The 230,686-nt window shown below is 42.4% G+C and carries 170 protein-coding genes, 1 other RNA gene and 1 pseudogene (2 of these 172 only partly in view); 84 read left to right on the plus strand and 88 right to left on the minus strand.

What is annotated here, in order from left to right:
* The 3 genes from pyrF to BTV98_RS03370 form a co-directional block, all read left to right on the plus strand.
* A protein-coding gene (pyrF, locus tag BTV98_RS03360; RefSeq protein WP_075102886.1) for an orotidine-5'-phosphate decarboxylase crosses the window boundary here: on the plus strand, positions 1 to 304 show its end. It extends 395 nt beyond the left edge of the window; the window shows 304 of its 699 coding nt (coding positions 396-699); its start codon lies beyond the left edge, outside the window; it ends in the stop codon at positions 302 to 304.
* A gap of 211 nt (positions 305 to 515) precedes the next feature.
* Positions 516 to 1,313: a metallophosphoesterase gene (locus BTV98_RS03365; RefSeq protein WP_075102887.1), complete on the plus strand. Its 798-nt coding sequence runs from the start codon at positions 516 to 518 to the stop codon at positions 1,311 to 1,313.
* Between the two features lie 241 nt (positions 1,314 to 1,554).
* Complete coding sequence (locus BTV98_RS03370; protein ID WP_143505634.1) at positions 1,555 to 2,328, plus strand: histidine phosphatase family protein; 774 nt, start codon at positions 1,555 to 1,557, stop codon at positions 2,326 to 2,328.
* Between the two features lie 111 nt (positions 2,329 to 2,439).
* Here the strand turns inward: BTV98_RS03370 and rpsT are convergent, their stop codons facing one another.
* The gene (gene rpsT / locus BTV98_RS03375) at positions 2,440 to 2,706 is read right to left on the minus strand and encodes a 30S ribosomal protein S20 (RefSeq protein WP_058369082.1); all 267 of its coding nucleotides are present in this window, start codon (positions 2,704 to 2,706) and stop codon (positions 2,440 to 2,442) included.
* A gap of 476 nt (positions 2,707 to 3,182) precedes the next feature.
* On the opposite strand from rpsT, the gene BTV98_RS03380 reads away from it, so the two are divergent.
* The gene (locus BTV98_RS03380; protein WP_058369081.1) at positions 3,183 to 3,893 is read left to right on the plus strand and encodes an NAD-dependent epimerase/dehydratase family protein; all 711 of its coding nucleotides are present in this window, start codon (positions 3,183 to 3,185) and stop codon (positions 3,891 to 3,893) included.
* A 168-nt stretch (positions 3,894 to 4,061) separates the two neighbouring features.
* Positions 4,062 to 4,580, plus strand: a complete 519-nt coding sequence (gene rraA, locus BTV98_RS03385; RefSeq protein WP_075102997.1) for a ribonuclease E activity regulator RraA — start codon at positions 4,062 to 4,064, stop codon at positions 4,578 to 4,580.
* A gap of 118 nt (positions 4,581 to 4,698) precedes the next feature.
* Here the strand turns inward: rraA and BTV98_RS03390 are convergent, their stop codons facing one another.
* Positions 4,699 to 6,333, minus strand: coding sequence for a BCCT family transporter (locus tag BTV98_RS03390; protein WP_075102888.1), 1,635 nt, complete (start codon positions 6,331 to 6,333; stop codon positions 4,699 to 4,701).
* Positions 6,334 to 6,757: 424 nt separating this feature from the next.
* On the opposite strand from BTV98_RS03390, the gene mfd reads away from it, so the two are divergent.
* The 3 genes from mfd (at position 6,758) to BTV98_RS03405 (ending at position 12,813) form a co-directional block, all read left to right on the plus strand.
* Positions 6,758 to 10,462 (plus strand): transcription-repair coupling factor, encoded by a 3,705-nt coding sequence (gene mfd, locus BTV98_RS03395; RefSeq protein WP_075102889.1) that lies wholly within the window; start codon positions 6,758 to 6,760, stop codon positions 10,460 to 10,462.
* 205 nt (positions 10,463 to 10,667) lie between these two features.
* Positions 10,668 to 11,099 (plus strand): HIT domain-containing protein, encoded by a 432-nt coding sequence (locus BTV98_RS03400; protein ID WP_058369077.1) that lies wholly within the window; start codon positions 10,668 to 10,670, stop codon positions 11,097 to 11,099.
* A 325-nt stretch (positions 11,100 to 11,424) separates the two neighbouring features.
* Positions 11,425 to 12,813, plus strand: coding sequence for an adenylate/guanylate cyclase domain-containing protein (locus BTV98_RS03405; protein ID WP_075102890.1), 1,389 nt, complete (start codon positions 11,425 to 11,427; stop codon positions 12,811 to 12,813).
* A gap of 133 nt (positions 12,814 to 12,946) precedes the next feature.
* Here the strand turns inward: BTV98_RS03405 and fdx are convergent, their stop codons facing one another.
* The 8 genes from fdx to BTV98_RS03445 all read right to left on the minus strand — a co-directional run bounded on the left by fdx (position 12,947) and on the right by BTV98_RS03445 (position 20,047).
* Positions 12,947 to 13,285 (minus strand): ISC system 2Fe-2S type ferredoxin, encoded by a 339-nt coding sequence (gene fdx / locus BTV98_RS03410; protein ID WP_058369075.1) that lies wholly within the window; start codon positions 13,283 to 13,285, stop codon positions 12,947 to 12,949.
* A gap of 117 nt (positions 13,286 to 13,402) precedes the next feature.
* Positions 13,403 to 15,295: a Fe-S protein assembly chaperone HscA gene (gene hscA / locus BTV98_RS03415; RefSeq protein WP_058369074.1), complete on the minus strand. Its 1,893-nt coding sequence runs from the start codon at positions 15,293 to 15,295 to the stop codon at positions 13,403 to 13,405.
* Between the two features lie 183 nt (positions 15,296 to 15,478).
* On the minus strand, positions 15,479 to 16,072 hold the full coding sequence (hscB, locus tag BTV98_RS03420; RefSeq protein WP_058369073.1) for a Fe-S protein assembly co-chaperone HscB: 594 nt from the start codon (positions 16,070 to 16,072) through the stop codon (positions 15,479 to 15,481).
* 154 nt (positions 16,073 to 16,226) lie between these two features.
* On the minus strand, positions 16,227 to 16,547 hold the full coding sequence (iscA, locus tag BTV98_RS03425) for an iron-sulfur cluster assembly protein IscA (RefSeq protein ID WP_058369072.1): 321 nt from the start codon (positions 16,545 to 16,547) through the stop codon (positions 16,227 to 16,229).
* Positions 16,548 to 16,688: 141 nt separating this feature from the next.
* On the minus strand, positions 16,689 to 17,099 hold the full coding sequence (gene iscU, locus BTV98_RS03430) for a Fe-S cluster assembly scaffold IscU (RefSeq protein ID WP_058369071.1): 411 nt from the start codon (positions 17,097 to 17,099) through the stop codon (positions 16,689 to 16,691).
* Between the two features lie 182 nt (positions 17,100 to 17,281).
* Positions 17,282 to 18,508, minus strand: a complete 1,227-nt coding sequence (locus tag BTV98_RS03435; protein ID WP_058369070.1) for an IscS subfamily cysteine desulfurase — start codon at positions 18,506 to 18,508, stop codon at positions 17,282 to 17,284.
* On the minus strand, positions 18,505 to 19,014 hold the full coding sequence (locus BTV98_RS03440; protein ID WP_058369069.1) for an Rrf2 family transcriptional regulator: 510 nt from the start codon (positions 19,012 to 19,014) through the stop codon (positions 18,505 to 18,507). The genes BTV98_RS03435 and BTV98_RS03440 overlap by 4 nt, the downstream gene beginning before the upstream one ends.
* Before the next feature lie 388 nt (positions 19,015 to 19,402).
* Complete coding sequence (locus BTV98_RS03445) at positions 19,403 to 20,047, minus strand: hypothetical protein (RefSeq protein ID WP_058369068.1); 645 nt, start codon at positions 20,045 to 20,047, stop codon at positions 19,403 to 19,405.
* Between the two features lie 697 nt (positions 20,048 to 20,744).
* Between BTV98_RS03445 and BTV98_RS03450 the strand changes: the two genes are divergently transcribed.
* Together BTV98_RS03450 and BTV98_RS03455 are read left to right on the plus strand one after the other, a co-directional pair.
* Positions 20,745 to 21,017, plus strand: a complete 273-nt coding sequence (locus tag BTV98_RS03450) for an HU family DNA-binding protein (RefSeq protein WP_025653024.1) — start codon at positions 20,745 to 20,747, stop codon at positions 21,015 to 21,017.
* A gap of 304 nt (positions 21,018 to 21,321) precedes the next feature.
* A complete protein-coding gene (locus tag BTV98_RS03455) occupies positions 21,322 to 23,196 on the plus strand; it encodes a SurA N-terminal domain-containing protein (protein WP_075102891.1) in 1,875 nt (624 codons plus the stop codon).
* Between the two features lie 155 nt (positions 23,197 to 23,351).
* On the opposite strand, the gene purH is transcribed toward BTV98_RS03455, so the two are convergent.
* The 6 genes from purH to mrcB all read right to left on the minus strand — a co-directional run bounded on the left by purH (position 23,352) and on the right by mrcB (position 31,513).
* Positions 23,352 to 24,932, minus strand: a complete 1,581-nt coding sequence (gene purH, locus BTV98_RS03460) for a bifunctional phosphoribosylaminoimidazolecarboxamide formyltransferase/IMP cyclohydrolase (RefSeq protein ID WP_058369066.1) — start codon at positions 24,930 to 24,932, stop codon at positions 23,352 to 23,354.
* A gap of 293 nt (positions 24,933 to 25,225) precedes the next feature.
* Positions 25,226 to 25,504: a helix-turn-helix domain-containing protein gene (locus BTV98_RS03465; protein WP_058369067.1), complete on the minus strand. Its 279-nt coding sequence runs from the start codon at positions 25,502 to 25,504 to the stop codon at positions 25,226 to 25,228.
* A gap of 228 nt (positions 25,505 to 25,732) precedes the next feature.
* Positions 25,733 to 26,956 carry a DUF3426 domain-containing protein gene (locus tag BTV98_RS03470; protein WP_058369065.1) on the minus strand — a complete coding sequence of 408 codons (1,224 nt, stop codon included), beginning with the start codon at positions 26,954 to 26,956 and terminating at the stop codon, positions 25,733 to 25,735.
* 202 nt (positions 26,957 to 27,158) lie between these two features.
* Entirely contained in the window at positions 27,159 to 28,082 is a 924-nt protein-coding gene (gene prmA, locus BTV98_RS03475) for a 50S ribosomal protein L11 methyltransferase (RefSeq protein ID WP_058369064.1), read from the minus strand.
* Between the two features lie 76 nt (positions 28,083 to 28,158).
* Complete coding sequence (locus BTV98_RS03480; RefSeq protein ID WP_058369063.1) at positions 28,159 to 29,004, minus strand: tetratricopeptide repeat protein; 846 nt, start codon at positions 29,002 to 29,004, stop codon at positions 28,159 to 28,161.
* Between the two features lie 40 nt (positions 29,005 to 29,044).
* Positions 29,045 to 31,513: a penicillin-binding protein 1B gene (gene mrcB, locus BTV98_RS03485; RefSeq protein ID WP_058369062.1), complete on the minus strand. Its 2,469-nt coding sequence runs from the start codon at positions 31,511 to 31,513 to the stop codon at positions 29,045 to 29,047.
* 465 nt (positions 31,514 to 31,978) lie between these two features.
* On the opposite strand from mrcB, the gene BTV98_RS03490 reads away from it, so the two are divergent.
* Positions 31,979 to 34,825 (plus strand): heavy metal translocating P-type ATPase, encoded by a 2,847-nt coding sequence (locus tag BTV98_RS03490; RefSeq protein WP_058369061.1) that lies wholly within the window; start codon positions 31,979 to 31,981, stop codon positions 34,823 to 34,825.
* A 185-nt stretch (positions 34,826 to 35,010) separates the two neighbouring features.
* Here BTV98_RS03490 and BTV98_RS03495 read toward each other — a convergent pair whose 3' ends face one another.
* Positions 35,011 to 35,730: a Bax inhibitor-1/YccA family protein gene (locus tag BTV98_RS03495; protein ID WP_058368538.1), complete on the minus strand. Its 720-nt coding sequence runs from the start codon at positions 35,728 to 35,730 to the stop codon at positions 35,011 to 35,013.
* A gap of 322 nt (positions 35,731 to 36,052) precedes the next feature.
* On the opposite strand from BTV98_RS03495, the gene BTV98_RS03500 reads away from it, so the two are divergent.
* Complete coding sequence (locus BTV98_RS03500) at positions 36,053 to 37,057, plus strand: NAD(+) kinase (RefSeq protein ID WP_075102893.1); 1,005 nt, start codon at positions 36,053 to 36,055, stop codon at positions 37,055 to 37,057.
* 34 nt (positions 37,058 to 37,091) lie between these two features.
* On the plus strand, positions 37,092 to 37,403 hold the full coding sequence (locus tag BTV98_RS03505; protein WP_058368537.1) for a YeaC family protein: 312 nt from the start codon (positions 37,092 to 37,094) through the stop codon (positions 37,401 to 37,403).
* Positions 37,404 to 37,522: 119 nt separating this feature from the next.
* On the opposite strand, the gene BTV98_RS03510 is transcribed toward BTV98_RS03505, so the two are convergent.
* The 5 genes and pseudogenes from BTV98_RS03510 to BTV98_RS03530 form a co-directional block, all read right to left on the minus strand.
* On the minus strand, positions 37,523 to 37,897 hold the full coding sequence (locus BTV98_RS03510) for a HopJ type III effector protein (protein WP_058368536.1): 375 nt from the start codon (positions 37,895 to 37,897) through the stop codon (positions 37,523 to 37,525).
* A 105-nt stretch (positions 37,898 to 38,002) separates the two neighbouring features.
* Positions 38,003 to 38,170, minus strand: a pseudogene (gene csrA, locus BTV98_RS03515) (carbon storage regulator CsrA); the annotation flags it as partial.
* A 444-nt stretch (positions 38,171 to 38,614) separates the two neighbouring features.
* On the minus strand, positions 38,615 to 39,901 hold the full coding sequence (locus BTV98_RS03520; protein ID WP_058369060.1) for an aspartate kinase: 1,287 nt from the start codon (positions 39,899 to 39,901) through the stop codon (positions 38,615 to 38,617).
* A gap of 294 nt (positions 39,902 to 40,195) precedes the next feature.
* Positions 40,196 to 42,868, minus strand: coding sequence for an alanine--tRNA ligase (alaS, locus tag BTV98_RS03525; protein ID WP_075102894.1), 2,673 nt, complete (start codon positions 42,866 to 42,868; stop codon positions 40,196 to 40,198).
* A gap of 178 nt (positions 42,869 to 43,046) precedes the next feature.
* The gene (locus BTV98_RS03530) at positions 43,047 to 44,669 is read right to left on the minus strand and encodes a DUF389 domain-containing protein (protein ID WP_143505604.1); all 1,623 of its coding nucleotides are present in this window, start codon (positions 44,667 to 44,669) and stop codon (positions 43,047 to 43,049) included.
* Between the two features lie 348 nt (positions 44,670 to 45,017).
* Here BTV98_RS03530 and BTV98_RS03535 point away from each other — a divergent pair, with 348 nt between their 5' ends.
* Positions 45,018 to 45,230 (plus strand): hypothetical protein, encoded by a 213-nt coding sequence (locus tag BTV98_RS03535; protein ID WP_075102895.1) that lies wholly within the window; start codon positions 45,018 to 45,020, stop codon positions 45,228 to 45,230.
* A gap of 103 nt (positions 45,231 to 45,333) precedes the next feature.
* Here the strand turns inward: BTV98_RS03535 and BTV98_RS03540 are convergent, their stop codons facing one another.
* The gene (locus BTV98_RS03540; RefSeq protein WP_227511824.1) at positions 45,334 to 46,752 is read right to left on the minus strand and encodes a L,D-transpeptidase family protein; all 1,419 of its coding nucleotides are present in this window, start codon (positions 46,750 to 46,752) and stop codon (positions 45,334 to 45,336) included.
* Positions 46,753 to 47,181: 429 nt separating this feature from the next.
* Between BTV98_RS03540 and BTV98_RS03545 the strand changes: the two genes are divergently transcribed.
* The 4 genes from BTV98_RS03545 to BTV98_RS03560 all read left to right on the plus strand — a co-directional run bounded on the left by BTV98_RS03545 (position 47,182) and on the right by BTV98_RS03560 (position 51,082).
* Positions 47,182 to 48,366, plus strand: a complete 1,185-nt coding sequence (locus tag BTV98_RS03545) for a HemK family protein methyltransferase (protein ID WP_075102896.1) — start codon at positions 47,182 to 47,184, stop codon at positions 48,364 to 48,366.
* 66 nt (positions 48,367 to 48,432) lie between these two features.
* Entirely contained in the window at positions 48,433 to 49,536 is a 1,104-nt protein-coding gene (gene aroC, locus BTV98_RS03550) for a chorismate synthase (RefSeq protein ID WP_075102897.1), read from the plus strand.
* Between the two features lie 179 nt (positions 49,537 to 49,715).
* Entirely contained in the window at positions 49,716 to 50,387 is a 672-nt protein-coding gene (locus BTV98_RS03555) for an alpha/beta hydrolase (protein WP_075102898.1), read from the plus strand.
* Between the two features lie 257 nt (positions 50,388 to 50,644).
* Positions 50,645 to 51,082: a hypothetical protein gene (locus tag BTV98_RS03560; RefSeq protein ID WP_075102899.1), complete on the plus strand. Its 438-nt coding sequence runs from the start codon at positions 50,645 to 50,647 to the stop codon at positions 51,080 to 51,082.
* Positions 51,083 to 51,156: 74 nt separating this feature from the next.
* On the opposite strand, the gene ssrA is transcribed toward BTV98_RS03560, so the two are convergent.
* From ssrA to ppsA, 7 genes are all read right to left on the minus strand, one after another.
* Positions 51,157 to 51,515: a transfer-messenger RNA gene (gene ssrA / locus BTV98_RS03565) on the minus strand.
* A gap of 179 nt (positions 51,516 to 51,694) precedes the next feature.
* Complete coding sequence (locus BTV98_RS03570; protein ID WP_058368565.1) at positions 51,695 to 52,984, minus strand: questin oxidase family protein; 1,290 nt, start codon at positions 52,982 to 52,984, stop codon at positions 51,695 to 51,697.
* Between the two features lie 99 nt (positions 52,985 to 53,083).
* Complete coding sequence (rplI, locus tag BTV98_RS03575; RefSeq protein WP_058368566.1) at positions 53,084 to 53,596, minus strand: 50S ribosomal protein L9; 513 nt, start codon at positions 53,594 to 53,596, stop codon at positions 53,084 to 53,086.
* Positions 53,597 to 53,621: 25 nt separating this feature from the next.
* Entirely contained in the window at positions 53,622 to 53,849 is a 228-nt protein-coding gene (gene rpsR, locus BTV98_RS03580) for a 30S ribosomal protein S18 (RefSeq protein ID WP_058368567.1), read from the minus strand.
* Between the two features lie 16 nt (positions 53,850 to 53,865).
* A complete protein-coding gene (gene rpsF / locus BTV98_RS03585; RefSeq protein WP_058368568.1) occupies positions 53,866 to 54,264 on the minus strand; it encodes a 30S ribosomal protein S6 in 399 nt (132 codons plus the stop codon).
* A gap of 230 nt (positions 54,265 to 54,494) precedes the next feature.
* On the minus strand, positions 54,495 to 55,472 hold the full coding sequence (locus BTV98_RS03590; protein WP_227511719.1) for an RDD family protein: 978 nt from the start codon (positions 55,470 to 55,472) through the stop codon (positions 54,495 to 54,497).
* 126 nt (positions 55,473 to 55,598) lie between these two features.
* The gene (ppsA, locus tag BTV98_RS03595) at positions 55,599 to 57,983 is read right to left on the minus strand and encodes a phosphoenolpyruvate synthase (RefSeq protein ID WP_058368569.1); all 2,385 of its coding nucleotides are present in this window, start codon (positions 57,981 to 57,983) and stop codon (positions 55,599 to 55,601) included.
* 590 nt (positions 57,984 to 58,573) lie between these two features.
* Here ppsA and BTV98_RS03600 point away from each other — a divergent pair.
* The 3 genes from BTV98_RS03600 (at position 58,574) to sthA (ending at position 61,699) form a co-directional block, all read left to right on the plus strand.
* Complete coding sequence (locus tag BTV98_RS03600; protein ID WP_143505638.1) at positions 58,574 to 59,437, plus strand: pyruvate, water dikinase regulatory protein; 864 nt, start codon at positions 58,574 to 58,576, stop codon at positions 59,435 to 59,437.
* A gap of 94 nt (positions 59,438 to 59,531) precedes the next feature.
* Positions 59,532 to 59,942, plus strand: coding sequence for a DUF4377 domain-containing protein (locus BTV98_RS03605; protein WP_058368571.1), 411 nt, complete (start codon positions 59,532 to 59,534; stop codon positions 59,940 to 59,942).
* 107 nt (positions 59,943 to 60,049) lie between these two features.
* Entirely contained in the window at positions 60,050 to 61,699 is a 1,650-nt protein-coding gene (gene sthA, locus BTV98_RS03610; protein WP_058368572.1) for a Si-specific NAD(P)(+) transhydrogenase, read from the plus strand.
* A gap of 138 nt (positions 61,700 to 61,837) precedes the next feature.
* Here sthA and BTV98_RS03615 read toward each other — a convergent pair whose 3' ends face one another.
* From BTV98_RS03615 to BTV98_RS03635, 5 genes are all read right to left on the minus strand, one after another.
* Complete coding sequence (locus BTV98_RS03615; protein WP_082637993.1) at positions 61,838 to 63,043, minus strand: ABC transporter permease; 1,206 nt, start codon at positions 63,041 to 63,043, stop codon at positions 61,838 to 61,840.
* Positions 63,043 to 64,311 carry an ABC transporter permease gene (locus BTV98_RS03620; protein WP_075102900.1) on the minus strand — a complete coding sequence of 423 codons (1,269 nt, stop codon included), beginning with the start codon at positions 64,309 to 64,311 and terminating at the stop codon, positions 63,043 to 63,045. The genes BTV98_RS03615 and BTV98_RS03620 overlap by 1 nt, the downstream gene beginning before the upstream one ends.
* Before the next feature lie 3 nt (positions 64,312 to 64,314).
* Positions 64,315 to 65,496: an HlyD family secretion protein gene (locus BTV98_RS03625; RefSeq protein WP_075102901.1), complete on the minus strand. Its 1,182-nt coding sequence runs from the start codon at positions 65,494 to 65,496 to the stop codon at positions 64,315 to 64,317.
* Positions 65,497 to 65,556: 60 nt separating this feature from the next.
* Positions 65,557 to 66,423, minus strand: a complete 867-nt coding sequence (locus tag BTV98_RS03630) for a YihY/virulence factor BrkB family protein (protein WP_075102902.1) — start codon at positions 66,421 to 66,423, stop codon at positions 65,557 to 65,559.
* Between the two features lie 104 nt (positions 66,424 to 66,527).
* Positions 66,528 to 68,150 carry a TolC family protein gene (locus tag BTV98_RS03635; protein ID WP_058368574.1) on the minus strand — a complete coding sequence of 541 codons (1,623 nt, stop codon included), beginning with the start codon at positions 68,148 to 68,150 and terminating at the stop codon, positions 66,528 to 66,530.
* A 395-nt stretch (positions 68,151 to 68,545) separates the two neighbouring features.
* Between BTV98_RS03635 and glpK the strand changes: the two genes are divergently transcribed.
* From glpK to BTV98_RS03655, 4 genes are all read left to right on the plus strand, one after another.
* Positions 68,546 to 70,126, plus strand: a complete 1,581-nt coding sequence (glpK, locus tag BTV98_RS03640; protein ID WP_058368575.1) for a glycerol kinase GlpK — start codon at positions 68,546 to 68,548, stop codon at positions 70,124 to 70,126.
* Between the two features lie 460 nt (positions 70,127 to 70,586).
* Positions 70,587 to 71,057 carry a hypothetical protein gene (locus BTV98_RS03645; RefSeq protein WP_058368578.1) on the plus strand — a complete coding sequence of 157 codons (471 nt, stop codon included), beginning with the start codon at positions 70,587 to 70,589 and terminating at the stop codon, positions 71,055 to 71,057.
* A 351-nt stretch (positions 71,058 to 71,408) separates the two neighbouring features.
* A complete protein-coding gene (locus BTV98_RS03650) occupies positions 71,409 to 72,437 on the plus strand; it encodes an endonuclease/exonuclease/phosphatase family protein (protein ID WP_058368579.1) in 1,029 nt (342 codons plus the stop codon).
* 220 nt (positions 72,438 to 72,657) lie between these two features.
* Positions 72,658 to 73,350, plus strand: a complete 693-nt coding sequence (locus BTV98_RS03655) for a TetR/AcrR family transcriptional regulator (RefSeq protein WP_058368580.1) — start codon at positions 72,658 to 72,660, stop codon at positions 73,348 to 73,350.
* 127 nt (positions 73,351 to 73,477) lie between these two features.
* Here BTV98_RS03655 and BTV98_RS03660 read toward each other — a convergent pair whose 3' ends face one another.
* From BTV98_RS03660 to BTV98_RS03695, 8 genes are all read right to left on the minus strand, one after another.
* A complete protein-coding gene (locus tag BTV98_RS03660) occupies positions 73,478 to 74,410 on the minus strand; it encodes a hypothetical protein (RefSeq protein WP_075102904.1) in 933 nt (310 codons plus the stop codon).
* 114 nt (positions 74,411 to 74,524) lie between these two features.
* A complete protein-coding gene (locus BTV98_RS03665; protein ID WP_256713824.1) occupies positions 74,525 to 79,741 on the minus strand; it encodes a hypothetical protein in 5,217 nt (1,738 codons plus the stop codon).
* Positions 79,742 to 79,971: 230 nt separating this feature from the next.
* Entirely contained in the window at positions 79,972 to 82,080 is a 2,109-nt protein-coding gene (locus BTV98_RS03670) for a DUF11 domain-containing protein (protein WP_075102906.1), read from the minus strand.
* A gap of 47 nt (positions 82,081 to 82,127) precedes the next feature.
* A complete protein-coding gene (locus BTV98_RS03675) occupies positions 82,128 to 82,592 on the minus strand; it encodes a hypothetical protein (RefSeq protein WP_075102907.1) in 465 nt (154 codons plus the stop codon).
* Between the two features lie 243 nt (positions 82,593 to 82,835).
* Complete coding sequence (locus BTV98_RS03680; RefSeq protein WP_143505606.1) at positions 82,836 to 84,875, minus strand: hypothetical protein; 2,040 nt, start codon at positions 84,873 to 84,875, stop codon at positions 82,836 to 82,838.
* 429 nt (positions 84,876 to 85,304) lie between these two features.
* The gene (locus tag BTV98_RS03685; RefSeq protein WP_075102909.1) at positions 85,305 to 87,356 is read right to left on the minus strand and encodes a DUF11 domain-containing protein; all 2,052 of its coding nucleotides are present in this window, start codon (positions 87,354 to 87,356) and stop codon (positions 85,305 to 85,307) included.
* A gap of 43 nt (positions 87,357 to 87,399) precedes the next feature.
* Positions 87,400 to 87,864, minus strand: coding sequence for a hypothetical protein (locus tag BTV98_RS03690; RefSeq protein ID WP_058368589.1), 465 nt, complete (start codon positions 87,862 to 87,864; stop codon positions 87,400 to 87,402).
* A gap of 371 nt (positions 87,865 to 88,235) precedes the next feature.
* Positions 88,236 to 90,080 carry a hypothetical protein gene (locus tag BTV98_RS03695; RefSeq protein WP_058368586.1) on the minus strand — a complete coding sequence of 615 codons (1,845 nt, stop codon included), beginning with the start codon at positions 90,078 to 90,080 and terminating at the stop codon, positions 88,236 to 88,238.
* 778 nt (positions 90,081 to 90,858) lie between these two features.
* Here BTV98_RS03695 and aceE point away from each other — a divergent pair.
* Both aceE and BTV98_RS03705 read left to right on the plus strand, forming a co-directional pair.
* Complete coding sequence (aceE, locus tag BTV98_RS03700; protein WP_058368587.1) at positions 90,859 to 93,678, plus strand: pyruvate dehydrogenase (acetyl-transferring), homodimeric type; 2,820 nt, start codon at positions 90,859 to 90,861, stop codon at positions 93,676 to 93,678.
* A 51-nt stretch (positions 93,679 to 93,729) separates the two neighbouring features.
* The gene (locus BTV98_RS03705) at positions 93,730 to 95,505 is read left to right on the plus strand and encodes a 2-oxo acid dehydrogenase subunit E2 (RefSeq protein WP_058368588.1); all 1,776 of its coding nucleotides are present in this window, start codon (positions 93,730 to 93,732) and stop codon (positions 95,503 to 95,505) included.
* A gap of 190 nt (positions 95,506 to 95,695) precedes the next feature.
* Here BTV98_RS03705 and BTV98_RS03710 read toward each other — a convergent pair whose 3' ends face one another.
* The gene (locus BTV98_RS03710) at positions 95,696 to 96,337 is read right to left on the minus strand and encodes an OmpW family protein (RefSeq protein ID WP_075102910.1); all 642 of its coding nucleotides are present in this window, start codon (positions 96,335 to 96,337) and stop codon (positions 95,696 to 95,698) included.
* 740 nt (positions 96,338 to 97,077) lie between these two features.
* Here BTV98_RS03710 and BTV98_RS03715 point away from each other — a divergent pair.
* On the plus strand, positions 97,078 to 98,058 hold the full coding sequence (locus BTV98_RS03715) for an ion transporter (protein ID WP_075102911.1): 981 nt from the start codon (positions 97,078 to 97,080) through the stop codon (positions 98,056 to 98,058).
* Between the two features lie 118 nt (positions 98,059 to 98,176).
* Here BTV98_RS03715 and BTV98_RS03720 read toward each other — a convergent pair whose 3' ends face one another.
* The 3 genes from BTV98_RS03720 to BTV98_RS03730 all read right to left on the minus strand — a co-directional run bounded on the left by BTV98_RS03720 (position 98,177) and on the right by BTV98_RS03730 (position 103,018).
* Positions 98,177 to 98,833, minus strand: a complete 657-nt coding sequence (locus BTV98_RS03720) for a TerD family protein (RefSeq protein ID WP_058369683.1) — start codon at positions 98,831 to 98,833, stop codon at positions 98,177 to 98,179.
* Between the two features lie 38 nt (positions 98,834 to 98,871).
* On the minus strand, positions 98,872 to 100,008 hold the full coding sequence (locus BTV98_RS03725; protein WP_058369684.1) for a YafY family protein: 1,137 nt from the start codon (positions 100,006 to 100,008) through the stop codon (positions 98,872 to 98,874).
* Positions 100,009 to 100,312: 304 nt separating this feature from the next.
* The gene (locus tag BTV98_RS03730; RefSeq protein WP_075102912.1) at positions 100,313 to 103,018 is read right to left on the minus strand and encodes an ATP-binding protein; all 2,706 of its coding nucleotides are present in this window, start codon (positions 103,016 to 103,018) and stop codon (positions 100,313 to 100,315) included.
* A 308-nt stretch (positions 103,019 to 103,326) separates the two neighbouring features.
* On the opposite strand from BTV98_RS03730, the gene rsmG reads away from it, so the two are divergent.
* The 10 genes from rsmG (at position 103,327) to BTV98_RS03780 (ending at position 113,578) form a co-directional block, all read left to right on the plus strand.
* Entirely contained in the window at positions 103,327 to 104,043 is a 717-nt protein-coding gene (rsmG, locus tag BTV98_RS03735; RefSeq protein ID WP_075102998.1) for a 16S rRNA (guanine(527)-N(7))-methyltransferase RsmG, read from the plus strand.
* A gap of 230 nt (positions 104,044 to 104,273) precedes the next feature.
* Positions 104,274 to 105,053 carry a ParA family protein gene (locus BTV98_RS03740; protein ID WP_058369685.1) on the plus strand — a complete coding sequence of 260 codons (780 nt, stop codon included), beginning with the start codon at positions 104,274 to 104,276 and terminating at the stop codon, positions 105,051 to 105,053.
* Positions 105,054 to 105,188: 135 nt separating this feature from the next.
* A complete protein-coding gene (locus BTV98_RS03745) occupies positions 105,189 to 106,325 on the plus strand; it encodes a ParB/RepB/Spo0J family partition protein (protein ID WP_058369686.1) in 1,137 nt (378 codons plus the stop codon).
* A gap of 144 nt (positions 106,326 to 106,469) precedes the next feature.
* Positions 106,470 to 107,204 (plus strand): MotA/TolQ/ExbB proton channel family protein, encoded by a 735-nt coding sequence (locus BTV98_RS03750; protein WP_082638079.1) that lies wholly within the window; start codon positions 106,470 to 106,472, stop codon positions 107,202 to 107,204.
* Positions 107,205 to 107,254: 50 nt separating this feature from the next.
* Positions 107,255 to 107,686, plus strand: a complete 432-nt coding sequence (locus BTV98_RS03755) for a biopolymer transporter ExbD (RefSeq protein ID WP_058369687.1) — start codon at positions 107,255 to 107,257, stop codon at positions 107,684 to 107,686.
* Between the two features lie 260 nt (positions 107,687 to 107,946).
* Positions 107,947 to 109,725, plus strand: coding sequence for a lipid A export permease/ATP-binding protein MsbA (gene msbA, locus BTV98_RS03760; protein WP_075102913.1), 1,779 nt, complete (start codon positions 107,947 to 107,949; stop codon positions 109,723 to 109,725).
* A gap of 50 nt (positions 109,726 to 109,775) precedes the next feature.
* On the plus strand, positions 109,776 to 110,981 hold the full coding sequence (lpxK, locus tag BTV98_RS03765) for a tetraacyldisaccharide 4'-kinase (protein WP_058368072.1): 1,206 nt from the start codon (positions 109,776 to 109,778) through the stop codon (positions 110,979 to 110,981).
* A gap of 109 nt (positions 110,982 to 111,090) precedes the next feature.
* Positions 111,091 to 111,918, plus strand: coding sequence for a 3-deoxy-manno-octulosonate cytidylyltransferase (kdsB, locus tag BTV98_RS03770; RefSeq protein WP_058368071.1), 828 nt, complete (start codon positions 111,091 to 111,093; stop codon positions 111,916 to 111,918).
* A gap of 113 nt (positions 111,919 to 112,031) precedes the next feature.
* Complete coding sequence (locus BTV98_RS03775) at positions 112,032 to 113,141, plus strand: hypothetical protein (protein ID WP_058368105.1); 1,110 nt, start codon at positions 112,032 to 112,034, stop codon at positions 113,139 to 113,141.
* An 89-nt stretch (positions 113,142 to 113,230) separates the two neighbouring features.
* Positions 113,231 to 113,578: a PilZ domain-containing protein gene (locus BTV98_RS03780; protein WP_075102914.1), complete on the plus strand. Its 348-nt coding sequence runs from the start codon at positions 113,231 to 113,233 to the stop codon at positions 113,576 to 113,578.
* 87 nt (positions 113,579 to 113,665) lie between these two features.
* Here BTV98_RS03780 and ppk2 read toward each other — a convergent pair whose 3' ends face one another.
* Together ppk2 and BTV98_RS03790 are read right to left on the minus strand one after the other, a co-directional pair.
* Positions 113,666 to 114,679, minus strand: a complete 1,014-nt coding sequence (ppk2, locus tag BTV98_RS03785) for a polyphosphate kinase 2 (RefSeq protein WP_256713825.1) — start codon at positions 114,677 to 114,679, stop codon at positions 113,666 to 113,668.
* A gap of 249 nt (positions 114,680 to 114,928) precedes the next feature.
* Positions 114,929 to 116,647, minus strand: coding sequence for an acetyl-CoA C-acetyltransferase (locus BTV98_RS03790; protein WP_058368069.1), 1,719 nt, complete (start codon positions 116,645 to 116,647; stop codon positions 114,929 to 114,931).
* A 550-nt stretch (positions 116,648 to 117,197) separates the two neighbouring features.
* On the opposite strand from BTV98_RS03790, the gene BTV98_RS03795 reads away from it, so the two are divergent.
* From BTV98_RS03795 to BTV98_RS03810, 4 genes are all read left to right on the plus strand, one after another.
* Positions 117,198 to 118,598 (plus strand): 3-oxoacyl-ACP reductase, encoded by a 1,401-nt coding sequence (locus BTV98_RS03795; RefSeq protein ID WP_058368068.1) that lies wholly within the window; start codon positions 117,198 to 117,200, stop codon positions 118,596 to 118,598.
* Between the two features lie 353 nt (positions 118,599 to 118,951).
* On the plus strand, positions 118,952 to 119,866 hold the full coding sequence (locus tag BTV98_RS03800; protein ID WP_058368067.1) for a MaoC family dehydratase: 915 nt from the start codon (positions 118,952 to 118,954) through the stop codon (positions 119,864 to 119,866).
* A gap of 45 nt (positions 119,867 to 119,911) precedes the next feature.
* Complete coding sequence (locus BTV98_RS03805) at positions 119,912 to 120,433, plus strand: sulfur transferase domain-containing protein (protein ID WP_143505608.1); 522 nt, start codon at positions 119,912 to 119,914, stop codon at positions 120,431 to 120,433.
* Positions 120,434 to 120,557: 124 nt separating this feature from the next.
* A complete protein-coding gene (locus BTV98_RS03810) occupies positions 120,558 to 121,943 on the plus strand; it encodes a serine hydrolase (RefSeq protein WP_075102915.1) in 1,386 nt (461 codons plus the stop codon).
* A 28-nt stretch (positions 121,944 to 121,971) separates the two neighbouring features.
* Here the strand turns inward: BTV98_RS03810 and BTV98_RS03815 are convergent, their stop codons facing one another.
* The 3 genes from BTV98_RS03815 to BTV98_RS03825 form a co-directional block, all read right to left on the minus strand.
* Positions 121,972 to 123,222 (minus strand): sodium:proton antiporter, encoded by a 1,251-nt coding sequence (locus BTV98_RS03815; RefSeq protein WP_075102916.1) that lies wholly within the window; start codon positions 123,220 to 123,222, stop codon positions 121,972 to 121,974.
* A gap of 266 nt (positions 123,223 to 123,488) precedes the next feature.
* Positions 123,489 to 125,399, minus strand: coding sequence for a dihydroxy-acid dehydratase (gene ilvD, locus BTV98_RS03820; protein ID WP_075102917.1), 1,911 nt, complete (start codon positions 125,397 to 125,399; stop codon positions 123,489 to 123,491).
* A gap of 197 nt (positions 125,400 to 125,596) precedes the next feature.
* Positions 125,597 to 126,361 (minus strand): hypothetical protein, encoded by a 765-nt coding sequence (locus BTV98_RS03825; protein WP_075102918.1) that lies wholly within the window; start codon positions 126,359 to 126,361, stop codon positions 125,597 to 125,599.
* A gap of 243 nt (positions 126,362 to 126,604) precedes the next feature.
* On the opposite strand from BTV98_RS03825, the gene BTV98_RS03830 reads away from it, so the two are divergent.
* The 4 genes from BTV98_RS03830 (at position 126,605) to dusB (ending at position 132,857) form a co-directional block, all read left to right on the plus strand.
* Positions 126,605 to 127,048, plus strand: a complete 444-nt coding sequence (locus tag BTV98_RS03830; protein ID WP_075102919.1) for an HIT family protein — start codon at positions 126,605 to 126,607, stop codon at positions 127,046 to 127,048.
* A gap of 291 nt (positions 127,049 to 127,339) precedes the next feature.
* Positions 127,340 to 129,385, plus strand: a complete 2,046-nt coding sequence (locus tag BTV98_RS03835) for a BCCT family transporter (protein ID WP_058368062.1) — start codon at positions 127,340 to 127,342, stop codon at positions 129,383 to 129,385.
* 255 nt (positions 129,386 to 129,640) lie between these two features.
* On the plus strand, positions 129,641 to 131,683 hold the full coding sequence (locus BTV98_RS03840; protein ID WP_058368061.1) for a BCCT family transporter: 2,043 nt from the start codon (positions 129,641 to 129,643) through the stop codon (positions 131,681 to 131,683).
* 136 nt (positions 131,684 to 131,819) lie between these two features.
* Complete coding sequence (dusB, locus tag BTV98_RS03845) at positions 131,820 to 132,857, plus strand: tRNA dihydrouridine synthase DusB (RefSeq protein WP_075102921.1); 1,038 nt, start codon at positions 131,820 to 131,822, stop codon at positions 132,855 to 132,857.
* 56 nt (positions 132,858 to 132,913) lie between these two features.
* Here the strand turns inward: dusB and BTV98_RS03850 are convergent, their stop codons facing one another.
* The 4 genes from BTV98_RS03850 to BTV98_RS03865 all read right to left on the minus strand — a co-directional run bounded on the left by BTV98_RS03850 (position 132,914) and on the right by BTV98_RS03865 (position 135,855).
* Positions 132,914 to 133,327, minus strand: coding sequence for a DUF1622 domain-containing protein (locus BTV98_RS03850; protein ID WP_075102922.1), 414 nt, complete (start codon positions 133,325 to 133,327; stop codon positions 132,914 to 132,916).
* A gap of 53 nt (positions 133,328 to 133,380) precedes the next feature.
* Entirely contained in the window at positions 133,381 to 133,848 is a 468-nt protein-coding gene (locus tag BTV98_RS03855) for a hypothetical protein (protein WP_075102923.1), read from the minus strand.
* Positions 133,849 to 134,209: 361 nt separating this feature from the next.
* Positions 134,210 to 134,740 (minus strand): inorganic diphosphatase, encoded by a 531-nt coding sequence (locus tag BTV98_RS03860; protein ID WP_075102924.1) that lies wholly within the window; start codon positions 134,738 to 134,740, stop codon positions 134,210 to 134,212.
* A 242-nt stretch (positions 134,741 to 134,982) separates the two neighbouring features.
* The gene (locus BTV98_RS03865; RefSeq protein ID WP_075102999.1) at positions 134,983 to 135,855 is read right to left on the minus strand and encodes an octanoyltransferase; all 873 of its coding nucleotides are present in this window, start codon (positions 135,853 to 135,855) and stop codon (positions 134,983 to 134,985) included.
* Positions 135,856 to 136,267: 412 nt separating this feature from the next.
* Between BTV98_RS03865 and BTV98_RS03870 the strand changes: the two genes are divergently transcribed.
* From BTV98_RS03870 to pncB, 6 genes are all read left to right on the plus strand, one after another.
* The gene (locus tag BTV98_RS03870; protein WP_256713832.1) at positions 136,268 to 137,626 is read left to right on the plus strand and encodes a coniferyl aldehyde dehydrogenase; all 1,359 of its coding nucleotides are present in this window, start codon (positions 136,268 to 136,270) and stop codon (positions 137,624 to 137,626) included.
* Between the two features lie 342 nt (positions 137,627 to 137,968).
* Positions 137,969 to 139,912 carry a glycine betaine ABC transporter substrate-binding protein gene (locus BTV98_RS03875; RefSeq protein ID WP_083606079.1) on the plus strand — a complete coding sequence of 648 codons (1,944 nt, stop codon included), beginning with the start codon at positions 137,969 to 137,971 and terminating at the stop codon, positions 139,910 to 139,912.
* A 105-nt stretch (positions 139,913 to 140,017) separates the two neighbouring features.
* Positions 140,018 to 140,965 carry an ATP-binding cassette domain-containing protein gene (locus tag BTV98_RS03880; RefSeq protein ID WP_075102926.1) on the plus strand — a complete coding sequence of 316 codons (948 nt, stop codon included), beginning with the start codon at positions 140,018 to 140,020 and terminating at the stop codon, positions 140,963 to 140,965.
* A 181-nt stretch (positions 140,966 to 141,146) separates the two neighbouring features.
* Positions 141,147 to 141,812: a protein-L-isoaspartate(D-aspartate) O-methyltransferase gene (locus BTV98_RS13700; RefSeq protein WP_218612935.1), complete on the plus strand. Its 666-nt coding sequence runs from the start codon at positions 141,147 to 141,149 to the stop codon at positions 141,810 to 141,812.
* On the plus strand, positions 141,802 to 143,115 hold the full coding sequence (locus BTV98_RS03885; protein WP_218612936.1) for an erythromycin esterase family protein: 1,314 nt from the start codon (positions 141,802 to 141,804) through the stop codon (positions 143,113 to 143,115). The genes BTV98_RS13700 and BTV98_RS03885 overlap by 11 nt, the downstream gene beginning before the upstream one ends.
* Before the next feature lie 196 nt (positions 143,116 to 143,311).
* Positions 143,312 to 144,538, plus strand: a complete 1,227-nt coding sequence (gene pncB, locus BTV98_RS03890; protein ID WP_075102927.1) for a nicotinate phosphoribosyltransferase — start codon at positions 143,312 to 143,314, stop codon at positions 144,536 to 144,538.
* A gap of 7 nt (positions 144,539 to 144,545) precedes the next feature.
* Here the strand turns inward: pncB and xseB are convergent, their stop codons facing one another.
* From xseB to BTV98_RS03905, 3 genes are all read right to left on the minus strand, one after another.
* Positions 144,546 to 144,791 carry an exodeoxyribonuclease VII small subunit gene (gene xseB, locus BTV98_RS03895; RefSeq protein WP_075102928.1) on the minus strand — a complete coding sequence of 82 codons (246 nt, stop codon included), beginning with the start codon at positions 144,789 to 144,791 and terminating at the stop codon, positions 144,546 to 144,548.
* Between the two features lie 75 nt (positions 144,792 to 144,866).
* Positions 144,867 to 146,417, minus strand: coding sequence for an exodeoxyribonuclease VII large subunit (gene xseA / locus BTV98_RS03900; RefSeq protein WP_075102929.1), 1,551 nt, complete (start codon positions 146,415 to 146,417; stop codon positions 144,867 to 144,869).
* A 184-nt stretch (positions 146,418 to 146,601) separates the two neighbouring features.
* Positions 146,602 to 146,970 carry a hypothetical protein gene (locus tag BTV98_RS03905; RefSeq protein WP_075102930.1) on the minus strand — a complete coding sequence of 123 codons (369 nt, stop codon included), beginning with the start codon at positions 146,968 to 146,970 and terminating at the stop codon, positions 146,602 to 146,604.
* Between the two features lie 171 nt (positions 146,971 to 147,141).
* Between BTV98_RS03905 and BTV98_RS03910 the strand changes: the two genes are divergently transcribed.
* From BTV98_RS03910 to purF, 11 genes are all read left to right on the plus strand, one after another.
* Positions 147,142 to 147,801: an alpha/beta hydrolase gene (locus BTV98_RS03910; RefSeq protein ID WP_075102931.1), complete on the plus strand. Its 660-nt coding sequence runs from the start codon at positions 147,142 to 147,144 to the stop codon at positions 147,799 to 147,801.
* A gap of 129 nt (positions 147,802 to 147,930) precedes the next feature.
* A complete protein-coding gene (gene zapE / locus BTV98_RS03915; RefSeq protein ID WP_075102932.1) occupies positions 147,931 to 149,037 on the plus strand; it encodes a cell division protein ZapE in 1,107 nt (368 codons plus the stop codon).
* Between the two features lie 96 nt (positions 149,038 to 149,133).
* Positions 149,134 to 149,790, plus strand: a complete 657-nt coding sequence (locus tag BTV98_RS03920; protein ID WP_075102933.1) for a nitroreductase — start codon at positions 149,134 to 149,136, stop codon at positions 149,788 to 149,790.
* Positions 149,791 to 149,925: 135 nt separating this feature from the next.
* Complete coding sequence (locus tag BTV98_RS03925) at positions 149,926 to 151,368, plus strand: NAD(P)H-dependent glycerol-3-phosphate dehydrogenase (protein WP_083606081.1); 1,443 nt, start codon at positions 149,926 to 149,928, stop codon at positions 151,366 to 151,368.
* A 42-nt stretch (positions 151,369 to 151,410) separates the two neighbouring features.
* Positions 151,411 to 151,869 carry a phosphohistidine phosphatase SixA gene (sixA, locus tag BTV98_RS03930; protein WP_075102934.1) on the plus strand — a complete coding sequence of 153 codons (459 nt, stop codon included), beginning with the start codon at positions 151,411 to 151,413 and terminating at the stop codon, positions 151,867 to 151,869.
* A 52-nt stretch (positions 151,870 to 151,921) separates the two neighbouring features.
* The gene (gene gspL, locus BTV98_RS03935; RefSeq protein ID WP_075102935.1) at positions 151,922 to 153,253 is read left to right on the plus strand and encodes a type II secretion system protein GspL; all 1,332 of its coding nucleotides are present in this window, start codon (positions 151,922 to 151,924) and stop codon (positions 153,251 to 153,253) included.
* Between the two features lie 45 nt (positions 153,254 to 153,298).
* Positions 153,299 to 153,850, plus strand: a complete 552-nt coding sequence (gene gspM / locus BTV98_RS03940) for a type II secretion system protein GspM (protein ID WP_075102936.1) — start codon at positions 153,299 to 153,301, stop codon at positions 153,848 to 153,850.
* A gap of 166 nt (positions 153,851 to 154,016) precedes the next feature.
* A complete protein-coding gene (locus tag BTV98_RS03945; protein WP_256713826.1) occupies positions 154,017 to 154,535 on the plus strand; it encodes a hypothetical protein in 519 nt (172 codons plus the stop codon).
* 193 nt (positions 154,536 to 154,728) lie between these two features.
* Positions 154,729 to 155,763, plus strand: a complete 1,035-nt coding sequence (locus tag BTV98_RS03950) for a quinone-dependent dihydroorotate dehydrogenase (RefSeq protein WP_075102937.1) — start codon at positions 154,729 to 154,731, stop codon at positions 155,761 to 155,763.
* Positions 155,764 to 155,798: 35 nt separating this feature from the next.
* Positions 155,799 to 156,296, plus strand: coding sequence for a CvpA family protein (locus tag BTV98_RS03955; protein ID WP_058368603.1), 498 nt, complete (start codon positions 155,799 to 155,801; stop codon positions 156,294 to 156,296).
* Positions 156,297 to 156,656: 360 nt separating this feature from the next.
* The gene (gene purF / locus BTV98_RS03960) at positions 156,657 to 158,192 is read left to right on the plus strand and encodes an amidophosphoribosyltransferase (protein ID WP_058368604.1); all 1,536 of its coding nucleotides are present in this window, start codon (positions 156,657 to 156,659) and stop codon (positions 158,190 to 158,192) included.
* Between the two features lie 289 nt (positions 158,193 to 158,481).
* On the opposite strand, the gene BTV98_RS03965 is transcribed toward purF, so the two are convergent.
* The 6 genes from BTV98_RS03965 to yajC form a co-directional block, all read right to left on the minus strand.
* Positions 158,482 to 158,841: an AzlD domain-containing protein gene (locus tag BTV98_RS03965; protein WP_075102938.1), complete on the minus strand. Its 360-nt coding sequence runs from the start codon at positions 158,839 to 158,841 to the stop codon at positions 158,482 to 158,484.
* Entirely contained in the window at positions 158,834 to 159,475 is a 642-nt protein-coding gene (locus BTV98_RS03970) for an AzlC family ABC transporter permease (RefSeq protein WP_227511726.1), read from the minus strand. Before BTV98_RS03970 ends, BTV98_RS03965 begins: the two co-directional genes overlap by 8 nt.
* Positions 159,476 to 159,680: 205 nt before the next feature.
* Entirely contained in the window at positions 159,681 to 161,081 is a 1,401-nt protein-coding gene (locus BTV98_RS03975) for an MATE family efflux transporter (protein WP_075102939.1), read from the minus strand.
* 214 nt (positions 161,082 to 161,295) lie between these two features.
* Positions 161,296 to 162,573: a protein translocase subunit SecF gene (gene secF / locus BTV98_RS03980; RefSeq protein ID WP_075102940.1), complete on the minus strand. Its 1,278-nt coding sequence runs from the start codon at positions 162,571 to 162,573 to the stop codon at positions 161,296 to 161,298.
* A 9-nt stretch (positions 162,574 to 162,582) separates the two neighbouring features.
* Entirely contained in the window at positions 162,583 to 164,460 is a 1,878-nt protein-coding gene (gene secD / locus BTV98_RS03985; protein WP_075102941.1) for a protein translocase subunit SecD, read from the minus strand.
* Between the two features lie 401 nt (positions 164,461 to 164,861).
* Positions 164,862 to 165,194: a preprotein translocase subunit YajC gene (yajC, locus tag BTV98_RS03990; RefSeq protein WP_058368608.1), complete on the minus strand. Its 333-nt coding sequence runs from the start codon at positions 165,192 to 165,194 to the stop codon at positions 164,862 to 164,864.
* A 541-nt stretch (positions 165,195 to 165,735) separates the two neighbouring features.
* Here yajC and BTV98_RS03995 point away from each other — a divergent pair.
* From BTV98_RS03995 to BTV98_RS04005, 3 genes are all read left to right on the plus strand, one after another.
* The gene (locus BTV98_RS03995) at positions 165,736 to 167,052 is read left to right on the plus strand and encodes a hemolysin family protein (protein ID WP_256713827.1); all 1,317 of its coding nucleotides are present in this window, start codon (positions 165,736 to 165,738) and stop codon (positions 167,050 to 167,052) included.
* A gap of 210 nt (positions 167,053 to 167,262) precedes the next feature.
* Entirely contained in the window at positions 167,263 to 167,757 is a 495-nt protein-coding gene (locus tag BTV98_RS04000; RefSeq protein ID WP_058368609.1) for a hypothetical protein, read from the plus strand.
* Between the two features lie 109 nt (positions 167,758 to 167,866).
* The gene (locus tag BTV98_RS04005; RefSeq protein WP_058368610.1) at positions 167,867 to 170,848 is read left to right on the plus strand and encodes a LysM peptidoglycan-binding domain-containing protein; all 2,982 of its coding nucleotides are present in this window, start codon (positions 167,867 to 167,869) and stop codon (positions 170,846 to 170,848) included.
* A 93-nt stretch (positions 170,849 to 170,941) separates the two neighbouring features.
* On the opposite strand, the gene BTV98_RS04010 is transcribed toward BTV98_RS04005, so the two are convergent.
* Together BTV98_RS04010 and BTV98_RS04015 are read right to left on the minus strand one after the other, a co-directional pair.
* Complete coding sequence (locus tag BTV98_RS04010) at positions 170,942 to 172,150, minus strand: transglycosylase SLT domain-containing protein (RefSeq protein WP_075102942.1); 1,209 nt, start codon at positions 172,148 to 172,150, stop codon at positions 170,942 to 170,944.
* Between the two features lie 863 nt (positions 172,151 to 173,013).
* Entirely contained in the window at positions 173,014 to 173,841 is an 828-nt protein-coding gene (locus BTV98_RS04015) for a Nif3-like dinuclear metal center hexameric protein (protein ID WP_058368612.1), read from the minus strand.
* Positions 173,842 to 174,146: 305 nt separating this feature from the next.
* Here BTV98_RS04015 and BTV98_RS04020 point away from each other — a divergent pair, with 305 nt between their 5' ends.
* Positions 174,147 to 175,499 carry a S1C family serine protease gene (locus BTV98_RS04020; protein ID WP_075102943.1) on the plus strand — a complete coding sequence of 451 codons (1,353 nt, stop codon included), beginning with the start codon at positions 174,147 to 174,149 and terminating at the stop codon, positions 175,497 to 175,499.
* Between the two features lie 93 nt (positions 175,500 to 175,592).
* On the opposite strand, the gene yfaE is transcribed toward BTV98_RS04020, so the two are convergent.
* The 8 genes from yfaE to BTV98_RS04060 all read right to left on the minus strand — a co-directional run bounded on the left by yfaE (position 175,593) and on the right by BTV98_RS04060 (position 183,558).
* Positions 175,593 to 175,859 (minus strand): class I ribonucleotide reductase maintenance protein YfaE, encoded by a 267-nt coding sequence (yfaE, locus tag BTV98_RS04025; protein WP_075102944.1) that lies wholly within the window; start codon positions 175,857 to 175,859, stop codon positions 175,593 to 175,595.
* Positions 175,860 to 175,973: 114 nt separating this feature from the next.
* Entirely contained in the window at positions 175,974 to 177,107 is a 1,134-nt protein-coding gene (gene nrdB, locus BTV98_RS04030; RefSeq protein WP_075102945.1) for a class Ia ribonucleoside-diphosphate reductase subunit beta, read from the minus strand.
* 52 nt (positions 177,108 to 177,159) lie between these two features.
* Complete coding sequence (locus BTV98_RS04035) at positions 177,160 to 177,519, minus strand: hypothetical protein (protein ID WP_075102946.1); 360 nt, start codon at positions 177,517 to 177,519, stop codon at positions 177,160 to 177,162.
* Between the two features lie 40 nt (positions 177,520 to 177,559).
* Positions 177,560 to 177,847: a type II toxin-antitoxin system RelE/ParE family toxin gene (locus tag BTV98_RS04040; protein ID WP_075102947.1), complete on the minus strand. Its 288-nt coding sequence runs from the start codon at positions 177,845 to 177,847 to the stop codon at positions 177,560 to 177,562.
* A complete protein-coding gene (locus BTV98_RS04045; RefSeq protein WP_075102948.1) occupies positions 177,837 to 178,088 on the minus strand; it encodes a type II toxin-antitoxin system Phd/YefM family antitoxin in 252 nt (83 codons plus the stop codon). The genes BTV98_RS04040 and BTV98_RS04045 overlap by 11 nt, the downstream gene beginning before the upstream one ends.
* Before the next feature lie 508 nt (positions 178,089 to 178,596).
* Positions 178,597 to 180,213: a DUF4435 domain-containing protein gene (locus tag BTV98_RS04050; protein WP_075102949.1), complete on the minus strand. Its 1,617-nt coding sequence runs from the start codon at positions 180,211 to 180,213 to the stop codon at positions 178,597 to 178,599.
* A 174-nt stretch (positions 180,214 to 180,387) separates the two neighbouring features.
* Entirely contained in the window at positions 180,388 to 182,664 is a 2,277-nt protein-coding gene (gene nrdA / locus BTV98_RS04055) for a class 1a ribonucleoside-diphosphate reductase subunit alpha (RefSeq protein WP_075102950.1), read from the minus strand.
* 516 nt (positions 182,665 to 183,180) lie between these two features.
* Positions 183,181 to 183,558, minus strand: coding sequence for a YbeD family protein (locus BTV98_RS04060; protein WP_083606084.1), 378 nt, complete (start codon positions 183,556 to 183,558; stop codon positions 183,181 to 183,183).
* A 373-nt stretch (positions 183,559 to 183,931) separates the two neighbouring features.
* Here BTV98_RS04060 and BTV98_RS04065 point away from each other — a divergent pair, with 373 nt between their 5' ends.
* Positions 183,932 to 184,858 (plus strand): bestrophin family protein, encoded by a 927-nt coding sequence (locus BTV98_RS04065; protein WP_058368716.1) that lies wholly within the window; start codon positions 183,932 to 183,934, stop codon positions 184,856 to 184,858.
* A 31-nt stretch (positions 184,859 to 184,889) separates the two neighbouring features.
* On the opposite strand, the gene BTV98_RS04070 is transcribed toward BTV98_RS04065, so the two are convergent.
* The 5 genes from BTV98_RS04070 to BTV98_RS04090 all read right to left on the minus strand — a co-directional run bounded on the left by BTV98_RS04070 (position 184,890) and on the right by BTV98_RS04090 (position 194,467).
* Positions 184,890 to 186,332 carry a di-heme oxidoredictase family protein gene (locus BTV98_RS04070; RefSeq protein WP_083606086.1) on the minus strand — a complete coding sequence of 481 codons (1,443 nt, stop codon included), beginning with the start codon at positions 186,330 to 186,332 and terminating at the stop codon, positions 184,890 to 184,892.
* Positions 186,333 to 186,513: 181 nt separating this feature from the next.
* On the minus strand, positions 186,514 to 188,178 hold the full coding sequence (locus BTV98_RS04075) for a chromosome condensation regulator RCC1 (protein WP_075102951.1): 1,665 nt from the start codon (positions 188,176 to 188,178) through the stop codon (positions 186,514 to 186,516).
* A gap of 338 nt (positions 188,179 to 188,516) precedes the next feature.
* Positions 188,517 to 190,421, minus strand: a complete 1,905-nt coding sequence (rpoD, locus tag BTV98_RS04080) for an RNA polymerase sigma factor RpoD (protein ID WP_058368619.1) — start codon at positions 190,419 to 190,421, stop codon at positions 188,517 to 188,519.
* 422 nt (positions 190,422 to 190,843) lie between these two features.
* The gene (locus tag BTV98_RS04085; RefSeq protein WP_058368620.1) at positions 190,844 to 193,000 is read right to left on the minus strand and encodes a DNA primase; all 2,157 of its coding nucleotides are present in this window, start codon (positions 192,998 to 193,000) and stop codon (positions 190,844 to 190,846) included.
* A gap of 279 nt (positions 193,001 to 193,279) precedes the next feature.
* A complete protein-coding gene (locus BTV98_RS04090; protein WP_058368621.1) occupies positions 193,280 to 194,467 on the minus strand; it encodes an outer membrane protein assembly factor BamD in 1,188 nt (395 codons plus the stop codon).
* 605 nt (positions 194,468 to 195,072) lie between these two features.
* Here BTV98_RS04090 and BTV98_RS04095 point away from each other — a divergent pair.
* Positions 195,073 to 196,263, plus strand: coding sequence for an RluA family pseudouridine synthase (locus tag BTV98_RS04095; protein WP_082637998.1), 1,191 nt, complete (start codon positions 195,073 to 195,075; stop codon positions 196,261 to 196,263).
* 3 nt (positions 196,264 to 196,266) lie between these two features.
* The gene (locus BTV98_RS04100; protein WP_075102952.1) at positions 196,267 to 197,187 is read left to right on the plus strand and encodes a polyphenol oxidase family protein; all 921 of its coding nucleotides are present in this window, start codon (positions 196,267 to 196,269) and stop codon (positions 197,185 to 197,187) included.
* A 135-nt stretch (positions 197,188 to 197,322) separates the two neighbouring features.
* On the opposite strand, the gene BTV98_RS04105 is transcribed toward BTV98_RS04100, so the two are convergent.
* Positions 197,323 to 198,591: a YeeE/YedE family protein gene (locus tag BTV98_RS04105; RefSeq protein ID WP_075102953.1), complete on the minus strand. Its 1,269-nt coding sequence runs from the start codon at positions 198,589 to 198,591 to the stop codon at positions 197,323 to 197,325.
* 570 nt (positions 198,592 to 199,161) lie between these two features.
* Between BTV98_RS04105 and BTV98_RS04110 the strand changes: the two genes are divergently transcribed.
* The 4 genes from BTV98_RS04110 to BTV98_RS04125 all read left to right on the plus strand — a co-directional run bounded on the left by BTV98_RS04110 (position 199,162) and on the right by BTV98_RS04125 (position 204,728).
* Positions 199,162 to 199,782 (plus strand): flavodoxin family protein, encoded by a 621-nt coding sequence (locus tag BTV98_RS04110; protein WP_075102954.1) that lies wholly within the window; start codon positions 199,162 to 199,164, stop codon positions 199,780 to 199,782.
* Positions 199,783 to 200,822: 1,040 nt separating this feature from the next.
* Positions 200,823 to 202,262, plus strand: coding sequence for a cytochrome c (locus BTV98_RS04115; RefSeq protein WP_075102955.1), 1,440 nt, complete (start codon positions 200,823 to 200,825; stop codon positions 202,260 to 202,262).
* Between the two features lie 193 nt (positions 202,263 to 202,455).
* Positions 202,456 to 204,057 carry an NAD(P)/FAD-dependent oxidoreductase gene (locus BTV98_RS04120; protein ID WP_075102956.1) on the plus strand — a complete coding sequence of 534 codons (1,602 nt, stop codon included), beginning with the start codon at positions 202,456 to 202,458 and terminating at the stop codon, positions 204,055 to 204,057.
* A gap of 47 nt (positions 204,058 to 204,104) precedes the next feature.
* A complete protein-coding gene (locus BTV98_RS04125) occupies positions 204,105 to 204,728 on the plus strand; it encodes a cytochrome c (protein WP_227511727.1) in 624 nt (207 codons plus the stop codon).
* A gap of 141 nt (positions 204,729 to 204,869) precedes the next feature.
* On the opposite strand, the gene BTV98_RS04130 is transcribed toward BTV98_RS04125, so the two are convergent.
* The 4 genes from BTV98_RS04130 to tolQ form a co-directional block, all read right to left on the minus strand.
* Positions 204,870 to 206,162: a PD40 domain-containing protein gene (locus BTV98_RS04130; RefSeq protein WP_058368629.1), complete on the minus strand. Its 1,293-nt coding sequence runs from the start codon at positions 206,160 to 206,162 to the stop codon at positions 204,870 to 204,872.
* Between the two features lie 136 nt (positions 206,163 to 206,298).
* Positions 206,299 to 207,321: a cell envelope integrity protein TolA gene (locus BTV98_RS04135; RefSeq protein ID WP_227511728.1), complete on the minus strand. Its 1,023-nt coding sequence runs from the start codon at positions 207,319 to 207,321 to the stop codon at positions 206,299 to 206,301.
* A 75-nt stretch (positions 207,322 to 207,396) separates the two neighbouring features.
* Positions 207,397 to 207,855, minus strand: coding sequence for a protein TolR (gene tolR, locus BTV98_RS04140; RefSeq protein ID WP_058368631.1), 459 nt, complete (start codon positions 207,853 to 207,855; stop codon positions 207,397 to 207,399).
* Positions 207,852 to 208,589: a protein TolQ gene (gene tolQ / locus BTV98_RS04145; RefSeq protein WP_058368632.1), complete on the minus strand. Its 738-nt coding sequence runs from the start codon at positions 208,587 to 208,589 to the stop codon at positions 207,852 to 207,854. Before tolQ ends, tolR begins: the two co-directional genes overlap by 4 nt.
* A gap of 495 nt (positions 208,590 to 209,084) precedes the next feature.
* On the opposite strand from tolQ, the gene BTV98_RS04150 reads away from it, so the two are divergent.
* From BTV98_RS04150 to BTV98_RS04195, 10 genes are all read left to right on the plus strand, one after another.
* A complete protein-coding gene (locus tag BTV98_RS04150; RefSeq protein WP_058368633.1) occupies positions 209,085 to 210,380 on the plus strand; it encodes an NCS2 family permease in 1,296 nt (431 codons plus the stop codon).
* Positions 210,381 to 211,145: 765 nt separating this feature from the next.
* A complete protein-coding gene (gene putA / locus BTV98_RS04155) occupies positions 211,146 to 214,430 on the plus strand; it encodes a bifunctional proline dehydrogenase/L-glutamate gamma-semialdehyde dehydrogenase PutA (protein WP_058368634.1) in 3,285 nt (1,094 codons plus the stop codon).
* A gap of 11 nt (positions 214,431 to 214,441) precedes the next feature.
* Positions 214,442 to 215,131, plus strand: a complete 690-nt coding sequence (locus tag BTV98_RS04160; RefSeq protein WP_058368635.1) for a hypothetical protein — start codon at positions 214,442 to 214,444, stop codon at positions 215,129 to 215,131.
* A 370-nt stretch (positions 215,132 to 215,501) separates the two neighbouring features.
* The gene (locus tag BTV98_RS04165) at positions 215,502 to 217,241 is read left to right on the plus strand and encodes a xanthine dehydrogenase small subunit (RefSeq protein ID WP_075102957.1); all 1,740 of its coding nucleotides are present in this window, start codon (positions 215,502 to 215,504) and stop codon (positions 217,239 to 217,241) included.
* Positions 217,242 to 217,343: 102 nt separating this feature from the next.
* A complete protein-coding gene (gene xdhB / locus BTV98_RS04170; protein ID WP_058368637.1) occupies positions 217,344 to 219,929 on the plus strand; it encodes a xanthine dehydrogenase molybdopterin binding subunit in 2,586 nt (861 codons plus the stop codon).
* Positions 219,907 to 220,995, plus strand: coding sequence for an XdhC family protein (locus BTV98_RS04175; RefSeq protein ID WP_227511729.1), 1,089 nt, complete (start codon positions 219,907 to 219,909; stop codon positions 220,993 to 220,995). Before xdhB ends, BTV98_RS04175 begins: the two co-directional genes overlap by 23 nt.
* A 262-nt stretch (positions 220,996 to 221,257) precedes the next feature.
* On the plus strand, positions 221,258 to 222,697 hold the full coding sequence (gene guaD / locus BTV98_RS04180) for a guanine deaminase (protein ID WP_082637999.1): 1,440 nt from the start codon (positions 221,258 to 221,260) through the stop codon (positions 222,695 to 222,697).
* A 200-nt stretch (positions 222,698 to 222,897) separates the two neighbouring features.
* A complete protein-coding gene (locus tag BTV98_RS04185) occupies positions 222,898 to 223,215 on the plus strand; it encodes a hypothetical protein (RefSeq protein WP_058368639.1) in 318 nt (105 codons plus the stop codon).
* A 343-nt stretch (positions 223,216 to 223,558) separates the two neighbouring features.
* Entirely contained in the window at positions 223,559 to 227,695 is a 4,137-nt protein-coding gene (gene hrpA, locus BTV98_RS04190; protein WP_075103005.1) for an ATP-dependent RNA helicase HrpA, read from the plus strand.
* A 288-nt stretch (positions 227,696 to 227,983) separates the two neighbouring features.
* A complete protein-coding gene (locus BTV98_RS04195; RefSeq protein ID WP_075102958.1) occupies positions 227,984 to 228,583 on the plus strand; it encodes a bifunctional 2-polyprenyl-6-hydroxyphenol methylase/3-demethylubiquinol 3-O-methyltransferase UbiG in 600 nt (199 codons plus the stop codon).
* Between the two features lie 113 nt (positions 228,584 to 228,696).
* On the opposite strand, the gene BTV98_RS04200 is transcribed toward BTV98_RS04195, so the two are convergent.
* The 3 genes from BTV98_RS04200 to BTV98_RS04210 all read right to left on the minus strand — a co-directional run.
* Positions 228,697 to 229,071, minus strand: a complete 375-nt coding sequence (locus BTV98_RS04200) for an MliC family protein (RefSeq protein WP_075102959.1) — start codon at positions 229,069 to 229,071, stop codon at positions 228,697 to 228,699.
* Between the two features lie 138 nt (positions 229,072 to 229,209).
* A complete protein-coding gene (locus BTV98_RS04205; RefSeq protein WP_075102960.1) occupies positions 229,210 to 230,136 on the minus strand; it encodes a DMT family transporter in 927 nt (308 codons plus the stop codon).
* Between the two features lie 96 nt (positions 230,137 to 230,232).
* Positions 230,233 to 230,686 carry the 3' portion of an AAA family ATPase gene (locus BTV98_RS04210; protein WP_058368643.1) on the minus strand. Its footprint extends 167 nt past the window's final position, so only the last 454 of its 621 coding nucleotides appear in the window; the start codon falls outside the window, past its right edge — the gene reads right to left on this strand; its stop codon occupies positions 230,233 to 230,235.

A 230,686-nucleotide genomic window follows, 5' to 3' on the forward strand; every position in this document is an offset into this window, starting at 1 on the left:
GGGTATCAATGACGGCTTGGATGCGCAAGTTAGTCGCTTAGCGCAGTTAACCAAGCAAGCTGGTCTGGACGGCGTAGTCTGTTCAGCGCAAGAAGCCAAAACCCTTAAAGCATTATGTGGCCAAGACTTCAAACTTGTAACTCCCGGTATCCGTTTAGCCGAGGATAATGCAGATGATCAAAAACGTATCTGTACACCAAAGCAAGCGTTGAATGATGGCGCTGATTATCTCGTAATAGGACGTTCTATCACGCAGGCTGTGGATCCTACTGCTAAATTACAGACGATACTCAATAGCATCTAATGTTTATAGTATTATAAGAAAGGCAGCTTAAACAGCTGTCTTTCCCTTTTTGTAGGTCGGATAAGAGGTGCTACACTAGTTAACTTTATATGTATATCAGTCGCAAAATTTGGCTTAGCAGTGTCAAACCTACTTGAAGCTGAACGATTACTAAGTATAGTAATTATTCGTTATTTTTCACAATTGATGTCGTTAGATAATATTGGATGTTATGAAATTACAGATTTTAAGTGACTTACATATTGACAGTTATGCACGTCAGTCGCATCCTATAGGGCACATCCCCAAAACTGACGCTGACGTGGTATTAGTAGCGGGAGATACTGCCAATAGCGATAGTGGTATGCCATGGTTACAGGAGCAAGCAGCGCGTCTGCAGGTGCCTCTTGTTACTATCGCAGGCAATCATGAGTACTTCAACGAAGACGTGCTGCATTTTGATAAAAAATTGGCTACTTGGGATAACTATAATGTCGAGTCGCAGCTAGGCGTTCGCGTATTACAGTGTCAGCACCTCGATATTGGTGAGGTACGCATTTTAGGGTGTACGTTGTGGACAGATTATCAATATCAAGCCAATGAAGATACGCTAGTAGTTGCCAAACGTTTTATGCGTGATTATAAGCAGATATATGCAGGTGATGCGCTATTTTCGCCTGAAGTGTCTATCGGGCTGCACGCCCAGCAGCGCCAGTGGTTAAAGCGAGCATTAATTGATGCACAGCAGTTAGGCAAAAAAACAATCGTAATGACCCATCATAGTATCAGCGCCTTATCAGTCTCTGAAAAGTATGCTACGCTGCCGAGTAACGCCGCCTTTGTTAGTGATTTATCCAACTGGATGCATAAGGATTGGGCGCCAACCCTGTGGGTACATGGCCACACTCACGAGGCATTTGATTATCGTATTGGTAATACTCGTGTAATTGTCAATCCTCGAGCTTATCCTAATGAAGTGAGCAGTACTCCGATTGAGTTTGCATGGGACAGAGTAGTAGATATCGATTAGCATGCCTTGAATCGTGTGATTGGTTCAATACTGGCTCCATAATGATAATTGTAAGACATGACTATTTGATGTCCTATCTCTATATGATGTAACGATTATGACAGCTTGTTAGCGACACTTTTATGGCTAGTTGGCTCATATTTCGTTCACTACTACCCAATAATCTGCTACGCTAGCTGCCATGAGTAAATTTTCTGATTCATCACTTCCTGAGCAAGCCAATGCTCAAAAATCTCTTAAGATGAGTGCGCCTGCCCCCGCGCATTTGCCTGATAGTATGATTTCCTCAGTCAGCTTGTTACCTGAGAATAAGCGCTTGATCTTGTTTACCAGACACTCTTTACGTGAGCGCTCTGATGGTAACGGGTTTGCCAGCTACCAGCTGCCACTTACTCCTAGAGGGCGCATATTAGCGAAGTCTTGGGGGCGTTGGTTAGCAGGTCATCTGCCGTATTCTCTCGACGTAGACAGCATCTCAAGCCCTATTGGACGTTGTGTTGATACCGCGCAACTGATGCAAGAAGGAGCAGGGTTACAACGCGATATTGCGCACCAGTCGTTGCTGGTTGAGCCAGGTAGCTTGGTTACTGAGCCTGAGATCGCCAATGCAGTCTTTAAAGAGATTGGTGTACTCAACTTTATCAATCGTTTTTTGCAAGGGAATCTTGAAGGCACAAAAAATGCCTATCAAGGTGGTCTTGATATCTTATCGCTTTTTTATCAAAACCAGCCACAGCATGGGCATTTAATGCTAGCAGTGAGTCATGATACGTTATTGTCTGCTTTTTTGGCGGTAATGTTCGATGTGATTGAGATTGATTGGAACGACTGGCCCAAAATGATGGAAGGCGTGTTTCTATGGTTTGATGATAAACCATTTGAGCAGGCTAATGCTTATTTCGTTTGGCGAGGTGAGGTTTATGTTCGCCCGATCAATACGTTAATGGACAGCTACCGTGCCGCTGGTTTTCATCCTAGCAAGCTATTGTTGCCCCCAGAAGTGAAATGGACATAATATTAAGCTAAAGATTATATTGCTTTTTTGACTATGATATTTCGGATAGATATAAAAAAACCTTGCCACTAGGACAAGGTCTTTTCACGATCAGCGTTAACGCCACTGATCTTAAGCTTGTAGAGCTTTGATAGCTTTGTTTAGACGGCTTTTACGACGAGCAGACTTATTCTTATGAATAATGCCTTTATCAGCCATGCGATCAAGGACAGGTACCGCTTTCTTGTAAGCTTCGGTAGCTGCGTCATAATCTTTAGATTCGATTGCCGCATCAACACGCTTTAGATAGGTACGAACCATAGAGCGTTGTGACGCTGAATTTTGGCGACGTTTGGTGTTTTGACGGGCGCGTTTACGAGCTTGTGCAGTATTAGCCACGCGTATCTCCTTTATGAAAGACAGATAAAAATATGAATGTTGATTGCAATAATGGGTTTAACAATCATTGGTGACGAGCAGCCGTCTCGTCAAGCATGATGTCGATGTTCAATATCAGGTTTTCTAATATTAATGAATCATCGTAAGCGTCATAGCTATTTGGAATAATTAAATAGCTATGACGTGTAAAGCCGGACATCTTAACAAATTATTGCGCTTAGAACAATATATTTGATCATCAAAGCGAAAAGAAGTTGTATGTAACGCTATGCTAATACGTATAAAGTCTAAAATATAAATAAATAACTGATGAATAGTCGAACCATTGTTAAAAACTCTTACAATAAATCATGAATAGTAGCGACAGTTATAGGGTAACTTAGTTATGATACTGCGCTATGATATCGAAACGGTACGATTTGACGGTTATAAATAGTTTTTATAACATTTTACGACTATGATTAAATGGATAGGATATGCAGCGAAAAGCAATTTTAATTGGCGCAACGGGCTTGGTGGGTCAGCATCTTGTCAAACAGCTTAGCGAACTCTATGATACATTAATAGTCATTGCGAGACGTCCACCGCGGTATATAAACGCTAGCATGAGATTCTATCAGGTCAATGATTTTGATAACTTAGCCGACATTTTTGCAAGCGTTGGTGCAGATGCTACAACAGATGCATTTAGTTGTCTTGGTACAACTAAGAAGCAAGCAGGCAGTGATGAGGCTTTTCGAAAAGTAGACTACGACTATAATGTGAATTTTGCCAAGTTATGCGTTAATAAAGGAGTTAAAAACTTTTTTCTATTATCTGCGATGAATGCTGATGTTGATAGCCGGTTTTTATATAACAGAGTAAAAGCAGAGACTGAGCGAGCTATTATGGAACTGGGGTTTGAGCGTTTGGCTATCTTTCGACCTTCATTATTATTGGGTAAGCACAAAGGACGACCGATAGAAAGCATCACTCAAAAAGCTTTTAAAATTATCTCACCTTTAGTCTCTGAGTCATTACCGCTGCACCCTATTTCAGCCAAGCGTGTTGCAATTGCAATGGCAATGACAGCTCATGATATGTACGAACGTCGCAAATACAGTGAATACCGTATTGAGTCAAAGCCTAGTATTACTGACATCATCGAAAACAAAAGGATGCTGACGATGACTCGTGTCAAAAAGTAAACCAAAACACTATCATATCGTTTGGTTGAAACAATTTATGAACATGCTTTTTAAAAAGTAATAGCCTAAGCATTCAATCAATAATAAAACAACACTAACCATCGTAAGACCACAAAATAGCCGATAGTCATTAACAAGGAGTAAATAACTATGTCAGAATCAACAGCAATGAACAAAGAGAACTTTGTCACCTGTGATCTATTGGATGCCAACCCTGAATCACAAGTCTGCTTACCAAATATCGAAGCCAAGTCGTTCTATAGCTTTGGTGCCAAAGATAAATTCTGTGGCGAGATTGTAACTGTCAAATGCTTTGAAGATAACAGCCGTGTAAAGGCGTTATTGAATAGTGACGGTAAAGATAAAAATGGTGAAGGCAAAGTATTGGTCGTCGATGGTGGTGGCTCGATGCGCTGTGCGCTGCTCGGCGATATGATTGCACAGTCAGCGATAGATAATGGCTGGGCTGGTGTCATTGTGTATGGCTGCGTCCGTGATGTCGATGACATGGCACAAATGGATATTGGTGTGATGGCATTGGGCTGCATTCCGCGTAAGTCAACACGCCGAGATGAAGGTCAAACAGATATTGAAATCAGCTTTGGCGATTTAACGCTTAATTCTGGTATGTTCATTTATGCTGATAACAATGGCATTATTGCAAATCATAAGCCTTTAATAGCGTAAATTATTATGGTCATCAAGCTGTTGCGAGGACAAATAAGCATATATTGTCAGTGGTTATAAAGAAAAAACCCAGTTCAAATTATAGAACTGGGTTTTTTGGTTAGAAGTAAATGATTTATCAGTATTTTTCAAGCTCTGAGAGCATCTGTTCGCGCGCTTTATAAATCCTGCGTAGACCAAGCCATAGGCTGATGCACATAACGATTAATACTGAGGTAAAAGGTAAGCCTGTGCTTACTGAGCCTGCTTGGATGGTTTTTAGAGCTTGTGCGCCACCGCCATAGAGCAGAGCAATAGCAATAAGACCTTGAGCAACCGCCCAGAATATACGCTGATATATGGAAGCTTCAAGCTTACCACCTGCTGTAATCGTATCAACCACCAAGGAGCCTGAGTCTGATGAGGTCACAAAAAACACCATCACTAGAATAATAGCAATTAAAGAGGTAATAGTCCCTAAAGGTAGATTTGCCAACATCTGAAACAAGGTCAAGGAGGCATCACTAACGCCCTCTGCCAGCTCACCGACTTGATTGTTATATTGACTCAATCCTGACTGTCCAAATACCGTCATCCAGACGATGGTTACAAGCGTAGGGGCCAACATCACTGAGGTGATAAACTCGCGTACTGTACGGCCTTTTGAGATACGAGCGATAAACATACCTACGAATGGTGACCAACTGATCCACCATGCCCAATAAAACACAGTCCAGCCGTGAAAAAACTCATCATCACCGCGGCCTACAGGATTAGACAAGGGGATAATATAGGTTGCATAATCAACAGCGGTGGCACCGATTTTGCTAAGCAGCCCGAGTGAGTTGCCAACGAAAAACACAAACAATAGCAAGGCTAAAGCAACCAGCATATTGACGTTACTCAAAAGTTTAACCCCGCCATCAAGGCCACGTGCTACTGATATAGTGGCAAGAGCAGTCACCACAACTATAATAGTAATCTCGAGAGAATTACCTGCAAAGTCCCAACCAAACAAATAGTTAAGTCCGCTGGCTGCTTGCTGAGCACCCAAACCTAGTGATGTCGCTAGACCAAATATCGTCGCTAGTACGGCCAATATATCAATAATGTGGCCTGGCAGACCCCACGTTTTCTCTTTAAAAATAGGATAGAATACGGAGCGCATGGTCAGGGGAAAGCGAAAGTTATAAGCAAATAAGGCTAGCGATAAACCAACGACTGCGTAGATACCCCAAGGATGCAAGCCCCAGTGATACATGGTTGCACCCATAGCGGCACGGTAAGCTTCAGGACTGTCTGCTGCTACACCAAGTGGTGTACCTGCCCAACCGCTTGCATAAGCCAATGGCTCAGCCACACTCCAAAACATAAGGCCAATGCCCATACCAGCTGCGAACAGCATGGAGAGCCACGAGCGCCGATTAAAATCAGGTTTTGCATTCATACCGCCAATGCGAATGCTGCCATAAGGAGATACAATTAGTATTAGGCTAAATATCACCATGATATTAGCTGTACTGACAAAGAGCCAGTCAAAACCATTGACTACCCAATCTTTGGTACCATTGAGCCAAGAATTGGCTATTTTAGGCAGTAATAAGGCAAACAATACAAAGCCAACAACGGCAATAGCGGTAAAGAAGAATACCGGTCTGTGTAAATCTAAACCCAATATTTCAGTATTGTTTTCACCAACTGTATGTTCAGTGGTATAGAGCCTGCGACGAAACTTGTCGAGAAGAGGCTTTGGAATCTGTTTTTGCTCGTTCATAGGTGACGAATCTCCTGATGAGTTAGCTGAGCTGGACACCGTCAAAGTATCGACTATTCATTGCTAATCAATAGTTTTTGGCAGCTACAAGCTTTAGATTTTAGGTAATATAAAAATACTGTTGGCGCTTTATCAAGAGTACAAGCTACTTAATAGTTGAGCACTAAAGACTCAATAAGAAGCATGTATAGGAGATGATTGTTCAAAATACTATGCAAAAGTTCATTAAAAGATGAATGTTTTTGAGCAATAGAGAGTTAGCTCAAATTAAACTTTAAAATAGGAATTTTCAAAAGCGTGCCATGTTAACAAACCGTTTAGTTTTGTCAAATCGTAGCAGACCATCAGAGTGGAAATTAGTTTTGGTCAATTGCGAAAATATTCGTATAATAACTGCCAGATTCTTAAATAGATCCTACCTGCTATGTCTATCACTGCTTTAACTGACGCCTTTGCTCCCATTAATGAGCAGCTATTTCCTATTCAGAACTCGCAGAGACGCTGGCTTGCACCCGTACATGGTGCAGTAGGCAGTCTATGGCTGGCAAGTTTGGTCAAAACGACTATATGGGAAGTGGCAGATCGTTTAAAAGTGGTTGTGGCTCGAGATCAAAACCAGCTTAACCAAATAGAGACTGAGCTGGCATTCTGCGGAGTCGATGCTTATGTTTTCCCTGACTGGGAGACGCTAACGTATGATGAGCTGTCTCCGCATCAAGACATCGTTAGTGAACGAATCAACTTATTGACAGATATGCCAACATCGGGCGTACTACTCATCTCAGTACAGGCTTTGATGCACCGCGTTGCACCGCCTAGTTGGCTGATTGGACAACACTTTGATTTAAGTATTGGTGATCAATTTGATATTAATACTCAACGTGAGCTACTGGCAAAAGCTGGTTACCGTGCAGTTGACAATGTATTTGAGCCAGGTGAATTTGCAGTACGTGGTAGCATTATTGATATTTTTGCGATGGGTCAGCCATTTCCACTGCGCCTAGATTTATTTGATGATGAGATTGAGACGATTCGTTTTTTTCATCCGCAAACTCAGCGTACGTTGACCGATGATGATCTAAAGGCTATGGTCTCCGGTAATGATAAAAGTATGGGTCAAGAGTCATTATCGTTATTACATAAATTGCCTGATATCTCTAAACCTATTAAGAAGTTTCAAATACTACCTGCAAAAGAGTTTCCTTTAGAAGAGGGCAGAGACACTTTTCGCATGAATTTTGCTGCAATGTTCCCAAACGCTAGTAGCCGTAAATCTGAGCTACATAAAGATGTGATGGCAGGGATTGCAAGTAGTGGACTTGAGTATTATCAGCCGTTGTTTTTTGATCTAAAAGATTGGCAGCAAGAGAGTAGTTTATTTAATTATTTCCCTAAAGATGCTTTGTTTATCACAGATGAGCGAATCAATGAGCGCCAAGCGGATTACTGGTCGCAAATCCAGCGCCGTTACGAGGAGCGTCGTCATGATATTGATAAACCTATCGTAGCACCAGAGCTATTATACTTGCTATCTAATACGCTTAATGAGTATCTTAATCAATATCCACGGGTAATATTAAGCGCGCGCGAAGAGCTTGCATCTATGACAGATGTAGAAGCTACCAACGACAAAAAAGCAGCATCTGCAGCTGCTCAAATACAAAACAAGCAAGGCCTAGTGACACTGAGCGCCCAAATGCCGCCGCAATTGGCTGTTAATCATCAAAAAGCAGAACCTTTGGCAGAACTGTTGGATTTTTTGAATATGCAGGCGCAAAAAGATACGCCAGTATTAATCGTCGCTGAAACTGCAGGTCGCCGTGAGATTCTCATTGAGCTGTTCAAAGGTAAAATTGATATAAAAACTTACGACAGCTTCAAGGATTTTTTGGCAGCAGACAAGTCTAGTGATAACAATTCAAGCCAAAAACCACATGTTGGTCTGACAGTTGCACCGATTGAGCGCGGAGTCTACGTTCCCGAGCGCTTGGTGCTGATTAGTGAGACTCAGCTGTTCGGTAGGCAAGTGTTGCAAACACGTCGTCGCCGACAAAGTGGCGTATCAGAAGAGTTCTTGGTCAAAAGTGTCACTGAAATGACGCAAGGCAGTCCTATTGTCCATATCGAGCATGGTATTGGTCGCTATAATGGACTCATTATTCTAGATGTGGGTGACGGTGAGCAAGAGTTTATTCATCTAAAATACGCTGATGATGCCAGTATTTATGTACCGGTGGCCAATCTACAAATGATCAGTCGTTATAGTGGCGGTGATCCAGCACTTGCTCCTCTACACAAAATTGGTAGCGGAAAATGGGATAAAGCCAAGCAAAAGGCATTGCAGCAAATTCATGATGTGGCAGCAGAGCTGCTCAACATGCAAGCAAGGCGCGAAGCCAAAGTGGGTATTCATTTTAAAATAGACATCTCACAGTATGATCTATTTGCCAGTCAATTTGCTTTTGAAGAAACCCCGGATCAAGCCAACGCTATTCACGCGGTTATCGAGGACATGAGACAAAACCAACCGATGGATCGTCTTATTTGTGGTGATGTGGGCTTTGGTAAAACAGAGGTTGCCATGCGGGCAGCATTTATTGCCGTGAGCGCCGGTTATCAGGTTGCAGTGTTAGTACCGACTACTTTGCTTGCAGGCCAGCACGAAGACAACTTCCGCGACCGTTTTGCTGATTGGCCTGTCCGTATCGAGACTTTATCACGGTTTGGTGGTAAAAAGCACCAGGGTACGGTACTGGCGGATTTGGCTGCTGGTAAAGTTGATATTGTGATAGGCACGCATAAGCTGTTACAGCCTGACGTCAAGTTTTCTAACTTGGGTTTGATGATCGTTGATGAAGAGCATCGCTTTGGTGTGCGTCACAAAGAGCGTATTAAGGCTATTCAGACTGATGTAGATAGTTTGTCAATGACAGCGACACCGATACCTAGAACGCTTAACATGGCGTTATCTGGTATGCGTGATATGTCTATTATTGCAACCCCGCCTGCACGTCGTTTGGCCATCAAGACGTTTGTCATGCAAAAGACAGACGCTTTAATGAAAGAAGCCATCTTGCGTGAGTTGCTACGCGGCGGGCAGGTATACTTATTGCATAATGATGTAGCGAGCATTGAGCGCATGGCAGAGACTATTCGCGAGCTGGTACCAGAGGCGCGTGTAGGAGTCGCTCATGGACAGATGCAGGAGCGTGAACTTGAACAAATCATGCAGCAGTACTACCATAAAAAATTCAATGTTTTAATTTGCACAACTATTATCGAAACTGGTATCGATGTGCCGAATGCCAATACTATCATTATTGAGCGCGCTGACAAATTTGGTCTGGCTCAGCTGCATCAGTTGCGTGGCCGTGTCGGTCGCAGTCATCATCAAGCATATTGTTATCTATTAGTACCATCGCTTAAGGGTCTCAAAGGTGATGCCAAACGTCGTTTACACGCGATTGAGCGCGCCAATACATTAGGTGCAGGCTTCATGCTAGCGAGTGAAGATTTAGAGATTCGCGGTGCTGGTGAAATCCTAGGCAAACAGCAAAGCGGTAATATGCAGGCAATTGGCTTTAGTCTGTATATGGATATGCTCGAACGGGCTACCAAAGCCATTAAGGCAGGTAAAGAGCCAGATTTGAGCACGCCGTTGTCGCTGACCAGTGAAATCAATTTACATAGCTCAGCATTGATACCAGAAGAGTATTTGCACGATGTGCATCAGCGCCTATTGTTTTATAAACGGATCAGTAACGCGGATAGTAAAGAAGCCTTGATTGATATTCGTACTGAAATGATAGATCGTTTTGGGGTTCTGCCAGATCAAACCAAACAGCTATTTGCCATTCATGACCTGCGCTTACAAACAGAGCCATTAAAAATTAATAAAATTGATGCCAATAGCCATAGTGTGACCTTAGAATTTGCGCCTGATACACCAGTTGACGCGCTGGCAATCATTAAATTAATTCAATCTGATGGTCAGCGTTATCGTATGAATGGCGCTTCAGGTATTCGTTATAATGACGCAGATAAACTTGAGACAGCGCAGCAGCGGGTTACTGCTATTCAAGAGCTACTGCATTATTTTAGCGAACATACAGTAGCCGAACCCGCTTAAATATAAGTCCGATTTTTCTAGTCAAGGGCGCTATATTGTAATCACTTAGACGCAATCGAGTACACAGTTTTGATAAACTGGTACGATCAGCAGTAGGGATTTGTGAATGTTCAACACGCCTTCACAGATAACTGATAAAATAGCGCCATTATATATAGCTGTTAACTGATTTTATTGAAGTTTTATAACAAGAGAAGCCGTTATTATGTTCCAACTACATCCTAAGCTTGCTGCTGATAGTTTTTTAGTAGGGGATTTTCCCTTGTCGACATGTCGTTTGATTAACGATTGTCAGTTTCCCTGGTTGATTTTAGTGCCACGTGTGTCTGGTATCAAAGAATTGTACGAATTGTCTGAATCTGATCAAGCACAATTTTTACGTGAGTCAAGCTGGTTGTCAAGTCAACTCGCCAAGACATTCCAAGCTGACAAAATGAATGTGGCAGCACTTGGTAACCAAGTTCCACAGCTACATTTTCACCATATAGTGCGCTATCAAAATGATCTGCAATGGCCAAATCCAGTATGGGGCGTACCTGCAGTACCATATACGAAGGATGTATTGGCACAAATGCAGCAGACACTGATGATTGCATTGCGAGGCCATCATCAAATGCCATTCGATTGGCGTATGTAGTCATTACTCAATAGCTAGATACAGTGCTTGGCAAATGGTTACGCTTATATTGTCTGCGTTGTTCTGTTTTTGCTTTTGTTATAACAAGAACATTACCTATTGATATTACTGAATGAAAGTAGATCATATTTGAGGTAGGTAATGTTTTTTTTGATTGCTAATGACGTATATTGTTAGCAGCCTATGTTGTTAGTAATTTATACAATATCAAGCCATATTTTTACTACTAATAAATCAGCTATTTTCTCCTTTATTTTACTATTAAAGTTTAACACTTACTCATTTAAGACTTTTTAACTCTTTCCAATCCAAGCGACCATCAAATATGCCTTTTTCAGGTAGATTGAAATCACCGACTTTATTGAAAAATCAAGAACATGCTCGGTTTGACTATCCAGAGATATTAGTCTTACTGCTTACCGTAGCACTTGTTGCTATGCATTTCGAATTTAATTCTATTTCAATGGCACTTTTTGCTATTGTAAGTTTGCCAAGTCTAATGATCTTGGTTTATAACTATCAGCGTCAGCCAAGCTTTTGGACGTCTAATATCGTCGTAGTGCTATTTTCGACAGTCATTGGGAGTATGCAGTTTTGCACGGTATTGTCACTTAGCTTGTCATTGTTGATCGGCATTCGAATCATCTTAAGCGAACCTGAAAATCGACTTAAACTGATTATAGTTTCTGCTGTTACCGCTATCATGTTTTACTATGTCAGTATTACGCTAAATAGCGATATGATGATTTGTAATGAAGACCTTATATCACCCACCATTCTATTAGCTAGTATTATTACTATATTCTGGCAGTTTTGGGGCATATATCATAAATATCTAAGATATGAAAAAACGGCAGAGAAAGCAAAGGGACGACTCAATACTTTAGTATCGGTCATTAGTAAATTAACCCGCTTTATACCTCCGCAAGTCTGGCAACCAATCGTAAAGTCGGACAGTATCGTAGATGTGAATAACAAACGAGCCAAGCTTACGATTATGTTTTCAGATATTGCTGGGTTCACTGAGTTGTCTGATAGTTTAAGCTCTGACAACCTAGCTGATATTTTGAATACTTATATGAAATGTATGACAGTCATTGCCAATAAACATGGCGCGATGCTAGACAAGTTTGTTGGTGATGGCATGATATGTTTTTTTGGTGAACCAAATAGTCGAGGGACGCGGCAGGATGCATTGGACTGCGTGGCCATGGCAATCGACATGCGCCGTGAAATGCGCAGTTTGCGACAAGAATGGCGTTTAATGGGCTTTGAAGGACTTTATGTGCGCATCGGGATCACTACGGGATACTGCCATGTAGGGAACTTTGGTAGTAATAACCGCATTAGTTATACTATTATCGGTAAAGAGGCCAATCTTGCATCTCGTCTTGAGTCGATAGCAGGAAAGGGAGACATTCTTATTAGTCAAAGAACTTATGATTATGTCTGCCACGATTACGAATGCGAATATGCAGGTACCTATCAATTAAAAGGTTTTGATAGCAGTATTAATGCTTGGCAAGTGCTGGACCCTGATGCTAATAAAGGTCGCTTATCCAAGTGGGTAGATCATACGCTACCTGGTTTTAACTTACATCTAAATTTTAAAGACATGCAAAATTATGATTATAAAAAGATTAAAAACAAACTAAACTTTGCGCTTGAACGTATCGAAAAAGAAGAAAAAGAGCATTCTTTAAACAACAAGTAACTGATAAAGAGAGCAATCTATTGTAATCATTATATTTTATAGATGAAGAATATTAACCCTTAAACTAATTAAAAAGCCAGCTATTACAATATAATAGCTGGCTTTTTAGTGTAGCAAAATCTATGCTTAATATTTAATGATTTTCTTTTGCATGGTTGAGCGTATATTTAGGGATTTCTATGGTCAAATCTTTATCTTCAAGCATTACCTGACAAGACAGACGTGAATCCGGTTCCAATCCCCAAGCACGATCTAGTAAGTCGGCTTCAATATCGTCCATTTCTTCTAAACTATTAAATCCCTTACGAACCACGACATGACAGGTAGTACATGCTTTTGACATCTCACAAGCATGCTCGATTTTGACGCCCTTTTCAAGTAAGGCTTTACATAAGTTATCACCAGATTGAAGCTCAACTTCGGTGCCTTCAGGGCAAATCTCATGATGGGGTAGTACAGTAATCTTTGGCATAAATCGTCTGTCCAATACTAATCAATTAAAAATAAAAAAATGAAGCGTTATGAGATAAATTATTATATTAGGTGAGTTATAATTATTAAGTTACAGCCACCAACGAATCTACATATGCTACCAGTCCTGAGCACTTGTACCTGCCATACTGGCTTTGACACTCTGATTCATAATACGAGCAGCAAAAGCATCGCTATGTGGTTTAAGTTTGGCTTGCTCTTTTTCGATAACTGACAAATCATCAGTGTTAAGTGATGTCTGTAATGCTTGAATGTGCTCAATGAGTGACTGCTGCTCCTCAGATGTTAATAAAGAAGCAAACTCGTTAAGTGCTGATTGTAGTGCCAAGACTTCACGCTCTGCTTCTACTTTAGTCTCAATTAGAGAACGCGCATTTTTATCTTCTTCTGCATGCTTAAATCCTGCAGTCAAGAGTTGCTCTTTTTGTTCATCTGACAACCCATAAGAAGGCACAATCTCAATCTGACTCTCTGTCTTTGTCGTGGTTTCTTGGGCACTGACTGTCAACTGTCCATTGGCGTCGATACTAAAAGTCACTTCAATACGAGCAAAACCTGCCTTCATTGGCGGAATACCATATAGCTCAAAACGTCCAAGTGAACGGCAGTTTTCTACTGTCTCACGCTCACCTTGCACTACATGAACAACCATGCCAGTTTGTCCGTCTTGATAAGTGGTAAACACTTGACGTTTTTTGACAGGAATTGGGGTATTACGTGGGATCAATACTTCAACCAAGCCGCCCATTGTCTCAAGACCAAGCGATAATGGTGTCACATCTAATAATAGTAGATTGTCATCACTATCACCGTTAACCAATTGATGCGCTGTCTGAGCCGCGCCTAAAGCAACAACCTCATCTGGATTTAGGCGACAAAGTGGCTGCTTGTTGAAAAAATCAGCTACAACATGCTGAATGGCAGGCATACGCGTAGAACCACCGACCAAAATTACTTCATCTAAGTCAGTGCTAGATAGCTTTGCATCACGCAGTACCTGTTCGCACACACTTAACGTACGGCGACTAACTGGTTCGGTAATAGCGACTAAGTCTTTATGACGTAACACACCTTGATAAGACTGATCGTTAACTACAATGTCGATATCGACTTGATTAGCATCAGTTAACGCTTGCTTATAAGCTTTTGCTTGTTGCGCAAGTATCGACTTGTCATGACGGCTGACATCTTTAGGATCGATGTTTACTTGTTTGATAAGCCAATTGGTCATCAAGCGATCAATATCGTCACCGCCTAAGGCACTATTACCACCCGTTGCTAGTACTTCAAACACGCCATCAGTAAGCTTTAAAATAGAAACATCAAAAGTTCCGCCACCAAGATCATAGATTAAATAATAGCTTTCTTTGTTATCGCTCTTAGCCGAGTCCTCAGCGGGTTTATCAAGACCGTAGGCGACTGCAGCAGCGGTTGGTTCGTTTAATAGACGCAATACATTGATGCCAGCCGCTTGTGCTGCATCTTTAGTCGCTTGACGCTGAGCTTCATCGAAATAAGCCGGTACAGTAATCACCGCACCTTCTATACTGTCTACAGGTAGGGCAGTTGTCGCTCTTTGCTCAAGGGCTGCTAGAATCCGTGCTGATACTTCAACAGGAGATACGTCACCTTGAGCGGTAACAAAAGCTGGCATATCATCTTTATTACCACTTAATTCGTAAGGATGAGAGAATTTGATATCAGCTTGGCTACGGCCCATAAAGCGCTTAGCTGAAACAATCGTATTTTTTGGATCATCCGCTAGATGCGCTAGGGCATCGTAACCAACAAGTGGATTACCAGTGCTTGGATAGTAAACAACAGAAGGTAATAAGGTATCGGTTGTTGTATCTGACTCTAAGACTTGCGCTTTGCCTGAACGCACCACAGCGACCAACGAGCGTGTAGTACCAAGATCAATTCCTAGACCAAAACGATGTTGGTGAGGTTGAGCGCTTTGATTGGGTTCGGCAATTTGCAATAAAGACATAAGATAACTCAAAGATAAAATAAATAAGTGAAATGAAGCAAATCTAGTATGCAGGCGACGATAGTTTAACGGCTAAAGTCTCACTCTACAATAGAAGAAAATAGCGCTTAAAATAAGAAAGTATACAATATTGCTAGTAGTATTTTGACCTTAAGTGTAGAACCTAACATTCATATATTAAGTCTAAACATATAGGTCATCATCATCTGAATGTTCAGCACTTGCTACTTCATCAAGACCAATCGTAACATCAGCGTTTAATTTGACTAAAAACTTCAGTTTTTGTGTCGCATCAATAGCGGTCTGCCAGTTTTTACTTTTATAAGCTTTATCAAAACGTTCAGATTGATACGCCAAACGTTCTATGATTTGCGGATGTAGTTGTTTTAATGTCGCAAGATCTTTGTCTTCAATTGCTTCATCTAAATCAATACGCATCTGCATTGCATCTTCTAAAAAGTCTAAATCAGCAATAGAATGCTCTACATTCTGTGCTTGGTCAGCCATATCAAGCAAGTAGCTGGCACGACTATCAGGAGCACTTAGGGTTTGATAAGCTTGATTGATCAATGCTGAAGCCTGCACAGACCGCTGCTTCGCTTGCGCGATATCTGCTCCGCTTTTTGTATCATTAACAGAAAGATTATCTGGATGATAACGCTTTTGTAGCAGGCGTAGACGCTGATCAAGAATATCTTGATTGACTTCAAACTGTACAGGATGCTCAAATAGAGCAAAGAAATTATCAAACTGAGCTTCTAAAGTGACATCTGTCATATTATGCGCCTTGCTTTTCTGTTTGTTTTTAAGGTCTTTGCCTAACTAAATATTGTAAATATGAGATTGTAACTACGGACTTATATGAGGCTTGATGATCAATACTAACTTTGCGATATTGATATGCTACTGCCCAAGATTATAATCATACCTTTTAAACAGTAAAAGACTCACCGCAGCCACATTCGCCTTTTTGATTAGGATTGGTAAATTTGAAGCCTTCGTTTAAGCCTTCTTTTTCGTAATCCATCAATAAGCCATCTAAATAGACCAAGCTTTTGGGATCAATGAAGATACTGACACCTCGACTTTCATAGCGGGTATCATTGTCGTCAGGTATATCTACAAACTCTAAAACGTAAGCCAAGCCCGAGCAACCCGCTGTACGGATACCAACTCGAATACCTTCACCCTTACCGCGATTATCCAAAAACTCTCGAACATGCTGAGCGGCGCGTTCTGTCATTTCAATCATGCCAACTCCTACTTACCATCAAATTTGATAAAACTTAAAAGGTGACAAGTACATAAGCATCATTGTCACCTCTAAACATTAGTAGTAAAAAGCATACTACTAATGCAGTACTAACAGCATACATTGCGTATGCTATTAAAATTAATTAGTCGCTTCTTCTGCTACTTCGGCAGTACCATGCTTACCTTTGTAGTCAGTTATGGCAGCTTTAATAGCGTCTTCTGCAAGTACAGAGCAGTGAACTTTGACTGGTGGCAAGGCAAGCTCTTGAGCAATATCGTTGTTCTTGATCTCGCCAGCTTGATCTAAGCTTTTGCCTTTTAACCACTCAGTAACGAGCGAGCTTGAAGCAATCGCTGAACCGCAGCCGTAAGTTTTAAAGCGAGCGTCTTCAATGATACCTTTGTCATCGACTTGGATTTGTAGACGCATCACATCACCACAAGCTGGGGCACCCACCATACCGGTTCCAACGTTTTTAGCATTTTTGTCAAGATTGCCAACGTTGCGTGGATTTTCGTAATGATCAATAACTTGGTCACTATAGGCCATGGGGTTTTCTCCTAGTTAGATGATGAGTAGCCATTTATCAACTTTAAAATGTTTAACTACTCATCGATAATTGGGGTCAAACACTTCATATAAAAACGTTATTTATAATTGTCTGATTGTTCATTTAATGGCTATATTTTATAACCATATTATCTATTTTACTAAACTTACACTACCAAATATTAATGCTCCGCCCACTCAACTGAATCTAAATCAACGCCTTCTTGGTACATATCCCAAAGAGGAGATAGAGCACGTAGTTTATCGACTGCTTCGTGCATTTGCTTAACCACAGTATCAATATCTTCTTCGGTAGTATAACGACCGAAACTAAATCGAATTGAGCTGTGAGCTAATTCATCTGGACGACCAATTGCGCGCAGTACATATGAGGGCTCAAGCGTTGCCGATGTACAGGCTGAACCAGATGATACGGCCAAGTCTTTCAACGACATCATCAGTGACTCGCCTTCAACAAAGTTGAAGCTAATATTTACGATGTTTGGTACGCTATTCTCAAGGTCACCATTTAGATAAATTTCTTCGATATCTTGCAGGCCGTCCCAAAGCTTTTGACGCAACTTGGCTGCATGCGCATGATCTTCTTCATAACGCTCATTGGCTAAGGCAAATGCTGCACCGATACCAACAATCTGATGCGTCGGTAATGTACCTGAACGCATACCACGCTCATGACCACCACCATGCTGTTCTGCTTTTAGGCGAATGCGCGGCTTACGGCGAACAAATAACGCGCCAATTCCTTTAGGACCATATGCTTTATGACCAGAAAAACTCATCAAGTCAATTTTCATCTCTTCAAGATTGATAATTACCTTGCCAACAGCCTGAGCACCATCAACATGGAAAATAACACCCGCATCACGCGTGATCTCGCCAATAGCAGCAACATCAGTGATCGTACCAAGCTCGTTGTTCACCATCATAAGTGATACTAAAATTGTATCGTCACGCAATGCTTCTTTAACTTGCTCTGGTAAAATTAGACCAGTACCTGCTTGTGGCTCAAGATATGTGATCTCAAAGCCTTCTTGCTCAAGCTCACGGCAGGTATCTAATACGGCTTTATGCTCAATCTTACTCGTGATGATATGCTTACCGCGAGACTGATAAAAATGCGCTGCTCCTTTGATTGCTAGGTTGTCTGATTCTGTCGCACCAGAAGTAAAGACAATTTCGCGAGGGTCGGCATTAATGACTTCAGCGATTTGCTGACGTGCTGTCTCTACTGCTTCTTCTGCTTGCCAGCCATAGCCATGTGAGCGCGAGGCTGGATTACCAAAGATGCCATCTACAGTCAGATACTCGCTCATCTTAGCAGCTACTGATTTAGCAACTGGGGTAGTGGCGGCATAATCTAAATATATAAGGTTGTTGTGTTGGCTCATGCTGGGTTTGCCTCGCTAGTCGATAAAGTAATAGTATTAATGTCTTTTAAAGAAATCTCTTTAGTAGAGGTGTGCTGACGTTCTGATACTGTTTGCACGTTTTCCATGTCTAATAATTGCGCTAGTGTTATATTTTTCAAGTACTGTTCGATATGATTTGACAATGCACACCATAAATCATGGGTTAAACACATTGTACCACCTTGACAATCACCGCGTCCTTCACACTGCATAGCATTAACAGATTCGTCAACAGCAGATATAATGGTCATCACGTCTATTTCATCCAAAGGCTTAGCTAGATGGTAGCCACCTGCAGCACCGCGAATACTGGTAACCAAACCACGTTTACGAAGTTTGGAAAATAGCTGTTCAAGATAGGAGATAGAGATAGATTGCCGTTTTGCAATATCAGATAAGGATACAGCACTGTCTTGCTGACTGGTCTGCAAAGCCAAGTCTAATAAAGCGGTAACGGCATACCTGCCTCGAGTAGTTAAACGCATAAAATATCTCCAAGCTGATCAGTTATAAGCCAAATTCAATAACGAGCTTAGGCATGTTGATTAGTACAGTTGAGGTAAGGTTACTTACATCATAGCGTTATTAAATAACTTAGTCGCTATTACTGCTAGACAACAGATGGTTAACCCGATATGTGCTGCGATAGAGATATTATACTTAATCCTGAGTAATTTAGTCAAGATTAAAGTGTCTTAGTATGGTTAATCTTACCTATCACGATTATTGATAAAAGTAATCGGTAAACTCGAAGCCCAAATAAGACATAAAAGAGGAGGTAATCGGAAGAAGATTACTTGAGATAAGAACGCTTAACGACATGGCAGAGTTGTCATTAAGCGTTTTTAGTCAAAGAAAGAGGAGCCAAATAGGTTAGCTCATTAGTAAGGCAATGATGGCACCGATTGCAATAACAGTGGCTATTACTGACACAATGGTGAGGGTTTTTTGTCTACTCTGTAACTCTTTGACTGTCGTTTCAAACTCGCGATTTTTTATGGTCAACGTATTTATTTGAGTCTGTTGTTCTGCAATACGCACTTTATAATTGTGCTTCTTTTCTTCCATCTCTTCTGCGCTAGGCTTTTGCTTGCCATTGCCACCTTTGAATTTTTTTATGACACCTTGAATCAAGCTACCTAGTCCCAATTGAGTGATAAACTGTTTAATCAATTGTACTTGAACAGCTTCCCCGCGCATTTGTAGTTTTTCAGTCGCCTCACTGTCGTGAGAGGTAAGAGCATTCAATACTTGAATACTATAGGCGTTAATAACCACATCAGGCTCACTACGATCAACCGGTAGCTGCGCATCAAGTAACACCCCTTTATAGCTAAAAGTTGCAAAAACCTCTACATGAGGTAAGTACAAGCGCAGACAAACAACAGTGCCCTGTTTCGCTAGTGGATATGCAGCCCTACGTAGCTCAGGATCTAGGCGTAGCAACAGCGTCAATGCTGACTCAATGAATACTAAAACGATATTAAGAAGAGAGTGAGACAATGTAGTACGCTTCATGTAAGTAATCCATTTTATTGGGCAGGTTAGAAATAAACATAAAATATGAGTAGCAATAAATAATTGCAATCATAGGATTGATTATAGTTTGGTTTTTATAACATATTATGCGTTAGCTATCATAATGTTTCCATCATAAAAAGTAATGTGTCTCTATGTCAGTTAATAAATTGTTGCGCTATTCACTCAATGAAGACTAAAAACCTTATGAGCGTTAGCCTAACTGAACCGTAAGTGGGTAAAAATAAGAAAAAGGCCATTAGTCATCAATCAATGAGCTGATACCAGCGTCAATTGCTATTTTATAATATACATTTTTACCTTCCAATTTGAGTTAAACCTTTAAGTTATATTAAAAGCGTTACCTTTTTGATAAAACTATCTGTTACAGAGCACCAATATGGCTTTAGTGATTTACTAAACTGTTCTTTTATAAGTGGTAATTTTGGGACGAATTTATACATGAAACGACGAGTTACAGGTGATTTGCGTAACGTTAGGTGTCAAATACGTAGTTTCGCGGGCGAAAAAATGTAAAATCGCTTGCGCTCCTTTTGTTGCCTTGATATAAAGGCGTTAATAACGCGCAACCACAAACAAAAGCGTCTAGAATGGTTTTTATTGCTTATATCACGTGAGAGCGATACAATGCCGGACGTTAGCGTTTATTTTAGCCCTTAAACTTGAAGGAAATTTTATGAATAAGTCAGAATTAATTGATAGCATCGCAGATAAAAGTGGCCTTAACAAAACTCAAGCTGGTGATGCATTGAACGCCGTTATGGAAAGCGTTGGTGAAGCTCTAGAAGCGGGTGAAAGCATCTCATTAGTTGGCTTTGGTACGTTTAGCGTAAAAGACCGTAAAGCCCGTACTGGCCGTAATCCTAAGACGGGTGAAGAGCTAAGTATTCCAGCAAGTAAAGTACCAAGCTTTAAAGCTGGTAAAAATCTAAAAGAGCGCTTAAACTAGGCGTATCTTGGCTTGTTTTTATATAACTGTTGTTTAACTCTTGTTAGCGAAACAAGCAATAAAAAGCACCTTTAGATAAAGGTGCTTTTTTTATCGCTACAATTTATATAGTACGAGCTTGGAATATTTTGAGTCTAGACTAAAATTCACGTATCATAGGGCGCGCGTGACAATGCTGCTTTATTAAATTACGATTTAATCAGGCTTGAATAACACAAATATCATTTATCATCCCATTGTTCTATATGTCATCGACAGCGTTGCAATGGTTTATCATCAATATGAGTTAAAAGTAGAAATAACTATGGATAAATTGCGCGATTTTTTAAAAAGCTGGCCTGGTCGCATTTTATTGATTCTATGCTTATCGCCACTTGCTTTATTGGGTATTGAAAGCTACTTTCAGGGCAATGTTGATCCTAATCAAGTTGCTCAAGTAGGTGAGGCAAGCGTAGGTTTATCAGAGTATCAAAACGCAGTCAATAATAGACGTTCTGAGATTTTAGACCAAATTGATGATGCAAGCTTGTTAAATGAAGACGTGTTGCACGAACAAGTATTAAAAGGTTTGATTGATCGTACTTTGCTTGAACAGCAAGCTGGCAAGCTAGGTATGACGGTATCAGATGAAACAATTAATCGTCTGTTGCGTCAAGAAGACGCTTTTAAGGATGAAAATGGTGAGTTTTCTAATGCTCAGTTTTCAAACTTTTTACGTCAACGTGGTATGAACAAAAACCAGCTTTTTGCTGAGTTTCGCAATCAACTAAGTCTCGATCAGCTTAATGCTAGCATCGTTGGCACTGCCATTTATCCTATGAAAGCGGTAAACCAATTGATTGATTTACAGTTAGAGTCGCGCAATATTTGGCTACATCGCTTTAATTGGCAAAATTATCAGCAGCAAGTTAAGCTTAGTGAAAGTGATATTCAAGCTTACTACGATGCCAATAAGAAGACCCTAAAAAGCGATGCGATGGTTGATTTGGCTTACATTCAGCTGAGCCCAGCGATGATTAAAGTCGATACAGTGACAGAAGAAGAGCTGCAACAGCAATATGAAAGCTATAAACAAGGCCTTGCTGTGGTCGATGAACGTAAGATTAGCCAAATCTTATTGACTGGTGATGACGCAAAAACGCGTGCTAATGAGATTAAAGATCGCCTTGATAAAGGTGAAACATTTGCAGCGTTGGCTAAAGCGGAGTCAGATGATCCATCAGGTGAAAGTGGCGGTGATATTGGGCTTTTTAATGCATCAGTATTTGGTAATGATGCTGCCGCTGTTGAATCAGCGCTGCAAGGTTTGAGTGTTGGTGAGGTTACGCCACCTATCAAAACCAGTTTTGGTTATCAAATATTTACCGTAACAGAAGACAATGGTAGCAAAATACCAAGACTAGAAAGTATGCGTGAAGAGCTAACAGCCAAGGCAAAAGAGTATAAACGCCAATCTATTTATGCGGATAAGGTAACAGCGATCAACGACTTGGCAGCCGACGGTTTTAGTATCGAAGATATTGCGCAGCAAGAAAACGTGGCATTAAAGCAGATCAAAGACTATCGAAAAGACAATAATACTTCAGTATTATCGCAACCTGCTATTATTAAACAAGCGTTCGATGAGTTTACTATTCAGGATCAGGCAGTAACAGCAGGGATTGAAGTGGGTAACGGTACGGCGTGGGTACAACCAAGCAACTATCGTCCTACTCAGACTCTTACGCTTGCAGCAGCCACGCCAATAATCACGCAAAAGCTACGTCAACAAAAAGCCAGTGCTATGGCTCTTGAAGACGCTAAACAATTAGCTGCTAATATTAAGACTGTGGCAGATATTAATGAGCAACCAGTAAACTTTCAAGCATTAGGTCAAGTGAATCGTCAGACAACGTTATTGACCAACAAGGAACGCAGTTTAGCATTTAGCCAGCAAGCTCCTAAAGATGGGGTTGTGGCGTTAGCTAGAGAGACTGAGGTAGGCGCTAGTGTGATAGTTGGTGATCGTATCGAAACTGAAAGTCAATCACAGCTGTCAGATACAGAAAAAGCCCAAACTGCACAGATTATTCGTGACAATCTAGGTCAAGATCAGCTGCAAGATTATTTAGACTATTTACGCTTAGTATATAAAGTTGAAATTAATGAAGCCAATATAGCTGGCGCACAAGGTCAATAAAGGCATAATGGCTTTAACTATTGACGAACAGCTAAGTTAGAAAATGTGTCGACTTATTTTAAGATGAGACATAATGAATAAAAAAGCCACTGTACTATACAGTGGCTTTTTTAATGAATCATATCGTGACAAGTCTCTACGTTACATATTGCATGCTAGTGGCGGAAATGACGCATACCTGTAAATACCATGGCGATACCATGCTCATTTGCCGCAGCAATGGTCTCATCGTCACGCATAGAACCACCCGGTTGAATAATAGCTGAGATACCAACCTCTGCTGCATTATCAATTCCATCACGGAACGGGAAGAAAGCATCTGATGCCATGACAGCTCCTTCAGTAACCAATCCAGCGTGCTCAGCCTTAATAGCTGCGATACGAGCTGAATTGACGCGGCTCATTTGACCTGCGCCAACACCAATAGTACGCTGGTTTTTGGCATAAACGATAGCGTTGGACTTGACATACTTTGCAACGTTCCAGCTAAACAGCAAATCAGCGATCTGGGCTTCAGTTGGCTGAACATCGGTTACGATTTTTAGATCATTAGCCGTAATCAAGCCTAAATCTTGTTCCTGCACGAGTAAACCCCCGTTGACGCGCTTGTAGTCAAGTTGAGAGTCACGCTGAGCTGGCGTTGGTAATTCGCCACAAACCAATACACGTACGTTTTTCTTAGCCGCGGTTGTGTCAAGCACACCGTCTTCAACACTCGGCGCAATGATCACTTCAACAAACTGGTTGTCAATAATAGCTTTAGCAGTCGCAACTGTTAATGGGCAATTAAAAGCAATGATACCGCCAAAAGAGGACTCAGGATCGGTACTAAAAGCTGTTTTGTAAGCAGTGACTTGATCTTGATTCACTGCTACGCCGCACGGATTGGCGTGCTTTACAATCACACAAGCGGGTGCATTAAAGGCCTTAACGCACTCAAGAGCTGCATCAGTATCAGCGATATTATTATAAGAGAGGGCTTTGCCTTGTAGCTGCTTAGCAGTAGCAATAGAAGCTTGCTGGCTCTTTAGAGGCTGGTTTTCGGTATAGAAGGCAGCATTTTGATGAGGATTTTCACCGTAACGTAGGTCTTGTGCTTTCTCAAGCTGCACATTAAAGGTACGTGAAAAATTCTCTGGTTCTTGAGTGTCATTGACACGGCTACCTAGGAAGTTAGCGATCATACCATCATACTGGGCGGTATGTTCAAACGCTTTGACGGCTAAATCATAGCGTAGAGCCGTTGTCAGCTCAGTACCGTCACCTAAAGCGGTAAGCACACGCTCGTAATCAGCTGGATCAGTCACAATACCTACATGAGCGTGGTTTTTAGCGGCGGCACGTACCATAGTCGGACCACCAATATCGATGTTTTCGATAGCATCATTCATAGTGACGTCAGCGCGAGCAATTGTCTCAGCAAATGGATAAAGATTAACCACGACCAAATCAATACGATCGATACTATGTGAATTCATCACTGCATCGTCTGTACCACGGCGACCTAAAATACCGCCATGAATTTTTGGATGTAATGTTTTAACACGGCCATCCATCATTTCAGGAAAACCGGTATAATCTGATACTTCAGTTACGGCCACATCATGCTCTTTGAGCAACCGATAAGTACCGCCAGTGGATAATAAGTTGAATCCTGACTGAATAAGCCCTTGAGCAAATTCTACGATATTAGATTTATCAGAGACTGAGAGTAGAGCAAACGGTTTGGTAGCCATAAAAACGATTCCATAAAAAAAGCCCGACACAGACGTCCGGCAAGATAGTAGTGGCAGTCACAGATATAATCACATCAAACCTGTGAATTGCCGTATACAATAATGATAAAGCGTAATATTAAGCTTAGTGTTAATTTTTAAGGTTATAGCAACGCATATAAAGCCAGTTACGTACTGCTCAGCCTTAAAAAATAACATGCCAATAATCACGGTGCCTATAATAAAACATCTGGCCCATTTACACAAAACTCAATATCATTTTAGAGCATAAATACTACTTTCTATACAATCAGCTACATTAAATTATGGGTTTTTAGTTTTTTACGCAGTGTGCCACGATTAAGCCCCAAGATTTGAGCACATTTGGTTTGATTTCCACGAGTCTGCTCAAGCACGACAGTTAATAAAGGCAGCTCTACTTCTCTTAAGATAAGCTCATAAAAGTCTGTTGGCATCTCATCTTCCAAAGCGGCAAAGTACTCACGTACGACACGTTCGACATGTACTCGTAGAGGGGCATTCACTGGCGCAAGCTCTGTGTCACTAGATAAGAGGCTGTCTGAGCTTTGCAAACTGCTTTGTGCGTCAGTTGTTGGTTGCTGAATACTATCTCGATTATCAGACTCATTAAAATGATTAGAATGCTGGGCAAGACGGTTGGCAGAAGGAGGAACTGAGTGTGCCATAAGGTGATGTCCTTAAAAATTGTCATACGACAAAGGTTATGAATAAAGGGCTAACTGAGTGTCAAATTACATATCAATGTAAACATCAGGCTAGAAACAGACAAATATAAAAGATTAATAAATAGGATCAATAGTTACTCTATTAATCTCATTATTGACAACTGGAACGGTAAACATAAAGGGTTTGTTTTGTTCAGCAGAGAGTACGTTTTGTTTGCTGACTAGATAGTCCTTTGGCGTGGCAATGAACTCTCCAATGACATCATCATTACTATAAATACTGACTTTTAGATTGGGTAATAACTGGGATTTTGTACTTTGATTTGCCAAGGTAGCTGCTATGTCAGTAAACTCGTCAGCAGTTTTTACTGTACTGGGCCGATAAGCCACATCATTGATATCGAAAGCTGACATATTAGCGTTGGGTAGGCTACAAGCTGCGACAGCGCAAACAGCTTGTAAGCGCTCCGCATGGATTGGGTCTTTGACTAGGTTGTCTAAATTAAAAATAACATATTGTGCAAACAATAGCATTACCAACACCAAACAGCCAGCTAACCATAGTAAGGAGGCTACAGATGTCTGCATACGAGATTGTACTGGATAAATACGTGATTGAGCTTTACTTGCTTGCTTAGAAGGAGTTTGAAATTGATCTCTTAGCGGTACGCCCATGCTCGCTAACAATTGCGATAAGTCAGTACCAGACTCTACAACGTCTGTACTGTTGTTTTGCTCCTCAAGGAGCTTTTCGAGCCATGCATTATCACTATCACTATCATTAACACTATTAGTATTGTCATTTCTGCGAGAAGCATTGGCAGATGCTGAGGCGTTATTATGCTGAGGCTTAGTGTTTATGACATAGTTTGACTCTTCAAACGCCTTTTCTTGCTCGTTATACATATCATGAAGGATAGGAGAGTCGCTAGTCGTAGCATCTGTAGGTTTAGGTTCCGCGTTTTCAGAATCTGAACGTACTGACGATATCTGCGTGGTGTTCAAATCAAAGGACCAAGCGCTCATTTCATCCCATGAGTCGTACTCCAAGTTTGATGGTTCAAGATCGTCAATGGGCATGTCATCATGGATGAGCGTATCAGAAGATAAGAAGTCATCGTTATGTTGAGAAGTATTGTTGTTGCTTTTTTCGATAAAAGTGGAGGTGCTACTGACATCTGAAGGTTCATCACCAGAAACTACAAGGTTTTCATTGACCAAAAATATCTGCTGACAACGTTTACAGCGTACTTTTGCATCCAGCTCACTTAGCAAAGTTTGTGGTAAACTAAAGTAGGCTTGACAAGAAGGACATTGAGTTTTGATAAGCGTAGTCATGTAATTGAGTCCAAAGAAATACAGTAATAATTACTATGTACCGACTCACCAAAAACTGTCTTGTTTTAGATATTTATAGGTATCTGTATCGCGATAGACAATAGGAGAGCAGTATTGCGTTTGCAAAATCCAACCAGTTGTCTATCGTAACAGATGTAATAAAGTGTTGCTAGTATGTAAATAAAACTATTTGGTATTGCTATTATGTAAATACTCCTGATAAGCGTTGCCAATGTTGATCTTCTTGAGAAGTGAAAGCATGTTTGGAGTCAAGATTAAAGTAAGGGCGATAAGCTTCTGCAACTTGCTCGGTTTGAGACTCGATCAATCCTGCCAACACTATGCGTCCTTTTGGTGCGATTAAAGTTGCAAAGTAAGGAGCGAGATTAATAAGAGGTTTTGCTAAAATATTTGCAACAATAACATCCACAGGAATAATATCGTGTTGTGCGCAATAGTCTGTAAACTCCTCTGGTAAAAATGCTTGCAATCGTTCATCAACTTTATTGCGTGCAGCATTTTGGTTTGTAGAAAGTACTGCTTGTGGGTCAATATCGACTGCATAAACTTGTTTGGCGCCTAATAGTAATGCGCCGATACCTAATATACCCGAGCCGCAACCATAGTCTATTATTACTTTATCTTTTAAGTCTTGTTCTGTCAGCCAGTCTAAACATAGGCGCGTAGTGGCATGATAACCTGTGCCAAAAGCAAGCCCTGGATCCATAATAATATTAGTAGCATCAGCATCAGGTGGCGTTAGCCAATTTGGAACAATCCAGAGATTGTTAGCGCATTCAATTGGATGATAATGAGTCATCCATTCACGTTCCCAATCTTTATCATCGACCGCAGTGAGCCAAATGCGACTGGCTTGGATTTGCGCTGCAATATCATGACTGAGCTGCTCAACAGCTTGTCGACTCCCATCTTCGGTAGTAGCGTCAAAGAGACCAGTTAGTATCACGTCATCCCACAGGGGTGATTCGCCCGGTAATGGCTCAAATAGAGGTTGATCACCTGCATCGTCTAGCGCGATAGACAGGGCGCCTGCCTCTAATAACAGTGCCTCTGCAAGATCGACGTTTGCTTTTTCACATTGTAGGTGCAGTTGTTGCCATGCCATAAAGATAACCTTGATTAAATTAAATTGAGTGAATGAAAAGTAAGTTGTTGTATTTTATATAAAAACCATTCAATAATTACTTGAGTGCTTGCTGCGCCTCACGAACAACACGCGAATCGTTTTGTTGTTGACCTGAGCGTAGGATAAGCTGCCATAGTGAACGGCGACGATTGGCGTCTTCAGAAACGGTCAGACCTCGACGAGCCATGGCCTCAGCTTTACGCGGTTGCCCTTTTTTTAGTGCTACTTGTGACAGATAAAAATATACTGCAGATGATCTGGGCGCTAAACGCTGTGCACGGGTAAAGCTGTTTTCAGCAGCAGTCAGATTGCCTGATTTGAGCTGATTAGTACCAGTTTGCATTAGATTGCGAAAAGCTGGCAAGTTGCTTTGATTATTAGTAGGTTGACGGCTTCTTTGCTGTGAATTTTGACGTGCCTGCTCTAATAGTTCATTGTGTGACGGTGCAGTAGGGGGTTGTGAGATCATATAATCATCACGTGGAGGAGTATATACAGGCTCGTTAAATATGACTTCTCGTTGTTCTATAACCTGTGTTTGCTGCGTTAAAGGATTATTAGCAGTTGAGGTGTTTTCTGAGTAGGTATTGTTTTCTGGCGTAGCATCAGTAGGCGGTATATATGGTTTGGTAGGGTAGGTATTTGTAACATAAGTACGATTCTGAGTAGTTTGTGGTGTTTCAGTCGTTGCAGGTGCTACGGTCACAGGTGTTTTGGTGGTCACTGTAGCGGTGTTGCTAGGTAGTGGCGAGGTCGTCTGACAAGCACTCAACGTCAACATACTGATGAGCGCACTTGATACCAAAAAAGATCTGATGAGACTTTTGTGCTTTTTGTTCTGTACTATTAAGTACTGATGTTGCATAAATACCGCCATATCAAACCCCTTATTTTGTATCATTTTAACCACCAGTATGAATCAACAACTTAAAAACAATTTGTTAAAACCACTCAAGAGCTCGATCGTACCAAGTGTCTGTACGTCTTTGAGTGTCGTTATCATTACCTTCTGCATTTGGCTCGATTACCTCACTGTTTGGTATCTCTAGACCTTCACGTTGACGCTGCTGATTAATCGACCCTTGCTCGTTTTCCCATTGTATTTGACCACGCGCTTGCTCCTGCTGATATAAAGAAATCGCACAACTACTCGCTTCTTCTGGCAAATGCGCTGACAGAACTGGTAAGTATCGAGCCGAGGCACAGCGTTCATTAGATAGTTTGCCAGAGTTGTTCTCAAGCCATAGCCATTCAATTCCTTCAGGCTCTGCCATAGCGACAGGCGTCAACTTTATACGATTCATATAATCAACCCATACTGGTAATGCTCCAGTACCACCACTAAGCCCAATTGGTTTGTTATCATCGCGTCCAACCCAAACGACGCTCACATAGTTGCCGCTATAGCCTGCAAACCATGCATCACGGTAGTCATTGGTCGTCCCAGTCTTACCCGCTAGGTTTAAATTGCTACCGAGTGATTGGGCACGTTTGGCAGTACCGTTTTTGACCACTTCTTGTAAAGCATAGTTGGTCAAGTAATTGGTTTCAGGTGGTATGCTGCGCTGAGTGTTCAGACCAGTACGCTGCAAAATTCGCCCGCGATTGTCAATGACGGTTCGAATACTATGAATAGGGGTGCGAAAGCCGCCAGTTGCAAAGACTTGATACACGCCAAGCATATCCATAGGACTTAAGTTAACTGAGCCTAACAGTACTGAGGGATAAGCGGGAATTTTTTCTTCAATACCCAAACGACGTAACTGTTTGGCAAATGTGTCGATACCAAATTCCATACCCAAACGTACGGCGCTTTGATTGTATGATTTGGCGAGTGCAGTCGTTAATGGAACATAGCCATGATCACGACCGCTATAGTTTTTAGGGTTCCACTTGCTACCATCCCCTAAGTTGACTGTAATCGGAGAGTCATCAACGGGGCTAGCCAAATTGTAGCGCCCACTTTCAAGTGCTGTCATATAAATAACAGGTTTTAACAATGATCCAACCTGACGCTTGGCATCGACCGCACGGTTAAAACCAGTAAACTCGCTACCACTACCAACGACAGCGACTAGCTCACCGGTCTCAGGATTGGCACTGACCAAGGCACCTTGCAAGTCTTTAGTCTTGCTACTTTTACGGCGTAACTCACCAAGTTTTTTGTCGACAGCTTGATCAGCTGCTAGTTGCGCAATAGGGTCAAGGGTACTAATAATAGTAAGACCTTCGTTTTTTAGGTCATCAGAGTAATAGACGTCATTAAGCTCGCGCTTGACGATGTCCAAAAAGTCTGGAAATTGACTTTTACCTTCAACAGGCTTATCTACAACCCCAAGAGGCTTTTCTAATGCCGTGTCGTATTGCTCTTGACTGATAGAACCCATCTGTAGCATATTATTGAGCACTACATCACGACGCGCTTTTGAATCATTGGGATGGCGGCGAGGATTATAGACGCTTGGCCCTTTAGCCATACCGACTAACATGGCTTGTTGATCCAACCGAAGCTCATTTAGTGGTTGGTTAAAATAAAATTGTGCAGCTAAGCCAAAACCATTTATAGAGCGATTGCCATTTTGACCAAGATAGATCTCATTGAGATAAGTTTGCAAAATCTCATCTTTACTATAATGCAGCTCCAGTAATACGGCCATCAGTGCTTCATTGGCTTTACGCTTAAGGGTGCGATCAGAATTCAGATAAAAGTTTTTGATAAGCTGCTGGGTGATAGTCGAACCCCCCTGCATAGAGCCACCAGAGAAGTTGTTGATTACGGCACGTGCGATACCGCGTATAGATACGCCTTTATGCTCATAAAAACCACGATCTTCAGTCGCAATTAAGGCATCAATTAATGGTTGCGGCACGTCATCTAAAGAGACAACCATTCGATCTTCATTGCTATCCGGGTAAATACCGCCAATACTTACAGGCTCAAGACGAATAATGCCAGTCTTATTTTGTTCAGTGCTCTGAATCGTCTTAATCTTGTTATTTGCAATCGTCATCTTAATGACTTGTTCTTTATCAATATCGTTTGCACTATAAGTAAAGCCGCGCGTATGGATAAAGTAGTTATTGCCTGATTTATAGAAGCTACCTGTGCGATCATAGTCCTTGTTGCTACGATAATTAAGCAGCTCAAGCCAAGTCTTCATCATGCTGTTGTCAACTGCCGCACCTTGATAGAGCTCGAGCGGCTGCGAATACACTTTGGCAGGAATATCCCAGCGCTTACCTTCAAACTTATGAGTGATAGTACGGTCAAGCTTGACCAAATACAGCGCCAATAAAACCATGCCAGCGATGACGATGATTAATAGGATACTACTGAATACAATTCCACGCTGCTGCGAGGGAAGAGTGCCTACAGCAGACTGAGGTAACTTAGGATTAGATTTTCGCACTGATAACGCACCGTATTAGGATAAAAAACTGCCTCATAATGACGCAAATTGACAAAATTTTCAATCTATCATCATCGACTCAGGGTTTTATTGGGTTTAGCTAGGAAGGTGTATAATGGTATAACATTGAATATCAATATATAAATTGATTAAATAAAGCGTGGTAGTAGTGCTAATATGATTCCAACAGAACTAAAAACAGCAAAAAACTCTGTATTTAACGAATGAGTTTTAATACTGCATTAACTTATATATGACTGACTATAAGGTTTTAATTTATTTAATGAGTGCCATATAGGATAACAGTCTATACGCCCAAAAATGGTGTTTTTTGTATGGATTATCTGCTGTTATTTTATCAATAGTTGCTGAGTTATTGTTAAGCTTAAATTTAGTCGAAATCAAGCAATATTTATGCAACACAATGTCTATAAAGCAGTGTGTCTAAAGGAAGTAAGCACGGTTATGTCTAGTGTCTCGTCATCAATACCCACAATCACATCCCATGAAGACCGCTCTATCACTGAAGGCTTGGTATTGCCGCTTGCAGGTCACTGTTTCCATTGCGGTGATCCAGTACCGCAGCCACCGTTTCATGCTGAGATATTAGGTGAGTCGCGTGAAATGTGTTGTATGGGCTGTCAACTGGCTTCTCAAAGCATCGTAGAAGCCGGACTTGAGCAGTATTACCTTGATCGATCAGAAATTAACCGGACAGCCAGTCTACCCACTCAATTAACGCGCCTTGAAGCCTATGATAATGATGAAATCAAGTCGCAATTTGTCTATGCCCAAGATGGTATGTCAGTTGCAGAGTTGTCCGTCAACAATCTACGCTGTGCCGCTTGTACGTGGTTGATCGAATCGCGCTTAGATGAATTAGACGGTATTCGTAAATGTCAGGTGAACTTGACCAATCAGCGCATGCGAGTGATTTGGGATGAGAGCAAGCTACCTATCAGTCGCATCCTAGCTGTCATCAATGAGATCGGCTATGAAGCAAAACCTTATCGGCAAGATACCCATGAGGCTATGCTGGCACGTCACAACAATCAGATGCTACTAAGGCTTGGTATTGCAGCATTGGGTTCCATGCAGGCGATGATGTATGCCGTAGCGATTTATTTTGGTGAATATAGCGATATGCTGATATTCCAGCGCGACTTTTTACGCTGGGTATCTTTGTTTGTTAGTACGCCTGTGTTTTTTTATGCAGGCATACCGTTTTTTACGTCGGCTTGGTCAGCGATTCGTGCACGCCAAGTTAATATGGATGTACCAGTCAGTATTGCCTTGATTGTTACTTTCTTTACCAGTCTCTATGCTACTGTTACTGGTCAAGGAGAGACATACTATGACTCAGTCAGTATGTTTATTTTCTTTCTATTGGCAGGGCGTTATATAGAGCATAATGCACGTCTAAAAGCAGCTACTATGGCGAACGACTTAGTCGTTGTAGAGCCGGTACTGGTACAAAAAGTCGCCGAAGACAAAGAGTCTGCCGAACGTATTTTGCAGCAATTAAAGAAAAATGCGCTTGAAGAGGTCGACGTTAATAAAGCAGCAAAAAATTTCGCTAATCAGATTGACAACGAGGCTATAAAGGCTACAACCAACCAGCATGTACCAAGTTCTATACCTAACTTTATGCAGAACATGGAGGACGATGTCCAGCAACTAACCTCGCGTATTGCTAAAGACTGGCAGCAGATACGTAATCGACATTTGGGTCTCTTAAAACGACCAAACGAAGATAAAGAAAAGCAGATGGTCACCGCGCATAGCTTACAAGTGGGCGATATCATCATGGTTGAGGCGGGTTCTGAGATTATTAGTGACGGTATTTTGCTAAGTCCAACTGCTACGGTCTCTCAGAGCCTATTAACAGGTGAAGGCAACTTGATTGCTAAAACTCAAGGTGACTATATCATTGGTGGCGCTCAGAACGACAGTCAGCCGTTTGAGATGTTGATTACCGCACTGCCAGCAGACAGTCAAATAGGCTTAATTGATAGGCTAATGAACCGTGCTATGAGTGAAAAGCCAAAGCTGGCTCAGCAAGCAGATAAGCTGGCACGTTGGTTCGTGGCGCGCATTTTAGTACTGTCGGCGTTGGTGTTTATCGGCTGGTATATTGTTGATCCAAGCCAAGCAATTTGGGCAACCGTAGCGGTTCTAGTAGCGACCTGTCCCTGTGCACTGTCATTGGCCACTCCGATTGCGTTGACTGTCTCGACCAATCGCTTGGCAAGCTATGGTTTTTTGACGACTCGTGGACATACGCTGCAAACACTAGCAGAAATCACCCATGTGGCTTTTGATAAAACGGGCACACTCACTTATGGTAAGCCAAATTTATTGAATATTGAGCTGTTGAATTCTGCACAACAAAATGAAAGCTATGATCTAGAACCAGCTTCACAAAAAAACGGTCTCTTAGCCATTGCTGCCGCTTTAGAAGTAGGCAGTCGTCATCCTATTGCTCATGCATTGCTAACAGCGGCTCATCAGTTACACTTACCGCATGCGCAAGGTTTGCAGCATTATCCAGCGGGCGGGGTGGAAGCGACAATTGAAGGCGTCTTATACCGTATTGGTCATATAGATTTTGCGTTAGATAGAGCCAATGATATTTCTGTCAACGATAGTTTTGATAGTCATATAAGCGCCATCGATGATTCAGTTATTAACTTGGACGCTCATCGTGCCAGCTCTGCGGTGGTGCTATCGTATCAATCAAACGATAGTAGTACGTGGCAGGCGCTGGCATGTTTTTACTTCAATGATAAGATACGTGATAATGCCAGAGTGATGCTTAACACACTCAAAGAATATGGTATCGAGTCAGTGATGTTGACAGGGGATCCAAGCTCACAGGCGCTTGTAATGGCTAAAGATTTAGGAATGCAAGCTGCTTACAACGGTTTATCGCCAACCGATAAAGTCAACCACTTACAAAAACTGCAAGCTGAAGGTGCCGTCGTTTTGATGGTCGGCGATGGTATTAATGATGCACCTGTGTTGGCAGCAGCAGACGTGTCGACCTCGATTGCTGGGGCGGCAGATTTGGCACAAGTATCTAGTGACAGTATCATATTGAACGGTCAAATTGGAGCAATTACTGCTGCCAAACGTATCGCTGATAAAACTGAACGTATTATTAAACAAAATTTTCGCTGGGCCCTCGCTTACAACGGTATGGTATTAATACCAGCAGCTTTAGGCTATGTTCCGCCTTGGCTTGCTGCTATCGGTATGTCGCTAAGCTCATTATTGGTGGTGTTAAATGCGCTGCGTTTAAAACGAGCTTAACCTATATTTGCATATGACAGCTGTTATCAGCTAGTGACTTCAAGCTTATCTGATTTGCTAATCTGTCTGTTCGCATTAGTCGTTGTAATTCAAGTTTTAACCAGCCATCAGTTTTATCCGTAAAAAGACCGCCTTTTGTTAAAGGCGGTCTTTTTAACATAATTTGAATGAAACATCACTTTTGGTTAGTCTTGTAGATAACTTAACAGACGTAGGAACTCAATATACATCCATACTAAAGTCGCTACGATGCCTACACTAAATATCCATTCGTAGTCTTCAGAAACGCCAGCAGCAACACCGCGCTCGATGTTATCGAAATCCAACAATAGACTAAATGAGGCGATAACGATAACAAACAAGCTAAAACCGATAGCAATCATGCCGCCATCAAATAAAAATGGTAAGCTTGAGCCAAACAACACAAAGCCCCACTGCACAACGTATAAAATCATAATCGCAAAAACTGCTGACATCATGATAGAACGAAATTTATCTGTGACCTTCACTAGACCTGAGCGATATAAGCCTAACATAACTGCGGCTGTGACAAAGGTTGCACATAATGCAGTTAACGGCACGCTGGGATACATGCTCATAAATATCATTGAGATGCCGCCCAAGAATAAACCTTCTAGTAAAGCATAAGGAATGGCTAGGGTCTTAGCCATATGAGGCTTAAAGATCATAAAAAATGCTAAGCCGACGCCTGCAAACATACTAACGATTGCAGTCATATAGATAAAGCTACTAGATAATCCAGCAGCAATGGCATAAAAGAAAAAGCCTAAACCAGAGAGTGCCGACAAACCCAATAGCATTGTTGTCTTTTGTACCACACCTTTGACGGTCATCGACTTACCGCCGACCGCAAGTTCTGCGCGACTGACAATAGGATTGGCCATACATGTATCCTTAATAAAAAATATAAATAAAATAATACAGATGTCAGCTACTTTAGCAAAACCGTTATTATTGTCAACTGTGTTTGCGTGACACCATTTGCGCATTAGCTATAGAGGTTTTATGCGATTATCAAATCGCTTATTGACTAATATAGACGGTACTATTTAGTAGCCAAAAGAAAACACCTAAAGAATGCGTACGATAGTTATTATATGGGGTCGATTGTGTCAGTTAACAACGATAATTGATAAAACATGCTAGTTTAAACGCTCATTTATCGCTATCATTGCTCTGTACTTTACAGTTATACCGAGTCGTTTTATGGAAAACTCAGCGCAGTCAGAAAGATTGCCGCATTTGCACGAATCAGAGCTGTTTCATGCTATAAAAAACCCTGCTTTTAGGCGTATTGGTCTGATGGGCCGCGCTGGAAAACGTAGCGTGACCCAAAGTCTTGTTCAAATCGCGCAAACCATCAATGATATGGGTTTGACGTTGATTATGGATGTACAAACTGCTAACTTGCCCACCCTTGATCTGACTGAAGTAGAAAAAGTCAAAATCGTCAAGCGTAGTTTGATAGGCGAGATTTGCGACCTTGTCATTGTGGTAGGGGGAGATGGTTCTATTTTACATGCTGCCGAAGCACTGGCGCGTTATCGCGTACCTGTATTAGGGGTCAATCGTGGCCGACTTGGTTTCTTGGCTGATGTAAAGCCTGATGAAGCGGCCTTTAAACTGCGTCAAGTGTTGATGGGCGACTATCAGCTTGATCATAGATTTTTATTGACCATGGAGATAAGAGAAGGACGTGATATCATTCATGAAGATATGGCACTTAATGATATCGTATTGCATGCAGGTAAATCGGTACATATGATTGATTTTCAGATGAAAATTGATGGTCAGGATGTTTATCGTCAGCACAGCGATGGTTTGATTGCTGCAACGCCTACAGGATCGACTGCCTATGCCTTGTCAGGTGGCGGCCCGATTATTCACCCAAGTATGGATGCAATATGTCTAGTGCCTATGCATCCACATACGCTATCGAGCAGACCGATCGTGGTCAGTGGTAATAGTGAAGTTTGTATTCGTATTCATGAAGACAATCGTACGCAGCCAATGGTTAGTGCAGACGGCAAAGCGAGCGTCCCACTTGAACAAGAACAGCGTTTATACATTCGTAAGCATCCAGACAAGCTGACTTTACTGCATCCACCAGGCTTTGATTTTTATGAAGCCTGCCGTACTAAGCTACACTGGAACGTCCACGCTGAAGAATTTAGCCTTGATAGTGATGATGATACTATAGATGATGAGTAAGCATATCTAAAAATAATAGTAGAGAGTAGATATAATGGATAAACAAACAATCTTAGCAAGTCTAACGCCGGAGTTGGTTGATAAGTTCCGCGTTGCTATCGAGCTGGGTAAATGGGCCGATGGCACTAAGTTAAGCGCTGAACAGCGTGCTACTTGTATGCAGGCAGTAATGATTTGGGAGCATGAACATCTGGCTCCTGCAGAACGTACTGGATTTATTCATAAACCCATAAAAGACGATGGTTCAATCATTGGGGCTGAATGTGATGTGGAACATGAGCATCATTATCCTAATATGCCTAATCCTAAAGGTGCAATTCAGCCTGTCAAATTTCGTGATAAATAACGTGATAAGTTAAGTAATATCGAGCGAGATAAGTTTGAACAATCTTAATCAACTTAACATAGAAAAGCCACACTATCATAATAGTGTGGCTTCTTTGTATTGACTGAATACTATATAGCTTATAGTGCAGTAGTATCTACGTTTGGACGCAACGTTAGCGGATTTGTTTCCATTAGAAAACCTTGCCAGCCCCAATGTAGAAAATTACGAATGTTCGCATGGTCTGTACCATTTGGCGTAGCTTTTACCTTTTCGTAATGCTCACCGAAAAGCTTTAGGGTGTCTAATTGATCTAAACCATGATGTTTAGCAAAGCCAAAGATTTTTGCACTACCTTCGTTTTCGCCAGCGTCATTATGCAATAAGCCATTTACAAATGGCACTGGCGCATAGCGATAAAAATCATCGATAAAGCTGATAACATCATTAAATCCAATGGCTTTTTTGTTCAAACCATTAAGCAAAGCCGATACGTCTGATTGGCGGATACTCATAAGTAAATGACCTCAAAGCAGGTTAAATTAGCGATTAAAGTAGTCTTCGTCATCGAATGAAGGCGCAAAATTGCCTTGTTCAAGATGCTGCATCTGTGACTGTACTGTACGCTCTTGTTGGATACGCTGATAAATCTCTTCACGATGTACCGCAATATCTTTAGGCGCATTGACACCTATACGTACCTGATTGCCTTTGACGCCTAGAACAGTAACACTGACTTCATCACCGATCATTAACGTCTCGCCCACGCGGCGTGTCAAAATTAGCATGCGTCACACTCCTTATGTCGCATTAAAAAATTATTACTCATTACATTACATCTCAATTACAGATCATCCCTGTATCGTTATAACATAAACCTTATTTACGATAACCATAAGGTAATACATGTACCTTATGCTATAGGTAAAGTGTTACACAATAAGCGATGATGATAGGTAGGTTCATTTAGCCCAAATGAGTTCCCATTATAGGTGGCATAATAGATACTGTCACGGGTTTTCATAAAACTATTGGATAAATTCTAACGTTGACAACAATAAAATGATAAAAGGGGAGCAAAAAGTCTTTATTGAAGCAAATAATTACCAGAAGTAATCAATAGCTATTCAATAAAAAACCGTTAAAACAGCTTCGCAGTTTTAACGGTTTTTCTAATGGTTCTAATGATGATCAAAGCTTATATCATCAGAGCTTAGTGTTTTATATTGTTTTTATAACCCAGCAATTTTGCTATCACCGTCTTCACGATCTAGACCAAATGCAGTATGTAACGACTTAACCGCTTTTTCCAAATGCTGATCTTGAATCAAAACAGAAACTTTAATTTCGCTAGTCGATATCATTTGGATATTGATGTTGTTTTCAGCAAGAGTTTGGAACATTAAGCTGGCAACACCTGCATGCGAGCGCATACCAACGCCTACTAATGAAACTTTGACAACTTCACTATTGCCTAGGATCTCTTTTGCACCAATCTCATCTTTAACCTCGTCGTTTAGCACCTTCATAGTTTTGTCTAAGTCAGTGCGATTAACGGTAAAGGTGAAGTCTGTTGTACCTTGATCTGAAAGATTTTGTACAATCATATCGATCTCAATGTTAGCGCGACCAATCGGGCTTAAGATAGCAGAGGCAATACCAGGATGATCAGGTACACCGCGTACTACAATTTTTGCTTCGTCTCGGTTGAATGCGATACCTGAGATGATTGCCTGTTCCATATTGTCTCCTTCGTCTATCGTAATTAGGGTGCCGACAGTGTCTTGAAATTCTTGATCAAAGCTACCGTCGGTATTTTCATCAAAGCTAGAAAGTACACGTAAAGGCACACCATACTTACCAGCGAATTCTACTGAACGAATTTGCAAAATCTTGGAGCCAAGACTTGCCATTTCGAGCATTTCCTCAAAAGTGATTTTTTCAAGTTTTTTAGCTTTTGAGGTGACGCGAGGGTCGGTGGTATAGACGCCATCAACATCTGTATAAATTTGACACTCGTCTGCACCCAAAGCAGCTGCAATCGCAACACCTGTCGTATCAGAACCACCGCGGCCTAATGTAGTTGCGTTGCCTTCTTCATCAATACCTTGAAAACCTGCCACAATAACGATATTACCAGCGTCTAGTTGTTCACGTATGTTTTTATCATCAATGCTTTCGATACGTGCTTTATTGTGCGCGTTATCCGTTTTAATCGCTACTTGACGACCAGTCATTGAGCGAGCACCAATACCAAGCTCTTTGATTGCCATGGCTAGGAGTGAGATAGAAACTTGCTCACCTGTCGAGACCATTTGATCGTATTCACGAGGATCAGGCTGAGTGCTAATTTGACGAGCCAGATCGATTAAACGGTTGGTTTCACCGCTCATAGCTGAAACCACAACGACCACTTGATGACCGTTGTCGTGCCAACGTTTGACGCGTTTTGCGACATTTTTGATACGGTCGATACTGCCCATCGACGTACCACCATACTTTTGGACTATTAAAGCCATAAAATTTACCTATTATTCGACAATGGCTGTCTATAAGTTGCTAGCGTTAACCTACAATGAGTCTATTTGTTCCTATGGCTCGAGGTAGATACTAATAACGATAAAGCCGGATGATAAAAACTGCTGTGCTGTCTATTTTTTTGATGGCAGACTGGTTTAAGAGCTGACCGCCATACTTTATACCACACTAGCACGCTGATTTTAAGTCGTAACCGCTATTAGATACATGGCGATTGGTTATAATGGTTATAACCAATCAGATAATCTACTAAAATCTGAGCATATCGCCCATCTTTAGTCAAGTTGTGACTCAATCCACGCTGGTAAATCTTTGATGACTATACCTGTATTATCGGTTTTGGGTGCACCGCCTTGTGCATAATCAGGTTTACCACCGCCTTTACCTCCGAGCTCACTGGCAAGATGACGAACGATGTCACCGGCTTTAATACGAGCAGTGACTGACTTGGCTACACTGGCCGCCAATGCTAGTTGTCCATCTTTATCACCCACTAAGACGATTACGCTGTCTGATAGTTTGGACTTGATGTCATCCATTAAAGGACGAATCGACTTGCCATCAATACCCTCAACAGTACTAATCAATACTGGCGTACCTGCAATCGTCTGCACATTGTCTAATAAGCTCGCCGCTTGAGCACTGGCCATTTTCTGTTGTAGGCGCTCCAGTTGTTTTTCTAAGTCGCGCTGTTTGTCTGCCATGGTCTGTACACGCTGGGCTACTTCAGGACGTTTGACCTTGAGCTGAGATGCTAAAGTGCTCAGCTGCTGATCATTTTGCTGGATATATTTTATCGCACCCATGCCAGTAACGGCTTCAATCCGGCGAATACCTGCGGCAATGCCAGACTCATTGATAATTTTGAAGACACCGATATCACCGGTACGCTGCACATGAAGGCCACCACATAGCTCAATAGAGAAGGGCTGACGCTGTCCGTCAACGATACTGTCTGTGCCCATTGTTAAGACGCGAACGTCATTGCCATATTTTTCACCGAATAGCGCCACTGCACCTTTTTGCATCGCTTCATCGATGGGCATATTCTCGATACAAGCAGGCACGTTAGCTTGTATTTGTTCATTGACTAGGCGTTCTACGCGCATTATTTCAGTACTGCTGACGGGCTTGTCATAAGCAAAGTCAAAACGTAACACATCGCTTGATACCAGCGAGCCTTTTTGTGCAACCTCATCGCCCAACACTAATTTTAATGCTGCATGCAATAGGTGAGTGGCAGAATGGTTTTTGGCACTAGCGGCACGAACATCAGACAGAACTTGAGCATCAGCTGTTTGTTTAGTAGCAACCTCTCCCATAGTGACGACACCATAATGGATAATGGCTTGACCAGATTTTTTGGTATCTTGAACTTCAAAGACACCGGAGGCGGTACGAATTTCGCCCAGCTCGCCAACCTGTCCGCCACCTTCAGCATAAAATGGTGTGCGATCAAGCACAACAACGCCTTCCATACCTTCGTTCAAGTTGTCTACTTGATTGCCGTCTTGATAAAGAGCATCAATGGTCACACCTTCTTCTTCTAATTGCTCATAACCAATAAATTCAGTAGGACTCTCTACTTGAATGACACTGCTGTAATCAACATCGAATTTGCCAGCATCACGCGCGCGATCACGCTGTGCTTGCATATGCTCATCGAACTCAGCCTCATCGATCACAATACCACGCTCGCGCGTGATGTCAGCCGTCAAGTCTAGCGGGAATCCATAAGTATCATAAAGTTTAAACGCCGCTTCACCAGAGAGGGTATCGCCGTCTTGCAGGCCTTCAAGCTCAGCGGCAAGCAAACGTAAACCTTGTGCTAGTGTCTTGGCAAATTGAGTTTCTTCTTTTTGAATCGCGTTTTCGATGACGCTTTGCTTATCCTTTAGCTCAGGATAAGCTTCTCCCATTTCAGCTACGAGTGGCGCGACCATCTTATAGAAGAAATCGCTATCGGCGCCAAGCTTATTACCATGGCGGACAGCTCGGCGAATGACACGGCGTAACACATAACCGCGCCCTTCATTGCTTGGCAGGACACCATCAGCAATCAAAAAGGAAACTGCACGTATGTGATCAGCGATCACTTTAAGCGATGACTGCTGCTCATTTTGGATAACTAAAATATCAGCAGCGGCATCCATCAGATGAACGAATAAATCAATCTCGTAGTTGCCATGGACGTTTTGCATGATGGCGCTAATACGCTCAAGCCCCATGCCAGTATCGACACTAGGCGCAGGCAATGGCAGCATGGTGCCATCTTTTTGACGATTAAACTGCATAAATACGCAGTTCCAAATCTCGATATAGCGGTCGCCGTCTTCTTCAGGGGTACCAGGTAAGCCACCTTCAATCTCAGGACCGTGATCGTAAAAGACCTCAGTACAAGGACCACAAGGACCAGTATCGCCCATCGTCCAGAAGTTATCAGACGCGTAGGGTGCGCCTTTATTATCACCGATACGAATGATACGATCGCTAGGAATACCAATATCTTTATTCCAGATATCAAAGGCTTCATCATCGGTTTCATAAATGGTCACGTACAAGCGATCCTTGTCTATCCCAAGCCATTCATCAGATGTCAAAAACTCCCAAATGTATGCAATGCCTGCTTGCTTGAAGTAATCACCAAATGAGAAGTTACCTAGCATCTCAAAAAACGTATGATGCCGTGCCGTATAGCCAACATTGTCCAGATCATTATGTTTGCCGCCTGCACGTACACATTTTTGTGAAGATACAGCACGTGTATAGTCACGTGGCTCCATGCCCAAAAACGTCTCTTTAAACTGGTTCATACCGGCATTGGTAAATAGCAGTGTGGGATCATTATGCGGGATGAGACTTGATGAAGACACAACGGTATGCTGCTTGCTCACAAAAAAATCTAGAAAAGCTTGACGAATATCGGCTGAGCGAAATGGCTGACTCACAGCGGCTCCTTACTGACAAATAGAGATAAATAAAAAGGACAAAATAAAGAAAATAATTTTGCAAGCGATTTTAGCACAAACACATAAGGTGTGTTGAAGATTCACAAATAGACGCTTAGTAAACACCAGTCAAACCTATATACAGCTTTTATAAGTATTAAGAGGTTCAGACTTAACACTACTTAGTCAAAATCGCGGCATCCGTTTCGTCAAGTTGATTCTGAATTAGAGGATCAGATTCGATTATTTTTACAGGCAGATAGCGCAATTGTAACTTGATAGGTAAGTAATCAGGAAAGTTATCTGCCATATCTTGAGTGATAACCGCTTCAATCTTTTGTACATCAGAGGAGGTCGGACTGTTTTCGCCACGAATGACAGCACGTACAGTCTGATAGCCATCAACTTTCACAAATTGCGTGTTGGTTAATACGTTACCTTTATCCATAAAATGGCTGTTAATAGCGTCTTTGACGTTATTTTCAAAGGCTTGCTGTTTGGCGCTAACGTTTAAGTTGATGGTCAAATAAATACCCAAGCCGACTAATAGTAATAAAGCGATGGCATTACGGCGAAAAAACGTCAAATAGGTGCTTGATTTGTAGTCATCATCGACCAAACGACGAAAGCCCAAAAACCAAAGCACCATCGCATTCGTAAACTGAATGGCAATAATGTTGGTCAAAGCGAGCAGGGCTGCACCAAAACCTAACGTGGTCTCTCCATTGGCAAATAAGATACCACTTGCTGCAAGGGGTGGTACAAGAGCAGTTGCAACCGCGACACCAACCACTGCGACAGACAGATGCGGTGAGACCATTGCATAAGCACCAGCAGTACCGCCAGCGAGAGCAATCATTAAGTCCATTGAAGTCGGCTGGGTACGCGAGAGAATTTCAGAGGAAAGCGGTTGACCTTGATGTATATAGCCAACAATAAAACCTACCAAAATAACTAAAGAGACGCCAGCTATAACGGTAAACAGCGTCCTGCGCAGTAGCGGCATGCGATAGTCAATAATAGCCAATGCAGTACCAGTAATAGGCCCTAACACCATAGCCACCAACATTGCGCCGATAACAACAGCCGCTGAATTGGTTATCAATCCATAACTGGCAATGATAGCGGAGAGAGTATTCATTATAAAATACATTTTGCTAGGTAACGCATTGGCCTCAATAGTGAGACGCACTTTTGGATAGTCTACCTTTTGATTGCTAAATTGCTCTGCTATAAATTGCTTATAAGACTCAAGTTTTTCTTCTTTTTCTTCTTTGACTTCATCGACTTTGTCATCGTCTGTTAGATGGTCTTCTGTGTCAGTATCGCTCTTTTTATCTTCATCTTCGCCTGTATGTGAGTCAACATCGCTATCAACACCATCGTTCAATGCCGAATCTAGCGCAGATGGTGATAAGTTGTTATTGGGTTCTGCCGGCATTGTAGGAGGCGTTTGAGACGAAGAAGTCTCTTCTGTTTTATTAGTAAGGTGTCCGTTGTTATCTTTATCATCAGCTTGTGCTGTCGCAGTCGCTGTTTCAGGTGAGACGTTTTCGACAGAGGCGATGACGACATCTGGGCTGGGCGACTTCATGGTTATTTCAGGATCGGGATGTTTAGCTTCTGCTTTTATTTTACCTAAAGGTTGCCTATCATCTTTAACCAAATTATCGTTGTCCGACGGATATGGCTGTTTTGTCTCGGTAGCTTCGGTACTGTTTTTTTCGGTACTGTCTTTAAAGTCAGATACGTTCTTTTTTGACGGCGAAGGTTCAGAAGAGTCATTGATTGATGATGTCATGGCATTATGGCTTTGCAAGTCAGATAAGGAAGGACTGCTATTGTAATGATAAAACATGAAGAGCGTAGCAGTTTTTTGACAACAGTTACTATTTTAAAAAACATCAGATGACTAATGTTATAGGTAATTTATAGGCAATGTTGATAAGAATGGTACTGAGAATTGATGCATACAATAAGAAGGGGAGGTATAGATTTTATAGAGCGACAAATAATCCCTTATAGTAACATGGTTTTATAAGTAAGTCAGCCGATATGTATGCTCTACGAGTACATGTTAAAAGCTTACTATTAGTGTGGATTTAACGTATAAAGGAGATATACCCACACAAACTATGAGGATTAGGTTATGAACTGGACACTATTTTCTATGATCTACTCAATGACGGCAACAGTTACCATCGGCGTACTTATGATTGCAGCATTGGTGTCAGGATTCAATGAAATACCGCATATCAAAATTGCTGTAGTCATTGGTATCTTAATCTCAGTGCCAGTCGCATTATTCTTCACCAAAAAGATAAGTAGTATCACAGGCAATGAGACAGGTTATAAAGCTTAAAAGGTCGTGACTACCAACTATGTTGCTGGTTTATATAATAAAAAAGACCTTTAAGATAAAGGTCTTTTTAAAATATTAACTAAGCATATTAACTAGTCGGCTCTTATTTAAGCTCAACTGTCGCGCCATTTTCGATATTGGCGTAAACTTCTAATACGTCCCAGTTGGTTAGACGTACACAACCCGCTGATGCTTGGCGACTGATACCTTCAGGTTTGGGCGAACCGTGAATGCCATAAGAAGGCTTTGATAAACCCATCCAGACGACGCCAACAGGGTTATTTGGCCCTGGTGGTAACATATGTACTTTCTTATCGCTGCCTTCACCGACAGTGGCTTTATACCATGGCATCTTAACTCTATTAATGATCTTAAAGGTGCCTTGTGGCGAAGGAGTGGCAGCACTACCAATCGTCGTTGGATAAGTAGCAACCAGCTTATCACCATTATAAGCATATAGTGTTTTGCTCGCTTTATCGGCAACCACGCGATTGATACGCTCGTTGAGCGGCTTGCGTGTATTTAGTACAGTAATAGTTTCGCCCGCTTGATAGTTTTTATTTTTATTCAACTTATCAAGATAGCGTATGTCCATATGGAAGCGCTCGGCAAGCATCTCTTTAATATCTTGATAATATAACCCTTTTACTTTTGACTTTGCTTCTGAGCCTGAAGGCGTGGTCAAAAAGTTGGTTTTGATATCATCATCAGTCAACGTGTAAGTGACTAGAACAGGCTTATTGGCAGGGATATTTTTAGTTAGCGCATCCCACGTTTTTTGATCCATCGTGCCAGTCGCTGGCAAACCTTTCATCGTTTGAAAGTTGATTAACGCCTTTTTACTATTCATGCCCCAGCCACCATCGATTGGACCAGGAGAAGCGTGGTTCCAGTCAAGCAATGCTTGCATCTTAATAGTCATCGCTGAATTGACTTTCATGTTCGGCGACCACGTAGCGTTATTTACTTGCTTAGCATAGTTTGACAAGTTGAGCGTGGTATATCTTTTACCATCTTTGTCTTCGATGTTTTTGATCGCAGGATCATTATTGAAGTCTAGACTCTTTTCGTACTGAGGCATCTCAAAAGTTGAAGGATCTGTTGCATCCATAGATGAGATATCGCTCGGAGCTGCTACCGCCTGACCTTCACTAATATCATCGGTACGATCAGATTGCTCGTCCTTACGTGTCAGCTCGGCTGCGCTCATGTTGTCCGCAGCGACTGGCTCGCTTGTTGATTGTGCTTTATTTTTTTGTTTAGTATCGATCAGATCACCCATGCTATCAGTAGTCTGAGGCTGGATGTTCGGCGTAGCAACTGAGTTATTTTTATCAATTGAAGTGCTACGACTCTCTTGTACATCAAGACTTGCTAGTACAGCAATGTCAGGTAATTTGTCAGCTGTGCGTACTGGCATCGTGCGCGTATCATTATTGGTAGCAGCAAGAGCATTGAGACTCATACCAGCGCTAATAACAGCGATAGACATAGAGGTAATAAGAGGTTTTATTTTCATCATATTTGACCACAGTAGGTTATTACAATGGAGCTATTATGCGCACAATTAAGATTCTAAGCAAACTTTTGATACATCTTTTTGTGCCTGTAGAGTGCTAAGCGTCAACAGCTGACGTATGACCTACAATATAGTTATATTTGGCTGATATTTTAGCTGGCATGTTGCTCAAACTGTTTGACCAGTAAGTTTTAAGTAATATTGTTGTCCCATAAAAAAATCTTAAAAAATGAATAAATGCTGATTAGTTATTAAATAATCCTTAATTAATGCGATTACTATAAATAGCTGTAAACTCTTATTTTGAGGTTTTATTAAAGTAAGGTTTATAGTCATTGGCGCTATATGGTGTTTACGTCTATAATGCATGCAAAGCGTTTTATTTAATCCACTATCATGTGACTAATAAGCATGTAATCAACAAGGTGCGATATGTCAGAACACCAAACTATGAGTGCAGAAGAATTTCAAAATCAATATTCTGATGATCAAGAGTCTCAAGATTTTGAGCAAGATCTACAAGATAGATTAGACACAAATGAGACGAGTCTAATCACTGAGGACAATCAGTTTGCAAACTTACATGGCGAGCTTGAAGAGGCGCGTGAACAGCTACTGAGCATACGTGATTTTATTCGTTTTTCAGTCACTCAGTTACGTAATTATGATGTAGTTGTGGCACAAGGTACTACTGACGAGTTTGCTGAAGCATCAGCGATAGTTTTGCATTCTTTATCTTTGGATTGGGCAGCCAATGAGCAGATACTAGATTGTCGTTTGACAATGTCAGAAAAGCAGCTGGTACTAAGCTTACTAGAAGAGCGTATTGCCGAACGTAAACCGCTGAGCTACCTTATTAATTTGGCTTATTTTTGTGATCTGCCTTTTTATGTCGATGAACGCGTTCTTATTCCGCGCTCGCCTATAGCGGAGTTGATTCGCCAGCAGTTTCATCCATACTTTGATGTCAATGAGCTTGCCAAGCCACTAGGTGCCACCATTAACGGTCAACCAGCTGTGTTTTATGATCATGGGCTTGATATGAAGCAATTATCACAACCAGAGCGCATTTTAGATCTATGCACTGGTTCTGGTTGTATTGCCATTGCACTTGCGACACGTTTCGTTGATGCCCTAGTCGATGCGGTCGATATTGATAAGGGAGCGTTAGAGGTGACGATGGTCAACGTTGATCATCACGATCTTGGTCATCAAGTCAACGTGATTGAATCAGATCTATTTGCGAAGATTCCAGCTGAAAATCAATATGAGCTTATTGTGACCAATCCTCCTTATGTTGATGCTGCTATCATGGCCGACTTGCCACCTGAGTTTTTGTATGAGCCTGAGCATGCACTGGCTGCTGGACAAGATGGATTGGATTTGGTGCATCGTATTTTATTTGAAGCGCCAGAATATCTAAGTCCTGAAGGCTTGTTAGTGTGTGAAGTGGGTGATAGTGAGTGGGCGCTCAGACAAGCTTATCCAGACATTCAGTTTGATTGGCTAAAGTTTGCGCTCGGTGGTCATGGTATTTTTGCGATTACTTTTGATGAGCTGATGGCGCATCATGAATTGTTCGCGCATTACGTACAGTTGTTAGATAACAGTCAGTAATGAGTCAGCGCTTTTGATCCATTAGTAAGTACATATAAACAGATTTTTATTGGTTTAGGGATAGATATGGCAGGTAATAGTATTGGTCAGGTTTTTACCGTCACCACTTGCGGTGAGTCGCATGGCGTAGGTTTGTTGGCTATCGTTGATGGCATACCTCCAGGTTTAGCATTATCTGCAGAAGATTTACAGGTAGATTTAGACCGCCGCAAGCCAGGTACCTCTAAGTATTCAACCCAGCGCCGTGAGTCTGATGAAGTTGAGATTATCTCTGGTGTATTTGAAGGTAGAACCACTGGTACCTCTATCGGTCTGCTGATTCGTAATACCAATCAAAAATCAAAAGACTATAGTGAGATTAAAGATACTTTTCGTCCAGGACATGCCGACTATACTTATAGTATGAAGTATGGCTTTCGCGACTATCGCGGCGGCGGTCGCTCGTCAGCCCGTGAGACGGCGATGCGGGTCGCTGCCGGTGCTATCGCTAAGAAATATTTGCAAGAGCGCTTGGGTGTACAAATTCATGGTCATGTAACTCAAATCGGTAATGAGTATAGCAACGTCACAGACCCTAGCCAAATCGATTGGGAGTTTGTAAATAGCAATCCGTTTTTCTGTGCCGATAAAGAAGCTATTGGTCGCTTTGAGACATTGATAGACAACCTACGCCGAGAAGGTACTAGCTGTGGCGCACGCTTAGAAGTTATTGCCAGTGACGTACCAGTGGGACTTGGCGAACCCGTATTTGATCGCTTAGACGCTGATATTGCCCACGCAATGATGAGCATCAATGCGGTAAAAGGGGTAGAGATTGGTGATGGTATGGCGGTAGCTGGACAGTTTGGGCATAGCTCTCGTGATGAGCTGACCCCAGATGGCTTCACTGCCAATCATGCTGGCGGTATCTTAGGTGGTATCTCGTCGGGTCAGAATATCAGCGTCAGTATCGCCCTTAAACCGACCTCTAGCATTACTACCCCTGGTAAGAGTATAAATACAGACGGTGAAGCAATCGATATGCTAACCAAAGGTCGTCATGATCCTTGCGTTGGAGTACGTGCCACACCTATCGCTGAGGCTATGCTAGCAATCGTCTTGCTCGATCATTATCTGCGCCATCGTGGTCAAAACGCAGATGTTAAACCGCCGGTAGAGTCGATTACTTAAAACTGCATTCAAAGAGCTATCAGCCTTTTGTTGATTCTAGTCTAATCTAATTAGAAACAACCAAAGGCTTTTTTTGTGGAAAATTAAAAAATAAAGACCAAAACCGACTACAAAAACTAGTTCTATAGAAAGCATAAATTGTTTGTATCCATAATTTTATTCAAAGGAGCCTAAAGAGTATGAGTAATTATTTAGATGCTGTCATTGTTGAGCATAACCCATCACAAAAAGAGATAGATAAAGCGGTTATCTGGTTGCATGGCTTAGGTGCTAGTGGTCATGATTTTGAGCCAGTGGTACCGCAGCTTGGGCTATCTGATGATATGGCAGTACGTTTTATTTTTCCGCATGCGCCCAAGCGTGCAGTGACAGTAAACGGTGGCATGGTGATGCCAGCATGGTATGATATTTTGGAGATGAGTCTTGAGCGTAAAGTCGATTTGGCTCAGATAGAGACCTCTTCTCAGCAAATCCATGATTTGATTCGTCGTGAGGTTGAACGTGGCATTGCTCCTGAGCATATCGTTATCGCAGGATTTTCGCAGGGCGGAGCAGTGGCTTATCATGTCGCGCTTGGCTATCCAGAACGTTTGGCGGGACTAATGACCTTATCTACGTATCTAGCAACCAATGATAATATTGACTATAGTGCTGCTAATAAAGAGATACCGATATTAATCGAACATGGCACTCATGACCCAGTTGTTCCTGTAATTTTGGGTCAGCAAGCACAGCAGTTGTTATCAGATAAAGGGTATGATGTTGAATATAATACCTATCCAATGGCGCATCAGGTCTGTATGCCGCAAATTCAAAATATTGGTAAATGGTTAAACAAAGTGTTGGTATAAAAAACTATATTTAAATAAAGTAACAATGCTAATTCCATAATCAACCTTATATTAACTCCATCCATAGTGATGGAGTTTTTTATATGTTCGTTAAAGTGCATCAAACTTATAACTTAGTAATTAACAGAATTTAACCTCATTTATGACTATTCTTTTGTCCAGTCACGTAAGATATATACTATAGTATATTTTTTGAACAACATTATCTGTGTTTTTAATCTAAGACTAAATCTAGAAAGTGTTTCTGGAGGCTTAAGATGAGAACTACTTATTTGGCATTTTATATCGCAGAGCAAGTAAAGTTATTAGACCGTATTATTAGTGCAATCGATGGTTCGCCCTATAGTCATTGTGAGCTTGTGATTAATGAGTTAGGCGAGCAACGTTACGACTGTATTAGCTCAAGTCATCGCGATGGTGGCCTACGACGTAAAACTATTCATATGGAGCCTAGTCACTGGGTGTTGACACCAGTTGTGTGTGATATTGACTACGCCATGCGTTGGTTTAACAAGCGTAAGAACTTTAAATATGACTATTTGGCTTTAATCAGGACTGTCATTCCAGGGTTTTATAATCCTGAATATCGCCTATTCTGTTCTGAAGCGTGTGCTGATATGTTAGAGCTGGTAGATCCAGCAAGTTATGGACTTGAGAAGCTATATCAATGGAGTTTGGATAATCCTGCTATCTAAAAGATAAGGAGCGAAAATTAGAAAGTTTTGCACATAAAAAAACCGACCATATAAAGTGGTCGGTTTTTAGTATTTGGTGGAGATGGCGGGAGTTGAACCCGCGTCCGCCAGCATTACGCTCATGAATCTACATGTTTAGTTTCTGTCTTTAGTTTTAATCCGCACCGATCCGACAGTCAGGATGGATTGGACGATTCTCTACTTTTGAACCCAAGCGATTGAGACAATCCCTTGTGGCGAACCTATATACGGACGCTTCAACTGGGCTAACCAACTATAGGTAATCGGCAGCGCAGTAAGCAGGGTTTAAGCTGCTAGAGCGTAAGTTTCGTCGTTTGCGACTATAACAATATATGTTTGATTAACGAGAGGACATACACTCTCGACATGCATCATTGAGTTTCATCACCAGCGTCGAAGCCAGAACATCCCCAATAGAACGACGTATTATAATATATAATGGTGGTTTTGGCAATGGTCTTATATGCGGACATTACACTTAATAACATACTATATTATACTAGCCTGACGAACACTATTATTCGTTCATAGACCTATTATATGGGGCGTTTTTACGATAAATAAAGAGAGATTGTCTACTTTCTTGTTAATTCAAGAAGGTGAATTACTAAACCATAAATTCTCATGCAACTTGCCTTCTTTATGAGGCGTGGCAATATTAAGCGCGGTTTTAGCGAATATATCATGCGATGCCTTTGAAAAAGCCTGCCATTCAGCCCAGCGCTTTAGCACATAAACGGTCTTAGGTACATGCTCATCGAGACTATCGGTAGTCGCTTGCAAGGTCTGTAGCCACCATGCTTTGTCATCATCACTTAGCTGATGGTTGTTGGATATATTTTTTTCTGCTTGCCAAGTTTTAAGAGCGGTAAGTGTATTTTTGCTATCAGGGTTACCTTGAATGATCATTGTAGCGATTAGTGCGCGAAACCAATAGGCCAGTGCCTGACGCTGTGCCATCTCATCAAGATGGGGTAGGACACATAATACGGCATGCAGACTGGTTAAGCCATGAACGATAAAAAACTCATTATCACTACCATATACAGCGCTCGCTGCAATCACAGTCAACTCTTCAATAGATGCGGTAAGATCACTCCCAATATTGGGCAGTCTTAATATCACGTTATCATTAAGAAACTGCGCCATTGGCTCATTAAAATTATCAAAGGTAATTAGGCGCTGCTGAAAGCTGCCTCTATTTAGCCGCTCGTAATCGTCGGTTCGACTGAGCTCATCTGCTCGTTTAGTCAACTGCGACACGCTATCATTAATTAAAATCTGTTTAAGCGCATCGATGGCGTTTGGCGCATCAGGCGACCATAATTGATGTTGACTATGGTGAGTGCCTGTCGCTAATGGTTGAAAGGCAGTTGCCATATAGGCCAACCCCTCGCTTGCCATGTTGTCGGACTCGACATCGACCGCCCAGCCAGTATGGATGACAGCATGCATTGCCGCTCCTGCCATGCCCTCTGATAACGCAGGGTAGTAGCGTTTTAAGCAAGCACTTAACCCAAGCTTTGCTATCTTGTTATCAAAAAAGTCACGATAGGCTTCAAACGCAATGCGAGTAGACTGTATGTTGTGCATCCAATTAACATCTGTTATTGCAGTATAATCAAGCGCATTATGACGCGGCGGCGCCAGCATTTCAGGCCCTTTTGCTGCGCTTGCAGTCCCTTTATTTATAGCATCATTAACATACACGTTTTGCCACCATTGCATCTTATCTTGACTGACGCCTGCAGCATCAAGCGCTATCCAATTATGGGTAATATGATTGGACAGATAGTCATCATACTCAATATGCCAATTGCGACCACGTTTAAGCCAGTCGTGTAAGTGCTTAGAATAATTTGGCTTTGAATAAAAAATCATCTCCATGCTCTATGGCGTAATAACACATAAAATATAACATAAAAAAGCCAGTCACATAACATGACTGGCTTTTTAGACTAAGAACTAATCTTTCAGATATTACTCTTCAGAGTAATCTTCGTTCTCGTCTGCAACGTCTTCTTCAGCTGCGTCTTCGTTGTCACCATCTTCAGACAAGATAGTCACTAAGATGCTAGCAGTAACGTCATGGTGTAGCTGAATATCAACATTGTATTCGCCCACTTGACGTAGAGTGCCTTCAGGTAGCTTGATTTCAGCACGGTCAACTTCTAGACCTGAGTTAGTCAATGCTTCAGCGATATCGCGAGTACCGATAGAGCCAAATAGCTTGCCTTCGTCACCTGATTTAGCACGCATGATAACATTAACGTCAGTTAATGCGTCAGCACGCTCTTGAGCAGTAGCGATTTCTTTTGCTTCTTCAGCTTCAAGCTCAGCACGGCGTGCTTCGAACTTTTCAATGTTAGCTTTGGTCGCAGGTAGCGCTTTGCCCTGAGGGATAAGAAAGTTACGACCGTAACCTGGTTTTACATCGACAGTTTCACCGAGTTTACCAAGGTTGACGATACGCTGTAACAAAATAATTTGCATGAGTCATTCCTAGTTAACGGTTAAATTACTGATGGTTGTCAGTATACGGAAGTAGTGAAAGGTAACGAGCTTGCTTGATAGCAGTGGCTAGTTGACGCTGATACTTAGTAGATGTACCGGTAATACGGCTTGGTACGATTTTACCATTATCACTGATGTACTGTTTTAGCAATTCAACATCTTTATAATCGATGTGAGTGATGCCTTCAGCAGTGAAACGGCAGAATTTGCGACGGCGATAGAAACGTGCCATGAGTATTCTCCTTTAATTAGTCTTCACTGTTGTCGTTGTCGTCGTTTTCACGATTGTCTGGACGACGAGTAGTTGCTTTGCGTGCGCGTTTTTCATCGGCATTCTTGGCTAACTGCGACTCTTCAGTGACAGCTTCGTCACGGCGCATAACTAGACTACGAATGATCGCGTCGTTATAGCGGAATAATTCTTCAAGTTCAGCTAAAGTATCACCGTCAGTTTCGATGTTGAAAAGAACGTAGTGAGCTTTGTGAATCTTGTTGATTGGATAAGCCAATTGACGGCGGCCCCAATCTTCAAGGCGATGAATAACACCACCGTTGTCTTGAACCAATTTGATGTAGCGTTCAACCATGCCAACCACTTGGTCGCTTTGGTCTGGGTGTACAATTAACACCAGCTCGTAATGTCTCATTTGGACTCCTTACGGATTAGTAGCTATTAACCCTATGTTAATAGCAAGGAGATTTATAAGGTAAACTTGCTCTCATATAGAGAAGTAAAGCTTATGTTATAAAGCGCCGTATTATAGCAGTAGTCGAGTCCTAACACAAAGGTTAATACTGTTGTCTGCCAATAAATAAAAAAGCAACGACTAAGCGTTGCTCTTAATGAGGCTATATAATTTTAAGTGGCTAAATATATTTATTTCACTACTGGTTGCTTAGCCAATTGGCTACTATCAGCTTTGACTACCAAGGTTTTAGCAACCTTATCATGCCACCCTATATTTTCAGGGTTCTTAGAAGCCATAAAGTAGTGGATGGCAATAACAACAAATCCTAAGAAACTCGTAAATGAAAATAATAGGTTATAGATGATAAAAAGTAGTAAGGTTCGCATACCAATAAGTTTAAGAAAAGATGGTATACGGTGAGTGGTTTGATCGACGACACGAATGCCAGTGATAAGCTTACCAAGCGACTGTCCACGTAATGTGATAAATACCAATTGCAGCGCGAACAATCCAAAAACCATCACCTGTGACATCATCAATGTAGAGCTAGGTAAGCTCTCCATCAGTGTCATTGAGTACTGGTACGCGGCATCCATATTCTGAATGTCTTGAAACTTTGAGTAGTCTATGTCCATTTTGGTTAATGCCAATACCAGCGGAAAAATCGCTAATACATACAATAGGCCATTAAGCGCAGTGGCTAACACTCGTGACATGATAGGCGCCAGGACGACATTACCGATGACTTTGTCTTTTTGAGACACAGTCTTATTGACCGTCGACTTGTTTAGTGACACGTTATTATGGGGCGTATGATGACGATTGGTTGTCATGTCCGCTTTTGTATTTTTGGCTGTGTCTTTTGGACGTTCAGGCTTGCCATACAGTCTATCTAGCGATACCGATTTGCTGTCTTGAGCGGTGCTAGACTTGTCTTCTGGAAAGACCGTCACATTGTTGATAATAGAGTCATTAGAGGTAGAAATATCAGCCGGATGGTAAGAATACTGATTGCCCGTTAGATCCCCAATACGCTGCCATTTATCTAAGCCTTCATGCCATACCAAATCATCCAATACTACTTCACCAGATGTTAGCATAATATTTAACTGATCCAAAGTATATGGACCTGCTTGTACGTTATTTCGAGCCAGGAAAATCTGCATAGTTGCCTACATAATTAGTCATATCTTAAGTCATTATATTAGGGTCTATTCGAAAAAATCAAATAGACCCTAATCAAAGTAACTTTAATGACTGTGTGAATTACTGCGGTGACTGAATACTGCAGTTTATTGTGCTTCTTCACCTGCTAAAAAGAACCAAGTATCAAGGACTGAATCAGGGTTTAGCGATACAGAGCTGATCCCTTGCTCCATGAGCCAGAACGCCAGGTCTGGGTGATCTGATGGACCTTGACCACAGATACCGATGTATTTATCCGCTTTACGGCAAGCTTCAATCGCCATAGACAATAGTTTCTTAACCGCAGGATCACGCTCATCAAACAAATGTGAGACGATACCTGAGTCACGGTCCAGACCAAGTGTTAACTGAGTCAAATCGTTTGAGCCGATTGAAAAGCCGTCGAAGTGCTCTAGGAATTCTTCTGCTAGTAAGGCGTTGGTAGGTAGCTCACACATCATAATGACGCGTAGACCATTTTCGCCACGTTTTAAACCATTTTTCTCAAGCAACTCGATGACTTCGGCTGCTTCACCAACAGTACGTACGAAAGGAATCATAATCTCGACGTTAGTCAAACCCATCTCATCACGTACACGTTTAAGTGCTTTACACTCAAGCTCAAAGCAGTCACGGAAATTATCAGAAACGTAGCGGCTAGCACCACGGAAACCAAGCATTGGGTTTTCTTCTGATGGCTCGTATAATTTACCACCTAGTAAGTTAGCATACTCATTCGATTTAAAATCTGACATACGAACGATAACTGGCTGATCCATAAAGGCAACCGCTAGTGTTGAGATACCTTCAACCAATTTATCAACATAGAAATCAACAGGTGAAGCATAACCTGCGATACGTTCATTAATAGCTTGTGATATTTCGCGTGGCAAGCTGTTCATATTAAGCAGCGCTTTTGGATGCACGCCAATCATACGGTTGATGATAAATTCAAGACGGGCAAGGCCAATACCTTCGTTTGGCATTTGTGTAAATGAGAAGGCGCGATCTGGGTTACCCACGTTCATCATAACTTTAAATGCCAGCTCTGGCATAGACTCGATAGAGTTAGTCTGGATTTCAAAGTCGATCTGACTCTCATAGATAAAGCCTGTGTCACCTTCGGCACAAGAGACAGTAACGTCTTGACCGTCGACCAGTAATTCAGTAGCATTACCACAACCAACGATAGCTGGAACACCAAGCTCACGCGCAATAATAGCAGCGTGACAGGTACGGCCACCGCGGTTAGTAATGATAGCTGAAGCACGCTTCATGACTGGTTCCCAATCTGGGTCTGTCATGTCTGAAACTAAGACATCACCATCTTGGACTTTGTCCATCTCGTTTAGATTGCTTACGATACGTACTTTACCGGCGCCAATGCGTTGACCGATTGAGCGACCTTCACACAATACTTTAGCACCAGCCGTATCAATGACATAGCGCTCCATAACAGTGCTGTCTTGACGACTTTTTACTGTTTCAGGACGGGCCTGTACGATAAATATCTCATTAGTATCACCATCTTTTGCCCATTCAATATCCATCGCTTGACCATAATGCTTTTCGATAGTCATTGCTTGTTTGGCAAGATCAGTCAGCTCTTCAGTAGATAACGAGAACTGCATACGTTCTTGTTTTTCGACATCGACTGTTTTGACTGATTTAGTCGTGCTGCCTTCATCACCGTAGATCATCTTTTTGTGTTTGCTACCAAGGTTACGGCGAATAATGGCAGGTTTACCATCAGTGAGTAGGCGTTTTGATAAATAAAACTCATCAGGGTTCACAGCACCTTGAACGACCATCTCACCCAAGCCATAACTTGAGGTGATAAAGACCACTTGATCAAAGCCACTTTCGGTATCTAAGGTGAACATAACGCCAGCTGCGCCTGTTTCTGAGCGTACCATACGTTGTACAGCGGCAGAGAGGGCCACACCTTCATGCTCAAAACCTTTATGTACACGGTAAGAAATAGCACGGTCATTATATAAAGAAGCAAACACCTCTTTAATAGCGAGTAGTACATTATCAATACCGCGAATGTTCAAAAAAGTCTCTTGCTGACCGGCAAATGACGCATCTGGCAAATCTTCGGCAGTGGCAGAAGAACGCACCGCGACAGCGATGTCTTTGCCGCCGCTCATCTCTTCAAATGACTGGCGAACTTCTTTCTCCAAATCTTCTGGCAGCTCTTGTTCAATAATCCAATTACGGATTTTTTTACCTGTTGCCGTAAGCTTATTCACATCGTCAACATCTAGCGCTTTAAGTTCACCATTGATTTTATCAAGCAAACCTGTTTCAGTCAGAAAACGATTGAAAGCATTTGATGTTGTCGCAAAACCGCCTGGAACGCTAACGCCCAAATCAGACAGATGACTGATCATCTCGCCAAGCGAGGCATTCTTACCACCGACCATATCAATGTCGTTTTTTCCTAACTGATCAAGATTGATCACAAGTGCTGTAGATTGCGCTGCCATGATAACTCCAGAAAATAAGGTTATTTAGTAAAGATTATAACGGTAAATTATACCGCTATATTTGGATAATTTCGAGGGGTTAAACCAAAAAACTTATGAAAAAGATACAAATTATAGAGTTTAGCAATAATTTATAAGTCAACAATCGAACTATTGTCTCACTTATCCGAATATAAAGCAGCCAACTCAAGATAAATATTTTTGTAAATGATAAGCATATGTGACATATACAACCTCTACTATGTCTGAATTCATACAGAAAATTGTAGTAAAACCCATCGTCTAGGTTTTATCGCTGTGCTAACTTTGATTCCTATTAAGTGTCTATTATGAGTATAATGTATGGCATAAAGTAACAAGCACGTTTAACACTTATGACGTCTGCTACAGTAGCTAGAAGTAGAGCTATTAGCATAACGAGTCAGTAGTCCAAATATGCATGTTATAACCCCTAATCAGATGTATGCTGCCTAGCGATTCAATTATAAAATTATCATATTAAATATAATGAGTCGACTAAAGCTTACCATTGAGGTTTACACTAAGGTTTTCAAGTTATGTATTCAAACAGTCTGTCTGAGCAAGATAAAATGACTATTCAAAATCGCCATGCTTTAGGTTTGGACAACTCCCAGGCGATAAGAAGTGCGTTTTTTATCTCCGATGGTACCGCCATTACAGCTGAAACGTTGGGTCGTTCTATATTGAGTCAATTTGCTTCAGTACCATTCGAAACACGAGTGTTACCCTATGTCGATAGTATTGAGCGTGCTGAGGATGCGGTTGCGCAAATCAACATCGCTTATCAACGCGATGGATTATTGCCATTAGTGTTTGATACGATTGTCAGTCCTGAGATTCGCGAAAAGATTAACTCGGCTCATAGCTGTAATTTAGATATGTATGAAGGTCTAATCGGACGTATCGCGGAAGAAACGGGTATAGAGCCAGATGCCCATTCTGGTCACGCTCACGATAATGTTGACTCTGAGACTTATAAAGAGCGTATCGATGCGGTACATTTTGCTTTAGATAATGATGATGGCGCTCGTACACGTCATTACAATATGGCAGATATTATATTAATTGGCGTATCACGTTCAGGTAAGACGCCAACCTCACTTTATTTGGCTTTACAGTTCGGTATTCGCGCTGCCAACTACCCACTGACCGAAGATGATCTATACGACAATCAGCTACCAAAAGCATTGCGAGAGCATAAAGACAAGTTGTTTGGCTTATTAATTGATACGGATCGTCTAGTAAAAATCCGTCAAGAGCGCCGCGCAGGTAGTCGCTACTCTAGCTATCAGCAGTGTCAGCAAGAGCAGCGCGCTATACAAGGTATCTATACTTCACAAGGTATTCAAAGTCTTGATGTCTCAGAGATGTCTGTTGAAGAGATTGCTACCCGTATTTTGCAAATGACTGGCCTAAAACGCCGCATCGGTTAATCTGATATATGTGTTTATCATCGACTATTATTATCATCATATAATGTACTTTATATAAGTATTGCTATACATTTATCATCACATAGAGAGTGTTATGAGTCTATCCCATCAACATCAACCTAAAAAATCTTCCTTATTTTTGCTGGGTCTATTAAGCAGTGTCACGTTACTTAGTGCTTGTCAAACGTCACCTTTTGCACGCGAACCGGTGCCAGAGCCGCGCTATATACCTACTATTGTCTTAGGTGACGCGCAAACGTTAACCATTATGCCAAACCGTGTGGCCTGCGCCTCAGCATTACCGATGCAATGTCTACTAGCCAAGTCCAATAAAGATGGCTCAGTATTTCAAATCCCTTACGATTGGATCGATGGCTTTACGCCAAGCCTTGGTACAGAATATGTGATTAGCGTGCGTCCGCAGGTTGATGAAGGGCGTCAGAGCCTAAATGGACATTGGACATTGCAAAATATTTTGTCACAACGTATGGTGGGCACGCCGTAGTACTGGCTACTGACGCGTGAATGTATTGATTCACGTATAGATGGCTTCATAACTGGTATGAGTAAACTGACAGACAAATAAGTAAATAAATAATTAAAGAGGTTATCATGGGAAGCAAACGCAAAGATGATGCAACTAACGATACTGGTCGTGACACACAGACCGAAGTATCAAACAAAGACAGCGGCGCTGCACCTGCTACATCTCCTGAGCAGACCAAAGAAAAAAACAAACAAGAACAAATCGAGCAAACCCACGAACAAGTCACAGAAGATGTCATGCATCATCCTGATTTGGTCAATCCGCTAGATGACACGCGTATCGATATCAAATCAGGCTTTACTAAAGATTCGCAGCGTATAAAAAGCGATCAGCATAACTTTGAATACGATGCTGTCGTACTAGGTGCAGGCCCAGCTGGCGAAGCTGCAGCAATGAAGCTTGCTAAGTCTGGTAAAAGAGTAGCTGTCGTTGACCCCCGTAATCAGGTTGGTGGTAACTCTACGCATGTTGGTACGATTCCTAGTAAAGCGTTGCGTCAATCCGTATTTAACTTGATCAATTTTCGCCGTGACCCTATGTTTACCAAGGCGCTTGAATATGAACAAGTACCACTGAATAAGGTGCTTGCCAATGCTCGTCGCGTGATACGTAGCCAAGTTAATACCCATACGCGCTTTTATGAGCGTAACCGTATTGAGGTTATCCATGGTTGGGCAAGTTTTGCAGATGCCAATACCTTGCGTATTGAAACTGATGAAAACATCTTTGAAACGGTTACCTTTAATAAGGCGATTATCACAGTTGGTAGCCGTCCTTATCGTCCTGAAATTTTAGATTTTGATCATCCGCGTGTCTTTGACTCTGATAAAATTTTGCAAATGGATTATGTCGTCAAAAAAATCATCATTTATGGCGCAGGTGTAATCGGTTGTGAATATGCTTCAATTTTTACCGGTCTTGGTTATAAAGTTGATTTGATCAACAACCAAAATCAGCTACTAAGCTATCTTGATAGCGAGATTAGTGATGCTATCGCGCATGACTTTAGACAGTTTGGTGTCCTTATCCGCAGCAATGAAGAAATTGACCATCTTGAGACTCACGACGATTATGTAATTTTGCATCTCAAAAGTGGTAAAAAAATCAAGTCTGATGCCATTCTTTGGTCAAATGGTCGCTCAGGTAACACTGAGGGGTTAAATTTAGAAGCTATAGGTTTAAAGGCCAATGGCCGTGGTCAGCTCAAAGTAGATGATACTTACTGTACAGACGTTAAAAACATTTATGCTGCTGGAGATGTAATTGGCTGGCCGTCTCTGGCTTCTGCTGCCTACGACCAAGGGCGCTGTGCGGCAGCCTTTATGGTTGGTGATAGCGATGCAGAGCCGGTATCGAGTGTGCCAACTGGTATCTATACCATTCCTGAAATCTCAAGTATTGGTAAGACTGAGCAAGAGCTGACTGATGAAAAAGTGCCTTACGAAGTGGGGCAGGCGTTCTTTAAGCACTTGGCACGTGCGCAGATTATTGGTGAGCGCTCTGGTGTATTAAAGATATTGTTCCATCGTGAGACGCTTGAAATCTTGGGCATCCATTGCTACGGCAATCATGCTTCAGAGATTATCCATATTGGACAGGCTGTGATGAAGTGTAACAATACCCTTGAATATTTTGTCAATACGACGTTTAACTACCCAACGATGGCAGAAGCTTATCGGGTAGCGGCGTTAAATGGACTCAACCGAGTGTTTTAGATTTTTTAGTGCACTTAATTGCTATTATAAAAGCGTCTGTTAAACATCTAACAGGCGTTTTTTTTGACTAGTCATTTCTTGAGCCAGTGTTTTATAAGGCGTTTTTACAAGTCAGCTTTTTAACTAAATATTTTTCAACTAAGTGTTTTTCAAAGTAGGCGGTTTTGTATCCGTACGCTTGCGCATAAACAATAATAAAATAAAGTAAAATAGCCATAAGCCAATTAAGGCATAAAAACCTGTAGCGACTTGCGAGAGACTGGCGCCCATTTGATTAAGCTGTACTGAAGTATTGATCGCAGGGGTGGTGGGTATCAACCAGCACAAAATTTGTAGTACTTCTGGCAACTGGTTGGCAGGCCAAGGATAACCGCTCATAAAAAACATCGGCAGTGAGCTAAAAATCAATATTTGCATACTACGTTCACGCAAGCGAAACCATAAGCCAAACACGCAACCAAGCGTCGCTACTGTCGGACAAAAAATCATCAAAAATAATAAACTCCCAAGCATGTTTTGTCCACGTGGATAATGGTGCAGCTCAAAAGTCCAGCCATAATAAAAGCAGCCAACTGTGAAGCTAAGTACGCTCACAGCTACAATTCTTCCAAGCCAGCCGCGAATACTGGTGCTATGACGCCGCTGTTCATACCAAGTACTAATTAGCATTGCAGACGCTATTAACAGAGTCTGTTGCAAAATAATAATAGATACTGCTGGTACTACATATGCACCATAACCCTCAGTTTGATTATACAAAGGCATAATCTGTAATGGGACAGCCTGAGTGTTTTGCGCAGCAGTAGGTGCATAAGCCCCTTGAGCCACGTTTTTTTTGACTTCAACTCCCGCTGATACCGTACTGACCGCTTGTAAGAACCCCATCTGCACGTTTTTATTTAATAAAAAATAACCACCATTACCGAGCACACTGACGCTGGCTTCCTTCCCAGATAGCACTTGCTGCTCAAGTCCGCTTGGAATAATCATGTAGCCTGCAATTTGATCTGACCAAATGGCTTCTTTGGCTGCTTGTTCGTTAAGAAAGCGTTTGGTGTTTAGCTGTGGACTGGCGCTGCTATAACGCACAATCGTACGCGATAAGTCACTGTTATCGTAATCGACGATACCGACCGGTACATGATTGACCACCTCAGATGAATAAGGCCACGGATAAAAAAAGCCGTAAATAATAGGCGCTATAATCAACATCAAGAGCACGCCTTTATCAGTAAACACATCCTTAAATGTTTGGATAAAGTTTGCCCAAAACGACTGTGGTACTGGCAATGTCGTAAGGAAGGTAGATGTTTCTGCAGCGTTGGTTTTAGTTGATTTTGACATTAGCGTGCTCCCCAGCGCTCAGGATGCGATAAGGCACGTTTGGTCAAAAAGACCATTAAAATTATCGCAATAACAGTTGCTAAGAGTAGGCCATAAACAATGGGCAGTGATACGGTAAGGGGAGCTTGCATTTGTAGCTGCGCAATGTGCAGCTGTAGATAATGCGTCAATGGTAGTGCATCAGCCCAATATTTGGCGCTGTCGGTAATGGCAATATAAGGGTAAGTCACGCCTGCGAATGCGTAGGAGGGTACGGAGATGAATCCAGTAGCCGATAATCCCATACGTAATGAAAATGAGCCGAGTGTAAAGACAGCACCAAGCCAAAATGAGAGAATTATTAATAACACCAGACTCATATAAGTGATTAACAACGATACTGTGTCCACGCTTTGTTGCGGTGTGGCTAGCCATAATGCCAATGCTGACCAGATACTATAAGCCAGTATGGGCCAAAAATACTTACCTAATAAGCCTGCGAATAATACGGATAAGCTCGCTTTTTTTATGTTGTTCGAGCTTTCCGTATTATTGTTTTTATATTGACCACTATAATTAGCCAATATTAAGTCAGGCGTGCCTATATCGATAAAACGAGACCAACGTCCAAGTTGCTTATCGCGTAGCTCTCGGCCAATTGTCGTTGCTCCAATCACCATTGCCAAAATATGCAGCAGCGCAGGAATCACCGTTGATGCCAAAAACTGCTGATAATTATTAATGGCATTGAATAGGTTGGTGCGTTGAATGGCGATAGGAGAGTAGTTGATCGCAGCTTGTGAAGGCGCCATCCCTTGCTTGACCATACGTTGTATTTCAACACCTGCTGACAAAGTACCGACGACTGATTGTACACTGGTCTGAATGATGCCTGAATGCGTGCCATACTGAGCATTTACTTGCAAGACAATAGGTGCAGGTTTGCTGGATGAAATATTACGTGAAAAGTCCTCAGGTATGACGACGACCGCATAAACGTCACGTTGCAATATAGCCGCTTCGACGTCAGCTGGCGAGTGGTACTGTTGATGAACGGTTAGCGCAGGACTGGCTTCTAGATAGCGCACCAGAGTATTGGCGATAGGACCATTGTCTTGATCAATGACTCCGATAGGCAGATCTGTGATTTGAGTCTGTGAAAATATCCACCAAACGAGCAAGACAGTTGCTAGCGGTATCCATAGCACCATTGCTAAATCCCACTGGTTTTTGGCTAAGAATCGCCGCTCATAAGCAGCACTGCGTATAAATGCTTTTAGCAGACGCATGGTTTACTCTTGAGCCTGAATAACAGCGGTTGGGTCAATCTGTACAATGACACTCATACCAGAGCGAATCCGGCTGTCTGGGTTTGAAGGTCTTGCCTTGATTTCAAAGGTGCGTACATCAAAGCCGTCATCATTGTTGGTTGGTCGCCAAGTAGCGAAATCAGACAGTGTTGAAGTCGCATAAACTGTAAACTCTTTATTATAGGGTTTATCCATCGATGACAGCGCTGGAATCGTACCCGTGAACTGTTGACCAATAGCAAATTGATTTAAGTGATTTTCGGTGACGTTTAACACAACCCATTGATCGTCCGTATTGACTAAAGTCAGTATTGGTACACCTTGTCCAATGACTTCACCTGCGCTGACGATGACATCGTCCACAACACCAGCAATTGGGCTTTTGAGGTTGGCTTCTTCTTTTGCGACCAGCGCTTCATCTAGCTGGGCATCGACTTGCGCGACTTGTGCGGTTGCTGCAGACTTATCTTCGCTGCGCACGCCTTCTAATGCCAAATCATACTGCAAACGCGCCGCTTCAGTTTGGTCTTGCGTAGCCAGATACTGCGCATAGGCTTCATCACGCTTCTGCCTTGCCATAAGTCCTTCTTCATAAAGACGATTGACACGTTGATAAGTGTTTTGTGCCAAATCAGAAGCGGCTTTATTGGCTTGCCAAGCGGCTTTTGCTTGCGCGATCTCTTGCGGGCGCGCACCGTTTTCTGCTTTGTCCAATTGACTTTGTGCCATTTGCTTACCAGCACGAGCTTGAGCAATCTTTGCATTGATTTCGGGAGAGTCCATCTCAATTAGCTGTTGACCTGGTGCTACTTTATCGCCCTCAGTGACCAAGATCTGCGCGATACGGCCTGGTACTTTTGCTGCAATAGAAGTCTGCTGCATCTGCATTTGCCCTTGTAGCGTGATGACTTGCGGCTTGCTCTGCTTGGTACTTTGGTACAAGCCATAAGCAATGACGCCAATTATTATGAGCAACACTATAGTAAGCAGCACTTTTTTTATCATGGCCGAGTCATTTGCTTTAGGCTTATTGTGATGATAATTGGGCGTAGCCTGTTCTTGTTTTGTATCTGACATATCCTCTATAGGCTCAGCAGCCAGCGCCGACTCATCAGAAACAGTTGGCTTGCGTGAGTCGTCTGATTCGTTTGGAAGTTTAGTCATAATGGTGATATTCCTAAAGCAACTAAGTTGAGGATAAAGGGGTTTATTACTAGGGGTGCTCTAATACACTTGAATAGCACAAGGTTTGGCGTTTTCTATGGCTTTAGAATTAAAAATAGCACCAAAAGCGACAATAAAGGCGGAATAATAAAGCCATAACATAATGACTACGGCTGCTGATAGCGCCCCAAACTCAGCGCTATAGTTATTAAAGTTTTGTACATAAATCGAAAACAGCACAGACAATACTATCCAAAGAACGGTCGCAAGAGCTGCTCCTGGCACCAGTTTTTTTAGTGCTACAGCGTCACGGTTTGGAGCTAGGCGATAAAGACCTAAGAAGCTTAAAAATATAATACCTGCCAATATCGGCCATCTGCCCCAAAGTGCAATCGTCTTAGCTACTTGAGGAAAAGGGAAATAAGCTGCTCCTAGAGGAATAATAGCGATAGAGGAGATCGCTATAATCAAGACTACTACTGCTCCAAAGGTCAAACTGACTGCTCGAATCGTGCCTTGTATAAAGCTGCGTTCTTGAGTGATATGAAAGGCAAGATTGATAAGAATAATTAACGATTTGACCCCTTTAGAGCCTGCATAAAGGGCCAGTAAGGTCGATATAATAAGACTGAAAGTCAATGTAGAAGTAGTGCTAGAGACCAGATCGCTTAAGCGTGAATTTAGGACTTCATATACTGTGTCAGGTATAAATGGACGCAAAAGTAAGATTTGCTCTTGCATCTCAGTCGGTGAAAACGCGAGTCCATAAAGCAGCACAAACACAGCCATTACTGGAAAAATCGATAAAAAACCAAAAAATCCTACGCTTGCACAATGCGCCCAAACATTAGAGGTATTTGCGTTACGCCATGTCTGTAGTAAAGCCTGCAGCCAACTACTTGTCGATTTAGAAGTCGTTTTTTTCATAAAAAAGTGGTTCACAGTAGAGTTGTTAAGAGTATGGTTGTTGGATTGTTCATAATAATGAGCACAAACGCTTATCGCCATAGTCTATTATTTTTAGTAATAAATCACTGTTTAGTGTACAAAGTTGGCAATTGAATGTCAGCAGCGTTTAGATAAGCATTGAAGGCAAGTGGCGTACCGCAGCTTTGCATAAGAGCTGCTAGCCCCTGTACGTAGTCGTTTGCAGCCTGCGCTTGTTCGGTGCGGGCTTTGAGAGCTTGCGTTTGTGCTTGTACGACTTCGAGAGTAGTGTTCACACCTTCTTGCAGTCCAAGGCGACGCAAGCGTAATACCTCTGCGGCTAAGTCGACATTGCTTTGTAATGCTTGATAGCGCGACTGAGCATTGTTCACATCGTTCCAGTTTTTCTCGACTAGCAGTAATAGGTTGTCACTGACTTCGATTTCGGACAAATCCGCTTGGCGTATCTTAGCATCATTGGACGCTAGCGACGCCGCTTTATCGAGCCCGCCCCACAGCTTCCAACTGGCCGACACACCTGCAATCCAGCTAGGATCTTTTTCGACTTGTCCATAACCGTACAGCATGACAGTTGGTTTATAACCAGTATCGGATAGCTTACGTAGCTGCTCAGCTTGCACGCGTTTAGCGGTGACTTTTTGTAGTCCAGGATGGTGTTTTAGTGCCAAGTTTTGAAAGTAACTGACATCTGGTAGAGGACGACTGGACACAAACAGTGGAGTAGTTGGTTTGATACGGTAGTCTGTCCGCAATAGACGTTGTAATGATATCATTGCAAGACGAGCGTCATTATGGGCATTCACTGATTCACTCTTTGCATCGGCCAATGCAGACTGGGCTTCTAAACGATCTACACGTGATATAAATCCTTCTTCGTACAAGCGCTTGGCCATATGGTCGGTCTGCTGCAGCGTATCGTAAGCGTCTTCACGCAAGTAAGCGGCAATAATCGCTAGTTGCGCCTTAAAGTAACGTTCAATCAACGTGTTATAAAGCTCGTTTTTATCAAGTATGCTGTCCGCTACTGCTTCTTGAGTGCGGGCATCCGATGCTCCAGTGAGTGCTGAAGTGCGTCCAGCAGTATAAACAGGCCAAGCAAAACCAAGACCTGCCCCTGCTGTAGAGCCTGAGCGCTTAAAGTCATAGGAATCTGGAATACGATCGCCGACCATCTCGCCAAAGTTTGGCAAATCTGGTATAGGAGGAACAACATCACCAGTATTAGCGCCGGCGTTATTTACACCGTTGATCACACCGTTTTTGAGCGTTGATAAGTCAATATCTTCTTGTACATTATAGGCATTGGCCGATAGCTGCGCGAATACAAAAGGATTGTCTATCGTCTTGAGGGCATCGGTTTGATATTCACTGGCTACAATGGCAGCTTGATTGGCAGCAAGCTTAGGTGAAACTTGTAACAATATTTCTTGTGCTTGCTCAAGACTCAAAAAGCTAGCCACGTCTAATGGATAGCTATTAGCGACTTTTTTATGAGTAATAGGGTCAACGAGAGTGTTTAGAGTGGGAGTGCTTGACGGCGGCAATAAAACCGAGTGGACTGGATCGGCATGAATCGTATCCATTGAGACATGGTTTTGGTCAATATCTGTGTTTATAGTATGGTCGTTCGCTGCGGTATGAGTTGAGATTCCTATTAGCATAACAGTTGCAACTGCCCTAGGCAGAGATAAGATAGCAAATTTCATGGAGTATAAACCGTTAATTAGGAAGCAAATTGTCATCTTATATTAAGATATTGCAATACAAAATACTTAAGTAAAAAACAATTAAATCAATTGTCATCTATAGTATAAGTCTTAATGATGTTAGCAAAGCGTACACTGTAGAGCCACAACTGTGATAGGTCAATGCTTATTACTTACTTATCATTCATTCAGTGTTAAGGTTTTATATAATCTGCACCAAGAAGCAAGCGCGATATAATATTATATCGCTATAAATTTTGTAAAATGTAGAAGTATGCTCTATTTTAGAACCTATTATAAAAACAGACAACTATATAGCTAGCTTTAGTATATAAAGTCTTGAGATCGAATAGGTAGAGCGAATAGTATTGTCTGATAAGGTTGAGGGGGAAAAAATGGCAGGATATATATTGGCATTGGATCAAGGAACAACATCAAGCCGTGCGATTTTATATGATGATCATGCGCGTCCTATCGAGATTGCCCAGCAGCCCACTACATTGCAAACACCAAAAGCTGGCTATGTAGAGCAAGATGCGCGGCAAATCTGGCAAACTCAAATTAGCTGTGCGCACGATGTCATTAATCAGGCAGGGTTGCTGGCAACTGATGTGACTAGTATTGCTATCACCAACCAGCGCGAATCTATCGTCGTTTGGGATAGACAGACAGGTACACCGCTTGCTCCAGCGATTATTTGGCAAGATAGGCGTACCGCAAGCTATTGTGAAAACTTGGCCCGTGATAGTACTGATAATGTGACAACGCAAATTCAACAGATTACTGGTTTACGACTAGACGCTTATTTTAGTGCCAGTAAGATTGCTTGGCTGCTTGAAGACAACCCTAAGATTAAAGCGCGTGCTGCAAGTGGTCAGTTGGCAGTAGGTACTATTGATAGCTGGTTGATTTATCAGTTGACTGGTGGCGAGCACGTCATCGATATTACCAATGCTTGTCGTACATTATTGTATGATATTCATAAGCTGGCATGGTCAGAAGATCTGTGCACGCGCTTTAATATTCCGATGAATATATTGCCAAAAGTACTGCCGTCAGATGGAGAGTTTGGCAAGACTAAAAAAGGCTTGTTTGCCAAACAAATTCCTATTCATGCGGTACTAGGAGATCAGCAGGCAGCGTTATTTGGGCAAGGTTGTCTCAAGCCTGGTATGGCCAAAAACACTTACGGCACTGGTTGTTTTATGCTGATAAATATTGGTCAAACCCCCAAACTTAGTGAGCACCAACTCCTAACTACGATAGCTTGGCAACGTAAAGCACCCATAAATCGCGTCGATAACTTAACTATCAGTGAAATAGTGCAATCTGGTAAACGTATGATACAAGCTCCCAACTCCTTTTTTGGACGTGAAGTCACTTATGCGTTAGAAGGTAGTGTTTTTATGGCAGGGGCTATCGTACAGTGGCTGCGTGATAATTTAGGCATGATTAAACAAAGTTGCGACGTTGAAGATTTAGCGCGGCAAGTAGACAGTAGCGAAGATGTCGTATTACTTCCAGCCTTTACTGGGCTTGGCACACCTTACTGGCGCTCTGATATACATGCTAGCATTAGCGGTATGAGCCGCGGTACCACCAAAGCCCATATCGCTCGTGCTGCTCTTGAGGCGATTGCCTTTCAAACTTACGATGTGCTTATTGCCATGCAAAAAGACAGTCCACATCCATTAACAGAGCTACGAGTCGATGGCGGTGCGGCAAACAATGATTTACTCATGCAGTTTCAAGCTGATTTACTCAATGTCCCTGTATTACGTCCCAAAGATACTGAAATCACTGCTAAAGGAGCAGCGCTATTAGCTGGTCTAAAAAACGGATTATATGACGAGCAAACTATAAAAGAGTCATGGCAAGTTGATCGTGTCTTTGAACCCAATATGCCTTCTGATAGAAGGGCAAAGCACATTGATAAATGGCAACGAGTTATTATTAAGGCATTGATGGAAGTTTGAGAGATACACAAACATACGACAATGATCTTAATTACTATTTTTAGCATGTGTTTATATAGTCAAGTTACAACTATACATCTTGTAACGTAAGGTCATCATGACCTCGACATACTTTACATAAACGTTCTATCGATAAGTGTCGATAATTTTTCATACTTTAAGAGTGATTAATTAAGCACTTAACTTAATCCAAATTTATAATTAATAAGTAAATAATAATCAATTTAAGGATAAAATTATGAATAATCGTGACAATGATCTTATCAATGATCGAGTAATAGACCCCAACGATCGCGTCATAACTAACGACAATCTCGTTGGTGGCGATAAAGAACGTATCATAGATGACAATGCTCGTAGAATGGCAAGTTCTGAGCGGGTCGTAGATAACTCTGACCGTGTCGCAGGTGATAGAGTCATCGAAGATCATGATAATATTGATCGTGATGAAGTAAAGCATATGTCTAAAGAATCAAAAGAGGATCTTAATGCCGATCCTATTACTGGCGAGCCAGGTTCTCATCCAGTTGGTACAGGTGTTGGCGGTATTGGCGGTGCAGCAGCAGGAGCAGCAATTGGTACGATGGCAGGACCGCTCGGTACTCTAATTGGTGGTGCGATTGGTGCTGTTGTTGGTGGCGGAGCAGGACATGCAGCTGCTGAAGCTATTGATCCAACACGTGAAGAGGCTTACTGGCGCGCAGAACATGCCAACACCAGCTATTATCAGCAAGGTCATGATTTTGACCGTGATTTACATCCAGCCTATGCCGTAGGTTATGCCAATAGAGCGCGCTATCCTGCTGATGCACGTTTTGAAGATCACGAAAATGATCTAAAACGTTCATGGGAAGAAGTGAAAGGTGATTCTCGCCTAGCATGGGATGATGCTCGTCATGCATCACGCGATGCATGGAACCGAGTTAGCTAATTTTTGTGGTCTATAAAATATATTGTGTTTAGCAGTTTTTATGTAGATGCGGCTTACTTCGTTTGTAAGTCGCATCATTAGATACAGTACTATTACTAATTAGTAAAGTGTGTTGACTATCATGTATAGAAACTTGCTGGTTTGTGAATTACAAGGTAACAAATGTATATGCAGTATAACGGATATACCCAACTAATGTAATTTATGCTATGTTGAAGCTTCCAAAGGCAACTTTGGAGGCTTTTTTGTTTGTATTCAAAATCGGTAAATTTGAAGAATAATATATTAAAATAAAATATAATATTTCAAATAATCATTTTAAAACCATATAAAAATAATAATAGGTAATTTATGGATCGTCATACAAGCAACGATGAGCGAAAACAATTCTATATAGCTACTGCCAACTTACTCAATTTTGCCAATCCAAATCGAATTTATTATGATAATGCACCCGCTTATGATCAAAAGAGCTACCTAGATAAGTTACAAGGTATAACTGGATTACTTACTAAAGCTCATGCAGATATTATTGCAGTACAAGAAGTATGGGATAGTAAGGCACTAGAAGCGTTGGCAGTCTCATTAGGTTTTGAAGCCGAGCATGCAATTATTCCGCTTGCTAGCAATGATAGTGCTAGCAAATATACTCAAGGTCAAGGCGCACAAAAGACGCCAGCTGTTGGTTTTATTAGCCGTTTTGCTCAATTAGAAAGCACGTTATTAAAAGACATAGTTCCTGAAGCTGTCATCGATGTCCCTGATGTTGGACCTTATCATCAATTCAATCGTCCACCATTGTTATTACGGGCTGATGTGCATGGTCAACCTATAACGATAATCACAGCTCATCTTAAAAGTAAACGTGCTTACTTTTTAAGAGACGAGTCTGGTAATTTGTTAGAAGATATGGATGATCCTAATATCCGTGTGCGCGCTAAGTTACGCAGTTTATGTATGCGGGCGGCAGAAGCTGCATCGATACGGATGTCTATTATTCAGCGGCTACAACATACTCGCGAGCCATTGATATTATTAGGAGATATGAATGATGTCACTGGAAGTGTAACTACACAATTGATGGCTGAGACAGGAGAGGTGAACTATGATAAAAGTATGCGTGATATAGCCTTATTCGATGCAGCTCGTATTCAAGCTCGTTATGGCTGGATGAAAGACGTTGCTTATACACATATTCATCAGGGCATGCCAGAGGTTATTGATCAATTATTCGTTTCAGAAGAATTTTTGCCTGATAGTAAATTTTCGTTAGGTCATGTGGAACGCGTGGATTATTTTAATGATCATTTGAAGTGGGATTATGCTGACAGAGTTATCGATCATGGCATTGTCCGAGCAAAAATAAGACTTTACGATTAACCGTACAATATAACGAGTCAAATTATCAATGGGTACATTATCATATAATCCATTCACGCCCCTTGTTTGATAATGTGCAAGTGTTTATGATGCTCCCTCATTGAGTTTAGTAGCAATAATACTTACTACTAAATTGACATTAGTATGCTGGTTTAATGTTAATGTCATTCGATGAAGATCATATTTATACATAATAGGGCGTAATAACAAGAGGTTCATAATGAGTGATCATAAAGACGACAAAATAGAAGACATTTTGGTCGATTCGGAATTGGCTAAGAAGTTGGTACCAAACAAGTTCAAGTTCACAAGTCAGCAAGGACGAGTACGCCGTCAAAAACTGTTGATGGGTGCAAAAAAACTGAGTGAAACTCGCTCTATTAACGATATTAGCTTAGCTGATGTGTGTGAAGAAGCTGGTATTCCGCGAGCTTCTGCTTATCATTTTTTTCCAAACATTGAAGCAATATTTTTAGCTTTGCGTTTTTTAAATGCAATTGAGATTTTAGAAATATTAACGACCGTTGAGACGGTGGATTACGATAGATGGCAGGGTTACTTGACGGCTCTGATCCAGCGCTGCGTAAGCATCTTTCATGAAGATCAGACCAAAGCCAAACTGATTTATGATACCAATACGCCAGATTTTGAAGGTGATGGTTTTGGTGAAGATATAGATCATCAAATTGTCGAGCTCGTCTATAAGCGTTTATCAGAGCGCTATGAGATGCCAAAATTTGAAGACATACAAGACACATTGTTAGTAACTTATAGTATCATCAATGGTATATTTACTTTATCGTATCGTCGTCATGAGCGTATTACAGATAACTATCTGCAAGAAGCGACCACCGCATCTATTGCTTATCTGCGTTGCTACTTGCCAGAGAAGCTACCGCGCAAAAACCGTTAAGACTCGGTTGTGCTAATTTGAGCTTCAGATAGTCATAGATGTTACTGTTTACTATGAATAGATGATGAAGTAATCACTATCAATAAGCTGACGTCATGTCGGCTTTTTTGTTTTATAAAGCTATGATTTAGTTAATGAGATATTTTATGGTCTCATGACCAATATTATATTTGGCAGTTGGCATAGTCATATTAAGTGTTATAGATTGAGCCAAAGATGACTTTTTGACGTCATTACTGTTTGTAGTATTGGATGTCAGAGGTAGGGATTGACCACGACAAATATCATCTTGCGGATCTAATGGTACATATCGCTTATAGTAATCAACGATCGAGTTTTCGAGTGCTACGTTGGTCTTTGAATCATGAGCATTAACATAGGCTTCACGTGCCTGCTCTAACCAACGTTCAGCCATTCGAAAATGCGTACCGGACTGACGTCTATCATGAGCACACTGATCAGCTGCTGCCCAAATGAGAGCAACCTCACTAAATGCCAACTCACGTGGGGCAATGATATCACTATTACTGTTGTTTAAAGTGCTACCTTTTAGAGCACTTATTGTTGCCCATAGGTCAGTTCTCATCAATGCAGACGTCGATGGAATATCAGTTGTTAAACTCAAATCTTTATCAGCATCGCTTTGTAGCTTTTGTAAAATAGTAGCGGCAGCTTTTAATGCGTGATTGCCAGCAGATGAGTGGCTTTTAATACTGTTCTCATAAGAGGCGTAGTTGAGCCAAGCTTGGGCTTTATAAGCAAAATATTGCTGACGTGTGGTTAGAAAGTTTTGTTGGTATGAAGCAAGCTTGGTTAGCATACAGTCGATAGTTTGTTGTTCGGACTGCTGAGACTTTGCGTGAGCATTTCGTGCAACTTTATCATCATAGCAATAACTGACCGTACTAGTAGTATCATGAGCTAGGTTTTTGTTATTACGGTTATGATCTGCAGCCTGTGCTAAAGGCAAGGATGCTGCTAACATTACTGCAGGCAGTGCAATACGTGCGCAAAGCTTATAGACAGATACTATCGTCAAAATTTTTGAAGTATTTAGCATAATGCAAGCCTTGTTGTATGGTCATTCATCTATGAGCTAGCGTATAAATGGTACAAGATATCGTTATATATGAGACGGTTTTATTAAACAAATACACCCTTAGAAATAGGCGCTTTAGGTCTCAGGTTCAGCACTTATGCGTTTGTTTTTGCGAGGGTCATTACGTTTAAATAAGTCTTCGTCGAACTTAAAGCGTAGTCTAAAATATGCGCCTTCTTGAGTACTGTCATCATAAGCGATATCTTCATCTTCAAAGCCCATGAAATTATAACCAAGCGATAACCATAAGTTAGTCATTGGACTATAACCAACTTCAGCCCCTAGCATGTAAGCCAGATCATTGGCTTGATCGTTCCAATAGGTACCTGCTTGCAAGCCAATGTCCCAGCGCTCACTGATATCATATAGACTACGTACATAAGCTGCATGTGCGGTGTTGTCACTCTCAAGGTTATCAGCTTCGTATTGGTTATACTTACCAGCATAATGTCCAGATAGCGTTAATGGACGTGTTGGGTGGTAGTTACCACTCCAGGACCATATTAGTGAGTCTTTTTGATAGGGGTCCGCGCCTGTATTGTTATCGTCTAAACGATACTCAAGCTTTGCGAGCATATCTAACTGGTTGCTATCATAGTCACGATATGCTGCACCAAGCTGGAAGCGGTTAATAGTACGATGACCATCATTATAATCGACACGTGAATAAATGTCTTTCGCTAGTAAAGTGATTTCATCATTATAGCGATAGGCAACACCTGCGCTACCAAGCAATGTGTCACTAGTTTCGCCCCAGCGCTTTTCTAGACGGCCTGATGCTTTGTAATCTTCTTGAGCCAAGTATTCAACACCAAAACCAACAGCAGTTGCATTACTGTCTGCTTCCCCTTCAATTGATTCGACACGCTCTAGTAAAGTGTTTAGGGTTAGTCCTTCTTGGACATACCATTTATTTTTTAGACCAATAGCAGCTTCAGCTTCACGTGCGCTAATGGCATTGCGGGCACGGTATTCACTATAGACTTTACCATCTTTCATATAAGTGGCGTCAAAACCAACGACAGTACGCTGACGTTCATCAGTATCATCAAGACCATAACTACCTGACAAGCTATTGATTAGGTCATGACGTGCATATAGTCGACCCAAATTACCCAATGGAGTTTCACCGCCAATAGACGTTGCGTTGCGTGCACTATGCTCAACATCTTGCTCATATTCAGCAAATACCAAGGCTTTATTAAGCTTAGGCAGGCGCGCAGTAACGCGAGCGCGAGCAGTCATGCCTTCTATGTCTTTTTCTAAAGTATTGACACCGTTGAGTGCTGACTGATTAATAATGTCATCATTAAAGACTGTATCATCAGTAATGTCTACGACGTCAGTTGCAGCCTGCGTATTACGCGAGGCAGCAGTCGCTTCTTGTTTATAATAACGTAGTCCAATCTCACCAACGATGTTTTGGCTTAAGCGCTGCTCAACACTTGCCTGTATGCCTTCGCGACTGGCACTGGTGGTATGGTCTTTAGTACGTATGCCTTCAAACTTTAGCGCAGTTGTTTTATTTTTAAACTTATGACTAGCTTCTATCCCAGTTTCAGTACGTCCAGCAGTTAGGGGAGAGGCACCAGTTACAAAGCCTTCATCAGCTTTACTATAATAAGCTTTAGCGCGCGTGCGGTTTTTATCATCGTAGTTTAGCTCGATACGTAGGGCATCGCCATCAGTATCATCACCTTCTTCAAGCTCTGTTGTATTGATCTGATTACTAGGCTCGTAGTTAGGATTACTCGCTTTGCTCTTGGCATACTCTGTAACCAGCTTTAACTTGTCGTTGAATTTAATAACACTGTTAACGCTGGCAAGCTGTTCTTCGTTTAGTGGATCGTCACTATTGATATAGCTACCGCCAACAGAGATTTTGTTGGTTAATTGCTGCTTACCCGCTACGCCACCAACCCAGTAGTCTTCGCCGCCTTCATCTACTTCAACTGTAACGCGCAAGTAGATAGGATTGCCATCGATATCTTGACTGGCAATAGGGGCTTTTAGGTATAGGCTGCGGCTAATAGGGTCGATCTCATAGTCAGCAAAGCGAGTTAAGGTTTCACGACTTACGATAAGACCAGGATTGTTGGCATCGCGGGTGATGACTTCGATGGTTTCAGAGTTTTCAAGTACCGCGTCAAAGTCGCCAGCAAGTGGATAGGGGCCTGAAATACCGAGACCACGAGTTTCATTGACACGTTGTGATGAGCTGGTTTCAGCGACGAAAGTAGTGATACGGGTATCTTCATCCTCAAATTGGGCTTTGATACCTGTTAAGGTACGACTATATTTACCCAGTTTGATGCCTTCATCATTGTCGATCTGAGTCTTTAAATCACCGTACATAGCAAATGAGCGGCCTTTATCTAGGCGAATATATAGCTTGCTAGTAGACTGAGCATCAAAGCCTTTGGCTGATGAATCGCCGTAGACTGGATAATATTCACCAGGCTCGATATCACGAAACAGGCGTTCGCCTTTTTTGTCGCTATCATAAGCTAGGGTTAACAGATAATCACCGCGTACTTTACCCTTCAAAAACATCGCTGCACGACCAGTCGCTGAATAGTCATCACTACCGGCAAACTCATGCAGCTCTTGCTCAAATGCGCCTTGAGCATCTGTGATGCTGCCGCTATCGAAGTCTTTTAATGATATAGCGCCTTCTACAATACCCACTGCAATAAGTGGACGTAGCTTGGCTGTAAACTGTAGCGGAATCACTTGCTTACTGCTGCCAGTATCAATAATCAGCTCACCTTTACCAGGGGCGTTTGGTGCAATCACTGGAATCAACAGCTCGCCTCCTGAGACGCTAAACTGTGTGCCGGCTTGATCTTTATTACTGTCTTTAAGGTTGATACGACCAATATTGGTATCGATGGTAATAGGGGTCGATGGAATATAAGGACGGTTGTCACGATCTTTTAGACTAATGACGACTTGGTATTCGCTCACACCGTCAGCTTCGATCAAACGCTCTTGAGTACGATAATTAATCGCCTGCAAGCTATCGGGTGCAATAACCTCGATAGTTTGCTCTGAGATAACTTTACCTGTGACGTCAGTTGCGACACCGCGTAAAGTATTACTACCGCGCTTAAAATCAACGGCATAATAATCAAAGGCGGTAACGCTTTGATTCGCTTGTTCTGCTGTTTTACCGATCTTTTCTTCTGTTACAGCTTTGCCATTAGCATACAAAGTAAAGCTCGAACCTAGCGGTGCTTGAACTTGAACCAACTGCTTGTACGAATTTAGCTGTTGTCCTGCGCTCAAATTAATAAAAGCAACCTCGTTATCAGCCACCTTTTTTAAGTATTCTTCAAGCTCTTTTTGTTTGGGTGGTGCGATAGTATTGACTGTTAAAGTAGTGCGCTTATCAGTAGGGTTGACCATATCAGCAACGATTGCTGAGTCACATTGAATACCACGGTCTAGCTCGTCGTTGGACTTACAGCCACTAGCATCGACATTATCATCGTTGTCAAGGTCGTAGTCAGGATCTAAAGTCAGATCGCTCTTGATCGCTTGCTCTAGTGCATCATTCTTGGCACTGATGCTTTTGCTACGTGTAACAAGCTCTTGGTTTAGGCGTTCAGTACTATCGCCCATGCCGCCTACTAGCGCAAAATCCGCACGATGCATCTCGCCATATTTTAGGTCGACGAAACGGCTGCTCGCATCGCCTGCGTTACGGTTGCTTTGGGTAATGAGTTCGGTACCCACAGGTAGAGTCGTGCGATCGACTTTTAGTACATGAGTCTTGGCACTGACACCATAGAAGTTATATTTACCTTCAGGATCTGTGACGATGTAGTTGCCATTTTCCATATAAATGCGGACACCAGCGACACCCAGCTCGCCATCTTCTTTTTGCTGAATACCGTCGCGGTTGATGTCATGGTATATTTTACCAATAATGATACCATCAGTATTCATAACACCGCGGCTGACATCGATAGGCCACTGTGCCTCCAACGACGCCAATGTATTGTTATTTTCATCACGGCCATGAGCAGTCGCGCGGTTGATACCATCACCACCTAAAGCCGATGAGCCAATCAACACACGATAATTAATATTTTTGCTCTCACCAATCGCCATGTCGCCGAGACCCAAAACTTGGTATCTACCATCGGTTTTAAATTCTGTGGTTTGAGCTTTGTCAATGCGTAGGCTGCCACTGACATAGTCAAAACCACGCGGTAGCGCGTCTTTTAGCTGGACATCATAAGCAGTCGCTGCACCATCATTTTTGACGGTGATACTATAGTTGACATAATCACCAAGTTCGGCAGATTTGACATCAGCTTCTTTGGTCACTTGCAAATTAGGAGATTCATTGGTGATAGCAATCTCACTACTGATTTGCTCATCAATATACCTAAAATTGGCCCCATTAGGCTGCTCATCTAATCCAACTTCTTTATCAATACAGGCAACCATTTTGGCTTGTAGCGTATCGCCCTTTAATGTTTGGATGATATTGTCATTGAGTGCATTGGCATTATTTTGTGTTGGTGCTGACAAACGGTACTTACCCGTGTTGTCACCGGTTTCGATAGCTTTAAGAGAGTAGGTGTCACCCGTTTTCGGTGAGGTGATGGTGACCCAGATTTGATCTGGTTTGTCGGATTGTACGTTACACTGTGCATAGCTGGCTTCGACATAAACGTCATTGCCAATTTGCAATGAGGGTTGATCACTGCCAAAGGATTTGTTTTTAAAACCGATACCTGACTTCACGATGACTAGGCTGTCAGTCTCTGTTACGGCTTTTATTGACGGATCTTCGACGACAGTTGCACCAAGCTTGATATCAATAGTTTCACCGTCTGTTGCATTGGCATCTGTTAGTGCTTGGACGATTAGCTGAATACTTTCACCTTGTCCTAGTTTGATTTGAGCTGTTAAATTATTTAGTAAAAGTTGCTGATCCTCACCATCAACGATGCCGTTATTATTTAAGTCCTGATAGACTTTTATATTAGATAAAGTAATAGGTACTGTCAGCGTTAGATCGACAGTTTGAGTATTGTAACTGTTGCTTGCGAGTACATTTACCCAACTGGCAGTATCGCCTGGTGCTACAGTTTGTCGTGGTGAATTGCTTAGATTGATACCATACTCAGATAGGGCAGAAGCCTTGACACGGACTTTATTTGATTCAGAGCTCAACGTCACGCCAGTCTGGTTGTTAACGTTATAGCTTGCCTTAGCGATATTATCAATGATGCTAAGTACATCAGACGTCGCTGCTGCTGCAGAATTTGATTGCATAATCAGTATAGCCGCAGTTAATGCAGATAACTTGACTGCTTTAGCTGATAGACGAGTAGACTGAGATTTACAATGAAATGTCATATTACGTGGTTATCCAATCAAATCCAAAAAAGGGACTGTCTTTGCTTACTTTTATAACTATAACGATCTAAGCAAAGACAGCTTTTGTGTTATCTACAATCTTGACCACAGATAACGATAGAGAAAAACAAGTAATTTACACAATGCTAAATTGAGCCAGGAGCAGCACCATCAGGATTGATTTTTACTGAAAATATGAGTGCTGCATACTTTTGTGGGTCCAAACTTGGCACCGTACCACTAATAGCAGTAGAGCCTGCCGCTGCGCCATAAGTATTGTTTGGAGGTGAGTCATTTGCATTATCTACTTCAGCAAGCTTGACTGCAAAAGCAGGAGTAGTACTAGAGGTCAGTACCTGAGCTTTGTCATTGAAGCGAGCAGTAGTATCCGTTATGACCAAATCAGTGAAGTTAAAACCTGCATCTGAATTTGCAAAGTTATTAAACGCTGTGATTTTATAGACGATACAGTCGCCAGGCTTAGCGGCGACATCAGCCTGCGTAAAGACCAGCGATGCATTAGCATCACAAGTTTCGTTTAATGCTTGTTGTTTGACCAGTTTGAGACCTTTGACGACAGTCGTATTTTCAACAGAGCGCGCACCTGTAGAAGGGGCATCTTGCCCACCAACGACTAACGTAACTGTTGTTTTTTCGGTTGAGTCGATAACGGCTTGTGTAGACTCTACTTTATAGTTGATAGTGACACTTGAATTCGGTGCCATACCAGTCCATGCTGCTCCGCCATTTTTAGGCACAGCTGTACTGAGATCATAATCGCCATTACCGTCTTTTGTGACAGTATAGGTAGTATTAGCTGTGGCTGGGTTATCGTCAGCGTCGTATACCACTTCTACCGTGTTCGGTATTTGAGTGATGTTGTCGTTGGTACCTTCAGTGATGGTAAATTTAATCTCACCCAATTGGTCACCTTCGGTCTCTCTACCTGTATTTCTGATGACAGCTGAATGTGTGACTTGTGTGGTATCGTCAGTAGTAGTTGGAATACCTTTGGTAGTAGGTGACGATATGCTAACAGCACGCTGGTTTGCGACTAAAGGGGCCGCTGAGTCACTACCAGTGGTTGTGCTAACAGTGCCATCTGTGACTTCACTATCATCAGCAGCTGGATAGAAGTTGGCAGTGTTTTGCTTAGTGTCAGTGCTATCTGTCGTGTCGTAGATGGTCTGGTTTTCGCCAAGATTGAGGCTGACAGAAGCATGGTTGATAGTGTTTTTGGGGTCGGCAAGTACTTCGGCCTGATCTTTTTGCACATCGAACGTAATAGTGGCTGTTTCACCTGGTGCTAAATTTAGGAGAGTAACTCTGATACTATCGTTTGAATTACTGGTACCTTTACCTTCATTACCCGGTACGATAGTGGCATTATTGCTGACACTTAAATTTGGCTGATCTGCTAAACGTAAGCCTTCTGGTAAACCATCAAAGACAACGATGTTGTTGGCAGCAGCGGCATAAGGAGCAGTATCATCATTACGCACCGTGACGGTATAAGTCACCTTAGAGCTTGGATCATTCAAGTTTAAGGTACTATTTACCTTACTAGTGATTTTGAATACAGCTACTTTAGTAATACTATTGTCAATGTTCGTTAGTGTTGCTTTGGTGGTATCAGCATTTGTAAAGAATTCACTGGTTGCTGATAACGTTAGGTTCTGTGAGTCACCGCCGACGTTTCCAGCTGTTTTTGCAGCGATTGAAATGTCAGCATGTTCATTAGGTTTAAGAGTAATATTGGTATTTTGGAACACAGTGCCTGTAACAGTGGTCGTGCTCTTTACAGAGTCATCTGCATTATAGATAGTGTAGGTGACATTGGTCGTGTCCAAATCGTATGAGCTGGCGTCTTGCGTGCTACCTGGAATAGTGCCACCTTGCGCCAAGTTAAGCGTATAGGTGTCCTCTACGTTACCTGAGTTGGTTAAGGTATGGCTAAAAGTCACTCGACCTTTAGGTGTCACAGTCAAGCCACGGTTATAGTCATCAGCAGCGTTATCATCATCGTTTTTAGCTGTTAAGCTAAAGGCGGCACTTTGCGTGATGTTGACAGTTACTGGATTGGACTGAACAGCCGTTTGCGCAACAGTACCTATCTTATACGTCGCACTTGCTACGTTTTTAATAGTAGGAGTCGATGCAGCTGTTGATTCAGCGGCATTTGTAATATTATTCAAGCCAAAGGCTGCTACGATACCGGCTGTTAATACTGAGTATTTAAAGGTGCTGGATTTCATCCAGTGATGCTCCTGTGTAAGTAAATGAATAGCTAAGGTCAAAAGGTTTAGTTAACAGTTGTGTTAAGTGATACATCCGCCGATTTGTTTGCAGGAAGGAGTTTAATGTTCCAGCGCAAGGCCTTGTATTCAGATAGTGGAACTTTGACGATTTTGCCGTCTACTTTACGCATGAGCGGCATATCAGCATAGTTTTTGCCATCGATAGTCGCTTGTGCACTGTTTGGTTTTGTCTCGCCAGTAAATACCATGTTGGTAGGGATGGGGAGAGTCACAGCGACATCATTGATAGACTGATCAATAACGTTGGTGTAAGTAGCGCGATACTGTATCGTTTCACCTTTTTGAGCATTTGATGCTGCTATGTAACTGACTTTACCATCAGCGGTTTTTACGATTTTATTGGCCTGTAGCTGCATTTTTAGAGAATCTGCTGCATACGATATATTGATTAAGCATGCAGACACTGTAGTGGCAATAAGCGCATGACGTAAAAATTGAAATGATTTCATATCATATTCCTCATTTGGATAATCTTTACGTGCAATATCCTTGCCAACTCTAAAAACACGAATAAAAACAAATGTTTGCTCGAATAATTCTCGACTTTCTTTGTATTTTCATTTTCACAAAAAACACGCAAACAATCACTAAAGAACCGATAGACGACGTTTATCGGTTCTTTAATGGATATAAGAGAATATTTAAAGAGTTGAAACTTTAGACTTCTAAGACACGAGTCGATATAAGTTCATTTAGGGAGCTGTGTTTCTGGTGCCATATTTAGTGTTGAAATATAAAGTAGCTTTGGTCGGCTCTGCTGAAGATGCAGACGTTTTTAACAAATTAAAACTATCAGATATGATAGTCCCATTTTGGCCGATAGGCGCTGATGTGTTGGTGCTTTTGAATATTGATGAAGGGTTTCCTAAAGGTTTGGGTAGATTAAAGACCGACTCAACAGGGGAGCGTTGTATAGAGTCGCTAATGCTAACTTCACTCAAGTCAACATGACCGCGATTATAGGCTTCTAACTTATAAGCAATACAGTTACCTGGCTTGACATCATTTGCAGGATTGGTGCTAAAGCCCGTCGTCGGCTGATTGGTAGTAGCAACATTGGGATAGCTGAGCGTGCTATCACAAGTATGCACATATTGAAACTTTCTAAGTACCAGGGCTGTGTTGTCTGCTTTTACTTCACCAAAATCAAGGTTACGGGTGACAGTACCAGAGCTGTTTTTCTCAGTTTTATAATTATAGACATTGGCGACAAGCGTAACTTCTTGAGTATTAACAGTCGTATCTTCGCTATATTCCCAAGGGTTTGGTTCAGTTTGGACCAGACAGACCTTTGATCTACCTACAAGCGCATTTTGACTGACATTGAAACTGTATCTACCTATGCTGGCAGCCGCACTTGAAACAGTTTGAGGGTTAGGTGAAGTCGATACGATATTGTTACCACTGCAATCAGTGAGTCTAATCTGTAAACCACTAGCAAAAACCCCTGATTCATTGCTATCAAATATACCATTGTAGTAGTTGTTGTTACTTGTAAAAGTAGACGAGATATCTTGTTTGGTACTGGCGTTAGCAGTGATACCACCATTGTCATTAAAGACGATACCTGCAAAGGTATAATTAAATGGCGCAGTAGCAGATTGGCTATTGATAATAGTACAGGTGATCTCATCACCATAAGTGGCGTTGGCAATAGTAAATGAGCGGGTTTTAGCACTGGCATTATAAGTCATCGCAGTCGTAGGCATTATGGTCGTACTGCCATTTGTCGCGTTGTTACAAGTGTAAGCGGCATCATAATTAATGATATCGCCGTTGTTTTGATTGTTCGTCACGCGCTCAGTAATCGTATAGGTCGTATTGGTCGCAAGCTCTACGACGCCACTATTATCGTTAGTCACGACTTGTCCTGTACCAGTCGTTTCAAACGTTTTTAACGATGTTGTGCTATTACTGATATTGATTGCAAACTGATCGCGATTAACATTAGAGTCATTAACCCGATTATCATTGAGTTGCTTTTTTACGATTATCTTAGGAGGAGCAAGACAGAAATAAAAGTCCGAATAACCAATAGCATGTGGGCTGTTATATTCGCTAAGGGTGTTGTTGTGCTTTAAGACAAGAGGGGTATTCGCGATGTTATAATTCCAATTGGCATCGACATTACACTCTCCAGCACCGCAGTTTCTGCCTTTGATTGCGGTGACTATATTTCTATTAGCATTTATAGTGTGAAAAATCGAATTGAATGTCAATTGTCCGCCATTGGCTGATACGTCAACCTGCTCTATGTATGGCGCCTGATCACTGGCATTAATAGTTGAATCCAGATCCTGTATCTTATAGCCGATTTTACTGACGGTCCGATTAACACTGATGCTTAAATTGTGGTTATTTCTGGGTACAGGAGAGTTGTGAATTAAATTGATCGCTGATGCGGTAGCGCCATTGATAGATCCATAAATTGGAGGCGTGCCACCATAGTTACTATTTAAATCCAAAAGCAGCGGAAAATTAATCAAAAAAGTCTTATTACCAGATGGCTCTACAAAGGTAAAAGTATTAGAGGGATTGCCTGTTGACCAGTTAAGGGTTTGCGAATTAATCGGGCTATATGCTGGTGGATTTGCGCCAATGTAATACATTTTATGGGTGGCGGGGCAACTGCCTACTGCCGAGCTTGGTGTGGCTGCTGGCAAAAATGGGTTGGCAAGTACGTTTTGACTATATGTGCTTAATCCTATAAACAACATAGTAGATGTCGTCAAACCAAGCGCTATTCGAGCACTTATGTATGTTTTATAAATAGTGTGGCTGCTCTTTTGCATCTTATTCTCTCGAGGCTAAATTTACTCTGGACATTGCAATGTTGAGTGGACAAAGTATTTGTGTCGTAGACGGTAGATTGACAGTTGTCAAAGGCAAAAAGTCGCCAAATTCAAATAGACTATGCAAAATATATGCCACTAAATAAATATTGCTCTAGCTCGTTACTGTGAGAATAAAATGCTCAAATAAATCTGAAGCTTTTACCTTAAAAAGATGAGGGGTGATGAGGTGTAAGGGCATGAAGGTGTGTACTGGTCAAATTCAGTAAGGCGTTAAGCTTGAAGACAAAAATCAAAAAAGTCTTCCTTAACCAGAGATTAGGGAAGACTTCATAAACTTTAAATGTCGTACAGAAAACCGGGCTAAGATTAATTAGTACCTGTCTGAGAGATCTGTGCAGAGAAGTAGATAGTGCCTATTTCACTTGCTGCTAAGCTATCAAATGTAGCGACTAAGTCTGGGTTGCTGTAAGTTGCTTTTGCAGCAGGTGAGCCGCCTGATGTCTCAGAAGTAAAGTCACCCTCATAGATAATCTTAGGTGTCTCTAACGTATCTGTTACGGTAAGACCGTTAATCACTTTAGACGCATCGGAAAAAGTATTTTCGGCAGTAATCTTATAATAAACGCAGTTGCCTGGTTTGGCTTCACCACCGCTAATAGAGTCAGTTGTCCAGCTAAGTGTAGTCAAACCTGCTTTACAGGCGGCTACAGCTTGATACTTGAGTAGATTGACTCCTTTCATAGTAGTAGTCGAGCTTACACTGGCGTTAGCAGGTGCAGGAGTGCCGGCGACTGGGCCTTGTGGCAATACAGTGACAGTCATGGTCTCAGAGTCATCGATATTATTGGTGCCACCTACAAGGTTGCTGCCTGAACCATTTGTATTTACTGTTACACCGATCTTCACAAAATCATCAGGTGCTAGACCAGTCGTGGCTGCTTCATTAAGATCATACCCATTAGCCGTTTTGGTCAAAAGAGTTTCGCCGCTATCATAGCTACCATTATCATTAGCATCGACGAACACTTCTGCTTCATTAATAGTAATGTTGGCATCATTAGTAGTTGGGGCTACCGTAAAATAGACTTTATCGGCACTAGCGGCTTCGACTATATCTGTACCTTTATTGGTAATAGTATAGATATAAGTATTATTTTGACTAATGAGTGCTACTTCTTGATCTAGAGTGTTGCTTTTAATCGCGAGGTTACGAGTCTGGTTACTGGTAGTAATAGTAGCGTTAGAGTTGCTATCTTTACCTTTGTAGTTGCCTGTAGAGGTATCTTCATAGGTTTTTTCAGAGACTGACGTATCTGCAGCATCACCTGAGCTGTCGACAAGATCAAAAGAGCCATTGCCATCAACATCATCTTCAACGAGTGCATAGTTGGTGATATTGGTACCAGTTGCGGGCGTAGTCGTATCTTTCTTTGCACGGAAAGTCACGGTAATGGTCTCATTCATTTTGATATCTTGACCAATAACAGTTATCTCTTTGCCATTGGTTGAAATATTTGCATCTTTAGCTGTACTTGTACCAGACGCGACTACGGTAGGTGCTGTATAGTTGTCTTCTCCAGTCTTTATAGCCACCAAACCTGCAGGTAAGGCGTCAGTAATTTTGACTGCTGTACCATCGATATTACCTTCGTTTTTTACAGTAATCGTATAGTCAACATAAGCATTGGCGTTGTTAGTATCGAATATTTTATTGTTAAGGTTGGTGGTCGCAGACTTAGTAATGGCATAAACAGGGGTAGTCGTAATAGCATTGTTGGTATTGGTCGCTTTTTTATCTGCTGTCGTTTGACCTTTATCTGTAAGATATTTACTAGTCGCTGTAACGGTAAAGGATGTGTCATTACCGATAACACGATCAGAACTCGTGGTTGCAGTAATAGTAATGTCAGCAGTTTGGCCTGGCTTAAGCGTTATCGTTCCACCAATCGCAATAGTCTCAGAGTTACCAACATTGGCATTACCTTCTTTTATTTGATATTTGATGGTAGCGCTAGCAGGTAAACTGTTTGATGGATTGGCTAAAGCAATAGTATAGGTATCAGAAATATTACCATCGTTACTGAGCGTATGGTTGAAGTTTACAGAAGAACCAGCGGCAGGGTGGATTGCGATGTTTTCGTTTAGGTCATCACCAATAGCACCACCACTACTTGTATCATCATTTTTAGCAACTAAGCTAAATGCGCCCGTTTCAGTTACATTGACAACGACTTCATTCGACTCTGCTATTTGTTGATTGGAATTGTCTGCGACTGTATAAGTCGCTGTTGCCTTGTTCGCCACCGAAAAAGCATCCTTCTCGTCATATACTACCTCAGCCGCATTTGCAGCAGTCATACTCATGGTAGCTACGATGCCAGCTGTTAATACTGAATGTTTGTATATATTAGTTCTCATATGATAAACCTCCTAAAAGTACTGCAAAAAATGGTTAAAATTGTTAATTGATAACAGTATTAAGGGATACGTCTGCTAGTTTGTTTGCTGGGAGCCACTTAATGTTCCAGCGCAGCGCTTTATATTCGGTCAATGGAACCTTGACGACTTTGTCATTTATTTTGCGCATCAGAGGTATATCTGCATAGTTTTTGCCATCAATAGTCGCTTGAGCACTTTTTGGCTTTGCTTCACCTGTAAAGGTCATGTTGGTAGGTATAGGCAGGGTCACAGCGACATCACTAATCGGTTGATTAATAGTATTGGTATAGGTTGCCCGGTACTGTACTGTCTCACCTGACTGAGCGTTCGATGCAACGACATAACGAGCCTTACCATCGGCATTTTTTATAATTTTATGGGCTTGTAGTTCCATCTTTAAAGCGTCTGTCGCTTGAGCGCTATGAAAGCAAGCTATAGATGCTATCGTGGTTGTCATTATGATTTTTAGGTAATGTTTAGCTGTCATGATCATAATTAACTCCTCTCTCAATTGATTAATTGGGCGGTGCAAGAGTCTAAATATAGAATGGATTTAACTTTTCTAAAGAAAGCTAATTAGCTTTGTTACGTTTTTAAAGACAAAAGATATACGTACATCTTATGTTGTAAAATGTATATTTATATTAATAAGACTTATTAACTATTGTTATATAGCTAATGGAGAATATAAACGGAAATTACCTACAATGCGTCCGAAATCAGATGGGTGGGGTTTTGAACTTGTTAAGCGGTAACGGCTAAAAATCAGCTTTGTTTAAGTATTTATTATCAATCCTATATTTATAGTTCGTTAACCAAAGTGATAAATCTGGCCGAGTTAAATATAGATGCTGCAAACTACTTAGACTGCGTTGAACCGTACTGAGTGTTAAAATAAAAGATACGTTTCTCTCTTTTAGGTAGAGTTGCAGATACAGTCTTGATCGTGCCATTTTGTCCGTTGCTTAGACCATCGCTAAAGACTCCAGCTGCTCGATCTGGAGCTGCTAGTACAGACGTCACTGTAGAATCTGCAGGGTTGCTAGGGTCTTTTCGCTGTAGTATGTCTTGCATGACAAAGTTACGAATAGCAATATTTGCTCGATTGGTTGCAGTGATTTTGTAGGCAATGCACTGACCAGGTCTAATGTCTGTACCGACACCAGTTGCGGAGCTAGAAAGCGGGTTTTTACTGTAAGTTAAGCTGACAAAGTTAGTAAGTTTACAGTCGTTAGCCGCTTGCTCTTTTTCTAGTACTAGGGCAGCATTGTTGGTAATGACTCTACCGAAATCATTGTTTGAATAGCTATAGTTGTTTGCAATTAGCGTAATGCTTCGCTTTTCAGTAGTAGTGCGAATAGGATAAGCTGGACTGGTGTTACTATTACTTTCAATAAGACATACTGAGCCAATACCAGCCAATGTGGTATTAGGCACAGTGATTTGATATTTTCCTATATTGCTACCTGACTGCTCTACAGCTTTTGTGGCATAGACTGTAGTAGTGTTGGTACAGTTAACTAAACTAACGGTACTATCAGCTATCCCAGTTTCTGTAGTATCAAACAATCCATTAAAGTAGAGCGAATTGTTATATGTACCGCTATCTATAATAGCGTTTCTAATGTCTGCCTGAGCGTCGGTAATACCGCCATTGTCATTAAAGACCGTACCTGAAAATGTATAGCTCGCTGGACCGTTGGTAATAGTACAAGTGATCTCATCACCATAAGTAGTACCCGAAATAGTGAATGAGCGGGTTTTGGTAGTCGCATCATATTTCATTGCGGTAGTTGGTATAGTAGTGCCGTTTGTCGTAGCATTAGTACAATTATAAGTGGCGTTATAGTTCGCGATATCGCCAAGCGTAGTCCCATTCATCACTCTTTCAGTAATCGTATATGTTGTGCTTTCTGCTAAATCTATGACGTTGCTGCTACCGTTAGCGATCGTTGTGCCTGTACCCGCAGTTGTAAAGTTATTGCTAGCGATAGAGCCACCAGTTACTTTTATTTCAAATTGGTCGCGTTTGCTGTCTGTATCGTTAATACGATTGCCATTTAGTGCTTTTTGGACAACTAGCTTTGGCGGGGCAAGACAGAAGTAGAAATCTGAGTAGCCTACGATATGTACACCATTAATTTCTCGCTTTGTATTATTATGTTTTAAACTCAAAGCAGTATTAGCAAGATTATAATTCCAACTGGTATCAATGTTACATTCTCCGACCCCGCAGTTTTCGCCCTCTTTTGCCGTTACTATATTATTATTGGTATTAATAGTTTGAAAAATACTATTAAATGTCAATTTTCCATTATTGGTAGATACATCTACTTGCTCAATATAAGGTGTAAAACTGAAAAAATAGTAGTTCACTTTTGTAGAGTCTAGATCTTGTATTTTGTAGCCTGTCTTACTTACAGAACGATTAATACTTATATTTAAAATATGATTAGTTTTTGCACTGGTAGAATTATGAGATAAGTTAAGGGCAGACGAAGTAACACCACTGACGGATCCATAAAATGGTGGTTGACCATAGTCATTGTTTAGATCTACTGCTAGAGGAAAGTTAATGTTAAAGGTTTTATTACCTGTAGCTTCAATGAATGTAAAATCCTTCGTGATACTTCCTGCACTCCAACTTAGAGGTTGAGTTTCTATAGGAGTATGTTTTGGTGGACTTGCGCCTATATAATACATTTTATGTCCAGATGGACAGCTAGCTATTTCGGAAGTTGGGGAAGACTCAAAAAGGTTGAGGTTAGCTACAGATGAGTTACTCACCAACAAAGAAGTTATAAAAGTTATCAACGTCAGTATTCGATATATATAGTGACTGAATGAATAGTTGCTGATTGAACCTAAAAAGCGTTGAACCTGATACATACTATTGTTCCTGAATCGAATATAGAGCTAATTTGTATATTTGTTTATTATTTCTATATATATTACTTAATATCTTATGTTAGAAGATATGTAAAATAGCTTCCATACATATAGCTACCAACGGTTGATTCGATATGATGAGGATTTTTTAGCTATAGGATAAATACAGTTGATGCCTAAGAAAATAGGATGGGGATAGAAGAAATGAAGTGTATATTTCGTTATCATTTTAAAAAAAACTAATCGCTATTTATTTATAAAATACTTGTTATGTTGTCATTTCTCTACAGCCATAAACATTTGCATCATAAGCGCTTATAATAAATACCTATCACTGTTTTATAATCATACATACAGGTATCGTGAGTATGGTTGTTAACTGACGTTAATAATCAAAGAGGTTAGGCAGCCAATATTGTATTTGAGCCTGTTAACCCTTTAATTATAAAGAAAATCATTCGTATAATTGCATGAGACAATAAAATGCTTAAGCGCAGCAAGGACGTCGTAAAGTAAACCATATCTCATTGAACATCATTTAATAACGCCCTACCATAAGGTGGGAATGACTGATATAAAAGGACAAATAAAGATGAATTATTATAAGGATGCTGATAGCACCGAAACGCAAGAATGGTTGGAAGCTTTTGAATCTGTCATCAAGCATGCCGATAAGGATCGGGCGCAGTTCTTACTTAAAGCTTTATACAATATGGCCGTACAAGAAGGGCTACCATTTAACCGTCTAGATACTGCCTACATTAACACGATCGCAGTCGAAGACGAGCCTATGTATCCTGGTGATCTGGCTATCGAGCGTAAGATTCGTGCTTTGATTCGCTACAACGCTTTGGCAATGGTCATGCGTGCAAATAAGAACGATGATGATTTGGGTGGTCATTTGGCGACCTTTGCCTCAAGTGCGACGCTTTATGAAACTGGCTTCAACCATTTTTTCCGCGCTGCTAACGATCACTTCGGTGGTGACATGGTCTACTATCAAGGTCACTCAGCGCCAGGTATCTATGCCCGCTCTTATTTAGAAGGCCGTTTGACAGAAGAGCAGCTTGATAATTTTCGCCGTGAAGTCGGCGGTAAAGGTCTATCAAGTTACCCACACCCATATCTAATGCCGGACTATTGGCAGTTCCCAACTGTATCAATGGGTCTTGGACCTATTATGTCGATCTATCATGCTCACGTACATCGCTACATGGAAAACCGCGGTTTGCTAGAGTCTGAGGGTCGTAAAATTTGGACATTCTTAGGAGATGGGGAGACTGATGAGCCAGAAAGCTTAGGTGCGATCTCGCTTGCCGGTCGCGAAAAGCTCGATAACCTCATATGGGTAATCAACTGTAACCTACAGCGACTCGATGGCCCAGTGCGTGGTAACGGCAAAATTATTCAAGAGCTTGAATCTGTCTTTCGCGGTGCCGGCTGGCGCGTGATTAAAGTCATTTGGGGCGGTAAGTGGGATACGCTACTGGATAAAGATGCAACTGGTGTACTAAAACACCGTATGGAAGAGGTAGTCGATGGTGAATACCAGCTTTATGAAGCACGCCAGCCTGAATTTACCCGCAAAGAATTCTTCGGTAAATATCCAGAGCTTGAAGAGATGGCAAGTGAGCTATCCGATTATGATATTTCGCGCTTAAATCGTGGTGGTCATGACCCAATGAAAGTGTACGCTGCCTTTAGTGAAGCCATGAAAACCAAAGGTCAGCCTACCGTAGTTTTAGTCAAAACAGTTAAAGGTTACGGCCTATCTACCCAAGCGCAAGCGGTCAATAAGTCGCATCAGATCAAAAAGTTGGATCAAGACTCGTTGATGTATTTCCGAGATCGTTTCGAGTTGCCGTTTACGGATGAACAGTTGGAGACCTTACCGTTTTATCGTCCCGAAGAAAACTCACCAGAAATGAAATATCTAAAAGGGCGTCGTGAGGCGTTAGGTGGTCATCTACCAAACCGCCGTAGTGGTCATATTCCGCTTCCTATTCCTGACTTGTCTATCTTTGATCGAGTATTGAAAGGCAGTAACGGTAAAGAGCAATCAACGACGATGGTGTTCGTGCGTTTATTATCAGCGATGTTAAAAAACAAAGACATCCAAGACCGTGTGGTACCTATCGTCCCTGATGAAGCACGTACGTTTGGTCTAGAAGGCATGTTCCGTCAATTGGGTATTTACTCAGCTTCTGGGCAAAAGTATACACCTGAAGACAGCGAAGCTTTGATGGGTTATAAAGAAGCCATCGATGGCCATATGTTAGAAGAAGGCATCAATGAAGCGGGTGCGATGAGTACTTGGATTGCACTAGCAACCAGTTATTCTGTCAACGCCTTACCGATGATTCCGCTATATATTTACTATTCTATGTTTGGTTTCCAACGCGTTGGTGACTTGGCATGGGCAGCTGGTGACTGTCAGGCTCAGGGCTTCTTGTTAGGCGCGACCGCTGGTCGTACTACGCTAAATGGTGAAGGCTTACAGCATCAAGATGGCCATTCACAAATTCTCTTTAACGTCGTGCCCAATTGTGTGACTTATGATCCTTGTTTTGGTTATGAGCTAGCAGTGGTGATGCATGATGGTCTGCGCCGGATGTATGGCGAAGGGGAACGTGTTTTTTATTACTTAACCCTAATGAATGAGAACTACGAGCAACCTGCAATGCCAGAGGGTGTTGAAGAAGGCATCAAACGTGGTATGTACTTGCTTGAAGACAATGGCTCAAACCAAGTTCAGCTGTTAGGTTCTGGTGTTATCTTACGTGAAGTACAAAAAGCATCAAAAATACTAAAAGATGAGTTCAATATTACATCTAACGTGTGGAGTGTGACCAGCTTTAATGAGCTGACTCGTGATGGTATGGCTTGTGATGATTACAACCGTTTGCATCCTATGGAAGAAGAAAAGGTATCATGGGTGACAGAGCAGCTTGCTCCGCATGAAGGTATCGTGGTTGCAGCTACGGACTATATGCGCAATTACTCAGAGCAAATCCGTGGTTGGCTACCGGATAACCGTCCTTATACTACTTTAGGTACAGATGGCTATGGTCGCTCGGATACGCGTGAACAGTTACGTAGTTTCTTTCACGTAGATGCTGCTCATATTGTAGTTGCAACGCTTAAACGCTTAGCTGATGAAGGTGAAGTTGAGATGCGTTTGGTCAAAGATGCTATCTCAAGCTTTGATATCGAAGTAGATCAGCCGCCTGCATGGCAGCAGCAGCCTTATTATGATCATTTCCCAGATGCGCCAGCCCCAGCATCTGATAATGTTAATCCAAACCCTGTACCTGAGTTTGTCGATGAAGATGATGACGAAATTAGCACAGAAGGCCGCGCTGAAGATCAAGCTGATGCCAAATTACTTAATGATGGTGACGTCGAAGAATAATAGCTAAATAATAACTATAAGACGTTGTAATCATAAGACCAGGAGAAAAAAATGGATATTAAAGCCCCCGATTTAGGTGTCGATAGCGCCGAAGTCAGTGAAATTATGGTAGAAGTCGGTGATGTTATCGCTAAAGACGATAATATTATCTTAATAGAATCTGATAAAGCCTCAGTCGAAGTGCCCAGTTCAGCTGCTGGTAAGGTCACTAAGGTGAATGTTGCTGTCGGTGATCAAGTCAGTGAAGGCATGGTACTTATCGAACTCGATAGCGATGCTGATACCGATAGTCAAGATAATAGCCAAGGTGATAGTCAAGGCGCGGATAAAGACAGCGAACAAGCGCCTGCAACTGAAAAGCAAGATGAGCAACAAGCTACTAAGAAAGAAGAGCAAAAAGACGATACAAAACCTGCTGATTCTGACTCATCTAAATCTACTGAGAAGACAGGAAAAGCAACGACTCATGCTTTGCCAGATATGGGTGTTGATGAGGCGCAAGTAGCCGAGATTATGGTCAGTGTTGGTGATGTGGTCAGTGCCGATCAATCAATTTTGCTAATTGAATCTGATAAAGCTTCGGTTGAAGTACCAGCGCCAGAAGACGGCAAAGTTGAGAAAATACTTGTCGAAGCGGGTGATATGGTCGCCAATGGTCAAGACTTCATTGTCATCGTTGGCACTGGTGGCAGTGGCAGTGATGATACTAGCGATGAAGAACAAGCGACTGAAGCGCAAACGCAGCCCAGCTCAGATAATAAAGATGCTAGTTCTGACGCTTCTAGCAAGAGTGCCGCATCATCTGTCAAGCAAACGACTGGTGAGCCCAAGCAAGCTGAGGTAAAGTCGTCTTCTGCGAACGCGCAAGGTGGTAAGCTTACAGAGTCTCAGGTTAATGAGAAGTTAACCGATGTCTATGCAGGTCCTGCAGTACGTAAGCTTGCCCGTCAGTTAGGCGTAGACATTACTCAAGTAAATGGTTCAGCTCTAAATGACCGTATCTTAAAAGAAGACTTGTTTGCGCACGTCAAAGAAAGTTTGAGTACCCAAAAAACTGCACCTGCTAGCGGCAATGTAGTGAGTTCGAGTCTACCAAACTTACCAGACATGAGTAATACCGAGATTTGGGGCGAGACTGAAGTACAAGATCTTAGCCGTCTACAAAAAGTCTCAATTCCGCAGCTCAACTATAATACTTATCTACCTCAAGTGACCCAGTTTGATGTATCAGATATTACGGAAACTGAAAAGTTACGTGGCGAGCTAAAAGGCGGTATGAAAAAAGAAGGCATTGGTCTGACTATCTTAGCCTTTATCGTTAAAGCAACTGCTTACGCGCTTACTCAGCATCCACGCTTTAACAGCCACTTAAGTGATGATAATACGCAAATTATCTTACGTAAAACTGTCAATATGGGTATTGCAGTAGCGACTGATGATGGCTTGATAGTCCCAGTGATTAAAAATGCGCAAGACAAAGGTATCAAGCAGATTGCGATTGAGATTGGTGAGCTGGCTGCAAAAGCGCGTGACAAAAAGCTTAGTACTAAAGATCTGCAAGGTGCTAGCTTTACGATTTCAAGTCAAGGCGTTTTGGGTGGTACGTCGTTTACGCCACTAGTCAACTGGCCACAAGTAGGTATATTAGGCGCCTCTGAAGCAACGATGCAGCCACGCTGGAATGCCGATAAGCAGACCTTTGAGCCACGTCTGATGCTACCATTATCATTATCTTATGATCACCGTGTCATTAATGGTGCTGATGCTGCCGTATTTACGCGCTATGTCGCAAGTTTACTGGCTGATCCACGTCGTATCCTATTGTAAAGCTAGCAGATAATTCATGTAATACTTAAACAAAAAGACTGTCTTTGGATGGTCTTTTTTATACTTGTATGTACTTTATAATCTGTCTTTTATAGCCTACGCTAGTTTTTATTAAATAAGACAAACAAGAAAGCCAGCATAATAGCTGGCTTTCTTATCTAAGGTATTTGGCTTATAGTAGTTGTCTATATTAGAACTGTTTTACAAAAGCAACGCCGTATACCCAAGGGCTGATGTCTACTTCACCAATGTCAGTGCCATTTAAGCTAGCATCGGTTTTGATGTCCATGTAACGCGCATCAATACGGAAAGACTCAGTTGGAGCAAAAGGAATATCTAAGCCAATGTGGCCTGCAACGCCAACACTATCATCAAGATCTAAATCAAAGTCACCAGCAAGAGGAATATAAACTTTTTCTTTAAAGAAAGTCGTATAGTTGACACCAACACCAACGAACGGTTTTACATTCATAGGTAGATTGTAGTCATCAAAGTGATACTGTATAGATAAGGTAGGTGGTAGATGCTGTGTTTTTGCATCAATAGTAGTATCACCAGACTTGAGAGTAATGTCATGATGAAACGGAATCGCTGCTAGTAGTTCGATACCAACGTTGTTAGCAACAAAGTACTCACCGCTTACAGTTGGACGCACATCGCCATCAACGTCAACTGCAAAGTCGCCTAAGGCAGTAGATACTGTGCCGTTGTCGCTTTTTGGGTCAACATAGTGTGCACCGGCAGCAACTGTCCAAGTACCTGCAGGAACTGCAAAAGCAGTAGTCATAGTTAACGCAGCAGCAGTCGCCAAAACTAGGGATTGTAGTTTCATCGGGTGGTTCCTTGAAATAATAGATAATAAAAGGTAAGTATTTAATGAGGGATTACATTAATTACTTATAAGGAATAATCACATTTATTTCATAAAATGTAACTAATCTGTTTCATTATAATACATTTTCATTACTACAAGTAGGGTTATAAAGCGCAATAAGCAAAATACCTGATGTGTGGTAGCAAATTTGTCTTTAGTAGTGCCTAACGTCTCTTATTTTGCAAATATTGTCTAAATTTTATTCACAGAGCTAAGAGTTAAGGTTGGAACAATTACCTATTATTATGCAAATTGTCTATTGTATAAATTATCTGTGGTAACAGATATAAGAGTGTTATAGGCTATACGTGTTGTTTTTAGTGAATATTTTCTATGTCTATTCAATGTAAGTAGGGACATTTTGTAAAGTAATAAAAACTATTAAATTATTTTTGCAAAACACTGTGTGAAAGGGGTGATAATATATTTATGACTGGCTATTGTAGTAACTCTCCTATGCGTTGTACGAACGCATATTCGTTGATTATACTGAATCAAGCTGATAACAGTTGTTCTGAATGCGGGTTATCACTGGTACCTGCGGCAAGCTCAAGTAGTAGCTCTCGTATGGAGCTACAGTTTTTGCATATAAGCTTAGCTATTACCATTTTATTACTACTGGCTTTGATATATATATCGTACGTAAATTTTGTATAACTCATTCATTTAATTACGGTACTCTACCGCATAGGGACGGCATGCTATTCCAATCTATACAGCGCCTGCGTCACTTTGTATATGATGTCTTGCAAAACGAGGATCACGACACTTTATTTAGTCGTTATGTCGATTATTTTTTGATTTTTTTAATCATGACCAATGTCGCAGCAGTGATTGCTGAGTCTGTTGATCAATGGTATTACCCATATCAAGAATATTTTACCTTGTTTGAAAATTTCTCAATTGTGGTGTTCTCTATTGAGTATTTGCTGCGTTTTTGGAGTGTGGCTGAAGCTAAGCCAGATAATACTACTTGGCGTCAGCGTTGGGAGTGGATAAAAAGCCCAACAGCTTTGATTGATTTGATAGCGATCGTTCCTGCGTTTTTAAACTTCTTTGTCAGCTTTGATCTGCGCTTTCTTAGAATCCTACGTTTATTTAGAATCTTAAAGCTCACACGTTATTTTGCCTCGATGCGCATCTTGCTTGTGGTTATTAGTAAAGAAAAGGGCTCATTTCAAGCGGTCATTTTTATTTTAATAATCATGATTGTAACGGCATCTAGCGGTATTTATTTGGTAGAAAACCACGCGCAACCAGAAGAGTTTGAATCGATACCCAAAGCGATGTGGTGGGCTGTGGTGACACTCACAACTGTCGGTTACGGTGATGTGACGCCAATTACCAATGCAGGTAAGATATTAGGGGCGATCATTACTATATTAGGTGTGGGTCTGGCGGCACTGCCAGCAGGTATTTTGGCGACAGGTCTGGCTAATGAGCTTGCACAGCGCCGAGACGAACTTGAGCAACACTTTCGTGAGCAGCTGGTAGACGGTGATTTTGACTTAGTGCAAAATCAAGTGATGATTGATAAAATACGCCGTGAGCTTGGGTTAGACAAAGAGCAAGCACAAGATATCGTGTTACAAGTATTACGTGAGCAAGAGCTTGAGCGCCGCGAACAAGAAGTACGTAAAAAGAATTTTTGTCCTAATTGCGGAGAGCCTTTGGACTAGCGTCAGGCTTTATAAAAAAGGGCGATAAACTAGTGAATAGTTTATCGCCTTTTTTAATTTAAAATACTGTTATTGACTTGAATCTAACATAGCGTTTGTCTTAACATCATTGTGCGCTTCAATTGGTAGCATGCGATGCTGGGATAGGCAAAGCACGCGCCAGTTCATGGGCGACTTGTTGAGCTGCTTTTTGCAAGTCAGTTTCAGAGAGAGGTAGGTTTTGCAAGGTTAAGTGCCAATCATCAACTTCACGGCGCAAACCTGCGACCCAAACTGCACTGCAATCACGCGGCAGTTGTTTTAGGTTGACTTCAAACGCATAGTTACCTTCATCATCGCTTAGATGGACTTCACCAGCCTTTACCTTGCCGAATGGTTCTCCATGGTATGAGCTTGCAAGCAGGCCTATATGACTGATATGAGCTGGTATCTTATCTAGATACAGACGAATCTGTTCTTGATCCATTGGCGCATTATACAACGCTTGCTCACCACGATCTTTGCCATTTAGACTATCGCCTTGATGACGGATAGACTCAGCTTTATCTCGCAGTTGCTTAAACCAGACTATATCACTGATCGTACAATTCTCATCGTATAGTACGCAAGCTATATCGATATCTATTGCGCTTTGACCCTTTTTAAAGCGCTTCATCATACCTTTGGTTTCGGTTTTGGTAAACTCGTAATTCAGCGAAAAAAACAACATATCGGCAGTCAAGCCTAACGTGCTTAAGCTCTCTGAAAGTAACGGTGTTGAGACGGTAGATGACATGGTACTCCTTGTTTATACTCAAATTTTTATTGGTTGATTTATTGCTCGTTATCTGTTGTTTTATCCAACACTACTTGATAAAGAAGCGGCGGTTTGGCGTCTAATAAGCCTTTTCCAAAACCGCGCAGCCACCAAACCAGTTGTGAGGTCAGATTGACAGTCGCATGAATCGTCAAGGTATCGTCGTCATTAAATACCACGATTTGATCATCACTCAGTTTACTTTCGGTCAGGCTTTTGCCAGCTCTTTTGGTAAAGCGCAGTTCAATGGGGGTATTCTTACCCCGCTCAGGTAGCTGACTCAATAAAGGATGGGTAAAGCCCATGCTACCGGCGTCCAGATAGCTGTCTAAGTGAAAGTCATCTGGTGTCACTGCTGTGCTATCTAATATTTCAACACTAGCGAATCGATGTAGCGCAAAGGTGCGGATAATGGCTTTTGGATCATCAGTTCGAGTAGCGAGCAAATAGATAATCACGCCACGTTGAATGATAGCAATAGGGTTTAAGACATACTCACTGGCCTCTGACTTATTACTACGTGTATAACAGGCTTTAATCTGTAGTTGATAAAACAGCGCATGATAAATGTTATCTTTACTGTCCAAGTCAATATGCGGTGCAATCAATGGCTGAGTTGCTGTTTCAATACGTACGCGATCTAACCATGAATGTGTGACTTTGCTGTTTTTAAGCTGTCGCCGCGCCAAATCAAACCATGGGAATAGCTCATCTAAAATAGCTGGCGGAAGTAGCTGAGTAAGATTGGCTTCCACCATATTAAAGGCAACTGCTTGCGATAGGTTCATATGTGGCAAGCTTTGCAATGGAGCATCGTCTTTCCAGCGCCAGCCTTGCGGGTTGGCGTTGTTTTTTTCAATTGGGAAACGTTTGGCCAAAGCGTTCAAATCTCTTTGTACTGTACGTAAGCTAATATCAAACCCAGCAAGCTTGAGCTGCTCATAAATATGTGTCGTGCCCACCCAGCGGTTACGCTGGAGCTGGGATAACACTTGCCATTGCCGCGCAGTAGTCGCCGCTCCATGACGGCTAGCCGCTGTATCGTTCGCTAGATTCTCGGATCCTTCAGTGGCTGATAAAACAGGCTGTTCTGTCTGCTCATCAGGAGCGTTAGAGGTAGAGAGATCTGTTGCATTAGCGTTTTGCGCAGTCATTGAGAGATAACCTATATAGAGTCTGTCATAGTGTCGAATGATTGTTCTTGATTGTCTAGTGTCATACTAACTAGTAACACATTAAGACCTAGTATCAAACTAAGACAGTAACATGTTAAGACATAGCTTGTTTGGCATAAAAGACGTTTATCATCGCAGAAAATAGCTTAAGCGTCTAGAAGGTTTAAGTTTGGCCTTTGAAGATTGTTATTCGATAATTTTACTAGACGTTCTACTAAGAGAGTTTTAGCAAAAAGCATGAGAGCAAGCGATTATCAAAGAGGGCGATACTCGATTTTCGTCATCATTGACCATCATCAACGTTCTCGCTTTTACGCTGTTTTTGTTTATCTTTTTTCTTACGGAGTTTAGACTTACGTTTTTTGTTGGCTTTCTTTTTAGATTCTTTGTCCTCAATAGGCTCACCTATATCTTGATTGTCGTCCCATATCATCAATCGACGCAAGACTTTACCAAATAAGGTATCTTTGCGATAACGACCTTTTTTATTCATTGTATCGATAGGCAAGCCTGTCATCAGTGTCAAGGCTTCACTGATTGTATACACGCCATAAATAGAAAAGCTGCCTGCCTTGACCGCAGCAATAATATCGTCTCGCAACATTAATTGGCTGACATTAGCCATGGGTATTACTACTCCCTGTTGCCCAGTCATACCTTGCTCGCGACAAGCATCAAAAAAACCTGCTATTTTGGCATTAATGCCGCCGACTGCCTGTACTTCACCCAACTGATTCATGGAGCCTGTAATAGCAAAGGATTGGTTGATAGGTACGTTCGCTAAAGCTGAGAGGAGCGCGCAAGCTTCACTGACTGTCGCGCTATCGCCATCAATATGAGCGTAGCTTTGTTCAAAGGCTAAAGAAGCGCTAAAGTTTAGCGCATGATGTTGACTAAATAGCGCACGTAAGTAGCTGGTCATAATCAACATGCCTTTGGCATGTAAACTGCCGCCCAAATCAACATCACGCTCGATATCGAGAATCTCACCAGCACCAATATTGGGTTGAATCAAAGCAGTAAGACGAGCTGGCATACCAAACTCACTATCAGCATAGCTGACGACAGTAAGGGCGTTGACTTGACCGACAGCCTCACCTTGAGTATTGATGAGCTGTTGGCCGTTTTTTAACTCATCCCAGTATAGATCACGCAAATATCCTGAGCGCTCATCCATATCACTGATAGCTTGAGCGACATGACTGGCGTCGACGATGCTTTTTTCGCTCAGACGGGCATGACGGTTCGACTCGTGTAAGAGCTTGATGAGACGATCGCTGTGTAGGCTAAGACGGTCTTGATCTTCAGCTTGTAAGCTTAAATGCTCAAGAAGAGCCGCTTGTGCACTATTATTAAAAGGATATAGATTGGCATAATCGATAATATCCGCCATTTTGGCGACCAACGCCAGCTCATGCTCAGCTGTACGTGTCACATCATCATGGAAATCAGCACGTACTTTGAACACAGCATCAAACTCTGGCTCTAGTTCCAGTAGTTCATAATATAAATCTGCTTCTCCAAGCAAAATTACTTTAACATCAAGATCGATTGGCATCGGAGCTAACGATAAACTGCCTGTTAAAGTGAGCATTTGCTCAAGGCTGGATAGTTTAATTTTTCGTGATTGTAGAGCGCGTTTTAGACCTTGCCAAGCATAGGGGTGCTCAAGTACATGACTGGCTTCAAGGAGTAGGTAACCGCCATTCGCTCGATGTAGTGCGCCAGCTCGTATCATACTGACATCGGTGGTCACTGTGCCCAATTGAGTAATTTGCTCGACATGACCCAACAAATTAAGATGAGTAGGTAAGTCTTCAAATACGACTGGTACGCCGCTCTCAGGCTCATGACTCACCATAACATTGACAGCGTAACGGCTAGGGGTGGTTGCTAGTACAGCAGGAATAAACTCTTCATCATCGCCATTAACGATACGCTCTACATGGGTCACCATATCAGCGAATATCGCATCAAGATAACTGATAACATCTGGAAGCTTAATGAACTGCTCTTGTATGGGAGCAAATAAGGGTTTTAACGCACGGCGAGCAATACTACGATGTAGCGCTTCTATTGCGTCATTCGCCTCATCCTCTAGCTTTTCTAAAGCGATAGTGAGCTGGCTAAGACGCTTTTGCATGTGATTTTTGTGTGTAAAGCCATTCAGCTCAGACTCATAATCACTTTGTGTTGCCGTGTTTTTTGGCTCAGTCGTATCAGTGAACGCAGGTTTAAAGGTAGAAGAAGTCGTTTTATCACTTTCCTCTATAGGCAATTGACTTGGATGCACAAACATCGCTTTATTATCAAATGAGCGAAACGTCAATGCCAAGTCATATTGTTTACCTTCAGCATTTAGGGCGTCGTAAGCAAGGCTCTCTTTTTGGTGCGTGTCATTTTTGATCGCTTCGATCTTGCTTTGATACTGGTCACTACGAAAACGTTGACTAAGGCGTTTTTTTGCCTGTGTCCACAAGTCGCTAACTTGCTGTTGTAATAATACTGCTTGTCCAGCAGGCAATCGTATCGCTAAAGGTGTACGAGGATCGGTAAAATTGTGCACATAGACCCAGTCATCTGGCGTTGGTGCATCCATAGCGATATGCTGCAAAAAACGGCTGATAATGGTACGTTTGCCAAGTCCATTTTCGCCAGCAGCAAAGACGTGATAGCCACTGGCTTTTATATCAAGTGCAGTGTGCAATGCTTTGAGCGCCCGCTTTTGCCCAAAACCAATATCCAAATCAGGCGCAGTACGGGTGTCAGTAGGCAAGATATCAGCAGCACTATAACGCTTCAATTGCTTAGCGGTGATAAGACAGCGCTGATTAACCGCTCTAAATATCGGATGGGGCGATGAGGCATCTTGTTTTTCTTCTGTATTTTTTACTTTTGCTAATATAGGGTCTGTCACAACAGTAGTTGTCGTCATCAATTCATTATCATCCGAAGGTTGCGTTGTACAGGCAGTAGGCTGTTCAGTCATAGGCGTATGGTCAGTCGTTGTATAAGAATTTATAAGGTGAAAGGGATAAGTTGTAATAGCGACATCTTACAAGATGTCTTGATATTTTAAATCGGTCATTGACGTCAATTTTGTATCATACAAATACAGGTCATAGTACCAGTAACAATAAAAAAGTAATCCTATCTAAGGATATAAAAATAAATAACGGTCTAATCCTAGCGCCGATAGTATAAGATGATGGACATTAGCGCAATCTGCAACTATTCAATATGTAACCTGCATGATAAAATAAAAGGTTCACATGCCAAAACTGGATGATTCGTCGTATGTCAGCTTCTGTCAAAACTTCTCTGCCTTCTACTAGCGTAGACAATATCAGTATAGATGCTACTGGTTTTACAAAACTTGGTAAGCAGTTACCGATGCTGGCCAATATCTTGGCTCAAGCAGTGCAAGAGCTTGATCTAACGTTGAGCCAAACGCAGCAGCGCACGTTATTATTGTACTTAGATCAGCTTTTATTATGGAATAAAGCGTATAATCTGACCGCGATTACTGATCCGGTAGAAGCCTTGATTAAGCATGTCATTGATTGTTTGGCTATTATACCGCATTTGCCACCAGGCGCACTGCTAGATATCGGTACAGGAGCGGGGTTGCCTGCGGTTATTATTGCGATTTGTCAGCCTGAACGCTCGTGTACTGCACTCGATAGTAACCAGAAAAAAATTCGTTTTATTAAGCAAATCAGTAGTGAGCTTGGTTTGAATAATGTACAACCAATTGCTGCACGTATTGAAGCCCATGAAGCTACTTATGAAGTGGTCACTTCTAGAGCATTTGCAAGCTTAACAGACTTTGTTGAAGTGGCGCAGCCGCGGTTAGCGAATGGTGGTCGATTGTGCGCTATGAAAGGTAAGACGCCAACGGACGATGAGCTACAAGTTTTAGAAGGAGAATGGCAAATTAAAACCATTATTCTAAAAGTGCCACGTTTGCATGATAGTCGTCATTTGATTGAATTATCTGTCAAAAGTGTCTAAGCTATGGGCACATCAGTAGCTATGAAACATTTTTCATAGCCAGTTTGGTTCAGATTTAGCATAATGATTAAAGCGTAAGACCCTAATTTTATAAGGCTCTCTAGCATTGTTTTTTATAGCCTATAATAAATTATGAACAGATTATTTGTGAAACATGATAATAAAAATGCAAAGTTAAAGACTGTTAGAGCAAAAACAAGCAACAGACCTTAATCAAATTGAGTAAGTGTATGGAAATCATAGCAATTGCAAATCAAAAAGGTGGCGTTGGCAAAACGACAACGGCAGTAAACCTGACTGCCAGTTTGGCGGCGAAGCGTAAGCGCGTACTGCTGATTGATTTGGATCCACAAGGTAATGCTACTAGTGGTACTGGTATAGATAAAAACGATTTAGAGTTGACAATAGCAGACGTCCTACTTGATGATGTGTCACTACAAGATGCTACTGTTATGAGCCCAGCAGGTTTTGATGTGATCGGTGCTAATCGTGAGTTAGCGGGTATGGACGTCACGTTAATGGGACAAACCAACAGTCATGAGCTGTTACAGACTGCAATGACTAACTTAATAAATGCCCAATCTGGCTCTGAAGAAGGGCCCTACGATTATGTCGTTATGGATTGTGCCCCAAGTTTAAACCTGTTGACGATCAACGCTTTGGTAGCGACCGATGGCGTCATTATTCCAATGCAATGTGAGTATTATGCATTAGAAGGTTTGGCTGATTTATCACAAACGATTGAACGCCTAACTGAGCTTAACCCCAAATTATATATTCGAGGGGTGGTAAGAACATTGTTTGATGCACGCAATACGTTGGCGCGTGATGTGTCGGCCGAACTTGAAGCTCACTTTGGCGATATTATGTACAAAACTCATATTCCAAGAAACATTCGCTTGGCTGAAGCACCTGCGCATGGACTACCAGTGATTGCCTATGAGCGATGGTCAAAAGGGGCGCGCGCGTATCAAAAACTGGCAGCTGAAGTGATCAAACAAAGCCGCTAGTAGAGGCTAACATTAAGAAGATATAGCAAACGTAATCATCAGCTGGCTGGGCGATAAAGTACTAAGTCGCGTATTTATCAGCGAGCATTTATTAATAATCATTTGGCTTTATTTAGCGTTAGAGGATAGGTAATCATGGCGAAAAAACGAGGATTGGCTGCCAATCGAGGTTTAGATGCCTTATTAGGATCAATCAAAAAAGAAAAGCAAATTACCGCCTCTGCTTTGCAAGACGATACCGTTATATATGATGATGACGAAACGGTCGCTGCTACTTCTATTGCTCAGATGCCAAAATCATCTGTTACCCCGAGCAAAGCTCAGACGACAAAAAATGATAAAAAAGTAGCTACGGATACAAGTGAACGTACTACTCGCAACAGTACAAAAGCCCGTCATTATCCCAAAAAAAACACTAGAACCATAAGTGACGCAACAGACAACAGCACCACTGAAGATCAGATCAGTTTGGTGCAAATTGCAGTGACTCAACTGCAAGCGGGTAAATATCAACCGCGACGCGACATGAGCGAAACGGCGTTAGCAGAGCTTGCATCTTCGATCGAGCAACATGGAGTGATGCAGCCAATTGTGATCCGACCGCTGCTTGCAAATGAGGACAAAAGTACAGTCGATGTGACTCACGAAATCATCGCAGGCGAGCGTCGTTGGCGTGCAGCAAAAATGGCAGGTAAACCAGTTATTCCAGCGATTGAACGCGCTTTATCTGATGAGCTGGCGATTGCACTTGCATTGATCGAAAATATTCAGCGCGAAGATTTGTCAGTCATTGAGCAAGCAGCAGCATTACAGCGCTTTCATACTGAATTTGGCATGAGTCATGCAATGATTGCAGATGTGGTAGGCAAAGCGCGAACGACGGTATCAAATTTACTACGTCTCAATCAGTTGCATGACGCGGTAAAAGATCATCTGGCAAATAACGCTTTAGACATGGGACATGCGCGCACACTATTGGCGTTATCCTCTGAGCAGCAGCCTATCATTGCACAAAAAATTATTGATGGTGGGATGACTGTAAGAGAAGCTGAAAAGCTGGTCAAGTCAATCTTAAATCCTGTATCCAAAGCCGATCGTACTGAAAAATCACAGTCTCACGATGCTGAGCGTTTAACGCAGCACCTAACAGATATGTTAGGGGCAGAAGTAAAACTCAAGCACAAAAAAGATGGTCAGGGTAGTGTAGAGATATTTTTTCACAATCAAGATGAGCTTGCAGCGTTAATCAAACAGCTAGAAGCGCAGCGCTAATGCACTTATTTAAACTGACGTACTAAAGACAATATACTTAATCACTATGTAAGTTTTTTACTTACATAGTGAGCTATAAATGACTTTCATTACATAATGGTCGCAAGCTTTTGGACATGTTAAACAGTATACAAGAGAGTCATTATGTGGGAATTGGTAAAAGCAGGTGGTTGGTTGATGATGCCAATCGTCATATGTTCGATAGTTGCACTTATCATTATCATTGAGCGCAGCAGTACGCTACAGTTTAGTAAAATCGTACCTGGCAGATTACGTGAACAGCTAATAACGCGCCTACGTGAAAATGGCGCTATTGGCCGCACTCAGTTAATGAATGTTAAAGAAAGAACCCCATTGGGTGATATCTTAGCGACAGGATTGGTATATCGTCAGTATGGTCTAGACTCAATGACTATGCACATGCAAAATAGAGCCAGTGTACAGATACATCAGCTCGAAAAAAACATCAATATGCTCGGTACAATAGGAGCAATTGCTCCACTACTTGGTCTATTGGGTACTGTGCTGGGTATCATATCTTCATTCTTAGCCATTACGGATGGGGCAATGCAGGATCCTACTTTACTGGCCGCTGGTGTCTCGCAAGCTTTGATTACAACGGCGGCTGGTATGGTCGTTGCAATACCAGCGCTCGTCGCTTATCGCTATTTTCAGCGCCGGATTGTAGATATTAATGCTAGGTTTGAGACTGAAGCTGGACTTATGATTCAAGAGCTTTATGACTACCAGTTATTGGCTGATGCTCATTTATCGCTCAACAAACCGTTCGCTGCGATGGTAAAAAGCCAGCATACAGACGTTGAACAGTTAGGTGATACATCGGGGTTTGATACTGAAAATACGCACCAACCTGCATAGAAGATACTTGTATTTTCGCCTTCTAGCCTTACGTCATCAGAGAATTAGCCATGCGTTTTAGAAAGCCTACCGTTGAACCACTAGAAATCAACTTAACACCCATGATTGACTGCTTACTGTTTTTGATCGTGTTTTTGTTATTAGCAACATCATTTAATCACTTTAGCCGCTTAAATATAGTTCTGCCTGAAGCTGAAGGTGTCGCACTTGTCGAGCAAACCACTAGTATTGAGGTGGCTGTACAAGAAGATGGCAGGTATATGGTAAATGGTATGAGCCTTGCTAACAATAGTGAGGCTGAGCTGACTAATATGTTGCAACAAGAAGCAGGCAGTGAGCGTGATATCTTGTTTGTTATCGCTGCCGATGCCAACGCTACCCATCAATCTGTGGTAAAAGTGATGGATATTGCGGGCAAATTGGGCTTTTTGAATTTGAATATCAGTACCGTTATGCCGCTCGGTCAAACACTGCCGCAGTAGGCAGTGGTGAGCTATTTATTTTTTCATTACTATAGTTAATTCGCTATAAAAACGATACAGCGAGACCGGTATAAATTTTTTGCAGCCTCTGTCAGCGTAGACACAGCAAGCAAGAAAAATTTATACCAGTTGCTCATCACGTTACAACGTATCGGTCTGATTCGGTATCGCCTATACATCCACATTCTCTTGTATATAATGATGCTGCCAATGCTACGAATGTCACAAACCCATCTACTAATATTTGACCCGAGGCTTTTATGAGTCAATCTGACGTAACTAAAACCTCTGCCAATCTTAAGCTTGCACAACCATTGACTCCGCCCAAGCGTAAGACGTTGCTGCGTTTGTTAAGATATTTAAAACCCTACTGGTGGGCGCTTCTTTTAACAGTGTTAGGCTTTGCTATCAATGCGGCAACAGAGATATGGATTGCCAAACTATTACAGTATATTACTGATGCTATTAATCAAAACGATCAAGCAAAGCAAAATTGGTTTCCTGCTTTAATTATTGCGTTGTTTTTTGTACGCGGTGTTGGCAGCTTTTTAGGTAACTATTATTCTGCGTTAGTCTCAAGAAATCTGGTTTATGAGCTACGGGTACAAGTGTTTAATAAGTTATTACGCTTGCCAAGCTCTTTTTATCTGGCCAATCCTGCAGGAACCATCTCTTCCAAACTAATATTTGATGTCGAACAAGTAACGGCGGCTAGTACCGACTCTATGAAGACTGTGTTGCGCGATGGCCTGACAGTCGTCGCTTTGATTGGTTTTTTGCTTTATAGCAATTGGCGCTTGACGTTGATTTTATTTTTGGTATTGCCACCGATCTTATGGTTGATTCGCTTTGCCTCTAAGCGTTACCTAAAGCTGTCCAAAGGTATCCAAGAAACCATGGGTGATGTGAGTCACATTACTAATGAGGTAATTGGCGGCTACCAAGTAGTGAAAAACTATGGCGGGCAAGCTTACGAGGCTCAACGCTTTAACGTCACATCAAAAAAGAATCTGCGTCAAGGCATGAAAGTGGTCGTCACTAATAGCATCAACACTCCAGCGGTGCAGCTATTGATGGCAATGGCGATGTCTGTGGTAGTCTGGCTTGCTCTACGTCCATCGGTGATTGACAATATCTCAGCAGGCGAGTTTATATCTTACATTGCAGCAGCAGGTCTTCTGAGTAAACCTGTACGCTCATTGACCGATGTCAACCAAAAACTGCAAAAAGGTATCGCTGCAGGCGAGTCTATATTTGCATTGCTTGATGAGCCTGAAGAGCGCGATACGGGTACGCTTAGTCCGTCATTATCAGGTGAGATTCAATTGGATAACGTTAGCCTAATCTATCCTGACTCAACCGTGGCGTTACAGGACTTTAGCTTAGATGTACGGGCAGGTGAGACTGTCGCATTGGTTGGTCGTAGCGGTGCTGGCAAGTCATCCTTGGTTAATTTACTAACGCGCACCTTAGCCACAACTTCAGGGCAGATTACGATGGACGGCATGCCTATTGAAGACATTACTTTGGAGAGTCTGCGTGCGCAAATTGCCATGGTCAACCAACAGGTAGTACTATTTAATACCACCGTTTTTAATAATATTGCTTATGGCAGTTTGGCGGCTAAGTCACAGGCTGAGGTTGAAGCTGCGGCTAAAGATGCCTTTGCTCATGACTTTATTATGAAAATGCCGCAAGGTTATCAAAGTCAGATTGGAGCAGAAGGCTTGCAGCTGTCTGGTGGTCAACGCCAACGCCTATCGATAGCACGCGCCTTATTAAAAGACGCCCCAATCCTAATATTAGACGAGGCGACCAGTGCGCTTGATAATGAATCAGAGTATTTTATCCAGCAAGCGCTCGACAATGTCATGAAAGATCGTACTACTTTAGTCATTGCGCATCGTCTCACAACGATTGAGTCAGCAGATCGTATTGCAGTGATGGACGGCGGACGAATCGTTGAAATTGGTACCCATAATGAGCTTATGCAAAAGCAAGGTCATTATGCGCAAATGTATGATCGAGATTTTGAATAACAAACAATCTGGGTTACAAATTACGGGCAAAACTGGATGGATGCTAAATAATGAGTATTGAGACGACAATTACTCGTGCTTGGCAGCGAAAAGCAGCTTGGCTTTGGTTACTATTGCCGCTTAGTTGGCTATATGGCTTGCTTGTTTGGTTGCGTCGTCAGGCTTATAAACTGGGAGTATTGACAAGTTTTCGTGCCCTTGTACCAGTTATGGTCATCGGTAATGTTACGGTTGGCGGTAGTGGCAAAACGCCTTTAATTATCACTTTGGTCAGTTATTTGCAAAAACAAGGCATAAAGGTTGGTGTGATTAGCCGTGGTTATGGCGGCGATACATCCCAAATGCCAGCGTTAGTAACCAAAGAGAGTTTGCCAAGTACAGTAGGCGATGAGCCGTGTTTGATTGTCAACACCACTGCTGCGCCAATGGCCGTATGCCCAAACCGCAAGCAGGCAATTACGACTTTGCTAAACGCGCATCCTGACTTACAATTAATTATCGCTGACGATGGTTTACAGCATTATGCGTTGCAACGTGATATCGAATGGATAGTAGTAGATGTTGCACGTGGATTTGGCAATGAGCAGCTATTACCGACAGGGTTTTTACGTGAACCGATAGCGCGATTAAAGAATGCCACTGTCATTTATCATGAAAAACCAGTTGCCCTACCATCTTTTAGCCATAAAGTCTTTAATAACGAAACCTTCAGTAACAAGACTAGTAACGAGATTTCGGCCCAGCGTTTAACCATGCAGTTGCAGCCGGATGAACTGTATCCTTTGTTGTCTGATGATGAATTAGTCGAGTTGAACGTTTCAAACATAACCATACCTTTGTCAGCTAAGGTAGTGCCGTTACAAGGTGACAAGGTACATGCAATTAGTGGTATCGGCTATCCTCAGCGCTTCTTCGCCACCCTGAGCACGCTTGGTTTTGATGTCATAGGACATCCTTATCCAGATCATCATAACTTTAGTCTGAGCGAACTACTACAGTACACCGAGCATCCTATGATTGTGACGACTAAGGACGCTGTAAAAATTCGAACAGTGCTATTAACAGAGCTTAGTAAAATAAATGCTATAAAATCGAATGAATCCATTGGTAGTCACAGTGGTAATGATATTAGCGTTTTGGTAAACAGGCTATGGGTATTGCCTGTGACTGCCCAATTATCTGATACTTGCTATCAGACATTGCAGCAGCAATTGAACGCGCATGACATCAACATGGCTACGTCAAGTCACAGTTAAGATTGTCGATGCATGTAGTTGTTTTTATATCTAAGCGTTCGTCTAAATTACCCGCTTATTTGTATATTACCTATTTAAATTTATGAACTATTTGTTATAGGAATTATGTATGTCATCTGCTTTAGCACCCACCAAAACTCATATCGTTATTCCTGCGCGCTTTAAGAGTACACGTCTACCAGGCAAGCCTTTGTTAGATATTCATAGTAAGCCTATGATACTTTGGGTCGCTGAAAAGGCTCAAGCCGCACATTTTGCCGATGATATGTGCATTGCGACTGATGATGAACGTATCGCTAAGGTTTGTTTGGATGCAGGATATGAGGTGGTTATGACAAGTGTTGACCACATATCAGGCACAGATCGTTTGGCTGAAGTTGCGACGATCAAAGGCTGGGCTGAGCACGACATTATCATTAATATGCAAGGAGATGAGCCATTAGTGCCGCCGTCGTTGCTACAGCAAGTCAAAGACTTGTTGGTACAAGATGATGACAGCGTTATGGCGACTTTATACGAGCCTATTGAAGATTATCAGACGTTCATAAGACCGTCGGTGGTCAAGGTTGTGAGTGCAATCGTTGGTGACACTCAGCGCGCGCTGTACTTTAGCCGTGCACCGATTCCTTGTGATCGTGATGTGGCGTTGACAATGGCTGCCGGTAGTTTAGATATAGCAGAGCTACCCGCCCCAAAAGAGGCTTACCGTCATTTGGGATTGTATGCTTATCGGGTAAGTTTGTTACAACAATTTGTCCATTGGTCTCAAACACCGCTTGAAACGCTTGAGAGCTTAGAGCAATTACGCATTTTAGAAAACGGTGGCAACATAGCTATTGCGGCTGCAAAAGTTCAGCTACCTGCTGGCGTGGACACGCAAGAAGATTTGGATCGTTTAAATGCAATGAGTGTCAATAAGTTTATAAGCAATACATAATAAATAGCCTAAGCGTTTACTTAGCAATTGATATTTGAAAGAAACTATAAGATAAGATAAGTACCAAGCTTAGTAAATTTTAAACGAAATAGTAGGCAACAAGCGTGAATCATATGACAGACAGTATTTATTTTGCGCCACTATTACCATGGCAGCAAGCATTGTGGACGCAGCTTACAAGTCGTGTACTATCACCGCCCCATAATTTGCCGCATGCATTACTTGCCGCTGGTATGCAAGGAATGGGTAAGCGTGCTTTTGTTTGGCGACTGATAGCTTGGCTATTGTGTCAAGAGCGTCAGCAGCATCCGCTTGGAGCTTGTGGTCATTGTCAAAGCTGTCAATGGCTTAGATCTGGTACGCATCCAAGCTTACAAGTATTGCCTATTACCAGTATGCCTATTAGCACTGAAAGTCAGGAAAATAACCAAGCTGTCAGTAATAATAAAAAAACGAAGACCAATACCAAGTCGGTAAAAGCAACCAGTAGTGCTGCGTTGACAGTAAAGGTAGATGATATTCGCGCATTGCAGCCTTTTATCTACCAGGGCGGACAGGGGATGCGCATTTGCGTATTAGATCATGCTGAAAAAATGACTATCGCAGCGGCCAACGCCCTTTTAAAAACGTTAGAAGAGCCACAAGCACAAGTTCATCTTTTTTTAATCAGTGACATGCCAGCAAAACTACTGCCAACGATTAAAAGTCGTGTACAGCAGTTACCATTGCAGGGAGTAGAACCAACTATTGCAAATGACTATGTGGCTCAAGAGCTTGGCAATACGATTAATCGTGAAGTGGTAAGTCCGATACAAATTACCCAGTTGTTACAGTTAGCAAACGGTGCACCACTTGCAGCAATAGAGCTGGCAAAAGCTACCTGGTATAGCAAACGCGCTCTATGGTTGACGACATGGCAAGCCTTACGTAGTGGTAAGCGTAGCAGTGTAGCGGCTAGTGACTATTGGCAAGCTGAGATTGATCTACCAGAGTTTCTCAAGCTGACTGAGCTTATGCTGATTGATATTCGGCGCGTTTGTTTAGGTCTTGATAGTAACCAAAAAGATATTGCTCTATCAGCCGCTTTAGAAAAATATCAGCCTACAGACAACGCATTAGAAACATTGCTAAGCCAGTTGCAGCAAACAAAAACAGCCCTTCAACAAAATGTGCAAGAAAAATTTGCCTATGATAAGCTGATGCAAGACTTGGTTTATCTATAGAATCTATCTGAGCATATAGACTCTATATAGTAAAACTAAAGTGACAATCAAGCGATATCTAACCGTATATCAAAATTAAGGATGTTATTATGGCAATGCCAGGACGTGGCGGTATTATTACCTGTCATATTGAAGATGTCGAAAAACTATATGCCAGCTATTTATCTTTTGTAGATAATGGTGCCCTGTTTGTACCCACCAATCGTGTCCAGGAGTTGGGTGATGAAGTCTTCATTGCGATTACCTTACCCAATTCTAGCGAACGCTTACCGATGAATGGCAAAGTGGTTTGGATCAATCATAAAGCACAGGCCAACCGTCCTGCAGGGTTTGCCGTCCAAATCGGTACGGATGTTGCGGGACAAAAAATAAAACATGAAGTTGAACGCTTACTAGTAGGCAAGATTGATAGCCAGCAAGCGACTTATACTATGTAAGATAGACTATAGTGTAAGACAGACCATAGTAGGTCACATTATATAAGTAAACGTCTTGTCAGTTATTGACTGTGACATTACGAAGGTCTAATAACGTGATGGAACGTACATATCGTCTGGAATAGGCTCTCGATAATATTCGTCATCGCGTTTACGTTCGGGCAATTCTACTTCCTCGCGCGGCACTTCTTTGTAAGGTATCTGCTCAAGCAAATGAGCAATACAATTTAAACGCGCCCGTTTTTTATTGTTGCCCTCAACCACCCACCACGGCGCTTCTGGAATATGAGTACGCTCAAACATAGTCTCCTTGGCTTTGGTATAATCTTCCCAACGCCGCCTTGATTGCAAGTCCATTGGCGACAGCTTCCATTGTTTGAGTGGATCATGAATCCGGCTCATAAACCGCGAATGCTGCTCATCGTCAGTGATAGAAAACCAATATTTAACCAACCTAATACCAGAACGCACAAGCATACGCTCAAACTCAGGTACAGATTGAAAAAACTCCTCATACTGGGCATCGGTACAAAACCCCATTACGCGCTCAACACCGACACGGTTATACCAACTTCGATCAAACAACACAATCTCACCAGCTGCTGGTAAGTGCGCCACATAACGCTGAAAATACCATTGTGACTGCTCACGCTCAGTTGGTGCGGGCAGAGCAGCAACTCTACAAACGCGTGGGTTAAGACGTTGAGTAATACGCTTTATAGCACCGCCTTTGCCTGCTGAGTCACGACCTTCAAATATCACGACAATGCGCTCACCGCGATCGACTACCCAATCTTGTAATTTGATCAACTCACGCTGCAAGCGGACCAGTTCTTGAAAATAAGTACGACGATCAAGCTTTTCTTGCTCTGTCATCTCAAGCCCATCAAAACGAAAATCACGTACATAATCGTCTATTTCATTTTCAAGCTCTTCATCATAACCGTCAATTAAATCCTGATGCATCTTACGACGTAGCTCATCATTGAAGACTTCTTTGTCCATGCGTGTAATGAAGTTGCCTTGTTCAGGTTTGCTTAGCTCGGCATGTTCCTGCGGTGTCAAAGACTTTGGGTCAATTGCCGAGGGAATCTTACTCATAGAAAACTCCTAATAACTATTCTTATCATTGTATTAATTGTGGTCTTTACTTTAGCATATCTGATGGCGAAGCTATGCGGTGACTGCGTTTTATTATTGTGTGATGCAACCTTGTATTGCTCATTATCGCGCTAGCAGATTTGTCACTGCATTTAAAAATAAGGAAGCATAAAAAACACCCTCTAACCAATCGATTAAAGAGTGTCAAAAATTCAAAATATTTAAGCTATTTGTCTGATAAGCACCAGATTATTTTTCTAGGATACAAGTGACACCTTGACCGCCAGCTGCGCAAATAGAGATAAGCGCACGACCTGAGCCTTTTTGATCTAGTAGCTTAGCTGCTGTCGCAAGGATACGACCACCAGTTGCTGCAAACGGATGTCCAGCAGCAAGTGATGAACCATTCACATTTAGCTTACTACGATCAATAGAGCCCAACGGCGCCTCAAGTCCTAGGCGCTCTTGGCAAAATGTCTCATCTTCCCAAGCGGCAAGGGTCGATAACACTTGTGAAGCAAAGGCTTCATGAATCTCGTAAAAGTCAAAGTCTTGTAGAGTAAGACCAGCACGCTCAAGCATACGCGGTACTGCATAGGCCGGTGCCATCAATAAACCTTCTTTATTGCCAGATTTACCGATAAAGTCAACAGCCGCTGTTTCTTGGTGAACGATATAGGCTAAAGGCTTCAGACCATGTGCTTCTGCCCACTCATCATTGGCTAGCAGTACGCAAGAGGCACCGTCAGTTAGTGGCGTTGAGTTGGCCGCTGTCATGGTTGGGTTGGCGTTCTTTTTACCAAATACTGGTTTCAGCTTGCCCATCTTTTCAAGAGTAGAGTCTGGACGTAAGTTATTGTCACGAGTCAGACCTTTATATGGCGTGATAAGATCGTCAAAGAAGCCTTCATCGTAGGCGCGAGCCAAGTTTTTGTGGCTATTAAAGGCCAATTCGTCTTGGTCTTCACGGCTGATATTCCATTCAAGAGCAGTAATCGCTTGGTGTTCACCCATAGACAAGCCAGTACGTGGCTCACCGTTTTGTGGTGATTCAATTAAGTCTTTTGGGTTCAGACCCATCAGGGCTTGCAAGCGCTGTTTGTTGTTTCTTGCCGCTCCTAATTTTAAGATGACTTTACGTAGGCCATCGCCAACCGCGAGGGGTGCGTCTGAAGTCGTATCGACACCGCCCGTAATGGCTGAATCGATTACTCCTAAAGCAATTTTGTTTGCAGAGGCAAATGCAGATTGAAGGCCAGTGCCACAAGCTTGTGAGACATCATAAGTAGGTGTATGCGGGTCTAAAGCGGTATTTAAAGCAGCTTCACGAGTTAAGTTAAGATCGCGGCTAAGCTTTAAAACAGCGCCAGCGACCACTTCACCCACACGCTCATCTTGCAAGTTATAACGTTCGATAAGACCATTAAGTGCAGCGGTTAACATATCGATGTTACTAGCATCAGCATAAGGACCATTTGAGCGAGCAAATGGAATACGATTGCCTCCTAAAATGGCAACGCGATGTTGGCCTGAGCTTAGTTTGGTAGCGCGGCTCTTTTTAGAGGCAGTATTTGACTTGCTAGTCTTAGCCGCTATTTCATCAGTATTAGTATCAGTACGATCATCTGATTTTATGGACTGGCTTTGTGTATCGTCTTTACGTGTCTCGCTCGCTTCAGACTGCGCAGTCGTATCAAATACATTAGTGTCTTCAAGCTCACTGAGATCAGACTCATTAACTAAGTCTTCTTTAATTTTTGCTTTTTTCTGTGCCTGATCGTTTTCAGCATTGCCATCAGCATCAACAATATCAGTTGCTTCTTTTAGCTCAGCGATTGAGTCGTAATGAGCATTGTTCTGTTGGTCATCTTTGTTTGGTTGAGTATCTTTCTGTGTGCTATCCGCCGCTGGAGTGTTACCTTTAACAACCGTACTCTCGACGATAGGGCTATTTTTTTTGTTACTCATAAAGTTATCCTTAAAACGAGTGAATGTAGCAAATGATAAGGTAATAAAATATCGTGATAAACAAATTAGGTCATCAATATATAAGATGTTAGCCGTTTATCGTAATAATTTTTACCCTGTTATTGTATGTCTTTAGCAAGTCTGGTAACAGAGGCTCAGATTTACGTAAATGACAAATACATAGACTGAGCAGTATTGCTTATTAGTATTTGCCTAACTAGGCATCTGATAATATATTGTTATCAGTATTTGATTGAGTCATAACTTCTAGGTTTTATTTTAGCATATAAGTTTATTTTTCAAAGAAAGAGAAAGTAACTGCTGCGTTTGTAGGTCCGTCCGCTTATCCATGTTTATACCGTTGACTTTTGGACTTGTTTAGCTTAGGCGTGTATAGTTGTGTCAACTTTGAATTCACTTACTAAAGTCTCATTATTATTATCCGTGTTTGCGGAGATAATAAGCTTTTATAGTAAGGACGTTAAGATTAATGGACCCATCCGTTTTCATTCATTATTTATTGTTCTAATTTTAGATACAGGAGTATTTTATGTCAGACCGTTATGGTGATTTTGTTCAATCCTCGATTGGTAAAAAAGTGGCTAAAAACTTAGGTCTACCGTTACCAGTAAGTCTCGATCGTTTTGAGAGTGGTCAACGTCTTGTACGCGGTAGTGTGCTCGTTGGCTCAGCCGCTGGTGATGACAAGCGTGTTAGTGAGTCTATCGCTCGTATCTTGTCAGAGTTGCATGCTGAAGTGTTTGTTAATAGCAGAGACAGTATCAAAGATGCGCTTGCTGATGCAAACGTAGAAGCAAAAGCCAATACGGGCAGTGAAGATAATTTTAAGGTATTATTGTTTGATGCCAGCAATATCAGTAATGCAGATGAGCTCAAGCAAGTTTATGAGTTCTTTCATTTTGTAGCACGCCGCGTAGAGAAGTCAGGGCGCGTCATTATTATTGGTCGTCCACCTGAAGAAATCATCGATGTAGAGACAGCATTAGCCCAGCGTGCGCTCGAAGGTTTTGTTAAGTCGGTTGGTAAAGAGCTTAAACGCGGTATTACCGCTCAACTGATTTACGTTGCTGAAAACTCTGAAAGCAATCTGGATTCAACATTGCGCTTCTTTACCTCAGCGCGTTCAGCTTATGTCTCAGGTCAAGTAGTACGTGTGAGCATGGGTGATGCGGTTGAAGTCGATTGGACACAGCCGTTGGGTGGTAAGACCATGCTGGTTACGGGTGCGAGTCGCGGTATTGGTGAAGCGATCGCTCGCGTATTGGCTCGTGAGGGTGCGCATGTCATCTGCTTAGATGTACCACAGCAACAAGCTGATTTACAAAAGGTTGCAAGTGAGATTAGTGGATCGACTTTGATGGTTGATATCACCAGTGATGACGCTGGCGAGCAAATCGCTGAAGCTGCCAAAAAGCGTGGCGGTCTAGATTCTATCATTCATAATGCAGGGGTAACTCGTGATAAAACACTTGCCAAAATGGATGAAAAAAAGTGGGATATGGTCATCAATATCAATCTTACTAGTATCGCTAGGTTGAATCGTTATTTACTTGATAATGATGTACTAAAAGAAAATGCGCGCATTGTCTGTGTGTCTTCAATCTCAGGCATCGCAGGTAATCTCGGTCAGACCAACTATGCTACCTCCAAAGCTGGTGTCATTGGACTGGTAAATGCAACTGCTAAACAATTGACAGAAAATAACAAAGGCATGACGATTAATGCGGTCGCTCCAGGCTTCATTGAGACTCAGATGACCGAAGCAATCCCATTTGCTATTCGTGAAGCAGGTCGCCGTATGAACTCAATGAGTCAAGGTGGATTACCAGTCGATGTGGCTGAAACGATTGCATGGCTTGCCTCTCCTGCATCAGGTGGCTTAAACGGCAATATCGTACGTGTCTGTGGTCAAAGCTTGTTAGGTGCATAGTATTTATATGCACAACAGGTGTTTATCGTACTTAGAGATATAAATATATTGATGACTTTCTAAGTCGATGATATTACTAGTGATTTATTGTATACATCATTGTTACTTACGACAAATTTGCTAACTTATTGTAATAAAGCTGCCTATAGGTGGCTTTTTTATGTTAAAACCACAAGGCTTATAAGGTAAATTAAAAGTATTGTTTTTGATGGATATTTTTATATATGTCTTTAGTTTTGCTTATTTAGTAACTTTTTAGTTCTGTATTTTTGGGTTAAGATGTTGCAAAATAAGCGACTAAATAGCCAATGGATGTGCTAAAAATTCGCTTAAGCCTCAATCAGGATAGATTTATGTCAGATAAACACTATGATGCGTTGCCAAAAGCGCATACCACTTACGCTAATATCATAAAGAGCCTGTTGCCTATTGGTGACAACGCAAAAGTTGGCAAAGATGAGCTGCCGCAAGCGACCTACTATGTGGATGATCTGCACATCGATCAAAGTAATTTAGAAGATTACCGTAATATTTGCGGTTTTGCTGATGATGGAAAAATTCCAGTTACTTACTTTGCAGTACTCTCCCAAGCCTTACAAATGAACATGATGGTTAAAGAGCCGTTTCCTTTTGCGATGTTAGGGCTGGTGCATGTAGATAATAAGGTCACGCAGTATCGTCCTGTAGGCGAACGTGAGACAGTGGCTATGTCAGTGTCATTCGATAACTTACGTGACCATGCGCAGGGTCAACAGTTTGACTTTGTGACTACGGTCAAATCACAAGACGATGTCGTTTGGGAAGGGGTCTCGACTTATCTAGCCCGTGGTAAAAAACCCGACAGTAATGCAATTAGTAAAAACAAGCCGCGCGCGGTAACTGTTAAACCAATGGTCGATGAAGAAGGTACCCATGCGGTCTTTGAAGTGCCAGAAGATATCGGACGTCGTTACGCCTTTATATCTGGGGACTTTAATCTTATTCATTTACATCCTTTGTCGGCACGAGCTTTTGGATTTCCTAAAGCTATTGCTCATGGAATGTGGTCTAAGGCCAAATGTTTGGCAATGATGGGCGAATTACCTGATGCCTATACTGTTGAGGTATCATTCAAGCTACCTATCTTTTTGCCATCTGAGGTGGAGCTTATTGCCGAATCGGTGGCCAAGCTTGATACTACTAACGATCATTGTAACTTTGGCTTATATAGTGCCAAAAATGACAAGCCGCATCTTGCTGGTGTGGTGAAGCTAAATGAAACAGAGTAAGCAGTAAAAGCTTGTTTTTAACCTTTGTATTCAACTAACATATATATGACTATGACTTTAAATATAGACGCCCAATCTTCCACCGATGTAGATGCTGCTCCAGCATCAGTAGCTGATAATGGTATTAATCTCTCAAAGGTACTTGAGCCTTATTTTCGCCCTGACGAACAGACAATCGTTTGCGGTGCACTTGATGAATCCAGAGTAAAAGCTCTCGCCAATGCTGGGGTTGAGCTTGTCATTAACTTGCAGCCTGATGATGAACTTAGTTTTGATGAAGCAGAGGCAGTAACGCGCGCTGGCATGTATTATGAACAGCTACCTATAAGTGGCGCTCAAGATTTAAAGCAGCTTAACATCTTAGCGTTTGATAACATACTACGTCAGTATCATGGCAAAAAAACCGCATTGCATTGCGGGTCGGGAAATAGAGCAGGGGCAGCAATTGCCTTGCGTGCTGGCTGGTTACGTGGGCGTAAGATGGATACGGCTATGGCGCGAGGTCGCAGTCATGGATTGGCTGGTCTTGAGCAAGAAGTACATAACCGCCTACTAGTGCCGCGTTAATGTGTTAGTAGGGTTAGAAGTGTGTTTTTAGAAGGCGACCAGTGGGTGGCCTTTTTTATTGTTGTCTGATAAAACTATCTATCATCAAAAACCAAGTGATAATCAATAAGTGAGTGAAACGACAATGCAAGATACTACTAACAACTATGATCGAAGCGGTAGGATTGATACCAAAATACAGCAGCGCCTGCAACAATTGCTAACCGATCTACAGCTAGATGATGCCCCAGCAGGTGGATCACTGATCGTTTATCAAGCTGGCAAGTGTATTGCGCAGGCCAGCGTCGGTATGGCACAACCTGATATCTTATGGCAACCGGAAACTCTATCCCTAAATTTTTCAACAGGCAAAGGGATATTAGCAACGTTGGTTCATGTCTTAGTGTCACAAAAACTACTGAATTATGATACACCAATTGCCAACTATTGGCCTAAGTTTGCCTCTAATGACAAAGCTGATATCACTTTACGCTCATTAATGTCGCATCAAGCCAATTTGTTTTCGATCAACAGTATTGATGCTGATAGCGAAACCTTGCTCGACTGGGACAGTATGCTTGCTAAGGTCGCTGCAATGCCCATAACTTTGCCTGAGGATGCAACGCGATATGACAGTGCTTATAGTGCGCTGGTTTATGGCTGGATATTAGGAGGTGTTATAGAAGCGGTCACCGATATGACGTTGGCCGAAGCGTTACGTCATTATCTAACGGAGCCGCTAGGTATCACTAGTAGTTGCTATTTTGGTGTACCAAGCGATAAAGCAGATAAAGTGGCTATATTGGTAAAAGATTTTAAAACCCTTAAGCAAGATCATAGTGTAGAGCGTCCCCAGCTTCGTTCTCGTCGAAATAAGCCTGTATTAAAACCTGACTCTAAAAATACATTGCGTACCTATGCAAATCTGTCAATTTATAAATGCTGGAAGCAACATGCTATAAAACTTCAAACAACTAAAGAATATAGTAATGACGAAAGTATAGATGAATTGTCGATCTTAGATACCGCTCAGATCAACCGCTTATACCTTAATACAAGTCAGTTAAACTTAAAAAACTATAAGGCTGCACTCATACCGGCCAACAAGCAACCTATAGAGTACTATAATCGTCAAACGCTGCAGGCAGTTATTCCAGCCGCAAATGGTGTGGCTTCAGCCAAAGCCTTAGCGACCATCTATGCTATGTTGGCAAACGGTGGTAAATGGCAAGGGCAAACTCTAATCGATGAAGCAACATTCGAGCAGCTATCTACTCCGCAAGTCACAGGGATGGATGCAGTAATGCCTGCTCACATGCATTGGCGCTTGGGTTATCATCGTCTGTTTAGCGTTTGTGCTAATACTGAAGCGGGTTTTGGACACATGGGCTACAACGGCTCAGTCGCTTGGTGTGATCCTACTCGGCAGCTGTCTTTCGCTTTTGTACACAACTTTGATGTAACTATGCTAAATGATGTCCGCCAGTTTGCACTGACGGAAGCGGTATTAGATTTAATCAATACAGATTGAGCATACGAATTAAGATTACAAACTTGAACTATGAGCGTGGTTTATTTGCTGTCATTTTTAGTAATTTGGGCGCACTTAAACCATGCATAAAGATAGAGGATAAGATAACAATAGAGCATACCACCCAAAGCTTAAGCGCGTCTTCTTCCCCAAAAAATCCGTGATTAAGGGCATAAGACAAATAATATAAAGTACCAATGCCTCTAATACCAAGGGCAGATATTGCATATTTTTCTGTTCGAGGTAGGTTTAATCCTGTCAGTGCGATAATACCCCCTAGCGGACGGATGAGTAGTAAGAAGGTAAAGCTTACAATATAGACCCGCCATGTCAGCTCAACATCTGATTGCAACCCTTGTCCAATAAGTATGCCAAAAGCTACCAGTACTAAAGACATCAATAGACCTTCTGATTGCTCAGCGAAGTCATGCAGTTTTTCATGATAACTGTGTTCGTGCTCTGAGCGGCGAAAGGCAAAAGCGGCGATAAAGACAGCAATAAAACCATAACTGTGTATATACTCAGCCAAGCCATAAGCTAACAATGTCAATGCAATGACCACGTAACCTTGAGAGATGGTAGTCTCACGAGTATGCTTAGAAAACACCACTTTTGCCAAAGTCTTTCCAACGACTATACCGACCACTAAACCTGCACCAATCTTCCATAATACGTCATGTGTAAACCAAGTCCAGAGTAGCTCGCCTGAGAATCCTTGACCTTCACTATAAGCTTCAGCTATCTTGATGGCTAAATATACAAAGGGAAATGCCAAGCCATCATTGAGTCCGGCTTCTGATGTCAAGGTAAAACGCGGGGCATCTTCGCCCCCAGTATTAGGCGGTCCAACTTGAATGCTAGATGCCAATACAGGATCAGTAGGCGCAAGTACAGCCCCTAGTAAAATTGCTGCACCTATAGTCAGACCAAACGCGTAATAGCCTAAGACAGCCATTGCAAAAATACCAACAGGCATAGTAATAAGTAACAGCCGGGTAGTAGGGCGCCACAAACGCCAAGATAATGGCGTATCGATTTTGATACCTGCTCCAACCAGTGATACAAGTACCACAATCTCGGTGAGTTTCTCGATAATAACGCCATGTTCCATAGGGTCCAAAAATGACAAGGAGAGCCATAAATAGCCAATCACAATGCCAAAAGTAACTTGAAGCATGGGTAGAGATACAGGTAGAGGCTTAAATACGATAGGAAAAATGGCACCAAATAAAAAGGCGATGCCGCAGACTAATAAGAATAAATTATAATTTTCAATCATAAGGTTTGTGCATGCCGCTTGGTCCATTTAAAATATTTATGAGCTTTTAAATAGAAAGTTGATAATAGCTATCTCTAAAAGTTGTAAGGTGTAGGACGTAAATGTAATCTATAAAAGCGTTCAAAAACCTATAGTGACGAAAAAACGCAATGAGTTTCGCAAAAAATCGTTATCAAAACGACAGCTGCGTTGTTTTTTGGTGAAAAAAAGCCAGCATGAAAGCTGGCTTGATTTAAAAAATTAGTTCATTGCTCTGTAGTCTGTAGTTAGCGCTCCACTTGACTCACATCTCGTATCGCACCAGTGTCCGCACTGGTAGTCATAGCAGCATAAGCACGTAGGGCAGGCGTGACATAACGCTCACGACTTACAGGCTTCCATGCATCGCGGCCGCGTGCTTCCATCGCCTCACGACGTGCTGCTAAATCTGCATCGCTGACCTGCATATTGATGGTACGGTTTGGGATATCAATATGGATGGTATCGCCTTCTTCAACCAGACCAATCGCACCGCCTTCAGCAGCTTCTGGACTGGCGTGACCGATAGATAAGCCTGATGTACCACCAGAGAAACGACCATCAGTGAGTAGCGCACATTCTTTACCCAAGCCTTTTGACTTAAGATAGGTGGTTGGATAAAGCATCTCTTGCATGCCAGGACCCCCTTTTGGACCTTCGAAGCGGATAATGACCACGTCACCTGCTATGATTTGATCATCAAGCACGGCTGCTACGGCTGCATCTTGTGATTCAAAAATACGCGCACGACCAGTAAAGGTTAAGATGCTTTCATCGACGCCAGCAGTCTTGACCACGCAGCCACGCTCAGCGATATTGCCATAGAGTACGGCAAGGCCACCATCTTCTGAATAGGCATGCTTGACGCTACGAATACAGCCTGACTCACGGTTGACATCAAGGTTAGGCCACTCTTTTGACTGTGAAAACGCCTCAGTGGTACGTACGCCACCAGGTGCAGCAATGTAGCGGGCACGCGCCTCAGTATTATCAGGATTCATGATATCCCATTTATCAATGGCCTCTTTCATTGAGGAGCTATGGATAGTCGGTATATCGGTGGTAAGTAATCCTGCTCGATCAAGCTCAGCAAGTAATGCCATCACGCCGCCAGCACGGTGTACATCCTCCATATGATATTTTTGCGAAGCAGGGGCGACTTTAGAGAGACAAGGGACACCGCGACTCAAACGGTCGATATCAGCCATTTTAAAATCCACTTCTGCTTCATTTGCTGCAGCCAATAGATGCAAAATAGTATTGGTTGAGCCGCCCATCGCAATATCTAAGCTCATCGCATTTTCGAAGGCGGCTTTGGTCGCGATAGAGCGCGGCAATACAGAATCATCGTCCTGCTCATAGCGGCGTTTGGCCAAAGATACAATCGTGCGACCCGCTTCTAAGAACAACTCGCGGCGTAATGCATGGGTTGCTAATAAGGAGCCATTACCAGGCAATGATAGTCCCAAAGCTTCGGTCAAGCAGTTCATCGAGTTGGCAGTAAACATACCAGAGCATGAGCCACAAGTTGGGCACGCTGAGCTTTCAATAGCTAAGACATCTTCATCGCTAATGGTGTCATCAGCAGCATCCATCATCGCATCAACAAGGTCAAGCTTACGAATGGCATTGCCTTTACTATCAGTAGCATGTACGTCGCTGCCCCCATCATTATTGTGACTGTGAGCAACGGTACTAGCGACAACTTTACCCGCTTCCATTGGCCCGCCAGAGACAAACACCACAGGCACATTTAGGCGCATGGCAGCCATCAGCATGCCAGGGGTAATCTTATCGCAGTTGGAGATACAGACCAACGCATCAGCGCAGTGAGCATTAACCATGTATTCTACCGAGTCAGCGATGAGGTCACGACTTGGGAGCGAATACAACATACCGCTATGACCCATTGCGATACCATCATCGACGGCAATAGTATTAAACTCTTTTGCCACTCCGCCCGCTTTTTCGATCTCACGCGCTACCATTTGTCCAAGATCTTTTAAATGCACATGTCCAGGTACAAACTGCGTAAATGAGTTGGCAATAGCGATAATCGGTTTGCCAAAGTCGCCATCAGTCATGCCAGTGGCGCGCCATAGTGCGCGAGCACCTGCCATATTACGACCACCAGTAGAGGTTTTTGAGCGATAATCCATATGATATTCCTTACAAATAGGCGAGGCTCGTTAAAGATATAGCCTCAGCTTTAGCTTTAATGTTGATAGTGTGCTTTTTATACAAAGTGAATACTAGTGAATAATACTAAGAGGTTACCATACCATTAGATATGAATAACTAAAAACAATTCATGGGTCATGTGAAGGCGTCTCATACAAAAATTTGCGTCATATTCTTAGGCGATTCGTTCTAAAATAGCTGCTTCAAACCAAGGTAATTCTGCTTTATCCGCTTCTAATTTAGCAATAAGTGTTAAAGCATGAGTGGCCAACAGCTGTTGATAATCTGTGCTAGCATCAATAGTGTGAAGCGGCTCATCGCTTATGTTTTGCTCATCGATACTGACTAGAGTTTGGTTATCATTTTTATATAGAACATCCACACGGCCAAAAAACTGCCATTCTTTAAAAGCCGCTGCCATAGCATCGTCTGCGTCCTTGATGTATATCTGCTGCGTCGCTTTGCCCGTATTTGTCCAATGTAGGCGCACCGCTAATTGCAGAGCTTCGCTAAACACAACCAGCGAGCCAATCACTTTTACATGCCAAGGGCTGGTTATTAGCGCTTTATCAATACCGATGAGCTTAGCAGCCTCATCCGCTGTCATAGGTGTATTAAACTGAGCAAGTAGAGCGGGCGTTAATGGATGAGTCTGCTTGATCGCATCGTCTAAACTGTCGTAGTAATATAAAAACGCTAAAGGCTTATCTTGAGTGAGCGTTTTTTTACTAATTTTACAATTATGAATGCGCCAACTGATGGTTGTATCGGTTAGAGCGTCTGCCAAAATGATAGCATTTGGCGCGATAGTCTTTGTGACGGCACCGCTTTCTGATGACACTATATAATCTGACGATGCAGATGATAGTTTATCAGAGTTAGAAAATGTATCGGCATTAGAATTGGATAGTAACTGAGTAGGTAGGGTAGTCAAATTCATAAACCTAGCATTGGCAGAGTGAAGGCTTAATATAACATTTAAAGCACATATATCGCGAACAAAATAAGTGTTTAAACGATCGATATAGCGATTTAATATTTGATAAACACACCTTGTTATAAACGATAATAGTGAGAAGGTATCTTGTACTCAGACTCTATTTCGTCCACTATATATGACAGATGATAGGTAACCAGATAAGATGATGTATTAACCGCTAATGAATATTTAAGGAATAATATAATGAGTCAGGACAATCAGGTAGTCAAGTACGATGACAATAACATCTTTGCCAAAATGTTAAAAGGCGATATTCCGCACCATAAGGTGTATGAAGATGATAAAACTCTCGCCTTTATGGACATCATGCCGCAAGCAGAAGGTCATGTATTGGTCATACCTAAGCAAAAGGCCGTTGATTTGATGGATCTTGAGCCAGAATATGCTGCAGCTGTTTTGATGACTTCTAAAAAAGTCATGCAAGCGCAGCGTCAGGTCTTTGCACGTGAAGGTATTATTCAGATGCAGCTAAATGGCGCGCAAGCAGGTCAGACGGTGTTTCACTACCATGTGCACCTGATACCAGGGAATATACATGAATTGGGTATTCATGCTGCCAAGCAAGCCGATAGCGATGAGCTTGCCCATACTGCACAGCAACTGGCAGCAGCGATTTCAGATTCTTAATATAGTGCTATTTTTTTGGGTTATATAAATTAATTACATCGGATAAAGGCGTTAAGTCCTAGTAGACTTGTCATAAATATGAAAAGGTAGCTAACAAGCTACCTTTTTTATTGCTTGGTAATAGTCATGTAACAATCGTTAAATTAGTGTTACGAGCTATAAGTTCTTCTGGGGTTTGGTATGAGAGTGTGATAAAAAACATGCTTTATTGGGCGCGTTTATTCTACTTCACTTATACGAACGAGTTTTTCGTTCAATAAAAGTGCCTTTAATTTGAGGACAATGTCTTTTATGAGTAAATTACCTCGCTCCACTATTTTGTTGCCAGTATTTGTACCAGCTGCTGCCATCATGCTGCTATTGGTAATTGGCACCGCAATCAATCCAGAAGCTGCTGGCGAGTTATTTAGTTCAGTACTGGCGTTTACCACCGATACTTTCGGTTGGTTTTATATGTTGGCAGTCGCTATATTTTTGATGTTTATTATTGCTTTAGCCTTTTCGCCTTATGGCGGTATTAAGCTGGGTCCTGACCATGCGGAGGCTGAGTATAATTTTCTTGAATGGTTTGCCATGCTGTTCTCAGCAGGTTACGGCATTGCGTTGCTATTTTATGGTGTCGCTGAACCTGTGCTACATTTTGCCAGTCCGCCACTCTCAGAGCCTCAAACGATTGCTGCTGCTAAAGAGGCGATGCAGATTGCCTATTTTCATTGGGGATTCCACATTTGGGCGATATATGGCGTGGTAGGTTTGTCATTGGCATATTTCTCTTTTCGTCATGGGTTGCCATTGTCAGTGCGCTCAACGTTATATCCATTAATTGGTGACAAAATCCATGGGCCTATTGGGCATACGGTCGATGTGTTTGCAATTGTGGGTACTATGTTTGGTATTGCCACCAGTTTGGGTTTATCGGTAGCGCAAATCAATGCAGGTTTGAATTACTTATTGCCTAATATGGTGCCAGTAAGCACGACAGTGCAAGTCATTATTATCGCTTTGGTTACCGCAGCGGCCCTCGTCTCTGTACTGGCTGGAATGGACAAGGGTGTTAAACGGTTGTCTATTCTAAACATGGTCTTGGCAACAGCGCTGATGCTATTTGTATTTGTCGTCGGTCCATCAGTATTTATCTTAAACGCCTTTATGGAAAATACGGGCAGCTATTTGGGCAATATTGTTGAGCGTACTTTTAGTTTGCAAGCCTATCAATCTAGTGATTGGATTGGTAGTTGGACGTTATTTATCTTTGCTTGGACGATTGCATGGGCGCCATTTGTCGGTTTGTTTATTGCTAAGATTAGTCGTGGTCGTACCATTCGTGAGTTTGTACTGGGTGTGATGTTAGTACCAACGCTGTTTACATTCTTTTGGTTCTCGGTATTTGGTGATACCGCACTACATATGATTATGGTTGATGGTTACGATGCTTTGATTGGGGAGGTGCAGAATAACCAAGCGATAGCACTGTTTAAACTGTTAGAGAATTTGCCGTTTACACAGATAGTTTCATCATTGACCGTACTATTAATTATCACCTTTTTTGTGACGTCATCAGATTCAGGGTCGCTGGTCATTGACTCACTTGCTGCAGGTGGTCGCAGTGACACGCCGTGGTGGCAGCGTTCGTTTTGGGTGGTAACCGAAGGTGCAGTCGCGGCAGCGTTACTTATTGCTGGAGGTCTGAGCGCTCTACAAACTGCTGCTATCGTCAGCGCGCTACCTTTTGCAGTCATCATATTGATCTCTACATTTGGCATGTGGCGTGCGCTACGTATCGAGGGGCATCGCAACGCGAGCTTAGCCAATGACAATCATCTGCCACCGCATTTACTCAAACTAGATGCATGGCGTGACCGTATTGATTATATAACCCATCAACCAACGCGTGACAAGGTACTGGACTATATTAAAGGCACGGTTTTATCTTCAATGCATGAAGTTGCAGAGAAGTTTGAAGAGACAGGTTGGTTGCCTGATGTGAATTATGATGAGGTTAATGATCGTGCAGTGCTTGAATTAAGACGCGGCGAAAACGTTGAGTTTTGGTACGAGGTTCGTTTGTCCGAGCATGAGATTCCTGATTATTATACTGAAGATATGGCCAATACATTACCGCAAGAGCATCACCATCGTGCTGAGGTATATCTGCGCCGTGGTGGTCAAACCTATGATTTGTATGGTTATCAATCAGAATCGGTGATTAACGATATCATCGATCAGTTTGAGAAATATCTACACTTTGTTAATGTGTCGCCAGACATTCTGCCTTGGCGTATGCAAGAGCATGATGATGATATTACGCTTGAGCAAGGTAGTGTGTTTGATAAGTAAGTATCGAAACATCTGATTGTCACTAAAGGCAGCTAGATGGCTGCCTTTTTTGCTATAGAAAATGCCCTTTTCATTATAGTTTAAAAGCGCTATGGTTAACGCTATTTTAAACTATCGCTTACTGGGCTTATATATGAATGAATTGTCGACAAGCGTTATTTGTGCATACTAAAGACATATAAATACTTTAAAAAAACAGATGTTATATAAGCGTATCATACACCTATTCAAATTTATGATTTTTGAGAACCTTTTATGAGTAAGCTATCTCGTTCGACTATTTTGATGCCGGTATTTATACCGACCGCTGTGGTCATGGTATTGTTGGTGATCGGTGCTTCGGTCAATCCACAACTGGCAAGTGGTTTGTTTGCACAAGTGCTGGGCTTTACCACCGAGACTTTTGGTTGGTTTTATATGCTGGCCACAGCGCTGTTCTTGATGTTTATCGTGATTCTGGCGTTTTCGCCTTATGGCGGCATCAAGCTAGGACCTGACCATGGCACGGCGCAATATAATTTTATTGAATGGATCTCTATGCTGTTTTCGGCAGGATACGGTATCGCTTTATTGTTCTATGGCGTTGCTGAGCCTGTGATTCATTTTGCCACGCCGCCGCTGTCAGAGCCGCAAACGATTGCTGCAGCCAAAGAGGCGATGCAAATTGCGTATTTTCATTGGGGTTTTCATATTTGGGCCATTAACGGTGTGGTGGCACTCACTTTAGCTTATTTTGCTTTTCGACATGGTTTGCCTTTGTCGATGCGCTCGACGCTGTATCCGATAATCGGCGAAAAAATCCATGGCCCCATAGGTCATGCGGTTGATGTATTTGCTATTTTAGGCACTTTGTTTGGTCTGGCAACCAGTTTGGGTATCTCTGTCTCGCAAATTAACACAGGCTTGAACTACTTGGTGCCGAGTATTCCAGTTAATACCACCGTACAGGTTATTGCAATCACCGTAATAACAGGCTTGGCACTGATATCAGTATTGGCGGGTATGGATAAGGGCGTAAAACGCCTGTCTATCTTAAATATGACACTCGCAACCTCTCTGATGCTGTTTGTATTTATCGTCGGTCCTTCAGTATTTATTCTAAATGCCTTTATGGAGAACACAGGCAGCTATTTGGGCAATATCGTTGAACGTACCTTTAGTTTGCAAGCCTATCAGCAAGGCGATTGGATCACCAGTTGGACGTTGTTTATCTTTGCATGGACGATTTCATGGTCACCGTTTGTCGGTATCTTTATTGCCAAGATTAGCCGCGGGCGTACCATTCGTGAGTTTATCGCCGGTATAATGCTAGTACCGACTATTTTTACCTTCTTTTGGTTTGCCGTGTTCGGTGATACGGCGCTAAACATGATTATGGTACAAGGCTATGAGTCCCTCATTAGTGAAGTACAGAATAACCAAGCTATCGCTTTATTTAAGCTGCTTGAAAACCTACCATTTACTCAAGTGGTATCTGGTCTAGCAGTCGTACTTATTATTACCTTTTTTATCACTTCTTCTGACTCTGGATCGTTAGTGATTGACTCGCTAGCTGCAGGGGGGCGTAGTGACACGCCAGCATGGCAGCGTACGTTTTGGGTGGTAATATTGGGTGTTGTCGCTTCGGTACTGCTGCTGGCAGGTGGGTTACAAGCTCTGCAAACGGCAGCCATCGTCAGTGCCTTACCGTTTACGATGATTATCTTGATTGCGATGTTTGGTATGTGGCGGGCGCTGCGTATTGAAGGTCACCGTGATGAAAGCTTGGCAAATGAAAACCGTTTGCCGCCACATCTGCTTAAGCTTGAGTCATGGCGCAATCGGATTGATTACATTACTGAACAACCCAGCCGTGAAGATGTTTTGAACTATATTAAAGGGACGGTCATGTCATCGATGAAGGAGGTGGCAGAGAAGTTTAAGGAAACGGGTTGGCATCCTGAAGTCAATTATGATGACACCAATAACCGGGCGGTATTAGAGCTACAGTATGGCGATGATGTAGAGTTTTGGTATGAAGTGCGATTGACGCACCAAGACATACCTGTTTATTATAAGGACAGAGTCAGCAGTGAGATATCGCAAGAACACTATTACCGTGCCAAGGTCCATTTGCGCCGCGGTGGTCAGGTTTATGACTTGTACGGTTATCAATCAGAGTCGGTGATTAACGATATCATCGATCAGTTTGAAAAATATCTATACTTCTTAGAAGAGTCGCCGAACAGCCTACCATGGCGTATGCAGGAGCATGATGACGATATCACGCTTGAGCAGGGTAGTGTGTTTGATAAGTAGCATGTTTGATAAATAGTTGGTTTCATTATTAAAACTGAGTATTAGTTGTTGCAAGTTATTCGCTTGAATGGCTTGCATTAAAATCCAGAACCCTTAGAATAACGGCTTGTTTTTACCGTTAATCAAGCCGTTTTTTATGTCTATAAATAATCTAACTCATTCTGAATCGGTCGTACAACCTATCAGCGATCATCCATTGTTGCAGCCGCTTAATATTGGCGGTCTGACGATTGAAAATCGTCTGATGGTCGCACCAATGGCAGGCGTGACGGATAATCCTTTTCGCAGGTTGTGTAAGTCATTTGGCGCAGGTCATGCAGTTAGCGAGATGATTATCGCTGATACGGCGCTTTATGCTCGCAAAAAATCACTCTATCGGGCTAATTTTGACAATGAAATCGCGCCAATTTCTGCTCAAATAGCAGGGGCTGAGCCGGATAAACTTGCCGAGGCGGCGCGTTATCAGATTGATAATGGCGCACAGATCATCGATATCAATATGGGCTGTCCTGCCAAAAAAGTTTGTCGCAAGCTGGCAGGTTCGGCATTGCTGCAAGACGAAGATTTGGTTGCGCATTTGCTTGATGCTGCGGTAGGCGCAGTCGATGCCCCTGTCACCTTAAAGACGCGTTTGGGGTTTGAGAATGGACGAGAAAATATCTTGCGGGTGGCAAAGCGAGCAGAGCAAGCGGGGATCGCAGCGATTGCTATTCACGGGCGCACGCGTGAGGACATGTATACAGGCACAGCACGTTATGAGCTGATACGAGAAGTCAAAGAGAGTATCAGTATTCCAGTCATTGCCAATGGCGATATTGATAGCGCGCAAAAAGCCCAGCAGGTCTATGAGATGACAGGGTGCGATGCGGTGATGATAGGACGCGCTGCCCAAGGGCAGCCGTGGTTATTTCGGGATATTGAGCATTTTTTGCGTACCGGTGAAAGCCTTGATGCCCCAAGTATCGGCGAGATAAAAGACATCGTACTGGCGCATCTACAAGAATTATATGATTTTTATGGTGAATACTCAGGTTGCCGTATTGCCCGTAAGCACATCGCTTGGTACACCACAGGTATTCCTAACTCTAATGCCTTTCGTCAAGCAATGTATGGTGAGGAAAGTACCGCTGGGCAGTTTCGCGTGGTCGAAGATTTTTTGCAAACGCATGAATGACTTAAATAAATGTCATACCAATAGCATTATTTATAATGCGCATTTTGAGTCTGAGCTTAAGGGTCTAAATCTGAGTTTGATTTATCAAAATTGTCATTATAAAGTTTTTGATTCACTCGCTGTGTCCCCTGCGGTGATTTTTCTTTTTGCCACGGGAAGCGTCCTTCTAGTTCGACTTGTAGTGATAAGCTCAAAAAAGTTCGAATGAGTACAATAAAACCTAAGACTAAAACGCCGCGTAACGTCGGCTCTGTGACCACGGTTGCCATAATGTCGGCAGCGATGAGCACCTCTAAGCCTAATAAAATAGACTTACCAACGGTCTGTCTAATCTCGACATAGGTATCATGATTGAAGCCATTGGTTAATCGTATGCCGCGATAAAACGCAAAGAACAAGCCAAAAAACATAATAAGTACACCAATGATTTCAACTACCTTGGCAATCAAATCGATATAATGGGCTAGCATTTCTATCAAAATATATCCTTATTATCAAAAATCTTAGTTAAGTAAAGAACTAGTTAACCAAAGACCCGCCATAATATCCAAAACAATCCTGCCATGATGGCTGCAATCACTAAAAGCCGCTTAGCCAAATAAGGGATGAGCGGTTTTTTATAGCCTATATCATCCAATTTACTATCGACGCCTCTTTGTAAGCTTTTAAAACCTTGTTCAGATTTCGTTGTTTTGACGCGGTGCTTGACAAGCGTTTCAGTCGTGGTCTCTACCTCTGGTTCTCTATCGAAACTTAAAGCTTCATTTGGGATGCCTTGTCTATTGGCAATTGTAGTTAGGTTTTGATGTTGTTTATTCTTAATCTCGGTCTCATAGGCGTCAACACGTAATTTTGCTGCGTCCATGCTGATGTTTTCGTCTTGAGCCAACGTCTTGATGGCCATCACTAGATTGCCTTTTTCGACCATCATACCAATAGACTTGGGTAGCTTTGCACTGACAGGTTTTGAGTTTGAGTCGGAGTTAAACATGATGGTCCTTGCTATTTGATGACATTAGAGCGCTTGTTAAGAATGCCAACTATTATAGCAATGTTATCTCTATAAAATTATTGTTCGATGGTATCGTTAATACTAAATTAAATGGATACACCAGATTATGACGCGAGACTGGGAAAAAAATTTCTTGCGTGCTGTGTCTACGCTGACAGAGACTGCGCAAAACTTGTCCCAGTCTTACTGACTCTCTTTTATATTGGCATGACAAGTAAGGCAAACCCTTTATAACTTGATAGTTTTCCAATATGACCTAGATTTACACAAAAAAATACCGCCGTCATAAGGATGATTGCGGTATTTCAAATAATGCTTACTTATCACCTAAAGCGATAGTTTACATATCTTTCCAGCGCTGGATAGATTCTTTGATGACTTCTTTCGCTTCGCCAACATCACCCCATGATTCGACCACGGTAGTACCTGCTTTTTTCAGATCTTTATAGTGGCTAAAGTGGAAGTGTAATTGCTTGATGAGCTGTTCTGGCAGATCTTCTAAGCTGTTATAAGCGTTACCGTTGTTACGATCATCAGCTGGTACGACGACGATTTTATCATCCACTTCGCCATCATCAACGAACTTCATCACACCGATAACTTTGGCTTTTAAGAAAATACCAGTCGTTAATGGCTGTTCAGTAATGATTAGCGCGTCAAGCTCATCGCCATCTTCATCAAGGGTTTGCGGGATAAAACCATAGTTGCAAGGTTTGGCAAAAATTTGTGGATCAATACGATCAAGCTCGAATACAGCCAATTCGCGATTCCACTCGATTTTGTGACTGCTGCCAGTCGGGATTTCGACTACGACATTAATAATGCCGCCATCAACATCGCCTGCGTCTAAGATTTTATTGAAATCTGCCATAAAATACTCCTATCTGCTCTTGTTATAAATGCTTGATTGGCTAAAAATGTTTACAGGATGATATGCGGCGTAGGATGTGTATCGCTGCGCCTCATCTGTGCCGCCTGCGAGTATAGCAAGTTTGACTTAAATTTTCTTGTTAAGCTTAAGTCTAAGAAGGCACGATATTATGCAAAATAAGACTCAATACTTTAGATTGGCATAAAATAATTAATATTTAATATAAAGTAGTAAGGCATCTGCTATTTATAAGAAGCAATCGGGCGCAAATCGATCAAACCAGCATGACGTTTGGCGACATTATCGATAAACTTTTGGGTAATTTGCTCATAACTCAATGCTGCGCCTATTTGCTGGTCTCGCTTTGCATCATTATTCATTGTCACAAAATCCGCTAATCGCAGCATTTGCATACCAGCATAACCGCAAGGATTGATTGCATTAAACGCTGACAAGTCACAATCTAAATTAAGCGCAATGCCGTGATAGCTAAAACCGTGTTTAATCTTAAAACCTAGTGAAGCGACTTTTCCTAGCATGATGGCATCTTCTGCTGACGAGATGGGTTGATGGTTTTTATCATCAGTATCTCTATTATGAGTATGAGACAGATCAGCATATAGATAGACACCTGGAGCATCGCGACGCGGATGAGCGCTAATAGTGCTACTAACATCGTTACTCTCCGATGGCGGCAGGCTTTTTAGACAGTCGTTGACGACATCTTCTATCGCTTGCTCAGCATGTGATACCAGATTACGCACACTCCAGCTAAGACTGTGTAAGTCAAATAGCCAGTACACTACCAGTTGTCCATGGCCATGCCACGTCACCTGCCCACCGCGATCGGTCTTGATAATGGGTGTGTCCGTATGCTGTAAGATATGTTCTTCTTTACCTGCCTGACCTAGGGTATAGACATCATTATGATCGACTATCCATAACTCATCAGGCGTACGTAAGCTTTGCTCTTTTTTTAAATTGATGCGCTCAAGTGTGCGCTCAAGCATGGCATCGTGAGTGGCATTATAGTCTGCAGAAGATAACGACTTACTGACGAGCATATCGCTTATTCGTGAAGTTTGTTGCGATGTTTCTTGTGAGGTTGCTTGCATGGTTTCTATAGTGGAATTTTTCATGAGAGTCAGCTTCTTATTGTCGTATGAGCAATTTGCTTAGGATAAATAATGTTACTAGCGAGTTTAGCAGTTTTTGCTATTATCACCCAACCTATAGGTGAATGCCTCTTTCATAAATAGGTAAATATGGACAAATGCTACTTTAATAGACAGTTTATGCAAACCTGCCAGTATGTGAATCGACCTTTTCATTCCTTACTCGATACGCTACATTAAATAGCAACTGGCTAGGGTGCGTTCACTTTAGCGTGTATGACAAGGAAGAAACATGATAGATCATGACCAGACTATAGACGACCAAGCTATAACCAATCAAACAACAACTGGCTCTAACAAGCCGCTGAGCACTATTACGACGATAGAGCAATTACAAAAAAAGTTTTCGCGCATGCAAACCCTAAGCCGTCATCAGCCTATTACTGATTGGGCCACGCGTGAGAGTCAGTTAGACAATCTAGAAGCGTTACTAAGCGATAATCAAAAAAACTTAGCTAGGGCTATCAGTGCAGACTTCGGTCATCGTAGCGAGTCAGAGACGCAGTTTGCAGAGCTTTTCCCAAGCTTTACTGGTATCAGTCATGCCAAAAAACATGGCAAAGCATGGATGAAAACCCGCCGCGTTTCTATCTCAGCATTATATATGCCTGCACATAATGAGATTCAGCCGCAGCCATTAGGTGTGGTCGGTATTATGGTGCCATGGAATTACCCATTATATTTGGCAATAGGACCGATGATTGATGCCTTGACTGCTGGCAATCGGGTAATGATTAAAATGAGTGAGGCTGCACCAAAATTCGCTGAGGCGTTTGCTAAAGCTGTCGCGCATTATTTTTCACCAGATATGGTCTGTGTAGTACTGGGAGAGGTCGATATTGCGGAAGCTTTTAGTAAGCTGCCGTTTGATCATCTGCTTTATACTGGCTCTACTGCGGTCGGCAAAAAAGTCATGGCAGCAGCCGCACCGAACTTAACGCCAGTAACACTTGAGCTGGGCGGTAAGTCGCCAGTCATCGTACTCGATGATGTGAATTTAGAGAATGCAGTCAATCGAGTAATGATGGGTAAGACCCTAAACGCCGGTCAAACTTGCATTGCGCCTGATTATGTATTGATTCAGCGTCAATATCACGAGCGCTTTATCAGCTTAGCAAAAGAGTGGATGCAAAAACATTATCCTAATATTGGTAACAATCAAGACTATAGTCACATTATTAATGACGACCAGTTTAAGCGTGTAGCAGGTTATCTACAAAAACTGCCAGAAGATCGTGTGCAGCCGCTTACTGATGTTGAGGCAAGTCTCGAGACGCGCTTGATGCCTCCGGTTGTCGTCACTGATCCTGAGACGGACAGTGACGTGATGCAAGAGGAGATTTTTGCACCGATTCTGCCATTGATGGATTATGAAACGCTTGATGATGCCATTCGTTTTATTAACGAGCGTCCTCGTCCATTAGCATTATACGTATTTGGTAACAACGAGCGCGATGTGGAAAAAGTACGCACGCATACGGTATCGGGCGGTGTTTGTATTAACGAGGTCATCTTACATGTTGCCCAGCATGATATGCCATTTGGCGGAGTAGGTCACTCAGGTATGGGTGCTTATCACGGTAAAGCAGGGTTTGAGCGCTTAAGTCATATGAAGCCTGTCTTTGTACAATCAAAACTTAATGGTATGAATTTGTTGTTGCCGCCTTATGGTGAGCTATTTAAAAAAGGTATGGCTCTGCTGTTAAAGTAGTTAATATTTAAACTTAATTATTTAAAGTATCAAAGCGTCTATTAGCATAGGCGCTATTTTTTTATTTGAAATATAGTCAGTTTTTAAAAAAAGAGCTAAAACCATTAGCATGTACTACCAAAATAAGCTTTTTTTGGTCAAAAAAAGCATTAATGATGAATAAGTAAGCGTTTGTCATCAATACTATAAATCGCTACACTTCGTAATATTACTAGACGGTAGTTGTGGTAAATTTATATTTCTGATTAGAAACAAGCTTTGGTTTTAATAATGAGCGTCTACCCAATTGACTGGTAAATCATTAATAATAACTCGCTAAAATAACGATAAATAGGACATAACATGCGCCAATGGATTGCGTTAAGTTTACTTTGTATGAGCGCGTTGTTACTGCCAATATCGGCGTCAGCAGCCTGCCAATCACCTATCAAATTTGGCGCACTAACATGGGAGAGCGGTCAGTTTATCTCTGGTGTGCTGAAGTACATCACTGAAGATGGCTATGACTGTACAATTGAAGAAGTGCCAGGAGCAGGGCCTGCGCTCGAGACGGCATTGTCACAGAACGACATCCAAGTCATTGGTGAGCAATGGGTTGGACGCTCGCCAATTATGGAACAAGCCATTGAACAAAACAAAGTAGCAGTCATTGGCGATACACTCAAGGGCGGCGCAACCCAAGGTTGGTATGTTCCTAAATATGTCCTAGAAGAAAACCCAGGTCTACGCAGTTATCAAGATTTGCCTAAGTATGCTGAGCTATTTCCAGACCCTGAAGAACCTGGTAAGTCACGTTTTATGAACTGTCCATCGGGCTGGGCATGCGAGGTTTTTAATACTCGTTTGCTTAAGAATACGGGTTTGGATAGTGTTTTTAACAATGCCCATCCCGGAACCGGTGCTGCTCTCGATGCCGAGATTGCCTCTGCATTTGAGCAGCACAAACCGCTACTATTTTATTACTGGCAGCCTACGGGTTTGATGGCAAAATATGACTTTGCGTCATTAGAGTTCCCTGCTCATGATGACGCTTGTTGGCAAGATTTGTTACGAGCTGATGGTACAGCTGATTGTGTGTCTGGCTTTCCGGTATCACCTTTAGGTATTGCAGTATCGACGCCTTTTATTGAGTCTAATCCCGAGCTGGCTGAGGTATATAAACGTATTCAGTTTACCCCTGATGAGCTTAATGGCGCTATCTTAGAGATGAGTGAGACTAAGCGTAGTGGGGATGAGCAAGCGTTAGCGTTTTTACGTGATAATCCAAATGTTTGGCAAGAGTGGTTGTCTGATGAAGCAGCTAAGCGTCTAGCTGCTAAGTTAGGTATAAGCTTAACAGGCGCGGCTGTTGCTAATACTGGTGTTGCTAACAATAGTACAGGCAGTGACAATCAATCAGGTCTAGCATCAAGCTTTCCTTCGTGGTCACTTGAGACTCCGCTGAATAATACCTTGGCAAACGTTGTTCAAAACTATGGTGATGTGTTTCGTACCATCAGTACGATGGCGCTGACCTACTTGTTGCTCCCTATCGAACGTCTGTTGACCATTATTCCACCATGGATCATTATCGCGCTCGTGACGATACTGGGATGGTTTGGTGTCCGCAAAATATGGTTTGCCTTGGCCTGCGGTGCGGGGCTATTTTTGATTGGTGCTTTTGGTCTGTGGGGCGCGCTCATCGATACCTTAGCGCTACTGATTGTATCGGTACTGGTTACGGTGGTGATTGGTATTCCAATTGGTATTGCGATGTCAGGTAGTAAGATTCTGCGCAAAGTTGTGACTCCTGTACTAGATGTTATGCAGACCATGCCAAGTTTTGTTTATCTCATTCCAGTGCTGATGCTGTTCGGTATCGGCAAAGTGCCTGCGCTATTTGCTACGGTCATTTATGCACTGCCGCCACTGATTCGCTTGACGACTTTGGGTATCACCCAAGTCAATCACGAGATGATAGAGGCAGGACGCTCATTTGGTAGTACTCATTTGCAGCTGCTTGTCTGGATTAAGTTGCCCCAAGCACTGCCTAGTATCATGGCGGGGATTAACCAAGCAGTGATGATGTCGCTTGCTATGGTAGTACTAGCTTCCATGATTGGTGCACCAGGTCTTGGCGAAGATGTCTTGCAATCTATCCAAACGCTCAATATCGGCCAAGGCTTGCAAGCAGGTACCGCTATTGTCATTGTTGCTATTATTATCGACCGTATTACTCAAGCATTTGGTCAAGGTAAGCGGGCGCGTCAAAAAACTATTGACGCAGGTAAACGCCCGATTGGTTAGGAGTTTGCTTGGCGTTAAGGTGAACATAACCAGTTAAAAATTGAGTGTAACAAACAGCAAAAATGACAGTAACGACAATAATAAATACCAACAGCGAGAGCAATGATGAATCATATCCAATTAGAGAATATCAGCAAGATTTACAATGCCAATAGTACGCAAGCGCAGTCTGTATTGACGTTATTGGCTGAGGGTATGGACAGCATTAAGGTGAAAGAGCAAACCGGCTATTCGGTTGGGCTATATGATATTAATCTAAACGTTAAAGCGGGTGAGCTGCATTGTATTATGGGATTGTCAGGCTCTGGCAAATCGACATTGATACGTCATATTAACCGCTTAATCGATCCAACCAGTGGCAAAATATGGGTAGATACTTCTATCAATACAAAAAATATTAATGCAAAAAACCCTGCTAATATCAAAAAACCTAACAATGATATTCAGTCAACTGCAACGACTACTGACATCAATAAAGCACCAGTGGGAAACGAAAAGTCATCTTCTGCGATTAATGTATTAGAGCTTGATGATAAAGGGTTGCAGCACTATCGCCAGCAAACCGTTAGCATGGTGTTCCAGCATTTTGGCTTGGTGCCTCATATGACCGTCATGCAAAACGTCGCTTATGGTTTGCGTGTCCGTAAAATGAGTGTAAGCGAGCGTCATGAGGTTGCTCGGCACTGGCTTAATGAAGTTGGACTGCCAAATTTAGAGCACAGCTATCCTGATGAGTTGTCAGGTGGTATGCAGCAGCGTGTTGGGCTGGCGCGCGCGCTGGCAACGGACAATCCTATTTTGCTAATGGATGAAGCATTTTCTGCGCTTGATCCACTTATCCGTGCTCAATTGCAGGATCAGCTGCTTGAGCTACAAAAACGGCTAAATAAGACCATTGTCTTTATCACGCATGATATCGACGAAGCAGTAAAAGTCGGTCAACGTATTAGTATCTTAAATGGGGGGCGTCTAGTGCAAACGGGTACACCTCATGACTTACGCCACAATCCAGCCGACGACTATGTCGCCCAGTTTATGAGTGCTAAAGCCTAGAGCAGGTTAAACATTTATAAATTTAAAAAATATAAGTCAGCTCAAAGCAGTTTTTTAGTCTTTGGAAAAGCGTATAGCCAACAAATAAATTTTTCTCAGTTATGTATGTTTATCTATTTTATTTAGGATTGACGATATCGATGGTATTGAATACTCCAAAATGAAAATTAAGGAAACCATCATGGATAATTTTGAAGAACTAAGGCAGCAAATGATAGATCGTCAACTTGCGGCTCGCGGCATTCACGATCAAACGGTGCTTAATGCGCTGGGTACGGTACCACGTGAAGCATTCATACCTACAGACCTCGTCGAATTTGCTTATAGGGATTCACCCCTACCTATTGAAGAAAACCAGACCATCTCACAACCCTTTATTGTTGCACTGATGACGGCGGCCCTTGAGTTGAAGTCGGATGACTGTGTACTCGAAGTCGGTACAGGGTCGGGATATGCTGCAGCTGTGCTTGCGGAGATTTGTGAGCATGTTTATACCATTGAGCGCCACAAAGCTTTGGCAGATACTGCCCAGATGAGACTAAAACAATTAGGGTATACCAATATTCAGGTCAAGCATGGCGATGGGACACTTGGTTGGGTAGATCATGCCCCTTTTGATGCCATTATAGTTGCAGCAGGAGGGCCTGAAGCGCCGCAAGCCCTCAAAGAACAGCTAGCCGTCGGCGGGCGTATGGTCATTCCCGTGGGCGCATCTTTGAATTCTCAAAAACTGGTTCGTATTCGGCGTATCAATGAAAATGAATATGAGACAGAAGATTTGGGAGGTGTTCGTTTTGTACCTCTGATTGGTGCAACAGGTTGGCAGGAGAAAAGCAATGAAAGCTAATAGAAGTTTGTCTGAATTGATTGGTCAATCAAGTGAGCATTTTAAAAGTGTTGATGATGTTAACCTAGATAATCTCATGGAGCGTATCGGAGATAGTCGTGTAGTACTGCTTGGTGAGGCGTCACATGGTACGGCTGAATTTTATGACATGCGAGCTCGTATAACCAAGGAGCTTATAGAAAAGAAAGGTTTTACTATTGTCACTGCTGAAGCTGATTGGCCAGATGCTGCGCATATCAATCATTATATTCGGGGTAGAGAACATGATGCTTTGCGGCAGAATAAACCTTTTTCTAGGTTCCCTACTTGGATGTGGGCAAACAAATCAATGCTTGAATTTACCCACTGGCTCCATGCCTACAATAAAAAAACTGAATCTTCAGAACAAAAAATAGGTTTTTATGGTTTAGATTTATACAGCTTATATAGCTCTATTGACAGAGTATTAGATTATTTACAAAAAGTGGATCCTAAGACAGCAGAAATTGCTCGCGAGCGCTACGACTGTCTGATGCCGTGGGAAGACGATCCTTCTTTATACAGTCGTGCGATGATAACCGAGCAACATAAAAGTTGTGAAGTGGAAGTACTCAACAATCTACAGGATTTACTCAAGATAGAGTTAGAGTGTTCTGTTGCCAATGGTGAACAATTTTTTGATGCCAAACAAAATGCCAAGCTAATAGCCGATGCCGAACGTTATTATCGTACTGTGTATTATGCCAAAAACAACTCATGGAACCAGCGTGATCATCATATGTTTGAAACATTGCAGGCAGTGCTTGAGTTTAGAGGCGCCCAATCAAAGGCTGTTGTTTGGGCACATAACTCCCACCTTGGTGATGCTCGGGCAACCCAAATGAGTGCACGTGGCGAATTAAACATAGGCCAATTGGCGCGGCAAGAATACGGTGACAAAGTCTATAACATAGGTTTTGGCACCGATCATGGTACGGTGGCCGCTGCGTCTAGCTGGGGCGGACCCATGGAGATAAAACAAGTACAGCCTTCACATATTGACAGTTATGAACGTGTTTTTCATGAGGTTGCTACTGATAATTTTCTTTTACCATTGCGCTATCCACTGCATGAAGACATTCGTAAAAAATTGCTTCCAGAGCGTTTAGAGCGAGCGATAGGCGTCATCTATAGACCTGAAACTGAGTTACAGAGTCATTATTTTTATGCCTCTTTGCCAGCCCAGTTCGATGAGTATATCTGGTTTGATAAAACGCGTGCCGTTGAAGCGTTGCCCAAACAGCGGGAGGAAGGAGCATTTGATACATTCCCATTTGGTTATTGAGGACACATTTTAGGCAATCGTAGTAATTTTGCTGTAATCAACAGCGAGTTCTGAAAAAAACAACAAACTTCGTTATACTTGACCTTTTATTGATGACTCATGAGCAGTAAGCGTTCTGAGCTTATCGATCACCTATTATGTCGCTTTAAGTGTTAGGTGACGTCTATTTCTTATTTTTGCGTTTTAAGGCCCTAGCATGACCGTTACCTATGCACCTATTATTACCTCATTACTTGATAACGATTTGTACAAATTTACCATGTTACAAGCCATGCTACATCAGTTTCCACAGACGCACGGGGTTTATCGTTTTCGTTGCCGTAATAATAAAGACACCGCTTATCCGCTAGCAGATATTAAAGCGTCACTAGAGCAGCAGCTCGACAGTTTGTGTGAATTGCGGTTTTTAGAAGACGAATTGGCATATTTACGGGGGTTGCGTTTTATTCGTTCAGACTTCGTGGATTATCTTGAGCTGTTTCAGCTAAAGCGTCGATTTATTACGGTAAGTACTGATGCAAAAGGCAGGTTATGTATCGATATTGAAGGACCGATGATACAAGCGATGTTCTTTGAAGTGTTTGTATTAGCCATCGTGAATGAGCTGTATTTTAATGCGTTGTCTGATCCTAGTGTGATTAAAGAAGGCCAACGTAGGCTGGATGCAAAAGTTGCCTTGTTGCATCATTATGCAATAGAACAAGCCCAATACAGCCATGATACGCCGCCCTTTATTGTCGCTGATTTTGGTACTCGCCGACGTTTTAGCAAAGCTTGGCAAGCGCATGTGGTTGAGACTCTACACAAGGCTGCCCCAAAGATAGTAGGCGGTACCTCTAATGTGTATCTGGCAAAAAACTTAGGGATGACGCCAATCGGCACAATGGCACATGAGTTTATGCAAGCGTTTCAAGCGTTAGATGTACGTCTTCGAGATTCACAAAAAGCGGCTCTTGAAGCCTGGGTTCACGAGTATCGTGGCGACTTGGGTATTGCCCTAACAGATGTCGTTGGTATGGATGCATTCTTACGCGACTTTGATTTGTATTTTGCCAAGCTATTTGATGGCCTGCGTCATGATAGCGGAGATCCCTATATTTGGGGTGATAAGGCAATCGCTCATTATAAAAAATTAAAGATAGATCCCAAGACCAAAATTTTGACCTTTAGTGATGGTCTGAATCTCAATAAGGCGTGGGAGCTGCATCAGTATTTTAAAGATCGTATCAAAACCAGCTTTGGCATCGGCACCAATCTCACCAATGATATGGGCATCACGCCAATTAATATCGTTCTTAAACTGGTTGAATGCAATGGGCAGCCAGTTGCTAAACTGTCTGATAGCCCAGGCAAGACGATGATCAATAATAATACCTATCTTGCCTATCTACGCCAAGTCTTTGAGGTTGATGAGCCAGAGTAGCGACTGTCTAAAGATCGTTATTCTCTGTTTTTTCTTCTTCAGCAAAGGCTGCATCTAGTGCTTGTTGTACCGCATTGATACGAGTTTCGCAAACACGATAAGCAGCGATTGACTCTTCAACCGTTGTCATTAGATTATCAATATCTGGCTCATCTTGCTGTTGTAGTTCAGCAGCATTGGTTTTTAGAATATCGTAAGCCGCCTTAAAGGTTTTTGGGGCGGCTTTTTTGCGTCGACGAGTAGGGGTTGTCATAAGGTTTCCTAATTTCTTGTAATGGTCTGAGTAGATAACATGGTTTGAGTAAGTAAATAATTATTAAAAACTGTTTTATGATTCGGTTAGCGTATTAGCAGATTCTGTCATCTTGTTATTAGTTTTGATATCAATAATCTGCGCTTTTGCTTTACCGTCTTTTAAGACAATATGAATGGTCTGCTCAGGATAAAGCTGCGTACTGCTGGTGAGTAACTGCTTATCTTTTGCGTCAGTCAGCATGGTATAGCCTTGTTTGAGTACGCGAGACGGACGATGCAGTAGTACAATATCACGTAAATATTCGCTATTGCGCTGAGCTTGTATGACGTGCTGCTGAGCATTTAACATAGCAGATTTTTGATAATCCCTACTATTTGTGGCAGCGATTGATAATTGCTGATAAGCAGAGGATTGGGTCTGCGCGCGTAGCTCGCTTGTTCGTCTTGCTGCTTGCTTTACTTGGCGCTGTGCGCTTTGCTGAATGCTACGCCACGCATAATCACTATCTTTTTGCAGTGCGGTTAGTTGACCAATCGTTTGCGATTGTATTTGGCTTAGTTGTCGTGACGTTTTTTGTTCGGCCATATTCAACTGGCGCTTTGCTGCTTGCTTGATTTGTGCTTGGTATTGAAGCGTCTGAGTGATTAGTTGGGCTAAATGACTACTGATTGCGGCGATTACTTTTGATGGTGTATCAAAGCTGGTATGTGCCACCTCATCTAAGATAACTTTGTCACGCTCATGACCGATACCGACCCACACAGGGATCGGCTGCTCGGCCACCAATGCTGCTAGCTCATAGTCATTGAGATAAGCTAAATCGCCAACGGCACCGCCGCCGCGAATAATCACTAATAAATCTGGCAACCGTTGATAAGTATCGTAAAATTGCTGTTGGGCACTGACAATTGCTTGACGGATCTCGCTTGGTGCATGATTGCCCTGAAAGGTAGCATGATGATAATGAAACTGACACGCACCAGTGCTGGCTAAGCGGTCTGCATCGGCTTGAAAGTCTCCCAATCCTGCGGCCTTTTCGGGTGCGATGACCAGCACATGCTCGATATCAAATGGCGTAGGCAGCTGCTGATTCAGGTGTAACAAACCTTCACCAGTCAAGCGGTCGACCATCTCTGCATATTGCCGCGCCAAGTCTCCTAATGTATAGCTGGGATCAATGTCTTCGATAGTGAGCGAGAAGCCATATTGCGCATGAAAACCTGCCGATACTTTGAGCAGTACCGTTAAATCGCGCTCAAGCGCCATACCTGTTGCGCGTTCAAACTTCGTTAAGACGCGGGCGGCTTTAAAGCGCCATAAGTTACCACGGCAGCTTGCGATAACTTTGCCATCGTCGTCTTTTTCTGCCAATTCAAAGTAATAATGTCCACCTTTGCTAGACAGATTACGAATTTCTGCTTTTACCCACACGCGATGATTAAAGGTTTGTTTGATGACCATATCAACGGCTGATAGATAATCGCTAAGACGCAGAACGGTGTCTTCTAAATTGACTTCAGGACTGTTTTCTTGCTCAGCGAGCTCAGCTTCCAATGTCGCCAAATCCTTGGCAGGTGCCAATACTTTCGCTTGTTTGATATTTGAGAGATTGGGTTTGCGCATAATAGGAGACCAAAGGTAAAGAGAGGTTAAAAGCTGGGTGTTTGTAGTCTGTTTGTTTATAAATTGGTTATTTTAGACTAAATAAGATGGGCTAAACATTTAACACGACAGTTTAACCCAAAAACGGGCTTACAAAAAGAGAGGACAGTGACGCTGCAATTAACCTATTTTGTCTGTTATGGACTTACTGGCAACGAAAGTTGATCTTGTATTCATAATCGTCGCTACGGGACAAGTCTGGCGTACCAGTGCCGAAGATTGAGCCGATAACGGCACCCGCTTGACCGACCATACGACCAGTGCGCTCATCCAAGATACCGTTATACGTCACTTTATCATCAACGATAATCACTTGCTTACCTTTGCAAGTCTTTTGCGCGCTGTCTATCGCATTTTGCTGAGCCTTTACCTTTGTATCTGCAATACCAGTCGTTTCATAAATAGAGTTGGCACGCTGAATAACAGGTGATGAAGGCGTACTTTGACAAGCGCTTAGGGCAAGAGCTGCGGTGACAGTAGCCGTTAATAGAGTGGTTTTGTTAAAAGTATTCATAAGTTATTCCTAGTTTTTATATGTTAAGCACGAAAATTTACCACTTACTCAAAACAATTGATTATAACAAGCAAAAGTCAAACAAACAGCAACAGTACACAGCAAATCACTTGAAATATAAATCATATCTAGGATAATTAACATATCTATTCTTAATTAATAAGTAAGTCTATGCAATTGATTCCTGCTCCGGCTGGTGTGCTTGAAGTTGACGCACTATGGCAACAAGGTAACCCTAATGATCCAGATACCGATACAGTGGCGCTGCTTTGTCACCCTAATCCACTTTTTGACGGTACGATGAATAATAAAGTGGTCACGACCATGTACCGTTTTGCCCGTGACAGTGGTATGCATGTAGTACGTTTTAACTTTCGCGGAGTCGGGCAGTCGACCGGTGAGCATGATTATGCTGATGGTGAAGTGGTAGATGCAATGACCGTGTTACAATGGATTGCAGAACAAAGCGCTGCACGTAAGCTATGGCTTGGTGGTTTCTCTTTTGGCGGCTATGTGACAGCGCGCGTCGCTGAGCAAGTGCTTGAGGCCTCTCATATTTGGGGATTGAGTGATTTTGAAGTTGTAAAAATCGCCCTTATCGCACCGTCAGTAGAAAAGAACGACAGCAGCGATCTGAATTTGCCTGCTGATAAAGCCTTTGAGATCTATGGTAATGCTGATGAAGTGATTGAGCCTCAATACATGCAGGCATTTGCTGAACGTTTAGGTATTAGTGTCAGTGTGGTAGATGGCGCAGGTCATTTTTTTCACGGGCGTTTGTCTGAGCTCAAAGGTTTATTAGAAGAGCACAGCTTTGGTAGTGGTACATAGATTTTACCTATTAGTTTTATTTATTAGCATTACTCTTAATTATAACTGGTTCTCAGTTTTGTCGCGATATGGTGAAGCAGAGTTAACGGGTTACTTTATTATTTATTTTGTCTAACGATGAGTCGCATTATGAGATTATCTCCATTGCAACGCTACGAGCAAGCCATCAGTACTGATGAGTTTACTCGAGATGAGCAGCAATACCAGGCTATGAGCTACCTTGATGAGCTTTATCATCAGCTCAATAATAGCGCTGAACAAAAAAAGGGCTTTTTTAGCTTTTTAAAGTCCAAACCTGCCGCGCCAAAAGGTCTGTATATGTGGGGCGGTGTTGGCCGTGGTAAAACATGGATGATGGACATGTTTTATGACTCTTTAACGATTGAGCGTAAGATGCGTCAGCATTTTCATCATTTTATGCAGCGTGTACATAGCGAGCTCAATACGTTACAAGGTCAAAGTGATCCGTTAGAAAAAGTCGCTGATATTATTCATGCAGAAGCAGTGATTATCTGTTTCGATGAGTTTTTTGTCTCGAATGTTTCTGATGCGATGATCTTAGGGGATTTGTTTACTATGTTGTTTAACCGCGGTGTTACCTTGGTTGCCACCTCTAATATTGAGCCATCGGGCTTGTATAAAGATGGCTTACATCGCGATCGTTTCTTACCCGCCATTGCCGAAGTTGAGCGTCATACTACCGTGATGAATATTGACTCAGGCATTGATTACCGTTTGCGTGTATTGCAGCAAGCAGAGCTGTACAAGTCGCCGATGACCAAAGGCAATCATCACTGGCTTGCCAACCGTTTTGCCAGCTTATCTAATAACCAAAAAATCAGTAATGAGCCCATCGTTATTAACGGCCGTGAAATAAAAATTAATGCGCGTACCGAAGATATTTTATTTTGTGACTTCCGGCATCTATGCATGGAGCCGCGTTCTGCCTCTGACTTTATTGAGATTGCTAAGCAATTCAACACCGTACTGGTCAACGCAGTACCAGCACTAGATGATGACTTGCGTGATCCTACTCGTCGTTTTATTTATTTGGTTGATGAGTTCTATGATCGCCGTGTCAAGCTATTGGTACGAGCTGAACAGTCTATTCTAGAATTGTACCAAGGAGAAAAGTTAGCATTTGAGATTGAGCGTACGCGCTCACGCTTGCTTGAGATGCAATCAGAAGACTATCTAAAAATGGAACATCGTGTTGAAAGCGTTGATGCTGCATGATTGTGTCTTTTAGTATAGCTATTAGAATTCAGCTAGTAATAAATAGTCATCTATAAAATAACACGAGTACTGAACAATAATAACTAAGGACAGACGATGAATGTATCTGATGATAAAAAAGACAAAAGTAATGCAGAGACGATTGTTGACAATACAGAGACCAATGACACAGGCTACACCAGCACTCAATTGATCGACTGGATTAATTCAAGACGCAGTATGGGAAATCTAGCCACTCCAGCGCCAACTCGTGCACAAATCCAAGAGGCTATCGCATGCGCTGCAACAGCACCTGATCACAAAAAGCTTCGTCCATGGCGCTTTATTGTGACCGAAGGCGATGCTCGACATGAGCTAGGTCTTGCTCTTCTTGAAGCTGCAAAAGCAAAAGCGGTGCAAGATGGTGAAGAATTGACTGAAAAGACCATCAAAAAAACTCGCAACATGCCATTGCGTGCGCCCCTTATTGTTACCGTAGTGACTCAAATGCAAGCACACAAAAAAGTCCCGCCTTTTGAGCAAATGTTAAGCGCAGGCGCTGCTGTGCAAAATTTGATTTTGGCTCTAAAAGCGCAAGGCTATAGTACTGTATGGCGCACTGGATTACTGTGTAACGAGCCTGCGGTAAAAGCGTATTTCGATGTCGGTCCAGATGATTATGTCACAGCTTTTGTTTATACTGGCACCAGTCCTAAGGATGAGCCAAAACGCAAACCTATTGATATCGAACCGTTAGTACGCTTTGAATCATAAGCGTCATTTTATTAGATTCAATCATAGCTGGTGTGGTGATGTATCAGAACTAAAGCATCATATAACGCTATACCTTTTTATGCAGACAGTGTAATCTGCCTCAATGATATAAGCAGTCAACACGGATAATTAGATATGACAAGCTCTACTGAAAACAATTCATCTAACAAAAAGCCAAATAAAGAAGCTGTCGATAAAGTAGCTTCTAATCAAAAGACAGATGATAGAAGTTCGGATCACGTTAATACTGAAAAATCTAGTGGTTTGCTGGCAGGTATTATTGAGCGTGCGACTAAATCAGGACTTGGACGAAGAAAGCTTAATCTTAGTGCTGTTGAAGCAGATGTCGCCAAAAACATGGGACAAGTACGTGATAATCCAGATCAGCTGCGTTTGGCGTTTTTGGGCGGTGGTAGCTTTGGTACAGCGATGGCAAATTTAGCAGCACGCAATGGCTGTGATACCACCCTTTGGGTTCGTAACAAACGTACGGTTAAATCCATGGCTAAATCGCAGATGAACAAAAAATATCTGTCCGGTTATAAGCTAGATGAACGCCTCAAATACAGTCATGATTTAGAATCTGCCGTCAAAGATAAGGACATTATTTTTCTTGCAGTACCAAGCTTGGCATTTCGTGAGACACTTAAGAGTATTGCTCCATTTATTACGGGACAGTCGGTTGTGTCTCTCACTAAAGGCATGGAAAAAGACACCTTTGCGCTGATGAGTGATATTATCAAAGATGAGCTGCCAGAAGTAAACTTCGGTGTTATGTCAGGACCAAATCTCGCTATTGAGATTATGAAAAACATGCCCTCAGCGACAGTAATAGCCAGTCATTCTGAGCCTTTGCGTCATGCAGTGCAGGCCGCATTACATAGCGCGTTTTTTCGAGTATTCGCCAGTGATGACATACGCGGGGTAGAGCTTGGCGGGGCGCTCAAAAACATTTATGCCATTGCCATGGGTATGGCTGCTGCATATGACGTAGGCGAAAACACCAAAGCTATGTTATTAACCCGAGCGTTGGCTGAGATGAGTCGTTTTGGGGTAGAAGCTGGCGCCAACCCTTTGACATTCTTAGGCTTATCGGGCGTTGGGGATCTGTACGCTACCTGTAGCTCAGAGCTGAGCCGTAACTATCAAATTGGTAATATGCTCGGTCGCGGTATGAATATTGATGCAGCGGTCAAAAAACTGGGACAGACTGCTGAAGGGGTCAATACGATTCAGCAAGTGCATGAAAAGGCGTCTAAAGACGGTATTTATATGCCGATTACTCATGCTTTGTACGCTGTTATTTATGAAGATAAGGCAGCGCTTGGCGTAGCACTGCACTTAATGGAAGCAGGGTTTCGTAGCGACGTCGAGTTTGTCATGCCACACGATTATAGTAATGCGGCGCTTACTGCACAGATGCAAGCGGCTGCTAGTAATCCAGATGACCAAGAACAAGATTCTGACTCTAAAAACGATGCTGAAAACGTTACTAATACTGACGATGATTCGGTTGAAAATAAAGATGCTAAAAAAAGTATTGCTAAAAATGACAGTGCTAGCAAAGACAAAAAATAAGTTAGCTAAAAGTTATGTAATAAGCGGTAATAAAGGGATATTATGAAGATTATTTTAATGCGTCACGGACAAGCAGAAGATGAGACTCGTCCAGATAGTGTACGGCAGTTGACCAAATATGGTCACCAGCAAGCAGCACAAACGGCTGAATATATTGTTGAGCATTATGCGCCAGATCACTTTGTAGTAAGTCCTTATAAACGCGCGCAGCAAACGTTGGCTGCGCTACAATCGCGTGCTCCTGCAGTGCCATTTATAGTACAAGACAATATTACGCCGTCCGATGATGCCCATATGGCATTAGCAGATATAGCAAAGATTGAAGCCGAGTGTTTGGTGGTGGTTTGTCATATGTCTATTGTTGCTTATCTTGCCAGCTTACTGACGGGTGATAGTCCTGAATCATTTGCTTTGGCTGAAGCACGTGTCTTCGAGATGGAATTTGTCATGACTGGTATGGCAAACGAGATAGACCGTTTTGTACCGCAGCAACCATACTAATTAATGGTTTATTTTGTTTTGATAGTTAACTTTATAAGTAAGGACACGCTTGGTGTTACATGTTTGGATAAGATCGCAGCATAGTCCGTTAGCAGTTTGGCATGCTGATACAAAAGAGTGGCAGTTTGTGAGCGGCTGGCAACAGCTGCATAATATTTATGGCAACAGCAAAAACAGCTCTACATCACTTTGTCTTTATTTTCCCTCCAGTTATCTGTTGCAAGTCGATACAAAGCTAAATGCAGCGCAGCTCAAGCAACTTGGCAACGCAGGTAAGCAGTATTTATTTGAAGAGACCTCTTTAGCGCCAGTTGAGCAATTGGCAGTCAGACAGATCGGCGATACTCATGCGCATCATCTTTATGCGTTGGCTGAAAACGACATAGAAGCATGGCAACAAAGTGCGGCTTTGGTCGGCCTAAGCATCAACGCACTACTGCCGGACTTCTTACTGTTGCCTATTCCTGAAGAAGGCGCTGCTCAGCAAGTAATCTTATATCAAGATCAATATACGGCCTTATTACGACAGTCACAACATCAGGGCTTGGCAGTGAATTACTTACCACTTATTTTTGAGCGTTTACCGCATTTAAGTGAAGTTTGTATATTGCCTTCGATACAATCGGCCGAGCCAGCATCTATCAGCGCTCCAATTGATGCATTTGATGATTTGGTACATGATAGCAGCAACTTGCAAAAGACTGACTCAGAATCAAGCTCCACATCAGAATCTACAACAGAACCAAGTATCGCGACAGAAACGGCTACTTTGCTGGCAGAACAGCAAATATTATCAACGCCTTTATCTACAGTCCCTATGCCAATAGAGATACCAGAACGCCACGCGCTTAACTTTTTTGTTAAATCTTCAGACATGAAGCTTTCACCTTACTTACGAGTGGCGATGATGGCCGCATTGTCAGCATTGGTATTGCAAATGGCAACCGATGGCTTACAAATTTATCGTTATAACCTTGCCGCTGATGCTACGCAGAGGGCAGCTGCAGAGCAGTATCAGTCATGGTTTCCAGATGAGATACTCAATACCAATCGCACTAAGCTACAGGTACAAATGCAACCAAAACTGCGTAGCGATAGTCAAGAGTCAGCGTCGCACCTAGCAGTACTCGGTCGAATATCACCGCTTATTAAGCAGTCTTCGTTACATGCACAGTCGCTGGTTATGGAGCCATCTGCTTTAAGCTTTACCTTAATAGCGCCAGACCGGGGTAGTCTTGATAAATTCGCCAGTACACTAACTGCGCAAGGGATTCAAGCAAGTCTAGAGCGGGTCAATAGCAATGAGCAGGGGCAGTTTAGTGGGCAGATTACCGTCGATGTCGCAAATGATCCTGCGACCGTAGACAATGTGGCACAATCTTAAATTTTTAGAGCTTATAAATTTTATACCATCCATCAAGGTTAAGTGATGAAACTATTACAGCGCCGTACTACCTACAGCTCGTTAGCAACCAATGTCTTGTCAGCACGTGTGAATAATTACCGAAATGCGCTATGGTCACGCTGGCAAGCGCTCTCTTCTCGTGATCAGATGGCATTGGCTGTTTTGCTGGTGTTTTTATTATTATTTATCGGTGGTTATGGCGGTTATAGCGTTCATCAAGCTGCCAAAGAGAGTAAGTCTGATTACCAAGAGCAGGTCAATGATTATTTTTGGCTACGCTCGCAGGCAGGTAATATCGATCCTAATGCATTAAATGCTACCAGTAATCAAGACAGTGCTGATGCGGTGCCACCAGCAAGCCGTGTGAATACTGCGTTAAACAGCTCAGGTATTGATAATGCGCAAGTGGTGGCCAATGGTGCAGGGGTGCAATTAAGCTTTAGTCATCCGAGTCAAGCGACTGTCAGTGCTGCACTTGGTAAGCTTGAGCAACAAGGCTGGCAGTTTACAAAGCTGTCGATGCAGCAGGATGTGGCGACCAAGCATGTACAAGTACAAGCGACTGTCACGTCTTAATAAACCTTATTTTTAAAATTTCATCTTAAAGGCTCTTTACATATTCATCTACGTTTAACCGTTACTGTAAGTCAGACTATCAGGACGTGGTAATTTTCATCTTGAAAGCGGCGCTATTTGCCACAATTGAGTACCTAATGGCTACTGTCAGTTATGGATAGAAATTATGAACCAGTTTTCTAACAATAATTCCGATAAGCATTCACATACAAGAACGCAGACTACCGAACCTTTTATTGACTCACAAACGACACACAGACTTATGCATCAAGAGAGACCACTGTTGACTCAAAAAGAGCAGCGCTCATTAACCACCTACAACCACATTACTTATCTGCTCTACGTGATCAGCTATTTTACGGCAGGATTATTATGGATTGTGCCAATCATGATGAATTATGGCAAACGTCGTGATGCTGAGGGTACATGGCTTGCGACGCACTTTGACTGGCAGATTAAAACTTTTTGGTACAGTATTGTTTTTTTCGTTATAGGAACGATTATCATAACGTTTGCGCTCGGTGGTTTTGGCGTTAGTATGTTAGCTGATAGCGGTAATATAGCTATTGGTTCATTTTTATTGGCTGGGTTTGGGGTGTTGATAATGCTCTTTACCTTTATCTGGCATCTATACCGTATTATCAGAGGCTGGATTGCGCTTACCGACAGTCGTCCTGTACCATAAGTTGGTTAACTACTAATGCTTTGTTTATGTGTATCAAAGTGCAGCTAATACTTAGGTGCAGTCGTTGATATTAGGAATGAAACTTTGGTCTTATTATTATTAAGCTGATATAATCGCAGCGTTTTATGGCACTCAATTTTTCATTCGTGTTGTCCCATTCATTATTTTTATCCAGACCGGGTTTATCGTTATTATGTCTTATGCCTTGCTTCGCCCTTTTTTGTTTAAGATGGATCCTGAACACGCTCATGATATGACTCTATCTTTATTGGCCAAAGCTCATAAGGCGCGCGCTTTGGGACTGGCCTATGGTCAATCTATGCAACCAACGGATTGTATGGGGTTACAGTTTTCTAACCCAGTTGGACTGGCTGCAGGATTGGATAAAAATGCCGATTATATCGACGCATTGGCTGAGCTTGGTTTTGGCTTTATTGAGGTAGGTACGGTCACACCAAAGCCACAAGCTGGGAACGATAAGCCGCGTTTGTTTAGAATAAGACAAGCAGACGCTATTATTAATCGTATGGGTTTTAATAATCAGGGTGTCGATTATCTGATTGAAAATGTCAAACGCTGTAAATATAAAGGTAATATCGGTATCAATATTGGTAAAAATGCCAGTACACCTGTCGAGCATGCTGCTGATGATTATATTTATTGCCTAGAGCGTGTCTATCCTCATGCCTCATACATTACAGTCAATATCTCATCACCCAATACAAAGAATTTGCGTGACTTACAAAGCGGTGAGGCATTGACACAGCTGTTAGACGTGATTAAAAACCGTCATAGCCAGCTGGCGACAGAATACGGGTTCTATGTGCCGTTGGTATTAAAGGTCGCTCCTGATTTAGATCCACTACAAGTTGATTATATCTCGCAGCAATTATTGGATTTTGAAATTGATGGTTTGATTGCGACCAATACAACCTTAAGCCGAGTAGGGGTTGAGGATCTTACAGATGGCGATCAAGCAGGCGGTCTATCTGGTCGTCCAGTCAGTCATATTAGTACTCAGATTTTGCAACAGTTCTCAGATCAGCTAGATGGTAAAGTGACTATTATAGGCGTCGGTGGCATTGATAGCGGTGAAAAGGCTGTCAAAAAGATCAAGGCTGGGGCAGATATGGTTCAGCTTTATACAGGTCTTATCTATCGCGGTCCAGGCTTGGTGCAGTCTTGTATTCAGGCCATTGGCGGCTACTATGATGCCCAAGAGATTTAGTTAAATCGGTTTTATAAAGTCATAAGGCGGTAAATATGAGTGGTCTAGATATCGTTATTGCCATTGTTGTCCTTATTGGCTTATGGCGCGGTTTTCAGATAGGACTTGTCAAGACAGCTGTCGGCTTAGTCGGCTGGTTCATCGCTTTGATTATTGCGACTCGTTTGGCTGGCCCTGTTGCGCCGCAGCTATCAGGGTTGACCCAAAGCTCTGTATTACAAATGGCGATGGCTTTTTTGCTCATAGTAATCGTAGTGTTAGCTGCGATACATCTAGTAGCGTTTGTATTTTCAGGAGTACTTAAAACTTTACGCTTGGGTGTGGTAGATAAAATGGCAGGCGGTGTATTGGGGGCGGCCAAAAACGTTCTTGTGGTTTTAGTCGTTCTTAGTGTCAGTGCGCCGTTATTAGTGCAGCTTCCGCAGTGGCAAACTTCTGTGCTGGCTCCTGAGCTACTTCCTTATGCGCCAATGGCAAAAACGCTTGCATCCGATGTATTAGGCAGTGCGTGGGAGCAGATTAATCAGTCATAACTATTAATAACTATCAACAACTATGGTTAATATCAAGTAATATAGTCAAACATACCGTGTAAAACATAACATAGTATATAGCCTTGATAAATTGGCATTTAACATCATTTAGCATTCATGATGTTTATAATATAAATTGTTATGGTTGATAAAGTTTAAGCTAAATATCATAATTTATATGCCATTATATACAGTGTATTCATTCTTATATTCATCAAATCTTAGCGTGAACATGACGTTAATAACGAACAAGTATCGTTAACTAGATATCATCAAATCCTCGGTTAGCTTATAGGTAACATCGCTATTAAGCTTACCGTTATTGCGTTACTAATATGTGGTTTTAAATAGGACATAAATATGTGTGGAGTCGTTGGGGTTGCAGCTCATGAGCCGGTCAACCAAATTCTTTATGATGCCTTAACTATGTTGCAACATCGTGGTCAAGATGCGGCAGGTATTGTGACCTTGCAAGATGGGCGCCTATATCTGCGTAAAGAAAACGGTATGGTTCGTGATGTCTTTATGAACCGTCATATGATAAGACTGGTGGGTAAGTTTGGTATTGGTCATGTTCGTTATCCCACTGCAGGCACCTCAAGTAGTGCAGAGGCACAGCCATTTTATGTGAACTCGCCTTATGGCATAACTTTGGCTCACAATGGCAATTTGACCAATGCTGAGAGCTTAGCTAAATCGTTATATCAAGAAGATCGTCGTCATTTAAACACTGACTCAGACTCTGAAGTTCTATTAAACGTTCTTGCTCATGAGATGCAAAATCTAGGTAAGACTCATCCAACGTCTGACGATATTTTTGAAGCGGTAAAAGCGGTCTATGCTCGCTGTGAAGGCGCTTATGGCGTAGTAGCGATGATTACTGGTCATGGCTTATTAGCGTTTCGTGACCCAAATGGCATTCGCCCATTAATCTTTGGTGAACGTTTGGCTGCCAATGGCGGTACAGAGTACATGGTTGCTTCTGAGTCAGTGGCGCTAACTGGTTGCGGCTTTACTATTATTCGTGATGTCAAACCTGGTGAGGCCATCTTTATTGATTTGGATCATAATCTACATACATATCAATGCGTAGAGCAAAAAGAGTACACGCCTTGTATCTTTGAGTATGTCTATTTTGCGCGTCCAGATTCTATTATGGACAATATCTCTGTCTACAAATCGCGTCTTCGTATGGGCGAAAAGCTGGGACAAAAAATCCTCGATGAGTGGGGTGATGACCACGACATCGATGTTGTGATTCCCATCCCTGATACGTCGCGTACTTCAGCGATGGAGCTGGCACTTAAGATGAATATTAAATACCGTGAAGGGTTTATGAAAAACCGTTATATCGGTCGTACCTTTATTATGCCAGGTCAACAGCAGCGCAAAAAATCGGTCCGTCAAAAGCTCAGTGCCGTGCCGTTAGAGTTTAAAGGCAAAAATGTCTTGTTGGTTGATGACTCTATTGTCCGCGGTACTACCTGTCATGAGATTATTCAAATGGCACGTGATGCGGGGGCGAAAAAAGTGTTTTTTGCCAGTGCGGCGCCACCGGTAAAATATCCTAACGTATATGGCATTGATATGCCGGTACGTAGTGAGCTTATCGCTTCAGGACATAGCGTAGAAGAAGTACGTAAAATCATCGGTGCTGATCGTCTGATTTTCCAAGATTTAGATGATCTTATCGACGCGGTAAAAGATACGAAGCATAGCCGCGTTGAAGGCTTTGATTGTGCAGTATTTAATGGCTGCTATATCACTGGACAAATCAATGAAGCTTATCTTGACCATTTACAAGAACAGCGTAGTGAAACCGCTAAAACTGGCAAAAAAGGCGTACAAATCGTCGCGGATACGCCTGTTGATATGATGGGTGTCGAAGAGTCTTAAATAATCATTTTTAGTCAGTATAGTCGATACCGAATAAAACCGATACGTTGTAACGTAATGCGCCACTGGTATAAATTTTTCTTGCTTGCTGTGTCTACGCTGACAGAAGCTGCAAAAAAATTATACCAGCCTCGCTGTATCGTTTTTATAGCGAGTTAACTATAGTATGACTTAAAGGTGATTATATAAAAGTAATGATATAAAATAAAAGGCTGGATTCGATTAATCCAGCCTTTTATTGTTTTTATTTAATTATTATTGAGTAAGACCTGCCAGCTAATAAAGACTATCAACTTAGAACGTTATTTAACAACCAAAGTAGGCCATTAATCGCTGTAATACCCACAACCATGCTTATTAATAACTGACGACTGATGTGATAAACCATTAATACCAATAGCAATGCGCCAATTTGAGCAAGTAATAACTGTACCTCGGCGCTATTTAGCCCAGTACTGGCAGATATGTCTTGATAGGAGAGACTGGTGAGAATCAATAAGACCATGACAGATAGCGGCAAGCTCTCGTTAAGGCGATGTAGCCAAGGAGTATCAAGAAGCTTTTTGGGTATCAATGCTGGAATAGCGCGAGTAATAAAGGTAACTCCAGCCATCGCGAAAATGGCTGCAATCAAATAGCTACTATTCATCGTTCTCTCCTGTCACTTTATTCTGTATCCAAAAACCACGTCCCAAAATCATAAGCATACAAATGGTAATGGCTACCAACAGTAACCAATTACTGGTAAACAATGAGGCAATAGCCAAAGCAACGATCGCAATCCCAATAGGGAAGTAACGTTTAATACTTTGAAACTGCTCGTAAGCCAAAATTGCAAACAGACAAACCAACGCAAAGTCCAAATGCGGCACCAAGTCACTAAGAGTGCTGCCGATCATCACTCCAATAGCGCCTGCTAACACCCACCAACTTTGGTTAAATAGACTAATAGGCAGTATCAGCGCCTGTCTCGACTCATTGGGCAGGCTGGTCATCACCGAAAATGTTTCGTCCGTTAAAGCAAACAAACAGTAGGTTTTGGCTATTTTATTTTTGGGTAAAGACTGCAATAACGGCATCCCATAAAATACATGACGCAGGTTAATGGCTGCGATATTTGTCGCAATATTACCTATCGGCAAGCCGGCGCTGAGCATGGGTAGACAAGCGTATTGAGCTGCCCCTGCATATAGTACGACACTTAGCATAATCGTCGCCCATATAGGCACACCAGCCACCTGTGCCAAGACCCCAAAAGCAATACCTGCAGGTAGATAGCCCATGGCGACAGGAATGCTTTTTTTGAAGCCTTCAGCCCATTGATAGGTGGAGTTTCGCTGTTGTTCAGAATAAGTATTCACAAGATATCCTAAGATCGTCAAACTTAACTAGTTGGTAAAGAGGTCGTTTTATAGACATAATGACTTATAAACAGTGGTTTTTGCTATATGCATCAATAATATCGATAAACATGTATTTAATTGTTCATTAAATTGGCTGTAATTCTTCATAACTGCCGGTTCTATGCGCATGATACAAAAAACCGCTAAGAATAAGCATACGTAACAATAATAAGCTCCAAACACTAAGCCAAATACCAGTCATATCCCACTGCTGATATAGTAGCCAGCTAAGGGGAAAGAAAATGATAGCCAATATTAATGCAGCATTGCGAATAATATGGCCTGCTGTCAAACCAAAAAATATACCATCAAGCCAATAAGCCCCCACACCAACGAGTGGTAGCAGTATTGCATAGCCTTGATAGCTATTGGTTAAGGTAAAAACCGTCTCAATATTGGTCATCAAATCTAAATAAATTGGCATAACAAGCCACCAAATCGAACTTAATAGTAGAGCAAGAGTATAGCTGACGACGCCTGTACGCTTGACAATAAGACGAAAACGCACCCAATCGCGACGTCCCGCTGCTTGTCCACTCAAAGTTTCAGCTGATACTGCTACGCCATCAAGTGCAAAGGCTGAAATGCTCAATACTTGCAATAAAATGGCGTTGGCGGCCAATACCAGATCGCCGCTTTGAGCAGATAAGCGAGTAATCCACGCAAAGCTCAATGTTAGGATAAGTGTGCGAATAAAAATATCTTTATTCAAAGAAAATAGCCTAAGCATTTTTTCTTTAGTAAAATGCTGTGGATTAACTTGAAAGAAAATAGACCAAGACAATTGCAGATTTCGGCGACTAAGCCACAATGCCAATACCACCCCTGACCAAAACGCGATGGTAGTGCCTAATGCAACGCCTGCTATTCCCAGCTGCATACCGTAAACAAAAAACAGCGTCAAAATAATGTTAAATACGGCAATAAAACCTTGCTGATAAAGCATATAACGAGTTTTACCTTGACCTGCAAACCAGCCGATAAAAGCAAAGTTCATCAGCTCAGCCACAACGCCCCAAAAACGCACATCCAAATAAACTTTTGCAGCAGCGCCACTATCAGGATTAGCTGACAACGCCTGCAAGCCAAAATCAATCAGCCAAGGCTTTGCTAGTAGTAGTAGAAGACCAATGATAATGGCCAATAATAGCGCGCGCTGTAAAATCGACAGTAGTGGTGACAGCTTATGTTGCAGATTAGCAGAATCATTGCGATCTGCAAGCTGCCCCAAAGCTTGTGCAGACAAACCAGAAGACGCATATTGCAAAAAGTTAAAGCTAACGAGTAACAAGGACAAAAGCTGTATTGCCAGCCCCATACCTGCAAGCTTCGCTGCATCATTCATGTTGCCGACTATAGCGGTATCAATCACACTTTGTAGTGGCATAGCCAGATTGGCCAGTAAGACTGGAACGGCAATCGCGACAATACGCCTGTAGCGTGTATCAATGGGCGGCATGGCTTTTGGTGAGGTAGTCGTTGGCATAAGAGGATCACTTCTGCATAAACACAGATAATACCCGCCCGTTTACTACATGGCTGCGGGATGAGCTTTTGCTATTAAATATATTGGATGGTCATACAAAGATAAAAGCACCTAACGGTTAGGTGCTTTTACTCGATTCTTTAGTTGTATCTTAGTATGTGCTACTACTAAACAGTACTATTAAAACCAATATGATCCAAATAGGCGTTTAATATTAATCTTGTTCAAACATCTTTGGGTCATTAAAAGTCACAATCTCTTCTTCAAACTCAGGCTTCACTTTTACCACGAAATCATCGCGTGATAGACCCATTCTAAGAGGAATAGAGCTTGCAATATAGGTTGATGAATAAGTACCAGCAAGCAGACCAATAAACAGTGCTACTGAGAACCAATACAACCCATCACCGCCTAAGAACATCATGGCCAAGACCACTAATAATACTGTGGAAATAGTCATAATAGTACGGCGCAGTGTTTCAGTTAATGATAAATCAACCGTCTGACTAGGACTAATACCGCGAACACGGCGGAAGTTTTCACGTATGCGGTCATAGACGACAATGGTATCGTTTAGCGAATAACCGATCAATGCTAATATGGCTGCCAATACGGTTAAGTCAAAAGGGAAGCCAAACAATGCAAAGACACCGATGGTGACGATAGCATCATGAAATAATGACATGACCGCGCCAAGTGACAGCTTAAACTGAAAACGTAGAGCGACATAACCTAGCATACATACTAGTGCTAGTCCTAACGCCATGACTGAATTTAGATAAACCTCGTTACCGACTTGACTGCCGATAATGTTGACGTTACTAATGTCAGCGGGGTTATTAGGTAAGGCTAAAGCTTGAGTTAGGCTAGCACTCAGACCATCAATGTTATCAGATTGTGGTGGCAATCGTACGAGCAGCTCTTGGCGGGTGCCTAGATACTGTACGATAGCATCATCGAAACCATTATCCGCCAATGCTTGTACAACTTCAACTTGCTCAGCGGGCTGCTCATAACGTACATCTGCTGAAACCCCGCCTGTAAAGTCCAAACCAAGATTAAGACCATTAACAGCGATCGCAATAACACTAGCAATGACCATAAATAAAGATAAAATTGCCATAGGCTTTTCTATCTTCATAAACGGAATAATACGCTGATTACCAACTGCCTTGATACCGCCTTCTTTAGCAGCAGCGTCATCAGCAGCGCTATCAATAATTTGGTTATGATCGTTATCGATAGCAGCATTAGATGCTTGAGTCGTTACTGCTTGCTCATTCTTTGAACTTTGGTTGTTTCGGCGAGATTTGCCTTTACCAGTTTTCGCTGTTGTAGGGTTATTAGCTTGGGCGTTGCTGCCTTTACCATCACGGCGCGGCTTACTACGGCGGCGACGTTTTTGGTTGTCATTAGGACTGTTACCTGCACCGCCTGAGCTGCTAGACGTCGGCGTGTTATTTTCAGGATTGTTATTTTGTTCAATCGCCATGTTATTCTCCTAGCCGATACTCAAACGTTTGATAGATTTACGCTTACCATAAGCAATTTGTACTAGTGCGCGTGTCACCAAAATTGCGGTAAATAGCGAGCTGACAATACCGATCGCTAAGGTAATTGCAAAGCCTTTAATCGGACCAGTACCAATCGCAAATAAAATAAATGCAACCAATAACGTGGTGATATTTGCATCAAAAATACTACTAAAAGCACGATCAAAGCCTGCCACGATTGCAGATTTTGGCCGCACCCCGTTTGCCAGCTCCTCTCGGATACGCTCAAAAATTAGCACGTTGGCATCTACTGCCATACCGATGGTCAAGACCACACCAGCGATACCAGGTAAGGTAAGTGATGAGCCTAAGATCGACATAATCGCAATAATAATGATGACGTTCACTGCCAATGCTACATTGGCAATGACCCCAAACAGGCGATAAAAAATAATCATAAAGACAAAGACTAATAGGTAACCGACCTGAGTTGAAAACAGACCTTTGGCAATGTTTTCTTGTCCTAATGACGGTCCAATGGTTCGTTCTTCGACGAAATACATCGGGGCTGCAAGTGCGCCCGAACGTAATAGTAGGGCAAGTTCAGCCGCTTCAGCATTACTATCTAGTCCAGTAATACGGAACGATGAGCCTAGTACTGCTTGAATATTAGCGCGGTTAATGACTTTGGTTTCAGCATAAGGGGTACGCACTTCAACAGACTCGCCTGTAGCCGGATCTTCTTCATACGTGATTCTTTGTTTATTTTCGATAAACAACACCGCCATTTGATCGCCAACAGCGGTACGGGTCGCATTTTGCATAAGCTTACCGCCCGCGCTGTCCAAGGTAATATTGACCTCAGGGCGACCGCTTTCATCAAGACTGGTCTGAGCATTGGTAACTTTATCACCAGTGACGATAGCTTGACGCTCTAACAATACAGGCGGACCATCAAGGGTTCCGAACGGGAATGCTTCAGTACCAGCGGGAGGAATACCGCCCATGAAGTTTTCGCTGTCTTTGGCAACCAGACGGAACTCAAGGTTTGCAGTACGACCAAGTACACGTTTGGCTTCAGCGGTGTCTTGTACGCCAGGTAATTCGACGACAATACGGCTAGCACCCTGAGACTGTACTAAGGCTTCAGTAACACCGAGCTCAGCAATACGATTGCGCAAGGTGGTTAGGTTTTGGTTGACCGCATAGCTGTTAATTTCATCCAATGTACCATCATTATAAGCCATGATGAGCGCAGGACCTTGCTCATCAATAGAAGACTGTAAGTTGAAGTTATTGCCCATCGAACCTTGCAGAATGTTTTGTGCGCGGTTACGAGTATCCGTATCAGCGAAATGCAATACAATACCTTGTGACTCAGTCTTAATACCTTTAACTGCAACACGCTGTGCACGTAGCTCACGGCGCACATCACGACTGGCACTTGTCAGACGTTGCTCTAAAGCTTTCTCCATATCAACTTCTAGAACGAAACGTACTCCACCGCGCAAGTCTAAACCGAGCTTCATTGGTTTTGCACCGATATCGCGAAGCCACTGCGGCGTTGTTTGTGCTAAGTTGAGCGCTACCACATAATCGTCACTAAGGTTCTTTTTAAGGACCTCTTGTGCTTTAAGCTGAGCGTCTGGATTGTCTAAGCGGACCAGTGCGCTGTTGCCCTCAAAAGTGCCGTCATGATGGCTTATACCAGCCTCTTCTAGCAGACTCTCTGACTGAGTCAAAATACCTTCAGATAGCTGTGTACCTGCTGCAGCACTGGTAATCTGTACAGCAGGCTCATCAGGGTAGAGGTTAGGCGCAGCGTACAGACCAGCGATGATCAGTACGACGGCGATGAGTAGGTACTTCCAAGCGGGATATTGCATAATCACTTCTTTAAGTTGATAAAATACTGGCGATGCAGGCCACAGGTTGGCAGATGGAGTATTTACATTTGCAATGAATAATGACCATAATCAGGGAGCATCATTCATCATTGCAAGCATCCGCTATGATAATAGAACGTAACGCTAAGCATTATAGAACGACTAAATTTTGAGTCGCAATACGCAGACAAAAGGTAAGTTTGCTACAATGAATCGACTAGCTAGAAGGTAATAAGTTAGCCTAAAAACTAACAAGTAATGAACATATCGTTAATTTGGCAGTCTAGTAGCAGCAAATGACCGTAAAATATCAACGGTCATTTTTATCGATGTATGAGTCAATACAATAATGATAAACGTTAAACGTGACGATCCATCATCAATACTTATACGCTTTCTATTTATACACTTTCTATGGTGCCTGCAGGTAATACTGAAATAACAGAAGCTCGCTGTACTTTAATGTCAGTATTGTTGTTTAAGCTGATAATAGCGTAGTCGCCTTCAAGGCTTTTGATACGACCCATAAGCCCACCAGCGAAAATCACTTCGCTGCCAACAGTCAAAGCATTTACCATAGCACGATGCTCTTTGGTACGCTTCGATTGCGGACGAATGACCAAAAAGTAAAAAATTGCAAAAAAAGCTACTGGTAATAGAATTTGACCAAACAGTGATGCGCCGCCTGCGGCTTCAGGAGCAGCAGCATGGGCAGCTTGAATAAATAAGCTCATAATTTCTCTCAATAAGTCATAGGGAACGATAAAATTAAACGCATAGTAACAAAAAATCCCAATCTTGGTAACTGTTAATCATGGGATGAGGGTATTTTCCTTAATGTACTGGCATACTAGCAGCCGATATCTAGCGCGACAATCTTTTTAAGCACTAATCTATTAAAATAAAACAGCGGTATATTAAAATAAATTAAGTAAGTAGATATTGAAGTTAGGTCAATCTAACACCACCAAGAAGAGAGTCGCCTGTACAGTCTTCTATCTATGTTTCTTATTGAGAGTAGGTTGTTTTTTAGACAGGTATATAGCATGACATTTAATTGTTAAATATAAGCATCAGTGCTAATATCAAATGATTGACTGTAGCGTCTGTCAGTACAGATAATAGCGGGTTTGTCGTTCTTGTTATATAGAGCTATTTTATCAGCTAAGTTTTATTGATTGAGAGTTGAACGCGAGTAGTCACTGTATTTACTAGCAATAAACCTTATTGTATTTTATCCTTTTTTATTCTTTTTCTTTGTTTAGGTTACCTAACTTGTTCACCATTTTTTCGTCTACACCTCGTCTATGTCGTCCACGCGCTTATCAGAAAGAAGCGCCTGCCGAACCTCCACCGACGACGCATTATTATTGTCCTAGCACAAAGGTAGTATTTGGTCTATCAGCACTGATGGCTGCATTAATCACTGTTTTACCTCATTCAGCACAGGCGGCTTTATCACAAGCTGCTGAAACTCCAGCGTCAGCGGCTCCAACAGCTACCAGTATCGCTCTACTAATACTCTTTGTTGCTATTGCTATTGGCGTATCGTTTATTTGCTCTTTAGCAGAGTCGGCATTACTCAGTATGACTCCCTCATATATCGCTGATGTCGAAGAAAGCAATCCTAACAAAGCAAACATGTTGAGACGCTTAAAGATTGACAACATTGATCAATCCTTAGCAGCTATTTTGACATTGAATACGGTCGCTCATACGCTAGGTTCTATTGGCGCTGGTGCACAAGCAACGATTGTCTTTGGTAGCGCATGGTTTGGTCTGTTTTCTGCGATTATGACTTTAGCGATTTTATTTTTATCTGAGATCATTCCAAAAACATTAGGAACTGTCTACTGGCGTCAGCTAAGTGGCATAGTGGCTTACTTTGTACGCGGTATTATTCTTATCCTTTATCCTCTGATTTGGTTTTCAGAGCGTTTGACAAAATTACTGGTGCGCAGTAAAGAGACCCATGTCTTTAGTCGACGTGAGTTTGCTGCTCTTGCTAGTATAGGTGAGGAGTCAGGACAGATTGATCCATTGGAGTCGCGGATTATTCGTAACTTGCTCGCTTTTGGCGCCATCAAAGTTGAAGATATTATGACTCCGCGCTCAGTGATGCTTGCGTTTGAACAGAATAAAACAGTCGCTGAAGTATTGGTCGATCGCCCAAAACTGACGTTTTCGCGGTTGCCTATTTATGATGGAGATCTGGATAACATCACAGGTTTTGTCCTAAAGACGGACATGTTATTGGCGAAAGTTAATCATGCAATGCATAAGCCTTTGACCCAATTTGAACGAGAAATTACGTTTGTATTCTCAAAGATGAAGCTGTTTGATTTATTAGAATTAATGCTAAAAAACCGTATTCATATTGCTATTACTGTGGGTGAGTATGGCGAAGTTAAAGGTCTGGTGACTTTAGAAGATGTCTTTGAGACTCTATTAGGCCTTGAGATCGTTGATGAAATAGATCGGGTTGAAGACATGCAGGCATTGGCACGTCAAATGATGGATAGGCGTGTGGAGCGCTTAGGTATGAAGCTTAATGACGATGAAGAGATTACAGATGACAATACCAGATCCTAACGAATGTATGAAAAATTATTAGTGGTCTATAAAGGTGCGGATAGATAAGAAAATTAGGGTCAAGCAGTAGGATACTAGGTAGGTACGCATGCAATAATTACACATGGCGTTACATAGGTGTGAGTATTTAGTGATAGGCTAAAAATACCATCAATAAAGTATAAATCACTCAACATAATTGGATAATTAGAAACTACCTTAAGGATTGCAATGAAACAACTATGGAATAAAGGGCTATTGGCTCTCTTCATAAAAAGTGCGAGCGTCGCTACGTTAGCAGCGGTGGTTGGTACTGCTGCTGTTACTGCTCAAGCTGCCACCATGAGTGAAGACTTGGTACAAAACTATGCTACTGCGATGAAATCAGCCGCCAATAACAATAACATCAATCAAGTTGCGCGTTTGGTATCTGATGATGCACTGATCTCCTTATCTAGAAAGGGCAAGTCAACCAGCCTTGATAAAGATGCGTATTTAAAACTATTACAAGACAGCTGGAACCAAACTTCAAATTATCACTATGATATTAGTATCAATAATATCGTTACGACTGGCTCACAAGCAAAGGCCAACGTGAAAACCGTTGAAAGCTGGGTAAAAGATGGCAAAAAAGTCTCATTTGTGACTACATCAAGAGTCACGCTTACTTTATCGACTGGTAACGCTGTGCTGTTACGTGCAGTCTCTCAAGTAACGATTGATTAATTTAAATTTTGCAGATCATCTTCTATAGAAGTATGGTCTGTCTCTTGTATTGTATATTATACTGTCGATTGTCCTCATTACTTCTCGTCGCTAGGAATCTTCTATCATCATGTCTACTGTGTCATCAAAAACCCAATCATTTATAGCCTTGCCATTGACACTTGCGGTGTCAACCTTGCTTATCAGCGCATGTAGCAATACGTCAGCGGTAAAAAATACCGGTGCTACCAATAGCTCGTCTGTCGTGAATAAACGTCCAGCCAAACAGTCTGGAGCTGCTCGCCCAAGTACGAGTGATGACTACTCAACTGCATTTTTGGATGCAGAAAGCCTAGATGAGTTGGCAGACTTGTTAGAAGCGACTGATATGACCATGGTTGAAGACAACAAACTGGCTATTCAGCAATACGGTGATCTGTGGAATCGTCTAAGAGCTGGTTATCGTATGAACGGTGGTCAGCCTATTTACAACCAGCGTATCGAAGGGCAAAAGAGTTGGTTTACTAGCAGGCAAGATTATTTAAACCGATTGACTGCGCGTGCCAGTCGTTATATTTACCATACAGTACGCGAAGCTGAGCGTCGCAATATTCCAACTGAGCTTGCTCTATTACCAGTAATTGAAAGCTCCTATGATCCGAGTGGCACCAGTAGTGCAGCGGCAGCAGGTTTGTGGCAGTTTATTCCAAGTACTGGCCGGATTTATGGTTTGAATCAAAGTAGTACCTATGATGGTCGCCGTGATGTGATTGAATCGACACGTGCAGCCTATGACTTTTTGACAGCATTATACAATCAATTCGGTAGTTGGGAGCTGGCATTAGCAGCCTATAACGCAGGCCCTGGCCGTGTACAAAAAGCCATCGATGCCAATGCCGCTCGTGGTCTGCCCACTGACTATTGGTCACTTAGACTGCCTACTGAAACGATGAACTATGTACCACGCTTTTTGGCGGTGGCCGAAATCGTCGCTAAACCTGAGCAGTATGGCGTGTATCTACCAGCTATTGCCAACCGTCAGCATTTTCGTAGTGTGCCGGTGAACTATGGTGTCAGTTTGGCTGAAGTGTCACAAGTGACTGGTGTCAGCTATGATGAACTAGAGAGACTAAACACGGCTCTTACCTCAGGACGTGTTGATGCTTCAGGCCCACAGCGTATCATTATCCCCAATGATATTAGTACCAATCTTGACGCCAAACTTATATCGCTAAGAGGTAATGGCACAAGTAATGTCATTGCATCAAGCAATACGAGCAGCTCAAGCAGTACTACTGCGCCAAGTTATAACAGTCAGCCGTATACTAGCTCGTCATTACCTTCTACTGGTAGCGGCTTGGCAGATTACGCGGCTAGTGCAAGCGTGCCGCAGCAAACAACCAGTTATATCTCCCCGACATCGTCTCGTGGCTCTGGATATAATAGTAGTTCAACAGCTCGCACCGAACCGCCTATTACAAGTAAAGAGATCAGTAAGATTAATGCTGAGCTACAAAGCAGTAATAGCTTACCGACGACTTCTGCACAGATTACCCAAAACAATACCATCGTCCAAGAGCCTCCGCTTAGTAAAGAAGAGCGCGACTTCATCGCCAATCAGATTCGAGCCAAAACGCCTGAAACCGACGTTATCAATGCTGATGGCAACATCAATCTGTCAGCAGTGCAGACGCAGCAGTCTATTTTGGAGGCCAGTGGGGAAGATAAAAAACTTAGCTTTGCAAAAACGCCAGTCAGTAAGCCAAAACCTCAAGGTAAACGTACGACTTATACCGTAAAACGCGGTGACACCTTATCAAATATTGCCAGTCGTGCAGGCGTAAGCTGGCGCGATATCACTGAATGGAATCAGATCGATGCCAAGGCAAAGCTACTATCTGGTAGCACTTTATATCTGTACGATGCCAAGCCCATTGAGCCATTGAGTAGTGCAAATACACAGACCAAAGACCAGCCAGACAGTTACATTGTACAATCGGGTGACACCCTTATCGGTACGGCAAACCGCTTTGGCTTATCAGTGACACAGCTAGCAACTTACAATAATTTGAGTAGCCGTTCTGATTTATTAAAAGGTCAAAAACTGTGGTTAATACCAGGCAAAGTTACCGCTCCAGCCACAACGCCTGCTGCACCCTCTACTAAAGCTCGTAAATCTAGCACTGCGACTAAAAACTACAGAGTAAAACCTGGTGATGGTCTCATTGCGTTAGCGCGTCAGTTTGGTATGGCAGCCAATACGCTGGCCAGTCTCAATGGTATTCGGGCAACAGACTCTTTATACGTAGGTCAAACGCTCAAAGTACCTGATAGTGTCGATCTTTCTGCCAATAACAATTCTAGTAGTACAAATACGAGCAGTGCTAATAGCTCAGTCTCTACCAGTCGCTATACAGTAAAGTCAGGAGAGACACTAATTGGTATTGCTAATAGTATTGGTGTCAGTGCAGAAGAGGTCGCGGCAGTGAATAGCAATTTTAATGCTAAAGCTCGCTTGCAACGCGGGCAGACAATTAAGGTGCCTGTATCAAAAGCAGAAGTAAATCGCCAATTAAACAATCAACCCATAAGCTATAAAGTACAATCCGGTGATAGCTTAACAGGGGTGGCCCGTCGCTATAATATTGGTATCAGTGACTTAGCAGCAGCCAATGGTCTGAGTACGACTTCAAACTTAATACGTGGTCGTACTATCACTATTCCAGCCAGTGGCAGTGCCCGCGCTGCTAGTAATAATACCAGCTCTAGTAGCCAAAGTACGGCAACCAGCAGTAGTGGCAAAGTGCTTGGCAACACTGAAAATTATAGAGTACAGTCAGGCGATGGTTTGATTGCTTTATCACGTCGTTTTGGTATTGCAGTAGAGGATTTGGCAGCGACTAATAATATGGCGACCAATGCTCAGCTACAGCGCGGCCAAACCATCAAAGTCCCTAAGGCTACGGTGCGATATACGGTTGGCTCTGGTGATAGTCTTATCGGACTGGCTCGTAAGTATGGGGTCTCAACCCAAGAGCTTGCTGATATGAACAATATCGCGGCAGATACTATGCTACAACGTGGTCAACGCCTGACAGTACCTAATCGCTAACCTGTCATTGCTTACGATTAATATAATGCAATAATAAAAAAGCTGCTCTTATTTAGGAGCAGCTTTTTTGTGTTTTTCTATAAGCTTATTTGCTTAAACCATACGAGTTTTAATCGTTTCAAGATAGCTTCTGATATTACTTACATAATGCATCGCCTGTCCATAACGACTATTGGAAGCTCTGTTTTCTGACAAATACGTATAGACGTTCGCCCAGCTTTTATCATCGATACCTGCATCACTTAATTTGCGCTGTATACGTTTGACCGCATTGGGGCCCATGTTGTAAGCTGCAAGTGCAAACCAGATTCGGTCAGTCTTTGGCACATCAGCAAAGTCAGCTTTCATCTGCTCTAAATAACGAGCACCGCCGCCAATGCTTTGGTAAGGATCGACACGATCTGAGACGCCCATTGCTTTTGCAGTGTTGTTAGTTAGCATCATCAAACCGCGTACACCTGTCGGTGATACAGCGTTGGCATCTAAATGCGACTCTTGATAGCCCATCGCCACTAGCAATTCCCAATCATGATTATAGTTGCGGGCTTGTTCTTCAAAAGAAGACTGGTAATCAGGCAGCTTTTCTGTCAATGTTTTTTTAAAATGGTCTTGACTGTAAGCATCTTTTAGTAAGTTTTGATTATAAAATGCAGCAAGCTTTTGTGTGTTTTCAAGCTTGATACTATCACATAAGAAGTAACTGGCTTTTTGGGACAATGGATCATCCGCTTGGTTAAACGTCCAGCTAACTTTAGGATGTAAACCATTTTTTGTTAGGCTAGTATCATAACCGCAACTGACATTAATAGAGGACAAATCCAGCTGACTTTTTAGCTGCGTACTCGCCGTCGTCAATGCCATATCAGCGTCACCTGATTTTAGCGCTCTTAATGCTGCCTCTTCACTAGCATAAGCTTTTAAGTCAATCTCAACGCCAAGCTCATCAGCATAACCACGTACTAGGTCAAAACCAAAGCCGTGTTGAAAGCCGTCGGTCGCAAAATAAGTGCTGTCTCCTGGGACAGCTGCGATCGTGAGAGTCTCCTCAAGCATCACTTTCGCATAAGTTGGTACTGCCGAGTCCATCATGGTGAGACTTTCAGCAGGTAAGGAGAGAAGAGCAATACTAGATACTTGTGCCATCTTTTTCGTTTTGGCAAAACGGGTCAACTTGGTAGGGGTAACGGATGAAACGATGTTACTTTTGGTGCTAAGTGAGCGCTTGGATGGACGCAGTAAATAAGAAATACGGCGTTTAGCACCTTGCGCAGATACTTTTACACGATAAGTAATACGCTGCATGGATGTCTCCTAATGTTAGCCATCCTGCTTACCGCAAAGCTAGCTTCACAATGTTTACATAAATAATAAGTAGACATTGTGAAGCTAGCTTAGATGTCGTACAGCTCATGCGTTCAGATCGCTAATAATACAGATCTTAATATTATGAGCATTACAACACTCCAATCAATATAATAGTGAGTTTATAAAACAGCATAATAAACCCTGTGCTACAGTCCTAAGTATGTTAAAAATAACATCACCTAAGTAAAGCTACACAAATAAAGACAAAGAACAATGACAGTTACGTCACCTTCATCAATAATGGCCAAGAATACGCTTAAAACATTATATTGACTATAGGTAAGGTCATGAATAAGTTATTGAGACAAAAATTAAATAATAACTTGCTGTAAAATCAAATAACAATATAGGTTATAAATATTTGATTTTATTGGCAATATTATGCTGTCCAGCAATGTTAATAATGAATTGTATGGACTCTGAGACACCAATTATTTATAGTGCAATTGGTGTCTCATCTCATACAACCAGATTATAAATTCATTGCAACGTCACACTAAAAAAGCATCGATCTTAATGTACAATGAATACATAAGTCATCTCTTATTAGCTTGGCGTTATAACCGGAGGCCATAGTAAATGGGAAGTTTCATGACAAAACATTCTCTTGTAATGTTGACTTTATATGGCTTATAAGGCCATTATTCAAGTAAAGTTAATTAAAGAGTGATAAAACTTAACAATTCGGCAATAGACGGTCAAAAACAGCTATTATATTCATATAAACGAATAAAGTCTACTTTGTCGACAGTCAGACGGTATTACATTAATATTTTTTGAGAAAGTTCTACGGTGTAGGGTTAAGCAGGGTTATCGATATCGATAAATGTCACTGGTAGCCCAAAGTGCTGAGCCACCACCTCTCCAAGCGCCTGAATACCGCCGCGTTCTGTCGCATGATGTCCACAAGCAAAGTAGTCAACCCCAAGCTCGCGCGCGCTATGTGTGGTGCGTTCAGATATCTCACCAGACAGATATGCATCGCATTTCATCATAGCGGCCTGCTCAATCATATCTTGCGCACCGCCTGTACATAAGCCTATACGTTCGATCAGTTTTGCGTTGTTTGACTCACCTTCGTTTGTGAAGCGAAAGTCGCTTGAAATATGTAGAGGCACGCGCCCTAGTGCTTGAGTAATCGTTTGAATCAGGGTTTCGACACTTTGCGGCGTACAAATAGCGATATTGCCAACAGGGTGGGATTCATGAGGGTAGAGGGCTTCCGTGATCGTCAGTCCTAGCATCTCAGCGAGCTTGGCATTATTACCGATGATAGGGTGCGCATCAAGCGGTAGGTGATAGCCAATCATCGAGATACCGTGTTGCATCAATTTGCGAATGCGCCGACCCTTCATACCAGTAATAGGCTCAGGTTCACCTTTCCAAAAGTAGCCATGATGTACCATGATCGCATCGGCTTTTGCCTCGATAGCAGCATCGATTAAAGCTTCACAAGCAGTAACGCCTGTCACAATACGTCTGATAGGCTGCCCGCCATCTACTTGCAATCCATTTGGGGCATAGTCTTTAAAGGCGTTTGCAGATAAATAGTCATCGCAAAACTGCGCTAACGCTTGGGCAGTAATCGTTACTTTTGACGATTCGTTTAATGGGTCTTTGGCTGGCATTGGGTGTCCTTATAATTTAAGTCATTGTTTTAGGTAATCAGATAATCAAAGTATATAAATCTTGTGGTAAATATTTTAGCATGATGTTGCAAATGAGTAGATAAACCCCATAACTGAAATGGTACACGATACGTTACTATTTTGATGTATGGACAGTTATAATCTACATACGTGAGCCTACTCGATGAATAGGTTTTGACGGGTTGTGTGGTACTTAATAGCAAACATAAATAGCAAGCAAAAAATAGTCGTCATCCCATTGTATTCAATAACGTCTGTTTGATTAAATTTATAGAGGTTTATATATGTCGTCATCTCCAAACACCAACAACAAGGCAACGCTATGGAAGTGGTTGCCTTGGGTTTTATTGCTGATAATAATTGCAGGGTTTGTTTGGTTGTTCATGAGTATGAAGACGCCATCAGAGACGACATGGGAGCCACCAAGAACGACAGCGGCTGAGCAAGAAGCCATAGCACCTGCATCTGATAAACCTGAGCCTATTGACTCGTATCATAATGCGGTCGCTCGCGCCTCGCAGTCGGTGGTCAATATCTATACCACTCAAACCATGGCTGAACATCCATATATGGATGATCCTGTCTTGCGCCGTTTTTTTGAATTCCATGGCGGGCCACAAGGTCAAGGGCAGGGGCCGACCAATCTAGGCTCTGGTGTCATCGTGTCAGAGGATGGTTATATCGTTACCAATGCTCACGTCATCGAAAAAGCGGATGAGATTACAGTGGCTTTTAATGACGGGCGTAAAAGTCGAGCCAAAGTTATCGGTACGGATCCCGATAGTGATTTGGCCGTGATCAAAGTTGATATGACAGGACTTACGCCGCTTGGCTTTCGTGAAGAGCCTAGTCGCGTTGGCGACTTAGCATTGGCAATTGGTAATCCATTTGGTGTCGGTCAAACGGTCACCCAAGGGATTATTTCGGCAACTGGTCGTACGGGTCTTGGGGTCAATAAGTTTGAAGACTTTATCCAGACGGATGCTGCTATCAATCCGGGTAACTCAGGCGGGGCGCTTGTCGATGCTCGTGGTGAGCTGGTCGGTATTAACACAGTGATCTTTTCGCGCTCTGGTGGCTCGATGGGGATTGGCTTTGCTATTCCAACCGCTATCGTTGAGCAGGTCATGAATGCGCTTATTAAAGATGGTAAAGTCAGTCGCGGCTGGCTAGGTATCGAGATCCAATCACAACTACGTGACCCAACTCGCCTTGAGACCTCGACAGGGGTAGAAGTCTTAAATGTCGTCGCTCAAGGTCCTGCTGCCAAAAGTGGGCTAAGAACCGGTGATATTATTTTGACCATCGATGGTGTCGAGATGACGGATGCCAATACTTTAATCCAGTATGTAGCGCGTAAGGCACCAACGACTGAGCTAAACGCTCAAGTACTGCGCAATGGCCAAAATAAGCAAGTTAAGATTATGCTCGAAGAGCGTCCTGTTCAAGAAGTCGTAGAAGTTCAGACACCTAGAATCTTGCACGATGACAGATTAAGCGGTCAAGGCGGTACAGGGGCTCAAGGTGAAGAGCATTACTATGATGATCCAGATGCGCCTATGATGTCAGAAGAAGAGCGCAACCGTATGCGTGAAGAGCTGCTAAAACTGTTTGAGCAAGACACTGCGCCGCAATAAGCAAGACAGACATAGCTATTAATATAAAAGCGCGCTATCTTATCTAAGGTAGCGCGCTTTTTGTTGAGTGCTTTTATTTTAATAAATGAGTGATTACTTCACGATAGGCTCATGATTGATATAAATGACGCCTTGCACACGGCAACAGCAAGGCAGGATTTCATCTTCTTCGATCATAGCAAGCGGTGTAAACGGATAGTCAACTACGTGTGAGCTGGCTATGCGCTTGACTCGGCAGCTACCACAATAACCCTCACGGCACTGATAATTGACCTCGTGCCCTGTACGCAGTAGCCCATCAAGCAGACTTTCATCGTCATGCAAATAAAACTGTTTTTTACTGGTCATTACCCAAGTCATAGTCTATCCCAGTAGTACTTTATTAACACTATATCCATCTATTCAGAGCGTATTTTATCCTTAAGACGCAGAACTATCTTTAAGCTTTAAGTCATTTTAAATCTCAAAGATGTCTTAAAGTTCAAAGTCATCAAAGTCGCTGTCTGATAGATCCGAATCAATCTGCCCGACCAAGTACGAGCTGATCTCTGTCTCTTGCGGGGCAACTTGTACGTTATCAGACGACAACCACGTATTGATCCATGGAATCGGATTTGATTTCGAATTTGGGAACGCTGATGGCAAGCCGACCGCTTCCATACGCAAGTTCGTAATGTATTCAATATATTGGCAAAGGATGTCTTTATTAAGACCGATCATCGAGCCATCTTTAAACAGATAGCTGGCCCATTCTTTTTCTTGCTCGGCCGCCTTACGGAATATCTCTACACTTTCATCATAGCACTCGCTTGCAATCTCGACCATCTCAGGATCGTCTTTGCCGTTGCGCATTAAGTTGAGCATGTGCTGCGTGCCAGTTAGATGTAGTGCCTCATCACGAGCGATAAGCTTGATAATTTTGGCATTACCTTCCATCAATTTGCGCTCAGCAAAGGCAAACGAGCAGGCAAACGACACATAAAAGCGAATGGCTTCTAAGACGTTGACTGCCATGATGCACAGATACATCTGTTTTTTAAGAGATTTTAAATCGACAGTGATTTGTTCGCCATTGACGCTATGCGTACCCGGTCCGTATAGACTGTATAACTGCGAATTGCGATACAAGTTATCATAGTATTTGGCAATGTCGGACGCACGCCCTAAGATATGCTCATTTTGCATGATGTCATCAAAGACGATACCTGGATCATTGACGATATTACGAATGATATGGGTGTAGCTGCGCGAGTGGATGGTCTCAGAGAATGACCATGTCTCAATCCAAGTCTCAAGCTCAGGAATCGATACCAGTGGCAATAGCACCACGTTTGGGCTACGGCCTTGAATAGAGTCGAGTAGGGTCTGATACTTGAGATTGCTAATAAAAATATGCTGCTCATGCGAGGACAAGTTACCAAAGTCGATACGGTCTTTTGATACATCGACTTCTTCTGGACGCCAAAAAAACGACAGCTGCTTTTCGATCAATTGCTCAAAGATAGGGTGTTTTTGTTGGTCGTAGCGGGCGATATTGACCGGCTGACCAAAGAACATTGGCTCTTTTAGGGCATTGTTTGGCGTTTGAGAAAAAATCGAGTACGTCATTGTTCTACCTTTATCAGTAATACGGTTGTTGGTTTATATGGAGTTGATTGTTTTATAAGTTTTCTAGCGATATTTGTTCTAGGGTTTGTCCGTCATTCATATAGGCTTTGAATATCTCGCTTAGCTCTGCATCATCTAGGGCGTCTAGCTCGTCGATTGCGCTTTTGCGTCGGGTGCTTATGCCGTCGTCATCGGTGTCTTCTGGCGGTTTTTGCTCAGCCTTTTTATTGGCTCTTTTGGTGGGTTTTTTGGGCGTTTTGGTCTCGATTGTGCCGGCGTGCTCGCTTAGCTGCTGTCGTACCTCGGCGATGTCGACGTCTACTTGTACGATATGCGAGCTACCATCGTTTAGGTCAGAAAACACGTTTGGGATAAAAAGCCCACCGTCTTTGATGATTGCGGTATATTGCACGTCTATGACCTCCGTCATTTTTATTTTGTCTGTGTTCTAATTAGGGTTGTCGCGATGTAAGGCTTTCATACACCTTATTGTTTTCTCTTTTGCCGACGGCTAGTACATAAACGACCACTACATCATCTTTGACGCTATAGACCAAACGATAGCCTACAGCACGCAATTTGATTTTATAGGTATCTGGATGTCCAGAGAGTTTTGATGCAGGCACATGAGGGTTGGATAGTCGCTGCTGCAGCTTTTTTTTAAATTGCTGCTGGATGCTTGGCGCTATCTTTTTCCATTCTTTCAACGCTAGCGGGTGAAACTCAAGACTATAAGTCATCTAACGTGACCTTGATAGGTGTTTGCCCATCATTCATCCGTGCGTTTACGGTTTGGCTAAGTGCCATATCGTCCATCGCTTCCATCATGCGCTCAAAGACGTCTGATGAGACCAAGTAAGCCACGGGTTTGTTGTGGTTTAAAATAGCAATCGACTCACCATCTGATTGTTTGATCAAGGCAGAAGGATTGTTTTTTAGCTCTGAGATACTGGCTGTTTGTGTCGCAAATATCGGTTGCATGACTCATTCTCCATTAAAATTACGCTCTAAATATAGGGCTAATTTTAGCACGAAAATTCGGTCTTATTTATTAATGTATTAAATTAAATATTTTAGTAGCCAATCCCGCCTACCGCTTGTATCTGCTTTGCCGCTGGCGTGCAGTCTATCGTGTCTGACCGCATTCCTGTTGTCTCGATACTACGTTCAGTCACAGACTTGAGGAGGGAAAAAGCAAAGCACTGCTTTGCCCCGACGCAAGAGAAAATCTATGATTTTCTGAGAGCCATCGTCTTTAGCAGGATAGTTGCTACAGAATTTGCGAAAATGCAAATTCTCTTGCGCTCAGACGAAGCAGTGCTTCGTTATTTCTTCGCTCAGGGGCTAAAAAGCCTTGTTAGGGCGTCTTTCTTTGTCCTTAACGATTCTTTTGTTTGGGCGTAATTTGTAGGGTGCTTTTTAAGTACCATCAAACACGATTTTTATATTATTAGTGCGCGGGGCGCACCCTACAAAACTATGCGAGATGTTATGTAATTTTTTCCGCAAAATCCCCAAAATAAGGTTTCAAGGCCTGTTTTATTTCTTCTATAGATTCACTATTTGCGAATCTCAACACTGTTTTTGCCAACTCTCCTTCCTTTAGTCCGAGTACAGCACTTACTTGATGAGCCAGTGATTTTCTATTGTAGACTTTCAGTAGTTGTAGATAGTTATTAGACTCTATAGCCTCAGTAAATAACGCTTCTTTTTCACTATAAATTCTATCTACTTCAATGTTATCAGTAAGTGATGACAAAGCCATCTTGAGATTGTCTTCACCAGTCGCTTTATCATTGAAACAATTTAATTGAAACTTAATCTCACTTGCTACATGTAAGGATACTTGTTTTTCAAGTTCTGACTGCAATCTGTTAATAACAAAGCTTGCAACTGCATCTGAATCCTCATCAGGATTTCTTCCAAGTCTGGCACTTACTATTTTAATCATTTCTGGGACACAAAAAAGATTCTCGACCTCTGCAACCTCTAAAGTATAAATACTATTATCTTTTAAAGATTCTATCTCATTCTCGACTCTTCTATCCCTATCTATAATTCCGTATACATCAAGGTGATGAAGCTGCCCGCTTGATTTTAATGCCTTGACAGTTGAAATAACTTCTGTACATGAACCACTTGGAATAACTAAAAAATTATCAAGTATCGCTTGGTACAGTTTCGCGTCAAAACTACCTTTAACACCTTCAACAAGTACAATAGGTTTTCTACTACCGAGTATCTCTACTAATAAATTTTCAGGTAATCCATCTACCTCTTGAACTAATTCCCAATCCCAGTTACTTCCATCATAAGATTTAAGCCATATTTTTTGAGAATTAGGTAAGGATACTGCAAAGTCAACATCATGGGTCATATAAACAAAAAGACAGTCTGGTCTTAGTTTTTGTATTTCGATCCATAGAGGAGCTTGGATAGATTTATGAAGATGTATTTCTGGCTCATCAATTATTATTACTCCATCCTCAGGTGCTGCCAAACATTGACCTATAAGATAAAAAACAACTCTTTCACCATCGCTCATCTCTGAAGCAGAATAAGCACTTTCTTCATTACCTGCTGTACAGGTTTGAACATTCAATCCATTCAAAATTAATTGTCTATGGGGTAACACCTTTTCCCAAACTTGTTTAACTAAATCTAGTTTAGTTATAGGAGCCATTACTTTATTTGAAGTACGCTTAGATTCGTTTAGATATTTTGCACTCTCATCTGTAAACTCTGAAAACAAATAAACCATGAGTTTATCGAAATCATCAAGAAGGAACGTAGCTGGAAAATTTCCCCAACGATAACCTTTTTTGTAATGAATACGATTTGATATATCAGTATTTTTGTGTCCATGTAGTAGTTCATTTTCAGCTAGTTGAATCGATTTGGGCATAACATTGTTTGGCATTGTTAGTGATTTTTGCGCAGATATACGATGCACTTTTTCTTTCTGTGGAGAATCCATCTCAATCCATGTACCAAGTCTTGTTTTACCTGAACCGTTTGCACCGATTAGAACTAAGCTTTGAAGACATTCAATTGCTTCAGTTTCATTATTTTTTCTAGGTAGATTTAAAAAAAATGTTTCTTTCATAGGTTTTTGCCTTTATATTTTTAAAGATAGTATATAAAATTTTCTTCATATACTATCTTGTCGAATCATAATTAATCAGCCATTTTAATTGTTCAAAACGGATAAGACATTTGATTTTTTGATACACCCTACGACTAACTTCAGATAGAAAAAAACACCATTTAACTAAAAATCTTAAATCTTACAAGCCCCACCAGCACAATCATCTTCCATATCCGCTTGCGCATCGTTCGCACCATCACGAGTGTTATGGTAGTACAACGTCTTCACACCCAGCTTATACGCGTTTAACAAGTCTTTTAGCAATATTTTCATCGGTACACGGCCACCAGCATAACGAACCGGATCGTAGTTGGTATTGGCAGAGATACTTTGATCGACAAACTTTTGCATGATAGCGACCAGCTTTAGGTAACCGTCATTGTTTGGCATTTGCCATAGTAGCTCGTACTGATCTTTTAGCTTATCAATCTCAGGCACGACTTGCTTTAGGATGCCATCTTTTGACGCTTTGATAGAGACCAGACCACGTGGTGGCTCGATACCATTGGTCGCGTTAGCAATCTGACTTGAGGTTTCAGACGGCATCAAGGCGGTTAGGGTAGAGTTGCGCAGACCGTGAGTGGTAATCTCACCGCGTAGCGTTTCCCAATCGAGATGTAGCGGCTCTTGGCAGATGTTATCCAAGTCTTTTTTATAGGTATCAATTGGTAAGATACCTTGCGAGTAAGTCGTCTCATTAAAAGCAGGGCACGCGCCTTGCTCTTTTGCCAACTTGTTTGATGCTTTTAAGAGATAATACTGCAGCGCTTCAAAGGTTTGATGGGTCAGACCAAGCGCACTACCGTCTGAATAGCGTACGCCATTCTTGGCAAGGTAATACGCATAGTTGATGACACCGACGCCTAGGGTACGGCGGCGCATACTGCCGTTTTCAGCGGCTTTGACAGGATAGTCTTGATAATCAAGTAAGGCATCGAGCGCGCGGACGATGAGTTCTGCGGGCTCTTCGATATCGCTGACATTCTCAACTTTACCCAAGTTGACCGCTGATAGCGTACAAAGGGCGATTTCGCCTTCTTCGTCGTTGATATTATCAAGTGGCTTGGTCGGTAGCGCGATTTCCATACAGAGATTTGACTGGCGAATCGGAGCGATGCTCGCATCAAATGGGCTATGGGTGTTGCAGTGGTCGATATTTTGAATATAAATACGTCCAGTGCTGGCGCGCTCCTGCATCATAAGGCTAAATAAGTCAGCGGCTGGCACTTGACGCTTACGAATAGAGTCATCCTGCTCGTATTTGGTATATAGCGCTTCAAACTTGTCTTGATCTTCAAAGAAAGCATCATATAAGCCAGGCGTGTCACCTGGAGAGAATAGCGAGATGTCTTGTCCTTTAATCAGACGGGTATAAAGCGTTTTATTAATCTGAACGCCGTAGTCCATATGACGAACGCGGTTGTCTTCAACGCCGCGGTTGTTTTTCAGTACCAAGAGCGACTCAACTTCTAGGTGCCATAATGGGTAGAACAATGTCGCCGCACCGCCGCGCACGCCACCTTGTGAGCAGCATTTCACTGCTGTTTGGAAAAGCTTATAAAAAGGAATACAGCCAGTATGCTGCGCTTCACCGCCACGGATAGGACTACCAAGGGCACGGATGCGACCCGCGTTGATGCCGATACCAGCACGCTGTGAGACATAACGCACGATGGCGCTAGTGGTGGCATTGATTGAGTCTAGGCTATCACCGCATTCGATCAAGACGCACGAGCTAAACTGACGTGATGGGGTACGCACACCCGACATGATAGGCGTCGGTAGTGAGATTTTGAACTGTGAGGTCGCATCATAGAAGCGTTTGACATAGCTTATGCGCTCAGCTTTGTCATAGTTGGCAAACAGACACATACCAACCAGCATATATAAAAACTGCGGACTCTCATAAACCGTCTTGGTGACGCGATCTTGCACAAGGTACTTACCCGCCATTTGCTCAACGGCTGCGTAGGCAAGGTTCATATCGCGCCAGTGGTCAAGGTATTCTTCTAACTCATCAAACTCGCTACGGCTATAATCGGCTAGGATATGCTCATCGTATTTGCCAGCGTTGGTAAGGGTAGTCACATGATCAAATAGGTGCGGCGGTGTAAATTTGTTATAAGCAATCTTACGTAAATGAAAGATTGCCAAACGCGCGGCCAAATATTGATAGTCGGGGGTGTCTTCAGAGATAAGGTCAGCGGCTGATTTGATGATGGTCTCATGGATATCACGAGTTTTGATACCCTCGTAAAACTGAATGTGCGACTTGAGCTCAACTTGTGAGACTGACACATTATCCAAATCATGAGCTGCCCATGCGATAACCTTATGAATTTTATCTAAATCAATAGGCTCTAAACGTCCGTCGCGTTTGGTCACTTGAATCTTATCGATATGTGTCATGTTACCCTCTATTATGGTTTGCTGATATTTACTTTACGTCGATTAAATCTCGCAAAGTTTTTTGTTCTGCTATAACAAGGTGTTACGATGGCTGAAGTTTTTTGGACAACAGTTTGCCGTAGCACATAGTGATGAATAAAATCACTGAGCACTAGATATAGCGTTTGTATTAGTAAGTAGGCACAATATAGCGGGAAAATTTTGAAAATGCTATATTGATTTTAGAAGAAAACTATGTTGCTACAAGGTAGTAGCATGTCCAAAATTTGGCAAAGGACGATGGGATAAGGGTTAGACGCGATTGTCTCAAATAATAAAATTTTTTGTAAAAAAGTGGTTATTACTTTATTTTTATTAGTCGACAATTCCTTGATTATTTATAGATAGAATCGAGTCAGTCATCGCGGTGCCGATTGTACAGTAGACCAAAAAAAATCGCCACCCATATAAGTGACGATTACGGTATTAAAACGCTAAATTTGGTTTGAAATTTCGGTTGGCGTTAACGTATACGTTTTATACAACCATGCGCACCGTTTTAGCGCTATCGAGTGCCGCATATAATCGATTGACTTGCTCAGCCTCAGTCAGATACAGATTGACGCGTGCTGAATGGAAGCGACCTGTTTTTGAAGGTTTGACATCTATTGAGGCCAAATCAAAATCAGGGAACTGACTACCAAGGATAAGCTTGACTTCATTGAGCAAGCTTTCATGCTCGCCTTCATGACCGATGATACTCATCGGGTAGTTCATCGGAAAGTCCCATAGCTCTGGGGTTTGAATGTCAGTTTTTTTGCCTTTTAACACACCGTCATTGGGAGTTAAGTCCGTAACATTGACAGCTCGGTGAGAAGTCGCGTTTTGGCCGTTATCTTTTGGGTCATCACTCATGATGGAGTCCTTATTTTTTGTTGAAATATTGGCTTGCACATTGTTTTAACCACATAAAAAAACCTGAGACTCGCTCAGTTCTTTGGTAGATGTCATTCTTAAATGAGTACGTTTATTATGTGCGGTCGCTGTATTCACTATTTATAGTGGCATTTGGATATTATTCAAGTACTGTGTTGCCTGTGACAAGACATTATAAAATGATAGTCGGTATTAGCAATTTAAAATCTTTTCATCAAGCATTACCTATATTATGATGCAGTACATTAACTGCGTCTTAGTACTTGAGAGTTGGTACTTAAGAATTGTTACGTAAGACGCAGCGTAGTTTTATTATTACAGTATTTACAGACAACTTCGCTAGGAAGCTGACATGATTGTCCGGCAAACACCCAATGCTCTCAAGATATTTTTTACTCTTCGCGGCTCAATCATTCCAAAGATCTATCCGCAGATTTTGTTGGTTACTCTGCTAAGTACACTTATAACGGTTATTCAGCATGAGTTTCCGCGCTCTTTTCCATCTTACACTATGGCGCCTTTTACGGTGTTTGGGATCGCTTTATCGTTGTTTCTTGGCTTTCGTAATAATGCAAGTTATCAGCGCTGGTGGGAGGCGCGAGGACTGTGGGGACAGCTGGTTTATGAAGCTCGCAGCTTTAGCCGTCAAGTGCTCTCGTTTATAGATGAAAAAGACGAGCATGGGCGGGACACCCAGCGCTATATGATTTATCTTACGATTGCTTTTACCCATGCTGTGCGCCATCGGCTTCGTGGTACGGCGCCTTGGCAAGATGTCGAGCGTTTTGTGGCGCCTATACATCATGCCAGCATGCGCCAGTCGCGAAACCTACCTGATTATTTAATGCGATTGCTGGGTAAGCGGCTTGGTGATAGTCGGCGTCAGCGCTTATCATCGGAGCAGATGATACAAAACATGGACGAACGTCTTACTTCTATGACTATCGTCTTAGCCGCTTGTGAGCGTATTCATAATACGCCTTTACCATTTGCTTATATGCTATTGGTACACCGTACGACTTATCTGTATTGTTTTATGTTGCCTTTTGGCTTGGTTTCCTCACTGGGCTGGGTGACCCCTTTAATCTGTGCTGGGATTGCTTATACCTTTTTTGGTTTAGATGCGCTTAGTGAAGAGTTAGAAGAGCCTTTTGGTTTTGCAGCCAATCAGCTGCCTCTAACAGCTTTGTCACGCACGATCGAAATCAATTTGCTAGAGGCAATAGGAGAAACCGATCTACCGCCCGATATCGCCCCTAAAAATGGATATCTACCATAGACAGGTGCTCGAAAGGTAGATACTCAAGATCTTAGATGCCGTTTAAGAATGAAAGCAGCATTTTTTTTTGTTCAACAGGCAACTGCTTAAAACGTATTTTTGCGCCTTCTGCTTCACCGCCATGCCACAATATTGCCTCAGTCAGACTACTGGCGCGACCATCATGCAAAAAGCGCGCTTCTGGGTCTTGTGCTACGATTCCAATACCCCATAACGGTGGTGTACGCCATTCGAAGCTTTCAGCATTCTTTTCTTTCACGCCATCATCAAGCCCAGCGCCCATATCATGAAGCAGTAAATCGGTATAAGGGTAGATAGTTTGTTGTGATAACAATGGAAAACGGTCACTATTGCCGGTTCTTTGCTTGGGCGTATGACAGCCAGCACAGCCGACTTGGGTAAAAAGATTGGCACCTTTATTAAAAGTTGATAAATTGCCCGTTCGACGCTCAGGAACTGCAAGCGCTGTCATAAAATCAGTCACAGCATCCAAGCTACTGTCTGAGACCTCTGGCGTACCGCCATTTTCTGCTGTCCAACAAATTGGCTGATTAACCGTACAGTTAGGATCCATAAATATCGAAGTAGTTAAGCCCATGTCTTGCGACATGGCATTGGCGTTTTGGGTACGCAGACTTGAGTTGATCGCTTTCCAACCAAAGCGGCCGATTCGTTGATCAGGGCCTTCATTGACCCAGTGCACACGGCCACTGATTCCATCTTTAGCGTCAGAGGCGGCGATAATATCAGCCTCAGGGATGAGATCAAGCAAACCCATACCGACCAGTTGCGGCGAGATACGTCCGCTAATAGCGGTATCTCCTAAAGGTTGGTTAGAATCCGTTGGGGTAAATTCGAATCTTATACTTCTAGACTTTTTGTCGTCTTCGACAGTAGCGATATAGCGCATTTTGCCTTCGGTAGCGATACTGGCGTCGATACTTTGATGCTGCATTTGCTCACCATAATAAGCATGAGCCACTCCTTGTGCATCGCCTAGTCTAAATAAAATGGCGTTGCTTAGCTCACCGTCGTTGGCATAGATAGGTTTGCGTCCCTCTGCGCTGTGGCACTGAGTGCAGGCATTGGCATTAAACAGTGGCCCAACACCGTCAAACAGTACGCGACCTTGGTTGGCGGGCGTCCATTGGGTGATAAATAACTCACGTCCTGGCGAAACACCACCTAAGGCACTGCTTGGAAGATTGGGCATGATTTGTAAAAACGGTTGCGAGATATCGGCTGTGATCGTTGCGCTGCCGCCTGCTGGTCGCCAATCGGTATCGGCTTTTGTCTCATCAGGTGTGTTTGGTGAGGAAGGATTGCTAGGTAAGTTGGGTGTGCTAGATGCGTTATCGTCTGAGCCACCGCAAGCGCTCAGTATTAGAGTCATACCCAAGCAGAGCAGGGCATTACGCATAGCAGGTAATGCTGATATGTGGAAAATGGTTGGTCGATGGAGGCGACAAGACATGGGATTACCTAAAGTGGTTATAAATCAGTACAATCAAATAATGAATAAAAATGAGTAAGCTTGATCGTTAATTAAAAAGGGCGACATAAAATATGCAGCCCTTTTTTTACTTAACGATTATGTTTTTGTAGCTCTTTATAAGTTTTAGTCGGCAAGATTGAAGCAAATAAGCCGTTGCTGCTTATAGTTGGCTTGGCAAGCTAACAGGGATAGGGGTGTTATACATCCAAACATGCGTGGTGTCTTTGTTGCCTAATGAGCCCTCAAAGCTCCAGCCCCAAGTAAATAAAGAACCATGTTGAAGAGATGAACTGTTATCTTGGTTGAGCAACTTTTCATGAGCAATAAGATGCATAGCGCCCATTGCCATATTGTCGATATTTTGTAGATTGGGCAGTTTGTCAGTTGGCTCATCTAGATCGTTATAAATGGTTTTACCTGCGCCATTTGTTTCGCCAAACATACCCCAAGGATATACTTGTCCGTTATCTAGTAATGCGTAGCTGGCATTGCCATTAGCATAAATACGGCGTACATCTTTATCCGCGAACCATGGTAGTTTGGTAGGTGTTGCAATGATATCGTCCCAAGCTTTTTCGGTATCGCTGAATATTTCACCGTTATAGCCTATTTGGCTTGTGGCATTGAGCCCCCAACCATAGACCGACTCTCTATTGGTCAAAGCCAACACATGGTCACGGCCAGCGGCAAGCTGAGTTACTTTTTCTACCTCTTTAGCAATACTCGCATCAGCGATTTGGGTAACATCACTCTGAGCGTTTTCGATGATATTTATAAAGACAGGGGTTGCATTGATATTGACGCACTCATTGGCATTGGTACATGCTTTGCCTTTCCCAAGATTGGCATAAGCGTCGCTACCCCAACCCCAAACTTGACCTTTATCATCTAAGGCGTAGGAACTATTGGCACTGGCAACTACTTGTACAATATGCCCAATGTCGGTTGCTGCTGAGAAGTCTACTTTGACCGGTATGCTACTGCCATTTGTACTAGCAGCAGGGCCATTACCAAGTTGACCTTCACCGTTAGCACCAAATGCCCAAACGTTGCCGTCTTTAGTGAGTACCAAGTTGTGCTTGTAACCGGCGGCTACCATGACTGCATCTTCGATACCTTGAACAGCACCGATATCAAGGCGACAGTCTTCAACTTTACTACAGCTATTACGACCTGTTGTGCCGCGTCCCAATTGCCCATATTTGTCTTCGCCCCAGCTGTAAACTTGTCCGTTTTGGTCAATAGAGAGCGAATGGTTTTGGTTAAAACTAACAGATACTAGGTTTTGTGGCGCATTGTTTATGAGCATTGGCGTATCTGGATGTCCCATGAGGTCTGTTATTTTCGTTGTCAGCCCAAGACCGGTTTGACCATAATTGTTTCGACCCCAACTGTACAACTGTCCATCACGAAGGGCAGCAGTATGTGAGCCACCTGCCGCTATGGTGTCGCCTAAATAGATGGTTTTGGTAGAGCGCATCGTGTTATTAGCGTTATCTGTAGCCTCTAAAGTGATTTTATTGCGACCTAACATTAAAAAGACAGTCTCACTAAAATAGCCTTCAGCATCGACCTTTAGCGTATGTACTGGTTCTTCATTGAGTTGATAAGTAAATGACTTGATACCGTTGTTATCTTGTACTTGTCCTGAGACAGATACGGCAGCAACGGCACTATAGCCATCAGAAAAACTGCTATCAGTTGTCAGTAATGGCGGTGTCCCATCGATAATAGGAGTTGTTACTTTTTTATCATCGCCACAAGCGGTTAAAGCCAGTACAGTAGTCATAACAGCTAGTGTCTGAGCTAAATGGGATAAACGCATAGAACCTCAATAAGTGCAAAATATATGCAAAGTAGAATAAATAACAGGAAAGATATTAGAAATATTAGATGCGAATGATATTACAAATAAGAATCATTATCAATATAAAAATAAGAATGGCGATAAATATGGTAGCTTGGTTATTATTTTGCGCTAATTTTATTGTTTATATTGTTATGTATCTATTTTAATCGAGGACCAAACATAACGATTAAGTGGTAGGGAGTTGTATGAGACATTTTAAATTAAGATGATAAAGCAAAAAAAAGCTGAGACACGCTCAGCTTTTTGATTTAATTCCAAGAACGTTTTTATACGTTTAGCAATGCTTAGATAAACTAGTCATTTTCTAAGAAAGAACGCAAGTGCTCAGAGCGCGAAGGGTGACGTAATTTACGTAATGCTTTTGCCTCAATTTGACGGATACGCTCACGCGTGACATCGAACTGCTTGCCGACTTCTTCTAGAGTATGGTCTGTTGGCATATCGATACCGAAACGCATTTTTAGCACACGTGCTTCACGCTCAGTTAAGTTACCAAGTACATCACGAGTGGCTTCTTGCAGGCCAGCGGCCGTCGCATCGTCGACTGGGCTTGAGATAGTACCATCTTCGATAAAGTCACCTAGGTGCGAGTCTTCATCATCACCGATTGGCGTCTCCATAGAGATAGGCTCTTTGGCAATCTTTAGTACTTTACGGACTTTGACTTCGTCCATCTCTAAGCGTTCGCCTAATTCCTCGGGTGTCGGCTCGCGGCCCATCTCTTGTAGTAGCTGACGTGAGACACGGTTTATTTTGTTAATGGTCTCAATCATATGCACAGGGATACGGATGGTACGTGCTTGGTCAGCGATAGAGCGGGTAATTGCCTGACGGATCCACCACGTAGCATACGTTGAAAACTTATAACCACGGCGGTACTCAAACTTATCTACCGCTTTCATCAGACCGATATTACCTTCTTGAATCAAATCCAAGAACTGTAGACCGCGGTTGGTGTACTTCTTCGCGATAGAAATGACTAGGCGTAAGTTGGCCTCGACCATCTCTTTTTTGGCTCGGCGTGCTTTGGCTTCACCAATCGCCATACCGCGTGCCACATCTTTCATGTCATTGATTTCCATGTCGAGCTTTTGCTCATAATCACGGATTCTACGTTGTAATAAAATAACATCATCAATGACTTTTTCTAAGCTCTCAGCAAAAGCAGGCTTACCTTTTAGACGTTCAGTGAGCCAATCAACGTTGGTTTCGTTACTTGGAAAAGTCTTACGGAATTCAGAACGCGGCATACGACCACGGCGAATCACCAAACGCATAATCTGACGCTCTTGCTTACGTACGTCATCATACACATCATGCATGATAGCCATGACTTGATCTGACAGACGGTTGTTAAGCTTTAGCATCATAAAGCGGCTGGCAAGCTGTTCATACGCTTCATCAGCTTGTGCGCTACCACGACCATAATCAAGCAGTGCTTGTTTGGCTTTGATAAATAAATGCTCAATTTCTTCTAAACGCAAGCGTACTTCTTCTGGATCGATACCGCCAGTTTCTTCTTCAGCATCATCGCTGTCATCGACATCTATATCATCGCTATCTTCATCGTCATCATCATCTTTTTCAGCCTCAGCTTTTGCATTGGCTTTAGTCTTCATAACTAGGATTTTTTCTTTCTCTTTTTCTTCTTTAGCTGCTGCTATGTCTTCATCCGTCTCAGGATCTAAAAAACCAGTGATAACATCAGAGAGTTTCTTTTCACCGTCTTGGACTTTTTGGTATTCATCAAGAACAAATTGTACGGTACCCGGCCAGTAAGCCATTGCATGCTGCACATCACGAATACCTTCTTCGATACGCTTGGCAATAGCAATCTCGCCTTCACGAGTGAGCAAATCAACTGTACCCATCTCGCGCATATACATACGTACAGGGTCAGTGGTGCGACCAGGCTCAGTTTCGACGGAAGCCAATACAGCCGCTGCTTCATCAGCTGCCATATCGTCGTCGCTTGAATCATCGTTCATCAAGATATCATCAGCGTCAGGCGCGGCCTCAAAGATTTTGATGCCGACGTCAGTGAGCATTTGGACAATGTCTTCGATCTGGTCGCTTTCTGTAATAGAGTCAGGCAGCTGGTCGTTCACCTCAGCATAGGTAAGATACCCTTGCTCTTTGCCCATTTGGATTAAGGTGGCCAGTTGAGACGTGGAATTGGAAACTGACTTATCGCTCATAAATACTCACTTGCTTGCGTCGGGCATTTTCGTAACATAACAGACTATCGCTTGTTCGGTGCGCTGATCTAATCGACAGATTGATCACATAAAAAGCGTAGAAATTGTCAATAATAACGAAAATGAGTTGATATGAATAAAGGCTCAAAAAACTACAATATAATGGCTAAATAAAAACTTGCTAAAAACACGACTTAAAAATAAAGCAATATAACTGTATTTAAAAATAACAGTCAATATTGACAGCGGCATAGTTTAACACAGACCACCGCTATCAAGCACAAGACAGCCAATCAGTTGCTGTTTATATTATAGTCAATGTGTGCTTGCCATAATCATAGATGATGGGGGCAATGGCCAATGTTTTAAAGGGTCAATATTTTATCTATTATTGAATAACCCAAAGTGGTCTTCAATTGGGATTAAACGCTTATCATTGATGCAGATTGCTCTGCTTGCTGCGCTCGCAACCAGTCATTTAGTAGTTGTGTCTGTTTACGTACGATCGCAAGTCTAACATGATCTGGGTTTTTAATAAGATCTTGCATCTTTTTTTGCATATGAAGCTTAAGTAACTGCATGACTAGGTTTTCGATCAATTCATCAACGCTTAATATATTTCTGGTGGTTAATGTCTTATAAAAAGGGCCCCAACTACGGCTTAATGTCTCTTGGGTAATAGGCTGTACGTTTGACATAATAAAATGTGCAGCAGCGTTTGCATCCGTTGGTAGATAGACCAAGCAGCGTTTAATCGTATTGACAACATCGAGCAATGGAGCATCATGTAAGTCTTCCCATGCTAATGGCCGACATGCATCCAAAGGCGCTTTTTGTTTGATATGAGCAGGCAAATTTAAACTATTGATACCTGCTTTTTGCCAGATTGATTCGATGGTGTCTTCTTGCAGTACGCGGGGCTGAAATAAAAAACACAGCTGCAACTGCTGGCTGATGGTCATATCACCATCAAAATTGAGCAGCGCGTCTTTGGCTTCGACATTTTGGCTGCGTTTACCACCCAGTTTTTGGTATATATCATTATTAAGCAAATACCGAAAACTACTGCCTTTTGGTAATGCCGTGGTCAATGAGCGCACTTGTGACATCAGCTTGGCTTTGCCTTCTGCCAATGCCAAATCGTAACGCTCACTTAAATAAGCAAAAATGTATTGTGACAATGGCTTTGCATTGACGATTTGTTCACGCATAGCATCACTGCCATTTGCTTTAATAAAGGTATCAGGATCATGACCATTGGGTAAGGTCAAAAACCGCAGCTCTTTATCATCGGACAGTACTGGCAGGGCAACTTCAAGAGTACGCCAAGCGGCTCTTTGTCCTGCGCTATCACCATCAAAACTGAGCGTCAATGTCGGGTTTAGAGTGAGTAGACGCGAAATTTGGCTCTCATTAATGGCAGTGCCCATAGATGCGACCGCGCCGTATATACCTGCTTGGTAAAGGGCGATCACATCCATATAGCCTTCGACCACAAGCCAGTTATCGGCACGCTGCTGGCGTGATTCATAATAGCCGTATAGTACATGCTGTTTATGAAAGACAGGTGAGTCAGAGGAGTTGATGTATTTGGGCTTCACGTCATCGTCTAATGCGCGACCACCAAACCCAATTATGCGTCCTTGATTGTCACGAATCGGAAAGATGACCCGATCGCGAAGCAAATCATAGTCGCGTCCAGACTCCGACTGTCGTACCAAGCCCAAGGCTTTAAGTCCTTCAATGTCTTGTGGAAACTGATGCTCAAGGTGCTGCCAGCCAAATGGTGCATAACCTAACCCAAAAGTTTTAAGAGTCTCTTCAGTGATACCACGTGTCATAAAGTAATGCTTGGCATGAGGATGCGTGGTTAGATTATGCTGATAAAACTGCTGAATTTGATCCAATAGCTCGTATAAGTTGCCATCTTGCTCAGCATTGTTACTGCCGTTATCGCCAGTCAGCCCCTTATTTGTCTCTGTTAACCAAGCAGGCGGATAGCCATTTTCATTATCATTTTGATAATCTGAGCCATAAGCATCTATTGGATAAGGAGCTGGATCGTAAGCATCTAATGGTGGATAGTCATCGTAACCAACATTGTCGCTATAGACAGGTTGATCGTTATAACCGAGTTGACTTGCTCCTTGATTACTTAGGTCAGATACGACAGAAGGAGTATGAGCGGTCTGTGTTTGGTTTTGCAGATCAACAGTCGGACTAGGCACTGATGGTGGCGCTGTTGGCTTGGGTGCACGACGCTGATAACTGACGTTACGTTGCTCATCTTTTGGCACTTCAATGCCAGTTTGTTTTGACAGCTCATTGACCGCTTCGATAAAGGTTAAGCTTTCATAATCGCGCAAAAAGCTAATGGCATTACCGCCGACATTACAGCCAAAGCAATGATAAATGTTTTTTTGTGGATTGACATAAAACGAAGGCGACTTTTCGCCATGGAACGGACAGCACCCTTTATATTCACTACCAGCGCGTTTAAGCGTGGTGTGACGACCAATGATGCTGATCAAGTCAGCTTGGCTGTTTAATTGTTCAAGAATATGATTGGGGATACTCATGAGAAAGGACAGTTTATCATAGAAAAATGCAAAAGTTATTTTAACACTTTTATTATTTGCAATAAGTACTCATAGATTATTAAAGGAGATATAACGCACAGTAGTAATACTTTATAACAAAAAATAGCCTAAGCAGATCGGAGCTTGAATTTATTTACTGAATGGTGATAAATGAGGTTTGTCAAACCAATAAGCAAATAAGACCAACTATACAGTTGATCTTATTTTTAACGGATCATAGACGAGTGTAAGAATTAGCAGAATAAGTACAGCGAGTGTTTAGTTATTGTCGTTCAGTTCTACTGTATTACTATTACTATCGTTCGGTAGCGTGGTACGGCGCATCGGGTTCATGTTTTGTGGATCGACACTTGCCTCTCTAGCGGTAGATCCTGTGCTAGCCTGATCGGTCACGCGCTCGGTTGAGCTTTCAGGTAGACCCAAGCCTATATTGACACCGCTGTTGCTACGGGTTGGTGCGCCGCTAGTAGTAGGAGCAGCAGCATTATCAGCTGGCAATCTGAGCTGAGTGGCCGCTCGAATGATTTGAGTTTTGGTGGCGCCAGTATATTCACCATCATTCATAGGCACATCTTTTAAGCTTGCGCGGCCAAGCTGGCCAAAGGTCAGTTTATTTAACCAAGAACGGTCAGCTTTGGTAGACAGTCTGACACGGCCATCATTAGTGAGCCATTCTGGATAGTTGATTTGGAGCAGGGTTTTATACTCTTGTGCCAAGTCAGTCAATCCTAACTGCTGATGACTATAAGCAAGGATGGCGATCGCTTCTGGTACTGCTTCACTAAGTGGATAATACTGAAATACCCATTTGGCACGGTTGACCGCGGCGACATGCGCTTCACGTTCGATATACCAGTTGGCTGCGGTCAGCTCACTACGAGCAAACTGATTATAAATAAAGGTCATACGCTGCGCTGCATCTGGCGCATATGGGCTGTTAGGGTATTTATTGATGAGCTCTTGGAAATTGGCAAAGGCAATACGCAAATAGGCAGTATCGCGCTCAGACTGATCCATCTTGAACAGTCTAAGACCCTCAGATGAGCCTTGCATGTTGGCCACACCGCGTACGTAGTATGCATAACTTACTTGCGGGTTGGCAGGGTAGAGGCTGATGAATCGATCTGCACTTGCTGCTGCTGTCTCAAAGCTGCCACTTGCATATTGAGCATACATAATATCAAGCAGCGCTTGTTCAGCATATTGTCCCGTTGGATAGAAGGTACGTAAACTGGTCAGATCTTCTATCGCTTGTATATAGCGGCCTTTATCAATCTGAGTGATAGCGTCGTTATAATAACCTTGCTCTGATTTTTCAGCCGTTTCGACCGCTTCGCTGTCTGTATTTGTCAGGTTTTTAAAAGTCTGACAGCCGACCAAGTTTACACTTAGAGCAAGCAAGGTCACTGATGAGATTTTGATAAACGTGTTGCCAATAGGGCGCATACTTCTTCTCCGGCACAAGGCGCACAATAGCGGTGACACTATCGCACTAATAACAAAGTTGATGATAAAAGGCTGATTATTAAATTATAAGATAACAACGTCCAAAACAGCAAAGCAACAAGATATAAAGTAACTAGCGGCTTATAATCGAACATAGCATACAGCAAAATCACGTTTACTTTATAGAATAACGTCTGCTTCGTCTATTTTTTCGTGCGCTATTTTGTAGTCAGATAACAACATAGTAGGGTCTGACGTGATAAATTTTGGATAGTTTAGCATGAGCACCTGCGCTGAGCGACGACAAATGTTGCTATTCATCTTTAATATACAGTAAATTACGGCAACGTTATATTATAGAGAGTTATCAGTATACCCCTTCATATGACGTGATCTTAGTAATAAAGAAGAGATAACTGTGCGTAAGCATAGGGTGAAAGGTTCTTAGCGTGGTACACTATGACGATATTTAACCAGCTTTTTATTGGAATTTTTGAAGGTTCTTACTTAAATATTCAATATATCGCGGCTTTATAAAGTTAATCCTTATGACCTATTCTTTTATGATTACGGTCACCTACGAATCTGCTACGAACAATAATGCTATGACCACAAACACAACACCGAAACAAACATCAGAGACTAAATTGTCAGCACAACAGTCATCTATGCAAGATGAATTGACAATCAATGGCTCAAGCCTTGATGCTGATTTACTTGATGAGAGTTTGTCTGATGATGAGTTAGCATCTACTTATGAAGAAATCGACGACGATGAAGATCATAATGAGTATGATAGCGATGTTACCTCTGTAGCTGGACAAGCCATACCGCAAGTTATTGACATGACGCATACGGTTACTGAAAAAGAAGCAGGTCTACGTATAGATAAGCTTGCTTCACAGGTTTTTACCGACTTTTCGCGAGCGCAGTTACAAGGCTGGGTTGGCGATGGTAGCTTGTTACATAACTGTAGCGTGCAAAAGCCTAAACAACGCGTCAAAGCTGGAGACGTCATACATCTGTCTACGACATTGCAGCAACATAGCGAAGATCAGCCAGAAAACATCGCCATCAATGTCGTTTACGAAGATGATGATGTGCTGGTGATTGATAAGCCTGTCGGTATGGTGGTCCATCCTGGGGCGGGCAATCAGACAGGCACTTTGGTCAATGCATTACTGTATCATTATCCACAGCAGCATCACTTACCACGCGCAGGCTTGGTACATCGTATTGATAAAGATACTTCAGGTCTTTTGCTGATTGGGAAAACTAAGCCTGCGCAAATGGCGTTAATGGAGCAGCTAAAGGACAAGTCTGTTTATCGTCACTATCAGTGTGTCGTAGCAGGGGACGCGGCAAGTTTATTGCGCCATCGCCGTATCGATGCACCCATTGGTCGCCATCGTAATCAGCGCACAAAGATGACGGTGATGACCGCTGGACGTGAGGCTGTAACGCACTTATTAAACGTCACACCGCTCAATGATAATTACTGTTTACTGGATGTCGGTCTCGAGACGGGTCGTACTCACCAGATTCGTGTACACCTAAGCCATATCACTTATCCGATAGTCGGTGACCGTGTCTATGGTGGACGTCGCCAACTGCGAGCAGGATTGACAGAAGCGCAGCGCCAAGCGATTGGTAATTTCCCAAGACAAGCGTTGCACGCATATACTTTGGGGTTTGTGCATCCAACAACGGGTGAGGATATCGAAGTGACGACCCCCATCCCTGAAGATATGCAAAAACTCATATCAGTGTTAACTGATGGCTACGATGACGAATAAGATATGACAGACAAACTTCCATTAACGGTGTTAGCGCAGCTCGATGATGTGACGGTATTTCAAACAGCCGCCTATCAAATGGCTGTTTTGGAACAGGCTGATATTAAGCATAGAGAGCTAGAAAAGCCTCAGCAAATGTTGCAAACAGAACAAGCAAGCTATGGTGAATTAAATCTTGGACTGCACGTCGATGATAATCCTACTCAGGTATTGGATAATCGTATGCGTTTGCTAGCGACTATCAACCAACAACTAAAAACGCAGCAGCGTGCGCCCATCGGTCGCTTATGCTGGGTAAATCAAGTTCATGGCAAGCAGATTTATGATGTAGATGCAGGCCCGCTTAGTATGCGTCCGGTAGATGCTGATGCAATGGTCAGTCAGCAAGATGGTTTGGGACTGGCTATTATGACAGCTGATTGCGTTTCAATCGTATTATACCAACCAGCCAGCGGCCAGATTGCAGCGATTCATGCTGGCTGGCAAGGGCTTGCCTGCGGAGTTATTTCAACGACAATAAAGCGTTTTACAGAGTCTGGCGAAATCAAAGCGTGGATAGGTGTCTGTATCAGCCAAGAGAACTACGAGGTTGATAGGCAGGTTCGAGATAAGCTCTTGACAGGTTGTATCGACAATCAGTCATTATTAGCACAAGACATGAGTAATACTGATCGCTTCGATCAGTTGTATGCGGTAGATTCTAACATTCATAGCTCGACTAATACGGAATCACATACAGACAAAATTAAGCTTGATTTACCAAAGCTGGCTGCTGATCAGCTAAGCGCTGCTGGTGTGATATTAGAAAATGAAACCTCGATAAGCTGTAGCTATGCTGAACCTAGGTTTTATTCGTATAGGCGCCAGACACATTTGCAGCAGCCAGCGACGGGGCGTATGGCATTGATTATTGTGCGCAGTTAAGTGGTTTATCTAAAGCACTGGTAATATTGACAACAACACCATTAGAAAGTGCCTGGAAAAAAATGTCGAGGCGGCAATAAAAAAAGCAGGTATTAGCCTGCTTTTTTTATTACTGCTTCGATATGCTCATTTATATTAGCACACAGAGTCATTGGACTTTGGTACTGAAAGCCCAAATAGCGGACGTAGGTACAGAGCTAAAAAAGTGCCTGCCATAGCAAGTATGCCCCAGATGTAGCCGTGCAAGCTAAAAGATGCGATGCCGCCGAAGTAGGCGCCAATGTTACAGCCAAATGCCAAACGTGCCCCATAACCCATCATCAGACCACCGATGACTGACGCTGCAAAATTACCCATAGTAATCTGAGTAAATCTAAACAGACCGCCCGCCGCCGATGCAATAAAAGCACCAATGATAATACCGATATTCAATACGGTCGTTGAGTCTGCAAAAATAGACGCATCAAGCGCTGCGGCATTTGCCCCTTGCCAATAGCCCCAGCTAGCGACATCAACGCCCAAACCGCTCGCTATCTTGGAGCCCCATAAAGTAAATGCTGAGGTAATGCCCCAAGGCTGACCACGCGTCAGTAACGTCAAGGCATTGAGTAGAGCAAGAATAATCGCTGCTGCAAATAGGGGCCAAGAACCACGAAAGATGCGCTTCCAGCCAGACTCAGATGGTACAGGTGCCATCTTAGGTGCAGCTCTTTTTTTCTCAACGATCAATGTAACCCAAGCAATCAAACCAAACAACGCAAGCGATACCAGCCAAGCACCTGTATAACCAAGACCTGTAGAAGTGGCTAATGAATAGGGGGCATAAGCTGGCATCTCCTCTGTCCAAAATGGCAGATGATAAGCGCCAATCGTAGCGCCTATTATAAAAAAGATAAAAGTGATGAACATAACCGAACGTCCACCGCCTATCGCATAGAGTGTACCAGAAGCACAGCCACCACCAAGTTGCATGCCGACACCAAAGACAAAAGATCCAACTAATAGACTGACACCCAACGGCGCCACATAACCTGCAACTGGCCCGCCAAATATTGTAGTGCCATAAGCAAGAATGGGAGCAAACAATGTCACCGCGACTGCCAGCATTAGCATATGAGAGCGCATCGCCTGTCCATTACCAACAGCCATGATACGTCTAAATGCTGAGGTAAAGCCAAAACGCGCATGAAAAAGAGTATAACCTAGCAAAAGACCAATACCCAGTAGCAAAGATTGGGAGATATGCTGAGTGTCAAGTAAGTGAATCAGGAGTAGCAATCCTGCTATCACTCCGCCTGCTATCAATGCTTTTTGCGGGGCATTAAGTGCAAGAGTGCCTCTTGCAATGGGATCCTTTGCATCATTTACAGGCTGGACTCTAGTGGTGGTATTTAACGTATTCAAGGCAATAACATCCTTCTCCGATGCATGTGATCGGATGTGATTTGTATAAATATTTATATGAGAATAAAAAGTAGAGTTATAGAACTCGTTTGGTATTTTTAATAGCGTGTGAGTAAACGCTCCATCATAATCCTATTATCATTAAAGTAAATATTAGCGTATTAGAAGAATAAGAATGATGATATAACAATATGGAATATAGATAAGTTGTTTAGCATGGACGATTTGTCACTATATTTGTCATTAGTAGGCGGGCACATTGCGTATTAGGTCTTTGCTTACTGATGTATAAAGAGTAGTAACTATTGTAGTAACTATTACAGAAGGATAATTGATAATGCGCAAAAATTCGCTACAGTGTGCATTAATAGATAATGCGCAGTAATAAGCTGGTACTCATCAAAACATGCCTGTTACAATATGCTTGAACTTACTGAAGTCTACCGCATATCAGGTAATAAACCTCTTCACCAGCTGTACTGATAACTTTACCGATCCTACGTCAAGGGTTTTGTAGCTACAATATCCTACTGCTAAATTATTTACTTATCATCCATTATTAGAGTTTGTATGAATACATCAACCGAAGCATCTTTATCATCGTCTTTAACTACAAAAAACGCGCCTAATGTATCGATTGCTGTCATTTTCCATAGTAACTATGGACATACCAAGCGTGTTGCACAAGCGATTGTACAAGGCGCTCGCAAACAGCTGCCAGAAGCTCAAGCAAAAGCAATCGATGTCCATGATGTTGATTGGGATTTTGTAGATCAAGCTGATTTGCTGGTATTTGGTAGTGCAGTATATATGGGTAGTGTCACTGCCGAATTTAAGACCTTTATGGATGAGACCTCAAAGCGTTGGTATCATCGCAAATGGGAAGGCAAGTGGGCGGCGGCTTTTGCCAATTCAGGTGGACTAAGTGGAGATAAGCTTGCAGTATTGCAGCAGATTTCATTGTACGCTATGCAGCATGGTATGAACTGGATTGGTCTGCCATTGATGCCGACAGGTCATGAGGCTCATGATTTAAACCGACTATCGAGCTTTTTAGGCTTAATGACTCAATCGCTTGATGGCCCACCTGAAGAGACTCCAGGAAAGGGCGATATTGATACTGCTATTTGGTTTGGTGATCACTTAGCAAAGACGATTATCAAACATCAACCAGCTAACCAACCCTCATAAACTAAAGCTTCTTATCTTCTTACTTATAAATTAGCAACTATTAAACTATAAAAAGCAGACGTCAGTGTTGATGTCTGCTTTTTTATGAGCTTTATTTATCATTATCTATATCAGTGTGAGATAAATTAAGACTGGAAGTCACAGGGATAGGACTATCAAAGAGTAGTAAGGATTGACAGCCAGTAAGCAGCAGCATCGGTATCAGCATGCAAAAAATATTAAAGGATTTCATAGTAGTTTTTAGCATACCTTTTAGAGGACTTGAATCGGAGCTTGAACCTGGATCTGACCTATAGTACCAAAACTACAGATTTAAATTATGGCTTGTAGAACTATAGTGTTGAGATAGCTTATATCATAGTTCAAACTTATTATTATGCAACCATATACGTTCGCTTAAAAGTTTTTATTGCTAAAAATAGTCAACTTAACTTAAAAGAGCATTTGCTGTTCTTTTAGGTTGTATAAATTAGTAATTTGTGATTGATGGTTTTTTGCTAAAGAATCACCTACAGCCTTTGTATATACTGTGTATCTGCTGTTTTTACTAAAATGGATATAAGTGAACAAAATTGCGAGGTTTTAGGTAGTTGCTAGATGTTTATTTAATAAGAGTTTAGTTAACTATTTTTCTTAGTTTATGTTTTTAAAGGTTTTAATATCTAAATTTTTAATATTATGTATTTTTTATTATAGATTCATAATTTATGGAGCGTCTTAACACAGATTTTTAATTTTTGTAAAAAAATGAGATAAATAGGTTAATATTTAAGCAATATTAGCGAAATAGTTTTACCTTTATAGAAATAAACATAAGCTAGTTAATATACAAACGTAATAATTGATGGAAACTAGGCGTTTATATATGAGCAATTAACACTTGAGACAACATAAGCTTTAGCTATGTTTACCTTAAACTTACTAAAATTAAAATACTACTAAGCTATTAACTATTAGAAATTGCTGGTTATTTTACTACTGTCTCTATCTAACAACCTTAGTTTTTGCCAGCCACTATATTTCAGCTATATGAGGATATTATGAAGCCACTTTCTATGATGTTATCGGTGCTTGTTATTGGTTTCACTTCCAGTACGGTAATGGCTGAAGATGTTAACCTATCAAGCGCTAGCCTACCCAATGTAAGCCCAGCCAATAGCGATTTGGTCAATCGAGGAGCGTATATTGCACGCGCAGCTGACTGTATGGCTTGCCATCGTGAAGATTATGCTGGCGGTGTCGCACTTGAGACGCCAATGGGTGAGATTTATGCAACCAATATTACCCCATCGAAACGCTATGGTATCGGTAACTATACCGAAGCCGATCTAAAAAAAGCACTACAAAAAGGTCGTGCACCCGATCATATGCTTTATCCAGCCATGCCATATCCTTCTTATAATGGTATGAAAGATGAAGACATCAGCGCATTATTTGCCTATTTACAGACAGTTCCCATCGTAGATGAGGCCCCTGATTACGAAACCAATCTACCGTTTCCGTTTAACTTTCGCAGTCTAATGTTAGGCTGGAATGTTCTCAATGTTCCTTCTACTAAAAGCCGTGAGGGATTGACGCAGACGCAGCAACGCGGAGAGTATTTGGTCAATAATCTTGCTCATTGCGGTACTTGTCATACTCCGCGTAATAGCACAATGGGTTTTGATAACGACAATTATTTAGCAGGTGCCCAGCTTGGAACATGGCATGCGCCCAATATCACCCCCAATAAATCGAGCGGTATAGGTAACTGGAGTGAGCAAGATATTGTCACCTATCTGCGTACAGGCGAGCTGGATCAACGAGTCTTTGCTGGTGGACCTATGGGAGAGGTGGTATCGCACAGTACTCGCTATTTAAAAGATGCGGATTTAAACGCTATTGCTTCTTATCTTAAGACCGTACCTGATGTTCAAACGGACGATAAGGTACATCCGGTTGATGCGTCACGTTTACCAACCCCAATCAGTGAATCAATCACTCATGACCTGCTTGCCCAAAAAGACTACTTAGCGCAGGCGAAAGCTGACGTTCAGGGTGGCAGTAATTCACCAGAAGCATTATATCTTGCTGCTTGTGGTAGCTGTCATGGTGTCGATGGTTATGGCCAACCTGACGCTCGTTATGCACCTATTGTGGGTCTAAGCAGTATCCGCCGCGAAAAGCCGGATGGTTTAATCAATGTTATTCTTCATGGTGTTGATGGCGCAACCAATACCAGTCCTAAGATGCCTGGCTTTTCAGAAGAGCTAAGTAGCGAGCAAATCGCTGGTATTAGCAATTATGTACGGGTGAACTTTGGTAGTTTAGATAGTAGTGATGTCAGCGCTGCTGATGTCGACCGCGTGGCAACTACAGGCGCTAATCAGCCTTTTTTGATTAAGTACGCAGGTCTGCTTGCGATACTAGGTCTTATCGTAGCTATCGTCATTATCATATTTATTGTGCGAGCGTTCATGCGTTCTAGGCGTCATCGTTAGTTGAATCAATGAATTTGACTAGTAAAACAGGCAACTTAATAAATGCGTGTTAGGCGCTTATTATAAGACATAGATTCAGTGTAAGTCAGTAGAGTATTAAAGCTTAGCGTCATAGACAGATTATATGAGCTGAACCAATAATAAAAGTGAATGCCTACCGCCATACACGAAAATCTACTTTAAGGATATTATTATGAAAGACATGCTTCAATCACCAACGCGGCGTCAACTGCTCTCGATGATCGGTAAAACAGCGGGTGCAACTGCGATGTATCAAGCAATGACTACCTTAGGATTTGCTTCTGAGTCTAGCTTTAAAGAATCGATGGACCTAAAAGGAGCGCCTCCAGGAGCGAGTATTGTCATTCTTGGTGCAGGTCTTGGCGGTCTAACCGCTGCTTATGAATTACGTAAAGCAGGTTATGATGTTAAGGTACTTGAGTTCCAAAATCGAGGTGGTGGACGTAGCTGGACGCTCAACAGTGGTGACAGATATACTGAGCTTGGCGGTGAGGAGGTTACCTGTGATTTTGAAGAAGGTAACTATTTTAACGGTGGGCCTTGGCGTTTACCAAGTCATCATTATGCAGTATTTCACTATTGTAAAAAATTCGGTGTTGAGATGCAGCCTTTTGTGCAGACTAACGACCGGGCTTATCTGCATCGCTCTACGCACTTTGGCGGTGTACCGCAGCGCCTAGGAGATGTAAAAAACGACATACAAGGCAACATAGCTGAGCTACTATCAAAGGCGGTCAACGTTGGCGGACTAGATCGTTCAGTGAATACTGAGGATAAAGAAAAGCTGCTTGAGGGCTTAAAAGGCTGGGGCGTACTAGACAAAGACTATCGCTACAGAGCCAGCAATGAGACTACCAAACATCGCGGCTTTAGCGTCTTCCCTGGCGGTGGCCTGATGCCCAATGAAAAACCCTCAAAGCCTCTACCTATTAGTGAGATATTAGACTCTGGTATGTGGTCAGACATTTATGCCAATCATATGACCTACGGCCATCAACCAACGATGTTCCAGCCAGTAGGCGGTATGGGCAAAATCGGTGATGCGTTTACTCGTGAGTGCCGCGATATGATTGAGTTTAATGCCAAAGTCACTAAGATTCATCAAGATGAAAGTGGTGTGACTGTCAATTATGTCGATAGTAACAGCCCGGATGGTGCGACCAAGACCATACGTGCTGACTGGTGTGTCTGTAATATCCCGCTTACCGTATTGACCCAAATCGATATCAACGTCTCAAAACCGATGAAAAAAGCAATGGCAGCAGTGCCGTACGACACCTCTTATAAAGTTGGTCTCGAGTTTAACCGCCGCTTTTGGGAAGAAGACGAGTGGATTTTTGGCGGGGTCACTTATACTGATATGCCCATTACACAAATCGCTTACCCGTCAGAAGAGATGTTCAAAACAGGGACAGGGGTACTGTTAGGAGCCTATGGTTTTGGCCCAACTTCTTATAAGTTTAATACATTAACGCCAAAGGAGCGTATTAACGCCGCCCTTGCTTATGGTAAATACATTCATCCGCAGTATCCAAAAGAGTTCCGTACAGGTACGTCAGTGGTGTGGCACCGTATACCATGGACCTTAGGTTGTTATGGTATTTGGAGTGAGTCGAGCCGTGACCAATACTATGATCAGCTATGTAGTATCGACAACCGTATTGTACTGACAGGCGAGCATTGCTCACATATTCCTGCATGGCAAGAGGGCGCTATTTTATCCGGCATTGATGCAGCCAATCGTCTGCACAAAAAGGCAAAAATGCTTGGGTAATGTTGATAACCATAATAAATTCAGAGGCTGTCATGGACAATATAAGCATGAAAAAAACGACATTTAAAATGCTAACTGTGATGTCACTTAGTATGATAAGCAGTGCAGCATTGCTAGGCTGTAGCCAAAAATCAGAGGATGTAGAGACAATAGCAAGCAAACAAGATGCTGTACTACCAGTTAATAATCAAGCCAGCCGTAACACTGGCGCTTGGGGCGGTGTATATATGACTCGTGATGAGTTAAGAGCGCCAAATATCAACATCGTCGACGATAGCTCATTGCCAAATATGGAAAATGATCCCAGCCTTACAAAGTGGGAAGCTAAGTTTGAAGGTCAAAATGCTTTTGTTACTACCAATGGTAAAAAGCTATATCATGATTCATGTGCAGGCTGCCATATGCATGAAGGCGAGGGTGCTCAAGGTGCAGGCTATTACCCACCATTAGCAAATAACAGTAAAATGCAGTCGAAATACTACATTATTGATATATTGATTAATGGTTTTCGTGGCATGCCGTCATTTCATATGATGATGGACGATGAGCAAATGGCCGCTGTCACTCAATATGTCGTCAATGATTTAAACGGTTTTAAACAGACTGTTACTGCTGAAGATGTGGCGCAGCTAAGACATGCCAATCCACCAGGTTATGACCCAAGCGAATAAGTACGTCATACTCAATCTCAAATAATTGCTAATAATAGTCATGTATAAAAAAGCGCCCGATCATATGATCGGGCGCTTTTTTATGTGTATTAAGTAAGAAATAAGCCGGTATTAAAGCGACAAGTTTATAGAGTTAAAGACTTATTTAGGACTTGATGACCATACTGGGGAGCGGATAACGCCTTGACCAGACTTACCAAATGACGCACCTCCATTTAGGGACTTAATGGTTAAGACCCCATTACCGCCTTGGGTGGAGGCATACACCACACGCTTGCCATTAGGAGAGAAGCTTGGGGCTTCGTCAATACCTGTGTTACCAAGGTTTGCAGTTATAGCACCGTTACTGTTCATAATCGCGGCTGATCGCCCACTTAAAAACGCAATTTGTGTGCCGTCACTACTAAATTGCGGGCTGGTTGCATAACCGCTATTAGAGACCTTGGTCGTTCGACCTGAGCCAAACTCATAGCGATATATCTGCGGTTTGTTAAAGCCTGCTCTATCAGAGACAAACACAAAAGACTTACCGTCTGGTGCATAGTTTGGTTGGACTTCACTGCTTGGCCAGTTTGTCAGTTTTTTAAGGTTACCACCACCTGCACTCATCTCATAAATATCAGCACTACCCTCAAAGCTACTAGAGAAGAGTATCTTGCTACCATCAGGGGAGAAAGAAGGGCTTAGGTTACTGCCTTTATAAGGGGTAACAACGGTCGCTGCACCGCCGCTGACATTTTGCACATAAATCAACGGATAAGATTTATCGCGCTGTACGGTATAGGCGATACGCGAAGCATCGGGCGACCATGTAGGCGAAAATATGGAGCCTGCTACCTCAGTAATGGTTCTGGCGTTCTCGCCATCGGCATCCATAACTTTTAGGCGAGATATTTTGTCTTTTCCGCGTCCTGTCTCTTCAATATAAGCAATACGACCTGAAAAGTCACCTGGTGTACCAGTGATCAGCTCATAGACTTTATCAGCGATGACGTGCGCGGCATAACGCAAGCTTTCTTGATTATTATCAGCGCTTAAGCTTTGCTTTCCTTGAAGTACACGACCAGATTTGACATCAATTACCTCATAAGTAGTCTCAATTTTACCGCGATTGGTACGGGTGCTACCGACTACTAAATACGGAATACCTAAGCTTTGCCACACTGGTAATGTCTCTGCCAGCTCACTACTGCTGCGCGGTTGCTGAGGCAGGTCTTTGCTAGTCACATTGAGCTCAGTTCTACTCAAATCATTTAAGATAATGGGTGATAGCACAGAGTCGCCAGCGAAAGGCACGAAGGCGACTTGGTTTTGTTGAACTGGAATCTCGTAGTCTAACTCTAATACGACGGGAGCCGCGTATACGCTAGGAGCGATAAGTAGACTTGAGGTGCTAGCAAGTAAGCTAAGCAACAGTTTTTTGTGAGTACGCATGACTGGATTTGGCTCCTAAAATGATATGACAATCGTTTTTTATATACTTTAATTGAGTATTACGGTAAGACAATATTGCCATTGGTGCAAGTTTTTTAAGATAAAACCAACAATAAATCAGCCGTCTATCCTCTTATTAATTGCTGCCTTTAAATCGTATGGTAAAGGTGGGGTATTTGGGATCATCAGTATCAATCGGTAAATGACGAGTATTTAATACCGCTTGTTTGGCCGCTTCATTGACAGCTGAATCAGACCCTGAGACAGAGACATTAACCACATCCCCATTACTATTGACCGTTATGGTCAAGGTTGCCTGCTGAGTTGAGCCTTTAGCTGCTACCGGTGGATTATAGTTGCGCTTAATTAAGCTTACGATCTCACTATTGCTTGCACCGCGACTACTCGTCGACGCACTGCTATTACTGCCTGTTGATTGCCCTGAAGTGTTGGGGCTTCCAGATACTGTCGATTTTCCATCTGCTTCTAGGCTAAAATTTTTGCCAGCATTATTAGTATTACCCGTTTCTATCTCCAAATTGGCCTGTGTATTGTTGGGGCGTTTGATTTTAGGCGGATTATTCTCTGTATAACGAAAAGACTTTAAACGTGCGCGCTCAGCATCAAGCTGGTTTTGTTTGTCTTGTTCTACTTGGTTCAGCTCTTCTAGGGCGGTCTCATCTAGCCGCGCTGCCAGCTCGGCCATATTACGCTCGTACTCTTGCATCTGCTCAATGCGTCGCTGATGCTGCTCCTGACTCATTAGTACTGGTTGGTCCGCTGGCGCATCGGAGCGCGTGAATACAGACTCTCTTTGCAGTTTTGATGATGCATTTTTTTGACTAATATTGCTATTACTGTCTGTAGGTATAGGCTCACTGGTCGCTGTATTACTAGTACTACTAGCGGCCTGAGCTTGCATCGCTGCACGGTTGGCCAGTATTTGTCCTTGCATCTCCGCCAACTCTCCTGGCGTGACCATAGTGGTTTCGATATTGCCAACGGTTTCTAATTCGGGCTGCTGGTAGGTATAGACCAGCAAGCCAAGTACGATGCCATGAGCCAATAGACTTAATAGCAAGGGTAGGGTCAGCCCATTACCTTCGGGCGGAGTTGGGATATAGACGGCAGGAGCATTATTCATGATTGTGATACTCATTGACGTGTGTCATCAGGTTGCCTACTGGATTCAATCAAGCGTATATAAAGAATAATTGTTTTTGATTTAAGCCTATTATAACGTAGGCGTAGGTAGAGGAGCACCTGTTAATAGCCCCACCTTCTGAATACCTGCTTGTTGCAAATTGGCCATCAAGGTCATGATTGCACCGTATTGATTGTTTTGATCAGCGTTAATCATTACCTGAAGCGGTGGCATGTCAGCGTTACTATTTTGCGATTGCAAGTTGGCTAAGGTGTTGATCAATTCAGGCTCACTAATAGGCATGTCTATGTTGTTTTCATAGCTGATAAAAATCTCACCGCTACTTGTCAATGACACGATGACAGGCAGCTGGTTTTGGCTCATCGTATTGGTCTGCTCTTTTGGTAAATCGACATCGACCCCCGTAGTCAGCATTGGCGCTGTCACCATAAATATCACCAGTAGCACCAGCATAACATCGATATAAGGTACGACATTCATCTCAGCATTAAGTGCTTTTTTCTTGCGGCTGTAGGGGTTTGGTTTCATAGCCCTGCCACCTGACCTTCACCAGCTCTACTCTCATTATTTTTATGCGCTTTATTTAGTGCATTTTGAGTATTGGTCTCACGCTGTAGCATTCCTGTCATCTCATCACAAAATAAGGCGCGCGACTCGTAGAGCTGGCCTGACTTTGCTGTAAAGTGGTTATACGCTAATACGGCTGGAATAGCTGCAAATAGCCCCATCGCCGTGGCAATAAGTGCTTCAGCGATACCAGGGGCGACTGAAGCAAGAGTCGCTTGTTCTGTCTGCGAGAGACCCAAAAAGGCATTCATAATACCCCAAACCGTACCAAATAAACCCACATAAGGCGCTACCGAACCGATGCTGGCAAGGGTGGTAATACCGGACTCAAGTAGCTGCTGCTGACGACCAAGTCCAACGCGTAGCTTACGCTCGACGCCATCGATAATGTCATCTTTGGGTTGGCGTTTTTTGTGCATTCTTAAGTATTCAGAAAATCCAATATAAAAAATCTGCTCAAGCCCTTGACGCTCAGGCGAGCCTTGGACACCCTGATAAAGTTTGGCCAAATCCTCACCTGACCAAAACCACGTTTCGAACTGATCATCGAAGTTTTTGGCAGTACCGAGGCGCGCACTTAGACGAAAGATAATAACCCAACTAACCAAAGAGGCTAGTAATAGCAATCCCATCACCATCTGCACGAGCAGACTTGCTTGAGTAATAAGATCGATAATGTTTAATGATTCAGGCATGTAACAGGCTCACTGATGATTAACAACAATTGACCAAAGCTGAGGCCCTGATCAAACAATCCTAAAAGATACAATTTATGTTTATTGTATGATAGCTAATAAATATATTTTATTATTTATTTCAACAATTTAATAAGAAGACAGCGTTTGGATAATAGTATCCTCTCTATGACAATAATATCTCAACCCCTTAGTTTACTGTTAAATAGACAAAAGGTCATTATTAATATGTTTAATGGGCAGTAGAGAGTTTTTGGATTAATAGTTTGATAATGTGTTTTTACCGTGTACTATTGTTTGTAGACAACAGTTAATATTGATTTTAGGCGTGTAAGACATGGGTAATGATTGAATTTGTGCGCGGGTTTCTCTAGAATGTTGCGCTTTGTTACCGCTGTCTTTTGTTTATGACGTCATCATTGCTTTGTTGACGTCATCTTTATTTTAGACGCAAATAAACTTGTTCTTTTCACTGGCCAGTTGGGATTGACCCTTATGAATGCAATTGAGCGCTATTTTGGAATTAATGGTGACAATACGACGATAAAAACGGAAATTGTTGCCGGTATAACGACATTTTTAACGATGGCTTATATCATTTTTGTCAACCCCAATATATTAGCAGAAGCGGGCATGGATAAAGGGGCAGTGTTTGTCGCTACCTGTCTTGCCGCTGCGATAGGCTGTTTTATAATGGGTCTTTATGCGCGTTTGCCCGTAGCGTTGGCACCTGGCATGGGTCTTAACGCCTTTTTTACCTATGGTGTGGTTTTAGGGATGGGTTATGCATGGCAGACAGCACTCGGTGCTGTTTTTTTGTCGGGGTGCATATTCATACTATTAAGCTTATTTAAAATCCGTGAATGGATTATTAATTCTATTCCGATCGCTCTTAAACAAGGGGTTATCGCAGGTATCGGTGCATTTTTAGCGTTTATTGCCCTGCAAAGCTCAGGCGTTATCGTTGGGCAAGACGCAACGCTAGTGACGCTTGGTGATATGACCTCATTTGGTCCTATGATGGCATCCATAGGTTTCTTTGTTATCATCGGGCTATCGTATAAAAAAGTCCCCGGTGCTGTGACGATTGGTATTTTACTGGTTGCTTTAATCAGTCTATTGGCAGGTCATACTGAGTTTGCTGGGATTATATCTACGCCACCCTCCATTGCGCCAACTCTTATGCAGCTTGATATTGCTGGGGCGTTTGATGTTACTATGATCAGTGTTATTTTTGCTTTTTTGTTCGTTGATCTATTTGATACCGCAGGTACGCTAGTGGCGACGACAAGCCAAGCGAAATTGATTGATAAAGACGGCAACATACCTAATATGGGCAAAGCACTACTGGCAGATTCGACAGCGACGGTGACAGGTGCGATGCTTGGTACCTCATCGACCACCAGTTACGTTGAGAGTGTGGCAGGTATTGCTGCAGGCGGACGTACGGGACTTGTGGCGGTAACAGTCGGAGTGATGTTCTTATTAAGTACTTTTTTTGCACCGCTCGCTGGTATGATTCCAGCGTACGCTACCGCTGGCGCTATCTTTTACGTCGCCGTACTAATGCTAGGCACGTTAAAAGATATCAACTGGGCAGATTTGACAGATGCAGCACCCGTTGTTGTCGTGCTGTTATTTACGCCACTGACATATTCTATCGCTGATGGTATTGCCCTTGGTTTTATTACCTTTACCGCAGTTAAGCTGATGTCTGGCAAAGTCAATGAAGTGACTCTACCAGTATGGGTGCTAACAATCATCTTACTTGTTAAGATCATATGGTTATAGCTTAATTGTTTATTTATTCACGTTATGTCTGTCAATGTTTAAACCAAGACTTGTCGAACATAGTGTAAATATACACTGCCAATAGGCATTAATGTTTACTACTTTTTACCCTCTTTAACTTCGACTGTTAAGGAGGGTTTTTTATGCAAAACGCAAATATTTTTAACCAAACGATTAACACTATGGCTGCAAAAAACCTTATTAAATAAACAATAATCAACAAAAGACCATCAATTAGGAGCTACCTATAACTTTATACCGCTAACTATTTGTTTTTAAATAATATATTTATTAATATAAATGAGCGATATTGTTAGTTTGAAAAATTGTTTCATGATAATATGGCGGGGTTAAGCGCATCACCTCAATCAACGCCGTAGAGGTTTTTCTTACAGTGAATTAGCGTCATACAAGATGATAATTTTGGTTCAATCAGCTTATATAAAAGCCATTAAATGTTGATCGCACTCCTTTCACTACAGACAAGAAGAAGGCACTAATGCCGCTTAACTGTTCGTTGTTGCCTTTGAATTGTTAACGTAGCACTTTTTTAACAATCGAACGACCTACTTAACCCTCTCCAGCTTATGCTGGATTTGCTCGTTTTGTGATGGTGCCGTTTGGTCTCCTATAGATAGCTGTTATTGGTTGTTTATCACTGCTATTTGGCGGAATGTTTAATTGCTTTATTCTAAATATTTGCGTTATTAAGAGTCCACAAGCGCCATTTATTATGGTTTTTTTAACGATAGTTATGGAGTTGGTATGAACCCAATAGACCAGTTTACCCCCAAAGAGCCTATTTTATTTAATCCTATCGATTTGCTTGCACCTGAGTATATTACTCAGTCTGCAGATGACCTTTATGCGCGTATATCACCGTTATATAGTGTCGATGAAGACCGCTGGTTGGACAGATTGCTACCGCTAGCTAAGCCTAGTGATAAAGAGCGCGATGATGCTAGCGAGCAGACACGTAAACTGGTTGAATACGTGCGTAACGATGGTAAAGCGATCAAGATGGTGGATTCATTGCTACTTGAATATAGCCTTGATACTCAAGAAGGTATCTTGCTAATGAGCTTGGCTGAAGCGTTGATTCGTGTCCCTGACAGCTACACCGCTGATGCGCTAATCCGTGACAAAATGAGTGTAGCCGACTGGAAAAAACATCTAAAAGATGACAACGGTTTTATGGTCAATGCCTCAACATGGGGCATGATGATGACTGGCCGTGTTGTCAGTATTGACAGCAGTACCACCGCCTCTGGATTTTTGGATCGCATGACCAAAAAGATGGGCGAGCCAATGATTCGCGGTGCGATGCAAAAAGCCATGCGCATTATGGGGCATCAGTTTGTATTGGGTGAGACCATTGAAGAGGCCAATAAAAACAGCCAACCTTATCGTAATAAAGGCTATACCTATTCGTTCGATATGCTAGGCGAAGCGGCTATCACTAATAAAGATGCTGAAAAGTACTTCAATGACTACCTACATGCAATTAAAGCGACTGCCAATGTTAGAGTCAAGGAAGGCATGCCTAAGCCCTCTGTATCTATCAAGTTGTCAGCGCTACATCCACGCTATGAAGCAACGCAAGAGGCACAAGTCTTAGGGCTACTACGTCAGCGCTGTTTGCTACTTATTGAAGCGGCACGCGAAGTCGATGTCGATATCAGTATCGATGCAGAAGAAGCGGATCGTCTTGAGATTTCCTTAAAGTTATTTGAATCACTATATCGTGACCCATTGACCGCAGGCTGGGATGGCCTAGGACTAGTCGTTCAGGGCTACTCAAAACGTGCGATTGCGATATTTGCATGGCTTGCTCGTTTGGCCAAAGAAGTGGGCGACCGTATTCCGCTACGTCTAGTCAAAGGCGCGTACTGGGACTTTGAGATTAAGCTTGCGCAGCAAAAAGGTCTGTCAGGCTATCCAGTTTGGACCCGTAAAGAGGGCACAGATACCGCCTATCTTGCTTGCGCACGGTTTTTGTTATCAGAACATTTACGTGGTTTAATTTGGCCACAGTTCGCAACTCACAACGCCCATACTTTGGCATCTGTCATGACCATGAGTACGCACAGAGACTTTGAGTTCCAGCGTCTACATGGGATGGGGGACGCGCTTTATGATCATATTTTACAGTCATACAGTATACCTGTACGTATCTATGCCCCTGTTGGCGCTCATCAAGACTTATTGCCATACTTAGTGCGCCGCTTGCTTGAAAATGGCGCGAACAGCTCATTTGTACACCAGTTATTAGATAAGTCATATCCAATTGATAAGCTTACAGTACATCCATATGACAAGCTATTGGCCAATGAGACTCTGCATAATCCTGAGATTCCGTTACCCCTAGACATCTATGGCAATCGCCGTGCTAGCTTTGGGCCTAATATATTTGTAGAGTCGCAATGGCAGCCGTTCAAAACGGCGATTAATAGTCATTTGAATAATACATGGTCAGCAGCGCCCGTTATCAATGGTCAAGCAGTCAGCACATTTGAGCAGGATGGCACAAGTCATCAGCTTGAGAGTCATACAGTGCGTGCGCCTTGGAACCATGAAGTTGTGGCTGGCAAAGTACAATATGCCAATGCAGATTTGGCTCGTCAAGCCATCGATGCTGCTGTCGCTGGACAAGCGAGTTGGCAAGCAGTACCGGCTTCTGAGCGTGCAGCTATCTTACGCAAAACTGCTGATTTGTACGAAGAAAATTACGCTGAGCTAATGGCGTTATGCCAAATGGAGGCGGGCAAAACGACACAAGACAGCATTGATGAAATCAAAGAAGCGGTCGATTTTTGTCGTTTTTATGCCGATGAAGCGGAGCGCTTGAACGATATCACCCATGAATTTACAGACTTAGCTGGTAAGCAGTCACGCCAAGTTTATAAGGCGCGCGGCACCTTTGTCTGTATCAGCCCATGGAACTTTCCATTGGCAATTTATACAGGTCAAATCGTTGCAGCATTAGCAGCAGGCAATACGGTGGTAGCAAAGCCAGCAGAACAAACCAGCTTGATCGCACATTTTGGTGCTAAGTTGATGTATCAAGCTGGCGTGCCGAGTGAGGCATTGCAGTTTGTCACTGGTGCAGGTGAAGTAGGCGGTGCGCTGACAGCAGCAGACAACTTATCTGGGGTTATCTTTACGGGCTCAACGCAAACCGCGCAGCGTATCAACCAAAGCTTAAATGATCATGCGCAAACAAGTGGCGAGCTGCCAATTTTGATTGCTGAAACTGGTGGTCAAAATGCCATGATCGTCGATTCCACGGCATTGCCAGAACAGGTGGTCAAAGACGCTGTGCTATCGGCGTTTGGTTCAGCAGGACAGCGCTGTTCTGCATGCCGTATATTGTGTGTACAAGAAGATGTGGCAGATGGACTGATTGAATTACTACAAGGTCATATGGCAGAGCTTATCGTAGGTAATCCAACTTACGTTGCAACAGATGTCGGTCCAGTGATTGATGCAGATGCTAAGCAGGGGCTCGAGAGTCATATCGAGCGTATGAAATCTGAGCCGACAGCGGCTATCTTGGCGCAAACACCTATGAGTGCTAGCTCAGTAGTCAGTGAAGAGCAATCTACCTTTGTATTGCCGACAGCGATTGAGGTACAAACCATCGACGTTATTGGTGGCGAGCATTTTGGCCCGATATTGCACGTACTGCGTTATAAGGCTCGTGAGTTGGATCAGCTTATCGATGCGATTAATGCGACAGGTTTTGGTTTAACCTTAGGTATCCATAGCCGTATTGAAAATATCGCTGAGCATATCGAGCGCCGCGCTGTTGTAGGTAATACTTATGTCAATCGTAACCAAATCGGTGCTGTGGTCAACGTTCAACCTTTCGGTGGCTGCGGCTTATCAGGGACTGGCCCAAAAGCTGGTGGTCCACATTATGTAGCACGTTTGATGAAGCTAAGCTCTGAATCTTTTAGCTCAGCAAAACCAAACGCTACAAAACTGGCTACCGAAGCATCTAGTACTGTAAACAATACGACATCAACCACTCAAACAGAGCTTGCATAAGGAGTAGCAACATGGCAAACGAATTCAAAAAAAATCATGCTCAAGTTTGTGAAGCTTGGCGATTACTTGGCGCAGTACAGCGTGCTACTTATCTGGAAGCTGCCATTCCTAAGCTGGCATTGTTCACAGGGGACGCCAATAAAGCGCGTCGCTTGTTCAATCATTTGCTAAGCGCAGCACCCAGTCTTGATGAAGTACATCGTATGACAGGTGCTACAGGCGAGTCCAACGATCTTTATGTGACTGCCCGTGGTAAGACGATGGTTGTCGGTGGCGAGTCTGCCAGAACAATGGCGGTGCTCGGTCAGCTTATCGCTGCATTATTGACAGGCAATGAAGTCATCTTGCATTGTCCAAGCCAAGAAGAGATGTGCGTAGAAGCCGCAAAAGTACTCTATGATACGGGTATCAGTGAGGATGTGCTGAGTGTTGCAAACGACTCAAAAACGATTACTTTGCTACATATCGATCGTCTCGCGCAAGTAGCAGTTGCAGGTAGCGCTGCTGAAGTGCAAGAGATCAGTCAAACATTGGCTGATACTGATGGCATCTTAACTCAAGTGATTGCAGTGACAGATATGGATGGCTTATCAGACATGCTTACGCTAGATTATCTACATCGTTTTGTCACTGAGCGAGTGATCACTATCAATACCACTGCTATTGGCGGTAATGCAAGCCTGCTTGAGCTTGGAACATAATAAAAAGTAGTGTAAGACATACTAAGCAGTTAAGTGCTTAGTAGTTAGAATATTAATTAGTAGTATATAGATGACGGTTAGTGTTTATTTACAAGAGTTTTAAAACTTTTGGAGATAAGTGCTAACCGTTTTTTTTGTCAATTTTAAAGTGTTTTATGACTTATAAGATGTTTTCTAAAAGTTTTACTAAACGTTATTTAATCGCTTGTAGGTGAGCAATAGGGGTGATAATATAAATAAAACCTGACTAAATAGTCATCTTTATAAGAGTAGAAATTTGATGTTCTATTGTACTTTTGATCAGCATGTGTTCAGAATATAGTCATATTACAATATTTTATAAAGCTCAATTTTTTAGCCGAGTCCTGCTATGATTAGTTTCTATCTAAACGGAAAGCGCCACGAGTTAAACGACCTCAATCCGAATACAACGGTACTTGAGTATTTGCGCTTATATGAGCATCAAACTGATACTAAAGAAGGCTGCGGTAGTGGGGATTGCGGCGCTTGTACTATTATGGCGCAACGCCTGTCTAATCATGCGACGAGCGAGCCTAGCGACAGCACTCCTTTTTATACCTTCAACTCCTGTATTACTCTATTGTCGTTGATGGATGGACATCATCTGATGACAGCGTCTTATCTAGCGGATAACCCAGCGCATCACCCAGAGCGGGCACTGTTACATCCTGCACAGCAAGCGATGGTCGACTGTCATGGCTCGCAGTGCGGATTTTGTACCCCAGGTTTTGTGATGTCGCTTGCAAATGTATATGAAAACCATCGCATGCAGCATAACCGTGTTAAGCAAGTCACTGCCAAGCAGGACATCATAAATGGTCAGCCCACCAACAATGATTTAAGCTATGAGGATATTGTCGCTTCCATATCAGGGAATCTATGCCGATGTACTGGTTATCGCCCCATCATCGAAGCTGGTCTAATGATGGGCAAAATCGGTCAACAAAGAGACGCTGATCAAACAGCCGCAAAGGACTTGAGCATAAGTTTAGCGACTGATGTCATGGCAAACGACAAAAAATCGCTACCTAAAAGCATAGCAACAGATACAGTAGATCAGGTGTCAACTACTACGCTGGCATTGGCTAAAGGAGTACGACAGCTATTTATTCCAAAATCAATGAACGAGCTTGATGAGCTATTAGCCTTATACCCAAGTGCAACCATTTGGGCGGGTGGTACGGATTTGGGATTGAGCATTACTCAGCATTTAGTTGACCATGAAACTATCATTCAGCTGTCAGCCATTGACGAGCTAAAATCATGGTCGTTGTCTGATTTAGACCCTCGATCTAAATCAGATAATGCTACTAATGCCAATGTAGAAGCGAAAACTTTGAAACTTGGTGCAGGTATGACCTATCAGCACATGCTGCCGATACTTGAGCAGTATTTTCCTGCCTTTGCTGCGCTATTTGCCAGAATTGCGTCACCGCAAATACGTAATATGGGTACGCTCGGCGGTAATATTGCCAATGCCTCGCCTATCGGTGATCTGCCTCCCATTTTATTAGCATTAGACGCTCGCGTTCATTTGCGTCATTGTGGTCCTGATAATAAAAATGACAGTGCAAAAAAGATTAGTGATAAAGATAAAGTCAACAACGTTGAATATAGTAAAAAGTCTTATGTTGACGAGATAATACCTTTATCAGAGTTTTTTATAGATTATAAAAAGACCAAGCTGCGGGCAGGCAGTTATATCGTCGCTGTTCATATACCACTGATGCAGGATAACCAGCACCTATTTATTCATAAAATTAGCAAGCGTTATGAAGATGATATATCCGCTTGTTTGGTCGCTATAAGAATTGATCTGTCAGCAAACGGTAACAGTATCAACCATGCAAAAGTCGGTCTGGGCGGTATGGCGGCTATACCATTGTTAGCTAAGAATTGTCAGCAAGCACTTCTAGGACAGCCTCTTGAGGTAACAAGTTTTGAGAGCGCTGCAAAAGCACTACCGATGGATGTCTCGCCATTAACAGATGTCCGAGCCAGCCGTGAGTATCGCTTGCATGTGGTACAACGGTTATTGATTAAGTGTGGCAAGCAGCTGATAAGAGATGTGCAGGTTGAAAATGCTTAACAGATTTATTAACGATAATTTTTAAATGATAGCTAAAGCGCTAAAGGCTGAATTTGTAGCTTTTGCTCCGTTTATAAAAGCACCAATATAGAGAGAATTATCATGAGCCATCAATCATCCTTATTTGACAGCTACAGTATTCGCCGCGTACGTCCGCCAAAGAACAAAATCGGCACTTCTGCCAAGCATGATAGTGCAATCAGTCACGTCATGGGAACGGCTACTTATGTGGACGATATTTTAAAGCCACAGGGCACGCTACATCTAGCCGTCGGCAAAAGCAGTCACGCTCATGCTCGTATAACCAGTATGGATCTCAGCGCAGTCAAAGCGGCTGATGGGGTGATTGATGTTCTAAGCTTTAAGGATTTGCCTGCCCAAACAGATATCGGAGCGGTATTTGATGGTGAGCCATTGATGGTGGATGAGATTACACAATACGTGGGACAAACGCTTTTTTTAGTCGTGGCAACCACTCACCGTGCTGCAAAAAAAGCCGTGCTTAAAGCCGTGATAGAATATGAACCATTATCAGCAATACTGAGTGTTGATGAAGCTTTAGAGCAAGAGCAATTTGTACGCCCAAGCCATTTTATGCAGCGCGGTGATATCGATGCCGCACTTGCGAATGCGCCTAAGCGTATCGCAGGCCATATTCATATGCTCGGACAAGAGCATTTCTATCTTGAAGGGCAGGTGTCATATGTGGTGCCTTGCGATGATGGTGGGCTTGAAGTTTATACTTCATCGCAGCATCCAAGTGAAGTGCAGCAGCTGGTCGCCGAGGTGACAGATCTGCCATTTCATGCGGTCAATACGGTTGTGCGTAGAATGGGTGGCGGCTTTGGTGGTAAAGAAACTCAAGCAGCTGCTTGGGCATGCTTTTGCGGTATCATTGCTAAGCGTCACAATGTACCTGTCAGTATGCGCCTAGATCGCCAAGATGATATGGTTGTGACCGGTAAACGTCACGAATTTGTCAATCGTTATGAAGTCGGTGTTGATGACTCAGGGCAAATCCTAGGTGTCGATATGCAGCTGGCTGGTCTATGTGGTTATGCACCAGACTTGTCTGATGCTATCGTTGATCGAGCGATGTTCCACTGTGACAACGCGTATTATTATCCAGCCGCGCACGTGGCAGGTCATCGCTGTAAAACGCACACGGTATCGAACACGGCCTATCGAGGTTTTGGCGGGCCTCAAGGTCTGATGACTGCCGAATATATGATGGATCATATCGCCTATACTTTAGGCAAAGACCCTCTGCAAGTGCGTTTGACGAACCTCTACCAGAATGGCCAAAGTACTCATTATGGTCAGCCAATCGAGCATTTTGATTTGGCAAAGATTATGGATACACTGGCATCAGACTGTGATTACGATAAGCGCCGTCAGCAGATTATAAGAGCCAATGAGCAAGCCGAAGCTACAGGTAGCGACAAACGTCTTGGTATTGCCCTAACACCTGTCAAGTTTGGCATCTCGTTTACCGTACAGACATTGAACCAAGCAGGCGCTTTGGTACACATCTATACTGATGGCAGCATCCACCTCAATCATGGCGGGACAGAGATGGGGCAAGGGCTATTTGTCAAAATCGCTCAAATCGTTGCCAATGAGTTTGCTGTAGATTTGGATACTGTAAAAGTATCCGCAACGCGTACTGACAAAGTACCCAATACCTCACCGACAGCGGCTTCATCAGGCACCGATATCAACGGTAAAGCCGCGCAAAACGCTTGTTTAACTATTAAAGCCCGCATTGTCGAGTTTGCCGCTGAGCATTTTTCAGTGGCGAAAAAAGACATACGTTTTGAGCGCAACCATGTTTATATTGGCGACAAGGAAGACTTTACTTTTGCGGAAATGGTACAGTTAGCGTATCAGCACCGCGTTAGCCTATCTTCTACGGGTTATTATAAAACGCCTAAGATCTTTTATGACCGCTCTAAAGCGTGGGGTCGACCTTTCTTTTACTTTGCTTTAGGTGCGGCCTGTTCTGAAGTTGAAATAGATACGTTAACTGGCGAGTATCAAGTACTGCGCTGCGATATCTTGCATGATGCAGGACAGTCGATTAACCCTGCTATTGATATTGGTCAGATTGAAGGCGGCTTTGTACAAGGTATGGGATGGCTCACAACAGAGGAGTTGACTTGGGATAAAAAGGGCACACTAGCATCTAATAGCCCAGCCAACTATAAGATTCCAACGTCACATGATTTGCCAAAACAATTTAACGTTAAACTATACGATCGTAAAAACGAAGAGCAAACTATCTATAACTCTAAAGCAGTTGGTGAGCCGCCTTTTATGCTGGCAGCTAGCGTTTGGTGTGCTATTAACAATGCAGTCGCAAGCTTAAGTGATTATAAAAAGAACCCCGATCTTACGATGCCAGCAACTCCAGAGGCAGTATTAAAAGCGGTGATGCGTATGCAAGGCGAGCAATGGGAGATTGACACAAACGTAAACTTTGATGCGCTTGAGAGTTTGACCGAAGATGAGGACAACTGTGGTATTGACGACGATAAAGTTAAGCCACAACTTGTACCGCATGCCGAAGATATCAATCCGCCAGAGGTCGAAGGTCAGACAGTCGATGACCAACCAGAAGCAATAGAGCACCCTAACGTGGCAGGTGCAAGAGGCCCTGCACATAGTGAACCTACGCACAGTGAGTGAGTTATTGGCAACTCCCACGCGCTGGTATGACGGTTTAGTACAATATCAGCACCAAGGTCTGGCACACGTGTTAGCGACTGTCGTTGCGGTTAATGGCTCAGCGCCGCGAGCACTACAAGCAAAAATGGTGGTCACACAGGATGGCTACTGCGATACGCTTGGTGGTGGCGGTCTTGAGCATGATGTTATCACGACAGCAAGGCAACTGCTAAATGGTGAAATAGACATAACCGTACCAAAAATATCCAAAAGAAACAAAAACGCTAATAAGGACATTGATAACGACAATAACGAAGATAACGACAATGAGTCAAAGCCATCTAAAACGGTAAGACGCGATGCTGTCTATACGAAGCATTATCCGCTAGGTGCAAAGCTGGCACAGTGCTGCGGTGGTAGTGTCACTGTCATGTTTGAATGTTTTAATATAACGCCGCCAATGTCGATATTGGTATTTGGGGCAGGGCACGTGGCAGCAGCGTTGATGACGATACTGGCAGAGCTGCCTTGCCAGGTGGATTGGGTAGACAGTCGTCCTGAAATGTTTGAGCGTTATTTATTAGATAAATCTCATTTGCCAAACAAATCTATTCAAACCGAAGGTTTATCTCAAGGATTAGAAACCCAGTCTAGCTTAAATCAGCCTAAACTTTATAATCTTCCTGCCCATATCCGTGCGCATATTGATGATGATCCTGTTGATTTTATTTATCCGTTTATTGAACCATTTAAACAAAGCGGTCAGCGTTTTATCCTAGTGATGACCCATGATCATAGTCTTGATTTTGAATTGATACGTGCAGCTTTAGATGCTGGTTTAGACGCAAATAATAGTTTGGCGACTAGTCCTAATAATAATTCAGAAATATTAATGCCTTATATCGGTTGTATTGGCTCGGCAACTAAAGCCGCGCGTTTTAAAAACCGGCTGCTGCAACGTGACTATGATGAGAAGGTAGTTGATAAACTAACTATGCCAATAGGATTACCAATCGGTGGTAAAGAGCCAATGGCTGTTGCCGTATCTATTACTGCACAAATTTTGCAACATTATCATCAGCTGTAATTACAAATTTTCTACTTTTAACTATTTAACTTTATTATTACATTGTAAAAGTAAAATGCTGGGCTAAATACGCCAGCCTACAAAAGTTTATACTAATTGGCTATATAATTGATTTATTCTAGAAGTGTTACAGTGCTTCTGGTATAGATTTGATGCAGCCTCTGTCTGCGAAGGCACAGTACGCAAGTAAAAACTATACCAGTAGTACGTTGATATGAATTTACTTCTTGATTAGCAGCATTATGCCCTACGAGACTCCCAAATGACCCTACACATTTACCAAGCGCAGCTCCTGCACTATCTTACCGAAGATGATCTGAATCAAAGGGCTGAGTGTGCGCACGCTGAAAAATCTAACTCAACATCTTCTAATTATTTAAATACAACAACTGTTGCAACTGTTGATAAAAATATAACGCTACTACCAGTCATTGCGGGCATGAACGTTTATCCTGAGTATATTGCTAAGGGTGCGCTGGTTGTCGACGATGTGACAGGCCACATTGTAGATTATGGTAGTAGCGAAACAATACTAGCGAATTATGCTCAAACTAATGATCAAGCACTGGTAAAGATTCATAATTATCGAGATAAGCTGATTATGCCGGGATTCATCGATACCCATGTGCACTATCCGCAGATAGATATGATTGCAGCTTACGGTGAGCAGCTACTCGATTGGCTTAATAATTATACTTTTGTCACTGAAGCCAATTTTGGTGATCCAAAGGTTGCCCATGATACCGCGCAATTCTTCTTAAACCAGTTACTCGCCAATGGTACAACCAGCGCCATGGTGTTCTCTACTAGCCATCCTGAGTCCGCAGAAGCCTTTTTTACTGAAAGTCACAGGCTTAATACCCGCATGATTACGGGTAATGTGTTGATGGACCAAAACGCGCCGAAGCATCTTTGTGTCTCTGCTGAACAGAGCATTCAAGACACGCAAAACATTATTAATAACTGGCATGGACATGGACGTCAACATGTGGCCATTACCCCAAGGTTTGCGATTACCTCAACGCCAAAACAGCTGCAATTGGCAGGCGAGTTATATGCCAGCTATGACACTGTTTATCTACAAACACATCTGGCAGAAAACCGTGATGAAGTGGCTTTTGTACGTAAGCTCTATCCCAATCATAAAGGTTATCTCGATGTCTATGCAGATATGGGGCTACTGGGTCGGTATACTACCTTGGCACATGGTATCTACCTTGAGACTCCAGAATATGAAAAGCTATGCGAGACTGGCACACAAATAGCGCATTGTCCAACGTCCAACCTATTTTTGGGTAGCGGATTATTTGATTTGCCTAAAACGTTAAGTTATACCGGCGTTAGTATTGCTACTGATGTAGGGGCGGGGACCAGTTTATCGATGCTAACGACTTTAAATGAAGCGTATAAAGTTCAGCAGCTACAAAACAACCAACTGTCCGCTCATCAAGGGTTATATCAAATTACTTTAGGCAATGCTCAATCACTACTGCTGGACGATAAAATCGGTAACTTTGTGCCGAATAAAGAAGCGGATTTTGTCGTGATAGATATGGCAGCAACGCCTTTGTTAGAAAGACGTATGGCGCAGACTAAAACCCTTGAAGAACGATTATTTGTATTGATGATGATCGGTGATGATAGGGTAATTGATGAGACGGTCATTGCGGGAGTAAGTTGTTATAAATCGCGGTCATTTTAGATTTAAAGCAACTTAACGCTTATAAAGCAGTAGCTAAATTGACTTCAATAAATGTTATATTGGTTCGTAACGACTATTTTCATAGTGGCTATTAATGATAGTCATGAACTTGCAGAGGTTAATGACGATAAAACTATTCTCTGTCGGTGCCATGATTAAACGCTTAACACGTCCAAAAAGTTTAAGGAAGTTACCATAATATGGCTTTAGATATGTACTTTAAAAACGGCATGATTCGCAAAACGCGTTGCCAAATATCGAATGATCTAGTGCCCACTCTTTATCAGATTCATAACAATGCCAGCTTTCCGCAATTGACTTGGCTGATTGATAATCTTTATAGAAGTCCGCAGATTGAACCTGATATCGCACAAGCCTTGGCTGATGAGATGGTAGTGTTTGAAAGATTGATACTCTCGCTGCATCTGCCTTTTCCTAAGCTGTCACTACAAAAGCTACATGCTTTTTTTACAGGCGCGGCGAGCCGTCAACAGATCATTTATACCAGTAGCGACTGACTTTATAGTTTAGCAGGTGTTTATTTGCTCACAACGAATAGGTACGTCTCACTTATGCGCTACCAATTTAGCCACTGCTGATTGAATATAAATCTGTGGCTGAGGAGTATGAAAGACCTTTCATGATTTAACCGTTATCAACCAAATACTACAATCACCTTGCATCACAAACCATCTTGAATCACACCCGCATAACCTCCATAATCTAAGCACTCTCTTATAATAAATAGCCTAAGCAAATATGCCGAATCAAACTGAAAAATTGCAACACACCAAAATACAAACAGACAACAATTCTCAATTAGATGTCGAAAGTACAGCAGCGCAGGCCGCTGCCGGTACGATGAGTAAAGTCGATACTTCTGATTTACCCGTCCTTGCCAAAGACAGCTATTATCTTGGGCGTTTGGAGCGCGAGCTGGCACGTGCCGCTGTGGCCAAAAATAAAGCAGCCAATAGCAACGCTCACAAAAGCGACTCGCCTAAAGCGGCAGAAATCATGAGCAAAAAACGTGCGCAATACGAAAAAATAAAAACCCGCTCACAGCAAGCGGTGCAAGCGCGTATCGATAGTATTCCAGACAATTTGCCTACGACCTTAAACCTAGATCTACCTGTCAGTCAGCGCGCTGATGACATCGTGCAAGCCATCATTGACAACCAAGTCATCATCGTCGCAGGTGAGACAGGGTCTGGTAAAACCACGCAATTGCCGAAGCTGGCGATGCTGGCAGGGCGCGGCATCACGGGGCAAATAGGGCATACCCAGCCGCGTAGGCTTGCGGCTCGTAGCGTAGCCAACCGTATCGCTGAGGAGCTTGGCGAGCAGCTTGGTCATACCGTCAGTTTTAAGATTCGCTTTAATGAGCAGGGTACGGCGCAATCGGTCGTGAAGTTGATGACCGATGGTATCTTATTGGCCGAACTCGGTCATGACCGGTTTTTGAGTAAATACGATACTATCATCATCGATGAGGCGCATGAGCGTAGTCTAAACATTGACTTTATCATGGGCTATCTAAAAAAACTGCTACCCAAACGCCCTGATTTAAAAGTCATTATTACCTCAGCAACCCTCGATACCAAGCGTTTTAGTGAATACTTTAGCCGTTATGATAGTAAGCTCAAGCGTAATGTCCCGGCGCCGATTTTTAATGTCGAAGGCCGCAGTTACCCTGTTGAGGTACGCTATCGTCCGCTGACCGATGAGCCAGTGGGTAGCTCAGATGACGATAGCTACGATGATTTTGAAGAAAATCTACCGCGTGCGGTGGTTGCCGCTGTCGAAGAATGCTTTAGCGATGCGCAAAATAAAGGTCATGCCGACCAAGCAGATATTTTGATATTTGCGGCGACAGAAGCGGAGATTCGTGAGCTGCAAGATGTGCTTGAGCGTCATGGACCCAAGCACACCGAAGTGTTGCCACTGTTTGCACGGCAGACTTATGAAGAGCAGCAGCGTATCTTTCAGCCGTCAGGTCGCGGTAGGCGTATTGTGATTGCTACCAACGTCGCTGAAACGGCGTTGACGGTACCTGGTATTCGCTACGTGATTGACTTAGGGTTTGCGCGGATTTCGCGTTATTCGTATCGCTCACGCGTCCAGCGCCTGCCGATCGAAGCCATCTCACAAGCGGCTGCCAATCAGCGTAAAGGCCGCTGTGGCCGTGTCGCGCCAGGCGTTTGTATTCGTCTGTATTCTGAGGAGGACTTTAGCGGTCGTCCAGAGTTTACCGAGCCTGAGATACTACGCACCAACCTTGCCTCCGTGATTTTGCAGATGGCCAACTTGCGCTTAGGCAGTGTCGATGATTTTGCTTTTATTGAGCCGCCAGATAGCCGACTGGTCACCGATGGGCATAAACTGCTCGATGAGCTAGGCGCGATTACCTCTAAAAGCGACAAAGCACCCAGCCCTGCCAAGCGCTCCAAGGGCCTTACTCAGCTGCGTCTAACTGCAACTGGGCAAAAAATGGCACGCATGCCAATCGATCCAAGGCTGGCGCGTATGCTGGTGGCAGGTAGCGACTTTGATTGTATCCGTGAGATGCTCATCGTTGTCGCCGCTCTTGCTGTACAAGATCCGCGCGAGCGCCCCGCCAATAAACGCCAGCAGGCGGATCAAAAGCATGCTGAGTTTCGTCAAGATAACTCTGACTTTTTATTTTACCTTAGCCTCTGGAAAGCGCTGTTTGAAAAGGATGCAGACGGCAATAAATTGTCTGGCAATCAGCGCAAACAGTTTGCCAAAAAACACTATCTGAGCTTCCCGCGCGTGCGTGAATGGAGTCAGACTCATCGGCAGTTGCTGCAGATGGTCACGGATCTTAAGCTTGCAGATGACAAAGGCGATAAAAAAGAGGCGGGTAGTAGTGACCCTACCAGTGTGGAAGATGAGGAAGTCAAAGCGGTCAAATATGCCAATTTGCATCGCGCATTATTGACGGGGCTGCTCTCGACCATCGCGCATAAGACGGAAAATCGCGGTGAGTATTTAGCAGCGCGCCAGCAAAAAGCCAAAATATTCCCAGCCAGTACCGTGTTTAAACAAGTACCGCCTTGGGTCATGGCCTTTGAGATGGTTGAAACCTCGCAAGTCTTTATGCGTACCGTTGCCAAGATTGAACCTGAGTGGATCATCTCCGCGGCAGGTAACTTATTGAAGTATCATTATTTTGAGCCGCATTGGTCCAAGAAAACAGGCCGCGTCAAAGCTTACGCACAGATTAGTTTGTTTGGACTGATTATTGTTAGTAAGCAGCTGACCAACTATGAGCAGGTCAACTTAGCAGAGTCGCGGGAGATATTTATCCGTGACGGTTTAGTAACGGGTAATTTGGGTCGGCAAGCGCCGTTTTTGCAGCACAATATGGACAAAATCGCCCATGTTGAGCGTATCGAAGACAAATTGCGTCGCCGCGATTTACTTGTCGATGAAGAGGCGCTGTATCAGTTTTATGACAAAAAAATCCCCGAGCATGTCGCTAGTCGCAAAGCCTTTGAGGACTGGCGCGCTGAGGTAGAAAAAAACGATAGTAAATATCTGTTTTTTACCGATGATGACGTGCTCAACAGCCAAGCACCGACCACAGGCGACTTCCCAGAAGTGTGGAAGCTGGGTGACTTAAAGCTGCCGCTACGTTATGTCTTTGATCCATCAAGCGATGACGATGGCGTGACTATTCGCGTGCCGCTTGTCGCATTGCCGCAGCTTGATGCCATTGAGCTGCTGTGGGGCGTGCCCGGTTGGCGCTATGAGCTGGTATTACAACTGCTAAAGTCATTGCCAAAAGACATCCGCCGGCAGATCGTACCGATTCCTGATACGGCAGACAGTCTCTTTGATGAGCTACAGCAAGAGGGCGGACAAGGGCTACTCAAGCAGCTATGCCAAGCGCTAAATCGTCGCGGCATTATGTCAGTGACCGAAGCGAGCTTTAATCCGGCCAGCATTGATCGTTATTTGCAGCCACAAATCTGTGTGGTCGATGACAAAAACCGCATCATCGAAAAAGGCCGCGACCTGCAAACGCTACAGATTCGTCATGCTCAAGAGACCCGTCAAGCAGTCAATGAGCAGCAAGGCGCACACACGGACTTCCCTGAGCATTTTGCCTTTAGTAAAAACCATCATAGCGCAGGCGTAGTGATGAAGCAGTTTGCTGCCTTGGTCGCAGATGAGGCGGGCGAGGCGGTATCGATTCATCAATACACCGATGTAAATGCGGCACTGCAGGCGCATCGTATCGGGGTTTTGACTTTGATTAAAGGCAAGCTGGGTGCCAAAAGAAAGCAGCTGACCAGTCAAATCGATAAGATCTTTAAATTGGCCTTTGCCCCGCTGGGTGATATGGAAGCCCTAAAGACCATTGTGATTGATGCGACACTTGATGCCACGCTTGAGGAGCATTATGTCTTATTTGATCATAGTGAGGATTTGCCTGAGAGCGCCGATGATGCGGCAGTTGAACTGAGCGAAGAGCTACCCTTTACCGCAGAGGAGTATGCAAAGACGCTCGATGCCGTTGTTAGCAATTTTTTATTGACGGGTCAGAGTGTCATCAAAACCCTCAAAAACGTCTATACGCGCTGGCAACGTATTCGTCAGAGCTTACTCATGCTGGATCGGGAGATATTTGGCGAGTCTATCGATGATATCGAAGATCAGCTTGAGGACTTGCATTTGTCTGATTTTGTTTATCGGATGGATTACAGTCAGTGGCAGCAGTATCCGCGCTATCTTGAGGCGCTAGAGATTCGTATCGAACGTCTGGAGCACAACCTCGAGGCTGATCTCGATGGGGTTTATGCGCTCGATGTGCACATGGAGCGACTGGGCAATCGCGCTAGCGATAAGGCCATCAGTGAATATCGCTGGATGGTGGAAGAGTATCGTATCCAACTCTTTGCCCAGCCAATGAAAACGCGTATGGCTGTATCACCGAAACGCCTGAGTAAGCTGTGGGACAAGGTGAGTTAATAAACAGCTCGTCGATTACATGCTTGCCTAACACAATAAAAAAGGCTGGACTAGCAAGCGCTAATCCAGCCTTTTACTTTATGAATAACCCTTGACAGCGCTAATCCTGTCTTTGTACAGATTATATAAGTAACGAGTAATAACATTCTCACGAACTTTGGTTGTTATCTCATGTAGCTATAAAGATAGGTGATCTCATCTTTAACATTGTGGTTCCTATTGCGCCTTACCCACGGTACTATAACTGTAATAATTAGCATGCTAAATAAAATAGAAAAGGAAAGCGACATGTGGAATGAACGTTACAGCAAACCAGAATATGTTTTTGGTACAGAACCAAATGACTTTTTAAAAGAGCAGTTCCAGCGCATACCAGCAGGGGGACGAGTACTATGTTTGGCCGAAGGAGAAGGCAGAAACGCGGTATTTTTAGCTGAGCAAGGCTATCGAGTTACTGCCATGGACTTATCTGATGTGGGTTTAAATAAAGCGTTAAAACTGGCCATTGATAGAGATGTCACCATTACCACTCAAGTGGCCGATTTAGCGGATTATCAATTTGGTGAAAATGAATGGGATGGTATGGTCTCTATTTGGGCGCATATGCCTACGGATGTTCGTCAGTATATCCATACACAGATTGTCCCAGCGCTAAGACCAAATGGGGTATTTATCCTTGAAGCTTATACCGAGCAACAACTTGATATGGAAGCCGTCGGCGGACCCCCTGCTGCGCAAAAAGTGCGTTTTAACTCCCTTAAAAACATACAGAACGAGCTTACAGAGTTAGAAGAAATCATTGGTGTTGAAAAACAGCGTATGGTATCAGAAGGAACAGGGCATCATGGTTTGAGTGCGGTCGTACAGTTCGTCGGTAAGAAAAATTAATAAGCGAGCAGTCTTTTTACTACTATTTAAGATAGAGCACAAAAAGCCCCATGTAATATATTACGTGGGGCTTTTTACTGACTAATTGCAATGACTATAATGGCAATAAACTATTAGATATTACAGTTAACGCTATATTGTTGACCATTGTCTGAGCTGATCGTCATAATGCCAAAGTCAGCTTTGGTCTGCCAGTCGTAAGTCGTTTTGGGATTAACATCATTGATGTAGCGAGCGCCAGAACCTGATACTGCTTGTTTCACCTCGATGTCTGCATTATTTAAACCAATCTTCGGTAGAGTAACGTTAAGTTTTGCTGCTTGACCATCGACTGCATATGCGGCAGTCACAACGCCATCATCTTCACAAGTGAATGACTGTATCACTTGTTGCGTATTGGTAGTAGGGGCTGTCGTAGTAGTTGGTGCGTTAGTTGCACAGGCTCCTAGTATTACAGCAAAAGGCACAACGGCTAATAATTTTTTCATAATAGTCCTCAATATTTTTGTTGTTTGAGATGTAAAGCAGTATGTTACAAGTAATAAATTTATCTAACGTTATTGTTTGGCGTCAATATAGTATCTAAAGTGTTTCTGAGTGCTACGGGTTTGATAATTTAAAAGCATTTATCTAATTGTCTTGATCTTAGTCTGAGCAGAGGGTTTGGGTGTTTGTTTGGTCAAAACAAATATTAAAACAGCACCTAAAATCACTATGGTTGCAATGATGAATCGCAAGGTTAGTTGTTCAGACAAAAACAACACACCTGCGATAGCTGCCAATACTGGCACACAGAACTGTACAACCGCAGCTTGAGTACTTTTTAACAAGGGCATTGCCACATACCAAAGGCTATAGCCAAAACCAGAAGTAATGGCACCTGACACGCTTGCCAGTATGACACCTTCTGTACTGATACCTGTCAGATAATTCATTCCTATCAAAAACAATAAAGGAATAGCGACGAGGCTTCTAATAAAGTTAAAACCTGTAGCGCGAAGCGGGGATACGCAAGCTTTGCCGCGTATACTATAAATACCCCATGCGATACCGCTTATTGCCATAATCATCGCGTCAAACAATGAGGGTACTGCTGCTGAAGGGAGCATTAAATAGACGAAACCTGCGAATGCGATAAAAAGAGCTACCCATTGTATGGTGCTTACTTGCTCTTTTTGATAAATACCCCAGCTGATCATAGTAAGTTGAACGGCGGCAAATAAAATAAGCGCGCCAGTACCAGTATCAAGCGCCACATAGGCGAGCGAAAAGCAAAGCGCATAAATCACCAAGCTGAGACTACTTAGCCAGCTGCCCTTATCTTTTAAAATAGTCTCTTTTAAAACATCTGTATCTTTATGAGGTGTACTTGGCTGCTGTAGAAGACGCTGATGCACACTCATGATAATGGCCAGACAAACAGCACCACCCAATAAGCGAATAATAGTAAAGTTCCAAGGATCAATATAACCCTCAGCGAGCGCCATTCTACAAAGCAGAGAATTTGCAGCAAAAGCTATTAAAGCAATTATCGTGTATAGCGTGGCTTTCAAAAAAATTCCTAATAAACGAGAGTTTGAGTACAGAAATAGTAAGGGTTAACGACTATTAAAATAAATTAATGGTTAATAAAATAGCCTAAGCAAAAATCATAAATGCTTTAAATAACTAACCACCCGTCGAACTCGTTCATCTCTATCACCACCGATACGCCTAAAACTTTTATTATATTGATTCAATTGGCTCTCAAAATAAGTGCTAATCTCTTCACGCTCGTGAGGAGCATCACGTAAGTCATCCGCAACCCAAGGAATATCAACTTTCGTAAGTAGTATTAAGTCATAATGGTGTGCCAGTGCCGCCTGCGTAAGTGCATCAGGACAGTCGCCATAATACCAATTTGAATAAACCATCAGCTCAAACAAACTGGTATCACAAAATAGATATTTTTGAGTGTCAGTAACAGTTTCAGTGTCTAGGCGAGATAAACAATCTTGAGCCGCTTGCTGGGCCAGCGTATTCTCAAGCTTTATTTGACCTTGGGCAATGGGTAATAGATCGTCCCAGGTGCACGTCATCTGTTCGTTATCCCATTTTTCTTGT

It is taken from the genome of Psychrobacter sp. Cmf 22.2, assembly GCF_001921745.1.
Classification (GTDB): domain Bacteria; phylum Pseudomonadota; class Gammaproteobacteria; order Pseudomonadales; family Moraxellaceae; genus Psychrobacter.

Coding starts and splice junctions, on each gene's coding strand:
- BTV98_RS03615 (WP_082637993.1), bottom strand. CDS start 63,043: ATGTCAAAATCAACTAAAACCAACGCTGCAGAAACATCTACCTTCCTT.
- mfd (WP_075102889.1), top strand. CDS start 6,758: ATGTCTATCACTGCTTTAACTGACGCCTTTGCTCCCATTAATGAGCAG.
- rsmG (WP_075102998.1), top strand. CDS start 103,327: ATGTCAGCTTCTGTCAAAACTTCTCTGCCTTCTACTAGCGTAGACAAT.
- iscA (WP_058369072.1), bottom strand. CDS start 16,547: ATGATTGAAATGACAGAACGCGCCGCTCAGCATGTTCGAGAGTTTTTG.
- BTV98_RS03405 (WP_075102890.1), top strand. CDS start 11,425: ATGCCTTTTTCAGGTAGATTGAAATCACCGACTTTATTGAAAAATCAA.
- BTV98_RS03750 (WP_082638079.1), top strand. CDS start 106,470: ATGTGGGAATTGGTAAAAGCAGGTGGTTGGTTGATGATGCCAATCGTC.
- ppsA (WP_058368569.1), bottom strand. CDS start 57,983: ATGGCAGCGCAATCTACAGCACTTGTGATCAATCTTGATCAGTTAGGA.
- lpxK (WP_058368072.1), top strand. CDS start 109,776: ATGAGTATTGAGACGACAATTACTCGTGCTTGGCAGCGAAAAGCAGCT.
- BTV98_RS03605 (WP_058368571.1), top strand. CDS start 59,532: ATGAGTCTATCCCATCAACATCAACCTAAAAAATCTTCCTTATTTTTG.
- BTV98_RS04130 (WP_058368629.1), bottom strand. CDS start 206,162: ATGCGTACTCACAAAAAACTGTTGCTTAGCTTACTTGCTAGCACCTCA.
- BTV98_RS04100 (WP_075102952.1), top strand. CDS start 196,267: ATGACAGACAAACTTCCATTAACGGTGTTAGCGCAGCTCGATGATGTG.
- BTV98_RS03620 (WP_075102900.1), bottom strand. CDS start 64,311: ATGCGTCTGCTAAAAGCATTTATACGCAGTGCTGCTTATGAGCGGCGA.
- BTV98_RS03645 (WP_058368578.1), top strand. CDS start 70,587: ATGTCTAAAGAATCAAAAGAGGATCTTAATGCCGATCCTATTACTGGC.
- kdsB (WP_058368071.1), top strand. CDS start 111,091: ATGTCATCTGCTTTAGCACCCACCAAAACTCATATCGTTATTCCTGCG.
- hrpA (WP_075103005.1), top strand. CDS start 223,559: ATGAGTAAAGTCGATACTTCTGATTTACCCGTCCTTGCCAAAGACAGC.
- BTV98_RS04015 (WP_058368612.1), bottom strand. CDS start 173,841: ATGCCAGCCAAAGACCCATTAAACGAATCGTCAAAAGTAACGATTACT.
- gspM (WP_075102936.1), top strand. CDS start 153,299: ATGAAACTATTACAGCGCCGTACTACCTACAGCTCGTTAGCAACCAAT.
- rpsR (WP_058368567.1), bottom strand. CDS start 53,849: ATGGCACGTTTCTATCGCCGTCGCAAATTCTGCCGTTTCACTGCTGAA.
- BTV98_RS03955 (WP_058368603.1), top strand. CDS start 155,799: ATGAGTGGTCTAGATATCGTTATTGCCATTGTTGTCCTTATTGGCTTA.
- nrdB (WP_075102945.1), bottom strand. CDS start 177,107: ATGACGTACTCGATTTTTTCTCAAACGCCAAACAATGCCCTAAAAGAG.
- BTV98_RS03685 (WP_075102909.1), bottom strand. CDS start 87,356: ATGAGAACTAATATATACAAACATTCAGTATTAACAGCTGGCATCGTA.
- BTV98_RS04070 (WP_083606086.1), bottom strand. CDS start 186,332: ATGTCTTGTCGCCTCCATCGACCAACCATTTTCCACATATCAGCATTA.
- hscB (WP_058369073.1), bottom strand. CDS start 16,072: ATGACAGATGTCACTTTAGAAGCTCAGTTTGATAATTTCTTTGCTCTA.
- BTV98_RS03440 (WP_058369069.1), bottom strand. CDS start 19,014: ATGCGTTTAACTACTCGAGGCAGGTATGCCGTTACCGCTTTATTAGAC.
- purH (WP_058369066.1), bottom strand. CDS start 24,932: ATGGCTACCAAACCGTTTGCTCTACTCTCAGTCTCTGATAAATCTAAT.
- BTV98_RS04000 (WP_058368609.1), top strand. CDS start 167,263: ATGAAACAACTATGGAATAAAGGGCTATTGGCTCTCTTCATAAAAAGT.
- BTV98_RS03920 (WP_075102933.1), top strand. CDS start 149,134: ATGAATGTATCTGATGATAAAAAAGACAAAAGTAATGCAGAGACGATT.
- BTV98_RS03695 (WP_058368586.1), bottom strand. CDS start 90,080: ATGTATTATATAGGCGCAAGTCCACCAAAACATACTCCTATAGAAACT.
- BTV98_RS03925 (WP_083606081.1), top strand. CDS start 149,926: ATGACAAGCTCTACTGAAAACAATTCATCTAACAAAAAGCCAAATAAA.
- fdx (WP_058369075.1), bottom strand. CDS start 13,285: ATGCCAAAGATTACTGTACTACCCCATCATGAGATTTGCCCTGAAGGC.
- ilvD (WP_075102917.1), bottom strand. CDS start 125,399: ATGGATTATCGCTCAAAAACCTCTACTGGTGGTCGTAATATGGCAGGT.
- rplI (WP_058368566.1), bottom strand. CDS start 53,596: ATGCAAATTATTTTGTTACAGCGTATCGTCAACCTTGGTAAACTCGGT.
- BTV98_RS03810 (WP_075102915.1), top strand. CDS start 120,558: ATGCAAGATACTACTAACAACTATGATCGAAGCGGTAGGATTGATACC.
- BTV98_RS03705 (WP_058368588.1), top strand. CDS start 93,730: ATGGATATTAAAGCCCCCGATTTAGGTGTCGATAGCGCCGAAGTCAGT.
- BTV98_RS03380 (WP_058369081.1), top strand. CDS start 3,183: ATGCAGCGAAAAGCAATTTTAATTGGCGCAACGGGCTTGGTGGGTCAG.
- BTV98_RS03825 (WP_075102918.1), bottom strand. CDS start 126,361: ATGAATTTGACTACCCTACCTACTCAGTTACTATCCAATTCTAATGCC.
- BTV98_RS03905 (WP_075102930.1), bottom strand. CDS start 146,970: ATGAATACTTTTAACAAAACCACTCTATTAACGGCTACTGTCACCGCA.
- BTV98_RS03505 (WP_058368537.1), top strand. CDS start 37,092: ATGGATAAACAAACAATCTTAGCAAGTCTAACGCCGGAGTTGGTTGAT.
- BTV98_RS03855 (WP_075102923.1), bottom strand. CDS start 133,848: ATGTTTAACTCCGACTCAAACTCAAAACCTGTCAGTGCAAAGCTACCC.
- BTV98_RS04125 (WP_227511727.1), top strand. CDS start 204,105: ATGAAAAAAACGACATTTAAAATGCTAACTGTGATGTCACTTAGTATG.
- BTV98_RS03600 (WP_143505638.1), top strand. CDS start 58,574: ATGACTATTCAAAATCGCCATGCTTTAGGTTTGGACAACTCCCAGGCG.
- rpoD (WP_058368619.1), bottom strand. CDS start 190,421: ATGAGCGATAAGTCAGTTTCCAATTCCACGTCTCAACTGGCCACCTTA.
- BTV98_RS03530 (WP_143505604.1), bottom strand. CDS start 44,669: ATGACATCATCAATCAATGACTCTTCTGAACCTTCGCCGTCAAAAAAG.
- secD (WP_075102941.1), bottom strand. CDS start 164,460: ATGCAATATCCCGCTTGGAAGTACCTACTCATCGCCGTCGTACTGATC.
- BTV98_RS03730 (WP_075102912.1), bottom strand. CDS start 103,018: ATGACTGAACAGCCTACTGCCTGTACAACGCAACCTTCGGATGATAAT.
- BTV98_RS03790 (WP_058368069.1), bottom strand. CDS start 116,647: ATGAGTAACAAAAAAAATAGCCCTATCGTCGAGAGTACGGTTGTTAAA.
- glpK (WP_058368575.1), top strand. CDS start 68,546: ATGGCAGGATATATATTGGCATTGGATCAAGGAACAACATCAAGCCGT.
- BTV98_RS03500 (WP_075102893.1), top strand. CDS start 36,053: ATGGAAAACTCAGCGCAGTCAGAAAGATTGCCGCATTTGCACGAATCA.
- BTV98_RS04195 (WP_075102958.1), top strand. CDS start 227,984: ATGTGGAATGAACGTTACAGCAAACCAGAATATGTTTTTGGTACAGAA.
- BTV98_RS03745 (WP_058369686.1), top strand. CDS start 105,189: ATGGCGAAAAAACGAGGATTGGCTGCCAATCGAGGTTTAGATGCCTTA.
- xseA (WP_075102929.1), bottom strand. CDS start 146,417: ATGCGCAAACCCAATCTCTCAAATATCAAACAAGCGAAAGTATTGGCA.
- BTV98_RS03650 (WP_058368579.1), top strand. CDS start 71,409: ATGGATCGTCATACAAGCAACGATGAGCGAAAACAATTCTATATAGCT.
- BTV98_RS03975 (WP_075102939.1), bottom strand. CDS start 161,081: ATGCCAACGACTACCTCACCAAAAGCCATGCCGCCCATTGATACACGC.
- BTV98_RS03755 (WP_058369687.1), top strand. CDS start 107,255: ATGCGTTTTAGAAAGCCTACCGTTGAACCACTAGAAATCAACTTAACA.
- BTV98_RS03490 (WP_058369061.1), top strand. CDS start 31,979: ATGTCTAGTGTCTCGTCATCAATACCCACAATCACATCCCATGAAGAC.
- sthA (WP_058368572.1), top strand. CDS start 60,050: ATGGGAAGCAAACGCAAAGATGATGCAACTAACGATACTGGTCGTGAC.
- BTV98_RS03445 (WP_058369068.1), bottom strand. CDS start 20,047: ATGAAGCGTACTACATTGTCTCACTCTCTTCTTAATATCGTTTTAGTA.
- BTV98_RS03870 (WP_256713832.1), top strand. CDS start 136,268: ATGCAAACCCTAAGCCGTCATCAGCCTATTACTGATTGGGCCACGCGT.
- BTV98_RS04075 (WP_075102951.1), bottom strand. CDS start 188,178: ATGCGTTTATCCCATTTAGCTCAGACACTAGCTGTTATGACTACTGTA.
- BTV98_RS03540 (WP_227511824.1), bottom strand. CDS start 46,752: ATGATGAAAATAAAACCTCTTATTACCTCTATGTCTATCGCTGTTATT.
- BTV98_RS03670 (WP_075102906.1), bottom strand. CDS start 82,080: ATGAAATCCAGCACCTTTAAATACTCAGTATTAACAGCCGGTATCGTA.
- BTV98_RS03655 (WP_058368580.1), top strand. CDS start 72,658: ATGAGTGATCATAAAGACGACAAAATAGAAGACATTTTGGTCGATTCG.
- BTV98_RS03945 (WP_256713826.1), top strand. CDS start 154,017: ATGAACCAGTTTTCTAACAATAATTCCGATAAGCATTCACATACAAGA.
- BTV98_RS03875 (WP_083606079.1), top strand. CDS start 137,969: ATGCGCCAATGGATTGCGTTAAGTTTACTTTGTATGAGCGCGTTGTTA.
- BTV98_RS03725 (WP_058369684.1), bottom strand. CDS start 100,008: ATGACTGCGCAAAACGCTAATGCAACAGATCTCTCTACCTCTAACGCT.
- BTV98_RS03555 (WP_075102898.1), top strand. CDS start 49,716: ATGAGTAATTATTTAGATGCTGTCATTGTTGAGCATAACCCATCACAA.
- BTV98_RS03665 (WP_256713824.1), bottom strand. CDS start 79,741: ATGCAATCAAATTCTGCAGCAGCAGCGACGTCTGATGTACTTAGCATC.
- BTV98_RS03480 (WP_058369063.1), bottom strand. CDS start 29,004: ATGATACAAAATAAGGGGTTTGATATGGCGGTATTTATGCAACATCAG.
- BTV98_RS03780 (WP_075102914.1), top strand. CDS start 113,231: ATGGCAATGCCAGGACGTGGCGGTATTATTACCTGTCATATTGAAGAT.
- BTV98_RS04185 (WP_058368639.1), top strand. CDS start 222,898: ATGGCTTTAGATATGTACTTTAAAAACGGCATGATTCGCAAAACGCGT.
- BTV98_RS04085 (WP_058368620.1), bottom strand. CDS start 193,000: ATGAGTATCCCCAATCATATTCTTGAACAATTAAACAGCCAAGCTGAC.
- tolR (WP_058368631.1), bottom strand. CDS start 207,855: ATGAAACCAAACCCCTACAGCCGCAAGAAAAAAGCACTTAATGCTGAG.
- pncB (WP_075102927.1), top strand. CDS start 143,312: ATGACCGTTACCTATGCACCTATTATTACCTCATTACTTGATAACGAT.
- BTV98_RS03365 (WP_075102887.1), top strand. CDS start 516: ATGAAATTACAGATTTTAAGTGACTTACATATTGACAGTTATGCACGT.
- BTV98_RS03625 (WP_075102901.1), bottom strand. CDS start 65,496: ATGACTAAACTTCCAAACGAATCAGACGACTCACGCAAGCCAACTGTT.
- sixA (WP_075102934.1), top strand. CDS start 151,411: ATGAAGATTATTTTAATGCGTCACGGACAAGCAGAAGATGAGACTCGT.
- BTV98_RS03390 (WP_075102888.1), bottom strand. CDS start 6,333: ATGAACGAGCAAAAACAGATTCCAAAGCCTCTTCTCGACAAGTTTCGT.
- BTV98_RS13700 (WP_218612935.1), top strand. CDS start 141,147: ATGGATAATTTTGAAGAACTAAGGCAGCAAATGATAGATCGTCAACTT.
- BTV98_RS04090 (WP_058368621.1), bottom strand. CDS start 194,467: ATGCGCCCTATTGGCAACACGTTTATCAAAATCTCATCAGTGACCTTG.
- hscA (WP_058369074.1), bottom strand. CDS start 15,295: ATGTCTTTATTGCAAATTGCCGAACCCAATCAAAGCGCTCAACCTCAC.
- BTV98_RS03535 (WP_075102895.1), top strand. CDS start 45,018: ATGAACTGGACACTATTTTCTATGATCTACTCAATGACGGCAACAGTT.
- BTV98_RS04135 (WP_227511728.1), bottom strand. CDS start 207,321: ATGAGTATCACAATCATGAATAATGCTCCTGCCGTCTATATCCCAACT.
- BTV98_RS03910 (WP_075102931.1), top strand. CDS start 147,142: ATGCAATTGATTCCTGCTCCGGCTGGTGTGCTTGAAGTTGACGCACTA.
- prmA (WP_058369064.1), bottom strand. CDS start 28,082: ATGGCATGGCAACAACTGCACCTACAATGTGAAAAAGCAAACGTCGAT.
- BTV98_RS04150 (WP_058368633.1), top strand. CDS start 209,085: ATGAATGCAATTGAGCGCTATTTTGGAATTAATGGTGACAATACGACG.
- BTV98_RS03495 (WP_058368538.1), bottom strand. CDS start 35,730: ATGGCCAATCCTATTGTCAGTCGCGCAGAACTTGCGGTCGGCGGTAAG.
- BTV98_RS04050 (WP_075102949.1), bottom strand. CDS start 180,213: ATGAAAGAAACATTTTTTTTAAATCTACCTAGAAAAAATAATGAAACT.
- guaD (WP_082637999.1), top strand. CDS start 221,258: ATGACCCTACACATTTACCAAGCGCAGCTCCTGCACTATCTTACCGAA.
- aceE (WP_058368587.1), top strand. CDS start 90,859: ATGAATTATTATAAGGATGCTGATAGCACCGAAACGCAAGAATGGTTG.
- BTV98_RS03815 (WP_075102916.1), bottom strand. CDS start 123,222: ATGATTGAAAATTATAATTTATTCTTATTAGTCTGCGGCATCGCCTTT.
- BTV98_RS03805 (WP_143505608.1), top strand. CDS start 119,912: ATGACTATGACTTTAAATATAGACGCCCAATCTTCCACCGATGTAGAT.
- BTV98_RS04065 (WP_058368716.1), top strand. CDS start 183,932: ATGATTGTCCGGCAAACACCCAATGCTCTCAAGATATTTTTTACTCTT.
- BTV98_RS03965 (WP_075102938.1), bottom strand. CDS start 158,841: ATGAATAGTAGCTATTTGATTGCAGCCATTTTCGCGATGGCTGGAGTT.
- BTV98_RS03470 (WP_058369065.1), bottom strand. CDS start 26,956: ATGACTACGCTTATCAAAACTCAATGTCCTTCTTGTCAAGCCTACTTT.
- BTV98_RS03545 (WP_075102896.1), top strand. CDS start 47,182: ATGTCAGAACACCAAACTATGAGTGCAGAAGAATTTCAAAATCAATAT.
- msbA (WP_075102913.1), top strand. CDS start 107,947: ATGAGTCAATCTGACGTAACTAAAACCTCTGCCAATCTTAAGCTTGCA.
- aroC (WP_075102897.1), top strand. CDS start 48,433: ATGGCAGGTAATAGTATTGGTCAGGTTTTTACCGTCACCACTTGCGGT.
- nrdA (WP_075102950.1), bottom strand. CDS start 182,664: ATGACACATATCGATAAGATTCAAGTGACCAAACGCGACGGACGTTTA.
- BTV98_RS03850 (WP_075102922.1), bottom strand. CDS start 133,327: ATGCTAGCCCATTATATCGATTTGATTGCCAAGGTAGTTGAAATCATT.
- BTV98_RS03800 (WP_058368067.1), top strand. CDS start 118,952: ATGTCAGATAAACACTATGATGCGTTGCCAAAAGCGCATACCACTTAC.
- rpsF (WP_058368568.1), bottom strand. CDS start 54,264: ATGAGACATTACGAGCTGGTGTTAATTGTACACCCAGACCAAAGCGAC.
- BTV98_RS03520 (WP_058369060.1), bottom strand. CDS start 39,901: ATGGCTTTAATAGTCCAAAAGTATGGTGGTACGTCGATGGGCAGTATC.
- BTV98_RS03830 (WP_075102919.1), top strand. CDS start 126,605: ATGAGTCAGGACAATCAGGTAGTCAAGTACGATGACAATAACATCTTT.
- BTV98_RS03570 (WP_058368565.1), bottom strand. CDS start 52,984: ATGATTTTTTATTCAAAGCCAAATTATTCTAAGCACTTACACGACTGG.
- BTV98_RS03630 (WP_075102902.1), bottom strand. CDS start 66,423: ATGAAAAAAACGACTTCTAAATCGACAAGTAGTTGGCTGCAGGCTTTA.
- xseB (WP_075102928.1), bottom strand. CDS start 144,791: ATGACAACCCCTACTCGTCGACGCAAAAAAGCCGCCCCAAAAACCTTT.
- BTV98_RS04200 (WP_075102959.1), bottom strand. CDS start 229,071: ATGAAAAAATTATTAGCCGTTGTGCCTTTTGCTGTAATACTAGGAGCC.
- BTV98_RS03400 (WP_058369077.1), top strand. CDS start 10,668: ATGTTCCAACTACATCCTAAGCTTGCTGCTGATAGTTTTTTAGTAGGG.
- BTV98_RS03675 (WP_075102907.1), bottom strand. CDS start 82,592: ATGAAATCATTTCAATTTTTACGTCATGCGCTTATTGCCACTACAGTG.
- yajC (WP_058368608.1), bottom strand. CDS start 165,194: ATGAGCTTATTTATTCAAGCTGCCCATGCTGCTGCTCCTGAAGCCGCA.
- BTV98_RS03510 (WP_058368536.1), bottom strand. CDS start 37,897: ATGAGTATCCGCCAATCAGACGTATCGGCTTTGCTTAATGGTTTGAAC.
- BTV98_RS03635 (WP_058368574.1), bottom strand. CDS start 68,150: ATGAAATTTGCTATCTTATCTCTGCCTAGGGCAGTTGCAACTGTTATG.
- tolQ (WP_058368632.1), bottom strand. CDS start 208,589: ATGCCTGAATCATTAAACATTATCGATCTTATTACTCAAGCAAGTCTG.
- BTV98_RS03795 (WP_058368068.1), top strand. CDS start 117,198: ATGTCAGACCGTTATGGTGATTTTGTTCAATCCTCGATTGGTAAAAAA.
- yfaE (WP_075102944.1), bottom strand. CDS start 175,859: ATGACTTGGGTAATGACCAGTAAAAAACAGTTTTATTTGCATGACGAT.
- iscU (WP_058369071.1), bottom strand. CDS start 17,099: ATGGCCTATAGTGACCAAGTTATTGATCATTACGAAAATCCACGCAAC.
- zapE (WP_075102932.1), top strand. CDS start 147,931: ATGAGATTATCTCCATTGCAACGCTACGAGCAAGCCATCAGTACTGAT.
- ppk2 (WP_256713825.1), bottom strand. CDS start 114,679: ATGAGTAAGATTCCCTCGGCAATTGACCCAAAGTCTTTGACACCGCAG.
- BTV98_RS03435 (WP_058369070.1), bottom strand. CDS start 18,508: ATGAGCCAACACAACAACCTTATATATTTAGATTATGCCGCCACTACC.
- BTV98_RS03660 (WP_075102904.1), bottom strand. CDS start 74,410: ATGCTAAATACTTCAAAAATTTTGACGATAGTATCTGTCTATAAGCTT.
- BTV98_RS04045 (WP_075102948.1), bottom strand. CDS start 178,088: ATGCAACCGATATTTGCGACACAAACAGCCAGTATCTCAGAGCTAAAA.
- BTV98_RS04165 (WP_075102957.1), top strand. CDS start 215,502: ATGATTAGTTTCTATCTAAACGGAAAGCGCCACGAGTTAAACGACCTC.
- BTV98_RS04095 (WP_082637998.1), top strand. CDS start 195,073: ATGACCACAAACACAACACCGAAACAAACATCAGAGACTAAATTGTCA.
- BTV98_RS03370 (WP_143505634.1), top strand. CDS start 1,555: ATGAGTGCGCCTGCCCCCGCGCATTTGCCTGATAGTATGATTTCCTCA.
- BTV98_RS03715 (WP_075102911.1), top strand. CDS start 97,078: ATGCTATTCCAATCTATACAGCGCCTGCGTCACTTTGTATATGATGTC.
- BTV98_RS04010 (WP_075102942.1), bottom strand. CDS start 172,150: ATGCAGCGTATTACTTATCGTGTAAAAGTATCTGCGCAAGGTGCTAAA.
- BTV98_RS03950 (WP_075102937.1), top strand. CDS start 154,729: ATGTCTTATGCCTTGCTTCGCCCTTTTTTGTTTAAGATGGATCCTGAA.
- BTV98_RS04120 (WP_075102956.1), top strand. CDS start 202,456: ATGAAAGACATGCTTCAATCACCAACGCGGCGTCAACTGCTCTCGATG.
- rraA (WP_075102997.1), top strand. CDS start 4,062: ATGAACAAAGAGAACTTTGTCACCTGTGATCTATTGGATGCCAACCCT.
- BTV98_RS03865 (WP_075102999.1), bottom strand. CDS start 135,855: ATGCAAGCAACCTCACAAGAAACATCGCAACAAACTTCACGAATAAGC.
- BTV98_RS03835 (WP_058368062.1), top strand. CDS start 127,340: ATGAGTAAATTACCTCGCTCCACTATTTTGTTGCCAGTATTTGTACCA.
- BTV98_RS04160 (WP_058368635.1), top strand. CDS start 214,442: ATGGCAAACGAATTCAAAAAAAATCATGCTCAAGTTTGTGAAGCTTGG.
- BTV98_RS03720 (WP_058369683.1), bottom strand. CDS start 98,833: ATGTCATCTACCGTCTCAACACCGTTACTTTCAGAGAGCTTAAGCACG.
- BTV98_RS03970 (WP_227511726.1), bottom strand. CDS start 159,475: ATGGGCTATCTACCTGCAGGTATTGCTTTTGGGGTCTTGGCACAGGTG.
- purF (WP_058368604.1), top strand. CDS start 156,657: ATGTGTGGAGTCGTTGGGGTTGCAGCTCATGAGCCGGTCAACCAAATT.
- BTV98_RS03710 (WP_075102910.1), bottom strand. CDS start 96,337: ATGAAACTACAATCCCTAGTTTTGGCGACTGCTGCTGCGTTAACTATG.
- BTV98_RS03775 (WP_058368105.1), top strand. CDS start 112,032: ATGACAGACAGTATTTATTTTGCGCCACTATTACCATGGCAGCAAGCA.
- BTV98_RS03840 (WP_058368061.1), top strand. CDS start 129,641: ATGAGTAAGCTATCTCGTTCGACTATTTTGATGCCGGTATTTATACCG.
- BTV98_RS03880 (WP_075102926.1), top strand. CDS start 140,018: ATGAATCATATCCAATTAGAGAATATCAGCAAGATTTACAATGCCAAT.
- BTV98_RS03860 (WP_075102924.1), bottom strand. CDS start 134,740: ATGGCAGATTTCAATAAAATCTTAGACGCAGGCGATGTTGATGGCGGC.
- xdhB (WP_058368637.1), top strand. CDS start 217,344: ATGAGCCATCAATCATCCTTATTTGACAGCTACAGTATTCGCCGCGTA.
- secF (WP_075102940.1), bottom strand. CDS start 162,573: ATGGCGATTGAACAAAATAACAATCCTGAAAATAACACGCCGACGTCT.
- BTV98_RS04060 (WP_083606084.1), bottom strand. CDS start 183,558: ATGAGTGATGACCCAAAAGATAACGGCCAAAACGCGACTTCTCACCGA.
- BTV98_RS03560 (WP_075102899.1), top strand. CDS start 50,645: ATGAGAACTACTTATTTGGCATTTTATATCGCAGAGCAAGTAAAGTTA.
- BTV98_RS04115 (WP_075102955.1), top strand. CDS start 200,823: ATGAAGCCACTTTCTATGATGTTATCGGTGCTTGTTATTGGTTTCACT.
- putA (WP_058368634.1), top strand. CDS start 211,146: ATGAACCCAATAGACCAGTTTACCCCCAAAGAGCCTATTTTATTTAAT.
- BTV98_RS04110 (WP_075102954.1), top strand. CDS start 199,162: ATGAATACATCAACCGAAGCATCTTTATCATCGTCTTTAACTACAAAA.
- BTV98_RS04040 (WP_075102947.1), bottom strand. CDS start 177,847: ATGACTTATAGTCTTGAGTTTCACCCGCTAGCGTTGAAAGAATGGAAA.
- BTV98_RS03590 (WP_227511719.1), bottom strand. CDS start 55,472: ATGCAGATTTTCCTGGCTCGAAATAACGTACAAGCAGGTCCATATACT.
- BTV98_RS04005 (WP_058368610.1), top strand. CDS start 167,867: ATGTCTACTGTGTCATCAAAAACCCAATCATTTATAGCCTTGCCATTG.
- BTV98_RS03450 (WP_025653024.1), top strand. CDS start 20,745: ATGAATAAGTCAGAATTAATTGATAGCATCGCAGATAAAAGTGGCCTT.
- BTV98_RS03740 (WP_058369685.1), top strand. CDS start 104,274: ATGGAAATCATAGCAATTGCAAATCAAAAAGGTGGCGTTGGCAAAACG.
- BTV98_RS04020 (WP_075102943.1), top strand. CDS start 174,147: ATGTCGTCATCTCCAAACACCAACAACAAGGCAACGCTATGGAAGTGG.
- BTV98_RS03690 (WP_058368589.1), bottom strand. CDS start 87,864: ATGACAGCTAAACATTACCTAAAAATCATAATGACAACCACGATAGCA.
- BTV98_RS03455 (WP_075102891.1), top strand. CDS start 21,322: ATGGATAAATTGCGCGATTTTTTAAAAAGCTGGCCTGGTCGCATTTTA.
- BTV98_RS03885 (WP_218612936.1), top strand. CDS start 141,802: ATGAAAGCTAATAGAAGTTTGTCTGAATTGATTGGTCAATCAAGTGAG.
- dusB (WP_075102921.1), top strand. CDS start 131,820: ATGTCTATAAATAATCTAACTCATTCTGAATCGGTCGTACAACCTATC.